The following is a 184,736-nucleotide window of genomic DNA, read 5'->3' on the forward strand; positions in this document are numbered from 1 at the left end:
GCCGTCGGTGTCGTCCACCGACTGCCCGACCTCGCTCAGCAGTTCCTCGGTGCGCAGCGGCTTGATCTCGCTGACCGCGCCCACCAGGGTCGTCTTGCCCACGCCGAACCCTCCGGCGACAAGGATCTTCAACGCCAAGGCGGAGTTGTCGCCGTCGAAGGCGTCGGAGTGCTCGGAGACCATCGCTCACTTCTCTCTGGAGTGCCGGCATAGGTCGACGTCACTGCGCGAAGTCAGCATCATGACAACGGGCCTCTCTCTTCGTGGGGTTGGACCGCTTTTTGCCCGATGCGACCGTCTCGTACCTGTTCGATGTCCGTACGCGTGCGCGTGGGGGGCCGTACGGACCGCCTGGGTTCGGAAATCTCACGCCCCGCCCTCCCGTCGGCGTCCGGCGGTCACAGCGCGCGCAGGCCCTCGATGACCTCGCGCAGGATGCGTTCGTCGGGCAGGTGGGCGGGCGGCACCGGGCGGCTGACGGTGACCCGCCCGCGCTCCAGCAGGTCACCGAGGAGCACCCGGACCACGCCGACGGGCAGGTCGGCGCCCGCCGCCAGTTCCGCGACCGACTGGGTCTCCGGGCGGCACAGTTCGATCAGTGCACGGTGCTCCGGCCCGAGGGTGCTGTCGTCGTCGGTGCCGGGCGCGGCGCCCGACAGGGTGACGAGGGCGATCAGGTCGAACGTCACCCCGGTGGGGCCGGGTCTGGTGCGTCCGCCCGTCATCGCGTACGGCCGCACCAGGGGCCCGGCCTCGTTGTCGTACCACTGACTGCCCTGCTCGCGCCGGGCGTCGGGGTCTTGCGCGTTCATGTGCGCCGGCCGCCCTTCGGTCTCATCCCCCGGCGGGCGGCCGGGTGGTGGTGCGGGTCGGGGTGCGCAGGTGCTCGCCGACCCGTTTGACCATCCGTGCCATCTCGTAGGCCACCAGGCCGATGTCGGCAGTGACGGCGGTGAGGACGGCGAGGCAGGAGCCGTCGCCCGCCGCCGCCACGAAGAGGAAGGCGTCGTCCATCTCGACCATGGTCTGGCGTACTCCGCCGACCCCGAAGTGCCGGCCGGTGCCCTTGGCGAGCGAGTGGAATCCGGAGGCGACGGCGGCGAGATGTTCGGCGTCGGAACGGCGCAGACCGGAGGACGAACCCACCGCGAGCCCGTCGTTGGAGAGCACGACGGCGTGCCGTACCTCGCTCACGCGCGCCACCAGGTCGTCCAGCAGCCAGTCGAGTTCGCCGGACCGGCCGGCGCCCCTCATGCTCGGGTCCGGGATCATGCGAAGTCTCCTTCGGTGCCGTCGTGGCGCTCTGCTGGATCGGATGCGGTGTCACGGCCGGGTGGCCTGCCGCCGCCGCGCGCCCACCCTTCGCGGTAGGCGGCCATGCGGTCCCTGACGACCTCGGGGGTACGACCGTGGTCGGGCCGCTCGGTCGGTGCGGTCCGCGCGGGGTCGTCCGCGTGGTGCTCACGCAGCTGGGGCGCGAGGCTCGCCTGCCGGACCCGGCGTGGCAGGTCGTCGGTGGTGCCGGGGTCGTCCGGGGGCCGGTGAAGTCGCAACGTCGTGACTCCGGGGGGTGGGGTGCGGGTCGGCTCGGGCGCGGGTGGCGCGGGCGCCACCAGGGCGGGACGTTCGGCGGCCGTGGGGACGGACTCCTGGCGCCGTTCGGGAACGGGCACGCGCGCGTAGTCGTGTTCGGCGGGCCGTTCGTCGTCGGCCGCGTCCCCGGTGGAACGTTCCGCCGGCCCGTCGTGCAGCAGGGCGGTGGGCAGCAGCACGACGGCGGTGGTGCCGCCGTACGGAGAGGTGCTCAGGTGCACCTTGATGCCGTGCCGCGAGGCGAGCCGGCTGACCACGAACAGGCCGAGGCGGTCGCTGTCGAACAGGTCGAGCGCCTCGGACTGCTCGATGCGCCGGTTGGCCTCGACGAGGGCCTCCTTGCCCATCCCGAGGCCGCGGTCCTCGACCTCGACGGCGTACCCGTTGCCGACGGGTTCACCGGTGATGCGCACACGCGTGTGCGGGGGCGAGAACTGTGCGGCGTTCTCGACGAGTTCGGCCAGGAGGTGGGTGAGGTCGGCGACGGCCGCCCCGAGGACGGACGCCCCCGGGAGCTGCCGTACCTCCACGCGCGCGTAGTCCTCGACCTCCGAGACGGCCGCACGCACCACGTCGGTGAGGGAGACCGGCATCCGCCACGCCCGCCCCGGAGCCGCACCGGAGAGGATGATCAGGCTCTCCGCGTGACGCCTCATACGGGTGGTGAGGTGGTCGAGCCGGAAGAGGTCGCTCAGTTCGTTCGGATCGTCGCTGCGCCGCTCCATGCTGTCCAGCAGGGTCAGCTGGCGGTGCACGAGGACCTGGCTGCGGCGGGCGAGGTTGACGAAGATCCCCGAGACACCGCTGGCGAGTTCGGCGCGCTCCACGGCCGCATGCAGGGCCGCGCGGTGCACGGTGTTCAGAGCCTCACCGACCTGGCCGGCCTCGTCCTCGGCGGGCGGCCCGGGTGGTGCCTCGCTGCGGACGTCGATCTCCTCGCCGGCGCGCAGCCTCCGCATGGCCTCGGGGAGTTTGTGCCGGGCGATCTCCAGAGCCGTGTCCCGCAGGGTCACCAGTTCCACGACGAGTCCGCGGCCGATGCGTACCGAGATGACGAGCGAGGCGGCGACGGCGAGCAGGCCGAAGAGCACGGCGGCGCCTGCCGGGGTGAGCAGTCCCCGGGTGAACGGGTCGGCGCGGTCCGCGACCGCGCGTCCGGCGTCCTGCTGGATGGTGCGCATCGCGCCCTGCACGCGTGCGTGTGCCGCGCTCCAGTCGGCGCCCGGACCCGCGTCGGCAGCCGGCGCCGGTGATCCGGGCCGGGCGGCGGTGACCGTGTCCTCCAGGGCGGTGACGGTCGCGTAGTCGTCGCCGGCGGCGAGCCGCTGCCAGGCCGCACGCCGGCTGCCGCGCAGATCGGCGACGGCGGAGCCGGTGAGGGTACGGCGGGCGCCGACGGCGCCGGTGAACAGCCGCAGCCGCGTTCCGTCGAGGCGTCCGGCGAGACGGGCGCTGTCCAGCACCGCCTGCTCCTGGGCGAGCGCCTCTCCCGCGCGGGCGAGTTCGAGCAGCACACGCGCCTCGGAGCCGAGTTCGGCGTCCTGCACGCCGGTCAGCGCGCCCAGCACGGCGAAGGCGTTCTCGATGGTGTCGGTGTACTGCCCGTACGCCCCCTGCCAGCCGGAGCGGCGGTCGAGGACGTCGTCCCGCACCACGCTCAGCCGCTCGGCGCCCGTCACGAAGGTCGTGAGCCGCGGGGCCACCCCGGTGGGGAACTCCTCGCCGTCGGCGACGGTGTTGCGTTTCCCGAGCCGCAGCCTCACCACCGCCTCGCGGCTGTCCTCCGCGAGCCTCCTGAAGTCCGCGGCACGGCCGGTGGACGGGTCGGTCGCGTACCGCACCGCTGCCGTGCGCTCGGCCTGTAGCGCGGCCACGGCGGCCGCGACGGGGTCCCTGATTCCCTCGTCCACGCGCTGGAGCTGGCGCAGCCGGGCGACGTCCTGCGCCGTGGTGACCGAGGCGAAGGCCCACAGCGCCAGCAGCGAGACGACCGGGACCATGAGCAGGCAGACGATCTTGGCGCGGACCGTGCGGGGACGCAGGGCGCGCGAGGGCGCGCTCTCGGGGCTCGCGCCCGGTGACTCCTCGGGGCCTTCGTCGGCCGGCGGTCCGGCGTGCGCGCGGCGTCCGCGCACCGGAGGCGGGGACGAGGGTCCGGCGTCGGCTGCGGTGCTGCTACGGGGGGTACGCATGGCCTCCTCGATCGGGAGTGGTTCGGGGACCTGCTCCGGTGGGCCGTGCGGGCCCCGTGGGCACGGTCAGCCGGTGGTCCGTCCCACGGCGGGCGGGACCGGGGCGGGCGCGGGTGCCTCGCGCTTCCCGGCGGCGGGCGACAGCGCGACGAAGGCGGAGGTCAGGAAGAGATAGGACCCGAGGCCGACGGCGAGGGGGAAGATGAACTGCATCGCCGTGGCCCCGGGCAGGACCCCACCGGCCGGGACGACATTCACGCGGACCGCGAACATCCCGGTGTAGTGCATGCTGCTGACCGCGGCGCCCATGATCAGGGAGGCGACGGCGACCGCGACGGGGGACTTGATGTTGAGCGCGGCCCACAGTGCGGCCGTCGCCGCGGCGACGGCGATCAGGACCGAGAGCCCGACGAGGGCGGGGTCGTAGGTGACGTCACCATTGAGGCGTACGGCGGCCATGCCCAGGTAGTGCATGCTCGCCACTCCGACGCCGGTGGTCAGGCCGCCGAGGAACAGTGCGCGCGTCCGGTCCTTGCTGTAGCCGACGGCGAAGACACCGCCGCAGACGACGGCCATGGCGACGAGCAGACTGAGCACGGTGAGCGGCACGTCGTAGCGGATGTCGGTGCCGCTGACGCTGAAGCCGAGCATGGCCACGAAGTGCATGGTCCAGATGCCGGTGCCGATCGCCGAGGCGGCGGTGACGAGCCAGTTCCGCCGGGAACGGCCGGTGGCGCCGAGCGCGCGCACGGTGCAGCGCAGTCCCAGCGCCGCGCCCGTGCACGCCATCACGTACGACAGGGCGGGGGTCAGCCAGCCGAGAGCGGCGTGGTCCAGGTGTCCCATGGCCCCGGGACGCTAGCCGGGGCACGGGAGCACGAAGGGGGCGCATTTCGAAAGGTGTTGGAATATGACTCGGAGATGCGCCGGAACGATCGCGTGAGGTTCGAACGTGTGCACAGCGGTGTCATCCGTGCCGGTGAGGGATCATGCGGAGCATGAGCGACGACCACACACATGTGCAGGAGTTCTTCACCGCCCGTGCCGCCGACTGGGACAGCCGGTTCCCGGACGACGGTCCCGCCTACGCCGCGGCCGTCGCCGAGTTGGGACTGGTCGAGGGCGATCGTGTGCTCGACGCGGGCTGCGGCACCGGGCGCGCTCTGCCGCCGCTGCGCGCCGCCGTGGGCGTCTCGGGTGTGGTCCTGGGCGTCGATCTCACCCCGGCCATGCTGGAGGCCGCCAGGCGCGCGGGACGCGACCGCGACGGACGGCTGCTCCTCGCCGACGTGGCCGCGCTGCCGCTGCGGCCGGAGTCGGTGGACGCCGTGTTCGCGGCGGGGCTCATCGCACACCTGCCGCATCCGGCGGACGACCTGCGTGAGCTGGCCCGGGTCGTACGGCCCGGCGGCACGCTGGCCCTGTTCCATCCGATCGGCCGGGCGGCGCTGGCGGCCCGGCACGGCCGGCGGCTCACCACGGACGACCTCCGGGCCGAGGCGAACCTGAAGCCGCTCCTGGCCGGCTCCGGGTGGCGCATGACCTCGTACGTCGACCAGGACGACCGCTTCCTGGCCCTGGCCGTACGGCCCTCCTGACGCCCTGGGGGCGGCCGGGCCGTGCCGGCCCCGACTCGGAGGCGGCGCCCGACGGCCGTCGCCGCTGCGAGGCCCTCTTATGCGGAGCCGACCCCAACTCCTAGTTTGGGACCGGTCGATGAGCGTTCGACGCCCGCCGTCACGTTCGTTCGCCAGTGCGTTCGTTTCATCTGCGACTTCGTTTGGCTTGCTCGTTTTTCGTCCTACAGGGGGAAGGTGTCCACATGTGGAACAGGCTGCGCGAGTCGTGCGCCGGCGTTCTCCGCTCTCTGCGTCTGGAGCCGGACAGCGGCAAGGAGGGCGGCACGCACAATCTGTTCGAGGCCGCCGCCGTGTACGTCTCGGCGCGCGCGACCGACGACCAGGAGCGGATCGACGAGGCCAGCGGCTGGGTGTCTCCGGAGGCACTGTCCTTCGGGGTGAGCGAGCTGGCCTGCCGGGCCGTCCTCACGCTCGCCCGCGAACGCGAGGAGTCCCCGCAGGCCGTCGCGCGGGCGCTCCTGGGGCTCCCGACGACGTGACATGGGCCGCGCCATGGGTGCCGTTCGCGGTCGATTTCGCCCCGTGCGGCCGGAAACCTGCAGGCCCGGGGTGCCTCGGAGTCGTGACAAGGGGCTTGCGGGCGCACTAGGGTGCGCGCCGATGGACGAACCGATGGGGAGGCTGGGATGGCCGGGACGGACGAGGAGGCCGTCGCCGCCGCGGACGATGCGCTCTATGTGCTCACGGCGGTGTTGCTGACGCCGGCGAAGTTCCCGAGCGTGCTGGGCGACGACTATCCGGAGGCCTGCGCGGCGCTCGGACTCGCGCCGCTCGCGGAGGGCTACGGCCTGGTGCTCGGCCAGGACGGCGACGGTGCCCGGTGGACCGTGGTCATCGACGACGTCTCCCTGGTGGCCGTGGCCATCGCGTCCTGGGACTGCGGGATGGAGTACGACCTGTCGCCGGACGAGCGCACGGTCGTGGCCGCCCTTCCCGGCTGGCCGCTCGCCGTCGCCGTCGCCGCCCCCAACGTGCCCCCGCCGCACGACCCCGATCCCGAGATCGCGGACGGCCCGCCGCTGGCCCCGCCGGACACGAGCGTGTGGGGACCGGCGCAGCGGCGGCTGGGCGCCGACGAGATCGCCCTCCAGTGGGCGACGTGGCGGGAGCAGATCGACGACGACGCCTTCGCCGCGGCCGGAAGCGCTGCCGCCGGCACCGGGGCGCAGAAGGAGAGCGAGCAGGCCGAGGACGGCGAGCAGGGCGAGAGCAAGCCCGCCGCTCAGGGAGGCCACAGCGGCATCCGGCGGGTGCTGGCCGAGGCACGCGCGTACGTGGACTCCCCGCCACCGCTGGGCCGCGTCCGCTCGTCCTTCGCCTCCGGTGACGCGCGCACCCTGCGGGCGGACGGCCCCGGCTGGTCCCTCGTCGCGCGGACGGACGACATCGCGTTCGTGCTGCTGGACGACGAGCCGGGCGAGGTCCTGCCGGTGGGCCGTGGACCGGAGCTCCCCGGGCTGCTGGAGGCGCTCGACAAGATGGCGGTACGCCCCAGCTGAGCCTGCTGTCGACGCACGGACCGCCGGCGAGATGTCGCGCGACCGCGTATGCAGCCGGTGGCGTCCGCCTGCCGCGTTCCGTCATGGCCGGGCCCCTGTCGTGGGGACCCATTCGACAGCGGCGTTCCATGTGGTGCCAGCCCATGGATGAGGCGGAGCCGGGACCGCACCATGGGGCAGCCCTCGGGGCTCGTTTCCCTCATGTGCTCGTCCCCTTCCGCCAGGAGTGCTGTCATGCGCCTGTCCAGAGCCGTTCCGTTTCTCGCCGCCACCCTGCTGGCCGCGACCCTCGGTGGTCCCGGCCCCGCCTCGGCCGCGACGGGGGGCGAGCAGCACTGCGCCCGCCAGGACCGCGTGCGGGTACCGGGTGCCGCCTTCCAGCAGGCCGCGTGCCTCGCCGATCTGACGACGACGGGCCTCGCCGGTACCCCGTACACCGACATGGCCGACCAGGCCGGGCTGACGGCCCGCGACACCCGGACACCGTCGGGGGTCCCGGGGATCCAGGTAGACGGCTACTTCCCGGACTCCTCCCGCTTCAACGCCACGCACGGCTGGAACCACGACGCGCAGTTCGTGATCCGGCTGCCCGACCGGTGGAACGGCAGCCTCGTGGTGACGGGGGCCCCGGGGACCCGCAAGCAGTACGCGACGGACGCGGCGATCTCCGACCAGGTGCTGGCACAGGGATACGCCTACGCGGCGACCGACAAGGGCAACAGCAGCGCCGACTTCTACCGCGACGGCCGGCGGCCCGGTGACGCGATCGCCGAGTGGAACCGGCGCACCACCGAGCTCACGCGGGCCGCTCGCAAGGCCGTGGCCCAGCGGTACGGCCACGCTCCCCGCCGGACGTACATGACCGGCATCTCCAACGGCGGTTACCTCACCCGCTGGCAGCTGGAGAACCACCCCGAGCTCTACGACGGCGGCGTGGACTGGGAGGGCGCGCTGTGGACGACGCACGGCTCCAGTCTCCTCACCTCCCTGCCGACCGCCGTGGCACGGATGCTCGGCTCCGCCCGTGACGAGGACCTGTACGCGGCCGGTTTCGCGCGCGGCTCCGAGTTCCTGTGGCCGTATCACGAGCGGGCGTACTGGGGTGTCACGCAGAAGATCTACCGCGCCGAGTTCGACCCCGCCTACGATCCGGCCTGCCCGGGAACCTCGGCCGGCACCACGACCGAGGAGATCCTGGCGCCCTGCGCCTCCGACGCCTCCTACGACTACGCCTCCCGGCCCGCCTCCGTGCATCGCGCCGTGGCACGCGTCGCCCTGACCGGACGCATCGGCCGCCCCCTGATCACCCTGCACGGCGATCTGGACACCCTGCTGCCGAAGGCCGCCGACTCCGACGTGTACGCGCGCATGGTCGACGGAAGCGGACGAGGCCGGCTGCACAGCTATGTCGGCGTCGTCGGCGGCACGCATGTCGACGGGCTGTACGACACCTATCCGGACCGGCTCCGGCCGATCCTGCCGTGCTACCGGTCCGCCTTCGACAAGCTCGTCGCGTGGGTGGAGCGAGGCGTACGTCCGCCCGCGGACCGGACGGTCGCGAGGCCCGCGGACGGGGACGTCGTCAATTCCTGCGCACTGTAGGCACCCAGCCCGCCGCCCGCAGGGCCGGTCAGCGACCGAGTTCCTTGCGGGTGGCACGGCGCAGCCTGCGCCGCTGTGACGGGTCGAGCGTGAGGTAGGCGGCGGCCGGGACTCCCAGCACTATCAGGAGCGCCGCCCACCAGGGCAGCCAGATCAGCAGGATGAGGCCGACCGCCACTCCTCCCGCAGCGACCTTCGCGTTCTTCGACATGTGCGTCGCCTCCTTCGCGGCCACTGCCGCTCTCTGACCTGAAAACGGGTCCGTGCGTCTGGCAGTTCCGCGCCGCACCCCTGAGACGTCCCTGAGGTGCGACCCCTAATGGTCAGGCCGTCAGGCTGGTGACCTGGGTCACATGATGACCGTACCCGCTGGGCGTAGGGATGGTGTACTCTCGGCGACTCGTCTCCGAGTAGTCAAATTTGAGGAGTGCTGCTCAGTCGTGCCGAGGCTTCCCGAGGCGAAGGCAACGTCGTCCGACCTTCCCGACCCGGCGTCCTGCGACGTCGTCTTCCTCCCGGGCGACCCCGCCCGCACCGGCCGCATCGCCTTCTGGCGGATTGACGGCGCCGCCGTGCCCCGTCTCCCCCACGGCAGCGTCGAGGAGCTGTCCGTCGTCGTCCCCGGTGAGAACGGCGTGGTGCCGGTGAAGGTGCCGGCCCTGCTCCTTCCGGTCCGTGCGGCGCTGCCCGTGCTCACACGTGCGCGTACGTCGCCGCAAGCCTCCCGGGCGGCGGTGTTCTGGGGCACGGCGTCCGCCCTGGCCCTGCACGTCGTGGCCGGGGGTTCGCTGCTGCCCGGCCTCTCGGCCGAGGACCACGACGCCTGGCGGGCGGGGCCCTTGCGCCCGGAGGACGTGGAGCGCGTCCGTCTCCTCGCCGCCGCGATGCCACCCGAGGCGCACGCGCTGCCGCTGCCCGGCGAGGAACCCCTGAGGTTGCCGGACCCCGAGCAGTCGATCCGGGCCTTCCTGGACGCGGTCGCCGACGCCCTGCCACGCTCCCCCGCGGCTCCGCTCGTCACGGGCGGGTCCGCGTACGCGGACCCGTCACCACAGCACCTGCCGGGGCTTCGCGCCTGGGCCGCCGACGTCGCCGCCGGCCACGACGCGGGCGTACGGCTCTCCGTGCGCGTGGAGTTCACCGGTGCCGACGGGACCGACAGCGCCCCCGAGGACTCCCGGGCGCCGTCGTTCCGCGCCGTCCTCCAGGTGCACAGCGTGAGTGACCCGACGCTGGTCGCGGACGCGGTGGACGTGTGGAGCGGGTCCGGCGCGTGGAGCGGGACCGGCGCGTTCGAACCCGGTGCGCGGATGGACACCCTGCTGGCTCTGCGTCGCGCCGCCCGGGTCTGGGCTCCTCTGTCGCCGCTGCTGTCCGCGGCCGTCCCGGACGCCGTGGACCTCGCCGACGACGAGCTGACGGACCTGCTGCGGGACGGCGCCCACCGGTTGTCGGGGATGGGTGTCGAGGTGCACTGGCCGACGGGCCTCGCCCGTGAGCTGACCACCGGCGCGGTGATCGGCCCGCCGGACGACGCGGCCGGGCCCGGCGCAATCGCCTCCGGCGCACCGTCGTTCGTGTCCTCCGACGCGCTGCTCTCCTTCGACTGGTGGGTCGCCCTCGGCGACCAGCGGCTCACGCGCGAGGAGCTGGACCGCCTCGCCGAGGCGAACCGTCCCGTCGTGCGCCTGCGCGACCGATGGGTGCTCGTCGATCCCCAGGAAGTGCGGCGCGCCCACGCGCGCGAGAGCCACGCACTGGCGCCCATCGACGCGTTCGGGGCGGCCCTGACCGGGACGATCGAGGTCGAGGGGCGCCAGGTGGAGGTGCGCTCCACGGGCTGGCTGACCGCACTGCGGGAACGGCTCGCGGACCCCGAAGGACAGGAGCCGGTGGACCAGCCGGCCGCCCTCGCGGCCACACTGCGTGACTACCAGCGGCGGGGCCTGAACTGGCTGGCACGGATGACGTCCCTGGGACTCGGGTGCTGTCTGGCCGACGACATGGGTCTGGGCAAGACGATCACGTTGATCGCGCTGCACCTGCACCGGCAGGGCGACCCCGCCTCGGCCGGACCGACGCTGGTCGTCTGCCCGGCGTCCCTCATGGGCAACTGGCAGCGCGAGGTCGAGAAGTTCGCGCCCGGCACGCGCGTGCGTCGCTTCCACGGTGCGCGGCGCGACCTCGGCTCCGTGGCGGACGGCGAGTTCGTGCTCACCACGTACGGCACGATGCGTCAGGACGCGGCCAGGCTCGCGACGCTGCCCTGGGGCATGGTCGTCGCCGACGAGGCCCAGCATGTGAAGAACCCGTACTCGGCGACCGCGCGGGCGCTGCGTTCCATCGGCGCACGCGCGCGCGTGGCGCTCACGGGCACCCCGGTCGAGAACAACCTCTCGGAGCTCTGGGCGATCCTCGACTGGACGACACCCGGTCTGCTGGGCCGCCTCGGCACATTCCGCAGACAGTACGCCGACGCGGTCGAGGGCGGTCAGGACCCGGCCGCCGGAGAGCGGCTCAGCCGCCTCGTGCGGCCCTTCCTGCTGCGCCGCCGCAAATCCGATCCGGGGATCGCGCCGGAACTCCCGCCGAAGACCGAGACGGACCGCACGGTGTCGCTCACCGTGGAGCAGGCGGGCCTGTACGAGGCCGTGGTGAGGGAAGCCCTCGCGGCCATCGCGGGTGCCGACGACATGGCGAGACGCGGCGCCATCGTGAAGCTGCTGACGGGCCTGAAGCAGATCTGCAACCACCCGGCGCAGTACCTCAAGGAGGAACGGCCGCGAATCGGCGGGCGGTCCGGGAAGCTGGAGTTGCTCGACGAGCTGCTGGACACCATCCTCGCCGAGGAGGCGAGCGTGCTGGTCTTCACCCAGTACGTCGGGATGGGGCGCCTGATCGAGCGGCATCTGAGAGCCAGGGGCATCGCCTCGCAGTTCTTGCACGGCGGTACGGCTCTGGCGGAACGCGAGCGTATGGTGCGGCGCTTCCAGGACGGTGACGTGCCCGTCTTCCTGCTGTCGTTGAAGGCCGCCGGCACCGGGCTGAACCTCACGCGCGCGGAGCACGTCGTGCACTACGACCGTTGGTGGAACCCGGCCGTGGAGGCCCAGGCCACCGACCGCGCGTACCGGATCGGCCAGGACCGGCCGGTGCAGGTGCACCGGCTGATCACGGAGGGCACCATCGAGGACCGCATCGCCGACATGCTCAGCCGGAAGCAGGCACTGGCGGACGCCGTGCTCGGCGCGGGTGAGGCGGCTCTGACGGAGCTGACGGACGCGGAGCTGGCCGATCTGGTGGAACTGCGAGGGGGCGCCCGATGACCGGACACGAGGACCGAACGACCGGCCACGACGCCGAGGTGGAACGCACCTTCGCCGCGTTCCCTCCGGCGCGTGGGCGGGCGTTCGCAGTCACCTGGTGGGGGCAGGCCTGGCTGACGGCGCTGGAGGAGTCGGCACTCGACCTCCAGCAGCTCAAGGCGGGGCGCAGGCTGGCGCGGGCGGGGGCGGTCGGAGCCGTGTCGGTGCGGCCCGGGCGCATCACGGCCATGGTGCGCGGCCGCGACCGTACGGCGCACCGGGCGGACGTCCTGGTGGAGCCGCTGACGGAGCGCCAGTGGGATCGCTTCCTGGACATGACCGTCGAACGGGCCGGGCACGTCGCGGCCCTGCTGGACCGTGAGATGCCCCCGCACTTGATGGCGGACGCCTCGGTCACGGGGATCGACCTGCTGCCCGGCATGGGCGACTTGGAGCCGGAGTGCGCCTGTGACGCCTGGGACCACTGCGAGCACACGGCGGCCCTGTGCTACCTGGTGGCACGGCTGCTGGACGAGGACCCTTTCGTCCTGTTCCTGATGCGGGGGCGCGGTGAACGGGCCCTCCTGGCCGATCTCCAGGCCCGCGGCGACACGGCGTCCGGCGGCGGGGCGCCCGACTCCCCCGCGCGGCCAGGGGTGGACGCCGCGGAGGCGTACGCGACCGGCGACATCCTCCCGCCGCTGCCCACCCTCCCCGGACTGCCCGCTAAGCCGGGCGTGCCGCCCTCACTGGACACCGAGACCGCACCGCACGCGGACATCGACCCCGACGCCTTGGAGGTGCTGGCCGCCACCACGGCCGTCGAGGCGCATCGTCTGCTCGCGGAGGCCCTGCGGGACACCCCGCCGAGCCCTGCCATGAGCGCGGAGTTGACGCTCGCTCAGGACGCCGTACGCGTGGCCGCGGGCACGACGGACGCGCGCGTGACCGAGCGTCTGGCCGACGGTTCGGGGCGTGGGCGCGACGGACTGGACGTGGCCGTACGCGCGTGGCGGCTCGGCGGGGAGGCCGCCCTGTGCGTGCTCGATGAGAAGTGGCAGGTGGAGGGCGAGGCACTGGCACGCGCGTGTGCCGCCCTGGAGGCCGCGTGGGACGAGGACGAGCGGCCGCCGCTGCGGCACGAAGCGAACCGGTGGACCGTGGACGGCTCTCCCGCTCAGCTGCGCCTCGGACAGGACGGACGCTGGTGGCCCTACCGGGAGGAGGCGGGCCGATGGGTGCCCGCGGGAGCACCCGCGCGCGATCCGGCGACGGCACTGGCCGCCACGGAACCCGACTGCATCGATCACCAGCCCGACGGCACGGAGGGCCCCTGATTAGGGCAACGCGTCCTCCAGGGACGGCAGAAGCGATTCGAGACCGCTCGGGAAGCCACTCGGCAAGTCGCTCGGGAAGCCGCTCGGCAGATCGGTCGGGAACCCCGACGGGAGCGAGGTGGGCAGTTCACTGGGCAGTCGGCTGGGCAACTCGCTCGGGATGCTCAGGGACGGGCTCGGCGATGTGCTCGAGTCGGTGCCCGACGGCGAGCTGTCGTCGGGGTTGTCGCCGTTGCCCCTGACCAGCAGGACGGCCGCCACCACGGCGGCGACGGCGACCACGGCGACGAGCAGGACGACGAGCGGATTGCGGGGGCGCCCGGGACCGCCGCCGTACGGGGGCGGTCCTGCGCCGTACGGGGGCGGGCCTGCGCTGCCGTAGCCGTCGGCGGGCGGGCCGAAACCGCCCGGCGGTGTGTGACCCGGAGGCGGTCCTGGCGGCTGAGGCGGTACGGGCGGCGTGGCCATACCGTCAAGGGTGGCAATGCCGCGGCTGATCCGCGACCCCTGTACGGGAGTTGGGACGGCTCCGCACCACGGATCTCATGGTTCCGGAACAATCCGGTCGGTTTCCGGCCACGTCCGGCCGGAAACCCGGGCACCGCGTGTGCACCGCCAGTAAAGGAATCAGCGGTGCACACGCGTGTGGCGTCAGCCGCGGGCGCCCAGCAGGTGGTCCATCGCGAGCTGGTCGAGGCGCTCGAACGCCATCCCGCGCGCGGCGGCCGCGTCGACGTCGAACTCCTCGAAGGCCGTACGGTCGGCGAGCAGCCCCTTGACCCCGTCCGCCGCGGTCGGCTGGGCGAGCTCGTCCAGGCGGGCGGCGCGCAGCGCCTCCTGGACCTCCGGGTCGGCACGGAAGGCCGTGGCACGCTCCTTGAGGATCAGGTAGTTGCGCATGCAGCCCGCGGCCGACGCCCACACGCCGTCGAAGTCCTCTGTCCGCGGCGGCTTGAAGTCGAAGTGCCGGGGACCGGTGTAACCGGCACTCTCCAGGAGGTCGACCAGCCAGAAGGCCGAGCGCAGGTCGCCGGCACCGAAGCGCAGGTCCTGGTCGTACTTGATGCCGGACTGGCCGTTGAGGTCGATGTGGAACAGCTTGCCCGCCCACAGCGCCTGGGCGATGCCGTGCGGGAAGTTGAGCCCGGCCATCTGCTCGTGGCCGACCTCGGGGTTGACGCCGTACAGCTCGGGGCGCTCCAGGCGCTCGATGAACGCCAGCGCGTGGCCGACGGTGGGGAGCAGGATGTCGCCGCGCGGCTCGTTCGGCTTGGGCTCGATGGCGAACTTGAGGTCGTAGCCCTGGGAGGTGACGTACTCGCCGAGGAGGTCGAACGCCTCCTTCATGCGGTCGAGCGCGTTGCGCACGTCCTTGGCGCCACCGGACTCGGCGCCCTCGCGGCCGCCCCAGGCGACGTAGGTCTCGGCGCCGAGCTCGACGGCCAGGTCGATGTTGCGGATCGTCTTGCGGAGGGCGTAGCGGCGCACGTCGCGGTCGTTGGCCGTGAAGCCGCCGTCCTTGAAGACGGGGTGGGTGAAGAGGTTGGTCGTCGCCATCGGCACCTTCATGCCGGTGGCGTCGAGGGCCTCGCGGAAGCGCTTGATGTGCGCCTCGCGCTCGGTGTCCGAGGACCCGAAGGGGATCAGGTCGTCGTCGTGGAAGGTGACGCCGTGGGCGCCGAGCTCGGCCAGGCGCTGCACCGTCTCGACCGGGTCGAGGGCGCTGCGGGTGGCGTCGCCGAACGGGTCCCGTCCCTGCCAGCCGACGGTCCACAAACCGAAGGTGAACCTGTCCTCGGGGGTGGGCTGGTAGCTCATGACGCGGCTCCTTGCTTACTGACGACTGCTTGAACGACTCGCTACGACTATTTCGTCATGGCGGTTTACAAATTAGTATGCCAACGCGTCCCTGGGAAGGGACACGATGTCCCCGAAAGGGCCGGATCCGGGTCTTCACGCGCCGGACGGCCGCAAAACAGCAGGTCAGAGAGCCGCAGAGCCGCGGAAAAGGGAGTGCCCGATGTCAGCAGCCGAGGGTCCGCTCGTCGTCGGCGTGGACACGTCCACCCAGTCCACCAAGGCGCTGGTCGTCGACGTGTCGACCGGGCGGGTCGTCGCGAGCGGCCAGGCCCCGCACACCGTCACCTCGGGTGCGGGCCGCGAGAGCGACCCCCGCCAGTGGTACGACGCGCTGTGCGAGGCGCTGCGTCAGTGCGGCGAGCCCGCGCGCGAGGCGGCCGCCGTGTCGATCGGCGGCCAGCAGCACGGCCTGGTCACGCTGGACGAGCGGGGTGAGCCGGTGCGTCCGGCCCTGCTGTGGAACGACGTGCGCTCGGCGCCGCAGGCAGAGCGCCTGACGGAGGAACTGGGCGGCGCGAAGGTCTGGGCGGACCGGACGGGCTCCGTCCCGACGGCCTCGTTCACGGTGACGAAGTGGGCGTGGCTCGCCGAGCACGAGCCGGAGTCGGTGCGGGCCACCCGTGCCGTGCGCCTGCCCCACGACTACCTGACCGAGCGCCTGACAGGCCAGGGCACCACGGACCGGGGCGATGTCTCCGGCACGGGCTGGTGGGCGTCGGGGACGGAGACGTACGACGCCCAGATCCTGGAGCACGTCGGCCTGGACCCGGCGCTGCTGCCGCGCGTGGTGCGGCCCGGCGAGGTCGCCGGCACCGTGCGCGACAGCCACGACCTGCCGTTCTCCAAGGGCACCCTGGTGGCGCCCGGCACCGGTGACAACGCGGCGGCGGCGCTGGGCCTCGGCCTGCTCCCCGGCGCGCCGGTCCTGAGTCTCGGCACGTCGGGCACCGTGTACGCCGTGTCGCGGCGGCGCCCGGCCGACCCGACCGGCACCGTGGCGGGCTTCGCCGACGCGCACGGCGACTGGCTGCCGCTGGCCTGCACGCTGAACTGCACCCTCGCCGTCGACAAGCTCGCCGCACTGCTGGGCCTCGACCGGGAAGCCGTGGAGCCGGTCTCCGGCCTCACCTTCCTGCCCTTCCTGGACGGCGAACGCACGCCGAACCTGCCGCACGCGTCGGGCGTACTGCACGGCCTGCGCCACGACACGACCGGCGGCCAGCTCCTCCAGGCCGCGTACGACGGTGCCGTGCACGCGCTGCTGGGCGCCCTGGACCTGGTGCTGGACGAGGACGCGGACCGTTCGGTGCCGCTGCTGCTGATCGGTGGGGGCGCCCGGGGCACGGCCTGGCAGCAGACGGTTCGCCGCCTGTCGGGCCGCCCGGTCCAGGTGCCCGAGGCCAAGGAGCTGGTCGCATTGGGTGCCGCCGCCCAGGCCGCCGGGCTGCTGACCGGCGAGGACCCGGCCGCGGTCGCCCGGCGCTGGAACACCGCGCGCGGGCCGGTGCTGGACGCCGTGGAGCGGGACGACGAGACGCTGGCCCGGATCAGCGGGGTACTCTCCGACGCGGCCCCGCTGCTGGAGCGGAGCCCCGAGGCGCACTGAGGAAGACGGAGGCATGACCGCACCGCTGCACGAGGTCCATCCCGCGGGTGCCGGGCGCGCGCTGCCCGACACCCAGCAGGGCATGCGCCGCCGCAATCTCGCCCGGGTGATGCACACGGTCAGCGCCGACGGGCCGCTCTCGCGCGCGGCCGTGGCCTCCCGCATCAAGCTGACCCGTGCGGCGGTGTCCACGCTGGTCGACGAGCTGATCCGCGCGGGCCTGCTGGAGGAGCTGGGCCCCGAGCGGCCCGGCCGGGTCGGCCGTCCGGGGTCGGCCCTCGCGGTCAGCGCGCACGGGCCGGCCGGGATCGGCGCCGAGGTCGGTGTGGACCACCTCGCCGTCTGCGCCGTCGATCTGCGCGGCGAGGTGCGGGCCCGGGCAGTGCGTCATGTCGCGAACCGGGGCCGGGCCGCCGGGCCGGTGCTCGCCGAACTCGGCGCGCTCGTGGACCAGGTCGTCGCGGAGGCGGGCGGCGAGGGACTGTGGCCGGCCGGGCTGGCGGTGGCCGTGCCGGGTCTGGTGGCCCGCGACGCCCGGACGGTCGTCCGCGCCCCCAACCTGGAGTGGCGGGACACCGACGTGGGCGAGCTGCTCGCCACCGACCTGCCCCTCACGGTGGGCAACGAGGCGAACTTCGGCGCTCTCGCCGAACTGTGGCTGGGTGACGGCACACCGCAGGACTTCCTGCACGTGTCGGCGGAGATCGGTATCGGCGCCGCGGTCGTCGTGGACGGATCACTGCTGCACGGGACCCGCGGTTTCGCGGGCGAGCTGGGCCACGTGCCCGTCCAGCCCGAAGGACCCGCGTGCGCGTGCGGAGGGCGTGGCTGCCTTGAGCAGTACGCGGGCGAGGAGGCGGTGCTGCGCGCGGCCGGGCTGGAGCCGGGTGAGGACCGGGTCGGGCTGCTGGCGGAGCGGGCCGCCGCCGGGGACGAGGACGTGCGGGGCGCGCTGCGCGACGCCGGCACGGCGCTCGGCATCGCGCTGACGGGCGCGGTCAATCTGCTCGACCCCCGCACGGTGGTGCTGGGCGGCGCCCTGGCCGGTCTCGCGCCGTGGCTCCTGCCGTCGCTGGAGTCCGAGCTGGACCGGCGGACCGCGGGCCCGGCCTGCCCGGTGTCCGTGTCCCGGCTGGGTCCCGAAGGACCTCTGCTGGGAGCCGCGCACGCGGTCGTGCGGGCGGTGCTGGACGACCCGGCCTCGGTGGCGCAGCGGGCCTGATACCGGTTCAGGCGGCGCGCGGCCCGACCCGCGCTCACTCACGTCGGCCCGGCCCGCGTTCACTCACGTCAGTGAGCGAGATATCCACAACTCCCCGCCCGTCCACGGAAATACGGCCGGCCCTTCTGCCTGCGGATTCGGGGCGTACCTTGATTCACACGCCGTCCGCACCAGCCCCGCCCCTGGTCCCGGCCAGCGTGATTCCCCTCTCCTCCGGTCCACCTCCCCCCTTCCGAAAGGCGGTTCACGACGTGGAGCGCGTACGCACCCACCTCAGCAGACGTCGCGTCCTGCAGGGGACCGCACTCGCCGCCGTCCCCTACGTCCTGCTCCCCGAGCAGCGGGCCGGCGCTCATGTGCCCGGACCGGACCAGCCGTCCGCCGAGTGGCGGCCCGCGGGCAGCGCCTGCTACTCGGTCGCGCAGCCAGGGACGGCCCGCACGATCGACCGGGTGATCATCCACATGACGCAGACCATGTACCGAAAGACCCTGTTCCTCTTCGAGGCCGGGCGGAAGAAGGTGTCCGCCCACTACGTCGTCCGGTCCGCCGACGGGCACACCTCGCAGTGTGTCCGCGAGTCCGACATCGCCTGGCACGCGGGGAACTGGCAGTACAACGAGCGCAGTATCGGCATCGAGCACGAGGGGTGGGTGGACGAGCCGTCCTACTTCACCGACGTCATGTACGAGAGCTCCGCCCGGCTCACGGCCGCGATCTGCGCCCGGCACGGGATACCCACGGACCGCACGCACATCATCGGGCACCACGAGGTGCCGGGCAGCGACCACACCGATCCCGGGCCGCACTGGGACTGGGGGCGCTATATAGGGCTGGTCAAGGCAGCCTGAGGGTTCGTACGGGCGAGCCGCCGGCACATCGTTCGAGTGAGCGCCGTCGAAGAGGTTGTCGGCGCGTCTACCCGGCGTGACGATGTCCCCAGCCGCATCGCCGTCCGGGGAGGCCGAAGTGTCCGATCCGTGGGTGGCCCTGGAGCCGGGGACCGACCCTGCCGAACGTGTCCGAGTACTGCGTCGTGCCCATGAGACCTTCACCGCGGTGGGCACCGTGCCCAGGCCGGTGCGTGCCGTGGTGGCGGACTCGTGGCGGCGGTCCGCGCGGGCCGGAGTCGGACCGGACGGCACGGCGAGCGTGGAGCTGGCGGACGGCGACCTCGGTGCCTACCGGGCGGAGCATCCGCTGGCGCGGGTGATGCCGCTGTTCCGGGAGCTGATGGGCACGTTCGCCGCGGACGGCGAGCATCTGCTCGCGGTGTGCGACGCGCACAGCCGGCTCCTGTGGGTCGAGGGACATCCGGCGACCCGGCGCAAGGCGGACCGGATGAACTTCGTGCCGGGTGCGCGCTGGGCGGAGACCGCCGTGGGGACGAACGCGCCGGGGACGGCGGTCGCTGTCGACCGTCCGGTGCAGGTGTTCGCGGCGGAGCACTTCATCCGCCGGGTGCAGCCCTGGACGTGTGCGGCGGCGCCTGTGCACGATCCGCGGACCGGGCGGGTCCTCGGGGCGGTCGACATCACCGGCGGGGACGGCCTGGCGCATCCGCACAGTCTGGGATTCGTGCAGGCGGTGGCGCGGGCGGCGGAGTCGCATCTGGCGCTGCTCGGTCCGCAGGACGACCCGGTCGACGCGCCCGAACTGACCGCGCTGGGGCGGGACGAGGCGCAGTTGCGCGTCGGTGGCCGGAGGATCAGGCTGAGCCGGCGGCACAGCGAGATCCTGGTGCTGCTGGCACGGCATCCGGAGGGGCTGACCGGCGACGAGCTGCTGTGCGCCCTGTACGAGGACGAGTCGGTGACACCGGTGACCCTGCGCGCCGAACTGGCGCGACTGCGCCGGACGTTGGGTCCGTCGCTGCTGGGTTCGCGGCCCTACCGGCTGATGGTGCCGGTGGAGTCGGACGTGGCGGTGGTCGAACGGCGGCTGGAGGCTGGCGCGGTCACGGCCGCGGCGACGGCGTACGCCGGTCCGCTGCTGCCGGGCTCGCAGGCACCGGCGGTGGTACGGCTCAGGAGCCGTCTGGCCGACGGTCTGCGGACGGCGCTGATCGCCCGCCGCGATCCGGACCTGCTCGCCGACTGGGCGCACGCCCCGTGGGGCGAGGACGACCTGGACGTGTGGCGGGCGCTGGCGGCGGTCCGGCCGACACCGGCCGTACGGTCGCGGCTCGCCGCGCTGGAACACGAACTGACCGCCGGGCCCGGGCAGCACCGTTCGCCGTGGTGAGCGGCGCCGTGGCCCGGGCCGGGCACGCAACCTGGTTGCAACCTCGCCGCTCCTAGCCTCGCGGTGCGAGCTGCCCAGCGGCGGGCAGCGCTTCTTCGGGAGGCAGAGCAAGATGACCCGTTACGCGGCGCCCGGCACCGACGGCGCGATCGTCTCCTACCAGGCGCGTTACGACCACTTCATCGGCGGTGAGTACGTGCCGCCGAGCCGGGGGCAGTACTTCGAGAACCCGTCGCCGGTGACCGGTCAGCCGTTCACCGAGATCGCGCGGGGCACGGCGGAGGACGTGGAGCGGGCCCTCGACGCGGCGCACGCGGCCGCCCCGGCGTGGGGCCGTACCTCGGTCACCGAGCGGGCCGGGATCCTGCTGAAGATCGCCGATCGTATGGAGGCCAATCTGGAGCGGCTGGCCGTCGCCGAGAGCTGGGAGAACGGCAAGCCGGTACGGGAGACGCTGGCGGCGGACATCCCGCTGGCCATCGACCACTTCCGTTACTTCGCGGGCACGATCCGGGCGCAGGAGGGCACGCTCGGCGAGGTGGACGACGACACGGTGGCGTACCACTTCCATGAGCCGTTGGGCGTGGTCGCGCAGATCATCCCGTGGAACTTCCCCATCCTGATGGCCACCTGGAAGCTGGCACCGGCGCTGGCGGCGGGCAACGCGGTGGTGCTCAAGCCGGCCGAGCAGACCCCGGCGTCGATCCACTACTGGCTCAGTCTGGTCGCCGATCTGCTGCCGCCCGGTGTGGTGAACATCGTCAACGGCTTCGGCGTGGAGGCGGGCAAGCCGCTGGCGTCCAGCCCCAGGGTGGCCAAGGTGGCGTTCACGGGCGAGACCACCACGGGCCGGCTGATCATGCAGTACGCCTCGGAGAACATCACGCCGGTGACCCTGGAACTGGGCGGCAAGTCGCCGAACATCTTCTTCGACGACGTCTGGTCGGCCGCGGACGACTTCCGGGACAAGGCGCTCGAGGGCTTCACGATGTTCGCCCTCAACCAGGGCGAGGTCTGCACCTGCCCGTCCCGGGCCCTGGTGCAGCGCGGCACGTACGCCGAGTTCATGGAGGCGGCGGTCGCGCGGACGGAACAGATCAAGACCGGTCACCCGCTGGACACGGAGACGATGATCGGCGCGCAGGCGTCCAACGACCAGTTGGAGAAGATCCTCTCCTACCTCGACATCGGCCGGCAGGAGGGGGCGAAGGTCCTCACGGGCGGTGAACGCCTGGAGCACGAGGGCGAGTTGAAGGGCGGCTACTACGTCCAGCCGACCATCTTCGAGGGTGACAACCGCATGCGGATCTTCCAGGAGGAGATCTTCGGGCCGGTCGTGTCGGTGACGTCGTTCGACGACTTCGACGACGCCATCAAGATCGCCAACGACACGTTGTACGGCCTGGGCGCGGGCGTGTGGACACGGGACGTCAACACCGCGTACCGCGCGGGCCGGGCCATCCAGGCGGGCCGCGTATGGACGAACTGCTACCACGCGTATCCGGCACATGCCGCGTTCGGGGGCTACAAGGGCTCCGGGATCGGCCGCGAGACGCACAAGATGATGCTGGAGCACTACCAGCAGACGAAGAACCTCCTGGTGTCGTACTCCCCGAAGAAGCTGGGCTTCTTCTAGACACCAGAGAAAGGCGCCTGGCCTGGGTTCTCCCGGTCAGGCGCCTTTGTGGCCCGTCTCGCCACCGCCCCCGAGCAGGCTTGTGCGTCAGCCCGGTGGTTCGGGCTGGCGGCCGGTGCCTGCCTGGAGGTCTGCCAGGAGTTCGGCCTGACCTGTCAGGACGCCGGAGAGGATCGTGCGGGCGACCCGGAGGAGTTCGGCGACCTGGGGGGTGGCCAGGGAGTAGTACACCGCGGCACCCTCCCGGCGGGTCACCACGAGGTTGGCGCGGCGCAGGACCGCCAGTTGCTGGGAGAGGTGCGGGGGTTCGATGCCCACCTCGGGCAGCATCTCCGCGACCGCGTGCTCGCGTTCGCTGAGCAGTTCCAGGACGCGGATGCGGGCCGGGTGCCCGAGCGTCTTGAAGAACTCGGCCTTCAGTTGGTATAGCGGCGTGCTCACTGTGCGGCTCTCTCCCCGCGGCAGCGGCAGCGGCACGGCATCCATCTGCTTGTCGTATCCATGCTGCCTTCCTCGCCGGCGGTGCCGGCATCGCCGATTCCGCGCTCGGTCCCGGGCACACCGCAGTCCCGTGGTGACGACCTTTCGAATTGCCAACATTAGCAATCGGGCAGACACAGCCGCGGCCGTGCGGTCAGGTGGGTTCCTCGTGGAGATCCGACCGCTGTGCGGCCCGCGGCGCCGCCCGGCACGGGACCGCGTCGGTCCTGGCGGACAGGATTCCCGTCAGTTCCAGGTGGTCACGGGCGGCGCGGATCGCCTCCGGGGTGGTGGCGTACGCGCGGCCGTCGGGTTGCAGCAGGTCCAGCGCGCCCACGGAGCCGAGGACCTGCCGCTGGCCGGGGCGGACGCCGGACGCGAGGACGAGGATGCCGCGGCGGGTCAGCTTCTCGACCGCGTCCTTCAGGACGAGGGCGCCCGTGGCGTCCATCGTCGACACCCGCGACATGCGCAGGATCACCACCCGGACGTCGGCGACCTCCGTCAGTTCCAGCAGGAAGCGGTGCGCGCCCGCGAAGAAGAGGGGGCCGTCGATGCGGTACGCCACGATGTGCTCGGCGAGCAGCGCGTGCTCCTCGGCACTGTGGTCACCTCGGTCCAGCGGGACCTGGTCGAGGCGGGCCTGCTTGGCCACCGCGCGCAGGGCGAGGGCGCCGGCCACGACGAGGCCGATGATCACGGCGTACACGAGGTCCAGGGCCAGCGTGGCGACGGCGGTGAGGACAAGGATCAGCGCGTCGGACCGGGTGGCCCGGGCCATGGCCCGCAGGGAGCCCACCTCGACCATGCGGATCGCGGTGGCCAACAGCACGCCCGCCAGCGCGGCCAACGGGATCCTGGAGACGAGCGGCGCCGCGGCGAAGACGATTACGGCGAGGACCGCGGCGTGGGTGAGGGCGGCGAGCCGCGAGGTCGCGCCCGTGCGGACGTTGACGGCGGTGCGGGCGATGGCGCCGGTCGCCGGGACGCCGCCGAACAGCGGCGCGGCGATGTTGGCCAGACCCTGCCCGAACAGTTCCCGGTCGGGGTCGTGCCGCTGCCCGACGGTCATGCCGTCCGCGACCGACGCCGACAGAAGGGATTCCAGGGCCGCGAGGGCGGCGACCGCGACGGCGGGGGCGAGCAGGGAGCCGAGCGCGCCCGGGTCGAGGAAGGACAGCGTGGGGGCGGGCAGGCCGGACGGGAGGTCCCCGATCGGCTCGGCGGCGTCCAGGTGCGCGAGCTGGGCGACGACGGTGGCGGCGATCACCGCGACGATCGAGAAGGGGACCGCCGGCCGCCACCGGGCGCCCACGAGCATGAGCGCGGCCACGGCGACCGCGAGGCCGACGGCGGTCCAGTTCGGGGACTGGACGAACGCCTCCACCGCCCGCCAGGTGACCACCAGCACCCGGTCGCCCTCCGGCTTGGGCACGCCCAGGGCGTGGGGGATCTGCTGGAGGCCGATGACGCAGGCGATGCCGAGCGTGAAGCCCTCGACCACCGGGGCGGGCACGTACCGCATGTACTTGCCGGCCCGCAGCGCGGCCAGCGCCACCAGCATCACGCCGGCCATCAGGCCCACGGTCAGTACACCGGCCGGGCCGTACACGCCGACGATCGGGACCAGGACGACCGTCATCGCGCCCGTGGGCCCGGACACCTGGAGGTTCGATCCGCCGAAGACGGCGGCCAGGGCGCCCGCGACGACGGCGGTGGCCAGGCCCGCCTGCGCGCCCAGGCCGGAGGAGACCCCGAAGCCGAGGGCGAGCGGCAGGGCCACGATCGCGACGGTCAGCCCCGCGAGGAGGTCCCGGCGCGGGTCGAGCCGTACGTCTCTGAGGTCGTCGCGGCCCGGCAGCAGTGAGGTGATCCGGGCCCACACCCGGCGGAGGCCGGAGCTCATGGCGCGACGACCCCCGCTTCCTTCAGTTCGGCCAGCGGAACGGACACGACCCCTCGGCTTCCTGCGGACGGCATCCCAGGGCGGAGCCGTCTCACCGTGCCGCACCCTTACGTCAGCAAGTAGAGCATGTTGGCAATTGCTTAATTTTGCAACTCTGCATGTCCTGACAAGGTCGACACTCACCAGCACCCACCCGACCTCAGCGGATACAGTGCGCGGGACGGCAGCCCGGTGGGAGGGGACGCGTGACCGACACCAGCAACACCCGATCCGCCGACGGCGAGGCGCCCGCCACGAAGCCGAGGCGGCTGCTGTACCGCGTGATGCGCCACCTCCCCGCGATCGCCCCCGTTCTGCTCTGGACCGTGCCGTGCGTCCTGCTCCTGCACACCGGCCAGCACTGGCCGCTACCCGTCACGCTCACCGGCACCGCCCTGTTCGTGCTCGGTCTCGCCGCCATGCCGGTCGCGATGGTGCGCGGTCACGGGCGGCGTCAGCATGACCGCGCGGCCATCCTCGGCGACACGCTGCTGGGCGGCAGCTGGGTGCTGTTCGCCTGGCCGCTCCTGCTGGGCGTGCCGCTGCGGATCGCCCTGATCGCGGCCGGCGTCGGCGAAGGACAGGAGCGGGCCCGGATCGTCACCTGGGCCGTCCTCGGCGTCACCGCCGCCCTGCTCGCCTGGGGGTACGCCGAGGCGCGGCGCGTGCCCCGCGTGCGGCAGGTCGAGGTGCGGCTCCCCCGGCTGGGCGCCGGACTGGACGGCCTGCGGGTCGCCCTCATCACCGACACCCACTACGGCCCCCTCGACCGTGCCCGCTGGTCCGCGCGGGTCTGCGAGGCGGTGAACGGCCTCGAAGCCGACCTGGTCTGCCACACCGGCGACATCGCGGACGGCACCGCCGCCCGCCGTCGCGCGCAGGCGGCCCCGCTCGGCACCGTGCGGGCCACCCGGGCGAAGGTGTACGTCACGGGCAACCACGAGTACTACAGCGAGGCCCAGGGCTGGGTCGACCTGATGGACGAGCTGGGCTGGGAGCCGCTGCGCAACCGCCATCTGCTGCTGGAACGCGGCGGCGACACCCTCGTGGTCGCGGGCGTGGACGACGTCACCGCCGGGTCGTCCGGGCTGGCCGGTCACGGTGCCGACGTGACCGCGGCCCTGGAGGGCGCCGACCCCGGGCTGCCCGTCCTGCTGCTGGCGCACCAGCCCAAGTTCGTGGACCGGGCCGTGGCCGCCGGTGTCGACCTCCAGCTCTCCGGCCACACGCACGGCGGCCAGATCTGGCCCTTCCACCACCTCGTCCGGCTCGACCAGCCCGCCCTCGCCGGTCTCAGCCGGCACGGCAGCGGCACCCAGCTCTACACGAGTCGCGGCACCGGCTTCTGGGGCCCGCCGTTCCGGGTCTTCGCCCCCAGCGAGATCACCCTGCTCGTGCTCCGCTCCCCACACCCGGCCGCCTCGGTCTAGGGGGTGTCTTGTCGTTCAGGCCGGGAGCCCGGCCTGAACGACAAGACACCCCCTAGCGCGCCCCCTACCGCGTCCCGGGCGACGATGACGACGACTTGAGCGACGACGGCCTGGACGATGACGGCTACTGAGACGGACGGGCACTGATCCGCCCCTCGTTCTCCCGGCGACCTGCGGATACAGTCCCCACGTCGACAGCCGCCGGCGGATCACGCGCACGCCGCCGCACGATGAAGGGCCGCCGCTGACGTGACCGCCGAACGCGAGATCACCTCCCCCGTCGACCTGTGCCGTCCCGACGGGCGGCTCGACCCGGCCGCGGTCGGCTGGACGCGGCGGCCGCTGCACCGGGCGAACCTGCGCGGCTGGGGGCGGGTCAAGCGCTGGGAGTACTGGGGCATCGTCACCCCCTCGCACATCGTCGGTCTGGTCGCCTCCTCCCTCGACTACGCCGGACTGCACGGTGTTTACGTCCTGGACCGCGCCGACGGCAGCGAACTGGCCGAGGACGTGGTGACGCCGCTGGCGCGCGGCGTGCGGATGCCGGAGCGCAGCGGAGCCGGGACCGTGTCGGCCCGGGGCGGCTCGGTGACGCTGGAGTTCGTCCAGCGCCCGGACGGGACCGGCATCGAGGCGACCGCTCCCGGCTTCCGGCTGGAGGCGCAGGTGCCACGGGTGGAGGGGCACGAGTCGCTGGGGGTGGTCGTGCCGTGGAGCCGGCGCCGTTTCCAGTACACGGTGAAGGATCTCGGGCGTCCTGTGCGCGGGCGTCTCACGCTCGACTCACGGGAGTTCGCTTTCGACGAGGCGGACTCGTTCGCCGTCCTGGACCACGGGCGCGGCAAATGGCCGTACGCCGTCTCCTGGAACTGGGCGGCGGGGTGTGGGCCGGGGCGGGCCGTGCAGCTCGGCGGCCGGTGGACCGCCGGCACCGGTTCGACGGAGAACGCCCTGTTCGTCGACGGCCGTCTGCACAAGATCGGCGAAGAGCTGACCTGGGAGTACGACCGTACGGACTGGCTGCGGCCCTGGCGGATCCACGGGCCCCGCGTGGAGGCCGGGTTCCGCCCCTTCCATGTGCGGACGTCGAAGACGAACCTGGTGGTCGTGGCCGGTGAAACCCACCAATGCTTCGGCGAGTTCACCGGGCGCGCGCGGGCCGACGACGGCTCCTGGGTGGAACTCGACGGGCTCACCGGCTGGGCGGAGGAGGCACGCAACCGGTGGTGACCGGCACGTCGAGCCGGTTCACTGCGGGGAGGCGGCCGCGGCCCCAACGCCCCCATGGGGCGGAGCCGTTCGGCCCTGGGCGTCCAGTCGGGGAGTATTCCGGGGCCCGGAAACGCGGCAGCCAGGCGGCCGGCTGACGCCGGTCGCCTGGCTGGTTGCCGCGAAGCGGGGGTTCGCTCAGAAGGCGCTGTTGTTGCAGCCCATCGACGAGCCGAGGTGGGTGCTCTGCGCGGCCGGGTCACCCTCGCCGTTGAGGCCGTTGCCGAGGACGCCGTTGAGCAGGCCGACGACACCGAGGATGTCGATGTTCAGGTCGTGCGACTTGCACTCCGTGCTCTGCTGGACGTTGTACGCGCTGCCCTGCGGGCCATCGGCGTGGGCGGTGCCGGCGGCCAGGAAGCTGACGCTGCCGAGGGCGGCGACCATGACGGCAGCCTTGCGAAGCTTGAGCATTTCATCTCCGGTGGAGCGAGGTGGATGCGAATGTGAGAGTGCGACCCCTCACGATTTACGGAGATTAATGAGAAATGTCCCAAATTGCCTTTTGGCGCGCCGTGTCAGAGGAAGGACGCCAGCCCCTGAAGGAAACGGTCCACCTCCCCGGCGGTGTTGTACGGCGCGAGCCCGACGCGCAGGGCGGGGTCCGGCAGTTTCAGCGCGGTGAAGGGCTCATGGGCGTAGAACGACCCGGCGGGGGCCACCACATCGCGCGCCGCCAGACGGGCCTGTGCCGCACGGGCGTCGCGCCCCTCCAGGGTCATCAGCAGGGTCGGGGTGCGGTCGGCAGCCTTCGTGTGGACGGTCACCGCGTCCCCGAGACCGCGCAGCCCTTCCTCCAACCGGGCGCGCAGCACGGTCTCGTGCGCGTGCAGCGAGGCCAGCGACCGCGCGAGTCGCTCCCGGCGCGTGCCCTCGGCCTCCGGGTCCAGCGCGGCGAGGAAGTCCACGGCCGCCGTCGCGCCCGCCAGCGTCTCGTAGGGCAGCGTGCCGAACTCGAAGCGCTCCGGCACCGCTTCGGAGGATGGCAGGAGCTTGTCCGGCCGCAGCGTATCCAGCAGTTCGGGGTCCCCGGCCAGCACACCGCAGTGGGGACCGAGGAACTTGTACGGTGAGCAGACGAACAGGTCGGCGCCCAGCGCCGGGACGTCCACCAGCGCGTGAGCGGCGTAGTGCACGCCGTCCACGTAGACCAGCGCGCCGGCCTCGTGCGCCAGGTCGGCGATCCGGCGGACCGGGGGCTTGGTGCCGAGGACGTTCGAGGCGGCCGTCACCGCGACCAGCCGGGTCCGGGAGGACAGCGCGCGTTCGAACGAGGCGAGGTCGAGTTCCGTGGTCGCCTCGTCCAGCTCGATCCAGCGCACGGTCGCCCCGGCCCGCTCGGCCGCCTGGATCCAGGGGCGGACGTTGCAGTCGTGGTCCAGACGGCTGAGGACGATCTCGTCGCCGGCCGACCAGCTCTTGGCCAGGTGCCGGGAGAAGTCGTACGTCAGCTGGGTGGCGCTGCGCCCGTGGACGACGCCGCGCGCGGGGACGGCGAGCAGGTCGGCGTAGGCGGCGCGGAACTCCGCGACCGCGCGCTCCGCGTTGAGCTCCGACGGGCTGACCGCGCCCCGGTTGGACAGCGGCCCGGTCAGCGTGGCCGCGATGGCGTGGGCGACGGGCCGCGGGGTCTGGGTCCCGCCCGGGCCGTCGAAGAAGGCCGTCCCCTGCCGGAGGGACGGGAAGTGGGCCCGGAGAGCGGTCAGGTCGATGGCCATGGCCTCGGCTTTCGAAAGCGGCGGGGGCGGGGGTGGTGGGGAGCGGTCTCCCGGCGGATGCCGGCGGTGGTGGTCCGCGACGTCGCGGCGTTCGCCCGCACGGCAGCCCGGACGCCGCGGACACCTCTGGACTCTGGCACCTGGCGGCACGACACGTAAAGCGATGGATCGCGAAGTGAGAGTTCACGGATCATGATGGGCCGGGGGCTCGTACGAGGCGGTGCGTCATGAAGGACCAGCCGGATCTGAAGCTGCTGGCCACGTTCCTGGCCGTGGTCGAACACGGCTCCATGGCCGCGGCTGCGGCAACGCTCGGCTATGTTCCGTCCGCGGTGTCCCAGCACGTCGCCGCCCTGGAGCGCGACCTGGATGTCGAGTTGCTGGTCCGCCGACCCGGCAGCCGACTGGTCCTCACCGGCGCCGGCCGGTCCCTGGCCCGCGCGGCCGGGGAGCTGTTCGAGGCGACCGCCCGTTTCCGTGACGCCGCCGATGGCATCGCCCGCCGGGAGGTCACCGAGCTGCGCGTCGGCGCGTACCCGAGCGCGGTGAGTCATCTGTTCCCCGGCGTGCTGTCCGCGCTGCGGCCCCGGGAACGGGGCGTCCGGGTACGACTGATCATCGTGGAGACGCACGCCGGGCTGCCCAGGGTCCGGTCCGGCGACCTCGACCTGCTCATCGCCTACCGGTATCTCCCGGAGGACCCGCCCCCCGCCTCCGCCGAGCTGGCCCTCACCTCACTCGGGCACGAACCGCTCGTCCTCGTCGCCGGCCGCCGTCCCCTCGCCCTGGAGGACTGCCTGGACCGGGAGTGGACGTCCGGCCTGACGCACAGCCCGGACCGGCGGCTGCTGCACCGCTGGGCCGGTGAGCTGGGCGTCTCGCCGGAGGTGACGCTGGAGACCGAGGACCTGCACAGCATGCTGGCGATGATCCGGGCGGGCCTCGCCGTGGGCTGGATCCCGGCCACGCTGCTCGACGGCGAGCGCGGCGACGAGGGCGTCCAGCGCGTGGTGCTGCCGCCCGGCTCGGCGCCGCTGAGCCGGGAGGTCCTGGCGGTGAGCCGCCCCGGCACGCGGCCCCCGGTGGCCGACGAGCTGGTCGCGCTGCTGACCCGGGCGCTGCGGGGTGTCAGGGCATGACCTCCCCGGGGAGGTCCAGGAGATGCTCGTCCGCCCCGCGGGAGACCGCGCTGCCGACGCCTCCCTCGCCGGGGAACTCCGCCGCCCAGACGTAGGTGTGCGACAGGTCCACGAGGACGGCGGCGACGGCCGCGCCCGCGCCGAGCAGCGGGCGCCGCCCGCCGTACGGCAGCGGGCGCGCCGGGCGGTCTCCTGGCGGGCACCGGCCGCGCTGGTGACGCGGTCCAGCACGATGGCCATGACGACGATGGCGAGGCCCGCGTTGAACGCGGTGCCGACCTGGAGCGACTGGAGGGCCAGGACGACGGTCCGGGCCGACCGGCGTCAAAGGGTCGGCGGAGGACGATCACGCGATGCCGTCCCTTCCCCACCGGACCCCCACCCGACCCCGGGCGCTCACGATTTCCGCGTCGACGGCGCCTCAACCGCCCTATTTCTCAGGTGACTTGACCGAGGAAGGAATGCAGGGCGGCGACGAGTTCGGCGGGGGCGTCCTCCTGCACGAGATGGCCGGCGCCCGCGAACACCTCGAAGCGCGCGCCGGGCACGAGCGCGGCGAGTTCACGGCCCTTCGCGACCGGGATCCAGTTGTCCTCCTCGCCCCAGCACACGAGCACGGGGATGCCGATGTCGCCGAAGCGGCTCTGGATCTCGTCGGTGTGGCGCTGGTCGGCCTGGGCGATCTGGCGGTAGAAGGCCGCCTGCCCCGCGGGATCCAACCACGGCTCGACGAGCCGTTCCAGGACGTCGGGGCGCAGCCCGGGACCGCCGGTGGAGGAGATGTACGCACGGACGAGCGCGGCGTGCAGCGCGGGCGGCAACTGTGCCAGCACGTCGGAGTGTTCGCGCACCAGCCGGAAGAAGGGCGAGCCCCAGGGGGCGAGGGCGACCGGGTCGACCAGGGCGAGGGCACGATAGCGGGCGCCGTGCAGGAGGTGGGCACGCAGGGCGACGGCTCCGCCGATGTCGTGGGCGACGACGAGGGGTTCGCCGAGGCCCCAGTGGGCGAGCAGTTCGGTGAGGACGTGGGCCTGGGCGGCAAGGGACACGTCCTGACCGGCCGTCTTCTCGGACCGCCCGTAGCCGGGCATGTCCCAGACGAACACCTGGTGGTCCCGGGCGAGCGCGCGGGCGACGCCCCGCCAGACGTAGGAGGAGAACGGGGTGCCGTGCGACAGGACGACCGGGGGACCGTCGGAGGGACCCAGGCGGTCCCAGCGGACGGCGCCGGTCGGGCCGGTGAAGGTGTGGGCGGGCAGCCAGTCGGTCTCGGAGGTCATTCCTCTCCCGGATGGAGGTCGACGGACACGGTCCCTCCACTCTCACCGAACTCCGGCTCGCCGCCGACCCGGCGCGCGGGCCGGTCACGGTGTTGCTTGCTGCGCGTATATTTTCACTGTGAGCAACTACAGCCCTGCCCCGGAGACTCCGACTCCGCAGGCCGGCGGCGTGCAGTCGGTGGACCGCGCCATCAGTGTCATGGAGATCCTCGCGCAGCGTGGCGAGGCCGGGGTGAGCGAGGTCGCCGCCGAGATCGACGTCCACAAGTCGACCGCCTTCCGGCTCCTCGGCGCGCTGGAGGCCCGCGGACTGGTCGAGCAGGCCGGCGAGCGTGGCAAGTACCGGCTCGGCTTCGGCATCGTGCGGCTGGCCGGTGCCGTCACGGGCCGTATCGACATCACCCGGCAGGGCCGTCCGATCTGCGAGCGGCTCGCGGAGGAGCTGGGCGAGACGGTCAACATCGCGGTGCTGCGCGAGCACTACGCGATCAACCTCTACCAGGTGCGCGGTCCGGGTGCCATCACCGCGCACAACTGGGTGGGCCAGCTGACGCCGTTGCACGCCACGTCGAGCGGCAAGGTCCTGCTCGCGCACCTGCCCGCCGGGGAGCGCGCGGAGCTGCTGACGCGGGCCGGCCTGAAGAAGGTCACCCCGCACACCGTCACGGCCCGGACGAAGCTGGAGGAGGACCTGGCCGGGGTGCGGGAGCGCGGATACTCCACCACCCGTGAGGAGTTGGAGATCGGGCTGCACGCCATGGCCGCGCCGGTGCGTGACCGCGACGGCGAGGTCATCGCCGCGCTCAGCGCCTCCGGCCCGGCCTACCGGCTCACCGAGGAGCGCATGCACGCGATGGCCCCGCTGCTGATCAAGGGCGCCGAGGAGATCAGTCACCGGATGGGTTTCCTGGGCTGACCGCAGCCCTCAGCCGTCGGTCAGGCGGGGCGTCGGCCGCTCCGGTCCGCAGGGTCGAATTCCGAGGCGTGCAGCGGGCATTCGACCGCACGCCCCTCCAGTCATTCGCCCGCGCGCCCCTCCAGCCGTCCGGCACCGACCCGGCCCCTCTCCGACCCCCGGAAGAACCGAACGACGGGCGTGGACAAGGGAGTCGGACGTCACCGGCACCGCCCGTCGACGGACCACCCCGCCGCGACCACCCCGCCGCGACCACCCCGCCGCGACCGTCACTGCGTGACCCGTTCCGCTCGCGACTCGTCCATGCCATGCTCATGCGGACTCATTCGTGAACTACGTTCACATGCATGACCATTGGCTGACTCGGAGGGTGGAGATGAGAACGAGATCCCGACTGGGTGTCCTGCTGGTGGCACTGGCCGCGTTCACCACGGGGGCCCTGCCGGCCGCGACCGCGGGGGCCCAGGAGCGGCAGTCGCCCCGTGTGCCGCACACCGTCGTCCTGGACGGCACCCGTATGCAGCGGACCAAGGCCCGCCTCGAGCACGGCGATCCTCAACTGCGCCCGGCGGTGCGGTCGTTGCGCGCCCGTGCCGACGCCTGGCTGGACCAGGGTCCGTGGACGGTCGTCGACAAGCCCCGGCCCGCGCCCGGCGGCGACGTCCACGACTATCTGAGTCAGGCCCCCTACTGGTGGCCCACCACTCCCCCGACCGCGGACAACCCGTGGGGCTGCCCGTACGAGCAGCGCGACGGCGAGCGCAATCCCGAGGTGGACTCCGGCACCGACCGCCAGGACCTGGAGAAGACGTTCGACTCGTCGTACGACCTCTCCCTGGCCTGGTACTACACCGGGGAGCGGAAGTACGCCGAGAAGGCCGCGCGGGTGCTGCGCACGTGGTTCCTCGACCCGGCCACCCGGATGAACCCGAACCTCGACCACGCGCAGTTCATCCCGTGCCGGTACGACGGCCGCGCGATCGGGATCATCGACTTCTCGCAGTCCTACACCGCCGTCCTCGACGCGGTCGCCCTGCTGGAGACGGGGGCACCCGGCTGGACGGCGGAGGACCGCACGGCGATGAAGGAGTGGAACGCCGACTTCCTGACCTGGCTGCGGGACAGCGACTTCGGGCGGCAGGAGGCCGCGGCCACCAACAACCACGGCACCTTCCACGATCTGCAGGTCGCGGGCCTGGCGTTGGCGACCGGCGACCGGGAGCTGGCCCGCCGGACCGTGCTGGACGCCGGCGCCCGGCGTATCGCGCCGCAGATCGCGTCCGACGGCGGCCAGCCCCAGGAACTCGCCCGCACCCGCAGCTGGCACTACTCGACGTTCGATCTGGTCGCCTACACGCGGCTGGCGGCGATCGGCCGCCATGTCGGGGTGGATCTGTGGGCCTACGAAGGACCGGAGGGGCAGAGCCTGTTCAAAGCGGTGGACTATCTGCTGCCCGCCGCGACCGGCGCCGCGCCCTGGCCGCATCCGGAGCTGGAGTTCCACCGCTTCGCGGCGACGGACGTCGTGCACGCGGCGGCCGACGCCGGGGACCGCCGGGCCCGGAAGGCCGTCCCCCTGCTCGAGGAGCCGCCGGGCGGCGACCTGTGGGCCCTGCGCCCGGCGGCGGAACAGCTGGACTCGATCGCGGGATGACCGGCGGCCCGGCGGCTCAGACCGTGGAGAGGTCGATGGCGCGGTCGACGTCGGCGGGCCGCAGAACCCGAAGGATGCCCTCCAGCAGGTAGTAGTCGGCGTACGGGAGGGAGATCTCGACGCCGTCCTCGGCCGGGCGGTTGCGGGTGCAGCGGGCCACCACCGCGTCCGCCCGGTCCGACTCCGTCGTCAGGCACGTCCGCGCCAGCGCGGTGAGCATCCGGAGCGCCACCTCGCGGTACCGCTGCCGTCCGGTGGCGGCGGCCAGGTCGAGGAGGCCGCAGGCCATGATCGCGCCGGCGGAGGCGTCCTTGACGTCGTGGGGCTGCTGCGGGGCGCGGAAGTCCCACACCGGGACGTGATCCGGGGTGAGGGCGCCGACGGCGTAGTCGGCGAGGGCGCGCGCGGTGGCGAGGAAGTCGGTGTCACCGGTCCTGCGGTACATGGTGGTGAACCCGTAGATGCCCCACGCCTGTCCGCGCGACCAGCACGAGGTGGGGCTGTACCCCTGCACGGTGTTCGGCCCGAGGGGGGTGCCGTCGGCCGGGTCGAAGTCGTACACGTGCGGGGTCGAGCCGTCCGGGCGGGGGAAGACGCGCCGCGCGGTCCGCGCGTGCTCGACGGCGATGTCCAGGTAGCGGCCGTCGCCGGTCTGCTCGCTCGCGAAGGCCAGCAGGTCGAGGTTCATCATCGTGTCGATGATGACCCGGCCCGCGTTGGCCGGGTCGTTCAGGCCGCCCCAGGCACGGATGAAGCGCCCGCGCGGGTTGTACCGGCGGATGAGCGAGTCCGCCGCACGCAGGGCGCCCGCCCGCCAGGCGTCGTCGCCGGTCAGCCGCCACGCGGTGACCCAGGAGGGGTAGAAGAGGAAGCCGAGGTCGTGGGTGCCGGTGTCGTGCTGACGCGGTGCCAGCTTTTGGGCCGAGGCGAGGGCCCGGGTACGGAACGCGTCGTCGCCGCTGTACAGCCAGGCCATCCACAGCGTGCCCGGCCAGAAGCCGCCGACCCAGTCGCCGTTCTGCGAGTACACCCACTTCTCGAATCTGGTGCCGACCGGGAAGGCGGTCACCCCGGGTGAGACGGCGGCGAGCTTGCCGACCGCATAGTCGGCCGCCGTGCGCAGTGTGCGCAGGTCCGGGGCGGGTGCCGTCGGCTCCATGGCCGCGGCGGGCGCCGGTAAGGCACCCGCCGTCGCGGCTCCGGCCGCCGTGGCCAGCACAGTACGCCGGGAAACACTCATGCGGACTCCTCCAACTGCTCGGTGGGGGAACGGAGTTGACCGAGCCTTGCATGAGCCGTGCCGAGCTGTACACCCACGTGGGCGATGTTCATTCACCTGAACGTCTGGGGGTCCCTGGCGTCGTCCCGTTCGCCCTCCGCCTGGGACGGCTCCGTCCTCGGGACGTCCGGGTGCTGCTCCGCCGCCGTGCGTTCCGCCGGTTCGTCGCGTTCCCCCTCGGCCTGGGACGGGGTGTGCGAGTACAGCCAGCGGTCGTAGTACGAGGCTCCGCTCTTCATGGCCGACCTCCCTCGACGGTTGTCTCCATGCTCCCCCCGGTGCGGCCGGCCGACCAGCTCAGCCGGTGATCCCCAGGCGGGCGCAGGCGGCGCGCAGCTCCGGGCCGCAGATCTGCCCGACGGTGTAGACGCCCGGGCGCACCAGGGTCCGCTCCACGTCCCCGGCCTTCACCTCGGCGGGGTTCAGCAGGATGGCCGGGATGTCCCGGCGGGTGGCGCTGTCGACCGTGGTGGTGGCCACGTCCTCGGCGGACTCGCCCCGGCCGAGGGCCACGGCCATGGCGGCGGCCGCGGCGGCCTCCTTCTCGAACGGCTTGTACACGGTCATGTACTGCTCGCCGGCGACGACGCGGCGCACGGCCTCCAGGTCGGCGTCCTGCCCGGTGACCGGCGGCGGCTTGTCGACCCCGGCCTTCCTGAACGCGGAAACCACTCCGGCGGCGATGGCGTCGTTGGCGGCCAGGACCCCGCTGATGCGGTCCGCCCCGAGGGCGGAGATCGCGGCCGACATGTTCGCGTGGGCGCTCTCCTGGCTCCAGCCCGCGGTGTCGTAGGAGCGGGCGATGGTCACCTCGCCCGCCAGGACGGACAGCGCGCCGCGCCGGAACCAGCCCGCGTTGGCGCTGCTCGGGTCGCCGTTCATCATCACGACGGTCCGGCCGTCGCCGCGGGCCCTCATGGCCGTCAGCAGCGCCTCGCCCTGGAGTCTGCCGACGCGCGCTCCGTCGAAGCTCACGAAGCCCGAGACGGGTCCCTCGGCGAGGCGGTCGTAGGCGACGACGGGGACACCGGCGCGGCGTGCCTCCTGGATCGAGGAGCGCAGCGCCTTGCTGTCGGCCGGATCGAGGATCAGCACCTCCACCCCCTTGGTGATCATGGAGGTGATCTGGTCGCGCTGGCGGGCCGCGTCGGCCTCGGCGTTGGCGTACACCACCCGGCAGCCCGCGCACAGCCGCGCGACGTGCTTCTCGATCAGCGGTTTGTCCGCGTGCTCCCAGCGAGGGGTCACCCGGTTCGGGAGCAGCAGGCCGACGGTGAAGCTCTCCCGGCCGGCCTCGTCGTCCGAGCCGCAGCCGGCCAGGGACACCGTCAGCAGCCCCGCGACGAGCGCAGCGGCGACGTGCAGCGTACGGGTGCGCATCCTGGCTCCCTCCCTCGCGTTCAGGGCGCGCGGCCGGCAGCAGCACGGCCCGGCACGGTGACCTCGCTCCACACCTGTTTGCCGCCGGCCACCGGAAACGATCCGGAGGACTCCGACACCGCCTCGACCAGCAGCAGCCCCCGGCCGCCGGTCGACTCCCAGTCCACGATGACGGGCTTTGCGGGGGCGCGCGGCGAGGAGTCGCTGACGCAGACGCGCACCCGGTCGCCCCGCAGGACCAGGTCGAGCCGGACGGAGCCCTGGGTGTGCACGAGGGCGTTGGTGACCAGTTCGGAGACGACGAGCAGCACCGCGTCGGCCGCGTCCTCGACATGCCAGCGCCGCAGGATGCGCGCGGTGAACCGGCGGGCGTGCATCACCGCGTCGGGGAGCCGCCACACCACCCAGCCGGCCCGGATCGGCTTGGTCCGCATGCCGTCGTAGCGCAGGAGCAGCAGCGCCACGTCGTCCTCGCGGCGGCCGCCGTCGCCGAGCAGCTGGTCGGCAGTGCGGGGCAGGTCGGACGGGTCGGCGGCGGCGAGCGCGGCGCGGGTGCGTTCCATACCGACGTCGAGCGGCAGGTCGGCGGCCTCCACGAGCCCGTCGGTGACGAGCGCGAGGACGGTGCCGGTGCCGAGCGCGACCGCCGTCATCGGGAACTCCGCGTCGGCGAGGACCCCGAGCGGGGGGCCTCCCTCGACCAGCACCTCCTCGGTGGTGCCGTCGGGGTGGCGCAGCAGGGGTGCCAGATGCCCGGCCCGTACGAAGAGGAAGTTGCCCTCCTCCATGTCCAGTTCGACGTAGCAGCAGGTGGCGAAGAGGTCGGTCTCCATGCCGGTCAGGAGGCGGTTGGCGTGGGCCATGACGACGTCGGGTGGGTGCCCCTCGACGGCGTAGGCCCGCACCGCCGTCCGCATCTGGCCCATGATCGTGGCGGCTCCCGCGCTGTGCCCCTGCACATCGCCGATGACGAGGGCGACCCGGTCGTCGGACAGCGCGATGACGTCGTACCAGTCGCCGCCGACCTGCAGGCCCCGCCGGGCGGGCAGATAGCGGGCGACGGCCGTGCCGCCCGGCAGCTCGGGCAGCCGCCGCGGCAGCAGGCTGCGCTGGAGCATGGTCGCCAGCTCCTGCTCGGCGTCGTGCGCGTGCGCCCGTTTGAGGGACTGCCCGACCAGCGCGGCGGTGGCGGTGAGCAGAGACCTCTCCTCGGGGGTGAACTCGTGCGGCCGCTCCCAGCCGACGAGGCACACCCCTGCCACGCTGCCCTTGGCGGGCAGGGGCAGCACGGCGAGCCCGCCGGAGCCGATGCCCGCGAGCGCGGGTTCCAGGGGGGTTCCGGCGGGCCAGAGGTCCATCCGGCCGTCCCGCAGGGCGAGTTGCAGGGTGGGTACGGCGCCGATCGGGGCGTCGGGCCACTCCGAGCGCCACTGCGCCCGCCACACCTGGGGCCAGGCCGAGGGTTCGGGCGGGTCGAGCAGGGTGACGACGAGCCGGTCGTCGCGGATGTCGGCCAGCGCCACCCGGTCGGCGCCCAGCGGCTCGCGCAGCGCGGTGACGGCGACCCGGCCGACGTCCTGGACGGTGACGGCGTCGTCGAGGGCGGCGGTCAGCCACTGGATGCGGGACACATCGTCGGTGGTGCCGTGCTCCACGGAGGTGGCCGTGACCACGCCCAGCACCTCCTCGGGCCGGTCGCCGGCGGCGGGGCGCACCCGGCAGCTCAGGCTGAGCCAGCGTAGTTCGCCGGAGGGGCGGCGGACCCGGAACTCCAGTTCCCTGCGGACGGGGGCCTGCGAGGTCGGTTCGAGGACGGCCATCAGCGCGGGCATGTCCTCCGGGACGGCGTGTCCGAGCAGGGATTCCACCTTGCCGTCGAAGGCGTCCGGGGTGGTGCCGACCAGTTCGAGCAGGGTCTCGTCCGCGTCGATCAGGCCGGTCTCGGGGACGATGACGAAGGAGCCGGCGCGCATGGCGTGCAGGGCGCGGGCGAGCAGGTGGGGGGGTGCGGTGCCGGCCCGTTCGGCGCCGAGCAGACGGCCGACGTTGTCGGCGTAGCACTCCAGGAAGCGCTGCTGTCCGGCGTCGAAGCCGTCCGCCGAGGTGCCGACGACGACGAGGCAGCCCAGCCCGCCGTCCGCGCCGCGCAGGGGCAGTGCGCCGAGCGAGATGCCGCCCGCCCGGGGCGGGGTGGGCGCTCCCTCGGGGTAGGAGGCGAGGGCTGCCGCGTTCAGCCACAGCGGGCGGCCGGTGCGGAAGGCGTGGGCGGCGGCGGAGCCGCCGGTCGCGGAGAGGGCGGGCGGCAGCCGGTACTCCGGGGAGTCCCAGCCGGCCGAGTCCAGCAGCCGCAGCTCGGGTTCGTCCGGGTCGGCCGCATAGACGGCGGCGAGCGCAGTCCCCGCGAAGGTCAGCGCCCGGCCGCCCGAGGCGGCCTGTCCCGCCGTGAGCGCCGCACCGGAGCCCGTGATGCCGGCCTCCGGTGCGTCCGGCCCCGGAACCCCGGTCCGGGCACGGCCGTCATGAGGCATGTCCGCAACCTTCCTCCCGTCCCTGCCGGAGGTGCTGGGGGAGATCGGGGGCGCCCTCACGCGGGAGGCGCACGGGAACCCGGGACACCAGAATCGCATATCCGGATGATCCGGACATATTCATTCGAGGGCCCCTTTCGTCCGCTGGTGGGAGCGCTGTACTTGCGTTCGCCGATCGACCGGGCCGGTGTCAGACTGACCAGGTGGTCGTCTTGCCGCCGCCACGGAGCACGCACCGGCCGGGAGCCGGGCTCCGGCGCGTGGCCGCACGGTCGGCCCGCCTTCCACCCGGCCCGACGCAGGGCGTCTGAGCCGGCCGGCCGGCGGGCGTCACCGCCGGCCCGCACCGGCCGCCACCGGCTTCGCCGACGCGCCACGGCATCGCCGGCCCCGGCGGTGCCGCCCCGGCACGCTCGGGAGGTCTTCCGTATGAGAACTCGCATACGGGACACCGCCGTCGCCCTGGTCGCGGCGTCCACGGCCGTCGCCCTCGGAGCCTGCGGGTCGGACGGCGCCGGCGGCACCGGCGACGGGAACGGACCGAAGATCGGGATCCTGCTGCCGGACAACACAACGGCCCGCTGGGAGACCCAGGACAGGCCCCTGCTGGAGAAGGAGATCGAGAAGCGCTGCCGCGACTGCACGGTCGAGGCCGCCAACGCGAAGGCCGACGTCGCGGCGCAGCAGCAGCAGATGGACTCGATGATCGCCAACGGGGCCGACGCCCTGCTGCTCGTGGCGGTGGACGCCCGGGCGATGGCCTCGGCGGTCCGCAAGGCGGAGGAGGCCGGCATCCCGGTCATCGCCTACGACCGGCTGGCCGACGGGCCGATCGCCGGGCACGTCTCCTTCGACGGCGAGGAGGTCGGCCGGCTCCAGGGCAACGCGCTGCTCAAGGCGATGGGCGACGAGGTGCCCGGCGCCGAGATCGTCATGATGAACGGCGACCTCAGCGACCCCAACGCCGTGCTGTTCAAGCGCGGCGCCCTGTCGGTGCTGCAGGGCAAGGTGAAGATCGGCAAGGCGTACGACACCCTGCAGTGGCGGCCCGAGGCGGCCAACCAGAACATGTCCGCCGCCATCGCGGCCCTCGGCGGCGACAGCATCGACGGGGTGTACGCCGCCAACGACGGACTGGCCGCCGGCAGCATCTCCTCGCTCCGGGCGAACCAGGTACGTCCGCTGCCCCCGGTCACCGGGCAGGACGCCGAACTCGGCGCCGTGCGCCGCATCGTCGAGGGCACGCAGTACATGACCGTCTACAAGCCGTTCCTGCCCGAGGCGACCGCGGGCGCCGAGATGGCCGTGGCGGCGGCCCGCGACGAGAACCTGGACCGGGTGGCCGACGACGAGGTGACGACCCGTGACGGGCACCGGGTGCCGACGGTGACGCTCGCCCCGGTGCCCGTGACCGTGAACAACGTCAAGGACACCTTGGTGAAGGACGGCGTGTACACGGTCCGCCAGATCTGTGTCCCCGACCTCGCCGCCGCCTGCCGTACGGCCGGACTGACCTGACCACCGGTCCGGCCCGGCCGGACGTCACGGGAAGGAGATCGTCTCCGTGTCCTCTCCCCCACTGCTGGCCCTGCGCGGCGTGAGCAAACGCTACGGCGCCGTGGAGGTCCTCACCGACATCGACCTGGAGATCCGGGCCGGACAGGTCGTCGCGCTGCTCGGCGACAACGGCGCCGGCAAGTCCACGCTGGTCAAGGTGATCTCCGGGGTGTCCCCGGCCGACCGGGGCGTGATCGAGTGGGAGGGCCGCGCCGTCCAGATCCGGCGCCCCGCCGACGCCCGCGAGCTGGGGATCGCGACCGTCTACCAGGACCTGGCCCTGTGCGGGAACCTCGACGTCGTCGGCAATCTGTTCCTCGGCCGCGAGATCCGCCGGTACGGCTTCCTCGACGAGATGGAGATGGAACGCCGCACCCTGCAGCTGCTGGAACGCCTGACCCGGGGCCTGCCCGATCTGCGGGCCCCCGTCGTCTCGCTGTCCAGCGGTCAGCGGCAGACGGTCGCCATCGCCCGCTCGCTCCTCGGCGACCCGCGGCTGATCCTGCTGGACGAGCCCACCGCGTCGCTGGGGTTCCAGCAGAGCACCGAGGTCCTGGACCTCGTCGACGAGCTGCGCGACCGGGGCATGGGCGTGCTCCTCATCAGCCACAACATGGGCGACGTCAAGGCCCTGGCGGACCGGGCCGTCGTGCTGCGGCTGGGCCGCAACAACGGCTTCTTCGACGTGAACACCGCCTCGCAGGAGCAGATCATCTCGTCCATCACCGGCGCGACGGAGAACACGCCCCGCCGGCCGGCGCACCAGGAGGCGACGTGGTGAAAGGGACCCGCACCGTGGCGGACGACCGGCGCACCGGGTCCTCCGCATCCCCGGCCGGGGACGGCCGCGGCCCCCGGGGGCGGGCCGTGGCCGGCACGCTGGAACGCTGGACGGCCGTCACCCGCCGCAGGCTGCGGGCCGGCGAGGTGGGCTCGATGCCCGTGGTGGTCGTCCTGGCCATCGTCTGGATCACCTTCCAGTCCCTGAACGACAACTTCCTCTCCCCGCGGAACCTGTCCAACCTCAGCGTGGACATCGTGGGCACCGGCCTGATCGCCGTAGGCATCGTCTTCGTCCTGCTGCTCGGCGAGCTCGATCTGTCCGTCGGGGCGATCAGTGGACTGGCGGGGGCCGTCTTCGCCGTGCTGAACGTGCAGAACGGTGTGCCCGAATGGCTGTCCCTGATCATCGCCGTGCTGGCCGGCACCGTCGCGGGCGCCGTGCAGGGCTACTCCTTCGCGAGAACCCGGGTGCCCGCGTTCGTCGTCACCCTCGCGGGACTGCTCACCTGGAACGGCCTGATGCTCTACGTCCTGGGCACCAGCGGCACCATCAACCTGGACGAGAACGGCCTGGTGGCTCAGCTGACCAGCTACTACTTCACCCAGGACGCCGTCGCCTACGCGGTGGCCGCGCTGGCGGTGGGACTCGTCCTGCTGGTGGCCTGGCTGGACCGGCGGCGCCGGGTGGCCGCCGGGATGCCGCACCGGTCGCTCCAGGTGATCGTCGCGAGGGCCGGAGGGCTCGCGGTCATCGCGTTCACGGCCGCGTACCTGCTCAACCGGTTCCAGGGGCTGCCGCTCGCGCTGCTGATCTTCCTCGTGGTGGTGGCCGGCCTCGACATCGTGCTGCGGCGCACGCACTACGGACGGCAGGTGTACGCCCTCGGCGGCGGGGTGGAGGCCGCCCGCCGGGCCAGTCTCGCCGTGACCCGGGTGCAGACGGCGGTGCTCGCCGTGTCCGGGACCATGGCCGCCATCGGTGGGCTGTTCCTGGCCTCGCGCATCACCTCGGTGAGTCAGAGCTCGGGCGCGGGCGTGCTGCTGCTCAACGCGATCGCGGCCGCCGTGATCGGCGGGACCAGCCTGTTCGGCGGGCGGGGCTCGACCTGGTCGGCGGTGCTCGGCATGCTCGTCATCCAGTCGATCGCCTCGGGCATGGCCATCACGGACACCCCGGCGGCCATCCAGTTCATGATCACCGGCGGGGTGCTGTTCGCGGCGGTGGTCATCGACGCGCTGTCCCGCCGCACGCAGGAAACCCACGGCCGCGCGTGACCCCGCGAGCGCGGCGCCGGGCAGGCGGGAGGTGAGGGCGTTGCTGGCCGTGAACCCGACGGACGGTGACGCGGTCCTGGCCACCTTCGGCGCCCTCGGCGTCCTGGTGGTGATCTTCGCCGAGTCCGGTCTGCTCGTGTTCGGCTTCTTCCTGCCCGGCGACACCCTGCTCCTCCCGGCCGGCGTGCTGTGCGCGGCCGGTGCCGGCCAGGGGCCGAGCCTGGTGCTGTGGCAGGTCCTGGTGTGCGCGGCCGCCGGGGCCCTGCTCGGCGGCCAGGTCGGCTATCTCATCGGACGCCACGGCGGCCGGGCCCTGCTCGCCCGCACCTCCAGACCCCGCGTGCGCGAGGCGGCGGCCCGCGCGGAGACCCTGCTCGCCCGCTACGGCTACGGCAAGGCCCTGGTGATCGGCCGTTTCGTGCCGCTGGTCCGCACGGTCCTGCACCCGGCGGCCGGCGCGCTCGGCGTGCCCGCGCGGACGTTCACGGTGTGGCAGATCGTCGGCGGACTGCTCTGGTCCCAGAGCCTCGTCCTGGCCGGCTATGCGCTGGGGCACTCCGTCCCGGACATCGAGTCCTATCTGCTCCCCCTGGTCGCCGTCGTCGTGGTGCTCTCCCTGCTGCCCGCCCTCCCCGTCCTCGCCCGGTCCCGCCGCGAGCGCCGCGACCGCTGAGCCCGCGGAACGCGCTGCAACCCCCTCGCAACCTTGCGTGTGATGCGCTGGGCCCATGTATGAGGAGACCCCGCGCGTCGAACTCACCCCCGCGGCCGCCGATCTGCTCCGGCGGCTGCACGCCGCCCACGGGCCGCTGATGTTCCACCAGTCCGGCGGCTGCTGCGACGGCAGCGCGCCCATGTGCTACCCGGAGGGCGAGTTCCGCACCGGCGGCTCCGACGTGCTGCTCGCCGAGCTGGAGGTCGAGGGCGTCGCGACGCCGGTGACGTTCTGGATGTCACGCGCCCAGTACGAGGCGTGGCGGCACACCCGGCTGATCGTCGACGTGGTCGAGGGGCGGGGCAGCGGATTCTCCCTGGAGGCACCCGAGGGAGTGCGTTTCCTCATCCGTTCCCGCGTCGTCGGCGCTCAGTGACGTCGCAGGCCGTCGCCGTCTGGTGCACTTCCCCCGAGTCCTGCCACATTTGACGTGACCTCAGGGGGGATCGTGACGCTTCACCGGACGAGATCCGGCACGGCCCGGGCGGCGCTCACGCTGCTCACGGCGTTCGGCGCGCTGGCCGGTGCGGCCCTCACGGGGGCGGCACCGGCCGGCGCCGTACAGCGGGGCACCCGGATCGCGCCGGGTGTGGTCTACGACGAGTTCGACATCGCGGCGGCGAGGGGCACGGCGCACGCCCACGTTCTCACCGTCGACCTGCGGGAGCGGCGGGTCCGCCTGGGCCTGCTGCACCCCGGGGCGGTGGCCGCGCGGGCCCCGGTCTCCCGGCAGGCGGCCGCGCTGGGAGCCGTCGCCGGGGTGAACGGCGACTTCTTCAACATCAGCGAGACCCAGCACCCCGGTGTCCAGGCGACCGGGGCGAGCGTGGGCCCGGCGATCGCGCGGGGCCGGGTGCTGAAGGGCGCGGTGCCGGACGGCCAGCGCTTCGGCCCGGCGCTGCCGCCCGGCACGAGCACCGCGGACGTGTTCGGGGTGGGCACCGACCGGCGGGCCCGGCTGGACCGCCTGCGCCTCACCGGCTCCGTCCGCACCCCCGAGGGTGTGCTGCCGTTGCGCGGGCTGAACCAGTACGCGCTGCCGGTCGGCTCGGTCGGTGCGTTCACGGCGGCCTGGGGCAGCGCCTCCCGGGTGCGGGCCACCTGCGGCACGGACACCGACCGGGCGGCCCCGTGCAGCACGGACACCTACGAGGTGACGGTCCGTCGCGGGCGGGTCGTTGCGGCCTCGGACACCCCCGGTGGCGGCCCGGTGGCCGCGGGCACCACGGTCCTCGTGGGCCGGGAGGAGGGGGCACGGCGGCTGCGGAAGTTCTTCGTGGGCGAGCGGGTGACGGTACGGCACCGGCTGGTGGCGGCGGCGTCACGGGTTCCGTACCGCTTCGCGCTCGGCGGCTATCCGGTGCTGTCGGGCGGCCGGCCGTTGCCCGGCCTGGACGACCGGACGTCGGCGGTGCGCACCGCCGTCGGTGTCGCGGACGGCGGCCGGCGCGTGCTGCTGCTCGCGCTGGACGGCGCACCCGCGTACCGCACCGGCCTGACCGTCGCGGAAGTGGCGGCGGTCATGCGGGGGTTGGGGGCGGTGCACGCCTTCAGCCTGGACGGCGGCGGTTCCTCGACCCTGGTCGCCCGGGCGCCGGGCTCGCCGGCCGTCTCCGTGCGCAACCATCCGTCCGACGGAGCGGAGCGGCCGGTCGCCAACGGCATCGGGGTGTTCTTCACGGGCTGAGCCTCACGGCCTCAGGCCGCTGACGATGTCCGCCGTGGCGGTCAGGCCGCTGTGGATGGTCGGCGCCATGCTGGTGCTGGCCAGGTAGAAGCCGAGCAGCAGGCACACCAAGGCGTGACTGATCTTCAGTCCGCCGTTGCGGACGAAGATCACCGCCAGAATGAACAGCAGCAGTACCACCGAGATGGAAATCGCCATCGTCAACCTCCTCCGCCACGCCGTCACGCCCGGTTCACGGCGTTCGGCCGCAAGTGTGGCGTAGCGGAGGGTTCGTCCGGGCGGCTGACCTGTCCTCCGAACGTGTGATGTTCGACGGCTTAGGGTCTTTCGTTTGGATCAGGCCGGATCAGGGAGCGGGGTCTGGTGCCGTGCATCGCAAGGCGGAGGAGGGCGCCATGGCGGAGCCATGGCAACCGAAGCCCGGCATGATCCAAACGAGAGGCCCTAGGGCTGAGCGCGGTGGTGGTTGTCGAGGAACGCCTCCAGTCCGGCGAGGTCGTCGGTGTTGAGGTGGTCGACGCCGGCGGCGAGCAGTTCGGCCCAGAGGGCGTCGCGGGCGGGACCCGGTGTGTCGGGGGTGGCCCAGAACCGGACGCTCTGGCCGCGCGCGTGGGCGGCGCCGGTGAGCGTGCGCAGCTTGCGGCGTTCGGCGTCCGGGAAGGGACCGGTGCCGAGCCAGGTGAAGTTCAGCGTCCAGTTGTCGCTGATCAGCGGGATGAGGGAGGCGGACGCCGCGCTGCCGAGGTCGGTGAGACGGCCGTCGTAGAAGGCGTGGCGGACCTGCTGGGCCTCCATCGGGGCGCGGGCGGCGCGGTCGCCGGAGACGACGGCGGTGACCGGGCCCGGGTGCACCCGGCCGTGGGCGTAGGTGGTGAACAGGTGCCGGTGGCGGGCGAGAACCCGGTCGAGTGCCAGGTAGGTCGAGGCGCCCTCGGTCTTGAGGTCGATCAGCAGCTGGAACGACCGCCGGCCGCCGGGATACACCCGGCCGTGGTGGGCCCGGACGCGGGCGGCGAGCGGGTCTAGGTACAGGGCCTCCAGGGTGCGCGCGGGGTCCAGGTCCTCCGGGCCGTGCGCCACCAGGAGCCGGCCGTCGACGAGGTGGACGTCCGCCTCGACGCTGCCGAAGCGGTGGTCGAGGGCGTCGAGGAGGGGACGCGGGTGCTCGTAGTCGTTGTGGGCGTGCGCCCGCCACAACGGGCGGGGGTGGTGCGGGTGTTCGCCTGCCTGGGCGCGGGGCGCGGGAAGGGCGGCCGCGCCGGCGAGGGCGGCGCCGAAGGTGGTGAGGGCTCTGCGACGGGTGGTGGGTGCCATGCTTCGCCTCCGTGTCGGGCGGGACGGGACCGCAGCGAGTATGCGATCCCGGGGTGCCCGAACAGCAGGGGCCGGGGCGGGAATTGGCCGAACCGCCGCCCCTCGTTCACCTCACCGGCGCACCGCGCGCGGGAAGCCCGCCCCTGCCGGGACGGGCTTCCGCGGGTTCCGCTCGGGTATCTCAGGGAGCCTGGAGATCGACCAGTTCGGCCAGCGCCGCACGGTGGACGCCCGCCGTGCCGTAGGCGAGGGAGTCGGCCTTGGCCCGCTTCAGGTACAGGTGGACCGGGTGTTCCCAGGTCATGCCGATCCCGCCGTGCAGCTGCAGGGCCTCCTCTGCGGCGTGCACGGCGACCGGGGACGCGTAGGACTGGGCGACGGCGACCGTCACGTCGGTGTCCTCGCCGGTCGCCAGCGCGTCGGCGGCCGCGCGGGCGGCGGCGCGCAGGTTGACGACCTCCAGCCACAGCTGGGCGAGCCGGTGCTTGAGCGCCTGGAAGCCGCCGACGGGGCGGTTGAACTGCTTGCGCTCCTTCAGATAGCGGACCGTCTCGGTCAGCGTCCACTCGGCGAGCCCCAGTTGCTCGGAGGCGAGCAGACCGGCGCCGGCGCGCAGCGCGCGACGTACGGCGGGCTCGGCGTCACCCAGCAGGCGGCCGGGAACGCCGTCCAGGGTGACCGTGGCCACGGGCCGGGTCAGGTCCAGGGACGGGTGCGGTGTGACCGTCACGGCGTCGGCGTCGACCGCGTACAGCCCGCCGTCGTCGGCCGGGACGAGCAGGACGTCGGCGATCGCGGCGTCCGCGATGCCGGTCAGCTCGCCGTGCAGCGCGCCGCCTTCGTGGCGTACGACCTTGTACGCGCCGCCCGCCGCGGTGTTCAGGGGGAGCGCGAGCGCGGCGCCGGTCGTCGCGGACGCCAGCCTGCCGAGCAGTTCGTCGTCGCCGCACTCCAGGAGGGCCTCGGTGGCCACGACCGCGCTGGTCAGATACGGCACCGGGGCGACGGCCCGGCCCAGCTCCTCCAGGACGACCGCGGCTTCGCGGTGTGTGGCGCCCTGGCCGCCCAGTTCCTCGGGGATCAGCAGACCCGCGAGCCCCATGGTGCCGGCGAGCGCCTTCCAGGCCGCTGTGTCGTGCGGCGCGCCGGACTCGGTGCGGGCGATGACGCCGGGGGCGTCGCAGTGGTCGGCGAGCAGGTCCCGCACGGCGGCCCGCAGCGCCTCCTCCTCCTCGGTGTACAGCAGGTCGGGCTGGGTGCTCATCGGGCGAGGTCCTTCCAGGGGACGTCCTTGTCGGTGCGCGGTTCGGCGGGCAGGCCCAGGACGCGCTCGGCGACGATGTTCAGCAGGACCTCGCTGGTCCCGCCCTCGATGCTGTTGCCCTTGGAGCGCAGGTAGCGGTACCCGGCGTCACGGCCGGTGAAGTCCACGAGCTCCGGCCGGCGCATGGTCCAGTCGTCGTACAGCAGGCCCTCCTCGCCGCGCAGTTCGACCTCCAGGCCGCTGATCTCCTGGTTGAGGCGGGCGAAGGCGAGCTTCATGCCGGCGCCCTCGGGGCCGGGCTGGCCGGCGACGAGCTGCTGGCGCAGCCGTTCGGCGGTGAGGCGGGACACCTCGGCGTCCACCCACAGCCTCAGCAGCCGCTGGTGCAGGTCGTGGGTGCGCAGTTCGGGGCGTTCGCGCCAGGTCTTCGCGACGGGGCCGATCATGCCGCCCTCGCGGGGCAACCTCATGCCGCCGATGGCGACGCGCTCGTTGTTCAGGGTGGTCTGGGCGACCCGCCAGCCGTCGCCGACGGCGCCGAGCCGCCGCGCGTCGGGGATGCGGACGTCGGTCAGGAAGACCTCGTTGAACTCGGCCTCGCCGGTGATCTGGCGCAGCGGACGGACCTCGACACCGGGGTCGGTCATGTCGCAGAGGAAGTACGTGATGCCCGCGTGCTTGGGCACGTCCGGGTCGGTGCGGGCGATGAGGATGGCCCAGCGGGCGAGGTGGGCGCTGGACGTCCACACCTTCTGCCCGTTGACCACCCAGTCCTCGCCCTCCCGTACGGCACGGGTGCCGAGCGCGGCCAGGTCGGAGCCGGCGCCGGGCTCGCTGAAGAGCTGGCACCAGACCTCCTCGCCGGTCCACAGGGGCCGCAGGAAGCGCTGCTTCTGCTCGTCGGTGCCGTACTTGAGGATGGTCGGCGCGGCCATGCCCAGACCGATGCCGATGCGCCGCGGCTCGTTGTCGGGGGCTCCGGCGGCTTCCAGTTCGGCGTCCACGACGGCCTGGAGGGAGCGGGGGGCGTTCAGGCCGCCAAGGCCCTCGGGGTAGTGCACCCAGGCGAGGCCGGCGTCGAAGCGGGCGCGCAGGAAGTCCAGGCGGCCGGTCGTGGCCGGTGGGTGCGCGGCCAGCAACTCCTGGGTGCGGCGGCGCAGTTCGGCGGCGTCGGTCATGCCGCTCCTCCTTCGGTGAGTCCCGGGAGCACGGCGACACGGCCGGTGGTGACGCCGTCGGCGACCCGCTGGACGGCGGCCGCGGCCCCGCTCAGCGGGACGCGCTCGCTCACCAGCGGCTTGACGGCACCCTGGGCGGCCAGTTCGGTGAGCCGTTCGTGGCAGTGCCGGACCAGCTTGGGGTCCTTCGTGTTGTACAGGCCCCAGTGCAGGCCGAGGATCGAGTAGTTCTTCACCAGGGCGTGGTTGAGGGCGGGGCTCGGGATGCTGCCGCTCGCGAAGCCGACGACGACGATCCGTCCCTCGAAGGCGACGACCTTGGCGGACTGGGCGTATGCCTCACCGCCGACGGGGTCGTACACCACGTCGGCGCCCCGGCCGCCGGTCGCCTCCTTGACGGCGGCGATGACGTCCTCGGTGTGCCGGTCGATCACCACGTCGCAGCCGAGCTCGCGGGCCACGGCCGCCTTGGCGGCGCCGCCCACGACCCCGATGACCCGGGCGCCGGCCGCCTTGCCGAGCTGGACGGCGGCGCTGCCGACCCCGCCCGCGGCGGCGTGGACCAGCAGGGTCTCGCCGGCCTCGAGTCCCGCACGGCGGTGCAGGCCGAACCAGCCGGTCTGGTAGCCGATGTGCAGGGCGGCGGCCTCGGCGTCGTCGAGGGCGTCGGGCGCGGGCAGCAGGGCGGCGGCGTCCGCGACGGCGTACTCGGCGAATCCGCCGTGTGGCAGCGCGGGGGTGGCGAGGACGCGGCGGCCGTCCTCGGTCTCGCCGCAGATCTCCACACCGGGCGTGAACGGCAGCGGGGGCCGGACCTGGTACTGGCCCCGGCACATCAGCGCGTCGGGGAAGTTGACGTTCGCGGCGCGCACCTTCAGCAGGACCTGGCCGTCACCGGGCGTGGGGGGCTCGATCGCGTCGAGCCGCATCACCTCGCCCGGTTCGCCGTTGCGGTGCACTTGCCATGCCTGCATGCGGAGCCTCCACGGGGGACTGCGTCGTCTGTCCGGGTCGATTCGCATACTAAGCGGTCGCTTGCCGATCAGGGAACCGTCGGACGCGTCACGTCTGCCGCGGCCGCGCCCGGACGTGCATCCGCTCGCCCTGCGGCCCGAACAGGCTCAGGAACTCCACCGGCCCCTCCCCCGTCGAGCCGAACCAGTGCGGCACCCGGGTGTCGAACTCGGCGGCCTCCCCGGCGGTGAGCACCACGTCGTGATCGCCCAGGACGAGCCGCAGCCGGCCGGAGAGGACGTACAGCCACTCGTAGCCCTCGTGGGTGCGCGGCTCCGGCGGGCAGCTGCGCTGCGGTTCCAGCACTTTGAACGCCTGCAGGCCGCCGGGCTGGCGGGTGAGCGGCCAGTGTTTGCGGCCGTAGCGCTCGATCGGCTCGGTCGCGCGCACCCTGGGGTCCCCGACGGCCGGATTGCCGACCAGCTCGTCCAGCGGCACCTGGTGGGCGCGGGCGATCGGCAGCAGCAGCTCGAGGCTGGGCCGGCGAAGCCCGGACTCGAGCCGGGAGAGGGTGCTCACCGAGATGCCGGTGGCCTCGGACAGCGCGGCAAGCGTCACCTCGCGCTCCTTGCGCATCCGGCGCAGCCTGGGACCCACACCGGCAAGGACGTCGTCGTCACTCATGGTCTCGTCCGTCATACGGCCATTGCAGTTTCGGCAAACATGTTTGTCAATCCCGCACCGCGCGCCGCACGGTACGGGTGGAGGTGGTCATCGTGACCGAGACGTACGAAGTGATCGTGATCGGCGGAGGCGCGGCCGGGCTGTCGGCCGCGCTCGTTCTGGGCCGCGCCCGGCGCCGCACCCTGGTCGTGAACGCCGGGGAGCCGCGCAACGCGCCCGCCGCCCATATGCAGGGCTATCTGACCCGCGACGGCATGCCGCCCGCCGAGTTCCTGGACAAGGGGCGGGAGGAGATCGCGCGGTACGGGGTGGAGCTGGTCCGGGACCGGGCGGTGGACGTCTCCCGCGACGGGGACGCCGGCGACTTCACGGTCGAGCTGGCGGGCGGCCGGAGCGTCCTCGCCCGGCGCCTGATCGTCGCCACCGGACTCAAGGACGAGATGCCGTCCGTTCCCGGCGTCGCCGAGCGCTTCGGCACCGATGTGCTGCACTGCCCGTACTGCCACGGCTGGGAGGTCCGCGACCGGGCCTTCGGCGTCCTGGCCACCACGCCGCTGAGCGCCCACCAGGCGATCATGGTGTCGCAGTGGTCGAAGGACGTCACCTTCTTCCTGCACGAGGTCGCCGAGTCCGACCTCACGGACGACGACGTGCGCCGGCTGGCGGCGGCCGGCGTGACGGTGGTCCCCGGCCGGGTGGCCGGACTGACCATCGAGGACGACCGGCTCACCGGCGTCCGGCTGGCCGACGGCACGCCGCACACGCGCGAGGTGCTGTTCGTCGCCCCGCGCGCGGTGCCGCGGACCGGCCTGCTGGAGAAGCTCGGCGCCGAGTTCCACGAGACCCCGTTCGGCTCCTACCCGGTGGTGGACGCCACGGGCCTCACCTCGGTACCGGGCGTCTGGGCGGCCGGCAACGCGATGGGCTTCTCCGAGCAGGTCATCAACGCCGCGTCGGCCGGCTACCGGGCGGCAGCCACCCTCAACGGGGAGCTCCTCTTCACCGACCTGGACGCCGGCTCACAGGAACGCCGCGAGCAGAAACGCCCTTGAAGGGGCGCGGGGAACTGCGCGACAGACCACGACGGCGCCGCAGCGGACCGACACACCGCGACCGTGCAGGTGTGAACCGGCACCGCGCACCCCAGGATGGTTCGCATGCTGCTGACCCGTCTCGCCCGCGTGTCCCAGGAGGTCGCCGCGACCTCGGCGCGCTCCCGGAAGATCGCTCTGCTCGCGGAGCTCTTCCGGGACGCCGAGGCGGACGACGTGCCCGTCGTCATCCCGTACCTGGCGGGCCGGCTCCCCCAGGGCCGCCTCGGCGTCGGCTGGAAGGTGCTGAGCCGCCCGGTGCCCCCGGCCGCAGAGCCGACGCTGACCGTCCATGAGGTGGACGCCCGCCTCACCGCCCTCGGCAAGGTGTCCGGCTCCGGCTCGCAGGCCGAACGCACGCGCCTGGTCGGCGAGTTGATGGGCGCGGCGACCGAGGACGAGCAGCGCTTCCTGCTCGGCCTGATCACCGGCGAGGTACGCCAGGGCGCGCTCGACGCGGTGGCGGTGGAGGGCCTGGCGCAGGCCACCGGCGCACCGCCCGCCGACGTACGGCGGGCGGTCATGCTCGCCGGCTCCCTGCAGAGCGTCGCGCAGGCGCTGCTCGCGGACGGCCCGGAGTCGCTGGACCGTTTCCGGCTCACCGTCGGCCGCCCCGTGCTGCCGATGCTGGCGCACACCGCGTCCTCGGTGTCCGAGGCGGTCGGCAAGCTGGGCGCCTGCGCGGTGGAGGAGAAACTGGACGGCATCCGCGTCCAGTTGCACCGCGACGGCGACACCGTACGCGCGTACACCCGCACCCTGGACGACATCACCGACCGTCTCCCCGAAGTCGTCGCGGCGGCAAGGGAGTTGCGGGGCGAGCGGTTCATCCTCGACGGCGAGGTCATCGCGTTCGACGCCACCGGGCGGCCCCGCTCCTTCCAGGAGACGGCGGGCCGCGTCGGTTCGCGGGTGGACGTCGCGACGGCCGCCCGGGAGGTCCCCGTCTCCCCCGTCTTCTTCGACGCCCTGTCCGTCGACGGCCGCGACCTGCTCGACCTGCCGTTCACCGAGCGGCACGCGGAGCTGGCCCGGCTGGTCCCGGAGCCGATGCGGGTGCGCCGCGCCCTGGTTTCCGGCCCCGACGACCTGCCTCACGCCGAGGAGTTCCTCGCCGAGACGCTGGAGCGCGGCCACGAGGGCGTCGTCGTGAAGGCGCTCGACGCTTCCTACAGCGCGGGCCGGCGCGGCGCGTCCTGGCTGAAGGTCAAACCCGTGCACACCCTGGACCTGGTGGTGCTGGCCGCCGAGTGGGGGCACGGCCGCAGGACCGGCAAGCTCTCCAACCTGCACCTGGGCGCCCGGACGGCGGACGGCGGGTTCGCCATGCTGGGCAAGACGTTCAAGGGCATGACGGACGCGCTGCTGACCTGGCAGACGGAGCGCCTCCAGGAGCTCGCCGTGAGCAGTCACCCCTGGGGGGTGACCGTGCGCCCCGAGCTGGTCGTGGAGATCGCGTACGACGGTCTGCAGCGCTCCTCCCGCTACCCGGCCGGGGTGACGCTCCGCTTCGCGCGCGTGCTGCGCTATCGCGACGACAAGCGACCGGAGGAGGCGGACACCGTCGAGTCGCTGCTGGCCGCGCACCCCGGGGTGCGGCCGTGAGCGCGGCCCGGGAGCGGCGCAGCGCCGGCCTGCTGCTGTTCCGCCGCACCGAGGCGGGCCAGGAGGTGCTGCTCGGCCACATGGGTGGCCCGTACTTCGCGCGGCGCGACGCCGGGGCGTGGACGGTTCCGAAGGGCGAGTACCCGCCGGACGAACCCGCCTGGGACGCGGCCCGCCGGGAGTTCCAGGAGGAGCTGGGGCTCCCGCCGCCGGACGGGGAGGCCGTCGCGCTGGGCGAGGTCCGGCAGGCGGGCGGCAAGACGGTCACCGTCTGGGCGGTCGAGGCCGATCTGGACCCGGCGGACGTCGTGCCCGGCACGTTCACGATGGAGTGGCCGCCGCGCTCGGGCCGTCAGCGGGAGTTCCCGGAGCTGGACCGGGTGGCCTGGCTGTCCCTCGACCGGGCGCGCGAGCTGATCGTGAAGGCGCAGGCCGCGTTTCTCGACCGGCTGGCGGAGCACTCGTCCTGAGCAGCAGCACGCGTTGCGGGACCCACCGCGGCGCGGGAAGGTCGAAGCAACAGGTCGCTCCCCAGGAGGTCGGTCATGCCCATCGCGACGGTCAATCCGGCGAACGGCGAGACGCTCAAGACGTACGAGGCCATGGGCGAGGAGGAGGTCGAGCGCCGGCTCCAGCTCGCCGAGGCCACGTTCCGCACGTACCGGACCACGAGCTTCGCCGATCGCGCGCGGCTGCTGAACCGCGCCGCGGACCTCCTCGACGAGGACCAGGCCGACGTCGCCCGGACGATGACCACCGAGATGGGCAAGCCCGTCACCCAGGCCCGTGCCGAGGCAGCCAAGTGCGCGAAGGCGATGCGCTGGTACGCCGAGCGCGCCGAGGGGCTGCTGGCCGACGAGGAGCCGGCCGACGACGACGTGAAGGACTCGGGCGCCTCGCGGGTGCGGGTCCGCTACCGCCCGCTGGGTCCCGTGCTCGCCGTGATGCCGTGGAACTTCCCGCTGTGGCAGGTGATCCGGTTCGCCGCGCCCGCGCTGATGGCGGGCAACGTGGGCCTGCTCAAGCACGCCTCCAACGTCCCCCAGACGGCCCTGTACCTGGAGGACCTGTTCCATCGGGCGGGCTATCCGGAGGGCTGTTTCCAGACGCTGCTGATCGGCTCGGCGCAGGTCGACGACATCCTGCGCGACGAGCGGGTCAAGGCGGCCACCCTCACCGGCAGTGAGCCCGCGGGCCGCGCGGTCGCCTCCACCGCCGGCGAGATGATCAAGAAGACGGTGCTGGAGCTGGGCGGCAGCGACCCCTACGTCGTGATGCCGTCGGCCGACCTGGACCGGGCCGCGAAGGTCGCGGTGACGGCTCGGGTGCAGAACAACGGGCAGTCGTGCATCGCCGCGAAACGGTTCATCGTGCACACGGACGTGTACGACGCCTTCGCGGAGCGGTTCGTGGCGGGCATGAAGGCGCTGGTGGTCGGCGATCCGATGCAGGAGGGCACGGACGTCGGCCCGCTCGCCAGCGAACAGGGGCGCTCGGACCTGGAGGAGCTGGTGGACGACGCGACCCGCAGCGGGGCGACCGCGCTGTGCGGCGGGCACGCGCTGCGCCGGCCCGAACTGCCGGGCTGGTACTACCCGCCGACCGTGCTCTCGGGCATCACCCGCGAGATGCGCATCCACCGCGAGGAGGCGTTCGGCCCGGTCGCCACGCTGTACCGGGCGGCGGACCTGGACGAGGCGGTGCTGATCGCCAACGACTCGCCCTTCGGGCTGAGTTCGAACGTGTGGACGCGCGACGACACCGAGGTGGACCGTTTCGTCCGGGATCTGGAGGCCGGGAGCGTGTACGTCAACGGCATGACCGCGTCGCATCCGGCGTTCCCGTTCGGCGGGGTGAAGCGGTCCGGGTTCGGCCGTGAGCTGTCCGGGCACGGAATCCGGGAGTTCTGCAACATCACTACGGTTTGGCAGGGCGCGTGAGCGGAGCGCGACTACGATCCCAGCTGTGAACCGCGAAGTTACTCTCCCGCTGATCGTCGACGACCGGGGGACCTTGCAGGTGGCCGCCGCCGACGTGAGCAAGCTGCTGCGCACGCTGGGCGGCCGGTGGCTGCACCTCGTGGAGGCCGGCGCGGACGGGCTCGACGAGGACACGGTCGCGGCGCTGACCATCGAGCTGGCCAAGCTCGCGGACCGGATCGACGTGGCCTGCATCGCCCACAGCAGCGGCACCACGCCGTAGGGCCCGCGCCAGCCGCGCGGGCCCCCGTGTCCGCCCTAGCGGATGGACATGCCCGACAGCGTGCGGGCGATCACCAGCCGCTGGATCTCGCTCGTCCCCTCGAAGATCGTGTAAATGGCGGAGTCCCGGTGCATGCGCTCCACCGGGTACTCCCGGGTGTAGCCGTTGCCGCCCAGGATCTGGATGGCCTGCGCGGTGACCTTCTTCGCCGTCTCACTCGCGAACAGCTTCGACATCGACCCCTCGGCCGCCGTGAACGGCTTGCCGTTGATCGCCATCCAGGAGGCCCGCCACACCAGCAGCCGCGCCGCGTCGACCTGGGTGCGCATGTCGGCGAGCTGGAAGGCGACGCCCTGGTTGTCGATGATCGGGCGCCCGAACTGCTCACGCGTCGTCGCGTAGTCCAGGGCGACCTCGTAGGCGGCGCGGGCGGTGCCGACGGCCATCGCGCCGACCGCGGGACGGGACGCCTCGAAGGTCGCCATCGCGGCGTTCTTCACGCGCTCGCCGCCCTTCCTGGCCCGCTCACGCGCCCGGGCGAGGCGCTCGTCCAGCTTCTGCTTGCCGCCGAGGAGGCAGGAGCCGGGGACGCGCACGTTGTCCAGGACGACCTCGGCGGTGTGCGAGGCGCGGATGCCGTGCTTCTTGAACTTCTGCCCCTGGGACAGGCCCGGCGTGTTCGGCGGGACGATGAAGGAGGCGTGGCCCTTGGAGCCGAGCTCGGGGTCGACGACCGCGACGACGACGTGGACGTTGGCGATGCCGCCGTTGGTCGCCCACGTCTTGGTGCCGTTGATCACCCACTCGTCCTTGGCCTCGTCGTAGACCGCGCGGGTGCGCATGGAGGCGACGTCGGAGCCGGCGTCGGGCTCGGAGGAGCAGAACGCCGCGAGCTTGACGTCGTTGGCGTCGCCGTACATCTGGGGCACCCAGGTGCCGATCTGCTCCTCGGTGCCGTTGGCGAGGACGCCCACGGCCGCGAGGCCGGTGCCGACGATCGACAGGGCGATGCCCGCGTCGCCCCAGAACAGCTCCTCCATCGTCATGGGGATGCCGAGGCCGGTCTGGTCGAAGTACTGCTGGGCGTAGAAGTCGAGCGAGTAGATGCCGACCTTCGCGGCCTCCTGGATGACCGGCCAGGGAGTCTCCTCACGCTCGTCCCATTCGGCGGCCGCGGGGCGGATCACGTCGGCCGCGAAGCCGTGCAGCCAGTCCCGGACCTCCTTCTGTTCGTCGTTGAGCTCCATGGTGAACTCGGCCATGACCCCTCCAGCGGCGTACGCGCATGCCCGCTGCATGCTTGTTACTAGCGGTAACCCTAGTTTGTTACTGGCCGGTAGGTAAAGTCAACCCGCGATGTGCGCTCGGCAGCCCGTTCGATGGTCATGCCTGGTTGAGTGTTACTTTGCGCAGGCGTCACCGAACCAGTACGGGTGGGGAGAGCTCATGGACACCACGCAGCGGACGGATCAGCAGCGGTCGGCCGACCGGCGTCGGCGCGAGCTGCTGGAGGCCGCCGACAGAGTGGTGCTGCGGGACGGACCGCAGGCCTCGATGAACGCCATCGCGGCCGAGGCCGGCATCACCAAGCCCATCCTGTACCGGCACTTCGGTGACAAGGGCGGGCTCTACGCGGCGCTCGCCAAGCGGCACACGGACGCCCTGCTGGACTCGCTGCGGGCCGCCCTGGACGCGCCCGCCGACCGGCGTGAGCGCGTCGAGTCCACGCTCGACACCTATCTGGCCGCCATCGAGGCACGCCCCCAGGTGTACCGGTTCCTGATGCATCCGGCGGAGGGCGGCCACGCCGGCGACCAGGGGTTCGACGTCGGCAAGCACTCCGCCCCGCTGCTGCGGCGGATGGGCGAGGAACTGGCCACCGTCATCGAGGAGCGCCTCGACCTCGGCCCCGGCAGCCAGCAGCTGGCCCGGGTCTGGGGCCACGGCATCGTCGGCATGATGCACGCGGCAGGGGACTGGTGGCTCGGGGAGCGGCCGTGCTCGCGGGCGGAGTTGGTGCGCAGCCTCGCCGATCTGCTGTGGGGCCGGCTCGCCGCGGCCGGCGACAAGGTGGGCGGCCCCGGCTTCTGAGGGCCGCCGCCCGCGGGCGGTCAGCCGGAGCGCGGTCGGCCGGACCGGTGCCAGGGGGCCCGGGCCACCTGGCGCATCAGCCGCCGGTGGCGCAGGCCGCCGAGCCGGTCCGCGTACACCCGGCCCTCCAGATGGTCGTACTCGTGCTGGAGACAGCGGGCGAAGAAACCGGTGCCGTGCACGGTGACCGGTTCGCCCGTCATCGTGAACCCCTCGACCACCGCGTGGTCGTACCGCTCGGTGCCCGCCTCCAGCCCCGGCAGCGACAGACACCCCTCCGGGCCCCGGACCACCACGCCGTCCGCCTCGGTCAGCCGCGGGTTCACCACGTGCCCGAGATGGCGGACGTCCTCGTCGTCGGGACAGTCGTAGACGAACACGCGCAGGGACTCCCCCACCTGGTTGGCCGCCAGGCCCACCCCGCGCGCCGCGTACATGGTGGCGAACAAGTCCTCCACGAGATCCGCCAGTTCCGGTCCGAAGGCGGTGACCTCCGCGCAGGGGGTGTGCAGGACGGGGTCACCGAGCAGGGTGAGGGGCCGGACTCGCCCACGGGTGCCCGGAATGGAGCTGTTGCGCATGGCCGCAAGGGTACGGCGATTCGGGAGTGCGATTGGATCTCGAATAGGCTGACCACCACCACGTTGCCGTAGGGCTTCAGGCGCGGCGCGTACGCAAGGAGGATCGAGATCTGATGGCAGGCAACTCGGACCCGCTGACGCCGCGGGCCAAGCTCGCCGTGACCGCGGGCAAGGCGGTCGCGGCTGCATCACGCGCCGCAGGGCGTGGCAGCGGTTCGGTGATCGGCGGCCGGGTGGCGCTCAAACTCGACCCCGACCTCCTGGCGCGGCTGGCGCAGAACCTGGACGTGGTCCTGGTGTCCGCGACCAACGGCAAGACGACGACCACCCGGCTGATCGCCGAGGCGCTGCGGGCCGCGGGTCCGGTCGTCTCCAACGCGCTCGGCGCCAACATGCCGGCCGGCATCACCTCGGCGCTCGCCGGCGGCTCTGAGGCGCGCTACGGCGTCATCGAGGTCGACGAGAAGTACCTCGCCGGCGTCGCCCGCGACACCGACCCGAAGTGCATCGCGCTGCTCAACCTCTCGCGCGACCAGCTGGACCGTGCCGCCGAGACCCGGATGCTCGCCGAGAACTGGCGTGAGGGCCTGGCCGGTTCCAAGGCCGTGGTCGTGGCCAACGCCGACGACCCGCTGGTCGTGTGGGCCGCGTCCTCCTCCCCGAACGTGATCTGGGTCGCCGCCGGGCAGATGTGGAAGGACGACGCCTGGTCCTGCCCGTCCTGCGGCGGTGTGATGCAGCGTCCGGGCGACGACTGGTTCTGCGGCGAGTGCGGGTTCCGCCGCCCGACGCCGAGCTGGGCGCTCTCCGGCGACCACGTGCTCGACCCGCACGGATCGGCCTGGCCGATCCGGCTGCAGCTGCCCGGGCGGGCCAACAAGGCCAACGCCGCCTCCTCGGCCGCCGTCGCCGCCGTGTTCGGCGTGCCCCCGCAGGTCGCCCTGGAGCGGATGTACTCCGTGCAGGCCGTCGCCGGCCGGTACGACGTCGTGCAGTTCATGGAGCGGGACCTGCGCCTGCTGCTCGCGAAGAACCCGGCGGGCTGGCTGGAGACGTTCTCCCTGATCGACCCGCCGCCGACCCCGGTGATCCTCTCGGTGAACGCGCGCAGCGCCGACGGCACCGACACCTCCTGGCTGTGGGACGTCGACTACACGCGGCTGACCGGCCACCCGATCTGCGTCGTCGGTGACCGCCGGCTCGACCTCGCGGTGCGCCTGGAGGTCGCGGACCAGCAGTTCCAGGTGTTCGACACCCTCGACGAGGCCGTGCGGGCCTGCCCGCCGGGACGGATCGAGGTCATCGCCAACTACACCGCGTTCCAGGACCTGCGCCGCCGCGTCGGCAACTGAGCCAAGAGACTTTCAGGGGACTTCAAGTGAGCGACAACCAACTGCGGGTCGTCTGGATCTACCCGGACCTGCTCAGCACCTACGGCGACCAGGGCAACGTCCTCGTGGTGGAGCGCCGGGCGCGCCAGCGCGGCCTCGACGTGGCCCGCCTCGACGTGCGCAGCGACCAGCCGATCCCGACCTCCGGGGACATCTACCTGATCGGCGGCGGTGAGGACCGGCCGCAGCGGCTCGCGGCCGAGCGGCTGCGCCGGGACGGCGGACTGCTGCGGGCCGTGGAGAACGGCGCCATCGTGTTCTCGGTGTGCGCGGGCTACCAGATCCTCGGCCACGAGTTCATCAACGACCTCGGCCAGCGCGAGCCCGGTCTCGGGCTGATCGACGTGGTGTCCGTGCGCGGCGAGGGCGCGCGGTGCGTCGGCGACGTGCTCGCGGACATCGACCCCCGCCTCGGCCTGCCCCCGCTGACCGGGTTCGAGAACCACCAGGGCGTCACGCACCTCGGCCCGACCGCCCGCCCGCTGGCCCAGGTCCGCTTCGGCAACGGCAACGGCACGGGCGACGGCACGGAGGGCGCGTACAACGACACCGTCTTCGGCACGTACATGCACGGCCCGGTCCTCGCGCGCAACCCGCAGATCGCCGACCTGCTGCTGAAGCTGGCGCTCGACGTCAACGCGCTGCCGCCGACCGACGACCGCTGGTACGAGGCGCTGCGCGACGAGCGCATCGCGGCCGCCCAGCAGCCCGCCTGACGCGCCTCACGGCAGCCCGTCTGACGGGCTCTCCGCACAGGTGAGCGGGGTCGTCCAGCAGGCGGACGCACGGTTCGGCCCCGCCCCCCGATGCCGCTAGGGTGGCGGGGATTCGAGCCGGACAGCGTGGTCCGGTCCCGGCCCACGTGGAGAAGGTTTTCGGGCTATGCGCATTGGTGTCCTCACGTCCGGCGGCGACTGCCCCGGCCTGAACGCCGTCATCCGGTCCGTCGTGCACCGCGCCGTCGTCGACCACGGCGACGAGGTCATCGGCTTCCGGGACGGCTGGAAGGGCCTCCTGGAGTGCGACTACCTCAAGCTCGACCTCGACGCGGTGGGCGGCATCCTCGCCCGCGGCGGCACGATCCTCGGCTCCTCCCGCGTGCAGCCCTCCCATCTGCGTGACGGCGTGGAGCGGGCCAGGGGCCACGTCGAGGAACTGGGCCTGGACGCGATCATCCCGATCGGCGGCGAGGGCACGCTCAAGGCGGCCCGGCTGATGTCGGACGCCGGCCTGCCGGTCGTCGGGGTGCCGAAGACCATCGACAACGACATCGCGGTCACCGACGTCACCTTCGGTTTCGACACCGCCGTGACCGTGGCCACCGAGGCCCTGGACCGGCTGAAGACCACCGCCGAGTCCCACCAGCGCGTCCTGGTCGTCGAGGTCATGGGCCGGCACACCGGCTGGATCGCGCTGCACTCCGGCATGGCGGCCGGCGCGCACGCCATCGTCGTCCCCGAGCGGCCCTTCGACATCGACGAGCTGACCCGGCGGGTCGGGGCCCGGTTCGAGGCGGGCAAGCGGTTCGCGATCGTCGTCGCAGCGGAGGGGGCCAAGCCGGCGCCCGGCACGATGGCGTTCGACGAGGGCGGCAAGGACGTCTACGGCCACGAGCGCTTCGCGGGGATCGCCCGCCAGCTGTCCATCGAGCTGGAGCACCGGCTGGGCAAGGAGGCGCGGCCGGTGATCCTCGGTCACGTGCAGCGCGGCGGCACGCCCACCGCGTACGACCGGGTGCTGGCGACGCGGTTCGGCTGGCACGCGGTGGAGGCCGTGCACCGCGGCGAGTTCGGGCACATGACGGCGCTGCGCGGCACGGACATCGAGATGGTGCCGCTGGCGGAGGCCGTGGAGACGCTGAAGACGGTCCCCGGGGACCGCTACGAGGAAGCCGAGTGCGTCCTGTAGAGGACACCGCGCGGATCTGACGAGTCTGCCCCCGGCCGCGAGCGCGGCCGGGGGCAGTTCTAGTCTGTGTGCGGACAGAAATGCACAACCCCCACGAAACAGGAGCCGTCGGATGGATCACAGCGGGCACGGCACGATGACGGATCTGCCGCCGTTCACGCTGGGGCGGGGGCTCGCGTGGTCCACGGACCCGTTCTTCCTCGTCGCCTGTCTGGTGGGGCTCGGGCTGTACGCGTGGGGCGTCGTGCGGCTGCGCCGGCGCGGCGACACCTGGCCGGTGGCACGGACCGTCTCGTACGTCGTCGGCGTGCTGACCGTGCTGCTGGTGATGTGCACCGGGCTGAACGACTACGGCATGGTCATGTTCAGCGTGCACATGGTGCAGCACATGGTGATCAGCATGCTGTCGCCGATCCTGATCCTGCTCGGCGCGCCCGTCACCCTGGCGCTGCGCGCGCTGCCGCCCGCGGCCCGGGGCAGCAGGGGGCCGCGCGAGCTGCTGCTCGCGCTGCTGCACAGCCGGTACATGCGGATCATCACGCACCCGGCCTTCACCATCCCGCTGTTCATCGCCAGCCTCTACGCCCTGTACTTCACTCCGCTGTTCGACTTCCTGATGGGCTCGAAGACCGGGCACATCGCGATGATGGTGCACTTCCTCGCCGTCGGAGTGGTGTTCTTCTGGCCGATCATCGGCGTGGACCCCGGGCCGCACCGGCCGGGCTATCTGATGCGGATGCTGGAGCTGTTCGCCGGCATGCCGTTCCACGCGTTCTTCGGCATCGCGCTGATGATGGGGTCCGTCCCCATGGTGGAGACATTCAAGAACCCGCCCGCATCGCTCGGTATCGACGCGCTGTCGGACCAGGGCGCGGCCGGGGGCATCGCCTGGGCCTTCAGCGAGATCCCGTCGGTGCTCGTGCTGATCGCGCTGCTGTTCCAGTGGTACGGCTCGGAGCAGCGCCAGGCCCGCCGCAAGGACCGCGCCGCGGACCGGGACGGCGACAAGGAGCTCGAGGCGTACAACGCCTATCTCGCCTCATTGAACGCACGCGGGAACTGATATCGGGGCACCATGGAGGGAACCGAACCTTAGGAGGGTGTCGCGATGCCCGGTTCTGCGGACGGTTCCACCAAGGCGATGGGGGCGCTCACGGTCGGCGGTCTGGTGATGGTGACCGCGTACACGGTGGCGCTGGGGAGCAACGGCTGGCTGTGGTTCGGGTGGGTGGTGCTGGGCCTGATCACGCTGGGGATGGTCGTCAGCCGCAGCACGTGAGCGTCAGGGAGCGGTGAGCCGCCCGGCGGAGTGCACTCCCGGCTGGTACTTCGGGAGCCGGGCGGTGATCTTCATGCCCGCGCCCGGGGCGGTCTCGATGACGAGTCCGTACTCGTCGCCGTAGACCTGCCGCAGCCGGTCGTCGACGTTGGACAGGCCGATGCCGCCGGACGGGCTGACCTCGCCGGCGAGGATGCGGCGCAGCGCGTCGGGGTCCATTCCGGCGCCGTCGTCCTCGATCACGACGAGGGCCTCGGCGCCGGCGTCCTGGGCGGTGATCCCGATGCGGCACTTGGCGGCCGCCGACGACGCCCCCTTGCCCTCCAGGCCGTGCTTGACGGCGTTCTCCACGAGCGGCTGCAGGCACAGGAAGGGCAGAGCCACCGGCAGGACCTCCGGGGCGATCTGGAGGGTGACGTCGAGGCGGTCGCCGAAGCGTGCCCGCACGAGCGCCAGGTAGTGGTCGATGGCGTGCAGCTCGTCGGCGAGGGTGGTGAAGTCGCCGTGCCGGCGGAACGAGTACCGGGTGAAGTCGGCGAACTCCAGCAGCAGCTCGCGGGCGCGCTCGGGGTCGGTGCGCACGAAGCTGGCGATCACCGCGAGCGAGTTGAAGATGAAGTGCGGGGATATCTGGGCGCGCAGGGCCTTGATCTCGGCCTCGATGAGCCGGGTGCGGGACTGGTCGAGGTCGGCCAGCTCCAGCTGCACGGACACCCACCGGGCGACCTCGCCGGCCGCCCGCACCAGGACGGCGGACTCGCGGGGCGCGCAGGCCACGAGGGCGCCGTGCACCCGGTCGTCGACGGTGAGCGGGGCGACGACCGCCCAGCGCACCGGGCAGTCGGGGCTGTCGCAGCTGAGCGGCAGCGCCTCGCCGCGCCCGGACTCCAGGGGTCCGGCGAGGAGCTCCATGATCTGGGTGCGGTGGTGCTGGCCGACGCCGTCCCAGACCAGGACGTCGGTGCGGTCGGTCAGGCACAGCGCGTCGGTGCCGAGCAGGGAGCGCAGCCGGCGGGCGGACTTGCGGGCGGCCTCCTCGGTGAGTCCGGCGCGCAGCGGGGGCGCGGCGAGGGTCGCGGTGTGCAGGGTCTCGAAGGTGGCGTGCTCGACGGGTGTGCCGAGGTCGCCGAGGCTCTGCGGGCGGGCGGTGCGCCGGCCGAGCCAGAAGCCGGCGGCGAGCAGGGGCAGGATGGCGACGCACAGGCCCGCGACGAAGCCGCTCATGCCTTGACCTCCGCTCTGAGTTCCTCGGGCAGATGGAAGCGGGCGAGGACCGCCGCGGTGCCGGGCGGCACCCGGCCCGGGGTGGCCAGGGACACCAGGATCATGGTGAGGAAGCCGAGCGGCACCGACCAGAGGGCGGGCCAGGCCAGCAGCGCGTGCAGCGCGCCGGCCTTGGGGAAGCCCGCCATGGTGGCGGCGACGGCGAGCAGGGCGGACCCGCCGCCGACCAGCATCCCGGCGGCCGCGCCGGGCGGGGTGAGCCGGTGCCACCAGATGCCGAGGACGAGCAGCGGGCAGAACGAGGACGCCGACACGGCGAAGGCGAGGCCCACCGCGTCGGCGACGGGCAGCCCGCCGACCAGGACGCTCGCGGCGAGCGGGACCAGCATCGCGAACACGGTGCCGAGCCGGAAGTGGCGTACGCCCCGGGAGGGCAGGACGTCCTGGGTGAGGACGCCCGCGACGGCCATGGTCAGGCCGGACGCGGTGGACAGGAACGCGGCGAAGGCGCCGCCCGCGACGAGCGCGCCCAGCAGCTCCCCGCCGACCCCGCCGATCATGCGGCCGGGCAGCAGCAGCGCGGCGGCGTCCGCGTCGCCGGAGAGGGTGAGCTCGGGGGCGTAGAGCCGGCCCAGGGCGCCGTAGACGGGGGGCAGCAGGTAGAAGGCGCCGATCAGGCCGAGCACGGCGACGGTGGTGCGGCGGGCGGCGACGCCGTGCGGGCTGGTGTAGAAGCGGACGACGACGTGCGGCAGTCCCATGGTGCCGAGGAAGGTGGCGAGGATCAGCCCGTACGTGGCGTACAGCGGGCGTTCGCCGCGGCTCTCGGCCAGCGAGGGGGACAGTCCGCCGCCGGTGCCGTGGTCGCGGGCGGGGACCTCGTCGCCGCGGGCGAAGGTCAGCCGGGTGCCGTTCTTGATGCGGTGGGCCCCGGCGTCGAGCCGTACGCGGCGGTCCTCGTGGACGCGGCCGTCGACCGTGCCGTCCACGGTGACCGTCAGGGGGGCGCGCAGCTTGATCGTGATGGTGTCGTCGACGCGGACGACGCGCTGCTCGCGGAAGGCGCCGGGTTCGTCGAAGGCGTGCCGGGGGGCGCCGTCGCCCTGCCAGGCGAGGACGAGGAAGAGGGCGGGGACGAGCAGCGCGGTGAGTTTGAGCCAGTACTGGAAGGCCTGCACGAAGGTGATGCTGCGCATGCCGCCGGCGGCGACGATGGCGACGACCACGACGGCGACGACGAGGCCGCCGAGCCAGTCGGGTGCCCCGGTGAAGACGGTCAGGGTGAGTCCGGCGCCCTGGAGCTGGGGCAGCAGGTACAGCCAGCCGGTGCCGACGACGAAGGCGCCCGCGAGCCGCCGTACCGCCTGCGAGGAGAGCCGGGCCTCGGCGAAGTCGGGCAGCGTGTAGGCGCCGGAGCGGCGCAGCGGTGCGGCGACGAACAGCAGCAGGACGAGGTAGCCGGCGGTGTAGCCGACCGGGTACCAGAGCATGTCGGGGCCCTGGACGAGGACCAGCCCGGCGATGCCGAGGAAGGAGGCGGCGGACAGGTACTCACCGCTGATGGCGGCGGCGTTGAGGCGGGGGCCGACGGTGCGGGAAGCGACGTAGAAGTCGGAGGTGGTGCGGGAGATCCGCAGGCCGAAGGCGCCGACGAGGACGGTCGCCAGGGCCACGAGGGCGACGGCGGGGACGGCGTAGCTGGAGTTCACGGCCGGATCGGTTCCTGGTCTCGGTCGGCGGGGCGGCGGGCGGATGCGCCGGGTTCAGCGGTCCTCGACGAGCCGGACGAAGTCCCGTTCGTTGCGTTCGGCGCGGCGGACGAACCAGCGGGCCAGCAGCACCAGGGGCGCGTACAGGCCGAAGCCGAGGACGGCCCAGACCAGGTGGCGGGCGTCCGGCATCGCGGCGAAGAGCAGCGGCAGCGGGCCGACGAGCAGGCCGAGGACGGCGAACACGGCGAGCGCGGTGCGCAGTTGGGTGCGCATCAGCGAGCGGACGTAGGTGTGGCCGAGGGTGGTCTGCTCGTCGATCTCGGTGCGCGGCCGGTAGTAGCCGGAGACCCGGCGGGTCCGGGTGCGCCGGGGCGGGCCGGTGACGACGACACGGCGGTCGGCGGGGCTGCTGGGCAACGTCACGGCCTCCTCATCAGCAGGTCCCGCAGCTCGCGCGTGTGGCGGCGGCTGACCTGGAGTTCCTCGGAGCCCACGACGACGCTCACGCTGCCCGCGTCGAGCCGGAGTTCGCCGATGTGGCGCAGGGCGACGAGATGGCGGCGGTGGATGCGCACGAAGCCCCGGGAGCGCCAGCGCTCCTCCAGGGTGGACAGCGGGATGCGCACGAGGTGGCTGCCCTTGCCGGTGTGCAGACGGGCGTAGTCGCCCTGGGCCTCGACGTGGGTGATGTCGTCGACGGGGACGAAGCGGGTGACGCCGCCGAGTTCGACGGGGAGGTGGTCGGGGTCGGGTTCGCTCACGGTTATCCGGGGGGTGGCGCCGCGCTGTTCGGCGGCCCGGCGGACGGCCTCGGCGAGGCGTTCCTTGCGGACGGGTTTGAGCACGTAGTCGACGGCCTTGAGGTCGAAGGCCTGGACGGCGAAGTCCTCGTGGGCGGTGACGAAGACGATGAGCGGCGGTTCGGCGAAGCCGGTGAGCAGCCGGGCCAGGTCGAGACCGTCGAGGCCGGGCATGTTGATGTCCAGGAAGACGACGTCGATGGCCTCCGCCCCGCCGGGGCCGGACTCCAGCGCGCGGTTGATGCGGCGCAGCGCCTCGGTGGCGTCGCCCGCGCCCTCCGCGCTGCCGATCCGCGGGTCCGCGTTCAGGAGGTACAGCAGTTCCTCCAGCGAGGGGCGTTCGTCGTCGACAGCCAGGGCGCGCAACATGAACGGGAGTGTAGGAGCAACGGGCGCCCGTGGACACGGGCCGGGAGAGGACGTTCGCCCTGGGTGCCCGGACGCCTACAGTGCCCTCATGAACAGCGGCGCGGCTTCTTTCGACGAACTCGACCGGAAGATCATCACCGCACTGATGGCGAACGCCCGGACGAGTTTCGCCGAGATCGGCATGAGCGTCGGTCTGTCGGCGACGGCGGTCAAGCGGCGGGTGGACCGGCTGCGGGAGACGGGGGTGATCACCGGGTTCACGGCGACGGTCCGCCCGTCGGCGCTGGGCTGGCGCACGGAGGCGTACGTCGAGGTGTACTGCGAGGGCGCGGCACCGCCGCGGCGCCTGGCGGAGGTGGTCCGCAACCATCCGGAGATCACCGCGGCGATGACGGTGACCGGGGGCGCGGACGCCCTGCTGCACGTGCGGGCGCGGGACGTGGAGCACTTCGAGGAGGTGCTGGAACGCATCCGCGTCGAGCCGTTCATCCGCAAGACGATCAGTGTCATGGTGCTGTCCCACCTCATCCCGGAGAGTCCGGAGGCAGGCGCCAGCCAGCCGGCGCCCGCCGACGCATCAGTCGTGCGCGGAGCGGACTGAAGACGCAGCATTGCTGCGTGGACACGCACTTCCCGTTTCTTGTCGCTCGTCGGCGTCGGTTTCTACCGTGGAGTCAATCCTCATCGGAACCGTAGGAAGCGGAGGAACCCCTTCGTGCCCGAGACCCGTGTGCCGCGCCGGCGGCGCTTCCTCGTCTGCGAACCCAGACACTTCGCCGTGCAGTACGCGATCAACCCCTGGATGCAACCGGACGTCCGGGTCGACGTCGATCTGGCGCAGGAGCAGTGGCACGCACTGATCAGCGCCTACCGTTCGCACGGACACGCCGTCGACGTCGTGGAGCCGGTCGCCGGTCTCCCCGACATGGTCTTCGCCGCGAACTCGGCGGTCGTCGTCGGCGGCCGTGTCTTCGGATCCCTCTTCCACGCGCCCGAGCGGCGCCCGGAGTCCACCCACTACGACCAGTGGTTCAGGACGGCGGGCTTCGACGTCCACCGCCCCGCGTCGGTGTGCGAGGGCGAGGGCGACCTGGTCTGGACGGGCCGCCACGTCCTCGCCGGGACCGGTTTCCGTACGACCCGGGAGGCGCACCGCGAGGTGCAGGAGTTCTTCGGCCACCCGGTGATCAGCCTGACGCTGGTGGACCCGTACTTCTACCACCTGGACACCGCGCTGTTCGTGCTGGACGACGACAACATCGTCTACTACCCGGAGGCGTTCTCGGCCGGCAGCCGCGAGGTGCTCGCGCGGCTCTACCCGGACGCGGTGCTCGCCACCCGGGACGACGCGTCGGCGTTCGGGCTGAACTCGGTGTCCGACGGCCGTCATGTCTTCATCGCGCCGCAGGCCGAGGCCCTGGCGGCCCGGCTGGACGACCGCGGCTATGTCCCCGTCCCCGTCGACCTGTCGGAGTTCCGCAAGGCCGGCGGTGGCATCAAGTGCTGCACCCAGGAGATCCGCTCATGACCGCGCCCGCGCAGACCCGTTCGTCCACCGATCTGATCCGCGCCGAGGAGCCGGTCCTGGCGCACAACTACCATCCGCTGCCCGTGGTCGTGGCCCGTGCCGAGGGCAGCTGGGTCGAGGACGTGGAGGGCCGCCGCTACCTCGACATGCTCGCCGGGTACTCGGCCCTGAACTTCGGCCACCGCCATCCGGCGCTGATCGAGGCCGCGCACCGCCAGCTGGACCGGCTGACGCTGACCTCCCGCGCCTTCCACAACGACCGGCTCGCCGGTTTCGCCGAGCGCCTGGCGGCCCTGACCGGCCAGGACATGGTGCTGCCGATGAACACGGGCGCCGAGGCCGTGGAGAGCGGCATCAAGGTGGCCCGCAAATGGGCGTACGAGGTGAAGGGCGTCCCCGCGGACCGGGCGACGATCGTGGTCGCGGCGGACAACTTCCACGGCCGGACGACGACGATCGTGTCGTTCTCCACGGACGAGACCGCGCGGGCGGGCTTCGGGCCGTTCACGCCCGGCTTCCGGATCGTGCCGTACAACGACCTGCCGGCGCTGGAGGCGGCGGTCGACGAGACGACCGCGGCGGTGCTGCTGGAGCCGATCCAGGGCGAGGCCGGCGTCGTGATCCCGGACCAGGGCTATCTGGCCGGGGTGCGCGAGCTGACGAACCGCGCGGGCTGCCTGTTCGTCGCGGACGAGATCCAGTCCGGTCTCGGCCGCACCGGGCGCACCCTGGCTGTGGAGCACGAGTCGGTCGTGCCGGACGTGCTGCTGCTGGGCAAGGCGCTCGGCGGCGGCATCGTGCCCGTGTCGGCGGTGGTCGGGCGACGGGACGTGCTCGGGGTGCTGCGGCCGGGCGAGCACGGCTCGACGTTCGGCGGCAACCCGCTGGCGGCCGCGGTCGGCACGGCGGTGGTGGACCTGCTGGAGACGGGTGAGTTCCAGCGCCGGGCCACCGAGCTCGGCGTGGTCCTGCGGGGCGGTCTGACGGCGCTCGTCGGCAAGGGCGTCGTCGGGTTCCGCGCGCGCGGGCTGTGGGCGGGCGTCGACATCGACCCGGCGTTCGGCACCGGACGGGAGATCAGTGAGCGGTTGATGGCCGAGGGCGTGCTGGTCAAGGACACCCACGGCTCCACGATCCGGCTGGCGCCCCCGCTGACGATCACGGCGGACGAGCTGACGGGCGCGCTCGCAGCCCTGGAGAAGGTCCTGACCTGATCCGCGCCCCCCGTACGGCCGCCCGGGCAGCGCCCCCCGGGCGGCCGTACGGCGTCCTCCCCACACTCCCGGCCCCCGCAGAGAGGCACGCGAGCGCGGAAGGGCGAAGATGGGGACAAGTGGTGGTAGACCGCTCTCAGCGACAGAGAGGTCGGCCGTGGGGTCGGAGGACGAGCGGAGCGTGGCCCGGCAGGGGTTCGACGTGGCGGACGCCGTGCCCGTGCTGCTCGACGCCCAGGGCGTGGTGACCGGCTGGACCCGGGAGGCCGAGCGGCTGCTGGGGCGTCCCGCCGCCAAGGTCGTGGGGCACGGGCTGGCGGCGGTGCTGGCGCCTGAGGACGCGGACCGGATGCCGGAGCTGATGGACCGGTGCCGCGGGGAGGGCGGCTGGGCGGGGCTGCTCACGGCGGTGCGCGCCGACGGCACCCGGCTGCGCCTCATGGCCCGGATCACGCCGGCCCTGGACGACGGCGGCCCCTCGCGGCGGCTGCTGCTCCTGTCGGAGCTCGCGGGGGCGCCGGGCTGGGACATGAGCCGGCAGATGCTGGAGCAGATGGTCACCCGCTCCCCCGTCGGTATAGCCGTCGTCGACACCGAGCTGCGGTTCGTCTGGTCGAACCCGGCGCTCACCCAGTTCGGCGGCGGACCGCCGAGCAGCAGGCTGGGGCTGCGGCTCGGGGACATCCAGCCGGGCCTGGACTCGGAGAACATCGAGGCGCAGATCCGCCGGGTGCTGCTGACCGGTGAGCCCGTCGTCGGCTACGAGCACGTGGGGCAGGTCCGGTCCGCGCCGCTGCGGGAGACCGCGCACATGATGTCGTTCACCCGGCTCGACGACGGGCACGGCAACCCCCTGGGGGTGTACTACACAGTCGAGGACGTCACCGACCGGTACCGCACCCGCCAGCGCCTGGCCCTGCTCGACCGGGCCGGCGAGCGCATCGGCCGCACGCTGGACGTCACCCGGACCGCGCAGGAGCTGGCCGACGTGGCCGTGCCGGGGCTCGCCGACGTCGTCGCCGTGGATCTGCTGGAGTCGGTGCTGAGCGGCGGTGAGCCGTCGGACGAACCCCTGGGCGGCACGGACCGGGTGCCGCTGCGGCGCGCCGCGTACCGGTCGGTCAGCCGGCGGGCACCGGAGGCGGTCGTCGGCATCGGCGAGGTGGTCACCTACCCGGCCGGATCGCCCCCGATCCAGACGCTCAGGACGGAGCGGTCCTGGCGGGAGCCGCGCCTGGACCCGCTGGGCGAGGCGTGGGCGGAGCACGCGCGCGGCGGCGGGACCGCCATCTTCCTGGAGCTGGGACTGCAGAGCGCGATGATCGTGCCGATCCGCGCGCGGGGCGTCACCCTCGGTCTGACCACGTTCTTCCGGCGGCACCGCCAGGAGCCCTTCGAGCCGGACGACCTCAGCCTCGCCGAGGACCTCGTGTCCCGGGCGGCGGTCTGCGTCGACAACTCCCGGCGCTACAGCCGGGAACGCGACGCGGCGCTGGTCCTCCAGCGCAGCCTGCTGCCGCATCATCTGCCCGAGCAGGACGCCCTGGAGGTGTCCGCCTGCTACCGCCCGGCCGACGAACTGACCGGGCTGGGCGGCGACTGGTACGACGTCATTCCGCTGTCGGGGGCGCGGGTGGCCCTGGTCGTGGGCGAGGCCACCGGGCACGGCATCGACGCGGCGGCCGCCATGGGGCGGCTGCGGACCGCCGTGCGGACGCTGGCGGCGCTGGATCTGCCGCCGGACGAGGTGCTGGCGCATCTCGACGACCTGGTGGCGCGCTCGGCGCGGGAGGAGGGCGTCGACCCCGGTGCGGCCGGGGCCGAGACGCTGGGGGTCGGGTCGGGCTGTGTGTATGTGGTGTACGACCCGGTGGACGGGGCGTGCACGATGGCCGCCGCGGGGCATCCGGCGCCCGCCGTGGTGATGCCGGACGGGCACGTCGCCTTCGTGGACCTGCCGCAGGGACCGCCGCTGGGGGTGGGCGGCCCGCCCTTCGAGTCGGTGGAGCTGGCGCTGGCGGCGGGCAGCACGCTGGCCCTGTACACCGACGGGCTGCTGGCCGCCGGGGGGCGGTGGGCCGTGGACGCCGAGCGGCAGCGGCTGCGGCTGGCCCTGGAGAAGCGGGCGGAGTCCCTGGAGTCGCAGTGCCGGGCGGTGGTGGACGCGCTGGTGCCCGACCGGCCGTACGACGACGTGGCCCTGCTGCTCGCGCGGACGCGGGTGCTCGGGGACGGGCAGGTCGCCGAGTGGGACCTGGCCGCCGACCCGGCCGGGGTGGCCGACGCCCGCCGCACGGCGTCGAGGCAGCTGGAGGACTGGGGCCTCGACGAGCTGGCGTTCACGACGGAACTCGTCGTGAGCGAACTGGTCACCAATGCCATCCGGTACGCCACGGGCCCCATCCGACTGCGTCTGATCAAGGAGCGGGCCCTGTTCTGCGAGGTGTACGACGGCGGTGCGACCGCACCGCATCTGCGCCATCCCCGCACCACCGACGAAGGAGGGCGCGGGCTGCTGCTGGTGTCGCAGTTCACCCAGCAGTGGGGGACCCGGTTCGTCCCCGAGGGGAAGATCATCTGGGCCGAGCAGTCGCTGACGGACGCACCGCCCTGACCTGCCGGATCGCCCCTCGACGGACGGCGGCACAAATGACCCATAGCGTGCGAAACTGGTCGGATCACGGCGTGAGGCAGGTTCCATGGACGAGGTCGACTACGAGGCGGTCTTCCAGGCGCTGCCCGGCATGGTGGCCCTGCTGGACACCGATCTGGTCTACGTCGACGCCAACGAGGACTTCCAGCGGCTGTCCGGGCGCAGCCGGGAGCAGCTCGTCGGCCGCCACATCTTCGACGTGTTCCCGGACAACCCCGACAACCCCGCCGCGACGGGGATGCGCAACGTGCGGGCGTCCATGCTGCGCGTGGCGGCCACCGGCGAGCGCGACGCCATGGCGCTCCAGCGCTACGACGTGGAGGACGCGGGAAACCCGGGTCACTGGGAGGAGCGGTACTGGAGCCCGATCAACGCCCCCGTGACCGGCCCGGACGGGAAGGTCGCGTTCGTGCTGCACCGGGTGGAGGAGGTCACCGAGCTCATCCGGGTGCGGGGCGGCGCGGGCGTCGACAGCCGGGCGCGCACCCTGGAGGCCGAGCTGTACACGCGCGCCCGCGAACTCCAGGAGCTCAACGAGCGGCTGCGGCAGGCCCACGCCCGCGAGCGCGAGGTCGCGCTGGCCCTGCAGGAGGCGATGCTGCCCGCGAGCCGGCAGGTGGGCGACCGCCGCACGGCGGTGCGCTACCGGCCGGCCGTCGGGGCGCTCAACGTGTGCGGGGACTGGTACGACCTGGTCGACCTGGTCGGCGGGAACCGCATCGGGGTCTCCGTGGGCGATGTCGTCGGACACGGCCTGCGGGCGGCCGGCGTCATGGGACAGCTGCGCAGCGCGCTGAGCGCCTCGTCCCGGGTGGCCGCCGGCCCGGCGCAGGCGCTGGACGTGCTCGGGCGGTACGCGCACGTCGTCGACGGGGCCGAATCGGCCACCGCGGTCACGACGTTCATCGACTTCGACGCGCGGACGATCGCCTACAGCAGCGCCGGTCACCCGCCCCCGGTCCTGGTGCACGCCGACGGCCGGGTGGAGTTCCTCGACCAGGCCACCGACACACCGCTGGACGCGCGTCCCGACCCGATCCGCCGGCCGCAGGCGGCCACGACCTACGACGAGGGCGCGACGCTCGCGCTGTACACGGACGGTCTGATCGAGCGCCGGCGGGAGGACATCGACGTCGGTCTCGGCCGGCTCGCGCACGCGCTGGTCGAGCACCGCACCGCCGTCCCGGAGGAACTCGCCGACGCCGTCCTGCTGGAGCTGCTGCCGCCGGGCGGCGCGACGGACGACACGGCCCTGGTCATCGTGCGGCTGTGATGCGGGCGGTGCGGCTCCGGTGCGGACGGACGGGGCGGCCGCCGTCGGGCCGCCGTGATCACGCCAAACCCGGAGTCCGGCTTGCCGCGCACCGGCTGAGCGGACGAGGCTGGTCCGGCGGTCCTCCCCACCCGCAACACCCGCCGCGAGACCGCCGTCTGACGTGCCGTCATGTACGTGGACGCGAGTGGTCCGCCCCGGTTCCGGCGGTCGGGCCCTGCGCCTACACTGACACCCCCACGGCACGCTGGCTGACCTGCCAGAACATGGCGGCCCGAGCTGATCCGCCCGAGTGAGGAGCGCCCCTTTGTTCTACTACGTCCTCAAATACGTGTTGCTGGGCCCTCTCCTGAGGCTGGTCTTCCGGCCGCGTATCGAAGGTCTGGGGAATGTGCCGCCCACGGGCGCGGCCATCATCGCCGGCAACCACCTGTCGTTCTCGGACCACTTCCTGATGCCGGCGATCCTCAAGCGGCGCATCACCTTCCTCGCCAAGAAGGAGTACTTCACCGGCCCCGGCATCAAGGGCCGGCTGACCGCGGCGTTCTTCCGCAGCGCCGGGCAGATCCCGGTCGACCGCACGGGCAAGGAGGCCGGCCAGGCCGCGATCCGCGAGGGCCTGGGCGTGCTGCGCAAGGACGAACTCCTCGGCATCTACCCGGAGGGCACCCGCTCGCACGACGGCCGCCTCTACAAGGGCAAGGTCGGGGTCGCCGTGATGGCGCTCAAGGCCGGGGTGCCCGTGGTCCCGTGCGCGATGATCGGCACCTTCGAGGCGCAGCCGCCGGGCAAGGTCATCCCGAACATCCACCCGGTGACCATCCGCTTCGGCGAGCCGCTGGACTTCTCCCGCTACGCCGGCATGGAGAACGAGAAGACGATCCTGCGGGCCGTGACCGACGAGATCATGTACGCCATCCTGTCGCTGTCCGAGCAGGAGTACGTCGACCAGTACGCGGCCGTCGCGAAGGCCGAGGAGGCCGCCGCCAAGGCGGAGCAGGGCCGGCGCTTCCGCCGGCTGCCCCTCAAGTGACCGGGGCGGCCGCACCGAGGAGGGCCAGCGCCTCGTCGAGCGTCGCGCGCAGCCGCCGCGCGTCCGGCGCGACCGCGCTGACGAGCAGCGCAGGTCCGGCGAGCGGCAGCACGGCGGCGCTCTCCCCGAGCGCCCGGGGCGCGACGGGGGCGGTCGCGAACTCGGGGCGTACGACGAGGAGCTGCCCGACGGCCCGGTGACCGCCTAGCCCGGCGGGGCCGTCCCAGCCGCCGGGCGCGCCCGGCCCGCAGACCAGTTCCTGATCGAGGACGTGCCGCCCCGCGATCCTCACGCGCAGCCGGCTCGCCAGCCGCCCCGGCTCCTCCCCCACCCGTCCGAGCACCTGCTCCTCGCGCAGCACGAGCCGTCCGGCGGCACCCACCTCGGCCTCGGTCGTCACGGTCAGGTCGCTGCCGTACGCGGAGATCAACGGCTCCGGCAGCCAACGCAGTTCGGCGTCGTCGGCCACCGAGAGACGGACGTCGTAGCGGGCCCCGTCCTTGCCCTGCCCGGGCAGTGCGAGGGTGGCCGCCGCCGATCCCGCGCGCAGCCGGGCACCGGGAAGCACCTCCGCCTCGACGGAGAAGTGGTCGCCGCCGAGCGGCCCGCTCATCGCGCCCACGAGCAGGACGTTCGCCTCGCCGCCGGTGCCGCGGGTCCGGCGGGGCGCGAGCGGCCCTTCGCCGTCGAGGACAGGCAGGGCGGTGCCGCCCCGCCCGTCCGGCCGGGCGACGATCCGGGCACGGGCCCGCACCCCGGCGGTCACGCCGTCCACGCGGCCAGCCGGGCCCGCACCCAGTCGGCGACGTCGCGCACGCCCGGCTCGACCCTGAGCGACTGCAGGACGACCGGCAGTTCGGCGCGCTGCGCCTTGGCGTCGGCCGCCATCCGCGCCAGGTCGGCGCCGACGTACGGGGCGAGGTCGGTCTTGTTGACCACGAGGAGGTCGGCGGTGGTGACGCCGGGACCGCCCTTGCGGGGGATGTCGTCCCCGCCCGCCACGTCGATCACGAAGATCTGGGCGTCCACGAGACCCTTGGAGAAGGTCGCGGTGAGGTTGTCCCCGCCGGACTCGACGAGGATCAGGTCGAGCGGTCCTGCGTCGTCCTCCAGGTCCTCGACCGCCTCCAGGTTCGCGGAGATGTCGTCCCGGATCGCGGTGTGCGGGCAGGCGCCGGTCTCCACGGCGGCGATCCGCTCCGGGGGCAGCACGGCCTCGCGCAGCAGGAACTCGGCATCCTCACGCGTGTAGATGTCGTTGGTGACGACGGCGAGGGACAACTCCTCGCGCAGCGCCCGGCACAGGGCGGCGACCGTGGCGGTCTTGCCCGAGCCGACAGGGCCGCCGAGCCCGATGCGCAGGGCGCGGCGGGTTCCGTCGGGGCGGCGGGCGTCCGCGCCGAGGGCGGCGGGGCCGTCGTGGGTGTGGTCGAGGTGCATGGACACGGCTCCTGTGGGTCGTGGCGTGAGGGCTGGGGTTCAGGACGCGAAGAGGCGTACGGGCCAGGCGGCGTGGGCCTCCGCCGAGATCTCCAGCAGGGGCGCGGAGGCGGCGGGCAGCGCCTCGGTGCCTTCGCGGGCCGCGTGCCGGGCGGCCTCCACCGCGCGGTCGGCGACGCGGTCCAGCTCCGGGGCGAGCCGGGCCAGTACGGCGGTGGCCTCGAAGGGGTCCAGGCCGAGCAGCCGTACCACCGCCGTCGCGGGCCCGCTCACCGCCTCGTACGCCGCGCAGTGCGCCGCGTCGTGTGGCCCGAGCCCGGCGACCCGGGCGACGGTGCCGAGGACCACGGGCTGGTGCGCCCCTTTGGGGAACCGGGCGGCGAGGGCGTCGAGTTCCGGGGACGGCCAGGTCGCGCGGGCCGCCCGCAGCAGTTGCCGGCCCAGCTTGCGCGCGGTGGTCCGCAGCGCCGGCGACGGCGTACGGGCGTCGGCGGCGGCGTCCAGGCCGGCCGGGTCGAGCCCGGCCGCGCCCGCCGCCGCGAGCGCGGCCGACACGAGGCCGGCCGTGTGCAGCCGGCCCCGGCAGAAGTCCTCCAGGCCCGCGGCGCCGGTGATCCGCCCGGCCCGGACGGCCGCCTCGGCGCCGCCGGAGTGGGCGTGTCCCCCGGCGGGGAAGCGGCCGTCGGCCAGGACGAGAAGCGTGGCGCGTGTCATTCGACGGCCGTCCTCAGAAGAGGAAGTAACGCTGGGCCATGGGCAGTTCGGCGGCGGGCGTGGCCTCCACCAGCTCCCCGTCGATGTGCACGGCGAAGCTGTCGGGGTCGACGCGCACCTCGGGCCGCGCGTCGTTCTCCCGCATGTCGGCCTTGGTGACGCCGCGTGTCGACTCGATGGCCACGAACCGCTTGCCGAGCCCGAGCCGTTCCGGCAGCCCGTCCTCGAGGGCCAGTGGTGCCACGAAGTTGACCGAGTTCGCGGCCGGCGCCCGGCCGATCGCGCCGAACATCGGGCGGGGCAGGATCGGCTGGGGCGTCGGGATGGACGCGTTGGCGTCGCCCATCTGCGCGTAGGCGATCTGCCCGCCCTTGATGACGAGGTGCGGTTTGACGCCGAAGAACGCCGGCTCCCACAGCACCAGGTCGGCGAGTTTGCCGGTCTCCACGGAGCCGATCTCCCGGCCGAGGCCCTGGGCGAGCGCCGGGTTGATCGTGTACTTGGCCACGTAGCGGCGCACCCGGTGGTTGTCGGCGTGTCCGTCGCCGGGCAGGGGGCCGCGGCGCCGCTTCATCACGTGGGCGGTCTGCCAGGTGCGCAGGACGACCTCTCCGACGCGTCCCATGGCCTGCGAGTCCGAGGAGATGATGGAGATGGCGCCGAGGTCGTGGAGGATGTCCTCGGCCCCGATGGTGGACGGGCGGATCCGGGACTCGGCGAAGGCCAGGTCCTCGGGCACGGCGGCGTTGAGGTGGTGGCACACCATCAGCATGTCGAGGTGTTCCTCGGCGGTGTTGACGGTGAACGGCCGCGTCGGGTTGGTGGAGCTGGGCAGCACGTGCGGTTCGGAGACGACGGTCATGATGTCCGGCGCGTGCCCGCCGCCCGCGCCCTCGGTGTGGTACGCGTGGATGCCCCGGCCCGCGATCGCCGCAAGCGTGTCACCGACGAATCCGGCCTCGTTCAGGGTGTCCGTGTGGATGGCGATCTGTACGCCGGTCCGGTCGGCCACGGTCAGCGAGGCGTCGATGACGGCCGGGGTGGAGCCCCAGTCCTCGTGCAGTTTGAGGCCGAGCGCGCCGCCGCGGATCTGGGAGAGCATCGCCTCCTGCGAGACGGTGTTCCCCTTGCCCAGCAGGCCGAAGTTGACGGGGTGCCCCTCCATCGCCTCCAGCATCCGGGCCAGATGCCAGGGGCCCGGGGTGACGGTGGTGGCCTTGGAGCCCTCGGCGGGGCCGGTGCCGCCGCCGACGAGCGTGGTGATGCCCGAGGCGAGCGCCTCGTCGGCGATCTGGGGGCAGATGAAGTGGACGTGGGCGTCGATGGCGCCGGCGGTGAGGATGCGTCCGTTGCCCGCGATGATCTCGGTCTCCGGGCCGATGACGAGGTCCGGGTGCACCCCGTCCATGGTGTCCGGGTTGCCGGCCTTGCCGATGCCGGTGATCCGGCCGTCGCGGATGCCGAGGTCGGCCTTGACGATGCCCCAGTGGTCGACGATCACGACCCCGGTGACGACGGTGTCCGGGGTGCCGTCGGCGCGGGTGGCCCGGGACTGGCCCATGGACTCGCGGATGACCTTGCCGCCGCCGAACACGGCCTCGTCGCCGGCGCGTCCGGGTCCGCCGGAGCGGTCCTCCTCGATCTCGATCAGCAGATCGGTGTCGGCGAGCCGGATGCGGTCACCGGTGGTCGGCCCGAACAGGTCGGCGTAGGCGGCGCGGGAGATCTCAGGCATCGAGGGCACCTCCGGTCTCGCCCCGCAGGCCCGGCACCACACGGGCGCCGGCGAGGGGGACGAGTTCGACGTCGACGGGGATGCCGGGCTCGAAGCGCACGGCGGTGCCGGCCGCGACGTTCAGCCGCTTGCCGCGGGCCGCGGCACGGTCGAAGCGCAGGCCGGGGTTGGCCTCGGCGAAGTGGTAGTGGGAGCCGACCTGGACGGGCCGGTCGGCGGCGTTGAGGACGGTCAGCCGGGTGACCTCGCGGCCCTCGTTGTATGCGATCGGGCCCTCGGCGAACAGGACTTCTCCGGGAATCATGGCCGCCCTCAGACGATCGGGTCGTGGACGGTGACGAGCTTGGTGCCGTCGGGGAAGGTGGCCTCGACCTGCACGTCGTGGATCATCTCGGGGATGCCCTCCATGACGTCGTCCCTGGTGAGCAGGGTCCGGCCGGAGGACATCAGCTCGGCGACCGTACGGCCGTCGCGCGCGCCCTCGAGGATGTGCGCCGTGATGAGGGCGACGGCCTCGGGGTGGTTCAGCCGGAGCCCGCGGGCCCGGCGCCTCTCGGCGACGTCGGCCGCCACGTGGATGAGCAGCCTCTCCTGCTCGTGCGGGGTCAGTTGCACGGCGTCCCACCTCACAGTCCTCGCTCCGGACCGTGCGGGGTCCGGTTGCCGACGCCGTCGGGCGAAGGGCCCGGTGGCGTGGGTCGGCAGGCTAGTTGGACCGCGTTTCGGGCGCGTTAACCCCGCGCGGGACCGCCGGGGGACGCGTCGTCGTACCGCATGCTCATCAGGGCGCGCAGCCCCTGCTGCAGAACGTCGACGGGCGCGGGCCCGAACAGACTCTGCTGGGCGATGAATCCGAGCACGGAGGCGATCATCGTGCGGGCGACGTGGTCCGGGTCCGCGTCCGTCCGCATCATCCCGGCGTCCTGGTAGCCCTCGACGATCCGCGCCCAGGCGGCGCGCACCGAGCCGTAGCCCTCGCGCAGGATCGCGGCCAGCTCCTCGTTGCGCAGGGTCTCCGTCCACACCTGGACGACGAGCCGGGGAAAGGCGGGCCTGCCGTCGACGACCAGGGACGCGCGCTCGGCGAGGGTGCGGCCGAGGACGTAGGCGACGAGCTCGTCCGGCGGCGGGGGCGGGCTCTGCCGCGCGGCCTCCTCGAACGCCCCGCGGACCGAGCCGAGCACCTCGGCGACGATCGCGCCGATCAGCTCCTCCTTGCCCTTGAAGTAGCGGTAGACGGCCCCCGCCGAGAGGTCGACCTCCTTGAGCACGTCCTGCATCGAGGTGGCGTGGAAGCCGTTGCGGGCGAAGCAGAGGGCGGCGCCGTCGAGGATCTGGCGGCGGCGTGCGTCGAGGTGTTCCTGGGATACGCGGGCCATGTCCACAAAAGTAAAACGAACATTCCTTCTTGACAAGCGCCGGCCGGTGTGAGCACGGTGGTCCCACCAAAAACGAACGATCCTTCTTTTTGAGATCCAACGGGAGATCCCATGTCCTCGCCGTCCGCCACACCGCCCAGGAAGGCCGCACCCCGGCGCCTGGTCGCGGTGGTCGTGCTCGTCCCCGTGCTGGCCGCCCTCGCCCTGTGGGCGTTCGCCTGGCCTGCCGCCCGCACCGCACCGCGCGACCTCCCGCTCGGCGTGGCGGGCCCCGCCTCGGCCGTGACGCGGATGGAGCGGCAGCTCTCCGCCCACGACGGCGCGTTCGAGGTGCACCGCTACGCCGACGAGGCGGCCGCCCGCGACGCCATCGAGGACCGGGACGTGTACGGCGCGGTCGTCGTGACGCCGCAAGGCCCCCGGCTGCTGACCGCGTCCGCCGCGAGCCCGGCCGTGGCCATGCTGCTGCAGCAGGCGGTGGCCGGGCAGGCGGCCGCCGAGGGGACGCGGGTGGAGACCGTCGACGTGGTGCCGTCGCCGGAGAAGGACCCGCGCGGGGCGGCCCTGACGTCCAGCGTGCTGCCGCTCGCCCTCGCGGGCATGGCGGCGGGCGCCGCGGTCACCGTGCTGGGGCTGCGCGGCTCGGGCGCCGCCGGCGCCCTCGTGGGCGTGGCCGCCCTGATCGGCCTGATCGCCGCCGCACTGGCGCACAGCTGGCTGGGCGTCATCACGGGTGACTGGTGGGCGGAGGCCGGGGTTTTCGCGCTGATGAGCCTCTCCGTGAGCGCCGGCGTCGCCGGGCTCGCCGCACTGATCGGACCGGCCGGCACAGGACTCATGGCCGCCACGGTCATGCTGATCGGCAATCCGTTCTCGGGGGCGGCGTCGGCGCCGCAGATGCTGCCGGAGCCGGTCGGCACGATCGGCCAGTGGCTGCCGCCGGGCGCGGGTACGACCCTGCTGCGCTCGGTGTCCTTCTTCGACGGGGCCGCGGCGGTGGGCCCCGCCCTGACCCTGACCTGGTGGGCCGCCCTGGGTCTCGGCGCGGTCCTGCTGGGCGCCCGCCTGAAGGCGGACGCGACCACCGCCGAACCGGCCGCGACCCGCCGGCCTGCCCCCGTCGGGTAACCCCGGACAGGGCAGGACCACCGAACCGGCCGTGCGCCCCCGCTGTAGCGGACGGGGACGCACGGCCTCGGCGCGTCCGGGCTCCCCCTCGGGAACCGGACGGTGCCGCCACCCGGACAGCCCCCTGCTCCCCCGTCGGCATGTGCGGAGGCGGAGCCGCGTGTGCGGAGACGGAGCCGCGTGTGCGGAGACGGAGCCGCGTGTGCGGAGACGGAGCCGCGTGTGCGGAGACGGAGCCGCGTGTGCGGAGGCGGAGCTGATCGACCGTTACCCGGAGGTCGTGGACCTGCTGGGGCGATCCACCCCGGCCAAGGACGGCGACACCTGCCGGCGCTCGCGCGCCGCCCAGGCGCTCGTCGGCAAGGCGGTCGCGCTCCGGGACGCGCCGGCGCTGACGCACCGTCGGGGCGGGACGGAGCTGCCCGCCCGCACGCTGGAGCGCGCGCTGCGCGTCCTGGACGGGGGGCGCCGCACGGCTCGTGTCACGCTGCCGCCGCGCTCCGACAGTTGACGGCGCCACAGCCGCGTTCCGGTCCGCGGCCCTCGCGCCGGGACGTCGTCCGCCACGCCGAAACGGACCGAATGGCGTACCCCCGCTCGGCGTATTCCTCACTCCGTCCGCGCGCTCGTACGGCTTGCGTCAGGGGCGGGACGCGCAGCCGCATTTGAGCCTTCCGCCGCTGGTCCGGGGCTCGTCGGGCATCTGGCCATGTTCTCGAACGCAGTAGCGTCCACCCGAACGGGTGAGTGGTGAGTAACACCACAAATCCCCGGTTCCGTTGGGATTTTCGTTCTTCCGTGCGCCAAGATCCCTGACTGACGACAAGACCCCGCCGCAGCGGCGGGGCGATCCGGGCGGACGCCGAGTCCTGCCGCCGCCCGGATGACCGGTCGACAGGAGTGGATCGGCAGGAGTGGAGGACCCGAGCAAGACGGGTCGCCGGTACGGACGTTCGTTCGAACCGAGCAACCCTTGGGGTGAAGCCGCGACAGAGCGGCCGGGCAACTTCGCCAGCCCGAATCCGACAGGTCATCCTTCACAGGCGGCTGACGAAGGGTTGCGCATGACTGCGCTCAATCGTGTCCCGTCGCTCATGGCCAGGGCCGGTACGGCCTCGGCCCTCACTCTCGCCGCCGTGGGCGGCTCGATCGTGACGCCCGGTCTCGCCTCGGAGGCGGAGGCCGCCGCGCCCGCGACGAAGGCACTTCAGATCGCGGCCTCGAAGAAGGGGGCGCCGTACAAGTGGGGCGCCACGGGCCCGAACCGGTTCGACTGCTCCGGGCTGACGCTGTACTCGTTCAAGAAGGCCGGCAAGAAGCTGCCCCGCACGGCGGCCCAGCAGTACAACAAGACCCGCCACATCTCCGCCTCCAGCCGCAAGGCCGGTGACCTGGTGTTCTTCCACTCGGGCTCGTACGTCTACCACGTGGGCATCTACGCCGGTAAGGGCAAGATCTGGCACTCCCCCAAGAGCGGTGACGTGGTCCGGCTGCAGAAGATCTGGACCAGGAGCGTCTGGTACGGCCGGGTCAAGTGACCCCGCGGGGCGCGCATGGCGCCCCTACCCCCGCCGGCGCCCTCCCGGAGCGCGGAGGGCTTCCGGCACGGGCCGGGCCCTCCAGCGCCTCCGGGGCCTCCCGGGGCCGACGGGGGCGGAGCGCGCCGCGCGGCGCCCGGTGCGGCACCACGCGGCGCTCCTCGGTCGTTTCCGCGAGGTCGCGGGCACGGCCTACGGCTCCTGCGGCGCCGCGACCGCGACCGGCGAGGCCGGTACGGTCCACGGCAGCTCGATGGAGACCGTCTTGCCGCCCTCCCGGGTCGGCCACACCCGGAGCCGGCCGCCGCACTCGGCGGTCAGCCAGCGGATGATCACCATGCCCCGGCCGTTGTCCTGCTGGACGGCGGCCGGCAGTCGTTTGGGGAACCGCGGATGGCTGTCGGTCACCCCGATGCGCAGGTGCTCGTCGCGGTCGAGCTCGAGGTCCACGGTGAAGGTGGGCGACTGCCCGAGGGTGTGCTGGACGGCGTTGGTGGCGAGTTCGGAGACGATGAGCCGGATGGTCTCCGCCGCCTCCGTCTCCGGCGGCAGCCCCCACTCGGCGAGCGTGGTGATGACGTAGGACCGTGCCGCGGAGACCGAGGCGGGATCGCTCGGCAGGGTGACGGATGCTTCCAGATGGTCTGCCATGGCGACGTCATCCCTTTCCGACGGGACCGCGGTCCGACACGGAGCGGAAGGTTCGAGTACGGTCCCGGACTGTGCTTCGCCGCCAGACTGCCATCACCGGGCCGGTCGCGGGTGGCGATCCACCAAGATATGCATATATCTGTCGCTCGAAGCGGTGAACTCTGCGACGGCAGACCGTATTTGGGCGGCCCGGTCGGAGTAAGGAGTTGCCCATGCAGCACGGCCCGGCGGTCCGCCGCCGGAAACTGGGCGCGGAACTGCGTGCGTTGCGCACCGGGACCGGGCTCACCAGTGGCGAGGCGGCCCGCCTGGTGGGCTGGCACCAGTCCAAGGTGAGCCGGATCGAGACGGGCGCCAGCGGGGTGAAACCGGCCGATGTGCGATTACTCCTCGACGCCTACGGCGTCCGGGACGCGCGGCTGCGGGAGGTGCTGCTGGCGCTGGCCGGTTCCGACGCGGCGGGCCGGCACCACTGGTGGCACGCCTATCGCGGCGTCCTGCCGCCGACGTACCGGGACTTCATCAGTCTGGAGTCCCAGGCGAGCGCGATGCGCACGCTGGAGACGTCCGTGGTACCGGGGCTGTTGCAGACCCCCGAGTACGCGCGGGCGGTGACCCGGGCGGCGACGGGCGGGACGGACGACGGCGCCGACGACCGGCTCGACGCGCTGGTCGCGGTCCGGCTGGCCAGGCAGGAGGTGCTGCGCGCCGATCCGCCGCTGAGGCTCAGCGCGGTGCTGGACGAGGCGGTGCTGCGCCGGGAGATCGGCGGGCCCGAGGTGATGCGGCGCCAGCTGGAGCGGCTGCTGGAGGCGGCACAACTCCCCCAAGTGAGCCTGCAGGTACTCCCGTTCACGGCCGGTGAGCATGTCGGCATCACCGGGCCTTTCGTTATCTTCTCATTTTCGAGCACTTCTGATCTAGACGTGGTTGTTCTCGACCACTTGACGAGTAGCCTCTATCTCGAACGGAAAGAAGACCTCCAGGCCTACACGGAGGCCTTCGACGCCCTTCGGCTCCACGCCCTTTCGCCCGAGGAATCGCTGGATCACATCGCCGCGATAGGTGGCGGCGCGTAAGGAGGCACCATGACCGCACTGCCTCGGAACCTCAGGTCGAGCACCGAACTACCGGACGCCCGTTGGCTGCGCAGCAGCTACAGCACGGGGGCGAACAACTGCGTCGAGACGGCCCGGCCGCACTCCGGTCCCTGGACCGGCCTGCTGGCCGTGCGCGACTCCAAGATTCCGGCGGGGCCCGCGCTGCTCTTCTCCCCCGAGAGCTGGGCGGGTTTCACGGCCGCGCTCCAGACCTGACCGTTTCTGATCGTTTCTGCCCGCTCCGGTGCCGCCCGGCCGTGTCACGCCGACTCATGGTCGTGCCGTACCGATGACCTGTACAGCGCGTTCGATCTGCCCCTCGGAGAGGTCCGCGCGGGCGGTCAGCCGCAGCCGTGAGATGCCGTCCGGCACGGAAGGCGGACGGAAGCAGCCCACGGCGAGACCCGCCGCACGGCACTCGGCCGCCCACCGCACGGCCCCCTCCGGGGACGGCGCCCGCACGGAGACGACCGCGGCGTCCGGACGCACCGCCTCCAGACCCGCGGCCGTCAGCCGGGTGTGCAGCTCGCCCGCCACCGCGCGGGCCCGCGCGGCCCGTTCCGGCTCACGGCGCAGCAGTCGCAGGGCCGCAAGCGCGGCACCCGCCGGCGCGGGGGCCAGCCCCGTGTCGAAGATGAACGTCCGCGCGGCGTTGACCAGGTGGTCGATCACCCGGGCCGGACCGAGCACGGCACCGCCCTGGCTGCCGAGCGACTTGGACAGCGTGACGGTCACGACGACGTCCTCCGTGCCCGCGAGACCGGCCGCGTGCGGGGCGCCCCGGCCGCCGTCCCCGAGGACGCCGAGGCCGTGCGCGTCGTCCACGACCAGCCCGGCACCGCGCTCCCGGCACACCTCGGCGTAGGCGGCCAGCGGGGCGGCGTCGCCGTCGACCGAGAAGACGGTGTCGGAGACGACCACCGCCGGACCGTCGTGGGTGCGCAGCGCCTTGCGCACGGCGTCCGGGTCGGCGTGGGCGGCGACCTGGGTGGTGCCCCGGGCCAGCCGGCAGCCGTCGATGAGCGAGGCGTGGTTGCCCGCGTCCGACACGATCAGCGAGCCGTGCGGCGCGAGCGCGGTGACGGCGGCGAGGTTGGCCGCGTAGCCGGACGAGAAGACGAGCGCCGCCTCGGCGCCGCAGAAGTCGGCCAGCTCCCGCTCCAGCTCCGCGTGCAGTTCCGTCGTACCGGTGACGAGGCGGGAGCCGGTCGCGCCGCCGCCCCAGGTCCGTGTGGCCCGGACGGCGCCCTCGACGACCTCGGGATGCCGGGCCAGACCCAGGTAGTCGTTGCTCGCGAGGTCGAGGAGCGGGGAGTCGGCGGGGCGGGGGCGCAGGGTCCGTACCAGTCCGGCGCGGCGGCGCTGGTCCGCCTGTTCGTCGATCCAGCCGAACGCCATGGCTCCTCCGGGCTTTTGTAGGCAGTGCACAGACACTAGCGGCCGGGACCGCCGCCCACGGTGTGGCAATACCCACACATCGAATCGACAGGGTTGTGCAAACTCACCTTGGCTCCGGCCCCCTCCGTACGTCAGGATCACCTCCCATGGACCTGCTGAACACGCTGGTGGACAAGGGGCTTCGGCGCGAGCTGCCGACCCGCGAGGAAGCGCTCGCCGTTCTCGCCACTTCCGACGACGACCTGCTCGACGTGGTGGCCGCGGCCGGCAAGGTGCGCCGGAAGTGGTTCGGCCGGCGGGTGAAGCTGAACTATCTCGTCAACCTCAAGTCGGGCCTGTGCCCGGAGGACTGCTCGTACTGTTCGCAGCGGCTCGGCTCCACCGCCGGCATCCTCAAGTACACCTGGCTGAAGCCGGACGAGGCCTCGCAGGCCGCGGCCGCGGGGTTGGCGGGTGGCGCCAAGCGGGTGTGCCTGGTGGCGTCCGGGCGCGGCCCGACGGACCGGGACGTGGACCGGGTCTCCGAGACCATCAAGGCCATCAAGGACGGGAACGAGGGCGTCGAGGTGTGCGCCTGCCTCGGGCTGCTCTCGGACGGGCAGGCGGAGCGGCTGCGCGAGGCGGGCGCGGACGCCTACAACCACAACCTGAACACCTCGGAGTCCACGTACGGGGAGATCACCACCACCCACACGTACGCCGATCGGGTGGACACGGTGAACAAGGCGCACGCGGCCGGTCTGTCCGCCTGCTCCGGGCTGATCGCGGGCATGGGCGAGAGCGACGAGGACCTGGTCGACGTCGTCTACGCGCTGCGCGAGCTGGACCCGGACTCGGTGCCGGTCAACTTCCTGATCCCGGTCGAGGGCACCCCGCTGGCCAAGGAGTGGAACCTCACCCCTCAGCGCTGCCTGCGCATCCTCGCGATGGTCCGCTTCGTCTGCCCGGACGTGGAGGTCCGCATCGCGGGCGGCCGCGAGGTCCATCTGCGCACGATGCAGCCGCTGGCCCTGCACCTCGCCAACTCGATCTTCCTCGGCGACTACCTCACCACCGAGGGCCAGGCCGGCAAGGCCGACCTGGAGATGATCGCGGACGCCGGGTTCGAGGTGGAGGGAGCCGGCCAGGTGACCCTTCCGGAGCACCGGGCGGCCGCGGCCGGGGGCGGCTGCGGATCGCACGGGAGCGCGGGCTGCGGATCGCACGGGAGCGCCGGATGCGGCTCGCACGCGGACGGCGGGGTGTGCGGTACGGCCGCCCCCGCGCCCGGTACGGAGGCTTCCGCCCCGGCCGGCGAGCCGCGCACCGATCTGGTCGCCGTCCGCCGACGGGGCGCCGGGACCGACATCGCGCCCAATGCCTGAGCTGCCCGGCCTGGGCGTGCCCGAGCTGCTGGACCTCGACCGGCGGCACGTCTGGCATCCGTACGGTCCGATGCCGGGCCGCGCCGAGCCGCTCGTCGTGGAGTCGGCGAGCGGGGTGCGGCTGCGGCTCGCCGACGGCTCGGGCGAGCTGGTCGACGGCATGTCGTCGTGGTGGTCGGCCGTCCACGGCTACAACCACCCGGTCCTCAACGATGCGGCGCACGCGCAGCTGGCGCGGATGAGCCACGTCATGTTCGGCGGGCTCACGCACGAGCCCGCCGTACGGCTGGCGAAGCTCCTTGTCGACATGTCGCCCGAGGGACTCGAGCACGTCTTCCTGGCCGACTCCGGCTCGGTGTCGGTCGAGGTCGCCGTCAAGATGTGCCTGCAGTACTGGCGTTCGCTGGGGCGGCCCGGCAAGCGGCGGCTGCTGACCTGGCGCGGCGGCTACCACGGCGACACCTGGCAGCCGATGTCGGTGTGCGACCCCGAGGGCGGGATGCACGAACTGTGGGCGGGCGTACTCCCGCGTCAGGTGTTCGCCGACGCGCCGCCGGCCGAGTACGACGAGGCGTACGCCGAACGGCTGCGGTCGCTGATCGAGCGGCACGCGGACGACCTGGCGGCGGTGATCGTCGAGCCGGTGGTGCAGGGCGCCGGCGGGATGCGGTTCCACTCCCCCGCGTATCTGCGGGTGCTGCGGGAGGCGTGCGACGCGCACGACGTGCTGCTCGTGTTCGACGAGATCGCGACCGGCTTCGGGCGCACGGGCGCCCTGTTCGCGGCGGACCACGCGGCGGTGACGCCGGACGTGATGTGCGTGGGCAAGGCCCTGACCGGCGGCTATCTGACGATGGCGGCGACGCTGTGCACGGCGCGGGTCGCGGACGGCATCTCGCGCGGCGAGGTGCCGGTGCTCGCCCACGGCCCGACCTTCATGGGCAACCCGCTGGCGGCCGCGGTCGCCTGCGCGTCGATCGGGCTGCTGCTGGGCCAGGACTGGCGGGCCGAGGTCGGGCGGATCGAGGCGGGGCTGCGGTCCGGTCTGGCGCCCGCAGCGGACCTGCCGGGCGTCAAGGACGTACGGGTCCTCGGCGCGATCGGCGTCGTCCAGCTGGACCACGAGGTGGACATGCGGGCGGCGACGGCGGCCGCCGTGCGCGAGGGCGTGTGGCTGCGGCCGTTCCGCGACCTGGTCTACACGATGCCGCCGTACGTCACGGGCGACGCGGACGTCGCACGGATCGCCCGCGCGGTGTGCGCGGCCGCACGAGAGGGCTGAGATGCCGGTACTGGTGGTCACGGGCACGGGCACGGAGGTCGGCAAGACGGTCGTCACCGCGGCGGTGGCCGCGGCGGCGCTCGCCTCGGGCCGTACGGTCGCGGTGCTCAAGGCCGCGCAGACGGGCGTGGGCCCGGACGAGGACGGGGACGCCGCCGAGGTGGCGCGGCTCGCCGGTCCCGTCACCACGGCCGAAATCGCCCGGTATCCGGACCCGTTGGCCCCGGCGACGGCGGCGCGGCGGGCGGGCCGGACGCCGGTCCGTCCGGCGGAGGTCGCCGAGGCCGCCGCGAAGCTGGCCGCGGAGCACGACCTGGTGCTGGTGGAGGGGGCCGGCGGGCTCCTCGTCCGCTTCGACGAGGCGGGCGGCACCCTGGCGGACGCGGCCGAGCTGATGGCGGCCCCCGTGCTGGTGGTGGCGTCGGCCGGTCTCGGCACCCTCAACACGACGGAGCTGACGGCCCGTGAGCTGCGGCGCCGGCGCCTCGACCCGCTCGGTGTGGTGATCGGCAGCTGGCCCGGGGAACCGGACCTGGCGTCGCGCTGCAACGTGGCGGATCTCCCGGAGGTGTCGGAGGCGCCGCTGCTGGGCGCGGTGCCCGCGGGCGCGGGCGGGCTGCCCTCCGCCGGGTTCCGCGCGGCCGCCCCCGACTGGCTGGCGCCCCGCCTCTTCGGCCGGTGGGACGCGGACGGGTTCCGGGAGCGCATGGCGCTCTGAGGCGTCGCGCGGGACGGGTACACGCGGCGGACGGACGCGCGCGGCGGGGGGTGGGGCATCGCCGTTCGGGGGAGAATCGGGGGTGAGTTCCGTTCTGCCCGGGAGGTCCGATGGCCCAGCGATCCGCCCGTGCGGGCGCCCGTCCCCGCGACGCCGTGCATCATCCGGTGTTCGCCCGCTACTACGCCCGGGTGAGCGCGGGCGCCGAGACCCGGATGGGCATGGCCCGGATCCGGGAGCGGCTGCTGGGCGGGTTGTCGGGCCGGGTGCTGGAGATCGGCGCGGGCAACGGCCTGAACTTCGCGCACTACCCGGCCACGGTCTCCGAGGTCGTCGCCATCGAACCGGAGCGGCTGCTGCGGCGGTTGGCGGTGGAGGCCGCGCTGCGCGCCGAGGTGCCCGTGGACGTGGTGCCGGGCACGGCGGAGGCGCTGCCGGTCAAGAGCGAGGGCTTCGACGCTGTCGTGCTGTCGCTGGTGCTGTGCAGTGTGCGGGACGTGCCGCGGGCGCTGTCCGAGGTGTGCCGGGTGCTGCGGCCCGGCGGGAGCGTGCGGTTCTTCGAGCACGGCCGGGGCGGCGGGCCTGCGATGCTGCGCACCCAGCGCGTGCTGGACCGTACGGTGTGGCCGCTGGTCAGCGGCGGCTGCCATCTCTCGCGCGACCCGGTGGCGGCGCTGCGGGAGGCGGGGCTCGAACTCGGCCCCTACGGGCGGCTGATGGTCCCGGAGAACGGGCCCGCCCTGCCCGCGTCGTACTGCGTGCTGGGCACGGCGTGGCGCCCGGCGGACGCCGGGACGTCAACCGGCCGGTAGCGCGGTCACAGGCTCCAGCTCTCCAGTTCCCGCGTGATGTCCTGTACGGACGCCTCGCCGCCGTGCACCAGGCGGGCCAGGTCGCGGACCTGCTCGGGCGAGGTGACGACCTTGAGGCCGCTGGCCACGAGGTAGGCGTAGGCGACCGCGGAGGCGAACATCGCGTTCGAGCGCTCCAGCGCGGGGACCCGCATGAGCAGTTGCAGCAGGGATGCGGCGCGGGCCTGGGGGCTGTCGTAGACGGGGACGTCGAATATCTCGGCCTGGTGGCGGGCGACGGCGGCGACGAGGGCGCCCCAGTCGGTGACCGTGGGGTCGCCCGGTGTGCGCTTCTCGGCGACCATGAGCAGCCAGGCGAGATCGATGGTCAGCGGGCTCAACGGATCAGTGGCGCCCTTCGCGCGGGCCCTCGCGGTCGGTGCCGAACTCCTCGGCGAACACCGACTCGTACTGCTTCATGAAGTCGGCCGCGGCCTCCACGAAGGTGTGGCCGACCTCGCCGGTGTCCTGGCGGACCAGCTCCTCGATGTAGCGGTTCACGCTCATCCCGCGGGCCAGGGCGCGTTCGCGGGCGGCGCGGGCCGTGCCCTCGTCCACTCTCACGTTCAGCTGGGTCTTCGCCATGCTTCGAAGCTAGCGCGCGGGTGCTAGCACGGCAAGCGTCCCCCGGCGGCATCGGATGCCCCTTACATCGGCTCCGGGTCCCCCACCTGGGTCGGAGGCGACGCGGGACCACAGAAGGATACCCGGTGTGGGGTGGATCACATTAGGCTCGGCGGCGACGAGAAGGGGCGACGTCCCGGCGGCCGTCGGTGCGTCCCGTGAGGAGGCGGCCTTGTCCACAGCAGCTGCGCAGTACGTCCCCGATCCCGCGCCGGCCGAACGGGTGGCGGCCCGCGCTCGCGGACTGACCAAGGCGTACGGCTCCGGTGAGACCGCCGTGCTCGCCCTCGACGCGGTGGACGTGGACATCGCGCGCGGCCGGTTCACGGCGGTGATGGGGCCCTCGGGATCGGGGAAGTCCACGCTGATGCACTGCCTGGCCGGCCTGGACGACGTCTCGGCGGGACGGGTCTGGCTCGGCGACACCGAGATCACGGGGCTGAAGGACCGTGAGCTGACCCGGTTGCGGCGGGACCGGATCGGGTTCATGTTCCAGTCGTTCAACCTCATCCCGACGCTGACCGCGGCGGAGAACATCACCCTGCCCTTGGACATCGCCGGCCGCAGACCGGACGAGGCGTGGCTGGCCCAGGTCATCGACACGCTCGGGCTGCGCGACCGGCTGCGGCACCGGCCCTCCCAGCTGTCCGGCGGCCAGCAGCAGCGCGTGGCCTGCGCCCGCGCGCTCGCCTCCCGGCCGGAGCTGATCTTCGCCGACGAGCCCACCGGCAACCTGGACTCGCGGGCGGGCCTGGAGGTGCTCGGTTTCCTCCGCGAGGCCGTCGACCGGCTGGGACAGACGGTCGTCATGGTCACCCACGACCCGGGGGCCGCGGCCCACGCCGATCTCGTGCTGTTCCTCGGGGACGGGCGGATCGTCGACGAGATGCGCCACCCCACGGCGGAGGCCGTGCTGGAACGGATGAAACGCTTCGACGTGATCCGCGGGGCCTCCGAGGACGGCGGGCGCGCCCCGGGTGTCGAGGCCGGGGAGGGCCCGGCGCTCGAGAAGGGCTGACCGGTGCTCAAGGCGACCCTCAGGAGCTTCCTCGCCCACAGGGGGCGGCTCGCGCTCTCGGCCCTGGCGGTGCTCCTGTCGGTGGCCTTCGTCGTCGGCAGCCTCATCTTCTCGGACACCGTCGGCCGCACGTTCGACCGCCTGTTCGCCTCGACGGCCGCCGACGTCACCGTCACCCCCAAGGAGTCCTTCGACGAGACGATCTCCTCCGGGCGCACCGCGACCCTGCCGGCCGCGCTGGCCGGGCGCCTCGCCGAGGTGGACGGCGTCTCGGCGGCCCGCGCCGAGGTCGACGTGGACGGCATCACCGTCGTCGACGCCGACCGCCGCCGGGTGAGCCCGACCTCGGGTGCGCCGACGCAGGCCGCCGTCTGGAACCCGACCGAGCGCAGCCCGGTGGAACTCACCTCCGGGCACGCTCCGCGGGGCGACGGGCAGGTGCTGCTCGACGCGGACACCGCGGACCGGGCGGACGTGCGCGTCGGCGACCGGCTCACCGTGGTCGGCCCGCGGGGCTCCTTCCCGGTCCGTGTCGTGGGCATCGCGACCTTCACCACCACCAACCCCGGCGCGGCGCTGGTCTTCTTCGACACGGCCACCGCGCAGACGAGACTGCTCGGCGACGCGGACGCGGCGACCGCCGTCGAACTCGACGCGGCCGAGGGCGTCACCGAGCCGGAGCTCAAGCGGCGGGCGGCCGAGGCCCTGGGCGCCGACGCCGCCGCCTACGAACTGCGGACCGCCGACGAGCAGGCGAAGTCGGACGTCGAGCGACTGGGCACGTTCCTCGACGTCATCAAGTACGTGATGCTCGGCTTCGCGGGGGTCGCCGTCCTCGTCGGCGTGTTCCTGATCGTCAACACGTTCTCCATGCTGATCGCCCAGCGCACCCGTGAGCTGGGGCTGCTGCGCGCGCTCGGCGCGGACCGCCGCCAGGTGCGCCGCTCGGTGCTCACCGAGGCGCTGCTGCTGGGCCTGGTCGGCTCGACGGCGGGGCTGGCCGCCGGCATCGGCCTGGCCGTCGGGCTCATCGAGCTGATGGGCCTGCTGGGCATGCGCATCAGGACCGGCGAGATGGTGATCGGCTGGGGCACGCCGGTCGCCGCGTACGTCGTGGGGCTGGGCGTCACCTTCGTCGCGGCCTACCTCCCCGCCCGGCGGGCGGCCGGGGTGTCGCCGATGGCGGCCCTCGCTGACGCGGAGATCGCGGACGTCGGGCGGCCGCTGCGGCTGCGCGCGGTGGCGGGCTCGGCCGTCGGCGCGGGGGGAGCGGCGGCGCTCGCGGGCGCCGCAGTGTCCTCACGGACGTCCACGGCCGCGTCCCTGCTGGGGGCCGGCGTGCTGCTGACCCTCATCGCCACGGTCGTGGCGGGTCCGCTCCTGGTGCGTCCCGTCATCCGGGTGCTCGGCGGCGCCTTCCCGGCGCTGTTCGGGCCGGTCGGCCGGATGAGCCAGCGCAACGCGCTGCGCAATCCGCGCCGCACGGGTGCCACGGCGGCCGCGCTGATGGTGGGCCTGGCCCTGGTCGGCGGGATGTCGGTGGCGAGCGCGTCGATGTCGACGTCGTTCGACCGGCAGATCGACAAGACCCTCGGCGCCGACTTCGTGGTGCAGGACAGCAACTTCGTGCCCTTCCCCCGGGAGATCGCCGACCGGATCGCGGCCACCGAGGGGGTCGGGCTGGTGGTCCGCTCGCAGCTCGCGACGATCGCGCTTCGCCTGCCCGACGGGGACCAGGTGCGGACCACCGCCGCCGGGTACGAACCCGAGCTCGACGAGGTCGCCCATCTCACCTACGCGCGCGGGGACTCCGCGGCCGCGCTGGCGGACGGGCACCTCGGGATGGACCGCGACTTCGCCCGGGACCACGGGGTACGGGCCGGCAGCGCGCTGTCCGTCGAGTTCCAGGACGGGCGCCGCGCCCGGCTGACGGTCGGCGCCCTCACCGACCAGGACTCCGTCGACGGGTTCGGCGCCCAGGGGGGCGTCTTCTTCGGCCTGGCCACGCTGGAGAAGTACGCGCCGGGCGGCCAGGACGCGGCCGTGTACGTCAACGCCGCCCCCGGCACGGACGCGGACGCGCTGCGGACCGCTCTGGAGAAGACCCTCGACCCGTATCCGCAGGTGCAGGTCCGGGATGTCGCCGACTACAAGGACCTGGTGCACGACCAGATCGCCGTGCTGCTCTACCTGGTGTACGCCCTGCTGGGCCTCGCGATCGTCATCGCGGTGCTCGGTGTGGTCAACACGCTCGCCCTGTCGGTGGTGGAGCGGACCCGGGAGATCGGGCTGCTGCGGGCCATCGGGCTGGCCCGGCGCCAGCTGCGCCGGATGATCCGGCTGGAGTCGGTGGTGATCGCCGTGTTCGGCGCCGTCCTCGGGCTGGCGCTGGGGCTGGTGTGGGGCGTGTGCGCGCAGCAGGTGCTGGCGCTGCAGGGCATGACGGCGCTGGCCATCCCCTGGGGCACGATCGTCGCCGTGGTGATCGGCTCGGCGGTGGTGGGGGTCGTGGCGGCGCTGCTGCCCGCGCTGCGCGCGTCACGCATGAACGTGCTGGCGGCCATCGCGCACGAGTGACGGGCGGGAGCCGGGACGGGCGTCCATATGCCGGAAACCTCTGCGGCGCCCCGGGCCCGGTGGTGGGATCGGCTCATGAGTGATCTTCGTTTGCGTTCCGCCACCGCCCGGGACCTGGACGCCGTGCTGGCCTTCTGGAAGACGTCGGCCGAGGGCACCAGCATCAGCGACGACCGCGACGGCGTCGAGCGGCTCGTCGCCCGCGACCCGGGGGCGCTGATCCTGGCCGAGGTGGACGGCGAGCTGGCCGGCACGGTCATAGCGGGCTTCGACGGCTGGCGCTGCCATCTGTACCGGCTGGCGGTGCACCCGGACCGGCGCCGTCAGGGGATCGGCTCGGCGCTGCTGGCCGCCGCCGAGGAGCGGTTCGTACGGCTCGGCGGGCGGCGCGGCGACGCGATGGTCCTGGAACGGAACACGCGTGCGCATCATGCCTGGCGTGCAGCGGGGTACACGCCCGAGGACCACTGGCGGCGGTGGGTGAAGCACCTCACCGACTGACCGCTTTGCCGATCCTTTACCATTGGGCTTCCACTTCGGTCCTCCAGTGAAAGGTGTGAGCCTCCGCCCATGGGCGAGCCTCCCAGTTGTAGACATCGCGCGCACGTTCCCACCCTGTCCGACCATGGGACGGAGGTGACCCGATGACCGAAGTGCTTCTCCTTCTGGTGGCGATCCTGCTGTCGCTGGCGTGCGGCGCCTTCGTCGCGGCCGAGTTCTCCCTGACGACCGTCGAGCGCGGCGATCTGGAGCGCGCCGCCGAACGCGGCGAGCGCGGCGCCTCGGGCGCCCTCAAGGCCGTACGGAACCTGACCTTCCAGCTCTCCGGCGCGCAGCTCGGCATCACCGTCACCAACCTCGTCGTCGGCATGCTCGCCGAACCGTCCATCGCCGCCCTGCTCGCGGGCCCGCTGGAGTCGATGGGGATCTCCCGCTCGACGTCGAGTTCGATCGCGCTGGTCATCGGTACGGCCCTGTCGACGGTCGTCCTGATGGTCGTCGGTGAACTCGTCCCCAAGAACTGGGCGATCTCCTCCCCGCTGGCCGTCGCCAAGCGCGTGGGAAGCGCCCAGCGATGGTTCAGCGCGGCGTTCCGCCCCTTCATCACCCACCTGAACAACACGGCGAACCGCATAGTGCGCCGGATCGGCGTGGAGCCCACCGAGGAGCTGGCCGCCGCGCGCGGCCCTCAGGAGCTGGCCGCGCTGGCCCGGCACTCCGCCCGGGAGGGCGCCCTGGAGGCGGACACCGCCGAGCTCTTCGTGCGGACGCTGAACCTGGCCGATCTGACCGCCGAGAACGTGATGACCCCGCGCGTGCAGGTCGTCGCCCTCGAGGCCACGGCCACCTGCGAGGACGTGGCGAACGCGACCCGGGCGACCGGCCTGTCCCGCTTCCCGGTCTACCGGGGCAGCCTCGACTCGGTGGTGGGCACCGCCCACATCAAGGACATCCTCGCGGTGCCCGCCGAGGAACGGCCGCGCACCCCGGTGTCGGAGCTGATGCGCGAACCTCTGCTCGTTCCCGCCACCCTCACCGTCGACCGCCTCCTCGACCGTCTCTCCGGCAAACGCACCATGGCCGTGGTCATCGACGAGTACGGCGGCACCGCGGGCGTGGCCACGCTGGAGGACATCGTCGAGGAGGTCGTCGGCGAGGTCCGCGACGAGCACGACCCGCACGAGACGCCCGACATCGCCCCCGCCGGCAGCGACGAGCTGGGACGGTCGCTGTACTCGGCCGACGGCTCGGCGCGCACCGACCAGCTCGCGCGCGTGGGCCTGAAGACGCCCGAGGGCCCCTACGAGACCCTGGCCGGGCTCGTCGCCACGGAGCTCGGGCGTATCCCCACCGTCGGCGACGAGGTCGAGGTCGCCGGGTGGCGGCTCGACGTGGTGGACGCCGCGGGCCGCCGGGCCGCGCGGGTGCTGTTGCACGCCCCGCTCGACGAACCGGCGGAGCACGAGACGCAGGAGGACGGGCGATGACCGCCGTACAGCTGTTCATCGGCCTGCTGACGCTGGTCGTCAACGCCTTCTTCGTGGGCGCCGAGTTCGCCCTGATCTCGGTGCGCCGCTCCCAGATCGAGCCCTACGCCGAGCAGGGGGACCGCCGCGCCAAGAGCGTGATGTGGGGTCTGCAGCACGTGTCCGCGCTGCTGGCCGCGGCGCAGCTCGGCATCACCCTGTGCACCCTGGTCCTCGGCATCGTCGCGGAGCCGGCCATCGCGCATCTGCTGGAGCCGGTGTTCCACGCGGTGGGCGTCCCGGAGGGCGCCGGTCACGCGGTCTCGTTCGTGATCGCGCTGACCCTGGCCACCTATCTGCACATGCTCCTCGGCGAGATGGTGCCGAAGAACATCGCGCTGGCCGAGCCGGTGCGCAGCGCCCTGCTGCTGGGCCCGCCCCTGGTCACGCTGTCCCGCGCGCTGCGGCCCGTGATCTTCACGATCAACGCGTTCGCCAACGCGCTGCTGCGGCTGCTGCGCGTGGAGACCAAGGACGAGGTCACCGCGACCTTCTCGGACTCCGAGCTCGCCCGGATGGTGCGGGACTCGGGTGAGGCCGGGCTCATCGACGACCGTGCGCGCGAGCGTCTGCACGACGCGCTGGAGCTGGGCCGCCGGCCCGTACGCGACGTGGTGCTGCCGCTGGAGCGGGTCGTCTACGCGCACGTGGGCGTCACCCCGGAGGCACTGGAGAGGCTGTCGGCGCAGTCGGGCTTCTCGCGCTTCCCCGTGGTCGACACGGGCCGCCGCATCCTCGGCTACCTGCACGTCAAGGACGCGCTCGACGCCTCCCCGCGAGACGTGCCGTTCCAGATCCGGGACATGCGGGCCATCGCGCGCGTCCGCGAGAGCACACCGCTGGACGACGTGCTCACCGCGATGCGGGGCAGCCGCACCCACCTCGCGGCCGTCCTGGGCGACGACGGGCGGCTCGCCGGGCTGGTGACCATGGAGGACGTGCTGCGGGAGCTGTTCGGACAGCGCGTCTGACGGAGGACGGGAGGATGGTTCCCGGGCCGACCGACCGCTGGGTATGGAGCCCGGGATACCATTTCCGTCGCCATGCAGACGAATCCCACTCACAGCAGCCTGGTCGCCGTCGGCGACTCCTTCACCGAGGGCATGTCGGACCTTCTCCCGGACGGTTCGTACCGGGGCTGGGCCGATCTCCTCGCCGGCCGGATGGCCGCCCAGACCCCCGGTTTCCGGTACGCGAACCTCGCCGTGCGCGGAAAGCTGATCGGGCAGATCGTCGACGAGCAGGTCGACGTGGCCGCCGCGATGGGCGCCGACGTGATCACGCTCGTCGGCGGGCTCAACGACACCCTGCGGCCCAAGTGCGACATGGGCCGGGTGCGGGGCCTGCTGGAGGAGGCCGTGGAGAAGCTGGCCCCGGCCTGCCGGCAGCTGGTGCTCATGCGCAGTCCGGGGCGGCAGGGGCCGGTCCTGGAGCGGTTCCGGCCCCGTATGGAGGAGCTGTTCGCCTGCGTGGACCAGCTGGCGGAGCGGCACGGCGCGATCGTCGTCGACCTGTACGGGGCGCCGTCGCTGAGCGACCCGCGGATGTGGGACGTGGACCGGCTGCATCTGACGGCCGACGGGCACCGCCGGGTCGCGGAGGCCGTGTGGCAGGCGCTCGGCTACGACCCGGCCGACACCGAGTGGCGTACGCCGCTGGCGGCCGCGGTGCCGCCGCGCTGGGTCGCCCGGCGGGTCGCGGACGCGCGTTTCGCACGTCAGCACCTGCTGCCCTGGATAGGGCGGCGCCTGACCGGCCGGTCCTCGGGCGACGGACGGCCGGCGAAGCGCCCGGAGCTGCTGCCCTACGACGGGCCGGCCGCGTAGGACACCGGAGCGTGGTGACGCCCCTGCCGGCTCGTGCGGCAGGGGCGTTGGTGTGTTGACCGTTCCAGCCGTTTCGGCCGTTCCAGCCGTTCCAGCCGTCTCGGCCGTTCCCTCCGTCTCAGCCGTTCTGGCCGCGGGAGGCGGACCGGCTACGGCGGTACAGCACGGTGCCGGCGATCAGCAGCGCGCCGCTGGCGGCGATGCCTCCGACGAGGCCTCCGGCCCCGGTCTCGGGCAGGTGCGGCCGGTCCGGTCCGGCGGGCGGGGTCTGCGAGGGCGCCGGGCCAGGCTCGTGGGGCGTGGGCGAGGGGGCGGGCCGGGTGGGGGTGGGCTCGGGGGTGCCGGGCTCGTCGCCGTAGCCGTAGCCGTGACCGGTGGGCTCGTCCGGCGTGCCGGACTCCTCGCCGTACCCGGAGCCGTAGCCATAGCCGTGACCGGTGGGCTCGGACGGCTCGTCGCCGTAGCCGTAGCCGTGGTCCTCGCCGGACGGCTCGTCGGAGCCGTAGCCGCTCGGCTCGTCCGTGCCGTAGCCGGCCTCACCGGCCGGTTCGTCCTCGCCGTAGCTCGCGCCGGACGGCTCGTCGGAACCGTAGGAGGCGGTGCCCTCCCCGGACGGGGCGGCGCCCGGCAGTTCCAGCGCGTCGATCTTCTCGTCCACGCCGTCGAGCTGCTCGTCCATCGCGCCGAGTTTGTCGTCCAGCTGATCAAGCCCGTCGGAGTCCGGCGCATTCGCGTGGCCGGGCAGGACGACGGCGGATTTCACCATGGTGCCCTGTACACGCGGGGCCGCGGACGCGGTGGTGCCGTACAGGGACAGGGCGCTGGTCGCGGCGGCGGCCACGATCAATCCCCTGGTCAGAGCCTGGCGCATTCTCGTTGTCTTTCTTTCGGACGGATTCGGACGGAAAGGGGGGCCGACGTCGGTCATCGACACGAATTCGTCGCTCGCCGGAATTCGAGAGGTCGTGGCGGGAGCGGTGACGCACAGCTGCGAACATGCCGCGACCCGCAGACTATGAACGAGTTGTGAAGGTCCCGGGAAACCGGGACGCGGCCACCGGCGGGGAATTCACCCGATCGACCCGCCACGAGCTTCCGTCCGGGTCCGGCACCGAGGCCGCGGGCCCTGACCGCTCGGGCGGAGCGGCGCCGAGGGCCGGGGGGACGCCGGGTAAACTCCGTGCACGTGACTTCTGCGCCCGCCAAGCCCCGCATCCCGAACGTCCTCGCCGGACGCTACGCCTCCACCGAGCTCGCCACGCTCTGGTCCCCCGAGCACAAGGTGAAGCTGGAGCGTCAGCTCTGGCTCGCCGTGCTGCGGGCCCAGAAGGACCTCGGCATCGAGGTGCCGGACGAGGCGATCGCCGACTACGAGCGCGTCCTCGACACCGTGGACCTGGCGTCGATCGCCGAGCGCGAGAAGGTCACCCGGCACGACGTGAAGGCGCGGATCGAGGAGTTCAACGCGCTCGCCGGGCACGAGCACGTGCACAAGGGCATGACCTCCCGCGACCTCACGGAGAACGTCGAGCAGCTGCAGATCCGTCTGTCGCTGGAGCTGATGCGCGACCGTACGGTGGCCGTGCTGGCCCGCCTCGGCAAGCTGGCCGGTGAGTACGCCGAGCTGGTCATGGCCGGCCGCTCCCACAACGTCGCCGCCCAGGCCACCACCCTCGGCAAGCGCTTCGCGACCGCCGCCGACGAGCTCCTCGTGGCGTACGGCCGGGTCGAGGAGCTGCTGGGCCGCTACCCGCTGCGCGGCATCAAGGGCCCGGTGGGCACCGCGCAGGACATGCTCGACCTGCTCGGCGGGGACCCGGTGAAGCTCGCGGAGCTGGAGGACCGGATCGCCGCGCACCTGGGCTTCTCGCAGGCGTTCACGTCGGTCGGCCAGGTCTACCCGCGCTCGCTGGACTACGAGGTGGTGACCGCGCTGGTCCAGCTGGCCGGGGCGCCGTCCTCGCTGGCCAAGACGATCCGGCTGATGGCCGGGCACGAGCTGGTCACCGAGGGCTTCAAGCCGGGCCAGGTCGGCTCCTCCGCCATGCCGCACAAGATGAACACCCGGTCCTGCGAGCGGGTCAACGGCCTGATGGTGATCCTGCGCGGCTACGCGTCGATGACCGGCGAGCTGGCGGGCGACCAGTGGAACGAGGGCGACGTCTCCTGCTCGGTGGTGCGCCGGGTGGCCCTGCCGGACGCCTTCTTCGCGCTGGACGGCCTGCTGGAGACGTTCCTGACGGTCCTCGACGAGTTCGGCGCCTTCCCGGCCGTCGTCGCCCGCGAACTGGACCGCTACCTGCCGTTCCTCGCCACCACGAAGGTGCTGATGGGCGCCGTGCGCGCCGGTGTGGGCCGTGAGGTCGCGCACGAGGCGATCAAGGAGCACGCCGTCGCCTCCGCGCTGGCGATGCGGGAGCAGGGCGCCGAGCGCAACGAACTGCTCGGCAAGCTGGCCGACGACGAGCGCATCCCGCTGGACCGCGCGGCGCTGGACGCGCTGATGGCCGACAAGCTGTCCTTCACCGGTGCCGCCGCCGCGCAGGTCGGCGTGGTCGTGGGCCGGATCGAGGAGATCGTGAAGCAGCGTCCGGAGGCCGCGGGCTACACGCCCGGCGCGATCCTCTGACCTGGCGCACGGTATGCCGCGCTTCACCGCCGAGCAGTTGGAGGCCGCCCGCGACCGCCTCGTCCCCGACGTGGTCGCGGACGGCCTGCGCGTGCTGTTCTGCGGGATCAACCCCGGTCTGATGACGGCTGCGACCGGCCATCACTTCGCCCGCCCCGGCAACCGCTTCTGGCCGGTGCTGCACCTGTCCGGGTTCACGCCGCGGCTGCTGAAGCCGTCGGAGCAGGGGGAGTTGCCGTCGTACGGGCTCGGCATCACGAACGTCGTGGCGCGGGCGACGGCGCGGGCCGACGAGCTGAGCGCCGAGGAGTACCGCGAGGGCGGCCGACTGCTGACCGCCAAGGTGGAGCGGCTGCGGCCGCGCTGGCTCGCCGTCGTCGGGGTGACCGCCTACCGGGCGGCGTTCGACGACCGCGGGGCGCGGGTGGGTCCGCAGGAGCGGACGATCGGGCGGACGCGGGTGTGGGTGCTGCCCAACCCGAGCGGGCTGAACGCGCACTGGACGGCGGCGACGATGGCGGAGGAGTTCGCCCGGCTGCGGGTGGCCGCGGAGGACTGACCCGTCAGGGCGGGTCCCGGTCGGTCACCATCAGCAGGAGTTCTGGGTCCGCCTCCGGGTCCCGGTCGGCGACGGCTATGCCGACCCAGCGGCCGGTGCCCGGCTCGTGCCAGGTCCGCAGGTCGTCCGCGCGGACGCCGAGCTCGGCCCAGGGCTCGGGTATCTCCTCACCCCGGGCCGCGCGTTCGAGCAGCGTGACGCTCCCCCAGCGCGATGCTTCCCCCCAGCGTTCCTCGAACCGCTGTATGAGCGCCGCCTCGTGGGCGTACAGGTCGGCGGCCGTGCCGCCGCCGGCGGCCCCCAGCACCACGAGGAAGTAGCCGGGGCCGCCCAGGGCGGGGTCCGCTCCGTCGCGCGCGGCGGGGAACTCCCGGGCGCACAGCGAGTCGGTCAGGGCCAGATCCTTCACGACGTCCATGGGGTGCAGTATCGCCGCCCCCACTGACAATTGGCGTGGCGTCAGGTGTCTCTGCGCCGTACGCTCCACGCCCCGGCGAGGAGGGCGGCCGCCGTCCACAGCGCGGTGACCGCGAGTCCGGACCAGGGACCGAGGGAGCCGTCGTACGTCCGGTGAAGGGCGGTCTGTCCCGCCTTGTCCGGGAGGAAGTCGGCCACGGTGCCCACCGAGTCGCCGACCACGAACGACACCACGAGGATGAACGGGATCAGGACGGACAGCGTGGCCGCCCCGCTGCGGAACACGGCGGTCAGGCCGGCCGCGAACAGGGCCATGAGCATGAGGTAGAGGCCGCATCCGGCGATCGCGCGCGCCTGCTCGGAGCCGGTCAGGCCGTCCGCGCGGGCGGCGGCGAGGGCAGCCGCGGCGGTCACGAGCCCGGTGAGGAGGACCGGCACGCCGACGGCCGTCAGCTTCGCGGCGAACCAGCGCCCCCGTTGCGGGACCGCGGCCAGCGACAGCCGCAGGGCTCCCCCGTGGTACTCGGCCGCCATGGCCAGGGCGCCGAAGGAGACGGCGGCGATCTGACCGGGCAGCACCCCGGACAGCGCGGTGAACAGCGGGTCGGAGTCCGGGCCGTCGCCCGCGTCGGCGCCAGCGAGCGCGGAGAACGCCGTCGTCACCACGAACAGCGCGACCAGCGCGGCCGGAAGGGACCGCAGCGTACGGATCTTGAGCCACTCCGAGTGGAGCACGGGTGCGTTGGGCATGGTCAGACCTCCTGGGGCTGTGCGGTGAACTCGGTCGCCTCCGAGGTGAGATCCAGGTACGCCTGCTCCAGCGTGCCCTCCTCGGCGGCGAGTTCGAGGAGCGGGACGCCCGCCTGCGAGGCGAGCCGCCCGACGGCGTCCACGCGCGCGTGGCGTACCGTCCAGTGCCCGTCCTCGTGCCGGTCGGCGTCGAGGCCGTGCCGGCCGAACAGCGACTCCAGTGCCTCGGCGTCACTGGTGCGGACCCGTACGCGCGGCTCCACGCGCGCGCTGATGAAGTCCCGTATCGGGGTGTCGGCCAGCAGCCGTCCGCGGCCCAGGACCACCAGGTGGTCGGCGAACGTCGCGGTCTCGTTCATCAGATGGCTGGAGACGAGGACCGTGCGGCCCTCCCCCGCGAGGCGGCGCAGCAGTTCACGGATCCAGACGATGCCCTCCGGGTCGAGACCGTTGGACGGCTCGTCGAGCAGCACGACCTCGGGGTCGCCCAGGAGCGCCGCCGCGATGCCGAGCCGCTGGCGCATCCCCAGGGAGTACGTCCTCACCCTGCGCCGCGCCACCGAGGTGAGTCCGGTCCGCGCCAGCACCTCGTCGGCGCGGGACGCCGGGATGCGGTTGCTCGCGGCGAGGACGCGCAGATGGTCGCGGCCGGTGCGGGAGCCGTGCGCCGCCCCGGCGTCGAGCAGGGCGCCGACCGTGCGCAGGGGGTCCTTCAGGCTGGCGTAGGGGCGGCCGCCGACCGTGGCGGTCCCGGAGGTGGGCCGGTCGAGGCCGAGCACGAGACGCAGGGTGGTGGACTTCCCGGCGCCGTTGGGGCCGAGGAAGCCGGTGACGCGGCCGGGGAGGACGGTGAAGGTCAGGTCGTCCACGGCTCGCCTGGTGCCGTACTCCTTGGTGAGTGCCTGGACTTCGATGCTGGTCATGGCCTCAGCCTGACGGGCGGGGAGGGGGCGGGGCCTCCCCCGCGGGTGGAGATCGTCTCCCCCGTGCGGGGGAGGTGCGTTGTCGGTGGTGCCTGGCACGATGACGCGATGGTCCGTTTGCTGCGCCCGTTCGGCCGGGCGGTGACGTACACACGGCTGCTGCACCTGTTCGTGACCGTCGTGTGGCCGGCGATGCTGATCTTCATCCAGGAGGCGTGGTGGATCTGGGCGCTGGCCGCCGCGACGCTCGTCCCCGCCGGGCTGGTGCCGGCGATGCGCACGGTCGAAGGGCTGCAGGCACGGCTGTTGCTGACCGGGCACCGTCACGACAGCGACAGCGCGGGGATCGTCGTCGCGCCGTCCGCGACCTGGGCGGACCGGTGGCGGCTCGTGCTGTGGCTGGAGGCGCGGTTCCTCCTCGGCTGTTCCTCCGTGGCGTTGATCGCCCGACTTCTCTTCACCGTGACGGATCTGGTGTCGGCGGCCGTGACCTCCCGGGCGGGTGGCGGGATCGTCCCCCCGTTCGGTCCGGCGCTCGCGTGGCGGATCCTGCTCGTGCCCGTGCTGCTCGCGGTGCTGGCGGCGACCGTGTGGGGCGCGGGCCGGCTGATCACGGCTCTGGCGGTGCGGCTGCTCGGGCCCTCCCCCGCCGAGCGGCTGGCCGCCCTGGAGGAGCGCACGGAGCAGCTGCTGGAACGCACCCGTATCGCCCGGGAGCTGCACGACTCGATCGGGCACGCGCTGACCGTGGCCGTGCTCCAGGCGGGCGCGGCCCGCGCGGCGGACGATCCCGCGTTCACGCGGCTGGCCTTGGACGCCATCGAGGAGACGGGGCGGGCCGCTCTGGAGGACCTGGAGCGTGTCCTGGGCGTCCTGCGGGACTCCGGGAAGCCCGCGGACTCCCGGCCCACGCTGACGGATGCGGGCCGCCTGCTGGAGTCGGCGCGGGCGTCCGGCGCCGAGGTGGACGCCGATCTGACGGGGTCTCTGGAGGGCGTGCCGGGACCGGTCTCCCGGGAGGGCTACCGCATCCTGCAGGAGTCGCTGACCAACGTGCTGCGGCACGCGGGGCCCGTGCCGGCCCGGGTCCGTGTCAGCGTCGAGGGCGCCGTCCTCCGGCTCGACGTGCGCAATCCCCTGCCCGCGGACACACCGGAGCCGGGAAGGGGCAGCGGCCTGCGGGGCATGCACGAGCGGGCCGCCCTGCTGGGTGGCCGCGTGAGCGCGGGACCCGTCGGGGACGACTGGAGGGTGCACGTCGAGCTGCCCGTGAGGTGATCCAGACGAAAGGCCGTAGGGGGTGTCTTGTCGATCAGGCCGGGCTCCCGGCGCCTGGCACCGCGCCTCGCCGCGTTGTCGTCGGTCGCCGATGCGCCGCATCGACTCCCTCCTCCCTTGCGATGCACGGCACCAGACACCGGGAGCCGACCCGGCCTGATCGACAAGACACCCCCTAGCCTGTCGGGATGCCGGTCACCGTGCTTCTCGTCGACGACGAACCACTCGTGCGCGCGGGTCTGCGGGCCGTGCTCGAGGCGCAGGGCGACATCGAGGTCGTCGGGGAGGCCGCCGACGGGGCGGCGGTGATCCCGCTGGTGCGGGAGCTGCGTCCGGACGTCGTCGCGATGGACGTACGGATGCCGCTGCTGGACGGCATCGAGGCCACGCGCGCGGTCCTGCGCACGGTCGCCGAGCCGCCGAAGATCGTCGTGATCACCACCTTCGAGAACGACGAGTACGTCTACGAGGCGCTGCGCGCCGGTGCGGACGGCTTCCTGCTGAAGCGGGCCCGCCCGGCCGAGATCGTGCACGCGGTGCGGCTGGTCGCCGCGGGCGAGTCGCTGCTGTTCCCCGCCTCGGTGCGGCAACTGGCCGCGCGCTACGGGGACGGCGGCGGCAATCGTGCGGCGCGCGCGGCGCTGGAGCGGGCCCGGCTGACCGAGCGGGAGGCCGACGTCCTGCGCCTGATGACGCGTGGGCTGTCGAACGCCGAGATCGCCGAGCGGCTCGTCGTGGGCACGGAGACGGTGAAGTCGCATGTGAGCGCCGTGCTGGCGAAGCTGGGGGCGCGCGACCGCACGCAGGCGGTGATCACGGCGTACGAGTCGGGGTTCGTCGCGCCGGGGTGAGACACGGGGGTGATGAGCGGCGCATGTCCGGTGTGACGCCCGGCACTCGCAGGGGTGGGCGCCGACGAGTAGCATCCGCCCAACACGCGCACGAGCTGGGAGGACGGACCTTTGGGGCAGCTGACCGGTGGGGATCCCTCGCTGCTGCGAAGGATCAACTCCGCGGTGGTGCTGCACGCGCTGCGTGCCACGGATGCCGCCACGCTGACGGAGATCACCCGGGTGACGGGACTGTCCCGGCCCACCGTCGAGGGGGTCGTCGAGGGGCTGATCGAGGCGGGGTACGTCGTCGAGAAGGCGGCCGACGACAGTGTCGCCCGCCGGCAGGGCCGGCCCGCGCGGCGGTTCCGGTTCCGTGCCGAGGCGGGACACCTGCTGGGCCTGGACATCGGCGCGCACCGGGTCGCCGCCCTGCTCGCCGACCTGGACGGCCGGGTGATGGGCGCCACCACCAAGGACGTCGACGAGGCGGCCGGGGCCGACGAGCGGATGGAGAAGGTCCGGACGGCGGTCGTGGAGCTGCTGCGGCGTGCCGGGGTCGCGCGCGGCTCGCTGCGGGCCGTCGGGGTGGCGACGCCGGGCATCGTGGAGGCCGACGGCACCGTGCGGCTGGGGGCGGCGCTGCCGGGCTGGACCGGGCTGCGGCTGGGTGAGCGGCTGAGCCGGTCGTTCAAGTGCCCGGTGCTGGTGGAGAACGACGCCAACGCGGCGGCGGTCGCCGAGCACTGGAAGGGGTCGGCGACCGAGTCCGACGACGTGGTGTTCGTGCTGGCGGGGCTGAGCCCGGGCGCCGGTTCGCTCATCGGCGGGAAGCTGCACCGCGGGTTCGGCGGCGCGGCCGGGGAGATCGGCGCGCTGCACATGCTGGGCCGTGAGGCGACGCCGGAGACGCTGCTGTCGACCACGGACGAGCCGTTGCGTCCGCTCGACGAGCGGGCGGTGGCGGCGGTGTTCGCCCAGGCCCGTGAGGGCGATCCGCGCGCGCTGGAGGCCGTCGAGCGGTTCATCCAGCGGCTCGTGCACGACGTGGCCGCCCTGGTCCTCGCGCTGGATCCGGAGCTGGTCGTGGTGGGGGGCTGGGCGGCCGGCCTGGACGGTGTCCTGGAGCCGCTGCGGCGTGAGTTGTCCCGCTACTGCCTGCGCCCGCCGAACGTGGCGCTGTCGCTGCTCGGCGAGGCCGCCGTGGCGACGGGAGCGCTGCGGCTGGCCCTCGACCATGTGGAGGAGCAGCTGTTCGCGGTGGAGGGGACGGTCACGGGCCGCCGGTGAGCGTGCCCGCGTCCCGGAGCCTCGGGCCTGGGACGCGGGCCGTCACCTCGTCAGGAGGCCCGGCGCTCCGGGTCCTGGTGGATCTCCACGCCTCCGGTGTCGCCGAAGGTCAGCCGGCAGGTGTCGGCGCGGTAGGTGGCGACGGAGAGCGCCGCGGTCCTGCCGTGCGCGAGGTAACGGGTCGTCACGACGAGCACCGGCGCCCCGGGCAGCCGGTCGAGTTCCCTGGCGTCGTCGGCGCGGGCCGAGCCCAGCTCGACCGCGCTCTCCCGTCCCTCCAGCTCCAGGCGCTGGAGCTCGCGCAGCACGGCACGCGCGCGTGCGGCGCCCGACGGGGCGTCGATGGCGGAGAGGTCGGGCACCGACGGCTGCGGGACGTAGAGCAGTTCGGCGGCGACCGGCTGACCGTGGGTCACCCGGGAGCGCCGGACGGTGTGCACGGGCTCGTCGGTGCCGGTCACCAGGGCGTCGGCGACGGCGGCGGGCGGCGCCGCGAGGGCGCAGTCCGTGGCCTGCCAGCCGTCCTCGGCGGCCCCCGGCCAGGCGTGCTGCTCGGTGCCCACGGCCACGCCCACGCGCGGCGGCGCGACGGTCGTGCCGACACCGCGGCGGCGCTGCAGCCTGCCTTCGAGTTCGAGCTGTTCCAGTGCCTGGCGGAGCGTGGCCCGGGCGACGCCGAAGCGGGCCGCCAGGTCACGTTCGTTGGGCAGGATCTCGCCCACCGAGAACTCCGATTCCAGTGCCTCGCTGAGCACGGTCCTCAGATGCCAGTACTTCGGTTCCGGCACCGTTTCGAGCTGCGTGGTCCCCACCCTGTCCTCCGCAATCGCCGTGGCCCGGCGTTTCAGCGCCTTGTTTATTAAAGGTTGTTGCACTTGTCAGCGACCATAGGGCGGCCCACACCCTTGGTCAATACCAATCACCCGGACCACTCACGGACCGTGATCACGCCCTCACGTGCCTGCCGGCCGTCCGTCAGACGTCTGCGAGGGCCTTGAGCTTGTCGGGGTTGCGGATGACGTAGACCGCCTGGATGCGCCCGTCCAGGACGTCCACCTGGAAGACGCTGTCGGGCCTGCCGCCGGACAGGACCAGCAACGCGGGGCCGCCGTTGATCTCCACGTACCGGAAGCCCGCGTCGGCGATGCCCTTCTGCGCGACGCCCGCGAGGAAACGGCCCACGTGGTCGGCGCTCTCCAGGACTCGCAGCGGGGCCTTGGCCTTGCCTCCGCTGTCGCCGATGAGCCGGACGTCCGGGGCGAGCAGGGACATGAGCCCTTCGAGGTCGCCGCCGGCGGCCGCGGCGAGGAACCGCTCGGTCAGGTCGCGCCGCTCGGCGGGGTCGACCTCGTACCGGGGCCGCCGTTCCTCGACGTGCCGGCGGGCGCGACCGGCGAGCTGACGCACCGCCGCCTCGCCGCGCTCGAGCATGGCGGCGATCTCGGCGTAGGGGTAGCCGAAGGCCTCCCGGAGGACGAACACGGCCCGTTCCAGCGGCGACAGGGACTCGAGGACGATCAGGACGGCGAGGGACACGGAGTCGGCGAGGACGGCCCGTTCGGCGGTGTCCGGGACGCGGTCGCCGAAGTCGGTGACGTACGGCTCCGGCAGCCACGGGCCGACGTAGCTCTCGCCGCGCGCCTTGACCTGGCGGAGGCGGTCGATGGCCAGGCGGGTGGTGACGCGGACCAGGTAGGCGCGTGGTTCGCGCACCTCGGACCGGTCGGCCCGGGACCAGCGCAGCCACGCCTCCTGGACCACGTCCTCCGCGTCGGCCACCCGGCCGAGCATGCGGTAGGCGACCCCGAGGAGGACGGGGCGGTGCTCTTCGAAGACATCGGTCTCGGCATCGGTGGTCACGGCACCATCCCATCCCGGCGCGGGGGGACGTGTCCAGGCGATTCGGGCGGCGGCCGCGTGACGTCCACTCGGTGGCGCACGTCGGAACTACCCACGGGTAGCAGGGGTCTACCCGTCGGTAGCAATTGCTGACAAGCTGTCTACGGCCGTCCGTCGGCGTGTCCAGCCGGGTTCAGAGTAGGAGCACCGCCATGTCCGCCACCGTCTCCTTCCAGGTCGCGTCGCCCCTCGGGCCGCGCGACGTGACCGTCGACTACGCGCGCGTGGGACGCGGCGAACCGCTGCTCCTGCTGCACGGCATCGGTCACCACCGGCAGGTCTGGGACCCGGTGCTCGACATCCTCGCGACCGAGCGGGAGGTCATCACGGTGGACCTGCCCGGCTTCGGGGCCTCCCCCGGCCTGCCGGACGGACTCGCCTACGACCTGGCCACGACCACGGCCGTGTTCGGCGCCCTCTGCGAGGCCCTGGAGCTGGACCGCCCGCACGTCGCGGGCAACTCGCTGGGCGGCCTGATCGCCCTGGAGCTGGGCCGCGAGAAGCTCGCACGGTCCGTCACCGCCCTGTCCCCCGCCGGCTTCTGGTCCCCGGCGGAGCGGCGCTACGCCTTCGGCGTCCTGCTCGCCATGCGACACATCTCCCGGCGGATGCCGCTGCCGCTGGTCGAGCGGCTGTCCCGGTCGGCGGCCGGACGGGCGGCGCTGACCAGCACCATCTACGCCCGCCCGGGCCGCCGCTCACCGGAGGCCGTGGTCGCCGAGACGCTCGCGCTGGCCGGCGCCACGGGCTTCGACCAGACCCTGAGGTCCGGCGGGTCGGTCCAGTTCCTGGACGACCTCCCCGGCATCCCGGTGACCGTGGCCTGGGGCAGCCGGGACCGGCTGCTCATCCCCCGTCAGGGCGTGCGCGCCAAGCGGCTCATCCCCAAGGCGCGGCTCGTCCGGCTGCCCGGTTGCGGTCACTGCCCCATGAACGACGACCCGGCCCTGGTCGCGCGCGTCATCCTCGACGGCAGCCGCTGACCCGCGGCGCGGCCCGAGCGCGCCGGAGCCCAGGGCGACTCCGGCGCCGACCAGGGCGCTGCCGAGGGCCTGGACCGCGCCGTAGGAGCCGGTCCCGGCCAGCGGGGCGGTGCAGGCGGCGGCGACCGGGATGAGACCGGAGAAGAGCGTGGCCCGCTCGGCGCCGATGCGCTGCATGCCCATGTACCAGCACACGAACCCGACGACGGTGACTATCGCCGCCTGCCACAGCAGCGCGGCGGTCTCGGTCGCGTCGGGCCGGCGCAGCCACGCGGTGCCGTCCGCGAGCAGCCCGACCAGCGCGGCCTGGACGGCGGCGACCCCGCAGACCGTCGCGGACAGCAGACGCGGGCCGAGGGGCCGCAGCACGGGTACGGCGAGGACCGCGAAGCCCACCTCGCCGACCAGCGCACACACCGAGAAGGCGATGCCGGTGCCGTCCGTACGGCCCCACCCCTGCACGGTGAACGCGCCGACCGCGACGAGCGCCGCGCCGTACAGCACGGCGCGTTGCGGGCGGCGGCCGTCCAGGAACGGGACGAGGACGGCCACGGCCACGGGGGCGCAGCCGACGAAGACGCCGGGGACGGCGGGTTCCGCCGTACGTTCGGCGGCGAGGACGGCGAGGTTGAAACCGAGCATGCCGACGGCGGCGAGCACCCCGAGGCGCGCCCACTGGCGGACGGTGAGCGCGCGCAGCCGCGCGGCGGCGCCGCGCCCGGCGAGCGGGACCAGCAGCAGGCAGGCGAGCGCGTAGCGCAGGAACTGGCCGCCCGCGTAGGGGTAGTCGCCGAGCAGGCTGTTGGCGGTGAAGGATCCTCCGACGAGGACGCAGGCGAGCGCGGCGAGCAGCGCGCCGCGCGTGGTGGTGGCGTTCATGGCAGTGACGCTAGGAAGGGCGGCGGCCCGGTTTAAGGTCCACTTCCATGACGTCATCGGAGACCAATTCCGCGCGGGACACGGCCTGGGACGCCGGGTCGTCCGCCGCGGACGGTTCGCGGCGGGCGGGCTCCTCGGCCGCCTGGGAGGTCCTGCTGCCCGCGGTCGCGGCACCGCCACGCGCGCGTGGCCGGTCCCTGCGGGAGGCGCTGCGCGAGGCGGTGCGATCGGGACGGCTGGCTCCCGGCACGCGGCTGCCGTCGAGCCGGGACCTCGCCGCCGACCTCGGAGTGTCGCGCGGGCTGATCACCGAGGCGTACGAGCAGCTGACGGCGGAGGGGTATCTGCGCAGCGGCCGGGGGGCCGGGACCTGGGTGGGGGGTGCCGCGCGGTCGGCCCCGGCCCGCGCGCGGGACCTCGCGCCCCGCCCCGCCGGGGACCGGGCCGGCTTCGTGCCCGGGTCGCCGGACGTGTCGCTGTTCCCGCGGGCCGCGTGGGCGGCGGCCCAGCGCGCCGTCCTGACCGAACTCCCCCACGACGAGCTGGGATACCCGGACCCGCGTGGGCTGCCCCGGCTGCGCACGGCGCTGGCCGCGCTGTTGGCGCGCCGCCGGGGCGTGGTCGCCGATCCCGAGCGGATCGTGGTGCTGTCCGGGGTGTCGCAGGCGATGGCGGTGCTCGGCCTCGTGCTGCACGCGCGCGGTATCCGTGAGGTCGGTGTCGAGGACCCGGGAAGCCCGCAGCACGCCGCCCTGTACGCCGCCGCCGGGGTGCGGGCCGTGCCGCTGCCCCTGGACGACGAGGGCCCGGCGCCGGGCCCACTGCGGGCCTCGGGAGTGCGGTGCGTCGTCACGACACCCGCCCACCAGTTCCCGACCGGCATCGCCTGCTCCGCCCGCCGCCGGGCCGAACTGCTCGACTGGGCGCGGTCCGTCGACGGGTTCGTGCTCGAGGACGACTACGACGGCGACTTCCGCTACGACCGGGCGCCCGTCGGAGCGCTCCAGGGACTCGACCCGGAACGCGTCGCCTACGCCGGGTCGGTGAGCAAATCCCTCGCACCCGGGCTGCGGCTCGGCTGGCTCCTGGTGCCGGAGGCGCTGGCCGAGGAGGTCGTCGAGCGCAAACGGACCCTGGATCTCGGTCATCCCACGCTCGACCAGGCGGTGTTCGCGCGGTTCGTGGAGCGCGGCGACTACGACCGGCAGCTGCGGCGCTGCCAGCGGGCGTACCGGGAGCGCCGCGACACGCTCGTCGCGGCGCTCGACGAGCACTTCCCCGGCGCACGCGTCACCGGGATCGCGGCGGGGCTGCACGTCATCGCCGCGCTGCCCGAGCGGTACGGCCCCGAAGAACGGTTCCTCGCGCGCGTGGCGGCGGCCGGGGTCGCCGTACAGCCGCTGACGCACTGCACGCACGCCCGTGCCGGGGGCGGCGAGGAGGAGGCGGGAGTGCGCCTCGTGCTGGGGTACGCGCATCTGTCGCCGGCCCGGATACGGGCGGGGGTGCGGGTGATGGCGCAGGCGGTGGCGCCGCGCTGACGGGGAGGCGGCCGTTCCGAGGTTCGGTACGGCACCGGCCGGAATCGTGCGCCCGGCGTCCGTCCGGGGAGACGCCCGGTTCCCTCCCGGGCGGGGCCGGTTGTTCACTTGTGGTTTCCGTCGACGCCCAGGCGCACCAGTAGTTGTGGCTCTGCACACCGGCCGGATCACGCCCCTGGAGGCTTGCCATGTCCCTTCCGCTCCCGGACCGCCGCGGCGTTCTGCGCGGCTCGCTGGCCGCGTCGGCGGCCCTCACCCTGCCCACGGCCCTAGGCTCCGCACCGGCCTTCGCCCGGTCCGGGCGGCCCAGAGCGGGCTGGGGCGTACAGACGGGCGACGTGACGACGGACTCGGGTCTGGTGTGGGTGCGGTCGGACCGCCCGGCGCGGATGATCGTCGAGACCTCGGCCACCGAGTCGTTCCGCCGCACGCGTCGCTGGCACGGCCCGCTGCTGGGCGCCGGCACCGACTTCACCGGCACGACGCGGCTGCACGGCCTGCCCTCCGGGGAGCAGATCCACTACCGGGTGCTGCTCGCCGACCCCGACGACCCGCGCCGCACCGGCGAACCGGTCAGCGGCACGTTCCGTACGGCGTCCGCACGGCGCCGCGACGGGGTGCGGTTCCTGTGGTCGGGCGACCTGGCCGGGCAGGGCTGGGGCATCAACCCGGACTTCGGCGGCTACCGTGTCTACGACGCGATGGCGCGGCTCGATCCGGACTTCTTCCTGTGCAGCGGCGACAACATCTACGCCGACGGCCCGATCTCGTCGTCCGTCACGCTGCCCGACGGCCGTGTCTGGCGGAACGTCACCACCGAGGAGAAGTCCAAGGTGGCGGAGACGCTGACCGAGTTCCGCGGCGCCTTCCGCTACAACCTGCTCGACGTGAACCTGCGGCGGTTCAACGCACAGGTGCCCTCGATCGTCCAGTGGGACGACCACGAGGTGCTGAACAACTGGTACCCCGGTGAGATCCTCACCGACGCCCGCTACACGGAGAAGAACGTCGACGTCCTGGCCGCGCGGGCCCGGCGGGCCTTCTCCGAGTACTTCCCGGTGTCCACGCTGCGCCGCCCGTCGGGCCGCGTCCACCGGGTGGTGCACCACGGCCCGCTGCTCGACGTGTTCGTGCTCGACATGCGCAGTCACCGCAACGCCAACTCCCCCGGCGATCAGCCCACCGACCCCCAGGGCATCCTGGGCGCCGAGCAACTGACCTGGCTGAAGCGGGAACTGGCCCGCTCGCGGGCGGTGTGGAAGGTGATCGCCTCGGACATGCCGCTGGGTCTCGTGGTGCCGGACACCGGAGACGGCAGGCCGGACATCGAGGCCGTCGCGCAGGGTGATCCAGGGGCTCCGCTCGGGCGGGAGCTGCAGATCGCCGAACTGCTGCGGTTCATCAAGCACCGCCGGATCACGGGCACGGTGTGGCTGACCGCCGACGTGCACCACACCTCGGCGCAGCACTACCAGCCGTCGCGGGCCGCCTTCGGTGACTTCGAGCCGTTCTGGGAGTTCGTGTCCGGTCCGCTCAACGCGGGAGCCTTCCCGGCGAGCGCACTCGACGGCACCTTCGGCCCGGAGCGGGTCTTCGTGAAGGCGCCCACGGTGTCCAACGTCGGGCCGGCCGGCGGCTACCAGTTCTTCGGCGAGGTCGACATCGACGGCGGCAGCGGCGAACTGACCGTGCGGCTGCGCGAGTCGGACGGCACCGTGCTGTTCACCAAGGTCCTCCAGCCGGGCCGCGTCGGTCAGTGACTCCTCTACCCTGGAGGGCGTGTCGCGCGCCGGCGTCATCCCCCGGTGCGCGGCACGGCCGCCGGACGCGCGACACCGCCGGCACGGTGGCTCGCCGGACGCCGCGAGACCGCTGAGACGGTGGCTCGCCCGACGCGGCGAGACGGCTCAGGCGGCGGCTCACCCGACGCGGCGAGACCGCCGATCCGGGGCGTCCTCGCAGGTCGGCGCGATTGTCAGTGGTCGCCTCTACGGTCTTTCCCATGACGCGATCTCTCCAGGCCGTGGCCTATCGCCGACCCTCCGCGCTGCGCTCCGCGGCGGACGGACAGCACTTGGGACTCGAGACGTCCCGGGGTGCGACACCCTCCGGCGTCGAGGACCACCCGCGGTTCTTCACCGGCTTCCTGACGTCTCCTCAGGTGGCGTCCGCCGGGCTGCTCGCGGTGGCCGACGTGGCGGCCACCCGCTACTACCAGCGGCAGCTGGCCGCCTCCCTGGACCCGGTGGTGACGGGCAACGGAGACCGGCTGCGCTTCGAGTCCTTCTCCGGCTGCTGCGGGGTGTACGCACGCCTGGACGTGCTGGAACCGGGCCTCGACGGCGGCGAGGTGGGGCACGGCACCACCAACGTCGACGTCAACAACCCGTTGCGGGAGGCGCTGTCGCGGATCGGGGCGGACGATCCGCTCCATCTGCGGGTCGGTCCGGAGGAGTTGGCGGTGACGACGGTCGACGGCCCCGTCGTGGAGAAGAAGGTCCCCCTGCCGGACCGCTGGCTGCGCGGCTTCGCGGAGGCCCAGGTCCTGGCGGCCGGGTTCGATCTGCGTGCGGAGCTGCCCGCGGCCGAGGCGGTGCGGTTCCTGCGTTCGCTCCCGCGCGGCGGTGCCCGCGGCGCGTCGGGAGGAGCGCGCTGGGTCGTGCCCGCCGGGAAGAGCCTGCGGCCCACCACCCGTGCGGTGCCGGGGGCGGTGTGCCTGCCCGGCCCCGAGCGGCTGGTCACCCTCCAACGGGTGCTGCGGCACGCCACCGCGCTACGGGTGTACGGCCCCGCGCTCAGCGGCGGTTCGGGCGGCACGGCGAGCGCGTGGGAGGCGGTGCTCCCGGGGATGCGGCTCACCCTGACCCTGTCGCCCGACGCCGCGCGCGGTTTCTCCGGGGAGGGCGGCGTCCTGGACGCGCTCGCCACCGACGAGGCCGCCGAGGACGCGGAGCTGGTCGCGGTGCTCCTGGCATGGGAGCCCCGGATCGACGTGGCCGACCTGGCGGCCGCCTCCGGGCTCACGGCCGACCGGGTGCGGGCGGCGCTGGTCCGTCTCGGCACCTCGGGCCGGGTTGGCTACGACACGGCCGAGGCGGCGTACTTCCACCGGGAGCTGCCGTACGACGCCGAGCGGGCGGAGCGTCACAACCCGAGGCTGCGGGCGGCACGGGCCCTGGTCGCGGCCGGGGCGGTCACGCTCCAGGGCGATATCGGCACGGTGACGGCCGAGGACGGGCACGTGCACCGGGTGCGTGACGCGTCCGGGGTGCTCAGCTGCAGCTGTCTGTGGTGGGCCAAGTACCGGGGCGGGCGCGGGCCGTGCAAGCATGCGCTCGCGGTCCGGATGGTGCGGCGAGGCGCCTCCGTCGAGGAGCGCGGCATGGCGAAGGCCGGGGGTACACGATGAGTTCGCTGGTCGAAGCGGTACGGGCGGGGCGTTCGGCGGACGTGGTGAGCCTCCTCGACGGAATGACGGACGCCGAGCGGCGCGCCGCGTTCCCCGAGTTGCGGTCGCTGCGCAAGGAGCTGCGGGCCGATCCGTGGACCGCTCAGGCGCGCCGCGTCTATCCGGCTCTTCACGCGGCGGGGGCTGCGTGCCAGACCGGGGCCGCCGCGGTGGCCTCCTGGATCGCCGCCTCCGACATGCGCTGGTGGTCCGCGTCCCCCGGAGTGCTGATCGACCTGCTGGGTGACCGCTCCCCCGCCTGGCTCGCCGATGTGGCGCACCGCCTGGCCGCCCGACCCCTCACTTCCCGGGTGCCGTACGAGCTGATGGCGGGTCTGGTCCGGTTGTCCGGGTGCCCGGTGCCGACGACCGAGGCGTATGTGCACGGCTGGGTGGATCACATCGGTCATGTCTGGCAGCGCGGCGACACGATCCTGGACCGGCTGCGCAAGGACCCGCATCTGACGCAGCTGGTGGCCGCGCTGTTCGAGACGGCCGACATCGGGAACCGGCTCTCCTGGGCGTCGGACGGGGGCGAGAACGGCTGGAGCGGAGCGCTCGCCCGGCTCACCGCCGAGGGGACGCTGGACCGAAGGGCGACGGTCGACGCCTGTGTGGCCCGGCTGCTGCGGGGCGGGCCGGCCGCCGATCACCGGGTGTTCCTGGGCGTGCTGCAGGCGTTCGCGCTGACGCGTGACGAGGAGCGGGACCGCGTCGCCGACTGGCTGGCCCTGGCCTCCGACGGGCCGTCCGTGGTGGCCGCGCACGCACAGTCGGTGCTGGCGTCGCTGGCCCTGGACGGCGAGTTGCCCGCGCGCCGGCTGGCCGAGATGTCGGGTGCCGTGCTGTTCCGCACCGAGAAGAAGCTGGTACGCGCCCAGTTGATCCTGCTCGGCAAGGTACTGGCCCGTGACGCGTCGTCGGCCGGCGAGCTGCTGCCCGCCGCCGCCCAGGCGTTCGGGCACGAGGACTCCGAGGTGCAGGAACGGGCGCTGAAGCTGGTCGAGCGGCACCGGCGGACGATCGGCACGGACGTGGTCCGCGGCGAACTGCGGTCGGCGGCCGAGCAGTTGATCCCCACGCTGCGCAAGCGGGCCGCCGACGTCCTGGGAGTCGCCCTCGACGCGCCGGAGCCGCTCGCCTACGAGGAGGTGCTGCCACCCGCGCCGCAGCCGGTCCGGCTGGAGCCGGCGCCCGCGTCGGCGACGGAACTCGCCGAGGAGGTGGGGGTGCTGCTGGCGTCCGGCGGCGACGTGGCCGCGTTCGAGCGGACCGTCGACGGGCTGGTGCGCGAGACGCACCGGGACCGGGAGGGGCTGCTGGAGGCGCTGGCGCCGCTGTTGGCCCAGCGCTGGTGGTACCAGCCGGATACGGTGCGCCATCCGGTCGAGTCCTCGTTCACCGGCCCCTACGGGCTGGTCGGTCCGTCGCACGCGCTGGAGCTCCTCCTGGCCGCAGTGGCCGGCGCGATCCCCACCGCCGCCCTCCGCAGTGCCGTCGCCCTGAGGACCGCGAGTGACCAGTGCGGCCACGCCCCGCTCATCCGGGCCTTCGAGACCCGGATCTGGGAGCTGGCCTTCCGGATCCGCACCGAGCCCCTGCCGTTCCTCCTCTCCACGCCGACCTGGAGCACGGGACTGCTGGAGCCGGAGGACCTGGTGACACGTCTCGAGGAGTACCGGCGTCTCGGGGCGCGGGTGTCGCGGGCCGACTTCGCGCAGGCGCTGCTCCGGGTCCGGCGCGGCGACCGGAAGCGGGCCGGCGCGGCGGCGGAGCGGGCGGCCGCTCTGGGTACGGCCGAGGGGACACGGCTGGCCGAGTGGCTGGCCTCGGCACCCCCTACGCCGATGGTGAGGCGCCGGACGTCGCAGGACCGTGTCCTGGTGGAGGCGGACGGGATACCCGAGTTCCTGGACGGTCTCCCGGACGGATTCCGCACGCTGGGCCTGCCGGTGAGCGGCGACGCGGCACGCTGGTCCTGCTACCACTGGCACGACGGCGTGCGCCCGCACTGGCTCGCGGCGCTTCCCGAGGCGCGGGAGCTGGTGGCGGTCCGGATGCTGCGCGACGTCTCGTTCACGGCGATCCACGACAGCCGCGGAGAGGCGGCGATCCTGCCGCTGCTCGCCGAGTCGGACGGGGAGGCCGGTGCGGCGGTGCGGCTCGCCGTGGCGCACGGGCTCGGCGCACGGCATCCCGAGGACCGCCTGGCGTCGGTCGACGCCCTGCTGGTGCTGGCGTCGCGCGGGCAACTGGACGCGGCCGGACTGGGCGCGGACCTCGGCGACCTCGCCCGGCGTGGGGTCGTGAAGCCGTCGCGGCTCGTCGACTCGATACGCACGGCGATGTCCACGGGCGCGTACGGCACCGTCTGGGACACGTTGCGGCACACCCTGCCGGTGCTCCTGGCGGATCTGGCGACGGGCACGGCGACGACTCCGGCGCGAGGGCTCGCGGATCTGCTGGCCGCCGCCGCGGAGTGCGCCGAGCGGACCGGAGCGCGCGGGGAGGTGGCGCATCTGGCGCACACCGCGGACCGGCGGGGGTCGTCCCGGCTGGTCGAACAGGCGCGAAGGCTGCGCACGGCGCTGGAGACCGAGCCGGCCGCGTGAACTCCCGCCGCGGAACAGTTACTTGACAAGAGAATAGTAGAAGAAGGGACAAAGTGGGTCTTTACCGCCCGGTCACAAAACGTTCGTGATCACGCAACACCGTTCCTTCACAGTGGCTGCATGAGCCGAGACATATGTGATGTGACACGAGCGAAGAACGGCCGCCCGGTCCACGCCGGGCGGCGCGACGCCGTACGCCTGGCCGCCCTGCTGACGACGGCGGCTGTGACCGGCGTCGTGACCCATCTGCTGGAACACGGGTCCGACGCCTGGCCCCTCCCCCTCTCCGCGGCGCTGTCGGCCCTCGCGGCGACGCTGCTGGTGGCGTCGGGCGTCCGCGCACGGTGGACACGCCGCCACGGCCACGCACCCCCTGCGAGCGATACCGGTGCCCGGCCGCGCTCACCCGAGCGCGCCGGGCGGTCCGAGCCGGACACCCACCCGGCCGAGGCCGTGACGCGGCGGCGCGCGCAGAGCGTGCTGTGGCGGATGCGGACGACGGTGAAGGACGAGCCGGGCTCCCTGGCCGCGCTGTGCACGGCACTCGCTCGGCTCGGCGTGGACATCCTCAGCCTCCAGACGCATCCGCTGGCCGAGGGCACGGTGGACGAGTTCCTGCTGCGGGCGCCGGGCGATGTGGACGGGGACGGTGTGGTCGGCGCGGTCGCGGCGGCCGGTGGCACCCGTGCCTGGATCGAACGGGCCGACACCCACGACCTGGTCGACGCGCCGACCCGCGTCCTGGGCCTCGCGACCCGGACCGCGCTGGACGCGGCGGAACTGCCACTGGCGTTGCGGCAGTTGCTGGGTCGGTGCACCATCCGTCAGCTGCCCGGCACACCCGTCATGGGAGGCCGGGGGCCATCGCCGGTGCCCGTGGAGGGCGTGCTGGAGGAGACCGTGATGCGGCTGCGGGCGCCGGAGGGCGGGGTGATCACGGTGGAGCGTCCGTATCTGCCGTTCACGCCGACCGAGTTCGCGCGGGCGCGCGCGCTGGTGGAGCTGGACGCCCGGCTCGGCCCGCGCGTCCCGGCCGGCCACGACGTCCTGACGCTCCCCGAGGGGGGCGCGATCTCCGTGCGCCGGGCCGACAACGGCGACCTCCAGGCGGCCAGGGAGATGCACGAGCGCTGCTCGGCCCGGACGCTCTCGATGCGCTACCACGGTCCGGTCGGGGACGCGGACCGCTATCTGAACCATCTGCTGAGCCCCCGCTACGGCCGCACCCTCGCCGTGCGGACGGCCTCCGGCCGCATCGTCGGCCTCGGCCACCTGCTCTGGGACGGCGACGAGACGGAGGTCGCGCTGCTCGTCGAGGACGCCTGGCAGCAGCGCGGCATCGGCGGTGAGCTGCTGGCCCGGCTGGTGGCGATGGCCGTCGAGGCGGGCTGCGAGAGCGTCTACGCGGTGACCCAGGCGTCCAACACCGGCATGGTCGCGGCGATGCGCTCTCTGGGCCTGCCCCTCGACTACCAGATCGAGGAGGGCACGCTGGTGATCACCGCCCGGCTGGAGGCACCGCGCCCGGCCGCCCCGCACCTGTCGGGCACCGGGGACCTCGGCTAGGCCGTGCACCGAAGGGACATGGGCGCCCTGACGCGTCGGTGAGCAAACCGGTACGGGCCCCGCTCTCCCCCCGTCAGGACGACGAGAGCGGGGCCCGTGCCGGGGTTCAGTGGGCGCCGGCCGGTTCCGGCCTGCCGGCCGCCCCTTCGTCGGCGGACCTGCCGGCGGCGCGAACGGACACCCCGCCCAGCGCCTGGTCCAGGTCGGCCCACAGGTCGTCGACGTCCTCCAGGCCCACGGACATCCGCAGCAGCCGGTCGCTCACACCGGCGCCCCGGCGGTCGTCCGCGTCGACGATGCGGTGGCTGATGGACGCCGGGTGCTGGATGAGGGTGTCCACGCTGCCGAGGCTCACGGCCGGGGTGACCAGGCGGACGCCGGCGATGACCTCGTGCGGGTCGCCCTTCACCTCGAAGGCGACCATGGCACCGCCGATGCCCGGGTAGTGGACCCGGGCGACGCGCGGGTCGGCGGACAGCCGGCGGGCCAGTTCGGCGGCGCTCTCGGACGCGGCGCGGACCCGCACCGGGAGGGTGGCGAGGCCGCGCAGCAGCAGGTAGCCGGCGAGCGGGTGCAGGACGCCGCCGGTGGCGAAGCGAACCTGCCGCAGCCGTCCGGCGAGCTCCTCGTCGCAGGCCACGACCCCCGCCATCACGTCACCGTGGCCGCCGAGGTACTTGGTGGCGCTGTGCAGCACCAGCCGCGCGCCGTGCTCGGCGGGACGCTGCAGGACGGGCGTGGCGAACGTGTTGTCGACGAGCAGCGGCACCGAGCCGCAGGCGTGGGCGACGGCCCGCAGATCGACCTCGGCCAGCGTCGGGTTGGCAGGGGTCTCCACCATCACCAGACCGGTGTCCGGGCGCAGCGCGTCCGCGATGCCCGCGGGGTCGGTCCAGGTCACCTCGGAGCCGAGCAGCCCGGCGGTCAGGAGGTGGTCGCTGCAGCCGTACAGCGGGCGTACGGCGACGACGTGCCGCAGGCCCATGGAGGCCCGCACGAGGAGCACCGCGCTCAGGGCCGCCATGCCGCTGGCGAAGGCGACCGCCGCGTCGGTCCCCTCCAGCTTGGCGAGGGCGGTCTCGAAGCGGGCGACGGTCGGGTTGCCGAGGCGGCCGTAGACGGGCGGTCCGTCCGGCTCGGCTCCGGTGGCCGCGAAGGCGTCGATGCGGGCGGCCTCCGCGCGGCTGTCGTAGGACGGGTAGGTGGTGGACAGATCGATCGGCGGGGCGTGCAGGCCCTGCCGGGCGAGGTCGTCGCGGCCGGCGTGCACGGCCTCGGTGGCGAGTGCTCTTGCTGCGGTGCGTGCGTCGTCGTACCCGGACATCCGCTCGTACGCCTCCCTGCTCGAAGGGTCCATGAGCGGAAGGGTGAACAGTGACCGGATACATGCGGTCGAATCCCGTGTTACGTTCGGCCAATGGCGGAATCTGTCGTACTCGATCCGGTCGACCTGCATCTGCTGCGGCTTCTGCAGAACGACGCCCGGGCCACCTACCGGGACCTCGCCGCGCAGGTCGGGGTGGCGCCGTCGACGTGCCTGGACCGGGTGACGCGACTGCGCCGCTCGGGCGTGATCCTCGGCCACCAGCTCCGGCTGGACCCCGCCAAGCTGGGCCGTGGTCTGGAGGCCCTGCTGTCCGTGCAGGTCCGGCCGCACCGACGGGAGCTGGTGGGCCCGTTCGTGGAGCGCATCCGGGCGCTGCCGGAGTCCCGGAGCGTCTTCCACCTGACGGGACCGGACGACTACCTCGTGCATGTCGCGGTCGCGGACATGACGGATCTGCAGCGCCTGGTCCTCGACGAGTTCACCGCGCACCGCGAGGTGGCGCGCGTGGAGACACGGCTGATCTTCCAGCAGTGGGACTGCGGGCCGCTGCTGCCACCCGGCGCGCCGAGGGGCACGCCCTGAGCGAAATCGGGCCGGTGGCGGGCGCCGCCGACCCGATCCGGGCTGACGCGGGGGCGGCCGCCGTACGAGGATGGCGGCATGTCCGACACCAAAACTCCACTGCCCCGTGAGGTCGCCGACGCGTACGTCGACGAGCTCATCGCCCTCGACCCGCTCACCGGTACCTACCTGGGCGTGAAGGAGAGCAGCAGCAGGCTGCCCGACCTGTCCCCGGCCGGCCAGGAGGCGCTCGCCCGGCTTCAGCGCGCCACGCTCGCGCGACTCGACGAGGCCGAGCGCGGGCCCGGCGCGGACAGCGACATCGAGCGCCGGTGCGCGCGGCTGCTGCGTGAACGGCTCACCGCGGAGCTGGCCGTGCACGACGCCGACGAGGGTCTGCGCGCCGTCGGCAACATGGCCACGCCCGCCCACTCGGTGCGCGAGATCTTCACGGTGACGCCGAGCGAGACCGACGAGGACTGGGCGGCGATCGCCGAGCGGCTGCGCGCGGTACCGGCGGCCTACGCGGGCTACCGGGAGTCACTGGCGCTGGGCCTGGAGCGGAAGCTGTACGCGGCGCCCCGGCCGGCCGCCACGTTCGTGGAGCAGCTCACCGAGTGGGCGGGCCCGGAGGGCGGACGCGGCTGGTTCGAGGACTTCGCCGCCGCCGGACCCGAGGCGCTGCGCGCGGAGCTGGACGAGGCGGCGCGGGCGGCGACGGCGGCCGTGGCGGAGCTGCGCGACTGGATGCGGGACGTGTACACCCCGGCGATCGAGGGCGCGCCGAACACGGTGGGCCGTGAGCGCTATGCCCGCTGGGCGCGCTACTTCAACGGCATCGACCTGGACCTGGACGAGGCGTACGCGTACGGGTGGTCGGAGTACCACCGGCTGCTCGGCGAGATGAAGAAGGAGGCCGAGCGCATCCTGCCGGGGGCGTCGACCCCGTGGGTGGCGCTGGCGCACCTCGACGAGCACGGCCGGCACATCGAGGGCGTCGACGAGGTCCGGGACTGGCTGCAGGGCCTGATGGACGAGGCCATCGAGAAGCTGGACGGCACGCACTTCGAACTCGCCGAGCCGGTAAGGAAGGTGGAGTCGTGCATCGCCCCGCCCGGCGGCGCGGCGGCCCCGTACTACACCTCTCCGTCGGAGGACTTCTCCCGGCCGGGGCGCACCTGGCTGCCGACGATGGGCCAGACCCGTTTCCCGGTCTACGACCTGGTCTCGACCTGGTACCACGAGGGGGTGCCCGGCCATCACCTCCAGCTGGCGCAGTGGGTGTACGTCGCCGGGAACCTCTCCCGCTACCAGGCCACCATCGGTCTGGTCAGCGCGAACGCCGAGGGCTGGGCGCTGTACGCGGAGCGGCTGATGGACGAGCTGGGCTTCCTCACGGACCCGGAGCACCGGCTCGGCTACCTGGACGCGCAGATGATGCGGGCCGCGCGGGTCATCGTGGACATCGGCATGCATCTGGAGCTGGAGATCCCGGCGGACTCGCCGTTCCACCCGGGTGAGCGCTGGACGCCCGACCTGGCGCAGGAGTTCTTCGGCGCGCACAGCAGCCGTCCGGCGGACTTCGTGGAGAGCGAGCTGACCCGGTACCTGACCATCCCGGGCCAGGCCATCGGCTACAAGCTGGGCGAACGGGCGTGGCTGCAGGGCCGGGAGAAGGCGCGGCAGCGGCACGGCGACGCCTTCGACCTCAAGGCGTGGCACATGGCGGCCCTGTCCCAGGGTTCGCTGGGCCTGGACGACTTGGTGGACGAGCTGGCCGCGCTGTAGGGAATCGTCAGACATCCCCAGGGCCGGGGGTCAACGGCGGAAGCCGCCCTCGGAGTTGATGACCTCGCCGGTGATCCAGCCCGCCTCGTCCGTGGTGAGCCACGCGATGAGGCGGGCCGGGTCGTCGGGCATCCCCCACCGCCCGGCGGGGAAGCGGGCCGCGACGGCGTCGTACGCGTCACCGGTGAGGTAGCCGGTGTCGACGGGGCCGGGGTTGACGGTGTTCACCGTGATCCCGCGCGCGGCGAGCGGGGCGGCCAGGGAGCGGGTGATGGAGGCGAGGGCGCCTTTCTGCAGGGCGTAGGCGATCTCGCCGGGCATGCCGCCCGCCATGTCCTGCCCGGAGGTCATCATGACGACGCGTCCACCGGGAGCCGCCGGCCGGAGCCGGGCGTGGGCCTGGACGAGGAGGAGCACGGAGCGGGTGTCGACCGCCCAGTGCGCGTCGAGCATCGCGGCGTCGATCTCGTCGAGCGTGCCGTCGCTGCCGCTGAGGGCGTGGTTGGCGACGAGGATGTCGAGGCGTCCGCCGAGCGCCGAGGCGGCCGTGGCGACGAGTTCGGCGGGCGCGCCCGGGTCGGAGAGGTCGCCGGGTCCGGCCTCGACCCGTGCGCCGGGGTCGCCGAGCGCCTCGCGCACGGACGTCACGACGTCCTCGGGGCGGTCGGCGCCCCAGGGCATCGCGGCGTCGTGCGGGACGTGGTGGTGCAGATAGACGCTCGCGCCGAGGGCGGCGAGCCGGCGGGCGACGGCGTGCCCGATGCCGCCGCGCCGGCTGGCGCCGGTCACCAGGGCGGTGCGGCCGCGCAACGGCAGCGGGTCACGGCGCAGTTCGTCGGGGTCGGGGTGCGGGAGTCGCGACATGACAGATCATCATGCGGGCCGCCGCCGGGCCGCGCACCTGCTTATCGCACGGAGTTCCCCTGCGGCAGCCTCCGCAGCTCGACCAGGATCATCCAGGTCTCGGGGCCGGGGCGGGCGTGCGCGGCGCGGACCGCGTAGGTGCCCGGGGTGAGGCCGACCCGCAGATGCTCGGTCCGTTCCGTCTCCCGTCCCGGCCAGGCCGAGTCGAACAGCACCACCGGGCCGGGCACCTTCCAGTGGACCTCGCGCCCCCAGTCCGCCGTGGCCAGGGCGGACGGGATCCCGGCGAGCAGGGCCGCCTCGGAGTCCGCCGCGCACCACCGGACGAAGACGCCGTGGTCCGGGAGGTAGGCGGTGGACGCGGGTTCGTCGCCGAGGACCAGTGCCGCGCCGTCCCCGACCGGGAGGAGGCCGACGGGGGCGTCGACCTCGCAGGCCCGGTCGTAGTCCGAGGCGGTCTCGTCGCCGTCGGCGCCGGCCCAGAACGGAAGCACCGTCTCCGGCACGGCTATCAGCGGGCCTCCGCCCGACTCGATCCACTCCAGCGTTCCCGGTTCCGCGAAAGTCACCATGCCAGCAGAACCTACACGCAGGGCGCCGGCTCGGCGCACGGTGTCCAACTGGCTTTTCAGCAACCGCAGTTCCCGTCGCCCGAGGGCGCGGTGAGCGGGTCGGCGGGCCTGTGTTCCCGGCCCTGCCAGGTCTCGTACTCGAAGCCCTCGCGCACCCAGTACTCGAACCCGCCGAGCATCTCCTTGACCCGGTAACCGAGTTCGGCAAGGGCCAGCGCGGCGCGGGTCGCGCCGTTGCAGCCGGGGCCCCAGCAGTACGTCACCACGGGCACGGACGGGTCGAGGAGGTCCCCGGCCTGCTCGGGGATCAGCGCGGTGGGCAGGTGCACGGCGCCCGGGACGTGCCCCTGGTCCCAGGACTCCGTGGACCGGGAGTCGACGACGACGAACCCGGGGTCGGTGCCGGCGGCGAGCGCGGCGGCGACGTCGGACACGTCCGCGTGGAAGGCGAGGCTCGCCCTGAAGTGGGCGGCGGCCTCGGCGGGCGCGGCGGGGGCGACGCGCAGGACGGGGTTCACGGCGGGGACGGCGGCGGTCATGGTCGTGCCCTTCGGACGGATCGGCGGCCTTGATCGGATGCTCGAGAATCTACGGAAGCCGGCCGCCCCCCTGAAGGTCCGTTCCCCGGCACCTCGCTTGATCCACCGGTGAATCCCCTGCTATTCCTCCCCCATGACCGCGTATTCCCCGGACGCCACCGACTGGCGCATCCTCGACGTCCTCCAGCGGGACGGCCGCGCCAGCTACGCCGACCTGGCCCGTGCCGTCTCCATGTCCGCGAGCGCGGTCACCGAGCGGGTGCGCCGCCTGGAGGAGGCGGGCGTCATCCAGGGGTACGCCGCCGTCGTCGACCCCGAGCGGCTGGGGCTGCCGATCCTCGCCTTCGTCCGCCTGCGCTACCCGCACGGCAACTACAAGCCTTTCCACGACCTGGTCGCCGCGACCCCGGAGGTCCTGGAGGCGCACCACGTCACGGGCGACGACTGCTTCGTCATCAAGGTCGTGGCCCGCTCCATGCGGCACCTCGAGGAGGTCTCGGGCCGGATCGGCGCCCTGGGTTCGGTGACGACGAGCGTGGTGTACTCCTCGCCGCTGCCGCGCCGCCCGGTCGGTCAGTGACCCCGCTGCCGCAGCACCGACCCCGTCCGGTCCTTGACGACCTCCAGCTGGGCGTGGACGCGGCGGCGCAGGTCGGCGACATGGCTGACGATGCCGACGCTGCGGTCGCGTTCGCGCAGGGAGTCGAGGACGTCCAGGACCTCGTCGAGGGTCTGGTCGTCGAGGCTGCCGAAGCCCTCGTCGATGAAGAGGGTGTCGAGGCGCACCCCGCCCGCCTCGTCGGTGACGACGTCGGCGAGGCCGAGGGCGAGCGCGAGGGAGGCGAAGAAGGTCTCGCCGCCCGACAGGGTCGCCGTGTCGCGTTCCCGGCCGGTCCAGGCGTCCACGACGTGCAGGCCGAGACCGCTGCGGCCGCGGCCGGTGCGGTCGTCGGAGTGGACGAGGGTGTAGCGGCCGGACGACATCCGCTGGAGCCGCACGGTCGCGGCGTCTGCGACCTGCTCCAGTCGGGCGGCGAGCACGTACGACTCCAGCCGCATCCGGCGTTCGTTGTCCGCGGAGGTGCCGGCGGTGAGGGCGGCGAGGCGCGCCACCCGTTCGTACTCCGTGCGCAGCGGGGCGAGTTGGCGTACCGCGCTCGCCGCGCGCGTGGAGAGCCGGTCGAGTTCGGTGCAGCGGCGGGCGGCCGCGTCCCGGGCGGAGGCCGCCTCGCGGGTGCGCCGGGCCGCGGCCTCGGCGGCGCTCTCCGCCGCCGCCAGGTCCGCTGCGGGGCGCCGGGCGGCGGCCACGGTGTCGGCCTCCGCGAGGACCGCGCGGACAGCCGACTCCTCGGACTGCCAGGCGTCCAGGCGCCGTTGCAGTTCGCGGTGGGTCGCGTCGTCGAGCAGGGCGGCGGCCGCTTCCTGCGGGGTGTCGAAGCCGGCCCGGAAGGCGGCGTCGGCCAGCCGGGCGTCGGCGTCCTTGAGGCGCCGGGCGGTGTCCTCGGCGGCGCGCGCGGTGTCGGCGGCGTCGGTGAGGAGCGCCACCTGCCGCTCCAGCTGGGTGGCGCGCGCGGCCACGCTGGTCGCGGTGCCGCGGGCCTGCGTCAGCTCCGCCTCCAGGCCGGTCTGCTCGCGGTCCAGCCGCTCGCGGTGCCCGACGCGGGCCGCCGCACGGACGGCCGCCTGCTGCTGGGCCGCGGTGCGCCGCTCGTGCTCCGCCTCGGCGCGGCGCAGTTCCTCGTGCCCCGCGTGCAGCGCGGAGGCGTCCCTGCGGGCCAGGGCGTACTGCCGTTCCACTTCGTCGGCGGCTTCGGCCAGGCGGTCGGTCGGCAGGTCGCCGGCCTCGGCGGTGGCGGCGGCCAGCGCCTCGCGTACGGTGCCGAGGTGCTGCTCGGCCTCGGCGAGCCGCTCCTCCGCGTCCCGGGTGGCGGCCAGCGCGCGTTCCTCGGCCTCGCGGTCGACGTGGCCGGCGTCCTTGCGGGCGGGCGCGGGGTGTTCGGTGGCGCCGCACACGGCGCATGCCTCGCCGTCCCGCAGCTGGGCCGCCAGTTCGGCGGCGATGCCGCTGAGGCGGCGCTCCCTGACGTCCAGCCAGTGCGCCTTGGCGGTCAGGGCCTGCTCCTGGGCCCGGGCGGCACGGGCGGCGGCCGTCTCCGTGTCGTCGGCCAGCTGGTCGCGCAGGCGGGCGGCGGCGAGCCGCTGCCGGGCGGGTTCGCGTTGCGCGGCGAGCTGGTCGGCGCGGTGCGCGGCCTCCTGGGCGGTCTCGATCGCCGACTGGAGGCGGGTCCGGGTCTCCTCCCAGCCGGCCAGCCAGGTCTCCGCCTCGGCCCGGACGTCGTCGTCGGCCCGCTCCTGGCGGTCCAGTCCGGCGCGTTCGGCGACGAGTTCGGCCAGCCGGCGCTCGCCGCGGCGAGCCGACTCCAGGCCGCCCAGTTCCTCGGCGGCCCGGCGTGCCGCGCCGGCGAATCCGGCCGCGCCGCCGTCGTCGAACGCGGTCCGCAGGTGGGCGTCGCCGCCGAGGGCGTCCCGCAGCAGGTCACGCGCGTGGGCCTGCGCGGCGGCCGCCCTGCGGTGCTCGGCGTCGGCGGCGTCGCGCAGCTGGAGCGCCGGTGCCACCGCCTCGGCCTTGCGGCCCCGCTCCATGCGGGCCCGCGCCTCGCGGTGCGCGTCCGCCCGTGCCTCGAGGGCCCGGGCGCGCTCCTGTGCCTCGGCGAACCGCCGTTGCAGCCGCGCCACTTCGCGTACGTCGGACAGGGCGCGGTCGGCGTCGGCCTGCGCGGCCTCGGCGGCCTTCAGGCCGCACTGGGCGACGGTGAGTGCCTCGCGGGCGGTGCTGCGGGCGACGGCCGCGGCTCCGAGGACCGCCTCGGCGAGGCCGGGTTCACCGGGGGTGAGGTGGGGCAGCTCCATGGCGTCCCCGGCCGCCTGCTGCATGCGGTGGGCGTCGGCCAGCAGTGCGGCGTCGCCGTCGCGGACGCGGGTCTCGGTGGTGCGGCGCCGTTCGGCGAGGCGCTTCTCGACCTCGGCGAAGCGGTGGGTGTCGAAGAGGCGGCCCAGCAGTCTGCCGCGCGCCTCGGCGTCGGCGCGCAGGAAGCGGGCGAAGTCGCCCTGCGGCAGGAGCACGACCTGGCAGAACTGCTCGCGGCTCATGCCGAGCAGCTGGGCGATCTCCTCGCCGATCTCCTGGTGGGAGCGGCTGAGGTCCTTCCAGGTCCCCGCGCGGGGGTCGTACTCGCGCAGCCAGGTCTGGGCCTTGTCGAGCGTGGTGCCCGAGCCGCGCTTCTTCGGGCGCTCCCACGGGGGCTGGCGGGTGATCTCCAGGCGGCGTCCGGCGACGGTGAGCTCGAGACGGACCTCGGTGCGGGTGCCGGCCGCCGCGTGGTCGCTGCGCAGGGTCAGGCCCTGGCCGCTCTGCCGGGCGCCCGGTACGGAGCCGTAGAGCGCGTAGCAGACGGCGTCCAGGACGGAGGTCTTGCCGGCGCCGGTCGGTCCGTGCAGCAGGAACAGGCCGGCGTGGGACAGCGCGTCGAAGTCGACGGTCTGGGTGCCGCCGAAGGGCCCGAAGGCCGTCAGGTCCAGGCGGTGGAGCCTCACCGGGCCACCTCCCGCACAGCCTCGTCCGCGCGCACGGCGTCGAACGCGTCGCGCAGCACGGCCTGTTCGTCCGGGTCGGGCCCGGTGCCGCGCACATGGGCCACGAAGTCCTCCGCGATCTCCTGGTCTCCGCGTCCGGCCAGCCGTCGCGCGTAGGACACCGCGGGCTCGCCGGGTGTCCGCTCGGGGTCGAAGACGAGGCTGAGCGTGTGCGGGAAGCGTTCGCTCAGGCGGGCCATGGGGTCGGCGGGGCGTACCGCGTCGGTGAGGGTCGCCTCGATCCAGGAGTCCTCGTGCCCGCGCAGGGCCGGGTCGGCGAGCAGGTCCTCGAGCGTCCCCCGGATCCGGGCCAGCGGACGCGGCACGGGGCAGTCGATCCGCTCGGCCGTGACGGCCCCGGCCGCGTCCAGGTCGACGAGCCACATGCTCTTGCGGTGGCCGGCCTCGGAGAACGAGTACGGCAGCGGGGAGCCCGAGTAGCGGACGCGCTCGGAGAGGGTCTGGCAGCCGTGCAGGTGCCCGAGGGCCACGTAGTCGACGCCGTCGAAGACGCCTGCGGGCACCGCGGCCACGCCGCCGACGGTGATGTCCCGCTCGCTGTCGCTGGGCTCGCCGCCGGTGACGAAGGCGTGGGCGAGGACGACGGAACGGGTGCCGGGCGCGCGCGTGGCGAGGTCGGCGCGGACCTGGCGCATGGCGGCGGCGAGGACGGCCTCGTGCCCGGCCTTCTCGACGCCGAAGCCGTCCTTGACCAGAGCGGGTTCCAGATAGGGCAGCCCGTAGAAGGCGACGTCGCCGAAGTCGTCCGTCAGGACGACGGGGGTGGCGCAGGTCGCCGGATCGGTGCGCAGATGGATCCCGGCGCGGCCCATGAGTCCGGCGCCGACGCCGAGGCGGCGCGCGGAGTCGTGGTTGCCGGAGATCATCACCGTGGGCACGCCGAGGTCGGCGAGGCGGTGCAGGGCGTCGTCGAACAGCTCGACCGCGGCGAGCGGCGGCACCGCCCGGTCGTACACGTCCCCCGACACGAGCACCGCGTCGACCTCGCGTTCGCGCGCGGTCGTGACGAGGTGCCTGATGAACTCGGCCTGGGCGCCGAGCATGTTGACCCGGTGGAACGCGCGGCCGAGGTGCCAGTCGGAGGTGTGCAGCAGTCTCATGATCCCCCGAGCCTATCGGCCGGGTCCGACAACGCAGGCGGTTACTCCCGTATCGCCCGTTCTCGCACGTTCCCGCCTCCCCGCACGCGCCCGCCGGTCATGGGCCGTACCGCGTACGGCATTTCAGACATGTCAGGAAACGATCTCTTCGGTGACCAGTTGGTCGGCGAGGCGGCGGGCCTGGGTCAGCAGGGTGCCGTAGGTGGCCAGGGCGTCGGGGTCCTCCAGCACGCCGTCGGGCAGTTTGCGGTGCAGGGCGTCCAGGGTGCTCCGCATCTCGCCGACGACCTCGCGCAGCTCCTCGTCCACCTTCGCGTCGTAGCCGCCCGGGGCGAACCGGCTCTGCGGATAGAGGCAGATCGCATGGGCGCTGCCGCGCAGGAAGCCGGCGTACGCCTCGCTGACCGCCGGGCCCGGCCGGGGCTGCGGCCGTCCGCCGTCGCTGGACTCCAGCACCGCGCGGGTCACGCCGGAGGTGTGGACGGCGACGTAGTCGAGGACGGTCACCGCGTCGTCGTACTCCTGGCCGGGCGGCTCCTCCCCCAGTCTGCGGCGGCGCGGGTTGATCCGCAGGCTCTCGCGGCTCCAGCCGACGGCCGAGCGGGCCTGGTCCACGAGCCGGTACAGGCGCAGCGCCCGCTCGTGCAGCTGCTGTGCCGGCTCGCGGTCCCACTCGCCGGCGGCCAGCCGGTCCGCCACCGCGTCCAGGATGCGCCGGGCCTCGTCGGCCGCCTCCTCCAGCGCCACGCGCGTGCCGCGCAGATACACGGGGGGACGGATGAGCGCGTTCACGGCGACGCCGACCAGCGCCCCGAAGCCGGCCTCGGCGATCCGGGTGGTCGACGCCATGAGGGTCACCGGTCCGCTGGTCAGCACGAACAGCGCGCCCGTGGCGGCGTAGATCCCCTGGCTGCCGAGCCGTCCCCAGTTCCCCAGCAGCACCACGACCGGGAGCACCAGGGCCATGGCCAGGGTCGGGGAGTCCAGGAGCAGGGCGACACCGGTGGCGACGACGGTGCCCATGCCGATGGCCGCGAGCTGCTGCAGCCCGTGCGCGATCGACCGGAACACGGTCGACTCGACCAGCACGATCGCCACCCAGGGAGCGACGAACGCGTTGGGCGCCTTCAGCCACCATCCGGCGACCGCCCACGCCACGCAGGCCGCGAGGGCCGCCTTGCCGGCCTGGATCGCCACGTCCCGTTCAGGTCCCGGCCGGGTCCACGCCCGCCGGGCCGACTCTCGCAGACCACGGGCGCCCCGCCGGGCGCGCGCGGCCGTCTCACTCGTCCCCATGCCCTGCAGGTGCCACATATGCCGCGATGAATGCGGATCACGGCCTGATCGGCGTGCCCTGTGGCCGTTGTCACGCGCGCGTGCAGGCGCCCCGGTCAGGCGTCTGTCACCGCGCGCGTGAAGGCCGCCTCTGTCAGGCGTCTGTCACGCGCGCGTGGAGGCCGCCCCGGTCAGGCGTCCCCGTACGCCTCTCCGCCGAGTTCGAGGGCGGCCGTCCCGGCGGTCGCGTCGGCGAGCCAGGCCCGGAACGCGTCGACGTCGGCGTCGGGGAGCCCGATCTCGAGGGTGACGTCCTCCGCGTAGCGCACGTCGCGCACCTCGCGGCCGGTGGACCTCAGGTCGTTCTGCACCTTGCCCGCGCGCTGGTGGTCGACGGTCACGGTGGCGAGCCGGAACCGGCGCCGGGTGAGGGTGCCCACGGCGTCCAGCGCCTCGCCGACCGCTCCGCCGTAGGCCCGGATCAGCCCGCCCGCCCCGAGCTTCACGCCCCCGTAGTACCGGGTGACGACGGCGACGACGTACCGCATGTCGCGGCGCAGCAGCATCTGGAGCATGGGGACACCGGCGGTGCCGCCGGGCTCGCCGTCGTCGCTGGCCTTCTGGACGGAGGCGTCGGCGCCGATGACGTAGGCCCAGCAGTTGTGGGTGGCGTCCGCGTGCTCCTTGCGCACCCGTGCGACGAAGTCCTGGGCCTCCTGCTCGGTGGCGGCCGGAGCGAGCGCGCAGATGAAGCGCGAGCGGTTGATCTCGGTCTCGTGCACACCCGCGCGGGCGACGGTGCGGTACTCGTCCTGCATCCGGCCAGCCTAAGCCGCCCCGCCCCTGGCCCGGCACACGCGTGTGCGCCTGCGTGCGCGCTGGTCAGCCGTTCCTGCCCCGCGCCACCATGACGTCGGTCAGGAGGGCCGTGCCCGGTTCGAGGTCGCGCCAGCCGGGACCGTGCCAGGCCAGGACGGCCGCCGCCGCGGTCGGGAACTTCGTGCCGACCTCCTCCAGCAGGTCGTCGAGGCCGTCACCGGCGAGGCCGAGGACGAGGTCCTCCAGACCGGGGTTGTGCCCGACGAGCAGCAGTGTCCCGACCTCCGGGGGCACCTCGTGCACGACGGCCAGCAGGTCGGCGACGCCCGCCGCGTACAGCCGCCGGTCGTGCCGCACCGGAGGGGGCGTCCCCCACTGGCCGCACGCCAGGTCCCAGGTCTGCCGGGCGCGCAGGGCGGTGGAGCACAGGGCGAGGTCCGGCAGGCAGTCGGCCTCGGCGAGCAGCCGTCCGGCGACCGGGGCGTCACGGCGGCCGCGCGCGGCGAGCGGCCGTTCGTGGTCGGTGAGGTCGTCCGGCCAGGCGGACTTCGCGTGCCGCAGGACGACGAGCCGACGCAGCGGGCCCGCCCCGATGTGCGGGGTCATCGCGGGCTTCCCAGGTCACGGGTGAGGTCGAGGCCCAGCAGGCGGTCGGCGTGGGCGAACGTCTCGAAGCGGGCGCCGTCCGGCAGGTCGGGCTCGCTCTCCACCCGGCGCAGGACGCCGAGCACGCCGGGCACGTCCAGGTCGTCCTCCCAGGCGGTCCGCAGGTCCGTCCGCACCTCGTCGGGGACGGGCCGCGAGGGCCGCCGGGCCCAGTCGGCGACGGCGCCGCGCCAGCGCGCCAGGGTGGCGTGGGCCTCGTCGAGCGTGTCCGCGTCGAGCGCCACGGGGGCGCCCCGGCGCGTACCGAGCAGCGCGAGGCGCAGCACGGCGGGGTCGGCGTCCTCGGGCGGTGCGGACGCCTCCACGGCGGCGACGGCCACCCGCACGCCGTCGGGTTCCGTGCCGCCCTCGCGCACGACGTGCAGGACCTGCGTCTCGCCCAGCCCCGACGCGGCGTCCCGGCCGTCCTCGAAGGGGCGGATGCCGAGCGCGGCGGCGCCGGCCCTCAGCTCCGCCTGCTGCCGCTCCTCGTCGAGCAGCGCCCAGACGGGTGTGCCCCCGAGCTCCAGGGCGCGCACGAGGAGGTCCGCGACGAGCAGGACCCGCAGGGCGGTGACGTCGAAGCCCTCGGTATGCGCCTCGACCCGGGTCAGGCCCCGCCGGGCGGGCGCGGCGTCGACGGGCTGGCCGGTTCGGGCGTCGATGATGCGCAGCACGGAGCGAGCGTAGGCGCCCGAGCGGCCGTCCGCAGCCGTCCGGCGCGCTTCCCGCTCGGCGTGCCGCGCACCGGGTTCCTCGGGGGCGGGCCGGTCAGCCATTCGGCCACGGCCCGCCCACACGCGCGTGACACCTGTCGTACCCGGGCATCGCCACCCCCTGCCGTGCGGACTGCCCGCACGGTACTGCGCACCGGACCGCCCGGACAGGCGTTCGGGTACCCGCCCGCGCCGGGAATCGTCGCGGCCCGTCGTCCGTTGTTGCTGGGGAAGGCAGTGGGACGACGACACAGAAGGAGGCCGCGGTGTACGGAGACGACGCGACGGTCCGCAGGATCCTCGGCGAACGCGGCGACACCTGGGCCATCGTGGGTCTGTCGTCCAACCGGCGGCGGGCGGCGTACGGCGTGGCCGACGTGCTGCGGCGTCACGGCAAGCGCGTCGTGCCGGTGCACCCGAAGGCCGAGACGGTCCACGGGGAGCAGGGTTACGCGTCGCTGGCGGACATCCCCTTCGACGTGGACGTCGTGGACGTCTTCGTGAACAGCGACCTGGCCGGCGCGGTCGCCGACGAGGCGGTCGCCAAGGGGGCCAAGGCGGTCTGGTTCCAGCTCGGCGTCATCGACGAGGACGCGTACGACCGCACGCGCGCGGCGGGCCTCGACATGGTCATGGACCGGTGCCCGGCGATCGAGATACCCCGCCTGGGCTGACCGGTCACCGGGCGCGCACCCCTCCCCTCCCCCGGCGGACCCCCTCCATAATGCTCGGGTGACTTCGACCTCCCCCCACAGCAACTCCCTTTCCCCGCAACGGTTTCCGGTCGTCATCGTGGGCGCCGGCCCGGCCGGTCTGACCGTGGGCAACATCCTGCGGGCCGCCTCCGTCGACTGCCTGGTCCTGGAGACCGAGACCCGCGCCTTCATCGAACAGCGGCCGCGTGCGGGGGTGCTGGAGGAGTGGGCCGTCCGCGGGCTGGAGCGGCGCGGGCTCGCGGACACGTTGCTGAAGCGGGCACAGCGGCACACGGAGTGCGAGTTCCGGTTCGACGGGCGGCGCCACCGGTTCGCGTACACCGAGCTGACGGGCACTCACCACTGGATGTATCCGCAGCAGTTCCTCGTCACGGACCTGGTGAGGGAGTACGCGGACGTGCGCGGCGGTGAGATCCGCTTCGGCGTGCGGGACGTCGAGGTGCACGACGTGGACGGCGACCGGCCCTCGGTGTCGTACGTGTGCCCGCGGACCGGGCGGCGCGAGGTGGTGCGGTGCGACGTCGTCGCCGGGTGCGACGGGGCGCGCGGGGTGACGCGGGCCGCGCTGCCGGCGGGCAGCGCGCGGACGTCCCGCGGCGACTACGGCATCGGGTGGCTGGCCCTGCTCGCGGAGGCGCCGCCGTCGGCCGACTGCGTCGTGTTCGGCATGCATCCGCGCGGGTTCGCCGGCCATATGCCGCGCAGCGCCGACGTGACCCGCTACTACCTCCAGTGCCCGCCGGGCGACGATCCGGAGAACTGGCCGGAGGACCGGGTGTGGGCGGAGCTGCGGGAGCGGCTCGGGGCGGAGGGCGCGCCGCCGCTCACCGAGGGACGGCTGGTGGAGAAGCGGGTCCTGGAGATGCACAACTACGTGGTGGAGCCGATGGCGTCCGGGCGGCTCTTCCTGGCGGGCGACGCGGCGCATCTGACCGCGCCCATAGCCGCCAAGGGCATGAATCTCGCACTGCACGACGCCTTCCTGCTCGGCGACGCGCTGGTCGCCCGGTTCACCAAGGGCGACTCCGCCGGGCTGGACTCCTACTCCGCCACATGCCTCGAACGGGTCTGGGACTACCAGGAGTTCTCGCACTGGCTGTCCGAGGTGTACCACGGCGTCTCCTCGGGCGACCCGTACCGGGCGGGCACCACCCTGGCCCGGCTGCGCCGCGTCTTCGACTCCCCGGTGGCGGCCCGGGCGTTCGCCGGGCAGTACCTCGGACAGCCCGTCACCCCCTGACGCGGGTCCGCGTGCCGCCTCAGTCGTGCGGCGGCCGGTCGCTGAGCCGGTGGTCCGCCACGTTCAGCGCCTCGTCGACGAGGCGGCGCAGATGGCCGTCGCGCAGGGAGTAGATCACCCGCCGCCCCTCCTTCCGCGTGTCCACCAGCCCGGCGAGCCGCAGCCGGGCCAGGTGCTGGCTGACGGCAGGCCGGGCAGCCCCGCACGCCTCGGTGAGCGTCGTGACGTCCGCCTCCCCGGTCGTGAGGGCGTGCAGCAGTGCGAGCCGGGTGCGGTCCCCGAGCAGGGCCAGGAGTTCGGCGGCCAGGGCGAACTGCTCCTCGCCCGGGCTGCGCGGATGCGCACCGTGCGCAGGTGACAGGTGCATGCGTGCGCTCATACGCACATAATGACTCCGTGGGCGGCCGGCCGTCCACCTCCGCGCCTGGGAGCGCGGCGAAGCGCAGCGGAAGGGGACGCCGTGAGTGACGGACAAGGGCACGCCGGGCACCGGCACGAGCATCCGCGCAGGCACGACCACGGACAGCCTCACGGGCACGACCACGGACACCCGCACGAGCACCCCCCGGCGCCCCTCCGGCACCGCCTCGCCCACCTCCTGCGGCCGCACTCCCACGAGACGGCCGACAAGCTGGACCCCGCGCTGGAGTCGTCGGCGCGCGGGATGCGGGCCCTGTGGGTCTCCCTGCTGGTCCTCGGGGTGACGGCGCTGGCCCAGGCGGCCGTCGTGGCCGTCTCCGGATCGGTCGCGCTGCTCGGCGACACCGTGCACAACACCGCGGACGCGCTGACGGCCGTGCCGCTCGGGATCGCGTTCGTCCTGGGCCGGCGCGCGGCGACGCGCCGCTTCACCTACGGGTACGGCCGGGCCGAGGATCTGGCGGGCCTGGTCATCGTGCTCACCATCGCCGCGTCCGCGGTCTTCGCGGGCTGGACGGCCGTGGCCCGTCTGCTGGACCCCCGCCCCGTGGAGCACGTCCCGGTGGTGGCGGTGGCGGCGCTCATCGGCTTCGCCGGGAACGAGTGGGTGGCCCGGTACCGCATCCGGGTCGGGCGCGCCATCGGCTCGGCGGCGCTGGTCGCCGACGGGCTGCACGCCCGCACCGACGGGTTCACCTCGCTGGCGGTGCTGGCGGGCGCGGGCGGCGCGGCTCTGGGGTGGCAGTGGGCGGACCCGGTCGTGGGACTCGCCATCACGGCCGCGATCGTCCTGGTGCTGCGGGACGCGGCGCGCGAGGTGTTCCGGCGGGTGATGGACGCCGTGGACCCGGCCCTGGTGGACCGGGCCGAGCGGGCGCTGCGGGACGTGCCGGGCGTACGGGAGGTCGGCGAGCTGCGGCTGCGCTGGATCGGGCACCGGCTGCGCGCGGAGGTGGCCGTGGTCGTGGACGGTGAGGCGACGGTGCGTCGGGCGCACGCGATCGCGGTGGACGCCGAGCACGCGCTGCTGCACGCCGTCCCCCGGCTCACGGCGGCCCTGGTGCACGCCGATCCGGCGCCGGTGACGGGTGAGGAGGACCCGCACCACGTGCTCGCGCACCACATGCCGGCCTGAGGCGCGGGCGCCTCACCGGGCGTCTCAGCCCGCGGTGACTCCGAGCCCCTCCAGCACGACCGCGTTGGGCAGTTCGGCGAACGCCTTGCCGGGGACCAGCAGCTTGCCGCGCCGGCGGCCGCTGCCGACCAGCACGTACGGCAGGTCGACGACGGCCGGGTCGACCAGCAGGGGCCAGGACCCGGGCAGGCCGATCGGGGTGATGCCGCCGTACTCCATGCCGGTCTCGCCGGTGGCGGTGTCCATGGAGGCGAAGGACGCCTTGCGGGCGCCGAGCGTGCGGCGCACGACGCCGTTCACGTCGGCGCGGGTGGTCGACAGGACGAGGCAGGCCGCCAGCGTCGTCTCGCCGCCACGCTTCCCGGCGACGACCACGCAGTTCGCGGACGCCTCGAGGAGGTCCTGCCCGTAGTGCTCGACGAAGACGGCGGTGTCGGCCCATCGCGGGTCGGTGTCGACATGGAGGATCTGCTCGGCGGGGACGCTGCCGTGCCAGTCGCGTACGGCGTCGGCGACGGGGCCGATCAGCTCGTCGAGGCACTCGGGAGCGGGTGTGACGGTGTCGAAGTGTCCGAGGGGTGCGTCCATGGCCGCACGCTAACAGGCGCTCGGCGGCCGCCGGAGAGACGTCTCAGCGTGCGGGCGGGACGGAGACGGCCAGCATCCACTCGGCCGGGACGTCGCCCTGGTTGACGTACACGTGCGGGGCGTCGGCCTCGAAGGTGGCGCTCGCCCCGGCCGGCACCCGGTGGTCCACGCCGTCGACGGTGAGGGTCAGCTCGCCGGCCGTGACGTGCACGATCTCGACGGTGCCGACGGGGTGCGCGTCCGAGCTGCTGCTCTCGCCCGGCATCATCCGCCACTGCCACATCTCCAACGGGCCGGGGGCCTCGGTGCCGGCGAGGAGCCGGCTGTGGCTGCCGGCGTCGGTGTGCCACAGCCGTACCACCTGGTCGGCCGGGACGACCCGCACCTTCGGCCCCTGCTCATAGTCGAGGAGCGTGGTGATGCTGACGCCGAGCGCGTCGCCGATCTTGACTACGGTGCCGAGGCTGGGGTTGGTGCGGGCCTGCTCGATCTGGATGAGCATGCCGCGGCTGACGCCGGCCCGGGTCGCGAGCACGTCCAGCGTGAAGCCGCGCACCGTCCGCCAATGCTTGACGTTGCGCGCCAGGGACTGGGTCAGCAGGTCGAGGTCCGACACATTCCGTCCTTGCGGAGTCCAATATTCTGGATGACAGGGTTCACTGGACCGTACTACCGTGGGGTGCACCCGATCGTGCACCGAACTGTACTGCGAGGCTCCTGTGACAGCACTCTTCGCCCTGGCCACCAGTCTGCTCTGGGGTCTGGCGGACTTCGGCGGAGGCGTGCTGACCCGGCGCATCCCGGCGCTGACGGTGGTCGTCGTCTCGCAGGCGATCGCGGCGGCCGTCCTCGGTGTGGTCGTCCTGGCCACGGGCGCCTGGAGCGAGGCGGGACCGCGGCTGTGGTGGGCCGTAGCGGCCGGTCTGGTGGGCCCTGTCGCCCTGCTCTGCTTCTACAAGGCGCTCGCGCTCGGCCCCATGGGTGTGGTCTCCCCGCTCGGCACGGTGGGCGTGGCCGTCCCGGTCGGGGCGGGCCTTGTCCTGGGCGAGCGGCCCGGGCTCGTGCAGACGGCGGGGATCGCGGTGGCGGTGCTCGGTGTGGTCCTGGCGGGCGGACCGCAGCTGCGGGGCGCTCCCGTGCAGCGGCGGACGATCCTGCTCACACTGATCGCGGCCTTCGGCTTCGGCACCGTCTTCGTACTGGTGGCGGAGGCCTCGACCACCGTCACCGGCCTGTTCCTCGCGCTCTTCGTCCAGCGCGTCGTCAACGTGGGGGCGGGTGGCCTCGCGCTGTACGTGTCGGTGCGGCGCGGGGCGCCCGCCCTCCCGGACGACGGCTTCCCCTGGTCCTCGCTGCCCGCGCTCGCTTTCGTCGGGCTCGCCGACGTCGCCGCGAACGGCACCTATGTGGTCGCCGCACACCGTGGCCCGGTGACCATGGCCGCCGTGCTCGCCTCGCTCTATCCGGTGGTGACCGCCCTGGCGGCCCGGGGTGTGCTGCGGGAGCGGCTGGCGGGCGTGCAGGCGGCGGGTGCCGGGCTCGCCCTGGTGGGCACGGTGCTGCTGGCCGCGGGCTGACCCGCCGGGCGCCCGGTCAGGACTCGGTGGCCGGCTCCGCCAGTTCGGCGGTCGCCCGCTCGTCCAGCTCCGCCAGCCGCGCCACGGTCTCCTCGTCGAGGTCCGCCAGCGCCTGGAGCTGTCCGGGGGTGACCCCGTCCGGTATCGGCACCGGCGCCGGGGTCCGCAGCGGCGGCTGCCAGCCGTCCTCGGGCGTCCAGCGCCGTACGACACGGGCGGGCGCGCCCGCCACCACGGCGTGGTCCGGCACCGTGCCACGCACCACCGCGCCGGCGGCGACCACGACGTTCCGCCCGATGGTGGCCCCCGGCAGGATCACGGCGCCGGTGCCGATCCAGCAGCCGGGGCCGATCTCGACCGGCTCCATCCGCGGCCACTGCCGCCCGATGGGCTCGTGCGGGTCGTCGTAGGAGTGGTTCGTGGAGGTGACGTAGACGTACGGCCCGAAGTAGCAGTCGCTGCCGATGGTCACCGTCGTGTCGGCGATGACGTGGCTGCCGCGGCCGAGGACGACGCCGTCGCCGATGCGCAGGATCGGTTCCGGGCCGAGGTCGAGGTCGGGCATCAGTCCGGCCGTCAGGGTGACCTGCTCGGCGACGATGCAGTGCGAGCCGAGGTGGATCCACGGTTCGCCGAAGACGGTGCCGAGCGGGAAGGCCAGCCGGGTGGCCTCGCCGAGGGAGCCGAACCGGAAGCGGCCGGGGTGCTCCGCGGTCACCGAACCCGTGCGCTGCACCCAGGCCCAGCCCGCGTGGACGGCGCGCTGCGCCAGTCGGCGTCGCCAGGATGAGAACGTGTTCTTGCGCTTGGGCACGGCCTCACGGTACTGAGCGTTCGCGTTCGTGATGAGGCCGAGGGCCTGTGATCTTCGCCCTACCGGGTGGCGTACGGTGCGCAGTGTCGACGACGTTCGCGGTGGAGGAGAGGGCGATGACGGACAAGGCGCTGGTCATGGGGATCGCGGGACGGGAGCCCAGGATCGACGGTTCCGCGTTCGTGGCGCCGACGGCGTCCGTGATCGGGGACGTCACCCTGGAGGCGGGCGCCAGCGTCTGGTACGGCGCGGTGGTGCGCGGCGACGTGGAGGCGGTCTCCGTCGGGGAGCAGGCCAACATCCAGGACAACTGCACGCTGCACGCCGACCCCGGTTTCCCGGTGCGCGTGGGCGCCCGGGTATCTGTCGGGCACAACGCGGTGGTGCACGGGGCGACCGTCGAGGACGACTGTCTCGTCGGCATGGGCGCGACCGTGCTGAACGGCGCGGTGATCGGGGCGGGCTCGCTGGTGGCCGCGCAGGCACTGGTGCCGCAGGGGATGGTCGTGCCGCCGGGGTCGCTGGTGGCCGGCGTACCGGCGAAGGTGAAGCGGCCGCTCACCGAGGAGGAGCGGCAGGGGGTCACGCTCAACGGCACGATGTACGCCGAACTGGCCAAGGCCCACCGGGAGGAGCACGAGGGGCGCGGCTGAGACCCGGCGCGCCCGCCGCCCCGGGCCCGGGGGCGCTCAGTCGCGCGCGGGCACCGGCGCGGGTTCCGCCTCCTGGTGGGCGGTCCCCGCCTTGGCGGCCTTGCGCTTGACGATGAGGAACGAGGCGAGGCCGATCAGGACCGCCGCGACCAGTCCCAGCCAGGAGAAGCGCTTCAGCCAGGACTCGGCGACCACGCCGACGTAGTAGATGACGGCGGTCGTGCCGCCCGCCCAGAGGATTCCGCCGAGCACGTTCGCGGTCAGGAACTTCCAGTACGGCATGCGCAGGACGCCCGCGAGGGGTCCGGCGAAGATGCGCAGGAGGGCGACGAAGCGGCCGAAGAAGACCGCCCACATCCCCCACTTCTGGAAGGACCGTTCGGCCGTCGCGATGTGCCCCTCGCTGAAGTGCTTGGGGAACTTCGCGCCCAGCCAGGCCAGCAGGGGCCTGCCGCCCTTGCGGCCGATGGCGTAGCCGATGGAGTCGCCGATGATCGCGCCGGCGCTCGCGCAGGCACCGAGCACGAAGGGGTCGATCTCGCCGTGCTGCGAGGCGAGCAGGGCGGACGAGACCAGGATGATCTCGCCGGGGAGCGGGATGCCCAGGCTCTCCAGTCCGATGACCAGGCCGACCAGAAGGTAGATCGCCAGCGGGGGCACCGTTTCGAGCCATTCCTGGACGTGCAACGCCGCTTCCTCTCGTGTGCCTGACCCTGCGTTCCCGGGCGCCCGCTTCGCGGTGGGCGCGCGTCGGGGAAGCCTACCCGCTCTGTTGGACGTCCCAGGCGGCGCCCGGGTTGCGTCCGCACCGGCCGTCGCACGCGTGCGGTCCGCCGCGAGCCGGGGCGCGCGTGCCCGGCGGTGTCGCTCAGCCGTTCGGCCGCAGGGTCCAGATCGCCGTCATCTCGCCGGTCACGGCGCCGTCCGCGCGGCGGATCTCGATCGTCACCGGGAACTCGGGCCGCTCCCCGGCGTCGAGCTGCGCGACGACGTCGGCGGCCGGGCGGCCCAGGGTCGCGGTGGCCGTCACGGTTCCCATGGCGAGCCTGCGGTAGGAGATCTCGGCGCTGACGGCGAGCGGCACGGCGCGGGCCAGCTGGTCCCCGAACGCGGACAGCACGATGGCCCCGCCCGCCGACTCGCCGAGCGTGAACATGGCGCCGGCGTGCGGCCCGCCCACGTGGTTGTGGAACGCGCTCTGGTCCGGCAGGACCACCACGGCCCGCTCGGGGGTGATCTCCACGAACTCGATGTGCAGGGTCCGGGCCATGGGCACGGTGGCGACGAGCAACTCGCCGACGGACAGCTGGTCTGCGCTCATGACGGTCACGTTACTCGCGAGTAAGGGCGGACGACAGACTCCCGTGACGCACCCCTCACCGAGGTCCGCGCGCGCCGTCCCGAGCCCCCCTCCCGATCGTGACCTGCGCATCGGCTTGGCAAACAGAGGGGCGGACGGCGATAGTCGGCCGGTGACCCGCGCCGCCCCTCCTCCCCGCCGCACCCGCCGCTCCCGTCGACCCGACTGGGCCGGCCGCAACTACAGCCTGCTGACCGCCTCGGCGTTCGTCACCAACCTCGGCAGCAACGGCGCCCTGATCGCGGCCGCCTTCGCCGTCCTGGAGGCGGGCGGCGACGGCGGTGACGTCGGCCTGGTCGCCGCCTCCCGGACCCTGCCCCTGGTGCTCTTCCTGCTGATCGGCGGCGCCGTCGCGGACCGGCTCCCCCGGCACCGGGTGATGGTCGCGGCCAACGCCCTCAACTGCGTCTCGCAGGCGGTCTTCGCCGCGCTCGTCCTCACCGGCGAGGCCCGGCTGTGGCAGATGATGCTGCTCACCGCGCTCGGCGGCACCGGCCAGGCGTTCTTCAGCCCGGCCGCCGAGGGCATGCTGCTGTCGTCGGTGCGTGGGGAGCAGGCGGGCCGCGCGTTCGCGGTGTTCCGGATGGCGATGCAGGGCGCGGCCGTCGGCGGCGCGGCGCTCGGCGGTGCCATGGTGGCGGCGCTGGGGCCGGGCTGGGTGCTGGCGGCGGACGCTGCCGCCTTCGCGGTCGCCGGGTCGATGCGGGCCCTGCTGGACGTCAGCGGGGTGGCGCGGCGCGCGCCCGGCGGCGGCATGCTCTCCGATCTGCGCGAGGGCTGGCGGGAGTTCGTGGGACGGCCGTGGCTCTGGGGTGTGGTCGTCCAGTTCTCCGTCGCCAACGCGGTGGTCGCGGCGGCCGACGCGGTCTACGGCCCGCTCGTCGCCCGGGACCACCTCGGCGGGGCCGGCCCGTGGGGTGTGGCCCTGGGGTTCTTCGGCGCGGGCACGGTGGCCGGCGCGCTGCTCATGACGCGCTGGCAGCCGCGCCGCCTGCTCCTCGCCGGCACCCTGTGCGTCTTCCCGCTGGCCCTGCCGTCCGCGGCGCTCGCCGTGCCGGTGCCGGTGGGCGCGCTGTGCGCGGTGATGTTCCTGACCGGCGTGACGCTGGAGGTGTTCGGCGTCTCCTGGATGACCGCGCTCCACCAGGAGATACCGGAGGACAAGCTGTCCCGGGTCTCCGCCTACGACTGGTTCGGCTCGATCGCCATGGTCCCGCTGGCGACGGCCCTCGCCGGCCCGGCGGAGACCGCGTTCGGGCGCACCCCGGCGCTGTGGGGCTGCGCAGCGCTGATCGTGGTGGTCACCGCGGCGGTCCTGTGCGTGCCGGACGTGCGCAATCTGCGCCGCCGCAGCAAGCCGGTGACGTCGGGCGGCACCGGCACCCCGGCGGGCACGGAGACTCCGGCCGAGGGGATCGGCTGACGGCACCGGCCCTTCGGGCGTGGCTTCCGACCGGTCAGCCGATGCCGAACGCCCCCTCGGGCGGCTCCGGCGACGGGACGGCCTCCGCGTCCCGCACGGGACGCGCCGCCCCCATGAAGGCCCGCACCCCGGCGCCGTGCTCCACACGGGCCGGGAACGCGTCGCCCGCGGTCAGCCGGGCCAGGGCGGCCGTGTCCACGGGCCGGTGCGCGGCGACCAGGACGGCGTTCCCGAAGCGCCGCCCGCGCAGCACGGCCGGTTCCGCGATCATGGCGAGCTCCTCGAAGACGGTGGCCAGGTTGGCCAGTTGGGAGCGCAGGAAGGCGAACGGCGCGGCGTCGGCGAGGTTGGCGAGGTAGACGCCGTCGCCGCGGAGCACCCGGGCGGCGGCACGGGCGTACTCGACGGACGTGACGTGCCCGGGCACCCGCGAGCCCCCGAACACGTCGGCGACGAGCACGTCCGCGGACTCCGCGGGGGCGGCGTCGAGCCACGCCCGCGCGTCGGCGGCGTGCGTGGTGATGTCGGCGCCGGCGGGCGTCGGCAGATGCTCCAGGACCAGGTCGAGCAGCGCGCCGTCGAGTTCCACGACGTGCTGCCGGGAGCCCGGCCGGGTGGCGGCGACGTATCGGGGCAGGGTGAGTGCCCCGCCCCCGAGATGCACCACGTCCAGGGCGCGCCCCGGCTCCGCCACGGCGTCCAGTGCGTGCCCGACCCGGCGCACGTACTCGAACTCCAGATGCGTGGGCTCGTCGAGATCGACGTACGACTGCGGAGCCCCGTCGACGGTGAGCAGCCAGGCCCGTTCCCGGTCGACGTCGGGCATGAGCTTGGCGAAGCCGTGCCCGGTGGCCGCGGCGACGGGTCTGGAGTCGTTCACTCCCCCATTGTGGGGCGCCTCCGTCCCGGCACCGGCACGGGGGCCGTGCGCCCGGTCGTCCCGGTCGCGCGGCCCCCGGCCCGTCACACGACGGCGGTCACCGTCCCGGCTCCGACGGTCCTGCCGCCCTCACGGATGGCGAACCCGAGTCCGGGCTCCAACGGCACCTCGCGCCCCAGCTCGACGGTCATCGTGACGGTCTCGCCGGGCCGGGCGACGGCCGCCTCACCGAGGTCGACGTCCCCCACCACGTCCGCGGTGCGGATGTAGAACTGCGGCCGGTACCCGGTGGACAGCGGCGTCGAGCGGCCGCCCTCCCGGGTCGACAGCACGTAGACCTGCGCCGTGAAGCGGCTGCGCGGCTCCACGCTGCCGGGGGCGGCCACCACGTGTCCGCGCCGGACGGCGTCCCGGGGGACGCCGCGCAGCAGCAGCGCCACGTTGTCACCCGCCTGGGCCTCGTCCATGGGCTTGCCGAAGGTCTCCAGGCCGGTCACCACGGTCTCCACTGCGGCGCCGAGCACCTCGACCCGGTCGCCGACGCGGACGGTCCCCCGCTCCACGGCGCCGGTCACCACGGTCCCCCGGCCGGTGATGGTCAGGACGTTCTCGACGGGCAGCAGGAACGGCGCGTCGACGTACCGCTCCGGCATGGGCACATAGGTGTCCACCGCGTCGAGCAGCGCCTCGACGGCCGCCGTCCACTGGGGGTCGCCCTCCAGCGCCTTGAGCCCCGAGACCCGTACGACGGGCGCGGCGTCGCCGCCGTAGCCGTGCTCGCTGAGCAGGTCCCGGACCTCCAGCTCGACGAGGTCGAGCAGCTCCGGGTCACCGGCGTCGGCCTTGTTGAGGGCGACGACGATGTGGTCGACGCCCACCTGCCGGGCCAGCAGCACGTGCTCGGCGGTCTGCGGCATGATGCCGTCGAGCGCGGAGACGACGAGGATCGCCCCGTCGAGCTGGGCTGCGCCGGTGACCATGTTCTTCACGTAGTCGGCGTGGCCCGGCATGTCGACGTGCGCGTAGTGGCGGGTGTCGGTCTCGTACTCGACGTGCGCGATGTTGATGGTGATGCCGCGGGCGGCCTCCTCCGGCGCCCGGTCGATGCGGTCGAACGGCACGAAGGTGCCGGAGCCGCGCTCGGCGAGGACCTTGGTGATGGCGGCGGTCAGGGTGGTCTTGCCGTGGTCGACGTGGCCCATCGTGCCGATGTTCAGATGCGGCTTGGTACGCACGTACGCCGTCTTGGACATGGGTGTACTCCGAAGTCTGACGTCTCAGGACGTCTCCGTGAGAAGAGCGGGGACCCCGTGGAGCCGCCGACCCTCCCCCTGCGGGGTCCGCCGGGCTTTCCGGGGAGGGTCAGCTTCGGGCGCCGTCGACGGCGGCCAGGAAGACGGGAACGGCAGCCTTCGGCGTATCCGCGACTGCGGATGCGGCGAGGACGAAGGCGTACCGGAACATGACGCCGATCATCGCCGAGGCCGCTCCCGGCGTCGAACGGTTTTCCGGCTCGCCGGACCGGGTGGTCAGGCCCCGATGTTCTTCAGCGCCTCACGCACGGACAGCGGGGCGAACCGCTCGCCCTCGCGCGCCAGGAAGTCCCGTACGGCCTCCGGGTCGGTCTTGGCGTACTCGCGCAGGCACCAGCCGATGGCCTTGCGGACGAAGAAGTCGGGGTGGCCGGACTGGCGCAGGCAGTACGCGAACAGGCGCTCGGTGTCGGTGCGTTCCTTGTACCGGAGCTGGTGGAGGAGGGCGGTGCGGGCGACCCACAGGTCGTCGTCCTCGATCCAGGCGTCCATGTCCTCGGCCAGCGCGGGGTCGGCCGCGACGAGCCCGCCGACGACGTGCGCGGCGAGCGCGTCGACGGTGTCCCACCACGGCACCGTCGACACCAACTGCCGGGCCACCGGCAGGAACCCGGAGGACAGACGCGTCACATGCCGGCGCAGGTAGTCGACGGCGAAGTACTGGTACTCCCGCTCGGGCAGCCGCCAGCAGCGCAGCGCCACGGCGGTGCAGTCACGCTCGTCGGGGCGCGGGGTGCCCCGGACGACGGAGCGCGACAGGACGCGGCGCTCAGGAGTGGGGATGCCGAGGAACGGGGCCACGTCCTTCATGTACGCCCGCATGGCGGCGGCCCGTTCCGGGTCCGCGGCGGCCGCATAGGTGGTGGTCAGCCGCTCCATCACCGTGTCGGCCGGCACGCTGCGCGGCACGTCCGTCGCCCCCGCACCCGTCACTCTCATAGGACGACCATACGGCGATCACATGGCCACTTCGGTTACTGTCGCCGAATGCTCGACGATGCCACCACCCGCTCTGGGGGCACCGCGACGGCCTCTCCCCGGGCCGTCGCCTCGGAGCTCGCCGTCCCCGTCCCCTCGCTCACGCCCGCGCCCGCCGGCCTGGCCGCGCGCTGCGGCAGAGCGCTGCTCTCGCCGTGGTCACGGCTGTCGGCGCTCGTGCTCCTGCTGGCCGCGGCCGCGACGTGCGTGCTGCTCTTCGAGCCGCAGAGACTCCTGTCGGACGGCTGGCCGGCGCACCTCGAGGGCGCGGCGGCGGTCGTGCTCTTCGCGGTGGCGTACGGCCTGGTCACGGTGGCGTTCGTGCCGCGTCCCCTGCTGAACCTGGCGGCGGGCGCGCTGTTCGGCTCCCAGCTGGGTCTGGGCGCGGCGATCACGGGCACGGTGCTGGGGGCGGGGATCGCCTTCGGACTCGGCCGGCTGCTGGGCCAGGACGCGCTGCGGCCGCTGCTGCGCGGCCGGGTGCTGAAGGCGGCGGACGGCCAGTTCAGCCGGCACGGTTTCCGCTCGATGCTGGCGGTGCGGCTCTTCCCGGGGGTGCCCTTCTGGGCCGCGAACTACGCCGCCTCCGTCTCCCGCATGGGGTACGTCCCGTTCCTGCTGGCGACGGCGCTCGGCTCGATCCCCAACACCGCCGCGTACGCCGTGGCCGGCGCCCGTGCCGCCGCGCCGACGTCGCCCGCCTTCCTGATCGCGCTGGCCTGCATCGCCCTACCGGCGCTGGCGGGCGTGGTGGTGGCCTGGCGCAAGCGCCACCACCTGCGCGGCCGCTGAGCGCCGCCGTCGGTCACACGGCTTCGAGGACCATCGCGTTGGCCAGTCCGCCGGCCTCGCACATGGTCTGCAGGGCGTAGCGGGCGCCGCGCTCGCGCATGGCGTGGACCAGGGTCGTCGTGAGCCGGGTGCCGCTGGCGCCGAGCGGGTGGCCGAGCGCTATCGCGCCACCGTGCACGTTGACCTTGGCGAGGTCGGCGCCGGTCGCCTGCCGCCAGGCGAGCACGACGCTGGCGAACGCCTCGTTCACCTCGAACAGGTCGATGTCGTCGATCGACAGGTTCGCCCGGCGCAGCACCTTCTCGGTCGCCGGGATGACGCCGGTCAGCATGAGGACGGGGTCGGAGCCGGTCACGGCGAAGCTGTGCAGCCGGGCCAGGGGGCGCAGACCGAGGCGGGCCGCCGTCTCGGACGACGTGATGAGGACGGCGGAGGCGCCGTCGTTGACGGGGCTGGCGTTGCCCGCGGTGACGTTCCACTCGATCTGCGGGAAGCGCTCGGCGAACACCGGGTCGTGGTAGGCGGGCTTGAGTCCGGCGAGGATCTCGGGCGTGCTGCCGGGGCGGACGCACTCGTCGCGCGAGACGCCGTCCAGGGGCGCGACCTCGGCGTCGAACAGGCCGTTCTGCCAGGCCGCGGCGGCCCGGTGGTGGGAGGACACGGCGAACGCGTCCATCTCCTCGCGGGTGAGGGACCACTTGGCGGCGATCAGTTCCGCGCTGATGCCCTGCGGGACGAGCCCGTCGGGGTAGCGGGCGGCGATGCCGGGGCCGAAGGGGTCCTTGCCGGGCGGCACGTTCGACCACATCGGCACACGGCTCATCGACTCGACCCCGCAGGCCACGACCAGGTCGTACGCGCCGGACAGGACGCCCTGGGCGGCGAAGTGCACGGCCTGCTGGGAGGAGCCGCACTGTCGGTCGATGGTGGTCGCCGGGACCGTCTCGGGGAATCCGGCGGACAGGGCGGCGTAGCGCGTGGTGTTCATGGCCTGCTCGCCGACCTGGTCGACGGTGCCGCCGATGACGTCGTCGATCAGCGCCGGGTCGACACCGGAGCGCTCGACGAGGCTGCGCAGGGTGTGGGCGAGGAGTTCGACGGGGTGGATGTGCGCGAGGGAGCCGTTCGGCTTGCCCTTGCCCATCGGGGTGCGTACGGCTTCGACGATGACTGCGTCTCGCATGGTGCGGGCCTCCTTGGCGCGCGAGCCGATTACCAGTGAGTAGGAAATCTGGACTCACCATAGCGCCGCAGGTTGGAAAATCAAACCCACTAGTGCTCGCTGCACACTGCCCTGAGCCGCAAGGTTGGAAAACCGGACCCTCAACTCCCTAGACTGACCGGCATGGCCGCCACCAAGGACCCCCGCCCCTGCTCGATCGCCGACACGCTGGCCCTCGTCGGCGAGAAGTACTCCCTGCTCGTCCTGCGCGAGGTGTGCCTCGGCAACGGCCGGTTCGACCAGCTCGTCCGCAACATCGGCGCCCCGCGCGACGTCCTCTCCACCCGGCTGCGCCGCCTCGTCGACGCCGGGATCCTCACCAAGCGCGTGTACAGCGAGCGGCCGCAGCGGTTCCAGTACCGGCCCACGCAGGCGGGCCTGGAGCTGGAGCCGGTCCTGATGACGCTCATGGCCTGGGGCGACCGCCATCTGCGCCAGGACGACGACCGGCCCATGGTGATCGAGCACAGCTGCGGCAACGAACTGCTCCCCGTCGTCACCTGCCGGGCCTGCGGCGAGACGGTCAGGCACGAGGACCTCACCGCGCACCCCCAGGCACCGGGCTGGTCGGTGTCGGGGCCCACGGCCGCCTGACCGCCTGGCCGCAGCACGCCGAGCCCCTGTCGCAGGGCGTTCACCCAGGGGCGCTACGCTGCCCCTCGACAGCCGCGATCACCGCGCCGACGACGCGGGTCCCCGCGCATCCCCTGCCACGATCAGCACTTGGACGCCGTAACTTCATGTCTTGGTTTGAATCCCTCATCCTCGGACTCGTCCAGGGGCTGACCGAATTCCTCCCCGTGTCCTCCAGCGCGCACCTGCGGCTGACCGCGGCGTTCTCGGGCTGGGAGGACCCCGGCGCGGCCTTCACCGCGATCACCCAGATCGGCACCGAGGCGGCGGTCCTGATCTACTTCCGCAAGGACATCGGGCGGATCGTCCTGGCGTGGCTGAAGTCGCTGACCGACAAGGAGATGCGGCGCGACCACGACGCCCAGATGGGCTGGCTGGTCATCGTCGGCTCCATCCCGATCGGCGTCCTCGGTCTGACGCTCAAGGACCAGATCGAGGGCCCGTTCCGCGACCTGCGCGTCACGGCGACCATGCTGATCGTGGTCGGCATCGTCATCGGCGTCGCCGACCGCCTGGCGGCCCGCGACGAGTCCGGCGGCCGGCACCGCGCCGCCAAGCAGCGCAAGTCGCTCGAGGACCTGAACGTCAAGGACGGCCTCATCTACGGCCTGTGCCAGGCCATGGCGCTCGTCCCCGGCGTGTCCCGCTCGGGCGCCACCATCAGCGGCGGCCTGTTCATGGGCTACCAGCGGGAGTCGGCGGCCCGCTACTCGTTCCTGCTGGCCATCCCCGCCGTCCTCGCCTCGGGCCTCTTCGAGCTCAAGGACGCCATGGAGAGCGACCATGTCTCCTGGGGCCCCACGCTCTTCGCCACGGTGATCGCCTTCGGCTCCGGATACGCGGTCATCGCCTGGTTCATGAAGTTCATCTCGACCAAGAGCTTCATGCCGTTCGTCTACTACCGGGTGGCGCTCGGCCTCGTCATCATCGCCCTGGTCGCGGCCGGCGTCCTCAGCCCGCACGCGGCGGAGTCGTCGGACTGAGCCGTCCGACTCGCCGGTGACCAAACGTTTTTGGCCGCATTCGTGACCAAAGACATACGTGGCGTGTAGCCGTCCGGTAGCGCAGGGTCAGTGCCAACCCCTAGGCTTGACACCATGTCCCCCAGTTCCTTAGACCCTGGTTCCGTGCGCTCCGCCGCCGAGGTGAACGAGGCGATCCGTGCGCTGTGGATACGCGCGGGCGGCTCGCTCTCGGCCCAGGAGCGCGAGGCGTACGAGTTGCTGGTGGTCGAGTGGGCGGCCGCCATCCGCGCCGAGGTCGTCAAGGCCGCTTGAAGAGGCGAGCCGCAGCCCGGAACTGACGAGCCTTCAGAGCGATAGCCCACCCCAGTGGCCCACCCCAGTGGCCGAAAGCCCTATGGCCGCCGCACACCAGGGCCGATCGCGGGCCGCCGTGTCCAGAGGGCGAGGTCACTGCTCGTCGCCACGGCGAGGGTCTGCCCGGAGGGCGAGAAGCCGGCCGTCCGCAGCTCGGAGAAGTCGGCGTGGTAGATGTGCCACGACCGCTCTCCCTGCGGCCCGGAGTGGGACGACCCACCCTCGCGGGACAGCAGGACATGTTCGTGCGGCCGGGCCGGGCCGGTGACCCGCAGGGCCCAGCCGTCCTCGGCGGTGGCGTGCAGTCCACCCCCGAACAGGCCCGCGATCCGCACCCGGAGCCCTGCGACCGGACCCAGTCCCGGGCAGGAGAGGCCGGACACCTCGTCCGGACAGGCGTCCTCAGGGTCCGGGTCCTCGTCCCGGGCGATCCGCTCGCCGGTCACGGCGTCGAACAGCCCGTGCCCGCTGTGGGAGACGGCCAGCACCAGATCGTGGCCGCTGCCGGGGTGCGTCGCGAAGCCGATCCCGACGAGCCCGCCGACGGGCACGCCGGACGCGTGGGCGAAGACGCGTCGCCAGGGCTCGGGGGCGGGCACCACGGGGGCCACGTTCATCACGGCCCCCATTATCCGCCGTCAACCGATATCCCGGTACGCCCTCTTGGCGCATCGCGTCCCATGCCCAACACTGAGCCGATGACGCAGCGTGTGGAGCTCGCCACCCTCAGGGACCGGCTGGCCGTGGACGACCTGGTCACCGAGTACGCGGTGGCCGTGGACGACGGCGACTGGGAGGCGTACCGCGGACTGTTCGCCCCGGGTGGCCGCGCCGACTACCGGTCGGCCGGAGGTGTCGAGGGCGACGCCGGGACGGTCGCCGGGTGGCTGGCCGAGAGCATGCGGGCCTTCTCGGTACGCCAGCACCTGATCGTCAACCGGCGGGTGCGCTTCGGCGTCCTCGAGCAGGACGTCGGGGACACCGCGGACGTACGGGCGGACTACGTCAACCCGATGCGGCTCGCCGGGGGCGACGGGGCGGGCCCGCCGGACTTCGTCAGCGGCGGCCGCTACGCCTTCGCACTGGTCCGCGCCGACGACGGCTGGCGTCTGCGCGACGTCGTCATCGAGGAGAAGTGGCGCCGCCCGCCCGGGCGGACCTCGCCGGCCGGGACCGCCTGACCGGCAAAGGCCCGGGACCGCCTCACCGGCGGCGGCCGGCTGTCCGGTCACCGGTCCTGTGCGCACACTGGAAGGACCACGGGGTAGGAGGCGCTGCATGAAGACGATCAGTCGCTGGCTCGCCTCACCGTGGCGGCGCTCGGCCATCGCCGCCCTCCTCGGCGCCCTGCCCGTGCTCGCCTTTCCCCAGCCCTCGCTCTGGTGGTTCGCGTACGTCGCGCTGATCCCGTGGATCGCGTTGCTGCGCGGGGCGCCGACGGGCCGGCGCGCGGCGCACGACGGCTGGTGGGGCGGGTTCGGCTTCATGCTGGCGATGCACCACTGGCTGCTGCCCAACCTGCACGTCTTCACCTTCGTCATCGCCGCCCTGCTCGGGGCGCTGTGGGCGCCGTGGGGCTGGCTGGTGCACCGTCTGCTCGGGGCGGGGCAGGCACCGCCCCGGGCCATGGCGGCGCTCGTCCTGGTGCCGTCGGGCTGGCTGCTGGTCGAGCTGGTGCGCTCCTGGCAGGGCCTCGGCGGGCCGTGGGGCGTGCTGGGCGCCAGTCAGTGGGAGGTGCGCCCGGCGCTGCGGCTCGCCTCGGTGGGCGGGGTGTGGCTGATCAGCTACGTGGTCGTGGCGGTCAACGTGGCGCTCGCCGTGCTGCTGACGGAGCGTACGGCGCGTGTCCCGGCGGTGGCCGGGCTGACCGCGGCGGCCGTGGGCACGTCGGCTGCCTGGATGTGGGCGCCGCGCCCCGAGGTCGACGACCGGGTGCGGATCGCGGTCGTGCAGCCGGGCGTCGTGAAGGGCCCGGACGTGCGGTTCGACCGCGAGGAGCGGCTGACGCGCGAACTGGCGGGCCAGGACGTCGACCTGGTCGTCTGGGGCGAGAGCAGTGTCGGTTTCGACCTGGCCGACCGGCCGGACCTGTCGCGCCGACTCGCCGCGCTGTCCCGGGAGACCGGCGCGGACGTCCTGGTGAACGTGGACGCGCGGCGCTCCGACCGGCCCGGCATCTACAAGAGCTCGGTCCTGGTCGGCCCCGACGGCCCGACCGGTGACCGCTACGACAAGATGCGTCTGGTGCCGTTCGGCGAGTACATCCCGCTGCGCTCCCTGCTGGGCTGGGCGACGTCGGTCGGCAAGGCGGCCGGCGAGGACCGGCGGCAAGGCACCGAACAGGTGGTGATGGACGCCGGGCACGGCCTGCGCGTCGGCCCGATGATCTGCTTCGAGTCCGCCTTCGCCGACATGAGCCGCCACCTCGCGGACGACGGCGCCGAGGTGCTGATCGCCCAGTCGGCGACGTCGACGTTCCAGCAGAGCTGGGCGCCCGAGCAGCACGCCTCGCTGGCGGCGCTGCGGGCCGCCGAGACGGGCCGGCCCATGGTGCACGCGACGCTGACCGGGGTGTCGGCCGTGTACGGCCCGGGCGGGGAGCGCGTCGGGTCCTGGCTGGGGACGAGCGAGAGCGCGAGCGCCGTCTACGAGGTGCCGCTGGCCGACGGCGTCACGCCGTACGTCCGGTTCGGCGACTGGCCGCTGCACGCCGCGGTGCTGATCGTCGCCCTGTGGTGTCTGGGCGAGGCCACGCGCGGTCTGCGGCCCCGGTTCAGGCAGCCTGCTCCTGAATCGCCCGTACCACCCGCTCACACAGATCGTGGGTCGCCAGCGCGTCCCTGGCGCTGAGCACCTTGCCCGCCCGCACGGCGTCGAGGAAGGCCAGCGCCACCTGCTCGATGCCGCGCTGGCGGGCGACCGGCACCCAGTCGCCGCGCCGCCGCACGGTGGGCTGGCCCTTGTGGTCGACGATCTCGGCGAGGTTCAGGACCTGCCGCTTGGTGTCCTGCCCGGAGACCTCCAGGATCTCCTCGGTGGAGCCGCTGAGCCGGTTCATCACGCCGAGCGCGGTGAAGCCCTCCCCGGAGAGCTGCAGCACGACGTGGTGGAGCAGCCCGCCCTCGGTGCGGGCGCGCACGGTCACGTCGTCGACCGGTCCGGGCACCAGGAAGCGCAGGGTGTCCACGACGTGGATGAAGTCGTCGAGGATCATCGCGCGCGGCTCCTCGGGGAGCCCGACGCGGTTCTTCTGCATGAGGATCAGCTCGCGCGGGTGGTCGGCGCACTGCGCGTAGCCGGGGGCGTAGCGCCGGTTGAAGCCGACCGCGAGGCTCACGCCGCGCTCCTCGGCGAGTGCCACGAGCCGCTCGGAGTCGGCCAGCCGGTAGGCGAGCGGCTTGTCGACATAGGTCGGCACGCCGGCCTCCAGCAGCCGGGTCACGATCTCCGGGTGCGCCACCGTGGACGCGGGCACGAACGCGGCGTCCAGCCCGGCGGACAGCAGCGAGTCGAGGTCGGCGTGGCGCTGGGCGTCCGGGAGGTGCAGGGCGTCGGCGACGCGGGTGAGCGTGGCGGGCGTGCGGGTCTGGAGGTGCAGTTCGACCCCCGGCTGGACCGCGAGCACCGGCAGGTAGGCCTTCTGCGCGATGTCACCGAGTCCGATGCAGCCGACCTTCACGGGGTGTGCTCCTTGGGTGGTTGCCGTCCGGGGTCTTCGGGGCAGCATACGGCGCCTGCGGCGGCCGCCAGTCGGCGATGCCCTCGAAGCCCTTCAGGAACAGCAGCGGAGCCGCCTTGGACACGGCGGCCAGCGCGGTGTTCCGTACGGCGACGGCGGCCCGGCCGGTCATCATGTTGAGCCGCGCGACCCGGACGGCCTGGCGGGCGATGGCCGTCGTCCGCGGGAGGCGGGCGGCGGTGTAGGCGGCCAGGTCGTCGGCGTGGTGGGCGAGGACCACGGCGTCCTCGACGGCCTGGTTGCCGCCCTGGCCCAGGGTCGGCGGCATGGCGTGGGCGGCGTCGCCGACGAGGGCGACCCGGCCGCGGTGGTGGGCGGGCAGGGGCTCGGCGATGTGGTGCACGTCGTGCCGCAGGACGTCGTCGGGGCGGGCGGCGGCGAGGATCGCGGGAAGCGGGGCGTGCCAGTCGCCGTAGCGGCGCAGCAGCTCGGCCCTCTCGTCGTCGGGGGCGCGCCCGCCGGCCGGGGTGACGGCGGCGGCGTAGGCGTACACGCGCCCGTCCTTCAGTGGGTGGGAGCCCCAGATGCGGCCCGGGCCCCAGGTCTCGTGGGAGGCGAAGTGGGCGCCGGGCACGGGGATCACGAGCCGCCAGGTGGTGAACCCCGAGTAGACGGTCCCGGGGTGTCCGGGGAAGAGCACGCCCCGTACGGCGGACCGGATGCCGTCGGCGGCCACGACGAGCTCGGCCTCCAGCTCCCCGTCGGGGGTGCCGACGCGGGCGGGGCGCCCGGCGTCGCCGGGGTCGGTGACCGTCGCCGCGGTTCCCGTGCGAACGGCCGACGCCGGGAGCCGTGCGGCGAGGCTGGTGACGAGGGTGGCCCGGTGCAGCAGCACGAGGGGGCCGCCGAAGCGCCGGGTCACGGCGTCGGCGTCGGTCCGCGCGAGCCAGCGTCCGGACGGGGTGCGCAGGCCGCCGTCGCCCTGCCAGGCGGCGAGGTCGCGGATCTCGTCGCCCGCGCCGATGACGTCGAGCGCGCGCAGGGCGTTGGGGGCCAGCGAGATGGCGGCGCCGACCGGTTCCAGGCTGGGGGCCCGCTCCAGGACGGTGACGGCCCAGCCCCGCTGGTGCAGTGCGGCGGCCGCGGTCAGACCGCCGATGCCGCCGCCGATCACGACGGCCCGCTTCGTGGGTGCCATGGCTGTCCTCCCGATGTGACTACAGGTGTAGTGTCCGTGCCTCGACCGTACTACAGACGTAGTGCGCCCGGTAGGTTGACCTCCATGTCCGTACGCACCACGTCCGCCGCCCGTGCCGATCTCGTCGCCGACACCGCCCTCGCGCTGCTGGCCGAGCGGGGCATGCGCGGGCTCACCCATCGCGCGGTCGACGAGGCGGCGGGGCTCCCGCAGGGCTCGACGTCCAACGTGGCGCGCACCCGGCAGGCCCTGCTGGAACTGGCGGTGCGCAGGCTCGCCGAGCGCGAGGCGCGGGTGCTGGCCCTGGAGGAGATGCCGGACCCGCGCGGCGGACTCGACGCCCTGGCCGAGGGACTGGCGCTGGCGACCCACCGCTCGCTGACCCGCAACCGCGAGCTGACGCTGGCCCGCTACGAACTGGCCCTGGAGGCCACGCGCCGCCCCGAGCTGCGGACGTACTTCGACGCGACGGGCCGCCGTTTCCGCGACCAGCTCGGCGCGCTGCTGACGGCGGCGGGCTCGCCGGCCCCCGCCCGGCATGTGCTGTCCCTCGTCGCACGGGCGGACGGCCTGCTGTTCAGCTGCGTGGCCGGTTCCTTCAGCTCGGAGGTGCCGAGCCTGGAGGAGGTCCGGGCCGGACTGCGCGAACTGCTCGCCGGGATGTCCGGCTCCTGACCAGGTTCCTCTCCCGTTCCGGGAAAACTCCTGGTCGCCGGAGCCGAGTTGGGCGATCATGCTCCGATGACGACCGAACGCCGTGAACCCCCCACCACCGCCGACGAGCGCACCATGCTGGAGGGCTGGCTGGAGTACCACCGGCAGACCCTGGCGTGGAAGTGCGAGGGCCTGACCGAGGAGCAGCTGCGCACCGCGTCCTCCGAGCCGTCCGAACTGACCCTGATGGGGCTGGTCCGGCACATGACGGAGGTGGAGCGCAGCTGGTTCCGGCGGGTCCTCGCCGCCGAGGACGCGGGCCCGGTCTACTACAGCGAGGCCGACCCCGACGGCGAGTTCCACTTCTCCCCCGCCGACTCCTGGAAGGACGCCTACGACGGCTGGCAGGCGGAGATCGCCCGCGCCCGGCAGCACGCGGCGCGCTTCGGCCTGGACGACATCTCGGAGGGCGCCCACGCGCGCACCGGCGAGCGCTACAACCTGCGCTGGATCTACACGCACATGATCGAGGAGTACGCCCGGCACAACGGGCACGCCGACCTGCTGCGCGAACGGATCGACGGCGCGACCGGCGAGTGACGTCAGCCTGACGGGGCCGGGGCCGCCCGTACGGGGCCGGAGATCACCCGTGCGGAGCAACCTATGCCTGTCCGCGCTCTACCCGGCCCCGGCACCCACCAGAGTGGAGCGGGTGCATCGATCGACGACCACCGCGACTCTTCTGGTCACCGCGGCCGTCTCGGCCCTCACGGGCTGTACGACGGTCCAGGCCCCGGCGGCCCCCGCACCCCGGGCGACACCCGCGCGGCCCGCCCCGCTCCACCCGACCGGACACAGCCGGCCGGAGGTCGTGCAGGCGCCGGCCTCCGAGGCGCTGGCGCTCATCGGCCCGTCCCGCCGCCCCGGTCCGGCGCGGTCCGCCGCACCCTCGGCACCGTCGCACACCTCCCGGCCGGCCCCTGCGGCCCCTCGCCCGCAGCCGGAGCGGCGGGCCCCGCACCGCCCCGCCCCCGGCGCGGCCGCCCCGCGCGAACCCAGGGTCACCGTGCCGGACGTGGCACGGCACCTCCCCGGCGAGGCCGGGGCGAACGCCGACGTCTGCGCGCTCGGCCGGAAGTACGGCGGCTGGCGGCAGGACAGCCAGGAGGCGCGGATCTGCGACCAGGCGTACGGCCGGTGAACCGGACCCGGTTACGACCCGCGGTGGCTGCCCGGACGGACCCGGTACGGGGCCGCCTGACCGGGATCGCCGGTACGGGCGGCTAGCGTCGGCAGGGACCCAGCCGACGAGGGCCCGGAGGACGCGGTGACGGAGCGACAGGAGCGCACGGCATCCGATGCCGTGCTGACACGGATCGGGCAGGTCGTCCTGCTGCACCACGCCGGTGACCGCGAGGAGGCCCGGCGCCGCCTGCTCGACCTGTGGACCGAGCTCGGCGCCGACGGCGACCCGCTGCAGCGCTGCACCCTGGCCCACTACCTGGCCGACACCCACGACGATCCCGCCGACGAACTGGCCTGGGACCTGCGGGCGTTGACCGAGGCGGAGAGCGCCGGCGGCGCGGGGACCGCCGGGACCTCCCGGAGCGCCCCCGCGCTGAAGGCGCTGTACCCCTCGCTGCATCTGAACCTGGCGGCCGACTACGTCAAGCTCGACCGCGCCGAGGCGGCACGCGCCCATCTGCGCAGGGCGCGGGGCGCGGCGGGAGCGCTGGGCGACGACAGCTACGGGGACGGGGTGCGGGCGGAGATCCGCCGGCTGGAGCGGCGCCTGGGCGAGGCACCCTGAGGGCTGTCCCGTAGGTCGTGTCCTGCCCTGGCCGACGGATCCCGCCGCGGATCAGCCGAGGTTCGGGATACGCCAGTCGATCGCCTCGTGGCCCTGCCGGGCCACGGCCTCGTCGATCTGGGTGAAGGGGCGGGAGCCGAAGAACTTCCGCGCCGACAGCGGCGAGGGGTGGGCGCCCTTGACGACGACATGCCGCGTCTCGTCGATGAGGGGGAGCTTCTTCTGCGCGTAGTTCCCCCACAGGACGAACACCGCAGGGTCGGGGCGGCTGGCCACGGCCCGGATCACGGCGTCGGTGAACTTCTCCCAGCCCTTGCCCTTGTGCGAGTTGGCCTCGCCCGCGCGGACCGTCAGCACGGCGTTGAGCAGCAGGACGCCCTGCTGGGCCCAGGGCATCAGATAGCCGTTGTCGGGGATGGGGAGGCCGAGCTCCTCCTGCATCTCCTTGTAGATGTTGCGCAGCGACGGCGGTGTCTTCACTCCGGGGCGGACCGAGAAGCACAGCCCGTGGCCCTGGCCCTCGCCGTGGTACGGGTCCTGGCCGAGGACGAGCACCTTGACCTTGTCGTACGGCGTCGCGGCGAGGGCGGCGAAGACCTCCTCGCGCGGCGGGTAGACGGGACCCTTCGCCCGCTCCTCCTCGACGAACTCCGTCAGCTCCTTGAAGTAGGGCTGCTGCAGTTCGTCACCCAGAACCCCGCGCCAGGACTCGGGCAGCATGGCGATGTCGGTCACGTCGACTTCCTTACGGTGTGCGGTGGACGGTGTGCGGTCCACGCGGCCGGTGGCCGCTGTCAATTCTCCGAACCTACAGGCGCCCACTGACAATCGTCTCGCGGACCGCATGTCCCTGCCGGTGCACCGGTGACGGGCGTGACTACCAGCTCGTCTTGCGGTACAGCTCGCCCACCATCATGATCGTCGACGGGTCCAGGGCCCGCTCCGAACCGGAGATCTCGGTGCTGGAGGCCACGTACTGGCGGCCCTGCCACAGCGGCAGCAGCCGCGCGTCGTCGACGAGGATGCGCTGGGCCTCCTCGAAGTCCTTGACGACGTTGGCCCGGTCGCTCTGGGCGCGGGAGCTGGGCAGCAGCGTCTCGGTGATCTTCGGCGTCACATAGGGCGTGCCCAGGGCGTTCTGGTCGCCGACGAAGGGCGCGATGAAGTTGTCGGCGTCCGGGAAGTCGGGGAACCAGCCGCGCCCGAACACCGGGTACTCGCCCTTCTGGTAACCGGAGACGTACGTCTTCCACGGGCGGCTCTTGAGGGTGATCCGGAACAGCCCGGACTTCTCCAGCTGGCGCTTCAGCTCCGTGAACTCTGCCTTGGTGGCGGAGCCGTAGCGGTCGCTGGTGTACCAGAGGGTGAGCGCCACGGGGGTCGTGATGCCCTCCTCGGTGAGGATCTTGCGGGCCTTGGCCGTGCTCGGGTCGCCGAAGTCGTCGAAGAAGCCGGTCGTGTGGCCGGTCAGGCCCTTGGGGACCATCGAGTACAGCGGCTCGACGGTGTCCTTGTAGACCTTGTGGGCGATCGCCGGGCGGTCGACGATCTGGGCGATGGCCTTGCGGACGGCGCTCTTGCCGGCCGTGGGGTCCTTCGGGTTGAAGACCAGGTAGTTGATCTCGGTGCCGAAGCCCTCGGTGATCTGGAGCTCGTCCTTGTCGTCGGCCTGGAGGTCGACGATGTCGTCGGCGGCGAGACCGCGGAAGGCGACGTCGAGCTTCTTGTCGCGCAGCGCGCCGACCATGGTGGGCGAGTCCTGGAAGTAGCGGATGGTGACCGCGTCGTTCTTGCGCTCCGCGTACCCGTTGTAGCTGTCGTTCTTGACGAGTTCGGCCTGCTTGCCCTCGTCGTACGACTGGAGGTCGTACGGGCCGGACCCGACGATGGAGCGCTCCTCGCGCAGCTTGCCGGCCGGGTACTCCTCGGGGTCCACGATCGACATGGCGGGTGTGGCGAGCACGAACGGGAAGGTCGCGTCGGCCTTGTTGAGGTGGAAGACGACCTCGCGGTCGTTGAGCACCTGGACGCGGTCGAGGCTGCCGAGCAGACCGGCCGGGCCGCCGTTGACGTTGATCTTCCGGATGCGGTCGATCGAGTACTTCACCGCCTGGGCGTCGAGCTTGTGCCCGTCGGAGAACTTCAGGCCCTCGCGCAGTTCGCACTGGAACTTCTTGTTGGAGCCGTCCGTGAACCGGCACTCCTCCGCGGCGTCCGGTTCGGGCGCGCTCGCCCCGGACGGGTAACTGAGCAGCGTCTGGTAGATGTTGCGGAACAACTCCCAGGAACTGTCCCACGCCGCAGCGGGATCGAGGGTGCTGGGGGCAGCCGTCGTCCCCACGATGATCGGTCCCTGCTCCTCCGAGGAGTCGGACGAGAGGACGCCGCATCCAGCCACCAGGGACGTTATGGACGCGATGGCCGCCACCTGCCGCAGGCGTCGGATCCGCTTGAACACGCGCACGCTCCTCGATCTGCCATACCAAGGGTCGGCAAAACATACCGCAGGCTCACGGCCTGTGAACCTCTCGTCTTGGGAGCACTTTTGCGCGGAGGGTTTGACTACGTTGTCAGAGAGTCACCGATCGTGTGATACGCCGACAAGGGCGCCCCTGTCGTACAGCGGCGCCCTTGTCGGACCGGCGGATGACCGTGCCGGAGCGGTGCGGATCAGCCGACGCCGGCGTTGAGGAAGATGCCGCCGTCGACGACGAGCGTCTGTCCGGTGACCCAGTCGGACTGGTCGGAGGTGAGGAACGCGGCGGCGCCGCCGATGTCCGACGGCACGCCGAGGCGGGCCAGCGGGTAGGCCGCGGCGGCCTCCTCCTCCCGGCCCTCGTACAGGGCCTGGGCGAACTTCGTCTTCACCACGGCCGGCGCGATGGCGTTGACCCGCACCTTGGGCGCGAACTCGTGCGCGAGCTGCTGGGTGAGGTTGATCAGCGCGGCCTTGCTGACGCCGTAGGCCGCGATGAACGGCGAGGGCGCGATGCCGGCGACGGAGGCGATGTTGACGATCGCGCCGCCGTTGTCCTTCTGCCAGGCGTGCCAGGTCTTCTGGGCGAAGCCGAGGGCCGAGATCACGTTGGTCTCGAACACCTTGCGCGCGACACCGAGGTCGAGGTCGGCGATCGGCCCGAACACCGGGTTCGTGCCGGCGTTGTTGACCAGGAAGTCGACCCGGCCGAAGGCCTCCATGGCGCGCTCGACGGCGACGGTCTGGTGGGCCTCGTCGTGGGCCTTGCCGGCCACGTACACGGCGCGCTCGGCGCCGAGCTGCTCGACGGCCTCCTTGAGGGCGTCCTCGTTGCGGCCGGTGATGACGACGCGGTCGCCGCGGGCGACGAGCGCCTCGGCGACGCCGTAGCCGATGCCGCGGCTGGCGCCCGTGATGAGGGCGACCTTGCCGGAGAGTGCGGGCAGTTCAGTCATGTCGGTGTCTCCCCGATCCCTAGTCGAGCGGTCCGCCGGCCACGTACAGCACCTGGCCGGAGACGAAGCCGGCGGCCTCGCCGGTGAAGAAGGCGATGGCGTTGGCGATGTCCTCGGGCTCACCGACGCGGGCCACCGGGATCTGGGTGGCGGCGGCGGCCTTGAAGTCCTCGAAGCCCATGCCGACCCGGTCGGCGGTGGCCTTGGTCATCTCGGTGGCGATGAAGCCGGGGGCGACCGCGTTGGCGGTGACGCCGAACTTGCCGAGCTCCTTGGCGAGGGTCTTGGTGAAGCCCTGCAGACCGGCCTTGGCGGCGGAGTAGTTGACCTGGCCGCGGTTGCCGAGCGCGGAGGACGACGAGAGGTTGACGATCCGGCCGAAGCCCGCGTCCACCATGTGCTTCTGGCAGGCCTTGGACATCAGGAAGGCGCCGCGCAGGTGCACGTTCATGACGGTGTCCCAGTCCGAGACGCTCATCTTGAACAGCAGGTTGTCACGGAGCACACCGGCGTTGTTGACGAGGATCGTCGGGGCGCCCAGCTGCTCGGCGACGCGGGCGACCGCCGCCTCGACCTGCGCCTCGTCCGACACGTCGCAGCCGACCGCGAGGGCCTTGCCGCCGGCCGCGGTGATCTTCTCCACGGTGTCCTTGCAGGCGGCCTCGTCGAGGTCGATGACGGCGACCGCGCGGCCCTCGGCGGCCAGCCGTACGGCGGTGGCGGCGCCGATGCCGCGCGCTGCGCCGGTGACGACGGCGACCCGCTGCTCAGTGGTGGACATCAGTGACTCTCCTCAGGTGAGCGACCGCTTAGTACCTTCGATGCACGTGACGCTAGAAGTCCTGGCACGCGGTGTCAACGGCCACCGCGCGCATGTGATCCATTACCCGTCCGTCACCGCACCAGCCGGTCGAGCAGCCGTTCGGTCTCGGCCGCCGGGTCGAGGGTGAGGCCGGTGTGCACGGGCCCCGGCTGCACGACGGTCGAGCGGGGCGCGATCAGCCAGCGGAAACGCCGTCCCGCGTCGTCACCGGCGGCCTGTCCCGCCTCCTCGCCGGCGCCGCAGACCCGCTCGACCGCGTCGAGGGCGGCCCGCACGCCCGCCACGTCGGCGTCCGGGTCCAGGGCGAGCAGCCGCCGCTCGTCGAGGTGGGTGCGGGCCCCCAGATAGCCGCGGGCCCGGCAGTACACGAGGACACCGGCGTTGACGCACTCGCCGCGCTCGACCCGGGGGACGACCCGCACCAGGGCGTACTCGAAGACGTCCCGTTCGTTGGCCTCGCCGCCGCGGATGATGTGGCGCTCGACGACGTGGCCCGCCATGTGGATGTGCCGCTCGCTCACGCGACCTCCTCGATCCCGGTGATGCGCTCGTGGACGGCGGCCGCACGCGCGAGCAGCGGCCGCACGTACGCCCGCCGCAGGTCGTCGGCGGTGTCGAAGCCGGGCTCGCCGGCCAGCCAGGCGTCCGGGATCTCCGCGGTGACCTCCGTCAGCAGGTCCTCGGTGACGCGGGGCGCGAGGTCGGCCGCGGCGGCGGCGACATCGGGCGCGAACCGGGCCAGGGCGTGGTCCGAGGCGTCGTAGGGGCGGGCGGCGGACGCCTCGGCGCCGGGCCAGTTGTGGTGCCAGATCATCGTGGCTCCGTGGTCGATGAGCCACAGTTCGCCCTGCCACATCAGCAGGTTGGGGTTGCGCCAGGAGCGGTCGACGTTGTTCACCAGCGCGTCGAACCACAGGACGTGGCCCGCCTCCTCGGGGCCCACCTCGAAGGCGAGCGGGTCGAAGCCCAGCGCGCCGGACAGGAAGTCCATGCCGAGGTTGGTGCCCCCGCTGGACCGGAGCAGATCCTGCACCTGCTGCTCGGGTTCGCCGAGCCCCAGCACCGGGTCGAGTTCCACCGTGACCAGCCGGGGCACCCGCAGGCCGAGCCGACGGGCGAGTTCGCCGCAGACGACCTCCGCGACGAGTGTCTTGCGGCCCTGGCCGGCGCCGGTGAACTTCATGACGTAGGTCCCGAAGTCGTCGGCCTCGACGAGTCCCGGCAGCGAGCCGCCCTCACGCAGGGGCGTGATGTAACGGGTCGCGATGACTTCCTTGAGCATCGCCCCAGGTTACTGGCGTCGGGGCGCGGGCCCGGGGCCCGGTGCGACGCCGCGCCGACAGCGGACCGACAGTGGTCGACAGCGGACCGACAGCTCCTCTTTACCCGCGCCCGAGGTCCGGCACGACAGGATTTCCGCAGCGTCTGAACAGGGGGTCCCCAGGGACCGTACCTCTCGGCAGATCACGAGTGACCGGAAGGAAACGTCAGCATGACCAGCGAATCAGTTCAGCCGATGCCGGGCCCGAGCCGCCGTACCGTCGTGGCGGCGGTGGGCGCGGCGGGGCTCGCCGTCGCGCTGACCGCGTGCGGATCCGAGGACGAGGCGTCCGGCTCGTCCACGGAGCAGGGAGCGGCGGCGGGCGGCGGTGCGGCCCTCGCGAAGACGGCGGACATCCCGGAGGGCGGCGGCAAGGTCTTCGACGCCGAGAAGGTGGTCGTCTCGCAGCCCGCGGCCGGCGACTTCAAGGCGTTCTCGACGATCTGCACGCACCAGAAGTGCCCGATGACGGACCTCAAGGAGGACACGCTGTCCTGCGCCTGCCACGGCAGTCAGTTCTCCGTCCTGGACGGGAGTGTGAAGAAGGGCCCGGCGACCCAGCCGCTGGAGGAGAAGAAGGTCAGCGTGTCCGGCGACTCGATCACGCTGGCCTGACGCGCGGCGCCCTCGCGAGCCGGTCCAGGACCTCGTCCGTGGTGACGACGGTGGCGACGAGCGCGAGGGTGTGGGCGATCATCGCGGGGGTGTACGAGGAGGGCACCCCCGCGATGGCGTCCCGCGGCACGACCACGACGTAGCCCCGGTTCACCGCGTCCAGGACGGCGTTGGGCACGGCCACGTTGGCCGAGACGCCGGCGACGACGAGCGTGCGGCAGCCGAGGTTGCGCAACAGGGCGTCGACGTCGGTGCCCTGGATCGGGGACAGGCCGTGCAGGCGGCGTACGACGAGGTCCTGTTCGGCGACCTCGATCGGCGCCGCCACGCGGACCGCGTCGGTGCCGGACAGCTGCCGGACGGGGAGCCGTTCGGCAGCGCGGAAGAGCCGGGCGTTGCGGTTGGCGCCGCGGCCGTCCGGACGGCGTTCGGCGATCGCGTGGATCACCTGCACCCCGCTCTCGTGGGCGGCGGCCACCAGCCGGGCGACCTGGGTGAGGGCGCCCGATCCGCGGGCCTCGTCGGCGAGTTCGGGCAGGGCGCTGTCGGGGCCGACGACGCCGTTCTGGCACTCGACGGTGAGCAGGACGGTGGTCGCGGGGTCGAGGAGATCGCTGAGCTCGGCGTGGCGCGGCATGGCTCCCCCAGGGGCCGGCGAACGGCGTGGGCGGTGAGCGTAGCCACCATTGCGTGGGGACGGAAGACGACTCATCCTTTTCTGACGTGATGTCAGAGGATCTCTCCTCTGGCACGACGTGGGAGAAGAGGGGGCCGTATGACCGTCACTCAGCGCCGGGGCCGGAAGATCATGATGTCTCCCGGCGAGCTGGACGCGTTCCTCACCGAGCAGCGCACGTGCCGGGTCGCCACGGTGTCCGCCGACGGCTTTCCGCATGTCAGCGCCCTGTGGTTCGCGTGGGACGGCACATCGCTGTGGCTGTACTCGGTGGTCCGCAGCAAACGGTGGGCCGATCTGCGCCGCGATCCGCGGGTGGCGATCGTGATCGACACGGGCGAGGAGTACGAGCAGCTGCGCGGGGTGGAGCTGTCCGGCACCGTCGACTTCGTGGGCGAGGCGCCGCGCGTGGGCGAGCTGTGCGCCGAACTCGACGTGCCGGAGACGCTGTTCGCCCGCAAGAACTTCGGCATCGAGGAGATGCCGCACGACGGGCGGCACGCCTGGATCCGGCTGACCCCGGAGAAGATCGTGTCCTGGGACTTCCGGAAGCTGGGGTCGGCGTAGCGAGCCGGGCGAGCGAGCCGGTCAGACGGCCTCCGCCGCCGAGCGCAGGGCCCGCACCGCCGCCCGGATCGACGGGCGGCGGTCCGCGTCCGCGCGCCAGACGGCGTAGATGTGCCGGTGGACGCTCTCGCGCACCGGCACCGCCCGCACCCCGGGCGGCATGGGGTCGCGGCCGAGCCGGGGTGCCACGCAGACACCCAGCCCGGCGGCGACGAGGGCCAGTTGGGTGTGGTGCTCCTCGGCGCGGTGGGCGATACGCGGCTCGATGCCCTCGGTGCGCAGGGTGTAGAGCAGCCACTCGTGGCAGAACTCGCCCTCGGGCCAGGCGACCCACTCGTCGTCCGCGAAGTCCTCCATGGTGACCTCGGCGCGTTCGGCCAGCGGATGCCCCTCGGGCATGGCGATCTCCACGCGGTCCTTGAGGATGGACGCCTTCGCCAGCCCCTCGGGCATCGGCAGGGGCTTGTTGTACCAGTCGAGGACGACGGCGAGGTCGGCGTCGCCCCGGACCACGGCGGCGACCCCGCCCTCGGGCTCCAGCTCCCGCGACCGTACGCGCAGCGCCGGGTGCTCGGCGCGCAGGGCGGTGAGCGCGGCGGGGAAGAGCCCGCGCAGGGCGGTGGGGAAGGCGACGAGCCGCAGCTCGCCGACCACCTGCCCGCGCTGCGCCTCCAGATCCGACTGGGCCAGCTGCACCTGGGACAGGATGCGCGCCGCGTGCTCGGCGAGCAGCCGCCCGGCGTCGGTGAGCCGCACGCCCCGGCCGTTCTTGGCGAGGAGCCGCTGGCCGACCTCGCGCTCCAGCTTGGACATCTGCTGGGAGACGGCCGAGGTCGTGATGTGCAGCCCCTCGGCCGCACCGCTGACCGAGCCGTGCCGGGCGAGGGCGTCGAGGGTGCGCAGGCGCTCCAGGTTCAACATGTAAGCGATGCTACGAGATATCCTGCGCGAAATCTCGATTGTGCTACGAGATCGTCGTGCCGCATCGTAGAGCCATGACCACCGCCACCACCCCGCGCACTCCGGCCGCGGCACCGGACCTCCCCCGCCCCCGCACCCGCCTCGACTGGCGCCTGCGGTTCGCCGCCCTCTCGCTGATCTGGGGCTTCAGCTTCCTGCTGATCAAGGTGGGCACCGACGGGTACGCCCCCTTCCAAGTCACGCTGGGCCGACTGGTGTTCGGTACGGCGGTCCTGGCGGCGGCGATGGCGGTCAAGCGGGAGCGGCTGCCGCGCGGGGCGCGTACGTGGGGGCATCTGGCGGTGGCGGCCTTCCTGCTGAACGCGCTGCCGTTCTCGCTCTTCGCGTACTCCGAGCTGACGATCCCGTCGACGCTCGCCGGCATCTGCAACGCCACCTCGCCGCTGTGGGGCATGGCCCTGTCGATGGTCGCCCTCTCCGAGGACCGGCCCACGCGCGTGCGGGTCGCCGGGCTGGGGATCGGCTTCGTCGGCGTCCTGACGGTGCTGGGCGCCTGGCAGGGCTTCGACGGACTGGACGCCAGGGGGACGGCGATGGCGCTGCTGGCGTCGCTGAGCTACCCGATCGGCTGGATCTACGTCCGCCGCACCCTGGCCGGGAACGGCTCGTCGCACCTGGCCCTGACCGGCGCCCAGTTGCTGCTGGCCACGGCGCAACTGGCGGTCGTGACCCCCATGTTCACGTCCCTGCCGACCCGGTTCGCACTGCTCCCCCTCCTGGCGGTGGTCGCCCTGGGGGCGCTCGGCACGGGACTCGCGGTGCTGATCCAGTACGGGCTGGTCGCCGAAGTCGGTCCGACGACGGCCCAGATGGTCACGTACTTCATCCCGGTCATCGCGACAGCGGCGGGCGTGGCCGTCCTGGGCGAGTCCCTCGCGTGGTCGACGCCGGTCGGAGCGGTGATCGTCCTGGCGGGCGCGGCACTGACGCAGATGAAGCGGGGCACCTGACCCTGCGGGGCGGGGGCAGTTGGCCGTGCGGCGGGGGCATCTGCCCCTGCAGGGCGGCGCACCTGACCGTACGGAACGGGGGCACCGGACCGTGCACGGCAGACCACCGGACCGTGCAGAACGGGGACACCTCACCGTGCGGGGCGGCGCCACCAGCCCCTGCAGGACGGCGGCGCCCCCTCCGCTCAGACGTAGCTCCGCACCGGTGCCCGGCCCAGCGCCGCCGCCACCGCGTCCGCCAGAGGTCCGGCCTCGTCCGGGCGCAGGGTCGACGTGGTGATCCTGATGCCGGGAGGGGCGGCGGTGCGGAAGCGGGCCCCCGGGGCGACCGCCCAGCCGGCGTGGAGCAGACGGGACACCGCCCCGGTCTCGTCGGGCACCGGCACCCAGACGTTCAGGCCACTGCGCCCGTGGCCCTCGATCCCCCGCTCGGCCAGTGCCCGCAGGAGCAGGTCGCGCCGCTCGCCGTACGCCGCCGCCACGGCCGCCGGGTCGTGCCCGCCGTCGGTCCACAGCCGTACCACCGCCCGCTGGAGCAGCCTGCTCACCCAGCCGGCACCCAGGCGCTGCCGTCCGCGCACCCGGTCCACGGTGACGTCGTCACCGGTGAGCACCGCGAGGCGCAGGTCCGGTCCGTACGCCTTGGCGACGGACCGGACGAAGGCCCAGTGCCGGGTCCCGCCCGCGAGGGGGTGCAGCGGCAGGTCGACGATCCCGTGCCCGTGGTCGTCCTCGATCAGCAGGACGCCGGGGTGGTCCCGCAGCACGGACCGCAGGGCACGCGCGCGGGAAGCGCTCATCACGGCCCCGGTGGGGTTCTGCATGCGGTCGGTGACGATCAGGGCCCGGGCACCGGAGGCCAGGACGCTGCGTACGTCCTCGGGCAGCGGTCCGTCGTCGTCGACGCCCACGGGGGCGAGCCGCAGCCCCAGGGCCGGGATCAGGTCGAGCAGGGCGCCCCAGCCGGGGTCCTCGACGGCGACGGTGTCGCCGGGTCTGAGGTGTGCCTCCAGGACACGTTCGATGGCGTCGAGGGAGCCCGACACGACGGCCGACGGCCCGGACGGCACCCCGTCGGCTTCCAGGGCGGCCCGCGCGAGGCGCGCCAGCTCCGGCTCCACGGGGTCGGCGCCGTACAGGACGCGCTCCCGGTCCCCCTGCTCACCGGCGGCCGCGAACGCCCGCGCCAGCGACGGCAGCAGCGCCGGGTCGGGATTGCCGCTCGCCACGTCCCGGACGCCCTCGGGCACCTCGACCTGGGCGTACTCGCGCCCGGTCGTGGCGGGCCTGGGCCGCACGCGGCTGCCCCGACGGCCCGCGGTCTCGATGACCCCGCGCTCCCGCAGGATGCGGTAGGCGGCGGCGACCGTGTTGGGGTTCACTCCGAGACCGGCCGCCAACTCCCTCATGGGGGGCAGCAGTTGCCCGGGCTCCAGCTCGCCCGTCCCCACTCCGCGCTCGACGCTCGACGCGATTTCCGTCGCGCGCCGCCCTTCGATCCGATATTCTCCTAGCACAAACGACATTATGCACTAGTGCAATGGAGAGCGCCATGCAGGTGACCCAGCAGCCGACCCCGCCGCCCGGCGCCTACACCCCGACGGACCGCACCGTCCCCACCCGCTCCGCGGAGCGGGCGTCGTACGACAGGGAGTCGGTGCACGCGATACTCGACGAGGCCTATGTCTGTCATCTGGGGTTCGTACGCGACGGCGCACCGGTCGTGCTGCCCACGCTGTTCGCCCGCGTCGGCGAGACGCTCTACGTCCACGGCTCGACGGGATCCCGCCCGCTGCGGATGACCGGCGAGACGGATCCCGGGCTGCCCGTCTGCCTGACGGTCACGCACGTGGACGCGCTGATCCTGGCCCGCTCCGCCTTCCACCACTCGATCAACTACCGCTCGGTCGTGGTGCACGGCACCGCCCACCAGGTGACGGACCCCGAGGAGAAGCGGATCGCCCTGGACGCCCTGGTCGACCACGTCGTGCCCGGCAGGTCCGCCGACTCCCGGCCGGCGAACAAGAAGGAGCTGGCGGCCACCGCGGTGATCCGTCTCGACCTGGACGAGGTCTCCGCCAAGCTCCGCACGGGCGGCGTCAACGACGAGCCGGAGGACCTGGCCCTCCCGCACTGGGCCGGCGTCGTTCCCCTGCGCAAGGGCTACGACACCCCCGTCGGCGATCCCGACCTCGCCCCCGGCACGGCTCTCCCGGACTACCTCGGCTCCCACTGAGCGCCTGCCGCGGCAGGGCCCCGCGCGTCGGAGGGGCCCTCGCGGATCACGCCGGGCGCGGGCGCTCCCTCCGGGCTCCCCGGGCCTCCGCCAGAGCGAGCCCGACGACGGACCCGAGCATCAGCAGCGTGCCCAGGCAGGTCGCCACCGTGAGCTGCTCACCGAGCAGGAGCACCGCGAGCACCGCCGCGCTGACCGGCTCGAGCAGCATGATCACGGACACGGTGGCCGAGCGGACGGCGGCCGCGCCCGCGAAGTAGAGGGCGTACGCGAGCGCGGTCGGCACGGCCGCGATGTACAGCAGGAGCCAGCCGACCCGGGCGGGCTCGGCCGCGTGCGGCATCAGCCCCTCCACCAGGGCGAAGGGCAGCAGGCACACACTGGTCACCGCGAAGGCCCACACGGACGTGGAGGCGGCGTCGGCCCCTCCGTCCCGGCCCCACTTGCGGGTCAGCAGCGTCATCACGGAGTACCCGGCCGCCGACAGCAGCGCCAGCAGCACACCGGCGGGCCGCACGGTCGCCCCGGCGTCGCCGAGCGCCATGACACCGAGCCCGGTGAGCGCGCCGGCCACGGCCGCCACTCCCCCGCGCCCCAGCCGCTCGCCCAGCATCAGCCGGGCGCCGAGCGCGATGAACACGGGACCGGCGCCGAGCGTGACGACGGTGCCCACGGCGAGCCCCGTCGCCTCGACGGCGGCGAAGTAGGCGGTCTGGAAGACGGCGAGGCCCAGGCCCGTGGCCCCGGCCCGCAGCGCCTTGCGCCGCAGCGGCGCGGGGTCGGCCGCGCGGGTGCGCGGACGCATCGGATGGACGGCGAGCAGCAGGAGGAAGCCGACCGCGCAGCGCCAGAAGGAGAGAGTGACCGGCCCCATGTCACTGGCCCGGTAGACCAGGGAGGCGGCGGCGCCCGCGGTGCCCCAGGCGGCACCGGCGACGGTCAGGAAGAGCAGGCCACGCCCGACGGGCAGGCCGGACAGAGCGGTGTTCGACACGAGTGGTTCTCCGCAGACTTGCAGAACGGTGGAGGACCCGGCTCAGCGGGGTCCAGGGGACGCGTCTGCGGGCAGCGCGGCACCGCCCGGCGCGGCCGGGCGGTCGATCCGGAGGGCCCGCCTCAGGCGGCCGGAGGCGGAAGAACGCGTGTCATCGGCATGATGGCGCACCTTAGGCGACGTTCTCCCGCTCGGACAACCCGGATTCGACCCCACCGGCGGCCACGGGCCCCGGCGCCCCCTTCGCGGGTGCCGACGACTGCGCGATGAAGGCCCCGGCGAGGACGACGGCACCGCCGACGATCTGCGGGGCGGACAGGTGCTCGCCGAGCAGGAACCAGGCCAGCACGGTCGCGATGACCGCCTCCAGGCAGGCGACGACCCCGGCGACCTGTGGCGAGAGCCGCCGTACCGAGACCACGCCGGTCACGTAGGCGACGACGGTGGCGAGCAGGACGATCCAGGCCAGCAGCAGCACGGCCGGTACCGGCGCGCCGTCCATGTGCGCGGTGCCGCCCAGCACGCCCCAGTCCATCGTCCACGGGCGGGCGACGACGGTGAGCACGGCGGCGCCGACCAGGAGGCCGTACGCGATGACCCCGAGCGGGTCGGGGGCGTCGGCGCCGGAGTCGCTGCCCTGGTCGGACAGGACGAAGTAGCCGACCTGGCAGCAGGCGGCGCCGAGCGCGAGGAGCAGACCGAGCGCGTCGAAGCCGAGGCCCGCCCAGACCTCGACGACACAGGCGAGCCCGCCCACGGCGAGGACCACGCCGACGGCCGCGGCACGGGTGACGGGCCGCCGCTGTACGAACCGGACCCAGCCGAGGACGAGCGCCGGCGCCAGATACTCCACGAGCAGCGCGACACCGACCGGGATACGGGAGATGGAGGCGAAGTAGAACGCCTGGACACCGGCCACGCCCAGCAGTCCGAACCCCGCGAGCAGGGCCGGTCGCCGACGGACCAGGGTCCGGTGGCGTACGGCCAGCGGCAGCATCACGAGGGCCGCGCCGGCCACGCGCAACCACACCACGTGGAGCGGGTCGAGCCCCGCCTCGATCAGCGGCTTCGCCGCGACACCGGACCCACCGAAGGCGATCGCGGAGCCGATCGCCAGACCGAGCCCGATCCCTTTGCCGCGGCCTGCCAGGCCGCTCTCAGACGTGCGCACCGGCACATGATGACAGGCGTTGACATGAGCGTCATCCCCGGTGACACCTGTCTCGTTGAATGGACACCGAAGGCGCGTCCGCGAAACACGCCCTAGTACGCGCCTTCGGTGTCGGGCGCGAATGCGCCGGGCCCCTTGTCGATGCGGGCGCGCAGGTCGTCCACGTCGACGCCGGCGCGGCCCAGCACCTCCACAGCGCGGGCCCGCGGGTCCCGTACGAGCGCCCCGAGCAGGTCGACGCCCCGGGCCAGCGGATCACCGCGGCGGGCGGCCCGCAGACAGCAGTCGCGCATCGCGTCCGCGGCCAGCGGGGAGAGACCATCGCCGTCCGGCACGACGGGCACGGCACCCGAGTCCTCCACACCGCCCTGCCAGCGCAGGCCGTAGCCGATGCTCCGCTGGACGAGGTAGCCGAGCAGCCGGGCGACCTGCGGTCCACCGCCGAGGACGGTGTGGACGTCCGGGTCGTGTTCGAGCAGCGAGTGCAGCAGATGGGCCGTGTCGGCGTGCCGGTCCCGGTCCCGGACCGCCCGGCGGCGCGCACCGGAGACCACCGCGGCCAGCTCGTCGCTAAGTTGGGCGATGTCCGGGCGCCGGGAGTCCTGTTCCGGGGCGGACTGCCGGGGGATACGGGGGTACACCTGTTCACCCCATCAACTATTTCGCGGCCGGTCATCCACGAGGGGAACCATGTCGGCGTCCCACGCGAAGTGGACTCAGGGGATGGAAATCTCCTCCTTGCGGAGGAGATCAGACGGAACACGGCACTGCGGCGCGCGCCGCCTTGCCGAACGGCTCCATGCCACCCCATGCCCGGCCCCGCAGATCTGACGATTCATCACTATTGAATGTTGCGGGCCTCGCGGCTACGTTCCGCGACACCCGAGCCCGACACGAAGAGGTGGTCGCATGGCCGAAGTCAGCGCGGAGGCACGCATCGAGGCCCCCGCCGAGAAGGTCTGGGCGCGGCTGACGGACTGGTCGTCGTACGGCGAGTGGAACGCGACCCACACGGACTTCCCGGCCGGCGGCCCCTCGGCCCTCGAGGTCGGCGGGACCTTCCAGGAGAACATGAGGCTGATGGGCTTCCCCGCGGAGGTCGAGTGGACCATCGAGGAACTGGAGCCGGCCCGGACACTCGCCATCCGCGGCAAGGGCCCGATGGCGGTCACGGTGACCACCCGGTACACGCTGACCCCCGAAGCGGGCGGGGCGGCCACGACGCTGCGGATCGACGGGGAGTTCACGGGCGCGGCGGTGTCCCTGATGGCCGGCAAGCTCAGGGACTCGGCGACGGCGGCCCTGAACGAGTCACTGCGCAAGCTGGCGGGGCTGGTGACCTGAACCTGAACCTCGCCGGACACCGCCGAGCGCCCCGCGGATCACTCCCCGGGGCGCTCGGCGCGGTCGGTCTCAGTCCTCGTCGGCGAGGATCAGGTACAGCTTCTTGCGGGCCTCGCCGATGACGGCGAGCGCCTTCTCGCGCTGCTCCTTGGTGCCCGTCTTCCAGACCTGGCCGAAGGCCTCCATCAGACCGAAGCCCGCCTGCCGGATCTCGCCCAGCGCCTCCCAGTCGACCCCTCGGGAAGCCTCTTCCCAGGGGGCGTCCGGGCCCGCGTCGGCCGCCTCGCGGCCCGGCTCGGTCAGGGAGAACAGCTTCTTGCCGCCCTCGCTCTCGCTGACGATCAGACCCTCGTCCTCCAGCAGCTGGAGGGTCGGGTACACCGAGCCGGGGCTGGGCTTCCACGCCCCGCCGCTGCGCTCGGCGATCTCCTGGATCATCTCGTAGCCGTGCATCGGGCGGTCCGTCAGCAGGGCGAGGATCGACGCCCGTACGTCACCGCGCCGCGCCCTCCCCCGAGGCCCACCGCGACCCCTGGGCCCCCACGGGCCGGGTCCGAATCCGGGTCCGCCGAAGCCCTGGCCGCCCGGCCCGAACGGCCCGAAGGCGCCACGGCGCCCCTCGGAACCACCTCGGCCGCGGCCTCCGTGACCACCGTGTCCACGCTCGAATCCATGGGAACGCATCGCTGTCACTCCATCCATCGTTGATCAGTCGCGATGCTTCAACGATATATCGGAAACAAGCGAACGACAAGCCCTTCCGAACTGCCTGACCGGAGCCCTTGCGAGGAGGCGCTGCGCGTCCCTCTGGGCGGACACCGGTCCAGCACCCTCCGATTGGCCTTGGCCGCCCGCTCCCGGCACCCCCTACCGTCGGCGGCATGCGGATTCGAATCGTCGACGCCTTCACCGACCACCCCTTCTCCGGCAACCCGGCGGGGGTCCTCCTCCTCGACGCCTTCCCGGCGGACGCCTGGCTCCAGGACGTGGCCAGGGAGGTCAACCATCCAGAGACGGCGTTCGCACACCGGCTGCCCGAGGGCGGGGAGGCCGACTGGGCGCTGCGCTGGTTCACGCCCGCCGCGGAGGTGGCCATGTGCGGCCACGCCACCCTCGCCACGGCCCACGTCCTGCACAGCACCCGCGCCCACGAGGGGCCGGTGCGGTTCGCCACCCGCAGTGGCGTCCTCGTCGCCACGCCCCGCGCGGACGGTTCGATCACGCTCGACTTCCCGACCGCCCCGCTGACCCCCGTGCCGGTGCCCGACGGGCTCGCCGAGGTCCTCGGCGCCGAGCCGCTGAGCGCCTTCGACACCGGCCCGTACGTCGGCGACCTGCTCGTCGAACTCGCCGACGAGAAGACGGTCCGCGCCCTGACCCCCGACTTCCGGGCGCTCGGCACGCACTCCGAGCGCGGCGTCATCGCCACAGCCCGAGCCGAGGACCCCGCCCGGGGCCACGACTTCGTCAGCCGCGGGTTCTTCCCGAACGTCGGCGTCGACGAGGACGCCGTCACGGGCAGCGCCCACACCGCCCTCGCGCCCTTCTGGTCCGAGCGCCTCGGCAGCACCGAGCTCACCGGCCTGCAGGCGTCCCACCGCCCCGGGCACGTCCGTGTCGAACTGCGCGGCGGCCGCACCCTGCTGAGCGGCCGCGCGGTCACGGTCATCGAGGGCGAGCTGAACGCCTAAGCCGGTTCGCTGGGGGCACGGCGAAGGGGGCGTACGAGCCGTTCGTACGCCCCCTTCGTCAGGCCCCGGACCTCATGCTCCCGGGTGTCACACCCTCGGGTGTCATGCCCCCGGGTCAGGCCGTCGGCAGCCAGTCCACGCGGCCCGCCAGCAGCGCGTATCCGACGAACGCCCCGATGTCGAGCAGGGTGTGGGCGACGACCAGCGGGCCCACGCGCCCCCAGCGTCGGTAGAGGAGGACGAAGACGACGCCCATCACCATGTTGCCGAGGAAGCCGCCGATGCCCTGGTACAGGTGGTACGAGCCGCGCAGGACGGAGCTGGCCACCAGCGCGGCACCGGGCGTCCAGCCCAGCTGCCCGAGCCGCCGCAGCAGATACCCGACGACGATGACCTCTTCGAGGACGGCGTTCTGCAGGGCCGACAGGATCAGTACCGGGTACTTCCACCACACGTCCGGCAGCGCCTCGGGCACCACGGTGAGGTTGAAGCCGAGTTCGCGGACGGCGAGGTAGAACGCGATCCCGGTGCTGCCGATCACCGCCGCGATCCCCGCGCCCCGGCCCAGGTCGAACCAGGGGCGCCCGCGGTCGAAGCCGATCGTCCGCATGCTCCGCCCCTCGCGCATGAGGAGGTGCGCGACCAGCGCGACGGGCACCAGGGCGCTGGCGATCCCGAACAGCTGCCAGGCCAGGTCCAGCCACGGACGCCCCGGCGCGGCCGAGGCGTTGAGCGTGGCCGCCTGGTCCTTGAGACCGCCCGGCTTGGTCACGGACCCGACGAAACTGATCAAGGCGGACACACCGCTCGCGCCGAGCGAGAGCGCGAGGACGAGCAGTGTCTCGTCACGGAGGATCCGCCGTGCGGGCCGCTCGCGCGGAAAGGAATCGGCCAGGGGATCTGCCTCGCCCTGCACACCTGCCTCCAGTTGGCTAATCGCGTCTCATCCTGATCGCCGCCCGGCTAGGGTCTCGAAAAAAGTCACGAGGACCGTGCGGGGCCGCCGTCGGAGGACGGGGTTCCGTACGGGGCGCACCGCCCGCACCGCCCCTCCGCCCGCCCCACGGCGGAGTGCGGCGCGGGACCGGGCGGGGCGACAGGGAGGGGCACCACCGTCATGGGACGTCACAGCTTGCCCGATCAGTATGGAGCGGGCAGCGGCGACCCCCGTCGGCGCGCCTTCCGGCGCAGGCTGGCCCTGGTGACGGCCGTGGCGCTGACGGTGGCCGGCGGTACGGCCGCCGCGGTCGGGGAGGGCCTGCTCTCCTTCGGCACGTCGTGCCAGGACGACGCGGTGCGGCTGAGGCTGGTGGCCTCCCCCGAGGTGGCGCCCGCGCTGGAGACGGCCGCCGAGCGGGCCCGCCGGGCCGGTCTCACCTCGGACGGGCGGTGCGTGGCCGTGACGGTGACCGCGCGGGAGCCGAACCAGGTCGCCGCCGCGCTGACGGCGGACGAGGACCCCCGCGCCGAGGTGTGGGTGCCGGACTCGCAGGCGTGGGTGCAGCGGCTCACGGCGAACGGCGGCACGGCCGAGGTCTCCACGATCGGCCACGTCGCCGCCTCGCCGGTCGGGGTCGCGATGGCCCCGGCCGCCGCGAGGTCGCTGGGGTGGCCGGACCGGACGTACACCTGGACGGAGCTGGCCGCGGCCACCCTCGGCGGCGGTCCCGTGCGGCTCGGCGCGGCCGATCCGGCGCGCAGCGCGGCCGGGTTGCTCGCGCTGACCCGGGTGAGCGCCGCCGCGGGGGCCGCTCGGGGCGGGGACACCCGCGCGGCGGGCCTCATGAAGGCGCTGTCGGAGCGGGTCACCGACGGTGACGGGCAGGTCCTGGAGACCCTGCCGCGCGACACCTCGGACACCGAGTCGGCCAACCCCCGGCGCAATCAGGCAGTGATCCTCAGCGAACAGGCCGCCTTCCGCTACAACACGGCGACCGAGGACGCTCGTGACCTGGACTTCTTCTACCCGAAGGACGGTGCGCCTCAGCTGGACTACCCGTATGCGCTGCTCGATCAGACCGGGCTGACGACCGACGAGAGCCGTGCGGCGATCCGGTTCATGAGCTACCTGGACGACCCGGAGCAGCAGCGCCTGCTGGAGCGCCACGGCTTCCGCACGTCCGACGAGAAGGTGCCCGACGGCCTCGTCGCGCGGGCCGGGGGCAGCCCTTCGCAGCCGTACGGGGCGCCCGTGGACCGGCCGGCCACGGCGGTCGCGCTGCAGGAGACGCTGGGCGTCTGGGAGATCACCGTGCGCAGCGCGCGGATCACGATGGTCGTGGACGCCTCCGCGTCCATGGAGGAGCGGGTGCCGGGGACCGAGCGGTCCCGTATGGATGTCACCAAGGCGTCGCTGCGGCGCGCGCTGGACACCTTCACGGCCGACGACGAGATCGGCCTGTGGGACTTCTCCACCGCGCTGGACGGCGCCAAGGACTACCGCGTGCGCGTACCGGCCGGGCGCCTCGGGGACAGCGAGGGCGATGTCACCCAGCGGGACCGGCTGGAGGCGGCGTTCGGCAGGCTGAAGCCGGTGCCGGACGGCGCGACGGGCCTGTACGACACGACGCTCGCCGCGTACCGGGCGGCGGCCTCCTCGTACGCGAAGGGCCGGTTCAACGCCGTGGTCGTCCTCACGGACGGTGTCAACGAGGACCCGGGCAGCGTCTCGCGGGCCGGCCTCCTCTCCCGGCTCGAGGAGCTGGCCGATCCCAAGCGCCCGCTCCCGCTCATCATGATCGCGGTGGGCCCGGACGCCGACCGCGAGGAGGCAGACCGGATCGCGAAGGCCACCGGGGGGTCGGGACACGAGGTGACGGACCCGGCCCAGATGGAGACGGCGATCCTCAAGGCGATCGTGAAGGCGGCGTCCCCGGACCGCCGAAGCTGACAACCGAACCCGCGGGTCTCACGGCCGGACCTGCCGGGCTCACGACCGGACCGCCGAAGCCGACGACCGGACCCGCAGGACTCACGACCGGACCGACAGAGCCGACGGCCGAACCCGCAGGACCACCACCGGACCGGCGGAGCTGACGGCGGTCGCCCGCGCGCCGCCCCGCCGGACGGTCCTCATCCCGCCGGCACCGGCTCCGGCAGGCCCACCGGCCAGGTGTGCACGGGCTCGCCGAGGTGCATGAGTTCCCGGTAGCGCCGGGTGGTCGCGGCCAGCGCGGCGTCCCGGCCCAGGCCGGCCTCCAGCGCCCGGTGGAAGGTGGCCGCCTGCCAGGACGCGCCGTTGGCACGCCTGCGGCAGCGCTCCTCGATGACGCCCAGGTAGAAGTCGCGGTCGGCCGGTTCGACCCCCCACGCGTCCAGCCCCGACGCGGCCAGCGGCAGCAGTTCGTCGCGGACGAGGCTGACGGCGTCGACCTCGGCCATGGCGCCGTGCCGCCCGCGGCGAGGCCAGCGCAGCCGGGCGTCGATGCCGTCCTTGCACGCGGCGTCGAAGTTGGCGGCCGCCACTTCGAAGGGCATCCGGGTCCAGACGGGCCGTGTCTCCTCCGCGAGGGCGCGGACCACGCCGTAGTAGAAGGCCGCGTTGGCGATGACGTCCGTGACGGTGGGCCCGGCGGGCAGGACGCGGTTCTCCACGCGCAGGTGCGGTACGCCGTCGGCGATGTCGTAGACGGGCCGGTTCCAGCGGTAGACGGTGCCGTTGTGCAGGACGAGCTCGGAGAGGGTGGGGGTGCCGCCCGCGTCCAGGACCTCCAGCGGGTTCTCGTCGTCGCAGATCGGCAGCAGGGCGGGGAAGTAGCGCAGGTTCTCCTCGAAGAGGTCGTACGCCGAGGTGATCCAGCGCTCGCCGAACCAGGTGCGCGGCCGCACGCCCTGCGCCTGGAGCTCGGGCGGTCGGGTGTCGGTGGACTGCTGGAACAGGGGCGGGCGGGACTCGCGCCACAGCTCGCGTCCGAACAGGAACGGCGAGTTGGCGCCGACTGCGATCTGCGCGGCGGCGACCGCCTGGGCGGCGTTCCACACGTCGGCGAAGCGGCCCGGGGTGACCTGCAGGTGCAGTTGCACGGAGGTGCAGGCCGCTTCGGGGGCGATGGACTTCGAGGTGCACGTCAGGCGTTCCACGCCATCGATGTCGAGCGTGAAGTCCTCACCGCGGGCGGCCACGATCTGCTCGTTGAGGAGGGCGTAGCGGTCCACCTCGGAGAGGTTCGAGGAGACCAGGTCGTCGCGGTCGAGGGTCGGCAGAATACCGATCATCACGATTCCCGCGTCGACCTCTCCCGCTTTACGGTCGGCATATGCCAATGACGTACGGAGTTCCTCGCCGAGCTGGTCGAAAACACGCCCCTCCAGCCGGTGCGGGGCTATGTTGACCTCCAGATTGAACATCGCGAGTTCCGTCTGGAAGTCCCGGCTGGCGATGCGCTCCAGGACCTGTCCGTTCAACATTTTCGGCATACCGTCGGCACCGGCGAGATTCAACTCGATCTCCAGCCCCAGCAGATTCCGGGGACGGTCGAACCGCCTCTCCTCCAGCAGCCGCTCCAGCCCCGTCAGACACTGCCGCAGCTTGTCCCGGTAGTGCTGACGATCGGACAGGTCGAACCGACCTGCCACGACCTTCTCCCCCATCGATGTCCTCCTCGGATGGGCGGGCCGACGATCGGCCGCCGGTCTCGCGGGTCAGGTGGGATGATGCCCAGCCGAGGCGATCGATAACGTCCCGGCCCGGCGTGTGGCCCGCTACTCTGTTCCGATGTGACCGGTGGCACATTCACCGGGCAAGCGGCACAGCGCAGTTTCCGCGGGTTCACGAACTCGTGAAAAACGCCGACGACAATTGGCCGACCGCGCCCCGGACGTTTTTCGAGGTCATCACCACACCTCCGGCCGGCAATGGGGATTTTCTCCCGCATATCGCCGACCGAATGCACCCTTGCCGTGTACACCAGGATCGGCTAGGTGAAACATCATCCGAACAGTCGTCGTATAAACTGCGCAATCAGGCAGAGGGTCGGCACCCGCGGTCCCCGTACCTGTCGTCCAGGTGACGTACGGCAGGCCCGACATCCCCCGCGCTTCAGGGCCCCGGCTCCCCGGCACCTCTGACCTCCCCCCGAGCAGACAGCGCTGTCCGCCCTGCCCCGCCCTCGCGCCATCGTGCCTGTCGAATGAGAGGCGTCCCACCATGCCGCTGCACGTTCCCCCGGCTCCCGCGCCCGCACTGCGTTCCGTCCTGGCCGCGCTCGGCTCCCCCACCGCCGTCAGCGAGGCCCGAACTCCCTCCCTGCGCGCCGCGCAGGGGCCCGCCACCCCCGAACTCCCGCTGCCCGTCCATGTGCTGGACGAGATCACCCCGGGGGGCGTGACCGCGACCCGGCTGGCCGGCTGGCGCTTCCTGATCCGGTGCGGGGAACGCGGTGTGGCAGCCGCCGAGACCCGGCTGACTCCCGACGGCTGGACCTTCTCGCACTTCTTCGAGGGCCCCTACATCACGTCGACCGAGCGTGCGCTGCGGCAGGCCGAGACGCTGGCCCAGCCGTACCAGCCGCGCCTGCTGTCGTTCCCCGGCCTCTACATGCTCACCCTGTGGCTGCACGGGGACAGCACCGCCGACGCCGCATCCGGTCACCCCGCCCCCGGGGACGTCCTCATCCCGCTGGCCCCGGCGCCTCCCGGCATCGCCTCCCACGTGCCGCACCGGGTGGCCGACCTGCTGCCCGTCCTCACCCTGCGGGCCACCCCGACGCCGCTGCCACCCCTGCCGCCCCTGCTCGGCTCACCGGCCTGACCGGCCGCGGCGCGAGGCCGGCGTACCCCGTCATCGCCCCTGATGGCGGGGTACGCGGCGTTCGAGGGCTACCGGGGACTAGCCCCATCCGGCCAGGTGAAACCACCCGAAGGGACAGTGCAGTTGGGATGAACCGCCCGCGCGGGTGACGCGTCATGAACGAGTGAGAAGCGGTGCTGCGAAATCCCTGCGGATTACCGCCCGTAGGGCAACACTGGGTTCCGACCGACTTATACAACGGGGGGCGGCCATGAACGAGGCTTCACGCCGCGACACAGACACACCAGCCATCTCATCCGTCACGACAGAGCGAAAGATCCCTTCCATGTGCCAGCACCAACCACCGTGCCCGTCAGCCGACTCCGCCGACCGGGAATCCGCCCGACTCGTGGCGCACCACCCGGAGCAGGGCTGGAGCCTGCTGTGCAACGGTGTTCTCCTCTTCGAGGACACCGGTGAACTCCTGCCGGACGGCAAGATCATCGCCCCGCACCGTCCGCTCGCCGGCACGGCGGTCACCGCCGCGTAGCCCCGCGGCACCGGGCGGCGCCCGCCGCACGCCCGGAGTACTCCCAGGGGCCGGTCGCAGACTCCGACTGCGAGCCGGCCCCCACGTGTGTCCTGGCACGCTCACGCACGGTAGTGCCCTGAACGCCCAGCCGTCACAAGGACGTCGGCAGCACGCGAGAGGGCTCCGCCCCCGGCCGGTACGGCTGGGGGCGGAGCCCTTCGGGTCTGCGGACGGTCAGCCCTCGTACGCGTCCATGGGCGGGCACGAGCACACCAGGTTGCGGTCGCCGAAGGCCTGGTCGATGCGGCGCACCGGCGGCCAGTACTTGTCGGCGACCGACACCCCGGCCGGGAACACGGCCTCCTCGCGGCTGTACGCGTGCTCCCACGCGCCGCCGAGCGCACCGGCGGTGTGCGGGGCGTTGCGCAGCGGGTTGTCCTCGGCGGGCCACTCGCCCGAGCCGACCTTCTCGATCTCCGCGCGGATGGCGATCATCGCGTCGCAGAACCGGTCCAGCTCGGTGAGGTCCTCGGACTCGGTCGGCTCGATCATCAGCGTGCCGGCCACCGGGAACGACATCGTCGGCGCGTGGAAGCCGTAGTCGATGAGGCGCTTGGCCACGTCGTCCACGCTGACACCGGTCGCCTTGGTCAGCGGCCGCAGGTCGATGATGCACTCGTGCGCGACCAGCCCGCCCGGACCGGTGTACAGCACCGGGTAGTGCGGCTCGAGGCGCTTGGCGATGTAGTTCGCGGACAGCACGGCCACCTGCGTGGCCCGCTTGAGTCCCTCGCCGCCCATGAGGCGGACGTACGCCCAGGAGATGGGCAGGATGCCGGCGGAACCCCAGGGCGCGGCCGAGATCGGGCCGACGCCCGTCTCCGGGCCGGCCGCGGGCTGCAGCGGGTGGTTCGGCAGGTACGGCGCCAGGTGCGCGCGCACGCCGACCGGGCCGACGCCCGGACCGCCGCCGCCGTGCGGGATGCAGAAGGTCTTGTGCAGGTTCAGGTGCGAGACGTCGCCGCCGAAGTGGCCGGGCTTGGCCAGGCCCACCAGCGCGTTGAGGTTGGCGCCGTCGACGTACACCTGGCCGCCGGCCTCGTGCACCTGCGCGCAGATGTCGGCGACGTGCTCCTCGAACACACCGTGCGTGGACGGGTAGGTGATCATCAGCACCGCGAGCTCGTCACGGTGCTTCTCGATCTTCGCCCGCAGGTCCTCGACGTCGATCTCGCCGTCCTCGGCGGTCTTCACGACGACGACCTTCATGCCGGCCATCACGGCGCTGGCGGCGTTCGTGCCGTGCGCGGAGGACGGGATGAGGCAGACGATCCGCTGGTCGTCGCCGTTGGCCCGGTGGTAGCCGCGCACGGCGAGCAGACCGGCCAGCTCGCCCTGCGAACCGGCGTTCGGCTGGAGGGAGACCTTGTCGTAGCCGGTGACCTCGGCGAGGCGCTCCTCCAGTTCGCGGATGAGCGTGAGATAGCCCTCCGCCTGCTCGGCGGGCGCGAACGGGTGCAGCTGGCCGAACTCGGGCCAGGTCACCGGCTCCATCTCGGTCGTCGCGTTGAGCTTCATCGTGCAGGAGCCCAGCGGGATCATGCCGCGGTCGAGCGCGTAGTCGCGGTCGGCGAGCCGGCGCAGGTAGCGCAGCATCGCGGTCTCGGAGCGGTGCTGCTGGAAGACGGGGTGCGTCAGGTACTCGTCGCCGCGCAGCAGGGCCTCGGGCAGCGCGTCCCCGGCCGCCGCGTCCAGCGCGTCGATACGGCCCTCGACGCCGAACGCCTTCCACACAGAGGAGACCTGGGACCGGGTGGTCGTCTCGTCGCACGCGACGGACACGTGGTCGGCGTCGACCAGGCGCAGGTTCACCCCGTGGTCGCGGGCGGCGGCGACGACTTCGGCGGCCTTCCCGGGCACGCGGGCCGTCACCGTGTCGAAGAACGAGCCGTGCACGACCTCGACCCCGCCGGCCGACAGGCCCGCGGCGAGGATCGAGGCGTAGCGGTGGGTGCGGGCGGCGATGCCCTTGAGGCCGTCGGGGCCGTGGTAGACGGCGTACATTCCGGCCATCACGGCGAGCAGCACCTGGGCGGTGCAGATGTTGCTGGTGGCCTTCTCCCGACGGATGTGCTGCTCACGGGTCTGCAGGGCGAGCCGGTACGCCTTGTTGCCGTCGGCGTCCACGGAGACGCCCACGAGGCGGCCGGGGAGGCTGCGTGCGAACTTCTCGCGCACCGCCATGTAACCGGCGTGCGGCCCGCCGAAGCCCATCGGCACACCGAACCGCTGCGTGGTGCCCACCGCGATGTCCGTGCCCAGCTCGCCGGGCGACTTCAGCAGGGTGAGCGCCAGCAGGTCGGCGGCGACGGTCACCAGGGCGCCGAGCTCATGGGCCTGCTCGATGACGGGCGTGAGGTCCCGTACGGCACCGGAGGCACCCGGGTACTGCAGGAGCACGCCGTTGATCTCGCGCTCGGCGACCTCGGCGGGGATGCCCTCGCTGAGGTCGGCGACCACGACCTCCACGCCGGTGGGCTCGGCGCGGGTCTGGATCACGGCGATGGTCTGCGGAAGGGCGTCCGCGTCGACCAGGAACAGGCCCTTCTTGTTCTTGCCCATGCGCAGCGACAGCGCCATGGCCTCGGCGGCGGCGGTGCCCTCGTCGAGCAGCGAGGCGCCGGAGGTCGGCAGCCCGGTGAGGTCGGCGACCATCGTCTGGAAGTTCAGCAGGGCCTCCAGCCGGCCCTGGGAGATCTCCGGCTGGTACGGCGTGTAGGCCGTGTACCAGGCGGGGTTCTCCATGACATTGCGCAGGATGACCGGCGGGGTGAACGTTCCGTAGTAGCCGAGTCCGACCATCGAGTCCAGGACCTGGTTCCGGTCGGCGAGGGAGCGCAGCTCGGCCAGCACCTCGGCCTCGGTGCGGGCACCGGGCAGGTCGAGCGCGTCGGCGTTCTTGATCACGTCCGGCACCGCGGCGGCGGTCAGCTCGTCGAGCGAGCCGTACCCGACCTGCGCGAGCATCTTGGCCCGCGCCTCGGAATCGGGACCGATGTGACGCTGCTCGAAGGGAATCCCTTGCTCGAGCTCGGAGAGCGGAATGCGATGGGCGGTCATTGCGGAGGCCTCCTGGTCTGACGCGACCTTCGAGGGGCACCACGGCACGGGTACCCGGACGGCCTCCCCCTCTGTCATCTCAACCTGAGAGCTTCACCGGGGCGCCCGAGGGTCCCGGCTTTCACCGTCGGTGAGAGCGGGAGCCGTCGACCCCCGCCCTGCTTTCCAGAGTGACCTCGTCCGTGCGGTACGTGTGCCTGAGAGATTCCGGGGAGGATTTGCTCCTTCGGCGCCTCCGGTGATCTCCGGAGGACTCTCCCGCACGGGGTCAGCAGCCGGTTCCAGCCTACCAGCGGGGTCGCCGCACGAACCTTCGAGTGGCCGCCGTCACGGATCTGGCTTTTCGTAGTGCTGACGGATGACTTGCGACCAAGTGGAGGGACCGTGCAGACCGACATGGATCCGCGCAACCTGATCGGCCGCAAGGCCTTCGACCGCAACGGCACCAAGATCGGCACCATCGACGAGGTGTACCTGGACGACGCGACCGGCATACCCGAATGGGCGGCCATACGCACCGGCCTCTTCTCCCGCGACGCCTTCGTCCCCCTGGAGCCCAGCGAACTGGTGGACGGCACCCTGCACGTCCCCTTCGACCGCGCCCTGATCAAGGACGCCCCCGACTTCGGCGTGGGCCGCCACCTGTCCCCTGAACAGGAACTGCAGCTCTACCACCACTACGGCCTCGACGTGTCCCCGGGCCCCCCACCCCCGGACCACGACTTCGGCACCCTGGCCCCACGAACACCCCCGACGACAACCTGACGTAATACCGAGCCCGGCCCCGCCGTAACTGCGCCCACCCGCAAACGCGGCCCTACGCCTTCCTCCACCCCACACCCACGCGCTGCCGTAGCTGCGGGCAATCGTGCCGCTGGGCCGGCGCGGGTGGGCGCAGCGGCACCCGCAAGCACGGCCCAGCGCTACGTCCACCCCGCACCCAAGCACCGGCACCCGCCAAGCAACCGGCACCGCAACCCAGCCCGGGCACCCCGCACACCGCCCTACCCCCGCACCGCAGGCGGCGCCTCCCCAGCCTCCCCCCGCACCCCAGGGGCCACCCCTGAAACCAGCGGCAACGGCTCCGCCCTCTCCAACGCCGGATCATCGACCCGAAACGTCCGCACCCGCCCCGGCCCGGATTCCGGCGTCTCGAACCGCACGGTCACCCGCCCGACCCCGCTCCCCTGCACCCACC

179 protein-coding genes, 3 pseudogenes and 2 riboswitches (1 of these 184 cut by a window edge) are annotated in these 184,736 nt (G+C 73.3%); of the genes and pseudogenes, 94 read left to right on the forward strand and 88 right to left on the reverse strand.

The features are described from left to right. From ADL34_RS03345 to ADL34_RS03365, 5 genes are all read right to left on the reverse strand, one after another. Positions 1–183, reverse strand: partial view of a GTP-binding protein gene (locus ADL34_RS03345; RefSeq protein ID WP_062668009.1) — the 5' portion only. Its footprint begins 423 nt before the window's first position; 183 of the gene's 606 nt are visible here — the first part of the coding sequence; the start codon lies at positions 181–183; its stop codon lies beyond the left edge, outside the window. A gap of 215 nt (positions 184–398) precedes the next feature. Further along, positions 399–812, reverse strand: a complete 414-nt coding sequence (locus ADL34_RS03350; RefSeq protein ID WP_062668010.1) for a DUF742 domain-containing protein — start codon at positions 810–812, stop codon at positions 399–401. A 22-nt stretch (positions 813–834) separates the two neighbouring features. Continuing rightward, positions 835–1,272, reverse strand: a complete 438-nt coding sequence (locus ADL34_RS03355; RefSeq protein ID WP_062668011.1) for a roadblock/LC7 domain-containing protein — start codon at positions 1,270–1,272, stop codon at positions 835–837. Further along, positions 1,269–3,785: a sensor histidine kinase gene (locus ADL34_RS03360; protein ID WP_062668012.1), complete on the reverse strand. Its 2,517-nt coding sequence runs from the start codon at positions 3,783–3,785 to the stop codon at positions 1,269–1,271. Before ADL34_RS03360 ends, ADL34_RS03355 begins: the two co-directional genes overlap by 4 nt. A 66-nt stretch (positions 3,786–3,851) precedes the next feature. After that, the gene (locus ADL34_RS03365; RefSeq protein ID WP_062668013.1) at positions 3,852–4,631 is read right to left on the reverse strand and encodes an MHYT domain-containing protein; all 780 of its coding nucleotides are present in this window, start codon (positions 4,629–4,631) and stop codon (positions 3,852–3,854) included. A gap of 152 nt (positions 4,632–4,783) precedes the next feature. On the opposite strand from ADL34_RS03365, the gene ADL34_RS03370 reads away from it, so the two are divergent. From ADL34_RS03370 to ADL34_RS03385, 4 genes are all read left to right on the forward strand, one after another. After that, positions 4,784–5,383, forward strand: coding sequence for a class I SAM-dependent methyltransferase (locus tag ADL34_RS03370; protein WP_062668014.1), 600 nt, complete (start codon positions 4,784–4,786; stop codon positions 5,381–5,383). 224 nt (positions 5,384–5,607) lie between these two features. Beyond that, complete coding sequence (locus ADL34_RS03375) at positions 5,608–5,904, forward strand: hypothetical protein (protein WP_062668015.1); 297 nt, start codon at positions 5,608–5,610, stop codon at positions 5,902–5,904. 147 nt (positions 5,905–6,051) lie between these two features. Beyond that, the gene (locus tag ADL34_RS03380) at positions 6,052–6,924 is read left to right on the forward strand and encodes a hypothetical protein (protein WP_062668016.1); all 873 of its coding nucleotides are present in this window, start codon (positions 6,052–6,054) and stop codon (positions 6,922–6,924) included. A gap of 234 nt (positions 6,925–7,158) precedes the next feature. Beyond that, entirely contained in the window at positions 7,159–8,526 is a 1,368-nt protein-coding gene (locus tag ADL34_RS03385; RefSeq protein ID WP_062668017.1) for a tannase/feruloyl esterase family alpha/beta hydrolase, read from the forward strand. 28 nt (positions 8,527–8,554) lie between these two features. On the opposite strand, the gene ADL34_RS03390 is transcribed toward ADL34_RS03385, so the two are convergent. Further along, positions 8,555–8,737 carry a hypothetical protein gene (locus ADL34_RS03390; protein WP_062668018.1) on the reverse strand — a complete coding sequence of 61 codons (183 nt, stop codon included), beginning with the start codon at positions 8,735–8,737 and terminating at the stop codon, positions 8,555–8,557. A 145-nt stretch (positions 8,738–8,882) separates the two neighbouring features. Between ADL34_RS03390 and ADL34_RS03395 the strand changes: the two genes are divergently transcribed. Continuing rightward, complete coding sequence (locus ADL34_RS03395) at positions 8,883–11,852, forward strand: DEAD/DEAH box helicase (RefSeq protein WP_079034145.1); 2,970 nt, start codon at positions 8,883–8,885, stop codon at positions 11,850–11,852. Continuing rightward, a complete protein-coding gene (locus ADL34_RS03400) occupies positions 11,849–13,168 on the forward strand; it encodes a hypothetical protein (protein ID WP_062668020.1) in 1,320 nt (439 codons plus the stop codon). The genes ADL34_RS03395 and ADL34_RS03400 overlap by 4 nt, the downstream gene beginning before the upstream one ends. On the opposite strand, the gene ADL34_RS34495 is transcribed toward ADL34_RS03400, so the two are convergent. Both ADL34_RS34495 and xylA read right to left on the reverse strand, forming a co-directional pair. Further along, entirely contained in the window at positions 13,169–13,636 is a 468-nt protein-coding gene (locus ADL34_RS34495) for a hypothetical protein (protein ID WP_079034139.1), read from the reverse strand. It lies immediately after the preceding gene. A 183-nt stretch (positions 13,637–13,819) separates the two neighbouring features. Next, positions 13,820–14,986 carry a xylose isomerase gene (gene xylA / locus ADL34_RS03410; protein WP_062668022.1) on the reverse strand — a complete coding sequence of 389 codons (1,167 nt, stop codon included), beginning with the start codon at positions 14,984–14,986 and terminating at the stop codon, positions 13,820–13,822. Between the two features lie 202 nt (positions 14,987–15,188). Here xylA and xylB point away from each other — a divergent pair, with 202 nt between their 5' ends. The 5 genes from xylB (at position 15,189) to adh (ending at position 21,736) form a co-directional block, all read left to right on the forward strand. Further along, the gene (xylB, locus tag ADL34_RS03415) at positions 15,189–16,634 is read left to right on the forward strand and encodes a xylulokinase (RefSeq protein WP_062668023.1); all 1,446 of its coding nucleotides are present in this window, start codon (positions 15,189–15,191) and stop codon (positions 16,632–16,634) included. Positions 16,635–16,647: 13 nt separating this feature from the next. Then, positions 16,648–17,856 (forward strand): ROK family transcriptional regulator, encoded by a 1,209-nt coding sequence (locus tag ADL34_RS03420; protein WP_062668024.1) that lies wholly within the window; start codon positions 16,648–16,650, stop codon positions 17,854–17,856. Between the two features lie 251 nt (positions 17,857–18,107). After that, entirely contained in the window at positions 18,108–18,707 is a 600-nt protein-coding gene (locus ADL34_RS03425; protein ID WP_062668025.1) for an N-acetylmuramoyl-L-alanine amidase, read from the forward strand. Between the two features lie 82 nt (positions 18,708–18,789). After that, positions 18,790–20,100, forward strand: coding sequence for a GAF domain-containing protein (locus ADL34_RS03430; RefSeq protein WP_062668185.1), 1,311 nt, complete (start codon positions 18,790–18,792; stop codon positions 20,098–20,100). Positions 20,101–20,212: 112 nt separating this feature from the next. Further along, a complete protein-coding gene (adh, locus tag ADL34_RS03435; RefSeq protein WP_062668026.1) occupies positions 20,213–21,736 on the forward strand; it encodes an aldehyde dehydrogenase in 1,524 nt (507 codons plus the stop codon). Positions 21,737–21,823: 87 nt separating this feature from the next. Here adh and ADL34_RS03440 read toward each other — a convergent pair whose 3' ends face one another. Together ADL34_RS03440 and ADL34_RS03445 are read right to left on the reverse strand one after the other, a co-directional pair. Beyond that, positions 21,824–22,177: an ArsR/SmtB family transcription factor gene (locus ADL34_RS03440; RefSeq protein WP_062668186.1), complete on the reverse strand. Its 354-nt coding sequence runs from the start codon at positions 22,175–22,177 to the stop codon at positions 21,824–21,826. Positions 22,178–22,370: 193 nt separating this feature from the next. Continuing rightward, on the reverse strand, positions 22,371–24,122 hold the full coding sequence (locus tag ADL34_RS03445; RefSeq protein WP_062668027.1) for a SulP family inorganic anion transporter: 1,752 nt from the start codon (positions 24,120–24,122) through the stop codon (positions 22,371–22,373). A gap of 245 nt (positions 24,123–24,367) precedes the next feature. On the opposite strand from ADL34_RS03445, the gene ADL34_RS03450 reads away from it, so the two are divergent. Together ADL34_RS03450 and ADL34_RS03455 are read left to right on the forward strand one after the other, a co-directional pair. Next, positions 24,368–25,591, forward strand: coding sequence for a metallophosphoesterase (locus ADL34_RS03450; RefSeq protein ID WP_062739759.1), 1,224 nt, complete (start codon positions 24,368–24,370; stop codon positions 25,589–25,591). Positions 25,592–25,840: 249 nt separating this feature from the next. Further along, the gene (locus tag ADL34_RS03455; RefSeq protein ID WP_062668029.1) at positions 25,841–26,821 is read left to right on the forward strand and encodes a DUF2804 domain-containing protein; all 981 of its coding nucleotides are present in this window, start codon (positions 25,841–25,843) and stop codon (positions 26,819–26,821) included. Positions 26,822–26,998: 177 nt separating this feature from the next. Here ADL34_RS03455 and ADL34_RS03460 read toward each other — a convergent pair whose 3' ends face one another. Continuing rightward, positions 26,999–27,274, reverse strand: a complete 276-nt coding sequence (locus ADL34_RS03460) for a hypothetical protein (RefSeq protein WP_062668030.1) — start codon at positions 27,272–27,274, stop codon at positions 26,999–27,001. A 104-nt stretch (positions 27,275–27,378) separates the two neighbouring features. After that, positions 27,379–28,578, reverse strand: coding sequence for a cysteine desulfurase-like protein (locus ADL34_RS03465; RefSeq protein ID WP_062668031.1), 1,200 nt, complete (start codon positions 28,576–28,578; stop codon positions 27,379–27,381). Between the two features lie 227 nt (positions 28,579–28,805). Between ADL34_RS03465 and ADL34_RS03470 the strand changes: the two genes are divergently transcribed. Beyond that, positions 28,806–29,717: a LysR family transcriptional regulator gene (locus ADL34_RS03470; RefSeq protein ID WP_062668032.1), complete on the forward strand. Its 912-nt coding sequence runs from the start codon at positions 28,806–28,808 to the stop codon at positions 29,715–29,717. 28 nt (positions 29,718–29,745) lie between these two features. Here ADL34_RS03470 and ADL34_RS34500 read toward each other — a convergent pair. Further along, positions 29,746–30,029, reverse strand: a pseudogene (locus ADL34_RS34500) (ABC transporter permease); the annotation flags it as partial. Positions 30,030–30,154: 125 nt separating this feature from the next. After that, complete coding sequence (locus ADL34_RS03475; protein ID WP_062668033.1) at positions 30,155–30,997, reverse strand: alpha/beta fold hydrolase; 843 nt, start codon at positions 30,995–30,997, stop codon at positions 30,155–30,157. A 169-nt stretch (positions 30,998–31,166) separates the two neighbouring features. Here ADL34_RS03475 and ADL34_RS03480 point away from each other — a divergent pair, with 169 nt between their 5' ends. Further along, positions 31,167–31,913 (forward strand): IclR family transcriptional regulator, encoded by a 747-nt coding sequence (locus tag ADL34_RS03480; RefSeq protein ID WP_062668034.1) that lies wholly within the window; start codon positions 31,167–31,169, stop codon positions 31,911–31,913. A 376-nt stretch (positions 31,914–32,289) separates the two neighbouring features. Then, positions 32,290–33,567 (forward strand): alginate lyase family protein, encoded by a 1,278-nt coding sequence (locus ADL34_RS03485; protein ID WP_062668035.1) that lies wholly within the window; start codon positions 32,290–32,292, stop codon positions 33,565–33,567. A gap of 16 nt (positions 33,568–33,583) precedes the next feature. On the opposite strand, the gene ADL34_RS03490 is transcribed toward ADL34_RS03485, so the two are convergent. The 4 genes from ADL34_RS03490 to ADL34_RS03505 all read right to left on the reverse strand — a co-directional run bounded on the left by ADL34_RS03490 (position 33,584) and on the right by ADL34_RS03505 (position 38,754). After that, entirely contained in the window at positions 33,584–34,807 is a 1,224-nt protein-coding gene (locus ADL34_RS03490) for a glycoside hydrolase family 88 protein (RefSeq protein WP_062668036.1), read from the reverse strand. A 92-nt stretch (positions 34,808–34,899) separates the two neighbouring features. Further along, positions 34,900–35,085, reverse strand: a complete 186-nt coding sequence (locus ADL34_RS03495) for a hypothetical protein (protein ID WP_062668037.1) — start codon at positions 35,083–35,085, stop codon at positions 34,900–34,902. 58 nt (positions 35,086–35,143) lie between these two features. Next, positions 35,144–36,226, reverse strand: a complete 1,083-nt coding sequence (locus tag ADL34_RS03500) for a sugar ABC transporter substrate-binding protein (protein WP_062668038.1) — start codon at positions 36,224–36,226, stop codon at positions 35,144–35,146. A gap of 20 nt (positions 36,227–36,246) precedes the next feature. Next, complete coding sequence (locus tag ADL34_RS03505) at positions 36,247–38,754, reverse strand: SpoIIE family protein phosphatase (protein ID WP_062668039.1); 2,508 nt, start codon at positions 38,752–38,754, stop codon at positions 36,247–36,249. 429 nt (positions 38,755–39,183) lie between these two features. On the opposite strand from ADL34_RS03505, the gene ADL34_RS03510 reads away from it, so the two are divergent. The 6 genes from ADL34_RS03510 (at position 39,184) to ADL34_RS03535 (ending at position 44,771) form a co-directional block, all read left to right on the forward strand. Further along, the gene (locus tag ADL34_RS03510) at positions 39,184–40,272 is read left to right on the forward strand and encodes a substrate-binding domain-containing protein (RefSeq protein WP_062668040.1); all 1,089 of its coding nucleotides are present in this window, start codon (positions 39,184–39,186) and stop codon (positions 40,270–40,272) included. 46 nt (positions 40,273–40,318) lie between these two features. Further along, a complete protein-coding gene (locus tag ADL34_RS03515) occupies positions 40,319–41,092 on the forward strand; it encodes an ATP-binding cassette domain-containing protein (protein ID WP_086868765.1) in 774 nt (257 codons plus the stop codon). Beyond that, entirely contained in the window at positions 41,089–42,369 is a 1,281-nt protein-coding gene (locus ADL34_RS03520) for a sugar ABC transporter permease (protein ID WP_079034146.1), read from the forward strand. The genes ADL34_RS03515 and ADL34_RS03520 overlap by 4 nt, the downstream gene beginning before the upstream one ends. Positions 42,370–42,409: 40 nt before the next feature. Continuing rightward, positions 42,410–43,042: a DedA family protein gene (locus ADL34_RS03525; protein WP_062668042.1), complete on the forward strand. Its 633-nt coding sequence runs from the start codon at positions 42,410–42,412 to the stop codon at positions 43,040–43,042. Between the two features lie 55 nt (positions 43,043–43,097). Then, a complete protein-coding gene (locus ADL34_RS03530; protein WP_062668043.1) occupies positions 43,098–43,460 on the forward strand; it encodes a DUF779 domain-containing protein in 363 nt (120 codons plus the stop codon). A gap of 120 nt (positions 43,461–43,580) precedes the next feature. After that, positions 43,581–44,771 carry a phosphodiester glycosidase family protein gene (locus tag ADL34_RS03535; protein WP_062668188.1) on the forward strand — a complete coding sequence of 397 codons (1,191 nt, stop codon included), beginning with the start codon at positions 43,581–43,583 and terminating at the stop codon, positions 44,769–44,771. A gap of 3 nt (positions 44,772–44,774) precedes the next feature. Here ADL34_RS03535 and ADL34_RS03540 read toward each other — a convergent pair whose 3' ends face one another. The 6 genes from ADL34_RS03540 to ADL34_RS03565 form a co-directional block, all read right to left on the reverse strand. Beyond that, complete coding sequence (locus ADL34_RS03540) at positions 44,775–44,969, reverse strand: hypothetical protein (RefSeq protein WP_062668044.1); 195 nt, start codon at positions 44,967–44,969, stop codon at positions 44,775–44,777. Between the two features lie 246 nt (positions 44,970–45,215). Next, positions 45,216–46,085, reverse strand: a complete 870-nt coding sequence (locus tag ADL34_RS03545) for a phosphatidylinositol-specific phospholipase C/glycerophosphodiester phosphodiesterase family protein (RefSeq protein WP_062668045.1) — start codon at positions 46,083–46,085, stop codon at positions 45,216–45,218. A gap of 181 nt (positions 46,086–46,266) precedes the next feature. After that, entirely contained in the window at positions 46,267–47,349 is a 1,083-nt protein-coding gene (locus tag ADL34_RS03550) for an acyl-CoA dehydrogenase family protein (RefSeq protein ID WP_062668046.1), read from the reverse strand. Further along, positions 47,346–48,527 carry an acyl-CoA dehydrogenase family protein gene (locus ADL34_RS03555; RefSeq protein WP_062668047.1) on the reverse strand — a complete coding sequence of 394 codons (1,182 nt, stop codon included), beginning with the start codon at positions 48,525–48,527 and terminating at the stop codon, positions 47,346–47,348. The genes ADL34_RS03550 and ADL34_RS03555 overlap by 4 nt, the downstream gene beginning before the upstream one ends. Continuing rightward, positions 48,524–49,501 carry an NADPH:quinone oxidoreductase family protein gene (locus tag ADL34_RS03560; RefSeq protein ID WP_062668048.1) on the reverse strand — a complete coding sequence of 326 codons (978 nt, stop codon included), beginning with the start codon at positions 49,499–49,501 and terminating at the stop codon, positions 48,524–48,526. The genes ADL34_RS03555 and ADL34_RS03560 overlap by 4 nt, the downstream gene beginning before the upstream one ends. Positions 49,502–49,589: 88 nt before the next feature. Then, entirely contained in the window at positions 49,590–50,165 is a 576-nt protein-coding gene (locus tag ADL34_RS03565; protein ID WP_062668189.1) for a helix-turn-helix domain-containing protein, read from the reverse strand. Positions 50,166–50,257: 92 nt separating this feature from the next. Between ADL34_RS03565 and ADL34_RS03570 the strand changes: the two genes are divergently transcribed. The 5 genes from ADL34_RS03570 (at position 50,258) to ADL34_RS03590 (ending at position 55,063) form a co-directional block, all read left to right on the forward strand. Then, positions 50,258–51,217 carry an NAD(P)/FAD-dependent oxidoreductase gene (locus ADL34_RS03570; RefSeq protein WP_062668190.1) on the forward strand — a complete coding sequence of 320 codons (960 nt, stop codon included), beginning with the start codon at positions 50,258–50,260 and terminating at the stop codon, positions 51,215–51,217. Positions 51,218–51,322: 105 nt separating this feature from the next. Next, positions 51,323–52,861 carry an ATP-dependent DNA ligase gene (locus tag ADL34_RS03575; protein ID WP_062668049.1) on the forward strand — a complete coding sequence of 513 codons (1,539 nt, stop codon included), beginning with the start codon at positions 51,323–51,325 and terminating at the stop codon, positions 52,859–52,861. Then, a complete protein-coding gene (locus ADL34_RS03580; RefSeq protein WP_062668050.1) occupies positions 52,858–53,331 on the forward strand; it encodes an NUDIX domain-containing protein in 474 nt (157 codons plus the stop codon). The genes ADL34_RS03575 and ADL34_RS03580 overlap by 4 nt, the downstream gene beginning before the upstream one ends. Before the next feature lie 75 nt (positions 53,332–53,406). Further along, complete coding sequence (locus tag ADL34_RS03585) at positions 53,407–54,801, forward strand: NADP-dependent succinic semialdehyde dehydrogenase (RefSeq protein WP_062668051.1); 1,395 nt, start codon at positions 53,407–53,409, stop codon at positions 54,799–54,801. A gap of 25 nt (positions 54,802–54,826) precedes the next feature. Continuing rightward, positions 54,827–55,063, forward strand: a complete 237-nt coding sequence (locus ADL34_RS03590) for a DUF6213 family protein (RefSeq protein WP_062668052.1) — start codon at positions 54,827–54,829, stop codon at positions 55,061–55,063. Positions 55,064–55,098: 35 nt separating this feature from the next. Here ADL34_RS03590 and ADL34_RS03595 read toward each other — a convergent pair whose 3' ends face one another. Continuing rightward, positions 55,099–56,325, reverse strand: coding sequence for an acyl-CoA dehydrogenase family protein (locus tag ADL34_RS03595; protein ID WP_062668053.1), 1,227 nt, complete (start codon positions 56,323–56,325; stop codon positions 55,099–55,101). Between the two features lie 184 nt (positions 56,326–56,509). On the opposite strand from ADL34_RS03595, the gene ADL34_RS03600 reads away from it, so the two are divergent. Beyond that, entirely contained in the window at positions 56,510–57,154 is a 645-nt protein-coding gene (locus ADL34_RS03600) for a TetR family transcriptional regulator (RefSeq protein ID WP_062668054.1), read from the forward strand. Between the two features lie 20 nt (positions 57,155–57,174). On the opposite strand, the gene def is transcribed toward ADL34_RS03600, so the two are convergent. Beyond that, positions 57,175–57,735, reverse strand: coding sequence for a peptide deformylase (def, locus tag ADL34_RS03605; RefSeq protein WP_062668055.1), 561 nt, complete (start codon positions 57,733–57,735; stop codon positions 57,175–57,177). A 113-nt stretch (positions 57,736–57,848) separates the two neighbouring features. On the opposite strand from def, the gene ADL34_RS03610 reads away from it, so the two are divergent. The 5 genes from ADL34_RS03610 (at position 57,849) to ADL34_RS35485 (ending at position 62,313) form a co-directional block, all read left to right on the forward strand. Continuing rightward, positions 57,849–59,087 carry a MurT ligase domain-containing protein gene (locus ADL34_RS03610; RefSeq protein WP_062668056.1) on the forward strand — a complete coding sequence of 413 codons (1,239 nt, stop codon included), beginning with the start codon at positions 57,849–57,851 and terminating at the stop codon, positions 59,085–59,087. A 26-nt stretch (positions 59,088–59,113) separates the two neighbouring features. Next, positions 59,114–59,842, forward strand: a complete 729-nt coding sequence (locus ADL34_RS03615) for a type 1 glutamine amidotransferase (RefSeq protein ID WP_062668057.1) — start codon at positions 59,114–59,116, stop codon at positions 59,840–59,842. A 166-nt stretch (positions 59,843–60,008) separates the two neighbouring features. Continuing rightward, positions 60,009–61,034, forward strand: a complete 1,026-nt coding sequence (locus tag ADL34_RS03620; protein ID WP_062668058.1) for a 6-phosphofructokinase — start codon at positions 60,009–60,011, stop codon at positions 61,032–61,034. Positions 61,035–61,146: 112 nt separating this feature from the next. Continuing rightward, the gene (locus tag ADL34_RS03625) at positions 61,147–62,097 is read left to right on the forward strand and encodes a cytochrome c oxidase assembly protein (RefSeq protein WP_062668059.1); all 951 of its coding nucleotides are present in this window, start codon (positions 61,147–61,149) and stop codon (positions 62,095–62,097) included. A gap of 45 nt (positions 62,098–62,142) precedes the next feature. Next, positions 62,143–62,313: a hypothetical protein gene (locus ADL34_RS35485; RefSeq protein WP_107115621.1), complete on the forward strand. Its 171-nt coding sequence runs from the start codon at positions 62,143–62,145 to the stop codon at positions 62,311–62,313. Positions 62,314–62,316: 3 nt separating this feature from the next. Here the strand turns inward: ADL34_RS35485 and ADL34_RS03630 are convergent, their stop codons facing one another. The 4 genes from ADL34_RS03630 to ADL34_RS03645 are packed head-to-tail and all read right to left on the reverse strand — an operon-like array spanning position 62,317 to position 66,418. Then, the gene (locus tag ADL34_RS03630) at positions 62,317–63,537 is read right to left on the reverse strand and encodes a sensor histidine kinase (protein ID WP_062668060.1); all 1,221 of its coding nucleotides are present in this window, start codon (positions 63,535–63,537) and stop codon (positions 62,317–62,319) included. Next, positions 63,534–65,246 carry a cation acetate symporter gene (locus tag ADL34_RS03635; RefSeq protein WP_062668061.1) on the reverse strand — a complete coding sequence of 571 codons (1,713 nt, stop codon included), beginning with the start codon at positions 65,244–65,246 and terminating at the stop codon, positions 63,534–63,536. The genes ADL34_RS03630 and ADL34_RS03635 overlap by 4 nt, the downstream gene beginning before the upstream one ends. 54 nt (positions 65,247–65,300) lie before the next feature. Next, positions 65,301–65,666: a hypothetical protein gene (locus tag ADL34_RS03640; RefSeq protein WP_062668062.1), complete on the reverse strand. Its 366-nt coding sequence runs from the start codon at positions 65,664–65,666 to the stop codon at positions 65,301–65,303. A gap of 2 nt (positions 65,667–65,668) precedes the next feature. Beyond that, positions 65,669–66,418 carry a LytR/AlgR family response regulator transcription factor gene (locus ADL34_RS03645; RefSeq protein WP_062668063.1) on the reverse strand — a complete coding sequence of 250 codons (750 nt, stop codon included), beginning with the start codon at positions 66,416–66,418 and terminating at the stop codon, positions 65,669–65,671. Between the two features lie 88 nt (positions 66,419–66,506). Between ADL34_RS03645 and ADL34_RS03650 the strand changes: the two genes are divergently transcribed. The 6 genes from ADL34_RS03650 (at position 66,507) to ADL34_RS03675 (ending at position 74,119) form a co-directional block, all read left to right on the forward strand. Beyond that, positions 66,507–67,019 (forward strand): Lrp/AsnC family transcriptional regulator, encoded by a 513-nt coding sequence (locus ADL34_RS03650; RefSeq protein WP_062668064.1) that lies wholly within the window; start codon positions 66,507–66,509, stop codon positions 67,017–67,019. Positions 67,020–67,133: 114 nt separating this feature from the next. Continuing rightward, on the forward strand, positions 67,134–67,946 hold the full coding sequence (gene ddaH / locus ADL34_RS03655) for a dimethylargininase (RefSeq protein ID WP_062668065.1): 813 nt from the start codon (positions 67,134–67,136) through the stop codon (positions 67,944–67,946). Further along, the gene (gene rocD / locus ADL34_RS03660; protein WP_062668066.1) at positions 67,943–69,160 is read left to right on the forward strand and encodes an ornithine--oxo-acid transaminase; all 1,218 of its coding nucleotides are present in this window, start codon (positions 67,943–67,945) and stop codon (positions 69,158–69,160) included. Before ddaH ends, rocD begins: the two co-directional genes overlap by 4 nt. Positions 69,161–69,341: 181 nt before the next feature. Beyond that, the gene (locus tag ADL34_RS03665; protein ID WP_420718770.1) at positions 69,342–71,774 is read left to right on the forward strand and encodes a SpoIIE family protein phosphatase; all 2,433 of its coding nucleotides are present in this window, start codon (positions 69,342–69,344) and stop codon (positions 71,772–71,774) included. A gap of 85 nt (positions 71,775–71,859) precedes the next feature. Continuing rightward, positions 71,860–73,086: a PP2C family protein-serine/threonine phosphatase gene (locus ADL34_RS03670; protein ID WP_062668068.1), complete on the forward strand. Its 1,227-nt coding sequence runs from the start codon at positions 71,860–71,862 to the stop codon at positions 73,084–73,086. Positions 73,087–73,393: 307 nt separating this feature from the next. Further along, positions 73,394–74,119, forward strand: coding sequence for a lysophospholipid acyltransferase family protein (locus tag ADL34_RS03675; protein WP_062668069.1), 726 nt, complete (start codon positions 73,394–73,396; stop codon positions 74,117–74,119). Here ADL34_RS03675 and ADL34_RS03680 read toward each other — a convergent pair. The 7 genes from ADL34_RS03680 to ADL34_RS03710 all read right to left on the reverse strand — a co-directional run bounded on the left by ADL34_RS03680 (position 74,112) and on the right by ADL34_RS03710 (position 79,387). Then, positions 74,112–74,894: an urease accessory protein UreD gene (locus ADL34_RS03680; protein WP_062668070.1), complete on the reverse strand. Its 783-nt coding sequence runs from the start codon at positions 74,892–74,894 to the stop codon at positions 74,112–74,114. The genes ADL34_RS03675 and ADL34_RS03680 overlap by 8 nt on opposite strands. After that, positions 74,882–75,559, reverse strand: a complete 678-nt coding sequence (gene ureG / locus ADL34_RS03685) for an urease accessory protein UreG (protein ID WP_062668071.1) — start codon at positions 75,557–75,559, stop codon at positions 74,882–74,884. The genes ADL34_RS03680 and ureG overlap by 13 nt, the downstream gene beginning before the upstream one ends. A 39-nt stretch (positions 75,560–75,598) precedes the next feature. After that, complete coding sequence (locus ADL34_RS03690; RefSeq protein WP_062668072.1) at positions 75,599–76,273, reverse strand: urease accessory protein UreF; 675 nt, start codon at positions 76,271–76,273, stop codon at positions 75,599–75,601. A 13-nt stretch (positions 76,274–76,286) separates the two neighbouring features. Beyond that, the gene (locus tag ADL34_RS03695; RefSeq protein WP_062668073.1) at positions 76,287–78,008 is read right to left on the reverse strand and encodes an urease subunit alpha; all 1,722 of its coding nucleotides are present in this window, start codon (positions 78,006–78,008) and stop codon (positions 76,287–76,289) included. Further along, complete coding sequence (locus ADL34_RS03700; protein WP_062668074.1) at positions 78,001–78,312, reverse strand: urease subunit beta; 312 nt, start codon at positions 78,310–78,312, stop codon at positions 78,001–78,003. Before ADL34_RS03700 ends, ADL34_RS03695 begins: the two co-directional genes overlap by 8 nt. Before the next feature lie 8 nt (positions 78,313–78,320). Then, complete coding sequence (locus ADL34_RS03705) at positions 78,321–78,623, reverse strand: urease subunit gamma (protein WP_055622481.1); 303 nt, start codon at positions 78,621–78,623, stop codon at positions 78,321–78,323. A 116-nt stretch (positions 78,624–78,739) separates the two neighbouring features. Next, a complete protein-coding gene (locus ADL34_RS03710; RefSeq protein ID WP_062668191.1) occupies positions 78,740–79,387 on the reverse strand; it encodes a TetR/AcrR family transcriptional regulator in 648 nt (215 codons plus the stop codon). A 111-nt stretch (positions 79,388–79,498) separates the two neighbouring features. Here ADL34_RS03710 and ADL34_RS03715 point away from each other — a divergent pair, with 111 nt between their 5' ends. From ADL34_RS03715 to ADL34_RS03725, 3 genes are all read left to right on the forward strand, one after another. Continuing rightward, positions 79,499–80,515, forward strand: coding sequence for an ABC transporter permease (locus tag ADL34_RS03715; RefSeq protein ID WP_062668075.1), 1,017 nt, complete (start codon positions 79,499–79,501; stop codon positions 80,513–80,515). Between the two features lie 220 nt (positions 80,516–80,735). Continuing rightward, entirely contained in the window at positions 80,736–81,026 is a 291-nt protein-coding gene (locus ADL34_RS03720) for a hypothetical protein (protein WP_234374931.1), read from the forward strand. A gap of 339 nt (positions 81,027–81,365) precedes the next feature. Beyond that, a riboswitch (cyclic di-AMP (ydaO/yuaA leader) is annotated at positions 81,366–81,576 on the forward strand. A 3-nt stretch (positions 81,577–81,579) separates the two neighbouring features. Then, the gene (locus ADL34_RS03725) at positions 81,580–82,053 is read left to right on the forward strand and encodes a C40 family peptidase (RefSeq protein ID WP_062668077.1); all 474 of its coding nucleotides are present in this window, start codon (positions 81,580–81,582) and stop codon (positions 82,051–82,053) included. Between the two features lie 192 nt (positions 82,054–82,245). On the opposite strand, the gene ADL34_RS03730 is transcribed toward ADL34_RS03725, so the two are convergent. After that, on the reverse strand, positions 82,246–82,704 hold the full coding sequence (locus ADL34_RS03730; protein WP_062668078.1) for an ATP-binding protein: 459 nt from the start codon (positions 82,702–82,704) through the stop codon (positions 82,246–82,248). 212 nt (positions 82,705–82,916) lie between these two features. Between ADL34_RS03730 and ADL34_RS03735 the strand changes: the two genes are divergently transcribed. Continuing rightward, positions 82,917–83,783 (forward strand): helix-turn-helix domain-containing protein, encoded by an 867-nt coding sequence (locus tag ADL34_RS03735; RefSeq protein ID WP_062668079.1) that lies wholly within the window; start codon positions 82,917–82,919, stop codon positions 83,781–83,783. Between the two features lie 9 nt (positions 83,784–83,792). Then, complete coding sequence (locus tag ADL34_RS03740) at positions 83,793–84,020, forward strand: DUF397 domain-containing protein (protein WP_062668080.1); 228 nt, start codon at positions 83,793–83,795, stop codon at positions 84,018–84,020. A 54-nt stretch (positions 84,021–84,074) separates the two neighbouring features. Here ADL34_RS03740 and ADL34_RS03745 read toward each other — a convergent pair whose 3' ends face one another. Further along, positions 84,075–85,202: an 8-amino-7-oxononanoate synthase gene (locus tag ADL34_RS03745; RefSeq protein ID WP_062668081.1), complete on the reverse strand. Its 1,128-nt coding sequence runs from the start codon at positions 85,200–85,202 to the stop codon at positions 84,075–84,077. A 146-nt stretch (positions 85,203–85,348) separates the two neighbouring features. Between ADL34_RS03745 and bioB the strand changes: the two genes are divergently transcribed. From bioB to ADL34_RS03765, 4 genes are all read left to right on the forward strand, one after another. After that, positions 85,349–86,566, forward strand: coding sequence for a biotin synthase BioB (gene bioB / locus ADL34_RS03750; RefSeq protein WP_062668082.1), 1,218 nt, complete (start codon positions 85,349–85,351; stop codon positions 86,564–86,566). Next, complete coding sequence (locus ADL34_RS03755; protein ID WP_107115622.1) at positions 86,559–87,848, forward strand: adenosylmethionine--8-amino-7-oxononanoate transaminase; 1,290 nt, start codon at positions 86,559–86,561, stop codon at positions 87,846–87,848. Before bioB ends, ADL34_RS03755 begins: the two co-directional genes overlap by 8 nt. A 1-nt stretch (position 87,849) precedes the next feature. Next, positions 87,850–88,566, forward strand: coding sequence for a dethiobiotin synthase (bioD, locus tag ADL34_RS03760; RefSeq protein WP_062668083.1), 717 nt, complete (start codon positions 87,850–87,852; stop codon positions 88,564–88,566). A gap of 110 nt (positions 88,567–88,676) precedes the next feature. Then, positions 88,677–89,378, forward strand: a complete 702-nt coding sequence (locus ADL34_RS03765) for a class I SAM-dependent methyltransferase (protein ID WP_062668084.1) — start codon at positions 88,677–88,679, stop codon at positions 89,376–89,378. A 5-nt stretch (positions 89,379–89,383) separates the two neighbouring features. Here ADL34_RS03765 and ADL34_RS03770 read toward each other — a convergent pair whose 3' ends face one another. Together ADL34_RS03770 and ADL34_RS03775 are read right to left on the reverse strand one after the other, a co-directional pair. Further along, complete coding sequence (locus tag ADL34_RS03770) at positions 89,384–89,758, reverse strand: hypothetical protein (protein ID WP_062668085.1); 375 nt, start codon at positions 89,756–89,758, stop codon at positions 89,384–89,386. A gap of 4 nt (positions 89,759–89,762) precedes the next feature. Next, a complete protein-coding gene (locus ADL34_RS03775) occupies positions 89,763–90,002 on the reverse strand; it encodes a hypothetical protein (protein WP_062668086.1) in 240 nt (79 codons plus the stop codon). A 211-nt stretch (positions 90,003–90,213) separates the two neighbouring features. Here ADL34_RS03775 and ADL34_RS03780 point away from each other — a divergent pair, with 211 nt between their 5' ends. The 6 genes from ADL34_RS03780 to ADL34_RS03805 all read left to right on the forward strand — a co-directional run bounded on the left by ADL34_RS03780 (position 90,214) and on the right by ADL34_RS03805 (position 97,489). Further along, positions 90,214–91,059 carry an ABC transporter ATP-binding protein gene (locus ADL34_RS03780; protein WP_062668087.1) on the forward strand — a complete coding sequence of 282 codons (846 nt, stop codon included), beginning with the start codon at positions 90,214–90,216 and terminating at the stop codon, positions 91,057–91,059. Between the two features lie 3 nt (positions 91,060–91,062). Then, positions 91,063–93,636 carry an ABC transporter permease gene (locus tag ADL34_RS03785; RefSeq protein ID WP_062668088.1) on the forward strand — a complete coding sequence of 858 codons (2,574 nt, stop codon included), beginning with the start codon at positions 91,063–91,065 and terminating at the stop codon, positions 93,634–93,636. Between the two features lie 75 nt (positions 93,637–93,711). Then, the gene (locus ADL34_RS03790) at positions 93,712–94,137 is read left to right on the forward strand and encodes a GNAT family N-acetyltransferase (protein WP_062668089.1); all 426 of its coding nucleotides are present in this window, start codon (positions 93,712–93,714) and stop codon (positions 94,135–94,137) included. Positions 94,138–94,280: 143 nt separating this feature from the next. Next, positions 94,281–95,624 carry a hemolysin family protein gene (locus ADL34_RS03795; RefSeq protein WP_062668090.1) on the forward strand — a complete coding sequence of 448 codons (1,344 nt, stop codon included), beginning with the start codon at positions 94,281–94,283 and terminating at the stop codon, positions 95,622–95,624. Beyond that, on the forward strand, positions 95,621–96,634 hold the full coding sequence (locus ADL34_RS03800) for a hemolysin family protein (protein WP_062668091.1): 1,014 nt from the start codon (positions 95,621–95,623) through the stop codon (positions 96,632–96,634). The genes ADL34_RS03795 and ADL34_RS03800 overlap by 4 nt, the downstream gene beginning before the upstream one ends. Before the next feature lie 72 nt (positions 96,635–96,706). Continuing rightward, positions 96,707–97,489: an SGNH/GDSL hydrolase family protein gene (locus ADL34_RS03805; RefSeq protein ID WP_062668092.1), complete on the forward strand. Its 783-nt coding sequence runs from the start codon at positions 96,707–96,709 to the stop codon at positions 97,487–97,489. A gap of 118 nt (positions 97,490–97,607) precedes the next feature. Here ADL34_RS03805 and ADL34_RS03810 read toward each other — a convergent pair whose 3' ends face one another. Beyond that, on the reverse strand, positions 97,608–98,360 hold the full coding sequence (locus ADL34_RS03810) for a hypothetical protein (protein ID WP_159038885.1): 753 nt from the start codon (positions 98,358–98,360) through the stop codon (positions 97,608–97,610). Between the two features lie 315 nt (positions 98,361–98,675). Between ADL34_RS03810 and purB the strand changes: the two genes are divergently transcribed. Beyond that, on the forward strand, positions 98,676–100,118 hold the full coding sequence (gene purB, locus ADL34_RS03815; RefSeq protein ID WP_062668094.1) for an adenylosuccinate lyase: 1,443 nt from the start codon (positions 98,676–98,678) through the stop codon (positions 100,116–100,118). Positions 100,119–100,131: 13 nt separating this feature from the next. Beyond that, entirely contained in the window at positions 100,132–100,677 is a 546-nt protein-coding gene (gene mug, locus ADL34_RS03820) for a G/U mismatch-specific DNA glycosylase (RefSeq protein ID WP_062668095.1), read from the forward strand. 4 nt (positions 100,678–100,681) lie between these two features. On the opposite strand, the gene ADL34_RS03825 is transcribed toward mug, so the two are convergent. Genes ADL34_RS03825 through ADL34_RS03835 form a run of 3 tightly spaced genes read right to left on the reverse strand, consistent with a single transcriptional unit; the run spans position 100,682 to position 102,767 of the window. Then, a complete protein-coding gene (locus ADL34_RS03825; protein ID WP_062668096.1) occupies positions 100,682–101,095 on the reverse strand; it encodes a hypothetical protein in 414 nt (137 codons plus the stop codon). Between the two features lie 41 nt (positions 101,096–101,136). Next, positions 101,137–101,844 (reverse strand): ABC transporter permease, encoded by a 708-nt coding sequence (locus ADL34_RS03830; protein WP_062668097.1) that lies wholly within the window; start codon positions 101,842–101,844, stop codon positions 101,137–101,139. A 2-nt stretch (positions 101,845–101,846) separates the two neighbouring features. Then, complete coding sequence (locus ADL34_RS03835; protein WP_062668098.1) at positions 101,847–102,767, reverse strand: ATP-binding cassette domain-containing protein; 921 nt, start codon at positions 102,765–102,767, stop codon at positions 101,847–101,849. Between the two features lie 108 nt (positions 102,768–102,875). Here ADL34_RS03835 and ADL34_RS03840 point away from each other — a divergent pair, with 108 nt between their 5' ends. The 3 genes from ADL34_RS03840 to ADL34_RS03850 all read left to right on the forward strand — a co-directional run bounded on the left by ADL34_RS03840 (position 102,876) and on the right by ADL34_RS03850 (position 106,165). Beyond that, positions 102,876–104,045, forward strand: a complete 1,170-nt coding sequence (locus tag ADL34_RS03840) for a sensor histidine kinase (protein WP_062668099.1) — start codon at positions 102,876–102,878, stop codon at positions 104,043–104,045. 188 nt (positions 104,046–104,233) lie between these two features. Next, positions 104,234–104,896, forward strand: coding sequence for a response regulator transcription factor (locus tag ADL34_RS03845; RefSeq protein WP_062668100.1), 663 nt, complete (start codon positions 104,234–104,236; stop codon positions 104,894–104,896). Between the two features lie 111 nt (positions 104,897–105,007). Continuing rightward, positions 105,008–106,165, forward strand: coding sequence for an ROK family protein (locus ADL34_RS03850; RefSeq protein WP_062668101.1), 1,158 nt, complete (start codon positions 105,008–105,010; stop codon positions 106,163–106,165). 50 nt (positions 106,166–106,215) lie between these two features. Here the strand turns inward: ADL34_RS03850 and ADL34_RS03855 are convergent, their stop codons facing one another. Next, the gene (locus tag ADL34_RS03855) at positions 106,216–106,977 is read right to left on the reverse strand and encodes a GntR family transcriptional regulator (protein ID WP_062668102.1); all 762 of its coding nucleotides are present in this window, start codon (positions 106,975–106,977) and stop codon (positions 106,216–106,218) included. 163 nt (positions 106,978–107,140) lie between these two features. Continuing rightward, positions 107,141–108,025 carry an RNA polymerase sigma-70 factor gene (locus ADL34_RS03860; RefSeq protein WP_062668103.1) on the reverse strand — a complete coding sequence of 295 codons (885 nt, stop codon included), beginning with the start codon at positions 108,023–108,025 and terminating at the stop codon, positions 107,141–107,143. Between the two features lie 191 nt (positions 108,026–108,216). Between ADL34_RS03860 and ADL34_RS03865 the strand changes: the two genes are divergently transcribed. Then, positions 108,217–109,047, forward strand: a complete 831-nt coding sequence (locus ADL34_RS03865) for an alpha/beta fold hydrolase (protein ID WP_062668104.1) — start codon at positions 108,217–108,219, stop codon at positions 109,045–109,047. Between the two features lie 90 nt (positions 109,048–109,137). Here ADL34_RS03865 and ADL34_RS34505 read toward each other — a convergent pair. Beyond that, positions 109,138–109,983 (reverse strand): annotated as a pseudogene (locus ADL34_RS34505) (DMT family transporter); the annotation flags it as partial. On the opposite strand from ADL34_RS34505, the gene ADL34_RS03875 reads away from it, so the two are divergent. From ADL34_RS03875 to ADL34_RS03895, 5 genes are all read left to right on the forward strand, one after another. Next, a complete protein-coding gene (locus ADL34_RS03875) occupies positions 109,974–111,467 on the forward strand; it encodes a PLP-dependent aminotransferase family protein (RefSeq protein ID WP_062668105.1) in 1,494 nt (497 codons plus the stop codon). The pseudogene ADL34_RS34505 and the gene ADL34_RS03875 overlap by 10 nt on opposite strands. 188 nt (positions 111,468–111,655) lie before the next feature. Further along, positions 111,656–113,227, forward strand: coding sequence for an alkaline phosphatase D family protein (locus ADL34_RS03880; RefSeq protein ID WP_062668106.1), 1,572 nt, complete (start codon positions 111,656–111,658; stop codon positions 113,225–113,227). A gap of 242 nt (positions 113,228–113,469) precedes the next feature. Next, the gene (locus ADL34_RS03885) at positions 113,470–114,876 is read left to right on the forward strand and encodes an SWIM zinc finger family protein (RefSeq protein ID WP_062668107.1); all 1,407 of its coding nucleotides are present in this window, start codon (positions 113,470–113,472) and stop codon (positions 114,874–114,876) included. Next, positions 114,873–117,527 carry a DUF6493 family protein gene (locus ADL34_RS03890; RefSeq protein ID WP_062668108.1) on the forward strand — a complete coding sequence of 885 codons (2,655 nt, stop codon included), beginning with the start codon at positions 114,873–114,875 and terminating at the stop codon, positions 117,525–117,527. The genes ADL34_RS03885 and ADL34_RS03890 overlap by 4 nt, the downstream gene beginning before the upstream one ends. 120 nt (positions 117,528–117,647) lie before the next feature. After that, positions 117,648–119,093 (forward strand): GNAT family N-acetyltransferase, encoded by a 1,446-nt coding sequence (locus tag ADL34_RS03895; RefSeq protein WP_062668109.1) that lies wholly within the window; start codon positions 117,648–117,650, stop codon positions 119,091–119,093. A 106-nt stretch (positions 119,094–119,199) separates the two neighbouring features. On the opposite strand, the gene ADL34_RS03900 is transcribed toward ADL34_RS03895, so the two are convergent. Next, entirely contained in the window at positions 119,200–120,417 is a 1,218-nt protein-coding gene (locus ADL34_RS03900; RefSeq protein WP_107115623.1) for a trans-sulfuration enzyme family protein, read from the reverse strand. Positions 120,418–120,510: 93 nt separating this feature from the next. Here ADL34_RS03900 and ADL34_RS03905 point away from each other — a divergent pair, with 93 nt between their 5' ends. Continuing rightward, the gene (locus tag ADL34_RS03905; RefSeq protein WP_062668111.1) at positions 120,511–121,002 is read left to right on the forward strand and encodes an Lrp/AsnC family transcriptional regulator; all 492 of its coding nucleotides are present in this window, start codon (positions 120,511–120,513) and stop codon (positions 121,000–121,002) included. A 78-nt stretch (positions 121,003–121,080) separates the two neighbouring features. Continuing rightward, positions 121,081–122,769: a DUF885 domain-containing protein gene (locus ADL34_RS03910; RefSeq protein ID WP_062668112.1), complete on the forward strand. Its 1,689-nt coding sequence runs from the start codon at positions 121,081–121,083 to the stop codon at positions 122,767–122,769. A gap of 30 nt (positions 122,770–122,799) precedes the next feature. On the opposite strand, the gene ADL34_RS03915 is transcribed toward ADL34_RS03910, so the two are convergent. From ADL34_RS03915 to ADL34_RS03925, 3 genes are read right to left on the reverse strand one after another with little or no spacing between them, the layout of a single operon-like run. Next, positions 122,800–123,633: an SDR family oxidoreductase gene (locus ADL34_RS03915; RefSeq protein WP_062668113.1), complete on the reverse strand. Its 834-nt coding sequence runs from the start codon at positions 123,631–123,633 to the stop codon at positions 122,800–122,802. Positions 123,634–123,674: 41 nt separating this feature from the next. Next, positions 123,675–124,205, reverse strand: a complete 531-nt coding sequence (locus ADL34_RS03920; protein WP_062668114.1) for an immunity 21 family protein — start codon at positions 124,203–124,205, stop codon at positions 123,675–123,677. 56 nt (positions 124,206–124,261) lie between these two features. Beyond that, complete coding sequence (locus ADL34_RS03925; protein WP_062668115.1) at positions 124,262–124,744, reverse strand: rhodanese-like domain-containing protein; 483 nt, start codon at positions 124,742–124,744, stop codon at positions 124,262–124,264. A gap of 133 nt (positions 124,745–124,877) precedes the next feature. On the opposite strand from ADL34_RS03925, the gene ADL34_RS03930 reads away from it, so the two are divergent. Beyond that, complete coding sequence (locus ADL34_RS03930) at positions 124,878–125,324, forward strand: Lrp/AsnC family transcriptional regulator (RefSeq protein ID WP_062668116.1); 447 nt, start codon at positions 124,878–124,880, stop codon at positions 125,322–125,324. Here ADL34_RS03930 and ADL34_RS03935 read toward each other — a convergent pair. The 6 genes from ADL34_RS03935 to ADL34_RS03960 all read right to left on the reverse strand — a co-directional run bounded on the left by ADL34_RS03935 (position 125,318) and on the right by ADL34_RS03960 (position 132,914). Next, positions 125,318–128,338 carry an AAA family ATPase gene (locus ADL34_RS03935; protein ID WP_062668117.1) on the reverse strand — a complete coding sequence of 1,007 codons (3,021 nt, stop codon included), beginning with the start codon at positions 128,336–128,338 and terminating at the stop codon, positions 125,318–125,320. The genes ADL34_RS03930 and ADL34_RS03935 overlap by 7 nt on opposite strands. Next, entirely contained in the window at positions 128,335–129,498 is a 1,164-nt protein-coding gene (locus ADL34_RS03940; RefSeq protein WP_062668118.1) for an exonuclease SbcCD subunit D, read from the reverse strand. The genes ADL34_RS03935 and ADL34_RS03940 overlap by 4 nt, the downstream gene beginning before the upstream one ends. Before the next feature lie 132 nt (positions 129,499–129,630). Further along, positions 129,631–130,689 carry an FUSC family protein gene (locus ADL34_RS03945; RefSeq protein ID WP_234374936.1) on the reverse strand — a complete coding sequence of 353 codons (1,059 nt, stop codon included), beginning with the start codon at positions 130,687–130,689 and terminating at the stop codon, positions 129,631–129,633. 275 nt (positions 130,690–130,964) lie between these two features. After that, the gene (locus ADL34_RS03950) at positions 130,965–131,591 is read right to left on the reverse strand and encodes a YigZ family protein (RefSeq protein ID WP_062668119.1); all 627 of its coding nucleotides are present in this window, start codon (positions 131,589–131,591) and stop codon (positions 130,965–130,967) included. 64 nt (positions 131,592–131,655) lie between these two features. Next, complete coding sequence (locus tag ADL34_RS03955) at positions 131,656–132,198, reverse strand: SixA phosphatase family protein (protein WP_062668120.1); 543 nt, start codon at positions 132,196–132,198, stop codon at positions 131,656–131,658. Next, on the reverse strand, positions 132,195–132,914 hold the full coding sequence (locus tag ADL34_RS03960; protein WP_062668195.1) for a hypothetical protein: 720 nt from the start codon (positions 132,912–132,914) through the stop codon (positions 132,195–132,197). Before ADL34_RS03960 ends, ADL34_RS03955 begins: the two co-directional genes overlap by 4 nt. A 305-nt stretch (positions 132,915–133,219) precedes the next feature. Between ADL34_RS03960 and ADL34_RS03965 the strand changes: the two genes are divergently transcribed. Beyond that, complete coding sequence (locus ADL34_RS03965; protein ID WP_062668121.1) at positions 133,220–133,627, forward strand: CoA-binding protein; 408 nt, start codon at positions 133,220–133,222, stop codon at positions 133,625–133,627. A gap of 58 nt (positions 133,628–133,685) precedes the next feature. Further along, on the forward strand, positions 133,686–134,909 hold the full coding sequence (locus ADL34_RS03970) for a 4-hydroxybenzoate 3-monooxygenase (RefSeq protein ID WP_062668122.1): 1,224 nt from the start codon (positions 133,686–133,688) through the stop codon (positions 134,907–134,909). A 19-nt stretch (positions 134,910–134,928) separates the two neighbouring features. Here the strand turns inward: ADL34_RS03970 and ADL34_RS03975 are convergent, their stop codons facing one another. Continuing rightward, positions 134,929–135,288 (reverse strand): ArsR/SmtB family transcription factor, encoded by a 360-nt coding sequence (locus ADL34_RS03975; protein WP_062668123.1) that lies wholly within the window; start codon positions 135,286–135,288, stop codon positions 134,929–134,931. A 9-nt stretch (positions 135,289–135,297) separates the two neighbouring features. On the opposite strand from ADL34_RS03975, the gene ADL34_RS03980 reads away from it, so the two are divergent. Beyond that, positions 135,298–136,464 carry a cation diffusion facilitator family transporter gene (locus tag ADL34_RS03980; protein ID WP_079034142.1) on the forward strand — a complete coding sequence of 389 codons (1,167 nt, stop codon included), beginning with the start codon at positions 135,298–135,300 and terminating at the stop codon, positions 136,462–136,464. A 24-nt stretch (positions 136,465–136,488) separates the two neighbouring features. Here ADL34_RS03980 and ADL34_RS03985 read toward each other — a convergent pair whose 3' ends face one another. Continuing rightward, positions 136,489–137,052 carry a YbaK/EbsC family protein gene (locus ADL34_RS03985; protein WP_062668125.1) on the reverse strand — a complete coding sequence of 188 codons (564 nt, stop codon included), beginning with the start codon at positions 137,050–137,052 and terminating at the stop codon, positions 136,489–136,491. Positions 137,053–137,095: 43 nt separating this feature from the next. Next, the gene (locus ADL34_RS03990; protein WP_062739761.1) at positions 137,096–137,668 is read right to left on the reverse strand and encodes a helix-turn-helix domain-containing protein; all 573 of its coding nucleotides are present in this window, start codon (positions 137,666–137,668) and stop codon (positions 137,096–137,098) included. 103 nt (positions 137,669–137,771) lie between these two features. Here ADL34_RS03990 and ADL34_RS03995 point away from each other — a divergent pair, with 103 nt between their 5' ends. Then, positions 137,772–138,629: a DMT family transporter gene (locus tag ADL34_RS03995; RefSeq protein WP_062668127.1), complete on the forward strand. Its 858-nt coding sequence runs from the start codon at positions 137,772–137,774 to the stop codon at positions 138,627–138,629. 16 nt (positions 138,630–138,645) lie between these two features. Here ADL34_RS03995 and ADL34_RS04000 read toward each other — a convergent pair whose 3' ends face one another. After that, positions 138,646–139,443 (reverse strand): acyltransferase, encoded by a 798-nt coding sequence (locus ADL34_RS04000; protein ID WP_062668128.1) that lies wholly within the window; start codon positions 139,441–139,443, stop codon positions 138,646–138,648. Between the two features lie 116 nt (positions 139,444–139,559). Between ADL34_RS04000 and ADL34_RS04005 the strand changes: the two genes are divergently transcribed. After that, positions 139,560–140,096: a gamma carbonic anhydrase family protein gene (locus tag ADL34_RS04005; RefSeq protein WP_062668129.1), complete on the forward strand. Its 537-nt coding sequence runs from the start codon at positions 139,560–139,562 to the stop codon at positions 140,094–140,096. Between the two features lie 36 nt (positions 140,097–140,132). Here ADL34_RS04005 and ADL34_RS04010 read toward each other — a convergent pair whose 3' ends face one another. After that, entirely contained in the window at positions 140,133–140,783 is a 651-nt protein-coding gene (locus tag ADL34_RS04010; protein ID WP_062668130.1) for a DedA family protein, read from the reverse strand. A gap of 181 nt (positions 140,784–140,964) precedes the next feature. After that, a complete protein-coding gene (locus ADL34_RS04015; RefSeq protein WP_062668196.1) occupies positions 140,965–141,417 on the reverse strand; it encodes a DUF4442 domain-containing protein in 453 nt (150 codons plus the stop codon). Between the two features lie 151 nt (positions 141,418–141,568). Here ADL34_RS04015 and ADL34_RS04020 point away from each other — a divergent pair, with 151 nt between their 5' ends. After that, entirely contained in the window at positions 141,569–142,879 is a 1,311-nt protein-coding gene (locus ADL34_RS04020; protein WP_062668131.1) for an MFS transporter, read from the forward strand. Between the two features lie 34 nt (positions 142,880–142,913). Here the strand turns inward: ADL34_RS04020 and ADL34_RS04025 are convergent, their stop codons facing one another. The 3 genes from ADL34_RS04025 to ADL34_RS04035 all read right to left on the reverse strand — a co-directional run bounded on the left by ADL34_RS04025 (position 142,914) and on the right by ADL34_RS04035 (position 146,011). Further along, on the reverse strand, positions 142,914–143,705 hold the full coding sequence (locus ADL34_RS04025) for a spermidine synthase (protein WP_420714255.1): 792 nt from the start codon (positions 143,703–143,705) through the stop codon (positions 142,914–142,916). Between the two features lie 137 nt (positions 143,706–143,842). Continuing rightward, positions 143,843–145,012, reverse strand: coding sequence for an elongation factor Tu (tuf, locus tag ADL34_RS04030; protein ID WP_062668133.1), 1,170 nt, complete (start codon positions 145,010–145,012; stop codon positions 143,843–143,845). 276 nt (positions 145,013–145,288) lie between these two features. Then, a complete protein-coding gene (locus ADL34_RS04035) occupies positions 145,289–146,011 on the reverse strand; it encodes a DNA alkylation repair protein (RefSeq protein ID WP_062668134.1) in 723 nt (240 codons plus the stop codon). A gap of 48 nt (positions 146,012–146,059) precedes the next feature. Here ADL34_RS04035 and ADL34_RS04040 point away from each other — a divergent pair, with 48 nt between their 5' ends. Continuing rightward, on the forward strand, positions 146,060–146,842 hold the full coding sequence (locus ADL34_RS04040) for a TVP38/TMEM64 family protein (protein WP_062668135.1): 783 nt from the start codon (positions 146,060–146,062) through the stop codon (positions 146,840–146,842). A 13-nt stretch (positions 146,843–146,855) separates the two neighbouring features. Here the strand turns inward: ADL34_RS04040 and ADL34_RS04045 are convergent, their stop codons facing one another. Beyond that, positions 146,856–148,025: a thiolase family protein gene (locus ADL34_RS04045; protein ID WP_062668136.1), complete on the reverse strand. Its 1,170-nt coding sequence runs from the start codon at positions 148,023–148,025 to the stop codon at positions 146,856–146,858. A gap of 162 nt (positions 148,026–148,187) precedes the next feature. On the opposite strand from ADL34_RS04045, the gene ADL34_RS04050 reads away from it, so the two are divergent. The 3 genes from ADL34_RS04050 to ADL34_RS04060 all read left to right on the forward strand — a co-directional run bounded on the left by ADL34_RS04050 (position 148,188) and on the right by ADL34_RS04060 (position 149,974). After that, positions 148,188–148,658 (forward strand): winged helix-turn-helix transcriptional regulator, encoded by a 471-nt coding sequence (locus ADL34_RS04050; protein WP_062668137.1) that lies wholly within the window; start codon positions 148,188–148,190, stop codon positions 148,656–148,658. Between the two features lie 146 nt (positions 148,659–148,804). Beyond that, a complete protein-coding gene (locus tag ADL34_RS04055; protein WP_062668138.1) occupies positions 148,805–149,680 on the forward strand; it encodes an undecaprenyl-diphosphate phosphatase in 876 nt (291 codons plus the stop codon). A gap of 114 nt (positions 149,681–149,794) precedes the next feature. Continuing rightward, complete coding sequence (locus ADL34_RS04060; protein ID WP_062668139.1) at positions 149,795–149,974, forward strand: hypothetical protein; 180 nt, start codon at positions 149,795–149,797, stop codon at positions 149,972–149,974. A gap of 80 nt (positions 149,975–150,054) precedes the next feature. Here ADL34_RS04060 and ADL34_RS04065 read toward each other — a convergent pair whose 3' ends face one another. Continuing rightward, the gene (locus tag ADL34_RS04065; protein WP_062668140.1) at positions 150,055–150,645 is read right to left on the reverse strand and encodes a hypothetical protein; all 591 of its coding nucleotides are present in this window, start codon (positions 150,643–150,645) and stop codon (positions 150,055–150,057) included. 69 nt (positions 150,646–150,714) lie between these two features. Here ADL34_RS04065 and ADL34_RS04070 point away from each other — a divergent pair, with 69 nt between their 5' ends. Both ADL34_RS04070 and lnt read left to right on the forward strand, forming a co-directional pair. Beyond that, the gene (locus ADL34_RS04070; RefSeq protein ID WP_062668141.1) at positions 150,715–151,197 is read left to right on the forward strand and encodes a nuclear transport factor 2 family protein; all 483 of its coding nucleotides are present in this window, start codon (positions 150,715–150,717) and stop codon (positions 151,195–151,197) included. Between the two features lie 97 nt (positions 151,198–151,294). Further along, positions 151,295–152,866, forward strand: coding sequence for an apolipoprotein N-acyltransferase (gene lnt, locus ADL34_RS04075; RefSeq protein ID WP_062668142.1), 1,572 nt, complete (start codon positions 151,295–151,297; stop codon positions 152,864–152,866). On the opposite strand, the gene ADL34_RS04080 is transcribed toward lnt, so the two are convergent. Then, positions 152,790–153,695: a Gfo/Idh/MocA family protein gene (locus tag ADL34_RS04080; RefSeq protein ID WP_062668143.1), complete on the reverse strand. Its 906-nt coding sequence runs from the start codon at positions 153,693–153,695 to the stop codon at positions 152,790–152,792. The genes lnt and ADL34_RS04080 overlap by 77 nt on opposite strands. Then, entirely contained in the window at positions 153,667–154,893 is a 1,227-nt protein-coding gene (locus ADL34_RS04085; protein WP_062668144.1) for an FAD-dependent monooxygenase, read from the reverse strand. The genes ADL34_RS04080 and ADL34_RS04085 overlap by 29 nt, the downstream gene beginning before the upstream one ends. A gap of 84 nt (positions 154,894–154,977) precedes the next feature. On the opposite strand from ADL34_RS04085, the gene ADL34_RS04090 reads away from it, so the two are divergent. The 4 genes from ADL34_RS04090 (at position 154,978) to ADL34_RS04105 (ending at position 157,357) form a co-directional block, all read left to right on the forward strand. Then, a complete protein-coding gene (locus tag ADL34_RS04090; RefSeq protein ID WP_062739762.1) occupies positions 154,978–155,568 on the forward strand; it encodes a TetR/AcrR family transcriptional regulator in 591 nt (196 codons plus the stop codon). Positions 155,569–155,634: 66 nt separating this feature from the next. Beyond that, positions 155,635–156,147 (forward strand): DinB family protein, encoded by a 513-nt coding sequence (locus tag ADL34_RS04095; protein ID WP_062668146.1) that lies wholly within the window; start codon positions 155,635–155,637, stop codon positions 156,145–156,147. Positions 156,148–156,259: 112 nt separating this feature from the next. Then, positions 156,260–156,748: a hypothetical protein gene (locus ADL34_RS04100; RefSeq protein ID WP_062668147.1), complete on the forward strand. Its 489-nt coding sequence runs from the start codon at positions 156,260–156,262 to the stop codon at positions 156,746–156,748. Between the two features lie 126 nt (positions 156,749–156,874). Beyond that, on the forward strand, positions 156,875–157,357 hold the full coding sequence (locus ADL34_RS04105; protein WP_062668148.1) for a tetratricopeptide repeat protein: 483 nt from the start codon (positions 156,875–156,877) through the stop codon (positions 157,355–157,357). A 51-nt stretch (positions 157,358–157,408) separates the two neighbouring features. On the opposite strand, the gene ung is transcribed toward ADL34_RS04105, so the two are convergent. The 6 genes from ung to ADL34_RS04135 all read right to left on the reverse strand — a co-directional run bounded on the left by ung (position 157,409) and on the right by ADL34_RS04135 (position 162,894). Continuing rightward, entirely contained in the window at positions 157,409–158,092 is a 684-nt protein-coding gene (ung, locus tag ADL34_RS04110) for a uracil-DNA glycosylase (protein ID WP_062668149.1), read from the reverse strand. A 142-nt stretch (positions 158,093–158,234) separates the two neighbouring features. Then, entirely contained in the window at positions 158,235–159,815 is a 1,581-nt protein-coding gene (locus ADL34_RS04115) for an ABC transporter substrate-binding protein (RefSeq protein WP_062668150.1), read from the reverse strand. Positions 159,816–160,027: 212 nt separating this feature from the next. Further along, positions 160,028–160,789, reverse strand: a complete 762-nt coding sequence (locus tag ADL34_RS04120; RefSeq protein WP_062668151.1) for an SDR family oxidoreductase — start codon at positions 160,787–160,789, stop codon at positions 160,028–160,030. Between the two features lie 19 nt (positions 160,790–160,808). Continuing rightward, complete coding sequence (gene fabG, locus ADL34_RS04125) at positions 160,809–161,570, reverse strand: 3-oxoacyl-ACP reductase FabG (RefSeq protein ID WP_062668152.1); 762 nt, start codon at positions 161,568–161,570, stop codon at positions 160,809–160,811. A 113-nt stretch (positions 161,571–161,683) separates the two neighbouring features. Next, positions 161,684–162,133, reverse strand: a complete 450-nt coding sequence (locus ADL34_RS04130; RefSeq protein WP_062668153.1) for a DUF3037 domain-containing protein — start codon at positions 162,131–162,133, stop codon at positions 161,684–161,686. Then, positions 162,130–162,894 (reverse strand): HipA family kinase, encoded by a 765-nt coding sequence (locus ADL34_RS04135; protein WP_062668154.1) that lies wholly within the window; start codon positions 162,892–162,894, stop codon positions 162,130–162,132. The genes ADL34_RS04130 and ADL34_RS04135 overlap by 4 nt, the downstream gene beginning before the upstream one ends. Positions 162,895–163,104: 210 nt before the next feature. On the opposite strand from ADL34_RS04135, the gene ADL34_RS04140 reads away from it, so the two are divergent. Beyond that, positions 163,105–163,548: a Rieske (2Fe-2S) protein gene (locus ADL34_RS04140; RefSeq protein WP_062668155.1), complete on the forward strand. Its 444-nt coding sequence runs from the start codon at positions 163,105–163,107 to the stop codon at positions 163,546–163,548. On the opposite strand, the gene ADL34_RS04145 is transcribed toward ADL34_RS04140, so the two are convergent. After that, positions 163,535–164,185 carry a cysteine hydrolase gene (locus tag ADL34_RS04145; RefSeq protein WP_062739763.1) on the reverse strand — a complete coding sequence of 217 codons (651 nt, stop codon included), beginning with the start codon at positions 164,183–164,185 and terminating at the stop codon, positions 163,535–163,537. The genes ADL34_RS04140 and ADL34_RS04145 overlap by 14 nt on opposite strands. Before the next feature lie 138 nt (positions 164,186–164,323). Between ADL34_RS04145 and ADL34_RS04150 the strand changes: the two genes are divergently transcribed. After that, positions 164,324–164,791, forward strand: a complete 468-nt coding sequence (locus ADL34_RS04150; protein ID WP_055622436.1) for a pyridoxamine 5'-phosphate oxidase family protein — start codon at positions 164,324–164,326, stop codon at positions 164,789–164,791. 21 nt (positions 164,792–164,812) lie between these two features. Here ADL34_RS04150 and ADL34_RS04155 read toward each other — a convergent pair whose 3' ends face one another. Further along, positions 164,813–165,712, reverse strand: a complete 900-nt coding sequence (locus ADL34_RS04155) for a LysR family transcriptional regulator (RefSeq protein ID WP_062668157.1) — start codon at positions 165,710–165,712, stop codon at positions 164,813–164,815. Positions 165,713–165,786: 74 nt separating this feature from the next. Between ADL34_RS04155 and ADL34_RS04160 the strand changes: the two genes are divergently transcribed. Beyond that, positions 165,787–166,722 carry a DMT family transporter gene (locus ADL34_RS04160; protein ID WP_199835517.1) on the forward strand — a complete coding sequence of 312 codons (936 nt, stop codon included), beginning with the start codon at positions 165,787–165,789 and terminating at the stop codon, positions 166,720–166,722. 185 nt (positions 166,723–166,907) lie between these two features. On the opposite strand, the gene ADL34_RS04165 is transcribed toward ADL34_RS04160, so the two are convergent. Continuing rightward, positions 166,908–168,239: an aminotransferase class I/II-fold pyridoxal phosphate-dependent enzyme gene (locus tag ADL34_RS04165; protein WP_062668159.1), complete on the reverse strand. Its 1,332-nt coding sequence runs from the start codon at positions 168,237–168,239 to the stop codon at positions 166,908–166,910. A 35-nt stretch (positions 168,240–168,274) separates the two neighbouring features. Here ADL34_RS04165 and ADL34_RS04170 point away from each other — a divergent pair, with 35 nt between their 5' ends. Continuing rightward, positions 168,275–168,958, forward strand: coding sequence for a pyridoxamine 5'-phosphate oxidase family protein (locus tag ADL34_RS04170; RefSeq protein WP_062668160.1), 684 nt, complete (start codon positions 168,275–168,277; stop codon positions 168,956–168,958). Positions 168,959–169,004: 46 nt separating this feature from the next. Here the strand turns inward: ADL34_RS04170 and ADL34_RS04175 are convergent, their stop codons facing one another. The 3 genes from ADL34_RS04175 to ADL34_RS04185 all read right to left on the reverse strand — a co-directional run bounded on the left by ADL34_RS04175 (position 169,005) and on the right by ADL34_RS04185 (position 171,764). Further along, positions 169,005–169,952 (reverse strand): DMT family transporter, encoded by a 948-nt coding sequence (locus ADL34_RS04175; RefSeq protein ID WP_062668161.1) that lies wholly within the window; start codon positions 169,950–169,952, stop codon positions 169,005–169,007. Between the two features lie 172 nt (positions 169,953–170,124). Then, positions 170,125–171,129, reverse strand: coding sequence for an EamA family transporter (locus ADL34_RS04180; RefSeq protein WP_062668162.1), 1,005 nt, complete (start codon positions 171,127–171,129; stop codon positions 170,125–170,127). Positions 171,130–171,215: 86 nt separating this feature from the next. Continuing rightward, positions 171,216–171,764 carry a Clp protease N-terminal domain-containing protein gene (locus ADL34_RS04185; RefSeq protein WP_062668163.1) on the reverse strand — a complete coding sequence of 183 codons (549 nt, stop codon included), beginning with the start codon at positions 171,762–171,764 and terminating at the stop codon, positions 171,216–171,218. A 268-nt stretch (positions 171,765–172,032) separates the two neighbouring features. Here ADL34_RS04185 and ADL34_RS04190 point away from each other — a divergent pair, with 268 nt between their 5' ends. Beyond that, positions 172,033–172,467 (forward strand): SRPBCC family protein, encoded by a 435-nt coding sequence (locus tag ADL34_RS04190; protein WP_062668164.1) that lies wholly within the window; start codon positions 172,033–172,035, stop codon positions 172,465–172,467. Between the two features lie 69 nt (positions 172,468–172,536). Here ADL34_RS04190 and ADL34_RS34510 read toward each other — a convergent pair whose 3' ends face one another. Then, positions 172,537–173,151, reverse strand: a complete 615-nt coding sequence (locus ADL34_RS34510) for a PadR family transcriptional regulator (protein WP_079034143.1) — start codon at positions 173,149–173,151, stop codon at positions 172,537–172,539. 197 nt (positions 173,152–173,348) lie between these two features. Here ADL34_RS34510 and ADL34_RS04200 point away from each other — a divergent pair, with 197 nt between their 5' ends. Then, entirely contained in the window at positions 173,349–174,158 is an 810-nt protein-coding gene (locus ADL34_RS04200) for a PhzF family phenazine biosynthesis protein (RefSeq protein WP_062668166.1), read from the forward strand. 115 nt (positions 174,159–174,273) lie between these two features. Here ADL34_RS04200 and ADL34_RS04205 read toward each other — a convergent pair whose 3' ends face one another. Continuing rightward, on the reverse strand, positions 174,274–175,074 hold the full coding sequence (locus ADL34_RS04205) for a CPBP family intramembrane glutamic endopeptidase (RefSeq protein WP_062668167.1): 801 nt from the start codon (positions 175,072–175,074) through the stop codon (positions 174,274–174,276). A gap of 201 nt (positions 175,075–175,275) precedes the next feature. Here ADL34_RS04205 and ADL34_RS04210 point away from each other — a divergent pair, with 201 nt between their 5' ends. Beyond that, on the forward strand, positions 175,276–177,048 hold the full coding sequence (locus ADL34_RS04210) for a substrate-binding and VWA domain-containing protein (RefSeq protein WP_062668168.1): 1,773 nt from the start codon (positions 175,276–175,278) through the stop codon (positions 177,046–177,048). Between the two features lie 182 nt (positions 177,049–177,230). Here the strand turns inward: ADL34_RS04210 and ADL34_RS04215 are convergent, their stop codons facing one another. Beyond that, positions 177,231–178,748 (reverse strand): glutamate-cysteine ligase family protein, encoded by a 1,518-nt coding sequence (locus tag ADL34_RS04215; protein ID WP_062668169.1) that lies wholly within the window; start codon positions 178,746–178,748, stop codon positions 177,231–177,233. 556 nt (positions 178,749–179,304) lie between these two features. Here ADL34_RS04215 and ADL34_RS04220 point away from each other — a divergent pair. Next, positions 179,305–179,907, forward strand: coding sequence for a hypothetical protein (locus tag ADL34_RS04220; RefSeq protein ID WP_062668170.1), 603 nt, complete (start codon positions 179,305–179,307; stop codon positions 179,905–179,907). Positions 179,908–180,232: 325 nt separating this feature from the next. Further along, positions 180,233–180,436, forward strand: coding sequence for a DUF5999 family protein (locus ADL34_RS04225; RefSeq protein ID WP_062668171.1), 204 nt, complete (start codon positions 180,233–180,235; stop codon positions 180,434–180,436). 216 nt (positions 180,437–180,652) lie between these two features. Here the strand turns inward: ADL34_RS04225 and gcvP are convergent, their stop codons facing one another. Next, positions 180,653–183,538, reverse strand: a complete 2,886-nt coding sequence (gcvP, locus tag ADL34_RS04230; protein ID WP_062668172.1) for an aminomethyl-transferring glycine dehydrogenase — start codon at positions 183,536–183,538, stop codon at positions 180,653–180,655. 175 nt (positions 183,539–183,713) lie between these two features. Further along, positions 183,714–183,809, reverse strand: a riboswitch (glycine riboswitch). A gap of 113 nt (positions 183,810–183,922) precedes the next feature. Here gcvP and ADL34_RS04235 point away from each other — a divergent pair. Continuing rightward, on the forward strand, positions 183,923–184,303 hold the full coding sequence (locus ADL34_RS04235) for a PRC-barrel domain-containing protein (protein ID WP_199835518.1): 381 nt from the start codon (positions 183,923–183,925) through the stop codon (positions 184,301–184,303). 239 nt (positions 184,304–184,542) lie between these two features. Here the strand turns inward: ADL34_RS04235 and ADL34_RS36520 are convergent. Further along, positions 184,543–184,736 (reverse strand): annotated as a pseudogene (locus tag ADL34_RS36520) (DNA polymerase IV); the annotation flags it as partial.

The organism is Streptomyces sp. NRRL WC-3605 (genome assembly GCF_001509795.1).
In the GTDB taxonomy this organism is placed as follows: Bacteria; Actinomycetota; Actinomycetes; order Streptomycetales; family Streptomycetaceae; genus Streptomyces; species Streptomyces viridochromogenes.

Bases quoted from the DNA above. Each gene is read 5' to 3' on its own strand.
- ADL34_RS03350 (WP_062668010.1), bottom strand. From the start codon at position 812: ATGAACGCGCAAGACCCCGACGCCCGGCGCGAGCAGGGCAGTCAGTGG.
- ADL34_RS03355 (WP_062668011.1), bottom strand. From the start codon at position 1,272: ATGATCCCGGACCCGAGCATGAGGGGCGCCGGCCGGTCCGGCGAACTC.
- ADL34_RS03360 (WP_062668012.1), bottom strand. From the start codon at position 3,785: ATGCGTACCCCCCGTAGCAGCACCGCAGCCGACGCCGGACCCTCGTCC.
- ADL34_RS03365 (WP_062668013.1), bottom strand. From the start codon at position 4,631: ATGGGACACCTGGACCACGCCGCTCTCGGCTGGCTGACCCCCGCCCTG.
- ADL34_RS03370 (WP_062668014.1), top strand. From the start codon at position 4,784: ATGAGCGACGACCACACACATGTGCAGGAGTTCTTCACCGCCCGTGCC.
- ADL34_RS03375 (WP_062668015.1), top strand. From the start codon at position 5,608: ATGTGGAACAGGCTGCGCGAGTCGTGCGCCGGCGTTCTCCGCTCTCTG.
- ADL34_RS03380 (WP_062668016.1), top strand. From the start codon at position 6,052: ATGGCCGGGACGGACGAGGAGGCCGTCGCCGCCGCGGACGATGCGCTC.
- ADL34_RS03385 (WP_062668017.1), top strand. From the start codon at position 7,159: ATGCGCCTGTCCAGAGCCGTTCCGTTTCTCGCCGCCACCCTGCTGGCC.
- ADL34_RS03390 (WP_062668018.1), bottom strand. From the start codon at position 8,737: ATGTCGAAGAACGCGAAGGTCGCTGCGGGAGGAGTGGCGGTCGGCCTC.
- ADL34_RS03395 (WP_079034145.1), top strand. From the start codon at position 8,883: ATGACCGTACCCGCTGGGCGTAGGGATGGTGTACTCTCGGCGACTCGT.
- ADL34_RS03400 (WP_062668020.1), top strand. From the start codon at position 11,849: ATGACCGGACACGAGGACCGAACGACCGGCCACGACGCCGAGGTGGAA.
- ADL34_RS34495 (WP_079034139.1), bottom strand. From the start codon at position 13,636: ATGGCCACGCCGCCCGTACCGCCTCAGCCGCCAGGACCGCCTCCGGGT.
- xylA (WP_062668022.1), bottom strand. From the start codon at position 14,986: ATGAGCTACCAGCCCACCCCCGAGGACAGGTTCACCTTCGGTTTGTGG.
- xylB (WP_062668023.1), top strand. From the start codon at position 15,189: ATGTCAGCAGCCGAGGGTCCGCTCGTCGTCGGCGTGGACACGTCCACC.
- ADL34_RS03420 (WP_062668024.1), top strand. From the start codon at position 16,648: ATGACCGCACCGCTGCACGAGGTCCATCCCGCGGGTGCCGGGCGCGCG.
- ADL34_RS03430 (WP_062668185.1), top strand. From the start codon at position 18,790: ATGTCCCCAGCCGCATCGCCGTCCGGGGAGGCCGAAGTGTCCGATCCG.
- adh (WP_062668026.1), top strand. From the start codon at position 20,213: ATGACCCGTTACGCGGCGCCCGGCACCGACGGCGCGATCGTCTCCTAC.
- ADL34_RS03445 (WP_062668027.1), bottom strand. From the start codon at position 24,122: ATGAGCTCCGGCCTCCGCCGGGTGTGGGCCCGGATCACCTCACTGCTG.
- ADL34_RS03460 (WP_062668030.1), bottom strand. From the start codon at position 27,274: ATGCTCAAGCTTCGCAAGGCTGCCGTCATGGTCGCCGCCCTCGGCAGC.
- ADL34_RS03465 (WP_062668031.1), bottom strand. From the start codon at position 28,578: ATGGCCATCGACCTGACCGCTCTCCGGGCCCACTTCCCGTCCCTCCGG.
- ADL34_RS03470 (WP_062668032.1), top strand. From the start codon at position 28,806: ATGAAGGACCAGCCGGATCTGAAGCTGCTGGCCACGTTCCTGGCCGTG.
- ADL34_RS03475 (WP_062668033.1), bottom strand. From the start codon at position 30,997: ATGACCTCCGAGACCGACTGGCTGCCCGCCCACACCTTCACCGGCCCG.
- ADL34_RS03485 (WP_062668035.1), top strand. From the start codon at position 32,290: ATGAGAACGAGATCCCGACTGGGTGTCCTGCTGGTGGCACTGGCCGCG.
- ADL34_RS03490 (WP_062668036.1), bottom strand. From the start codon at position 34,807: ATGAGTGTTTCCCGGCGTACTGTGCTGGCCACGGCGGCCGGAGCCGCG.
- ADL34_RS03495 (WP_062668037.1), bottom strand. From the start codon at position 35,085: ATGAAGAGCGGAGCCTCGTACTACGACCGCTGGCTGTACTCGCACACC.
- ADL34_RS03500 (WP_062668038.1), bottom strand. From the start codon at position 36,226: ATGCGCACCCGTACGCTGCACGTCGCCGCTGCGCTCGTCGCGGGGCTG.
- ADL34_RS03505 (WP_062668039.1), bottom strand. From the start codon at position 38,754: ATGCCTCATGACGGCCGTGCCCGGACCGGGGTTCCGGGGCCGGACGCA.
- ADL34_RS03510 (WP_062668040.1), top strand. From the start codon at position 39,184: ATGAGAACTCGCATACGGGACACCGCCGTCGCCCTGGTCGCGGCGTCC.
- ADL34_RS03530 (WP_062668043.1), top strand. From the start codon at position 43,098: ATGTATGAGGAGACCCCGCGCGTCGAACTCACCCCCGCGGCCGCCGAT.
- ADL34_RS03540 (WP_062668044.1), bottom strand. From the start codon at position 44,969: ATGGCGATTTCCATCTCGGTGGTACTGCTGCTGTTCATTCTGGCGGTG.
- ADL34_RS03545 (WP_062668045.1), bottom strand. From the start codon at position 46,085: ATGGCACCCACCACCCGTCGCAGAGCCCTCACCACCTTCGGCGCCGCC.
- ADL34_RS03550 (WP_062668046.1), bottom strand. From the start codon at position 47,349: ATGAGCACCCAGCCCGACCTGCTGTACACCGAGGAGGAGGAGGCGCTG.
- ADL34_RS03555 (WP_062668047.1), bottom strand. From the start codon at position 48,527: ATGACCGACGCCGCCGAACTGCGCCGCCGCACCCAGGAGTTGCTGGCC.
- ADL34_RS03560 (WP_062668048.1), bottom strand. From the start codon at position 49,501: ATGCAGGCATGGCAAGTGCACCGCAACGGCGAACCGGGCGAGGTGATG.
- ADL34_RS03565 (WP_062668189.1), bottom strand. From the start codon at position 50,165: ATGAGTGACGACGACGTCCTTGCCGGTGTGGGTCCCAGGCTGCGCCGG.
- ADL34_RS03575 (WP_062668049.1), top strand. From the start codon at position 51,323: ATGCTGCTGACCCGTCTCGCCCGCGTGTCCCAGGAGGTCGCCGCGACC.
- ADL34_RS03585 (WP_062668051.1), top strand. From the start codon at position 53,407: ATGCCCATCGCGACGGTCAATCCGGCGAACGGCGAGACGCTCAAGACG.
- ADL34_RS03595 (WP_062668053.1), bottom strand. From the start codon at position 56,325: ATGGCCGAGTTCACCATGGAGCTCAACGACGAACAGAAGGAGGTCCGG.
- ADL34_RS03600 (WP_062668054.1), top strand. From the start codon at position 56,510: ATGGACACCACGCAGCGGACGGATCAGCAGCGGTCGGCCGACCGGCGT.
- def (WP_062668055.1), bottom strand. From the start codon at position 57,735: ATGCGCAACAGCTCCATTCCGGGCACCCGTGGGCGAGTCCGGCCCCTC.
- ADL34_RS03610 (WP_062668056.1), top strand. From the start codon at position 57,849: ATGGCAGGCAACTCGGACCCGCTGACGCCGCGGGCCAAGCTCGCCGTG.
- ADL34_RS03620 (WP_062668058.1), top strand. From the start codon at position 60,009: ATGCGCATTGGTGTCCTCACGTCCGGCGGCGACTGCCCCGGCCTGAAC.
- ADL34_RS03625 (WP_062668059.1), top strand. From the start codon at position 61,147: ATGGATCACAGCGGGCACGGCACGATGACGGATCTGCCGCCGTTCACG.
- ADL34_RS35485 (WP_107115621.1), top strand. From the start codon at position 62,143: ATGCCCGGTTCTGCGGACGGTTCCACCAAGGCGATGGGGGCGCTCACG.
- ADL34_RS03630 (WP_062668060.1), bottom strand. From the start codon at position 63,537: ATGAGCGGCTTCGTCGCGGGCCTGTGCGTCGCCATCCTGCCCCTGCTC.
- ADL34_RS03645 (WP_062668063.1), bottom strand. From the start codon at position 66,418: ATGTTGCGCGCCCTGGCTGTCGACGACGAACGCCCCTCGCTGGAGGAA.
- ADL34_RS03650 (WP_062668064.1), top strand. From the start codon at position 66,507: ATGAACAGCGGCGCGGCTTCTTTCGACGAACTCGACCGGAAGATCATC.
- rocD (WP_062668066.1), top strand. From the start codon at position 67,943: ATGACCGCGCCCGCGCAGACCCGTTCGTCCACCGATCTGATCCGCGCC.
- ADL34_RS03670 (WP_062668068.1), top strand. From the start codon at position 71,860: ATGGACGAGGTCGACTACGAGGCGGTCTTCCAGGCGCTGCCCGGCATG.
- ureG (WP_062668071.1), bottom strand. From the start codon at position 75,559: ATGCACCTCGACCACACCCACGACGGCCCCGCCGCCCTCGGCGCGGAC.
- ADL34_RS03690 (WP_062668072.1), bottom strand. From the start codon at position 76,273: ATGACACGCGCCACGCTTCTCGTCCTGGCCGACGGCCGCTTCCCCGCC.
- ADL34_RS03695 (WP_062668073.1), bottom strand. From the start codon at position 78,008: ATGCCTGAGATCTCCCGCGCCGCCTACGCCGACCTGTTCGGGCCGACC.
- ADL34_RS03700 (WP_062668074.1), bottom strand. From the start codon at position 78,312: ATGATTCCCGGAGAAGTCCTGTTCGCCGAGGGCCCGATCGCATACAAC.
- ADL34_RS03710 (WP_062668191.1), bottom strand. From the start codon at position 79,387: ATGGCCCGCGTATCCCAGGAACACCTCGACGCACGCCGCCGCCAGATC.
- ADL34_RS03715 (WP_062668075.1), top strand. From the start codon at position 79,499: ATGTCCTCGCCGTCCGCCACACCGCCCAGGAAGGCCGCACCCCGGCGC.
- ADL34_RS03725 (WP_062668077.1), top strand. From the start codon at position 81,580: ATGACTGCGCTCAATCGTGTCCCGTCGCTCATGGCCAGGGCCGGTACG.
- ADL34_RS03730 (WP_062668078.1), bottom strand. From the start codon at position 82,704: ATGGCAGACCATCTGGAAGCATCCGTCACCCTGCCGAGCGATCCCGCC.
- ADL34_RS03735 (WP_062668079.1), top strand. From the start codon at position 82,917: ATGCAGCACGGCCCGGCGGTCCGCCGCCGGAAACTGGGCGCGGAACTG.
- ADL34_RS03740 (WP_062668080.1), top strand. From the start codon at position 83,793: ATGACCGCACTGCCTCGGAACCTCAGGTCGAGCACCGAACTACCGGAC.
- ADL34_RS03745 (WP_062668081.1), bottom strand. From the start codon at position 85,202: ATGGCGTTCGGCTGGATCGACGAACAGGCGGACCAGCGCCGCCGCGCC.
- bioB (WP_062668082.1), top strand. From the start codon at position 85,349: ATGGACCTGCTGAACACGCTGGTGGACAAGGGGCTTCGGCGCGAGCTG.
- ADL34_RS03755 (WP_107115622.1), top strand. From the start codon at position 86,559: ATGCCTGAGCTGCCCGGCCTGGGCGTGCCCGAGCTGCTGGACCTCGAC.
- bioD (WP_062668083.1), top strand. From the start codon at position 87,850: ATGCCGGTACTGGTGGTCACGGGCACGGGCACGGAGGTCGGCAAGACG.
- ADL34_RS03765 (WP_062668084.1), top strand. From the start codon at position 88,677: ATGGCCCAGCGATCCGCCCGTGCGGGCGCCCGTCCCCGCGACGCCGTG.
- ADL34_RS03775 (WP_062668086.1), bottom strand. From the start codon at position 90,002: ATGGCGAAGACCCAGCTGAACGTGAGAGTGGACGAGGGCACGGCCCGC.
- ADL34_RS03790 (WP_062668089.1), top strand. From the start codon at position 93,712: ATGAGTGATCTTCGTTTGCGTTCCGCCACCGCCCGGGACCTGGACGCC.
- ADL34_RS03795 (WP_062668090.1), top strand. From the start codon at position 94,281: ATGACCGAAGTGCTTCTCCTTCTGGTGGCGATCCTGCTGTCGCTGGCG.
- ADL34_RS03800 (WP_062668091.1), top strand. From the start codon at position 95,621: ATGACCGCCGTACAGCTGTTCATCGGCCTGCTGACGCTGGTCGTCAAC.
- ADL34_RS03805 (WP_062668092.1), top strand. From the start codon at position 96,707: ATGCAGACGAATCCCACTCACAGCAGCCTGGTCGCCGTCGGCGACTCC.
- ADL34_RS03810 (WP_159038885.1), bottom strand. From the start codon at position 98,360: ATGCGCCAGGCTCTGACCAGGGGATTGATCGTGGCCGCCGCCGCGACC.
- mug (WP_062668095.1), top strand. From the start codon at position 100,132: ATGCCGCGCTTCACCGCCGAGCAGTTGGAGGCCGCCCGCGACCGCCTC.
- ADL34_RS03825 (WP_062668096.1), bottom strand. From the start codon at position 101,095: ATGGACGTCGTGAAGGATCTGGCCCTGACCGACTCGCTGTGCGCCCGG.
- ADL34_RS03830 (WP_062668097.1), bottom strand. From the start codon at position 101,844: ATGCCCAACGCACCCGTGCTCCACTCGGAGTGGCTCAAGATCCGTACG.
- ADL34_RS03835 (WP_062668098.1), bottom strand. From the start codon at position 102,767: ATGACCAGCATCGAAGTCCAGGCACTCACCAAGGAGTACGGCACCAGG.
- ADL34_RS03840 (WP_062668099.1), top strand. From the start codon at position 102,876: ATGGTCCGTTTGCTGCGCCCGTTCGGCCGGGCGGTGACGTACACACGG.
- ADL34_RS03845 (WP_062668100.1), top strand. From the start codon at position 104,234: ATGCCGGTCACCGTGCTTCTCGTCGACGACGAACCACTCGTGCGCGCG.
- ADL34_RS03865 (WP_062668104.1), top strand. From the start codon at position 108,217: ATGTCCGCCACCGTCTCCTTCCAGGTCGCGTCGCCCCTCGGGCCGCGC.
- ADL34_RS03875 (WP_062668105.1), top strand. From the start codon at position 109,974: ATGACGTCATCGGAGACCAATTCCGCGCGGGACACGGCCTGGGACGCC.
- ADL34_RS03880 (WP_062668106.1), top strand. From the start codon at position 111,656: ATGTCCCTTCCGCTCCCGGACCGCCGCGGCGTTCTGCGCGGCTCGCTG.
- ADL34_RS03885 (WP_062668107.1), top strand. From the start codon at position 113,470: ATGACGCGATCTCTCCAGGCCGTGGCCTATCGCCGACCCTCCGCGCTG.
- ADL34_RS03890 (WP_062668108.1), top strand. From the start codon at position 114,873: ATGAGTTCGCTGGTCGAAGCGGTACGGGCGGGGCGTTCGGCGGACGTG.
- ADL34_RS03895 (WP_062668109.1), top strand. From the start codon at position 117,648: ATGAGCCGAGACATATGTGATGTGACACGAGCGAAGAACGGCCGCCCG.
- ADL34_RS03900 (WP_107115623.1), bottom strand. From the start codon at position 120,417: ATGTCCGGGTACGACGACGCACGCACCGCAGCAAGAGCACTCGCCACC.
- ADL34_RS03905 (WP_062668111.1), top strand. From the start codon at position 120,511: ATGGCGGAATCTGTCGTACTCGATCCGGTCGACCTGCATCTGCTGCGG.
- ADL34_RS03910 (WP_062668112.1), top strand. From the start codon at position 121,081: ATGTCCGACACCAAAACTCCACTGCCCCGTGAGGTCGCCGACGCGTAC.
- ADL34_RS03915 (WP_062668113.1), bottom strand. From the start codon at position 123,633: ATGTCGCGACTCCCGCACCCCGACCCCGACGAACTGCGCCGTGACCCG.
- ADL34_RS03920 (WP_062668114.1), bottom strand. From the start codon at position 124,205: ATGGTGACTTTCGCGGAACCGGGAACGCTGGAGTGGATCGAGTCGGGC.
- ADL34_RS03925 (WP_062668115.1), bottom strand. From the start codon at position 124,744: ATGACCGCCGCCGTCCCCGCCGTGAACCCCGTCCTGCGCGTCGCCCCC.
- ADL34_RS03930 (WP_062668116.1), top strand. From the start codon at position 124,878: ATGACCGCGTATTCCCCGGACGCCACCGACTGGCGCATCCTCGACGTC.
- ADL34_RS03940 (WP_062668118.1), bottom strand. From the start codon at position 129,498: ATGAGACTGCTGCACACCTCCGACTGGCACCTCGGCCGCGCGTTCCAC.
- ADL34_RS03950 (WP_062668119.1), bottom strand. From the start codon at position 131,591: ATGCAGGACGAGTACCGCACCGTCGCCCGCGCGGGTGTGCACGAGACC.
- ADL34_RS03955 (WP_062668120.1), bottom strand. From the start codon at position 132,198: ATGACCCCGCACATCGGGGCGGGCCCGCTGCGTCGGCTCGTCGTCCTG.
- ADL34_RS03975 (WP_062668123.1), bottom strand. From the start codon at position 135,288: ATGAGCGCACGCATGCACCTGTCACCTGCGCACGGTGCGCATCCGCGC.
- ADL34_RS03980 (WP_079034142.1), top strand. From the start codon at position 135,298: ATGACTCCGTGGGCGGCCGGCCGTCCACCTCCGCGCCTGGGAGCGCGG.
- ADL34_RS03985 (WP_062668125.1), bottom strand. From the start codon at position 137,052: ATGGACGCACCCCTCGGACACTTCGACACCGTCACACCCGCTCCCGAG.
- ADL34_RS04005 (WP_062668129.1), top strand. From the start codon at position 139,560: ATGACGGACAAGGCGCTGGTCATGGGGATCGCGGGACGGGAGCCCAGG.
- ADL34_RS04015 (WP_062668196.1), bottom strand. From the start codon at position 141,417: ATGAGCGCAGACCAGCTGTCCGTCGGCGAGTTGCTCGTCGCCACCGTG.
- ADL34_RS04025 (WP_420714255.1), bottom strand. From the start codon at position 143,705: ATGCCCGACGTCGACCGGGAACGGGCCTGGCTGCTCACCGTCGACGGG.
- tuf (WP_062668133.1), bottom strand. From the start codon at position 145,012: ATGTCCAAGACGGCGTACGTGCGTACCAAGCCGCATCTGAACATCGGC.
- ADL34_RS04035 (WP_062668134.1), bottom strand. From the start codon at position 146,011: ATGAGAGTGACGGGTGCGGGGGCGACGGACGTGCCGCGCAGCGTGCCG.
- ADL34_RS04040 (WP_062668135.1), top strand. From the start codon at position 146,060: ATGCTCGACGATGCCACCACCCGCTCTGGGGGCACCGCGACGGCCTCT.
- ADL34_RS04045 (WP_062668136.1), bottom strand. From the start codon at position 148,025: ATGCGAGACGCAGTCATCGTCGAAGCCGTACGCACCCCGATGGGCAAG.
- ADL34_RS04050 (WP_062668137.1), top strand. From the start codon at position 148,188: ATGGCCGCCACCAAGGACCCCCGCCCCTGCTCGATCGCCGACACGCTG.
- ADL34_RS04055 (WP_062668138.1), top strand. From the start codon at position 148,805: ATGTCTTGGTTTGAATCCCTCATCCTCGGACTCGTCCAGGGGCTGACC.
- ADL34_RS04060 (WP_062668139.1), top strand. From the start codon at position 149,795: ATGTCCCCCAGTTCCTTAGACCCTGGTTCCGTGCGCTCCGCCGCCGAG.
- ADL34_RS04065 (WP_062668140.1), bottom strand. From the start codon at position 150,645: ATGGGGGCCGTGATGAACGTGGCCCCCGTGGTGCCCGCCCCCGAGCCC.
- ADL34_RS04070 (WP_062668141.1), top strand. From the start codon at position 150,715: ATGACGCAGCGTGTGGAGCTCGCCACCCTCAGGGACCGGCTGGCCGTG.
- lnt (WP_062668142.1), top strand. From the start codon at position 151,295: ATGAAGACGATCAGTCGCTGGCTCGCCTCACCGTGGCGGCGCTCGGCC.
- ADL34_RS04085 (WP_062668144.1), bottom strand. From the start codon at position 154,893: ATGGCACCCACGAAGCGGGCCGTCGTGATCGGCGGCGGCATCGGCGGT.
- ADL34_RS04090 (WP_062739762.1), top strand. From the start codon at position 154,978: ATGTCCGTACGCACCACGTCCGCCGCCCGTGCCGATCTCGTCGCCGAC.
- ADL34_RS04095 (WP_062668146.1), top strand. From the start codon at position 155,635: ATGACGACCGAACGCCGTGAACCCCCCACCACCGCCGACGAGCGCACC.
- ADL34_RS04120 (WP_062668151.1), bottom strand. From the start codon at position 160,789: ATGACTGAACTGCCCGCACTCTCCGGCAAGGTCGCCCTCATCACGGGC.
- fabG (WP_062668152.1), bottom strand. From the start codon at position 161,570: ATGTCCACCACTGAGCAGCGGGTCGCCGTCGTCACCGGCGCAGCGCGC.
- ADL34_RS04135 (WP_062668154.1), bottom strand. From the start codon at position 162,894: ATGCTCAAGGAAGTCATCGCGACCCGTTACATCACGCCCCTGCGTGAG.
- ADL34_RS04140 (WP_062668155.1), top strand. From the start codon at position 163,105: ATGACCAGCGAATCAGTTCAGCCGATGCCGGGCCCGAGCCGCCGTACC.
- ADL34_RS04145 (WP_062739763.1), bottom strand. From the start codon at position 164,185: ATGCCGCGCCACGCCGAGCTCAGCGATCTCCTCGACCCCGCGACCACC.
- ADL34_RS04150 (WP_055622436.1), top strand. From the start codon at position 164,324: ATGACCGTCACTCAGCGCCGGGGCCGGAAGATCATGATGTCTCCCGGC.
- ADL34_RS04155 (WP_062668157.1), bottom strand. From the start codon at position 165,712: ATGTTGAACCTGGAGCGCCTGCGCACCCTCGACGCCCTCGCCCGGCAC.
- ADL34_RS04160 (WP_199835517.1), top strand. From the start codon at position 165,787: ATGACCACCGCCACCACCCCGCGCACTCCGGCCGCGGCACCGGACCTC.
- ADL34_RS04170 (WP_062668160.1), top strand. From the start codon at position 168,275: ATGCAGGTGACCCAGCAGCCGACCCCGCCGCCCGGCGCCTACACCCCG.
- ADL34_RS04190 (WP_062668164.1), top strand. From the start codon at position 172,033: ATGGCCGAAGTCAGCGCGGAGGCACGCATCGAGGCCCCCGCCGAGAAG.
- ADL34_RS34510 (WP_079034143.1), bottom strand. From the start codon at position 173,151: ATGCGTTCCCATGGATTCGAGCGTGGACACGGTGGTCACGGAGGCCGC.
- ADL34_RS04200 (WP_062668166.1), top strand. From the start codon at position 173,349: ATGCGGATTCGAATCGTCGACGCCTTCACCGACCACCCCTTCTCCGGC.
- ADL34_RS04210 (WP_062668168.1), top strand. From the start codon at position 175,276: ATGGGACGTCACAGCTTGCCCGATCAGTATGGAGCGGGCAGCGGCGAC.
- ADL34_RS04215 (WP_062668169.1), bottom strand. From the start codon at position 178,748: ATGGGGGAGAAGGTCGTGGCAGGTCGGTTCGACCTGTCCGATCGTCAG.
- ADL34_RS04220 (WP_062668170.1), top strand. From the start codon at position 179,305: ATGCCGCTGCACGTTCCCCCGGCTCCCGCGCCCGCACTGCGTTCCGTC.
- ADL34_RS04225 (WP_062668171.1), top strand. From the start codon at position 180,233: ATGTGCCAGCACCAACCACCGTGCCCGTCAGCCGACTCCGCCGACCGG.
- gcvP (WP_062668172.1), bottom strand. From the start codon at position 183,538: ATGACCGCCCATCGCATTCCGCTCTCCGAGCTCGAGCAAGGGATTCCC.